Genomic DNA, 230686 nt, shown 5'->3' on the forward strand with positions numbered 1-230686 from the left:
GCACGAGGCGCTGCGCCGGGTCTTCGGCGTGATGGTCGAAGACGTGATCGCAGTGGCCGAGAACCGGCTGACTTCGCTCGGGCCGCAATCGGTCGATGATATCCGCCAGATGGACGGGCCGATCATCCGCTTCTCGAAGCCGCTTTACCAAAGCCTCAAGGTGCTCAAGCAATTCCTGTTCGAGCGCATGTATCGCGCGCCCTCCGTGGTGGTGGAGCGCAAGCGTGTGACCGAAATGATCAACGCGCTCTTTCCGCTGTTCATGGAACGCCCGGAGCTTCTACCCGAGGAATGGCAGGAGGAAGTCTCCCGCGCACGCATCCTTGGCGGGGACTGCACGCGGCCCGAATCGAAGCAGGCGCTGGCGCGGGTCGTACTCGATTACGTCGCCGGGATGACGGACCGCTTCGCCATTCAGGAATATGATAGGCTGGTGGGGCGCGGGCGCTGAGGCGGAACAACTGGCCTTCCGTCTCGTTGTCTCAGCGAATGCAACGCATAGGAGGGATTCATGATCCGCAAGCACGCATCGGCCCATTGGGAAGGCACCATCAAGGGCGGCAAAGGCACGATTTCGACCGAGAGCGGCGCGCTGAAGTCGCAGCCCTACGGTTTCAACACCCGGTTCGAGGATGAGCCCGGTTCGAATCCCGAGGAATTGATCGGCGCGGCTCACGCGTCCTGCTTCTCGATGGCGCTGTCGCTTCAGCTCGAGCAGGCAGGCGTCTCGGATGTCGTGATCGACACCAAGGCGGAAATCTCGCTCGACAAGGAAGGCGACGGCTTCGCGGTGAAGAAATCCGCGCTGACCTCGACCGTGAAGGGTACTGGCGACGAGGAGGCCATCCGCAAGGCGGCCGAGGGCGCCAAGGAAGGCTGCCCGATCTCGAAGCTTCTGAACTGCGAGATCACGCTGGACCTGACGATCAACTGATCCGGTTTTGATGTATCAAAGCAAAAGGGCGCCCGGTGAGGCGCCCTTTTTCATGTCTTGGGTCTCGCGTTCAGCGCTTGAAAAGATGCTTCTGCGCTTCGCGGCTCGAATTGTCGCTGCGCTCATCGGCAGACAGCGCCCGGCCCGCTTTGACGGCGGGGCGTTCGCCGACTTCGTCGAGCCAGCGCTTCAGGTTCGGCTTGTCGTCGAGCGTCTGCTCCTGCCCTTCCCAGAGCGAAGCCCAGCCCCAGGACGCCATGTCCGCGATCGAGTAGAAGTCGCCAGCAAGGTAGCGGGTCTCGGCCAGACGGCGGTCCATGACGCCATAGAGCCGACCCGTTTCGGCGCGGTAGCGATCCTTCGCATAGGGCAGGTCTTGCGGCGGCTCGAGCTTGGGCGCGTATTTCAGGAAATGGTGCGCCTGACCGGCCATCGGGCCGAGCCCGCCGACCTGCCAGAACAGCCATTCGTCGACTGCGATCCGGTCGCGCTCGGTCTCACCGTAGAACTGACCAGTCTTGCGGGCGAGGTATTGCAGGATCGCGCCGCTCTCGAAGATCGAGACGGGTTCGCCATCCGGGCCGTCGCGGTCGATGATCGCGGGCATCCGGTTGTTGGGCGAGATTTTCAGGAATTCCGGCTCGAATTGCTCGCCCTTGCCGATATTCACCAGGTGGGTCTCGTAGGGCAGGCCCATCTCTTCGAGCGCGATGGAAATTTTCCAGCCGTTCGGCGTGGGCCAATAATAAAGGTCGATCATGGGGTCTCCGTCAGGTTAGGCGGCAGGTTCCGCTCTACTTTGCCGCACGCTGGAACGAGGGCAATGCGAAACCCGGTGTGCGCGGACGCGCAAACAGGCGCGACCAGCGGGGGTCTTGCGCCTTAGGTAGTGCTTCGGCGAGAAAGGGAAGCGGCAGCCGGTCGGGCTGGCGCAGCACTTGACGGTAAAGGTCGAACAGCCCCTCGCGCATGTAGCAGGCGAAATGGCAGACGCGTTTCGCGGGCGGGGCGACGGGATAGCCGAGATCTTCGAGAACCTCGATCACCTCGGGCGCGTCGATCTGCAGATCGAGCCAGTTGCGCATCGGCTGCGACAGGCCATTTCCCAAAGACCGCTCGCGCCCGCCCGCGACGCCCCATTCGAAGAGGAAATCAAACAGGTCATTGTCGCGGCTGGTGACGTTGAGCACCTCGCAGCTGCGGCCCGCAGGGCTCGCCATCGCCTCCTCGGCGCGGCTCTGGAATTCCGCGGCGGCCAGCAGCACCATCCGCGCCACTTGCCCTGCATGGGCATGGCGCAGCGCCCGCAGCGCGACCCGCGCACCCATCGAATGGCCGATGATGCCCACCGGACGCCCTGTCGCGGCATGCAGCGCGCCGATCAACCGGGCAAGGCGCTGTGCGGCGATCTCGGCCATGTCGTAGATCCGGGTCAGGCGCCCCGTCGATTGCCAGCTAAACGCGATGCCCAGCCCTTCGCCCGGATTGCTGCCGTCGAAGCCGAGCGCGCGCGGCCAGCTGATCGCGGTGTGCAGATTGAAGCTCGGCTCCATCGCGAAGATATGCTGATAGGGATCGCGCCCCTCGACGCCCGCCGCATAGCCGTAGCCGTGGATCATCAAGACGACCGGGGCACCCTCCGGCAGCGCGCGCGCCTGAGCGATGACATCGGCGGGCAGCTCGGAACTGGCATGGACCTTGAGAAGCGGCATTTGGGCCTCGGGGGAGGAGCGCAGGCGCGGGTTGTTGTTCTAATCCGAACGCGGCTTTTCGTCGGAAAGTTCCCGTGCCCTCGCGTGAGCCTGCAGCGACGGTACGCATTCGTTTTGTGCGATCGTGACATCGCCGCTATGCGTTGACCCAGCGCCGCCTGCGCGCTATCGCAGCCCCAAGCCGCGACAGACCGCCGCAGGAGGCACCGATGACCGAGCGCAAGACCCGCACCAAACTCGTCCATGACGGCATTCGCCGCAGCCAATATGGCGAACTGGCCGAGGCGATGTTCCTGACGCAGGGCTTTGCCTACCCCTCGGCCGAAGCCGCCGAGGCGCGGTTCCTCAACGCCTCCGATGATGAGTTCATCTATGCGCGCTATGGCAACCCCACCACGCGCATGTTCGAAGACCGGATGGCCTCCATCGAAGGCACCGAAGACGCTTTCGCCTGCGCCTCCGGCATGGCCGCGATCAATGGCGCGCTGACCTGCCTCGTGAAGGCGGGCGATCACATCGTGGCCGCGCGCCAGATGTTCGGCTCCTGCCTGCATGTGCTGAAGGTTCTGCAGGGTTTCGGCGTCGACGTGACGCTGGTCGACGGCACCGATCTCGACGCGTGGCGCGCCGCGATGCGTCCCGAGACGAAGGTCTGCTTCTTCGAGAGCGTCTCGAACCCCGGCCTCGAGGTGATGGATGTCGCGGGCATCGTGAAAATCGCTCATGAGGGCGGCGCGACGGTGGTAGTCGACAACGTCTTCGCCTCGCCGATCTTCTCGCGTGCGGTAGAACTTGGCGCAGATGTGATCGTCTATTCCGCGACCAAGCATATCGATGGCGGCGGGCGCGTGCTCGGCGGTGTCGTGCTGGGTTCGAAAGAGTATATCCGCGGTCCGCTGGAAACTTACGTGAAGCACACCGGCGGCGCGATGAGCCCGTTCCATGCCTGGGTTCTGCTGAGCGGGTTACAGACGCTCGATCTGCGGGTGCGCGCGCAGGCGGCCAACGCGGCTGCCGTGGCCAGCGCCGTGGCAGGTCATGAGAAACTCGCCCGCACCGTCTATCCCGGCCTGATGGATCATCCCCAACATGCGCTGGCGATGGAGCAGATGGGCTCGGGCGGCACGATGCTCGCGCTCGACCTGAAGGGCGGCAAGGAAGCTGCGTTCCGCTTCCTCAACGCGCTGCAGATCGTGTCGATCTCGAATAACCTCGGCGATGCGAAATCCATCGCGACCCATCCGGCGACGACGACCCACAAGAATCTGTCGGAAGAGGAGCGGGAGGCGATCGCGATTACCCCCGGTCTGATCCGCATTTCGATGGGGATCGAGGACGGGGGCGACCTGATCGCCGACATCAAGGGGGCGCTCGACGCGGCCTGAACGGGGTGAACCGATTGCCGCGAACCGGCGTATTGTCTTGGACATCGCCCTCAAAAACCCCATATCTGGCGGGACCGGGCGCTCCGGAGGACAGGATATGAACGTGCAAGGCAGGATCGAGACCCCCGACAATGACGACGCGCGCGCCGCGCTCGACGTGCTGCGCGCATGGGCGGCAAAGGCCGATCCGGTCGAGGTCGCACAGCTCGATCCGGCGATCGCGCGGCTGCTGCCGGGGCACGAGGTCTCGAACTATCCCGATCTGAGCCGCGACTATGACGCGGATTTCGAGGCGGACGAGACCTACAAGGCGACGATGCCCGACCTGCAGAACGGGCCGTCCTCGCTGATCGTGGGCGCCCATACCCGGATCGAACATGTCGGCATCTCGAATTTCCGCCTGCCGGTGCGCTTCCATACCCGCGACAATGGCGATCTGACGCTGGAGGCGTCGGTCACCGGGACGGTCAGCCTCGAAGCGGAGAAGAAGGGCATCAACATGTCGCGCGTGATGCGCAGCTTCTACGTCCACGCGGAGAAGACCTTCTCCTTCGAGGTGATGGAAGCCGCGCTCGACGATTACATGGATGATCTCGAGAGCTTCGACGCCCGTCTGATGATGCGGGTCTCTTTCCCGGTGAAGCGGCCCTCGCTGCGCTCCGGGCTGGAGGGCTGGCAATATTACGATATCGCGCTGGAGCTGATAGAGACGGCCGGTGTGCGCACCAAGGTGATCCATCTCGATTACGTCTATTCCTCGACTTGCCCGTGCTCGCTGGAGCTGTCCGAGCATGCCCGCGCCAGCCGCGGGCAACTGGCGACGCCCCATTCGCAGCGCTCCGTCGCGCGGATCTCGGCCGTGGTCGAACCGGGCGAGGTGCTGTGGTTCGAGGATATGATCGATCTCGCCCGCGCCGCCGTGCCGACCGAGACGCAGGTCATGGTCAAGCGCGAGGACGAACAGGCCTTCGCCGAACTGAACGCCGCCAACCCGATCTTCGTCGAGGATGCCGTGCGTGCCTTCGCCGAGCGTCTTCTGGCGGAACCGCGCGTCGGTGATTTCCGCATCGTGGCCAGCCATCAGGAAAGCCTGCACAGCCATGACGCCGTGGCCATGTTGACCGAGGGCGAGACCTTCGCATCGGCCAGCGTCGATCCTAAGCTGTTCGCCACGCTGATCCATCAGGGCTGAGCGCGGGTGGGGGCTCTGCCCCCGCCCTGCGGCCCCCCGGGATATTTTCACAAGAGCGAAGACGGGTGCGGAAGCTCACGTCAGGCGAACAGATGCTGAACATGCCCCTTTCCCTCTGAGGGCCGAACCGCTAGATTGCCTCCCATGAATTGGGCTGATGACGACGATCCGTATGAAGGGGCTGCGAGCCTGTCGCAACGTGCCATGGCAGGCGCCATGCAAGCGCGGAGCGCGCCGTATCTCGAAAAACTGAACCCCCAGCAGCGCCAGGCGGTCGAGACGCTCGACGGGCCGGTCTTGATGCTGGCAGGCGCGGGCACGGGCAAGACCTCGGCGCTGACCGCACGGATCGCGCATCTGATCCACACCGGCCGCGCGCGCCCGAACGAGGTGCTGGCGGTGACCTTCACCAACAAGGCCGCGCGCGAGATGAAAGAGCGCGTGGGGCGCCACTTGGGCGGTGCGATCGAGGGGATGCCGTGGCTCGGCACCTTCCACTCGGTCTGCGTGAAGCTCCTGCGCCGTCATGCCGAGCTGGTGGGGCTGAAATCGAATTTCACCATTCTCGACACCGACGACCAGATCCGGCTGCTCAAACAGCTGATCGTGGCCGCGAATATGGACGAGAAGCGCTGGCCCGCGCGGCAACTGGCGGGCCTCATCGACGGCTGGAAGAACAAGGCGCTGACGCCCGAGAAGGTCTCGGGTCGTGAAACCGCTGCGTTCGACAATCGCGGCTCCGAGCTCTACGCCGCCTATCAGGCGCGGCTGAAGACGCTCAACGCGGTCGATTTCGGCGATCTGCTGCTGCACATGGTCACGATCTTCCAGACCCACGGGGATGTGCTTGCGCAATATCAGCGCTGGTTCAAATACATCCTCGTCGACGAGTATCAGGATACCAACGTCGCGCAATATCTGTGGCTGCGGCTTCTGGCGCAGGGCCACAAGAACATCTGCTGTGTCGGCGATGACGACCAGTCGATCTATGGATGGCGCGGTGCCGAGGTCGGCAACATCCTGAAATTCGAGAAGGATTTCCCCGGCGCGGCGGTGATCCGGCTGGAGCAGAATTATCGCTCGACCGCGCATATCCTCTCTGCCGCCTCCGGGCTTATCACGGCCAATGAAGGGCGTCTGGGCAAAGAGCTCTGGACCGAGGCCGAGGGCGGCGAAAAGGTGCGCCTGATCGGCCATTGGGACGGCGAGGAAGAGGCCCGCTGGATCGGCGAAGAGGTCGAGGCGATCCAGCGCGGGACCCGCGGCAATCCTCCCGTCAGCCTGAATTCGCAAGCCATTCTCGTGCGCGCCTCGCATCAGATGCGCGCCTTCGAGGATCGGTTCCTGACCATCGGTCTGCCCTATCGCGTCATCGGCGGCCCGCGCTTCTACGAGCGGCTCGAGATCCGCGACGCGATGGCCTATTTCCGCCTCGTGACCTCGCCCGATGACGATCTGGCGTTCGAGCGGATCATCAACACCCCCAAGCGCGGCCTTGGCGACAAGGCGCAGCAGCGCATTCAGGTGGCCGCCCGCGAAAACGGGTTGAGCCTGCTGGACGGCGCGCGGCTCTTGGTGGCCGAAAGCGCGCTGTCGGGCAAGGCGGGTGGGCAGCTGCGGCTGTTCGTCGAGAATGTCGCGCGCTGGCATGAGGAGGTCGTGCAGGCCTCGCCCGCGACCGCCGTGACGCGGGCCGAAGATGACGATCTGCTGATCGAGCCTGCCGAGGATGGTGTGGCGCCCGCAAATGACCTCAGCCATGTGCGTCTGGCCGAACGGATCCTCGAGGAATCCGGCTATGTCGAGATGTGGCAGAACGACAAGACGCCGGAAGCGCCGGGGCGGCTCGAGAACCTCAAGGAACTCGTCAAGGCGCTGGAGCAGTTCGACAATCTGCAGGGCTTCCTCGAACACGTCGCGCTGATCATGGACAACGACAAGGCCGAGACCGAGGAGAAGGTCTCGATCATGACGCTGCACGCGGCCAAGGGCTTGGAATTCCCCGTGGTCTTCCTGCCGGGCTGGGAGGACGGGTTGTTCCCGTCGCAGCGCTCGATGGATGAGAGCGGCCTGAAGGGGCTCGAGGAAGAGCGGCGTCTGGCCTATGTCGGTATCACCCGCGCCGAGGAGCTTTGCACGATTTCCTTCGCAGGCAACCGCCGCGTCTACGGCCAATGGCAAAGCCAGATGCCCTCGCGCTTCATCGACGAATTGCCGCCCGCGCATATCGACGTCCTGACGCCTCCGGGCCTTTACGGTGGTGGCATGAACGGGGGCGGCTTCGGCGGGTCCAGCGCGATGGAAGACCGCGTCTCGCGTGCCGATGTCTACAATTCACCGGGCTGGCGGCGGTTGCAGAACGCGCAATCGCGCGGGACCAGCCAGCCCCGCGAGGCGCGCCATATGGTGATCGACGCCAAGGGCGAGAGCGATTACGAGATCGGCGACCGGGTCTTCCACAAGAAGTTCGGCTATGGCGAGGTGATGGGCTCGGAAGGCGACAAGCTCGTCGTGGAATTCGACAAAGCGGGCGAGAAACGTCTGCTGTCGAGCTTCGTCGTGCCCGCCGCCGATGCCGACGACGTGCCGTTTTAACCCTTCGCCCTTCGCCTTGGCGCAAATATCCCGGGGGTGAGGCCGTCAGGCCGAGGGGGCAGCGCCCCCTGCCCCGTCGCGATCCACGCGGCTCTGTGGCAGATTTGCCCGGTATTCCGATGCATGCCGTCAAACGCTTGATCGGCAGGGAATTTCGCCGCAGCTAGAGGGTAACACCCGCGTGAGCGAGACTTGAGAGATGACCGCCGATCCAAAGCCCCACCTGCCCGACCATCCCCAGCGCTATGCGCTCGTGAACGAATTGCACGCCCGCCCCTATCCGAAACTGGGCGTGCCGGGACATGCGGTCTATGTCGCCTTCAAGGAGCCGCGCGACGCTGCCAATCGCGACCGCAGCAAGGATCACGATCACCTCGTCGATCTTCTGACGCGCAACGGGGCGGCGCAGCCACAGGCGGGGATCACCCATTACGGCGGCAAGATCGGCCGCCATGAGGTGAAATGGGAAAGCCATACCGAGTTCACCACCTATCTCGCGTTCGGCAAAGGCGTGTCGTCGCGCGCCTTCGACCCGGCGGAGACCGAGATCTACCCCGATAGCTGGATCGACGCGGCACCCGGCGGGCGGATCGCCGCGGTGCAAATCCGCATCGAGGAGCTGCCTGAGAACCCCGACGACATCTCACCGCTGCTGGAGCAATGGTTCGTCACCGAAAGCCTCGTCTGCACCTGGGTGCTCGACGGGGCGGCGGTGGTCGCGGGGGATTTCCGGATCGACCCGAACGGGCAGATGCGCTTTGCCGTCTTCGCGCGGCCCGGCACCGGACCCGGGCGGATCGGGCGCACGGTGCAGCGGCTTTGCGAGCTGGAGACCTATCGCGCGATGTCGATGCTGGGGCTTGCGCGGGCGCGCGATCTGTCGAAGCGGCTCAATGCGCTCGACCCACGCCTGACCGAGATCGTGGACGGGATGGGCAATGACGCCAATTCCGCCGAAGAGACGCTGCACGACCTGCTGGAAATCTCGGCCGAGCTGGAGAGCCTCGCTGTGCAGCATTCCTTCCGCTTCTCTGCGACCGGTGCCTATGAGGCGATCGTGCGCGAGCGGGTGGAAGCCCTTCGCGAAAGCCGCTTCGAGGGGCGCCAGAAGCTGAGCGAATTCATGGCGCGGCGCTATGATCCGGCGGTGCGCACGGTCAAATCGGCCGAAACGCGGCTGCGCCAGATGGTGACGCGGGCGGCGCGCGCGGGCGAGCTGCTACGCACGCGGGTCGATGTGGAACGCTCGGCGCAGAACCAGAAAGTGCTGGAAAGCATGGATCGCCGGTCGGACCTTCAACTGCGGCTGCAGCACACGGTCGAGGGGCTGTCGGTGGTCGCGATCAGCTATTACGCGATCTCGGTCGCGGGCTACCTCGCCTATCCGCTCTCGAAGAAGATCGGGCTGAGCAAAGAGCTGATGATGGCGGGGCTGACGCCGATCGTGATCCTCGCGGTCTGGCTGATGATCCGGCGCATCCGCAAGGGGATGGGCGGTCACTGATCGGCAATGAGGGGCTTTGCCTCGGCCCGCGCGGCTGACAGCGCCGCAGCGAGACGAAGTTCGATCATCAGCCCGCGCTTGCCGCCGTTCAGGATGATTGTGCCATGGCCAAGCGCGCTCTGCTCAAACGCGACGGGGCTTGACCGTTTCTGCCCGAAGGGGCTGATGCCGCCGGTGCGAAACCCGGTCAGCTTCTCGGCCTTGGCGGGCTCCATCATCTTCGCGGATTTGCCCCCGAAAGCTGCGGCCACCTTCTTCATCGACAGCGTCGCGTCAGACGGGATCACCGCGCAGGCGGGCTTGCCATCCACCTCGACCATCAGGGTCTTGAGAACCCGCGAAGGCTCGACTCCGAGCGCACTGGCCGCATGGAGGCCGATCTTCTCCTGACCGGCCTCATAGGCATATTCGTGCAGTTCGAAGGCGAGCTTGGCGCGGGTCAGCGCCTGCGTCGCCGGGGTGGCATGACCCATCGGCCCTCTCAGAAATCGGCGGTTGCGGGGTCCGGCCCGATGCGGCCTTCCGCGCTGTCGATATCCTTGATCTGCGCCATCTCATCCTCGGTCAACTCGAAATCGAACACGTCGATATTCTCGCGCATCCGCTCGTGATTGGAAGATTTCGGGATCGTCACGCAGCCCAGCTGGATCTGCCAGCGCAGCGTGACCTGCGCCGCCGATTTGCCATAGCGCGCCGCGATCTCGGTGAGGATCGGGTTCGAGAGCGCCTCGCCCTGCCCCAGCGGCGACCAGCATTCGGTGGTGATGCCGAGCTTTTCATGCGCAGCGCGCTGGTCGGCCTGCTGGAAGCGCGGATGCAGCTCGATCTGGTTGATCGCGGGCGCCTCACCGGTCTCTTCGATCAACCGCTCGAGGTGGTCGGGCAGGAAGTTCGACACGCCGATCGCGCGGATGCGGCCCGCGTCGCGCAGCTCGATCAGCGCCTTCCACGTCTCGACATATTTGTCCTTGGCGGGCATCGGCCAGTGGATCAGATAGAGGTCGAGATAGTCGAAGCCCAGCTTGCCCATCGTCTCGTCGAAGGCGCGCTTGGTCTCGTCATAGCCCTGCCGGTCGTTCCAGAGCTTCGAGGTCACGAAGATGTCTTCGCGCGCCACGCCGCTTTGCGCGATACCGCGGCCCACGCCCGCCTCGTTGCCGTAAGCGGCGGCGGTGTCGATATGGCGATAACCTGCATCGAGGGCGTTTTGGATGATGGCGGGCGCATCGGCATCGTCCATCTTCCAGACGCCGAGGCCAAGCTGCGGGATCTTGATGCCGTCATTGAGGGTGAGGGTCGGAACGCTCATGGTCGATCTCCTGTCTGCCTGTTGGGTTGGTCAACAGGTTAGGGCGGCGCGGCGTTCCGAAAAGGCTCTCACGGGGTGGTGAGGTACGTGGCACGGACCCGGAGCAGTTTCGCCCGGGCCGAGCCTTCAGTTATCTTACTCGCCGCGCGGGAAGCGTTTGTTTTCTTCCAGCACGTTGAGGTCCATGTGATTGCGCATATAGGCTTCGGAGGCCTTCTTGAGCGGCTGGTAATCCCACGGATACTGGCCGCCCTGGCTGAGAGCCTCGTAGACGACCCAGCGCCGCGCCTGACTGGCCCGGACGTCCGCGTCGAAACGATCCAAATCCCAGCGCGCGGCGGCTTCGGCCTTCAGCGCGGCATAGGCCTCGGCATGGGCGGGATCACCTGCGAGGTTGGTCAACTCGTGCGGGTCGGCCTCGACGTCGAAAAGCTGATCGGGATCGAGCTTGCACAGGTTCAGCTTGTAGCGGCCCTTACGCAGGCTCACGAGCGGCGCATAGGAGGCCTCGGCGGCATATTCCATCGCCACCGCCTCTTTGCGGGGCTCACGCTTGGCCTGCGGCAGCAGCGAATGCCCGTCGAGCCAGGGCGCGATCACGTCCAGCGAGATACCCGCCAGATCACAAAGCGTCGGGGTCACGTCGATGGTCGAGACCGGATCGGAGACCAGTCCCGGCTCCAGCCCCGGCGCCGAGATCATCAGCGGCACGCGGGCCGAGCCCTCGTAGAAGCTCATCTTGAACCACAGCCCCCGTGCGCCCAGCATGTCACCGTGATCGGAGACGAAGAGGATCGTGGCCTCCTGCCGAGTGTCTTCGAGCACCTGCAGCAGCTCGCCGATCTTGTCGTCGAGATAGGACAGGTTCGCGAAATAGGCGCGGCGCGAGCGGCGGATGTCCTCGGTCGTGATGTTGAACTCGCGCCAATCGTTCGCGTCGAAAATCCGCTTCGAGTGGTTGTCCTGCTCCTCATAGGGGATCGTGCCGACCTCGGGCTCGAGATGGTCGCAATCCTCGTAGAGATCCCAGTATTTCTTGCGCGCGACGTAGGGGTCGTGCGGATGGGTGAAGCTGACGGTCAGCATCCACGGCCGCGCATCGTTGCCGCGCGCCAGATCGTAGAGCTTCATCTTCGCCTCATGGGCGACATTGTCGTCATATTCCATCTGGTTGGAAATCTCGGCTACCCCTGCCCCGGTCACCGAGCCCATATTGTGATACCACCAGTCGATCCGCTCGCCGGGCTTGCGGTAATCCGGGGTCCAGCCGAAATCGGCGGGGTAGATATCGGTGGTCAGTCGCTCTTCGAACCCGTGAAGCTGATCGGGGCCCACGAAATGCATCTTGCCCGAGAGGCAGGTCTGGTAGCCCGCGCGGCGCAAGTGGTGGGCGTAAGTTGGGATGTCAGAGCGGAACTCGGCTGCGTTGTCGTAGACGCCCGTGGTCGAGGGAAGCTGGCCTGACATGAACGCCGCACGCCCCGGTGCGCATAAGGGCGAGCCGGTATAGGCGTTCTCGAACCGCACGGAACGCTCGGCCAGCTTGCGCAGGTTGGGCGTATGCAGCCACTCCGCCGGGCCGTCGGGAAAGAGCGTCCCGTTGAGCTGATCGACCATCAGGATCAGGATATTCGGGCGCGGCTTGCTGTCGTCCTTGGGGGCGGTTTCGAGGTCAGGCATTGCAGCGCGCTCCTTTTATTGATCCACGGGTCAATAACCCCTGTAGCGATCCGGAGCGGGGGAACGCAAGGGCAAGCAGGTCGCGCGGAAGTGGCTCGGGCCGCGTCAGGCGGCCGCGATGATCCGGGCCTCGTGGCGTTTCAGGCTGGGCCGCGCGGCGAGGTAGCTCTCGCCTTCGCCGTCCAGTTCGGGGAACAGCGCGAGCAATTCGGCCCGCTGCGCCTGATCCATATCGTTCATCGTCGCCTGCCCCGGCTGGAAGCTTTCGGTCCAGAGCCCGTCGGAGAAAACGATCTCGTGAGTATCGAACATCACGTGGATATAGGTGACTGCCTCGGCCTCTTCGTCGATCTCGATCCCGGGCAGTCCAACGAGGTGGCGCGCTGCGGCCAGCACCTCCGGCTCGCCCGCGATCAGCTGCGCGCGCGGCCCGGTCAGCAGGATGCGGTGCTGCGGCGAGACGCGCATCTCGCGCTCGGGCTGGTTCGCGCCCAGCGCGCCCGGTGCGATCTTGATGGAGCGGAATTCCGGCTTCGCCAGCAACTCTGCAGCACTGAGCGCGCGGGTGCCGATCCAGCGGATGACCTGAAAGCCGCTGTCGCGAGTCAGAATGCGATCGCCGACCTGCAGGCTTTCGACCGCGCGGGCGCCGCTATGTGTTGCGATCAAGGTGCCCGGCGTGAAGCAGGGGATGACCTTTTCGATATTCGAGAAACTGACCGTGCCGACGACCGCACCATTGCCGTCATAGAAATCGATCGTGCCGTTTTCCGGGTTCGCCGCGTCACGATGCACGGCGACATTGTCCCAGCCCCAGTCGCTGAGGTCGATGATGTCGAAATCGTCGCCCGTCTCCGAACCGTCAATCGTGTCGCCGGGGACGAGGTCGATGAACCTGTCGGCATCCGCGCCGCCAACGAGAGTGTCACCGCCGCCGCCCGAGAGCGTGTCATTGCCCGCGCCGCCGTCGAGTTGATCACTGCCGGCGCCGCCTTGCAGAACGTCGTTCCCGTCGCCACCGAACAGCGTGTCATTGCCGGTGCCGCCAACGAGGCTGTCATTGCCTGCGTCGCCGTAAAGCGAGTCATTGCCCGACCCGCCCAGCACGGTGTCGTTGCCGGTGCCACCGTAGAGGATGTCATCCGCGCCCGCGCCGTCGATATAGTCGTCGCCGCCATTGCCGTAGAAGACGTTGGTGTAGCCATCCGTCGGGTCCGAGGAGGCGCCGTCGAAGCCGATCAGCGTGTCGTTGCCTGCCGAGCCGTAAATCCCGTCGACGCCGCTGAGCGTGTCGCCCGTCGCATCACCGCCCGTGGCCGTGCCCGCGCCGAGGTTGATGTTCACCGCGCTCGCGGAATCGGAATAGTCGGCATAGTCCATGCCGGTTCCGCCCGAGAGGATGTCGCCGCCCGCGCCGCCATGCAGCGTGTCATTGCCCGTGCCGCCATCGAGCGTATCGGTCCCAGCCCCGCCATCGAGCGAGTCGTTGCCCGCACCGCCGATCAGCCGGTCATTCCCGAGACCGCCGATCAGAGTGTCGTTACCGATGCCACCGTCGAGCCAGTCATTATCCGCGCCGCCATCGAGGGAATCGTTGCCGTCGTTCCCGGTGAGCGTGTCGTTTCCGCTGCCGCCGAGGAGCGTGTCATTGCCGGTTCCGCCGATCAGCGAGTCGTTGCCCGACCCGCCATCGATCGAATCGTCGCCCGTGCCGCCATCGACCGTGTCATTGCCGAGCCCGGCCAGCACAGTGTCGTTGCCACCATAGGCGCGGATGTAGTCGTCATTGCCGCTGCTGCCCGCGAGCCCCGCATCGTTATTGTCCACGCGGTCGGAGCCATTTGCGATCGGCTCGACGTAGTTCACGTCGATCCGGTCCGCGCTATCGGTGCCGTCGACATAGCCATCGTCGAAGCCGGTGACGTAGCGATCCTGCGCAAGATTGGTGTTTTGATAGCTCACCGCTGAGCCGATGATCATCGACTGGATCGGTTTGGCCTCATAGGCCGCCGTGGTTGCATTATTCGACAGTTCCGGCGCGAGGAACACTTCGCCCGTCGTGGTCTGCACGAGGACCGATTGCACATTCGCCGTGGTGCCGTCGGTGTAGGTGATCGTCGTGTTGTAGACCACCAGACCGTCATAGGTGAAATCGCGAACGCCCTGACCGTCACCGATATCGGTCCGGATCGTGTCGTTGGACGTGTTGTTATTGGTGTCGAGAACGCCACTCGAGCCGCCATTGTCGATCAGCGTTGCTTCGGTGATGTGGCTGAACAGCGGATCGGTGGAGGACCCGGCGGAGGCGTTCTGGAGAAGGTTGTAATTCTCCATGCTCGAATTTCCCTCTTGGGAATCCAAGTAGTAGATATTGCCGTTCGCGTCCTCGGCGACGCCGAGATATATCCAGTTGAACGTCGTGGCCATGTCGCCGCTGCTTTACCTTGTTACTGCCGGACAGGCCCGCGAGGGACCGGTCTCCGACTTTCGAAGACTGTGCAAAAATATCGGGGCCTATGACGTGGCTGCTCGATTTTTATAGTTACTGACACTCTAACAAGGCCCTCATTTGGCGCGGGTTCGTGATCGTCTCACGGCGCAAATTGGGCGAAATGGGGGCTTTCCGGGCGAGGCGACACGCATAGGGAGAGTCGTGGCAACACGGCCACGAAGCTGCGGAAATTTCGGCGGAAAACTGGTAGGCCCGGCAGGACTTGAACCCGCAACCAAGGCGTTATGAGCGCCCTGCTCTAACCAATTGAGCTACAGGCCCACCATTGCGTATTCCTCTAGTCAGGCCGCACGCGCGCGTCAAGAAAGCGCGCGCACCCATCCCCTTCGACGTTGCGGGGCGCGTGCGGTTACGCTAGGGCTTCGGCCAAGAGTTTACTTGCCGGAGTGCGCCGCGATGACCGAGAAAAAACAGGGCCTCACCTATGCCGATGCGGGCGTCGATATCGACGCGGGCAATGCGTTGGTGGACCGGATCAAACCCGCAGCCAAGCGCACGCAGCGCTCGGGCACGATGTCGGGTCTGGGCGGCTTCGGCGCGCTGTTCGATCTGAAGGCGGCCGGTTACAACGATCCGATCCTCGTCGGCGCGACCGATGGCGTGGGCACCAAGCTGCGCATCGCGATCGACACCGGCAATGTCGACACGATCGGCATCGACCTCGTGGCGATGTGCGTCAACGATCTGGTCTGCCAAGGTGCAGAGCCGCTGTTTTTCCTCGATTATTTCGCGACCGGCAAGCTCGAGCTCGATCAGGCCGCGCGCATCATCGAGGGCATCGCGGAAGGCTGTGCGCAATCGGGCTGCGCACTGATCGGCGGCGAGACGGCGGAAATGCCGGGCATGTATTCCAAGGGCGATTTCGACCTCGCGGGCTTCGCGGTCGGCGCGATGGAACGGGGCACCGACCTGCCCGCAGGCGTGGCCGAGGGTGACGTGCTTCTGGGCCTCGGCTCGAACGGCGTGCATTCCAACGGCTATTCCTTCGTGCGCAAGGTGGTCGAGATATCCGGCCTTGGCTGGGACGCGGACTGCCCCTTCGATGAGGGCTCGCTTGGCGAGGCGCTGCTGGCGCCCACCCGGCTTTACGTCAAACAATGCCTGGCTGCGGTGCGCGCAGGCGGCGTTCATGCGCTGGCCCATATCACCGGCGGCGGCCTGACCGAGAACCTGCCGCGCGTTCTGCCCGAGGGTATGGGCGCGACCATCGACCTCGACGCGTGGGAGCTGCCCGGCGTATTCCGCTGGCTGGCCGAGACCGCTTCGATGGAAGAGCGCGAACTGCTGAAAACCTTCAATTGCGGCATCGGCATGATCGTCGTCGTCGCGGCGGACAAGGCCGACGAGGTCGCCGCCCTGCTCGCAGGCGAAGGCGAGAGCGTCACCCGCATCGGCACCGTCACCGCCAATGAGGGCATCGCCTACGAGGGCGCGCTGCTGTGATCCGTGTCGCGATCCTGATCTCGGGCGGCGGCTCGAACATGGTCCGACTGGTCGAGAGCATGGCAGAGGACCACCCTGCCCGCCCGGTGCTCGTCGCATCGAACGACGCACGGGCGTCGGGGCTGGAGAAGGCCGCGCGGATGGGCGTACCGACCGCCGCCATCGACCACCGCCCCTATGGCAAGGATCGCGCCGCGTTCGAGGCCGAGCTGCTGAAACCGATCCTCGCCGCTAAGCCCGATATCCTCTGCCTCGCGGGCTTCATGCGGGTGCTGACGCCGGAATTCGTGGCGCAGTTCGAGGGTCGGATGCTCAATATCCACCCCTCGCTCTTGCCGAAATATCCCGGGCTGCACACCCATAAGCGCGCGATCGAGGCGGGCGATGCGGTCGCGGGCTGCACCGTGCATGAGGTGACGCCGGTTCTCGATGACGGGCCGATCCTCGGTCAGGCGCGCGTTCCGATCGAGCCGGACGACACGCCCGACGATCTGGCCGCCCGCGTGCTGGTGCAGGAACATCGCCTCTATCCGGCGGTGCTGCGCCGGTTCGCCGAGGGCGACCGCACGCCCGTTTTTCTTTAAGCGTCTTTCTGTAAGCACGCTCACGCCGAAATGCGCCGCATCCGCTTGCGAGCGGCCGTCGCTTCGCGCATGACAGGCGTATGGACACGACCCCGGATACGGCCCCGCGCGGGCGCATGATCGCCCCCGACCTGATCCGGGCCGTGGCGCTGATCGGCATGGCGATCTTCCACCTGACCTACGATCTCGAGAATTTCGGCTTTGTGCCACGTGGCACGGTGTTTCACCCCGCCTTCCTCGATTTCGCCCGCGTGGTCGCCAGCACCTTCATCTTCATGGCCGGCGCCAGCCTCGTGCTCGCCCATCGCCACGGCTTCCGCGCCGCCCCGTTCTGGAAGCGGATCGGCAAGGTGGTGGTTGCCGCCGGGCTGGTGAGTGCCGCGACCTATGTGATGATGCCGGAATACTTCATCTATTACGGCATCCTGCATTCCATCGCGGTCAGTTCGCTGATCGGCGCCGCGCTTCTGTTCCTGCCGTGGATCTTGCTGGCGGCACTTGGCGTGATCGCGGTCTGGGTGCATCTGAACTACGCCTTCGAGATCTTCAATCACCCGTGGCTGTGGTGGCTGGGGCTGTCGACGAAGTGGCGCCCCTCGATGGATTTCGAGCCGGTCTTCCCGTGGATCGGACCGTTCCTGATCGGCATGGGCGCGGCGAAGCTGCTCGACCGTCTGGGCTATTGGAAACGCGCCGCGCGTTACCGGCCCGATCAGACGCGCGGGGTGATGAAAGTCGCGCTGTTTGCGGGGCGTCACACCCTGCCGATCTACCTGATCCACCAGCCGGTGCTCTACGGGCTGACCTGGGCCGCGTTCCTCCTGCAGCACTGAAACTGGCGCTTCTGCCACGCAAACCGGGCCGTAACACGCGCCGCCCTTCCCTTTTGCCCCATGAAGGTCTAGGGAATTTGCACCTGCGCGGGATGAGCCCGCACCGAATTGAAAGCGCGATATGCAGACCATCACCACGACCGAGGCCCTCGCGGCCTTCTGCGAAAAGGCCAAGCAAGAGCCCTACGTCACCGTCGACACCGAATTCCTGCGCGAGCGGACCTACTGGTCCAAGCTGTGCCTCGTGCAGATGGCGCTCCCCAATCATGGCGAGACCGAAGGCGAGGCCGTTCTGGTCGACCCGCTGTCCGACGATCTCTCGCTCGAGCCGCTCTACGAACTTTACCGCCACAAGGAGACCGTGAAGGTCTTCCACGCGGCCCGGCAGGATCTGGAGATTTTCTTCACCGACGCGCAGGTCTTCCCCGATCCGCTGTTCGACACGCAGATCGCCGCGATGGTCTGCGGCTTCGGCGAGCAGGTGGGCTACGAGACGCTGGTGCGCAAGATCGCCAAGCAATCGCTCGACAAATCCTCGCGCTTCACCGACTGGTCGCGCCGTCCGCTGACCGAGGCACAGAAGAAATACGCCATCGCCGATGTGACCCATCTGCGCGTGATCTACGAATTCCTCGACGAACAGCTGAAGAAAACCGGCCGCGATGCCTGGGTCGAAGAGGAAGAGGCGGTTCTGCTGAACCCCGAGACCTATATCAACCGCCCCGAAGAGGCGTGGAAGCGCGTGAAGACGCGGACCAATTCGGGCCGCTTCCTCGCCATCGTGCGCGAGCTGGCGCAGTTCCGTGAAGGCTATGCCCAAAACCGAAACATCCCGCGGAGCCGTATCTTCAAGGATGACGCGCTGCTGGAGCTGGCCTCGACTAAGCCCTCTTCGATCGAAGAGCTGGGCAAGTCGCGACTGCTGCTGCGCGAGGCCCGCAAGGGCGAGATCGCCGAGGGCATTCTGACGGCGGTGCGCGAAGGGCTTGAGATGCCCAACGAGAAGCTGCCCCGCCCCGACAATCAGGCCCAGCAATTGCAGGTCGACACCGCGCTCGGCGATCTGCTGCGGGTGCTGCTGAAAGCGAAATCGCAGCAGGCAGGCGTCGCCGCGAAGCTGATCGCGACGTCCTCCGATCTGGATCGCATCGCCGCTGGCAAGCGCGACGTCGCCGCCCTGCAGGGCTGGCGTGCGGAGGTCTTCGGCACTGACGCCCTGCGTCTGGCCAAGGGCGAAGTGGCGCTGACCGCCGATAGCGGCGCGGTGAAGCTGATCGACGTGTGAGGTCACCGGAGGGCTGCGCCTGACCGCCGGGTGGGCGCCTCCTTCTTTGGTGGTCTTCGCTTTATCCCTGAAAGTTTCGGACGCGTTCAGTGCGCGCGCTGACACCCCACAAGCGCCCGCCCGAGGGGGCGGTCGGGCGCTGCCCGGGCCGCTGTCGCGGCTGATCCGGGCAAGGCGACAAGAAAAAGGCCCGGGGTCTCCCGAGCCTCATCTCAATCAACTGAAGTGACGATCAGCGCGCGACGGACCGCGCGTTGGAAACGCCCTGCACCACGATCTTGCGCACGCCCTGCAGCTTGTAAGTGCTCAGGAACGCAGCCGCCGAGACCTCGCGCGACTGCGGGGTCATCACACGGCGCGCATCGGGGCTTTCAGCGGGCGGCGGCGAGACCATGAAGACATAGGTCACCGTGCCGTTCTCATCCGGCGCACCGCCATTCAGCGGGACCAGATCGGTATCCCAATAGCCCTGCGTCGGCGGCAGGCCCATCGCGGTGATGATCGCACCCGAGGGGATCTTCTCGACCGAGAGCGAGGAAACCTGCGACACCTGCTGCTGGTTCGGCTTGCCGACCTTCACGGGGTAGCCGCCGCGCGGCGTGAGTGTTTCCACCGGTGCAGCCGTGTCGCGCCCGAACCAGTTGAACGGGTTGAGCTTGCTGTCACGGATTGTGCCGCAGCCTGCGGTGGTGAGCGTCAGGGCAAGTGCCGCGATCAGGGCTTTGTTCATGATGGCTCCGATACTGTCCCGGGTCTGGACCCGGATTTGTGGTAGCCCATTGTAGCGCTTTTGAAAAGCCGCGTCTGGACCCTCGGGCGCGAACCCGTTACCCAATAGGCAATTCCCTGTCCGTAGGAGCGAGTAACCATGGCGCGCGAAGCCTTTGAAGAGATTGCCGAGACCTTCGAATTTCTCGACGATTGGGAGGACCGCTACCGTCACGTGATCGAGCTGGGCCGCGAATTGCCGCCCCTGGACGACGCTGTGAAGGTGCCCGCGACCAAGGTGGAGGGCTGTGCGAGCCAGGTCTGGCTGCTGCCCCGGATCGAGGGGACCGGCCCGCAGGCGACATTCGATTTTCAGGGCGAGAGCGATGCGATGATCGTGCAGGGCCTGATCGCGATCCTGCACGCGCTCTATTCCGGGCTGACGGTCGAGGACGTCCTGAAGGTGGACGCACCCGCCGAGCTGGGTCGTCTGGGCCTGAACGACCATCTCTCGGCGCAGCGCTCGAACGGGTTGCGTGCGATGGTGGAGCGGATTCGCAAGCTGGCCGGTGAAGCCGTGGGGGCGTAAGGCCCTAGATTTTCCACTTAGCGACAGAGGGACGCGCCCGAGCCTCGGGTGGGCGCGTTGCAACGCATGTGGCTGGGCGATTTATCTCGCAAGCCCGCACGACCTCTATACCCGCGCCGACATCGCCAATGCGCCCTCCCGGGGGGAGGGTCGGGCGCGGCCCGGGGCTGGTCGCCCCGAGCCAGTCACCCCAAACGAAAACGGCCGGTCCCTCGACCGGCCGTTTCCAATTTCCCTGCCCTGCAGATCAGTCGATCAGCGGCAGCAGCTGGTTCACCGAGTCCTTGGCGTCGCCATAGAACATCCGGGTGTTCTCTTTGTAGAACAGCGGGTTCTCGATGCCCGAATAACCGGTGCCCTGACCGCGCTTCGAGACGAAGACCTGCTTGGCCCTCCACACTTCCAGAACCGGCATGCCGGCGATCGGCGAGTTCGGATCTTCCTGTGCGGCAGGGTTCACGATGTCGTTCGAGCCGATGACGATCACCACGTCGGTATCGGGGAAGTCCTCGTTGATCTCGTCCATTTCCAGAACGATGTCGTAAGGCACCTTCGCCTCGGCCAGCAGCACGTTCATGTGGCCCGGCAGACGGCCCGCGACCGGGTGGATCGCGAAGCGCACTTCCTTGCCCTGGCTGCGCAGCTTGCGGGTCAGTTCCGACACCGCCTGCTGAGCCTGCGCCACCGCCATGCCGTAGCCCGGCACGATGATCACGCTATCGGCGTCGCGCAGAGCCGAAGCCACGCCGTCGGCGTCGATCGCGATCTGCTCGCCCTCGACTTCCATCGCGGGACCGGAGGTGCCGCCGAAGCCGCCGAGGATAACGCTGATGAACGAGCGGTTCATCGCCTTACACATGATGTAGGACAGGATCGCACCCGAAGAGCCGACCAGCGCGCCGACCACGATCAGAAGATCGTTGCCCAGCGAGAAGCCGATTGCCGCCGCGGCCCAGCCCGAATAGGAGTTCAGCATCGACACCACGACCGGCATATCGGCGCCGCCGATACCCATGATCAGGTGATAGCCGATGAAGAAGGCCAGAAGCGTCATCGCGATCAGCGCCCAAGCGCCTGCCCCGTTGATGAACAGGATCAGCAGGATCACCGAGAGGATCGCGGCTGCGGCGTTGAGCATATGCCCGCCCGGCAGCTTGGTGGCCTTCGAGGTCACCTTGCCTGCAAGCTTGCCGAAGGCGACAACCGAACCGGTGAAGGTCACGGCCCCGATGAACACGCCGAGGAACAGCTCGACGCGCAGGATCGACAGCTCGACCGGCGTCTTATGCGCGATCAGAGCGGCGAAGCCCTTCAGCGCGTGCTGTTCTTCCACGCCCATCGCGCCGACGCGCGCCATCTCGATATACGCGTTGTAGCCCACGAAGACGGCGGCGAGGCCGACCAGCGAGTGCATCGCGGCCACAAGCTGCGGCATTTCCGTCATCTGCACCCGGTTCGCGACGAACCAGCCGATGATGCCACCGGCCGCGATCAGGATGACCGAGAGAAGCCAGAGGCCCGAACCTGGGCCGATCAGCGTCGCCAGAACCGCAAGGCCCATGCCGACGATGCCATACCACACGGCCCGTTTCGCGCTTTCCTGCCCCGAAAGGCCGCCCAGCGAGAGGATGAAGAGAACTGCCGCGACGACATAGGCGGCGGTCGAGAATCCGTTTTCCATTACGCTCTCCCCCTCTTACGACTTCTGGAACATGGCGAGCATGCGCCGGGTGACCATGAAGCCACCGAAGATGTTGATCCCGGCCATGAACACCGACAGCGCAGCAAGCAGGATCACGAGCCACGAGCCCGATCCGATCTGCAACAGCGCGCCGAGGATGATGATCGACGAGATCGCATTGGTCACAGCCATCAGCGGCGTGTGCAGCGAGTGCGAGACGTTCCAGATCACCTGGAAGCCCACGAAACAGCTGAGCACGAAGACGATGAAGTGCTGCATGAAGCTGGCCGGTGCGACGAGGCCCACGCCCAGAAGCACGATCGCGCCCACGGCGAGCAGCGTCACCTGATTGCGGGTCTGCTTCTTGAACGCAGCGACCTCATTGGCGCGCTTTTCCTCCGGCGTCAGCTCCTTGGCCTTTTCCTTCGGCTTCTGCGCCGCAATCGCGGCCACCTTGGGTTTCGGCGGCGGGAAGGTGATCTCGCCCTGATAGGCCACGGTCGCGCCGCGGATCACGTCGTCTTCCATGTCATGAACGACGACGCCGTCCTTCTCGGGCGTCAGGTCCGTCATCATGTGACGAATGTTGGTCGAGTAGAGCGCGGAGCTCTGCGTCGCCATGCGGCTCGGGAAATCGGTATAGCCGACGATGGTCACGCCATTGTCGCTCACGATCTTCTGGTCCGGCACGGTCAGTTCGCAGTTGCCACCGCGCTCGGCGGCGAGGTCCACGATCACCGAGCCCGGCTTCATCGCCTCGACCATGTCCTTGGTCCAGAGCACCGGGGCGTCGCGACCCGGGATCAGCGCGGTGGTGATGACGATGTCGATATCGGGCGCCAGTTCGCGGAATTTGGCAAGCTGGGCTTCACGGAACTCCGGCGAGGACGGCGCAGCGTAGCCGCCCGTCTCCGCGCCGTCTTTCGCGGCCTCCTCAAAGTCGAGATAGACGAACTCGGCGCCCATCGACTCGATCTGCTCGGCCACTTCGGGACGCACGTCAAACGCGTAGGTGATCGCACCCAGCGAGGTCGAAGCGCCGATCGCGGCGAGACCCGCGACGCCTGCGCCCACCACGAGCACTTTCGCCGGCGGAACCTTACCCGCCGCCGTCACCTGACCGGTGAAGAAGCGGCCGAAATTGTTGCCTGCCTCGAGCACCGCACGGTAGCCCGCGATATTGGCCATCGACGACAGCGCATCCATCTTCTGCGCGCGCGAAATCCGCGGGACCATGTCCATCGCGATCACATTCGCACCGGTCTTCTCGGCGGCTTTCAGAAGCTCTTCGTTCTGGGCCGGGTAGAAGAACGAGATCAGGGTCTGGCCGGGCTTGAGGCGCTTGACCTCCGTGTCGCTCGGCGGACGCACCTTGATGACGAAATCCACCTCTTTGAACAGCGCGGCGGCGGTCTTGATGACGGTCACATTCGCGGCCTCGTAAGCCTCGTCTGTGAAGCCGGCACGGACGCCTGCCCCGGTCTCGATGAAGCACTCATGACCCAGCTTTTGCAGCTGCAAAGCCGAGTCGGGCGTCATGGCGACCCGCGCCTCGCCCTCGAAAATCTCCTTTGGAGCTCCGATTTTCACTCTAACTCCCCCTTGGATAGCGGTGCGTTTAGCCGATGGCCTGCGCACCCGGAATCTTGCGTCGTACTCCTTAGCATCGCGCAATAATGTTTCACAAGCACCGATGGGCCGTAAAACCTTGTTAATCGGTCACGGCGCGCCTCACCGGTTCGTGTATACCATTGAATACCGAACTTTTGGGTGATTTATGGTTTAATATCCGAGCGTTAGGTCGTCCATTTTGCGCTGCGACCCGATTGCACCGTCACCAGCTTTTTTGACGGGCGCAGCACTTTGCCGCGGCCCGATCAGAGCCAGCGGCGGGTCCGGGCGCGGTAGGCGGTGTAAGCGTCGCCGAAATGCGCGGCGATCCGGGCTTCTTCGCCGAGAATGTAGCGCTGCGTGATGAACCACATGAAGACCGGCACCAGCAGAAGCCCCAAAGGTGCGTGCCAGATCAGCGCCAGCCCCGCCAGCACAAGCGCGTCGCCGAGATAAATCGGGTTGCGCGACAGCGCGAAGACGCCGGAGGTCACGAGGTCGGACGGGTCACGGCGCGGAATGAAGGTGGTGCGGTGAAGCAGCATCTGCCCCACCGCGACCAGCATGAGCGCAAGTCCCAGCGCGATCGCGATCATCCCGAACGCGCGATCATAGCGAAACGGCATCGGCACGACCTGCCCCAGCGCCCAGACCAGAGCCGCGAAGAGCACAAGCCAGAGCGGCGGAATGTCGATCTCGCGCAGAGGGTTCATCGCGCTGCTTACAGTTTGTAGACGGTGAGTTCAGGCAGATCGGTCAGCGGCACCTCGAGCAGGCGCAGCGCCGGCAGCGACACTTCCGAGCCCGAGCCAGCCGCCTTGCCCGACGGGATCAGCGTGACCTTCGCGGATTTGCCGGTCTTCGGGTCTTCGATCCGGCCGGGGGTCTCGCTTTTCACCAGCCCGGTCTTCACCCAGAAGCCCGGATCGGCCGGATCGCCAAGGCTCGCGATTGTGGTGCCAAGCTTGGTCTCGCCGCCCATGGGTTTCTTCGCCGCCTCTGCGCGCTGCTCCGCGGTGGTGGTATCAAGGGAATCGGCGGTTTTCGCACTCGGTTTCGGGATCGGGGCCGCGACCGGAGCGGCGGCGTCGGGGGCTGCCGTGGTCGCCGGACCCGAGGCGTTTGGGCCGTTGAGTCCCAGCGTGGCGCAGCCCGCCATCGGCATCATCAGCGTGAGCGCCAAGATCGGGCGGGAGAGGGGTTTGCGCATTCGAAATCTCCTTAAAATTTCGTCGAGCCTATGCGCAGTCCGAGGCGACTGCCACCCCCCGCTCTGCGCCCTGCCCGCACGTGATCCACGCGACGACCCTTGCCGCCCCGCCCGCCGCGCCTTACTTTCCGAACCATGGATAACACGCCCCTCATCGACCCCTTCGCCCGCCCTATCGACTACTTGCGGGTGTCGGTCACCGACCGCTGCGATTTTCGCTGCACCTATTGCATGGCCGAACACATGCAGTTCCTGCCGAAAAAGGAACTGCTCACGCTCGAAGAACTGGACCGGCTCTGCTCGACCTTCATCCGCCTCGGCGTGAAGAAGCTGCGCATCACCGGGGGCGAGCCGCTGGTGCGGCGTGATATCATGACCTTCTTCCGCTCCATCTCGCGGCATCTGGAGACCGGCGATCTGCGCGAGCTGACGCTGACCACCAACGGTTCGCAGCTTGCGAAATTCGCCGATGATCTCGCGGCACTGGGCATGAAGCGGATCAACGTCTCGCTCGATACGCTCGATGCCGACAAATTCGCGAAGATCACGCGCTGGGGACGGCTCGAACAGGTGCTCAAAGGTCTGGAGGCCGCGAAACGCGCGGGTCTCAAGGTCAAGATCAACACCGTCGCGCTGAAGGGCTTCAACGAGGACGAGCTGTTCACCCTGATCGACTGGTGCGCGGCGGAGGGCTTCGATCTGACCTTTATCGAAGTGATGCCGATGGGCGAGATGGGCGACGATCTGCGGCTCGATCAATACTGGCCGCTCTCGGATGTGCGCAAGGCGATGGCCGAGCGGTTCACCCTGACCGATCTGGCGGAATCGACCGGTGGGCCTGCGCGCTACGTGCGGCTCGAGGAAAGCGGCCAGAAGATCGGCTTCATCACGCCGCTCACGCATAATTTCTGCGAGAACTGCAACCGTGTGCGGGTGACCTGCACGGGCGAGCTGTTCATGTGCCTGGGTCAGGAGGACAACGCCGATCTGCGCGCGCCCCTGCGAGCCAACGAGGACGACGCGGCGCTGGAAGCCGCGATCCGCGAGGCGATCTCGCGCAAGCCCAAAGGCCATGATTTCGACTATTCGCGCCAGACCGTCTCGGGTCAGATGTCGCGCCACATGAGCCATACCGGCGGCTGAGCCTCACCGGACCTGCGTCCGCTACGCGCGCGGCGCAGGTCTCGGGCAACTCACGCGAATTTGGTGGCGCTGCCCACCTCCGGGGTGACTCAAATCAATGCGCAGCGCCAGACCCTCTGGCAGGCTCCCGACAAAGAAAGGGAGCCAAACCAATGTATTCCAACATTCTCGTGCCCGTCGCCTTCGACGAAGACCACAACCCCGATGCCGCGCTCAATGTCGCGCGGGCGCTGGCAGGCGACGGGGCGCGCATCACCTTGCTCCATGTGATGGAAGACGTCCCCGCCTATGCGATCAATTACATGCCCGAGGGCTATGCCGAAGAATTGCGCAAGACGCTGGAGCAAGACCTCGCCACGCGCGCGGCGGAGTTCGACGCGGGCGCCTGGGCGATCGTCGAAGGTCAGCCCGGCCATGAAATCCTCGACTACGCCGAACATATCGGGGCCGATTGCATCGTGATCGCGTCGCACCGCCCGGGCTTTGGCGATTACCTGATCGGCTCGACCGCCTCGCGCGTCGTGCGCCATGCGAAATGCGCGGTTATGGTCATGCGCTGAGGCTCACGCTGGGGGCAGACGCGCCTCGATCATGCCGACGAACCAGCTTGCGCCCGCAGGCAGGATCGCGTCGTTGAAATCGTATTCCGCGTGATGAAGCGGCGCGCTGGGGCCATTGCCGATGAAGCCATAGGCCCCTGAGCGCACCTCCAGCATATAGGCGAAATCCTCCGCCCCCATCATCGGGTCGACGCTGCGATCGCAGGCCCCCGCCACGGCTTCGGCCACCTGCGCTGCGACCTCGGCCGCCGCCGCATCGTTACGCGTGACGGGATAGCCGCGCCGGTAGTCGACCTCTGCCGTCGCCTCATGGGTCGCGGCAACGCCCTGCGCAATCTCGCGCAGGCGGCGCTCGGCCAGATCGCGGGTCTCGGCGCTCATCGTGCGCACCGTCCCGCCAAGGCTCACCGAATTGCCGATCACGTTGAGCGCTTTCGAGTCCGTCTCCAGCGTCGTGACCGACAGAACGATCTCCTCCAGCGGATCGGTCGCGCGGGACACGATGCTTTGCAGCGCGAGGATCAGATGTGCGGAGATCGGCACCGGGTCGATCACTTCCTGAGGTTTCGCGGCATGGCCGCCCTTGCCGGTCACCACGATGTCGAAGAAATCCGCCGCCGCCATCATCGCGTCAGGCCGGATGCCGAAGCTGCCCGGTTCCATCCCCGGCATGTTATGCAGCGCGTAGACCTCCTCGATGCCGAAGCGCTCCATCAGACCGTCCTCGATCATCGCCTTGGCCCCGGCCCCGCCCTCTTCGGCGGGCTGGAAGATCACCACGGCGCGGCCCGCGAAAGCCCGCGTCTCGCAGAGATATTTCGCCGCCGCGAGCAGGGTGGACGTGTGCCCGTCATGGCCGCAGGCATGCATCTTGCCCTCGATCTCGGAGGCATGTTCGGCACCGGTTTTCTCCCGGATCGGCAGCGCATCCATGTCGGCGCGCAGCCCGACACATCGCAGCCCGCCTTGGCGCGTGCCCTGCCCTTCGATCACGCCGACGACGCCCGTGCGCCCGATCCCCTCGACCACCTCATCGCAGCCGAATTCACGCAGCAGCTCGGCCACGCGGCCGGAGGTGCGCGGCAGATCGTAAAGCAGTTCGGGATTGCGGTGAAAATCGTGCCGCCATGCGGTGGCTTCCGCGTGCATCTCGGCAAAACGGTTCTTGATCGGCATGCTCGCTCCTTGGTTGGCGCTACCCTGCCTTGTGGCGCGCACGGGTGCAAGCCGCGCTCAGCGGAAGGCCATCGGCAAGGAGAAGCTATAGCTGGGGTTACCCAAGCCTTGCGGCGCTGCGGGGAAACGACCCGCCCGGCGCACGGCGTCGAGCGCCGCCCGGTCGAGCGCGGCATTGCCCGAGCTTTGCGCCACCGACGCGCCGATGAGCCGCCCGTCGCGCGCGATATTCAACGCAACGACCACGCGTCCCGCGCCTGCCCCGGAGGGCGTTTGCTTGGCGCGTTCGATCCGGGCGCGGATTTCTCCGCCCCACGATCCCATCAGCGACCGGATCTGCCCCGCCGAGAGCGTCGCCGCCGGGGCCGCGCGCCGGTCGCCCGCCGCCCCTTTGTCGCCCTGCCCCTTCGCCTGCTGCTTGGGCTGGGCGGGGGCGGGCTGCGAGGCCTGTTTCTTCGCGGGCGCTTTGGGCTTCGGCTTCGCCGGTTTCGGCGCAGGCGGCGTGGGCTTGGCCTCGGGCCGCGGCATGTCGGGCGGCGCGGGCTCGGCCTGTTCAGGCAGCGCCGCGTCGGGCGCAGGTGGCGCGGTCAGCGTGGGAGCTGCGGCAGTCTGCGGCGCGGTTTCCGGCGGCTCGGTCGGGGTTTCAGGCGCTTCGGGCGTGGTTGGAGCCTCAGGCTGCGTCGCCGCCACCTCCGTCTCGACCTCGGGCGGGCGCTCCCACTCGGCCACCCGCGCGGCCATGGACGGCGAAGACGGCGCAAGCGAGACGAGCGCGTCGCCCCCGTCGCCCGCCGATTGCGCCCCGCCCTCAGGCGCAGGCTCCCAGACCATCAGCACGCCCGCATGGACCGCCAAAGCCGCGCCGAGCGCGCCCGCGAAAGCCAGCCCGCGCAGCGTCATTTGCCCCGCACCACGAGTTTGAGATCGGTGAAACCGAGACCCGCCAGCTGCGGCATCAGCTTGGCCAGCGCGTCGCCGGGAAGCTTCCCATCCGCGCGCAGGGTCAGGCTGTCGGCGCAATCGCCGCAGTCCGCGCGCGCATCCTGCGCAGCCGCCCCCAGCGCCGCAATCGCCGCATCGCCGCGCGCCTCTCCATAGGCAATCTCGCCCTTGGAATTCGCAAACAGGACCAGCGCGCCGGGATCGGTCTTGCCCTCGCCCGCTGCCTCGGGCGGGGTGACTTCGAAGGGCGTCGGCTGGGCCAGCGTCGCAGCCAGCAGGAAGAAGATCAGCAGCAGAAAGACCACGTTGATCATCGGCAAAAGCGGCTCGGGAAGGCTGCGCCGCGGCGGATCGGAGAAAAGCCTCATGGCACCAGCACCAGATTGCTCAGCCCCGCGCCGCGCAACGCCTCAATCACCTGCGTCAACGCGCTCAGATCGCCCTCTTTCGGACGTAGCACGACCGGATCGGAGGGTTGGTCCATCAGCGGCTGCAGCGCGCCTGCCAGATCGGAGAGCGCGACCGTCTGCCCGTTCAGACTGACCGTACCGCCTTCGCCCACGTCGACCAGACGCGGCGGCCCGGACCATTCCGCGCCAGACGTGCCGCCACCCAAGGTCAGGTCCAGCGTGCGCTCCACCCCAAAGCGCGAGGCGAGCATGAAGAACACCAGAAGCAGGAAGACCACGTCGATCATCGGCGTCAGCGCCGGGCGACGGCGGGGGCGCGGTTGACCGAAGGCGAACATCGCGCGCGCCTCACTCGGCGGCGGCGCGGGGCCGCTCGGTGAGCGTGGCGGGCGCGCGGGCGAAGATGCGGGTCGCGGCGTCTTCCATATCGTGGCGCAGGCGGTCCACCACCGCGTCAAACCCCGACAGCGCGATCTGCGCCGGGATCGCCACCGCCATGCCCGCCGCCGTCGTCAGAAGCGCCTCCCAGATGCCGCCTGCAAGCGTCGCCGGATCGGCCTGAACGCCCGCCTCCTGCAACGCGCGGAAAGCCGCGATCATCCCCGCGACCGTGCCCAGAAGTCCCAGAAGCGGGCCGATCACCACGGCCAGTTCCAGCGCCCGCAACCCCGAGCGTGCCCGCGCCAGCAGATCGCGCGCGACGCGCCCCGTTTCGGCCTCGGCCCCGGCCCGATCGAGCTGCGGATCGCGCAGGCTCGCCATCGCGGCACGGGCCAGCTGCGCGCGCAACGAGCGCCGCCCGGCCAGAGCCGCCTCGGCCCCGTCGGGATCGCCTGCCGCCCAGGCCGCAATCGCCGCCTGGCTATGCGCCCCGCCCGACCACGCGCCAGCGGCCAGCAAATCCCAGATTTTCCAGAAAATCACCGCGAGCGAGATCACGGACAGCGCCGCAATCGCCCACATCGCCGGACCGCCCAGCACGAGCGCATCGAACATGCGCCCCGGAAGAGCTCCGGAAATCTGAGCGGTAGCTTCCATCGCGCCCTCCAATGCACGCCCACAGGCGCGGTGAGGTGGTGCCGGCGGAGGGACTCGAACCCCCGACCCCCTGATTACAAATCAGACGCTCTACCAACTGAGCTACGCCGGCGTGACGGGCCCGCAATAGCGCGGCTGGGAAATTCGCGCAAGACGCCGCTCAGCGGGAACGGGCAAGATCGGCGCGGGCTTGATCTGCGCGGGCGAGGATCGCGACCGCGACAAGGCCCACCGCGCAGACCAGCAGTGCGGCGGGCGAGGCATCGCCGAGGTTCTCGAGGCTCGCTTTTTCCTGCGTGCGCGTGGCCAGCGTCTCGAAATTGAACGGGCGCAGCAGCAGCGTCGCGGGCAGCTCCTTCACGCAGTCCACGAAAACCAGAAGCAGCGCCGAGCCGACCGAGCCGCGCATCAGTGGCAAGTAGAGGCTGCGCAGGACGCCGCCCGGCGTACGCCCCAGCGAACGCGCGGCCATCGGCAGCGAGGGCGGCACGCGCCCGAAGGCGGCGTCGCTCGCCCCTTGGGCAATGGCGAAGAATCGCACCACATAGGCGAGGATGATCGCGAAGGCCGACCCCGTCAGCAGCAGCCCGGGATCGTGGCCGGTGATCGCCAGCACGGTGTCGGCCAGCATGTGATCGAGACCGGCGAGCGGGATCAGGATGCCGACCGCCAGCACCGCCCCCGGCGCGGCATAGCCCAGCGTCGTCAGCGGAAGTACCGCGCGCGGCAGGCGCTGTCCCGAAAGGCGCACCCCGTAGACCATGAACAGCGCCAGCGTCACCGTGATCGTAGCGGCTGCCCCTCCGGTCAGGATCGTGTGCCACAGCGCGAGCCCAAGGCCCCGGCCGAACCACGCCTCGGGATTGGCGAGCGCATGACCACCCATCACCGCGACCGGCAGCACGAAGCCCAAAGCCACCGGGAGCACGCAGGCCAGCGTCGCCACCCAGCCAGCCGCACCTTTCAGGCGTTGTGGCTGCACCGGGCGCGCCTGACGCGCGCTTTGGTAATAATGGACGCGGCGGCGGGAGAGCTTCTCGAGCATAAGAAGCGCGAGGACGATCCCGAGGATCACCAGCGCGAGCTGCGCCGCCCCGCCCGCATTGCCGCCCGACAGCCATGTCGAGAATATGCCCGTGGTTAGGGTCTGCACGCCGAAATGATCGACGACACCGAAATCCGCCACCGTCTCCATCATCGCGATCGCGGCGCCCGCGGCGATGGCGGGACGCGCGAGCGGCAGGCCCACGCGCCAGACCATCCCCCACGGCCCGGTGCCGAGGGCGCGGGCGACCTCGTAGCTGGCGCCGGATTGCTCGCGCAGGGCCGCGCGGGTGATCAGGTAGATATAGGGGTAAAGCGCGGCCGAGAGCACGACCACCGCCGCCTCGCGCGAGCGGATCTCGGGGAACCAGTAGTCACGCGCCGAGGCCCAGCCGAAAGCGCCGCGCATCGCGGTCTGCACCGGGCCGGAATAGTCGAGAAAATCGGTGAGGGCGTAAGCGCCGACATAAGCCGGGATCGCGAGCGGCAGAAGCAGCAGCCATTGCAATATGCGATGCCCCGGGAAGCGATACATCACGACAAGCCACGCAGCCCCTGCCCCGACAGCTGACGCCAGAAGCCCCACGCCGCCCGTCAGCACCGCCGTATTGATCAGGTAACGCGGCAGCACCGTCGCGATCAGATGCGGCCAGACATTGTCGCGCGGATCGAGCGCCATCCACCCGACAGCCAGGATCGGCGCCAACACCAGCACCGCGATCACCACGGCCCCGAGCGACCACAGCCCACCCGCCGCACGCAAGCGTCCGCGCAGGGCAGGCGCAGGGGGGATAGAGAGGGATTGGATGGATTTGGGCACGGGCTTTCCCGATCAGTTTTGTCGGAATTGTCTCGCCCCTCCTACCCCGAAACACATTTGCCTGTCCAGAACGGAGCGGCTAGAGTGAGCGGCAACAATAAGGGCTTGACCAGCCAGACGATATTGAGGCGCGCAGAATGAAAGTCGTTTTCCATCTCGGAGCGCATTCGACCGATGAAGATCGCATCGTGGGCGCGCTTTCGAGCAACGAGCGGCTCCTCGAGTCTCACCGCATCGCCGTGCCCGCGCCCCGCAGCTATCGGATGGTGCTGCGCGATGCGCTGGTCTCGCTGAAAGGCGGCCCTGCGCCGCAGGATGTGCAGGACGCGATCATCGAGGCGAGCACCGAGGCGCCGGTGCTGGATCGGCTAGTGTTCAGCCACGCGTTTTTCCTGTGCATCCCCGAGCGGGTGATCACCAAGCGCGGCTTCTACGCGATGGCGCCGGGCAAGCTCGCGCCGCTCGCGAACCTCTTTCCCGATGCGGAGACTGAGTTCCATCTCGCGCTGATCAACCCCGCGAGCCTGATCCCCCAACTGGTCGCCCGGCTGCCCAAGCGCAGTTACGAGCAGATCATGGAAGGGCACGACCCGCGCGAGCTGCGCTGGGAGCCGCTGATCCGTCAGATGGTGGAAGCCGCGGGCGGGCGGCGTTTCGTGATCTGGTGTAACGAGGATTTGCCGCTGATCTGGCCCGAGGTACTGCGGTCGGTCGGCGGGCTGCCGGAGGATCAGGCGCTCAAGGGCGACATGATGGTGCTGCGTCAGATCATGCCCGAGGAGGGGATTGAACGGCTGCGCAGCTATTTCGCCGCGAACCCGCCGAAATCGGTTCTGCACCGGCGCAAGATCGTGGCGGCCTTCCTCGACAAATACGCCCAGCCCGAGGCGCTCGAGATCGAGGCACCGCTGCCGGGATGGACCGATGAGCTGGTCGACGAGATCACCGCGCAATACGATGCCGACGTCGCTGCGATCGCGCGGATGCCCGGTGTGGAATTCATCGCCCCCTAAGCAAAGGGCGCGGTTCGCGCCGGATCATCGCCCGGCGCGCAGTGCCGGCGCGCAATGGCGCTCAGCCCATCCCCAGCGCGGATTTGTAGAGGTCGAGAATCGCCTCTTCCTCGGCCACGTCATCCTTGTCGCGTTTGCGCAGGGCGACGATCTTCTTGAGCACCTTGGTGTCGTAGCCGCGGGCCTTGGCCTCGGACATGATGTCCTTCTGCTGCTCGGCGATGTCTTTCTTCTCGGCTTCGAGGCTCTCGAACTGCTCAACAAACTGGCGCAGCTCATCGGCGGTGACATTGTAGGCGGCATCGTTGGGCATGGGCCTCTCCTGCTTGCGAACGGGGGTCGGCGCTCTGACTAGCCTGAGCGTCTGCGCGCATCAAGAGGCGGCGCGCGCGGATCGGCGGGTTATGCAAGGACGCCCGCCCCTCCCGCTTCTTCCCGCAAGATCGCGGGTGCCCGCGTTTTTCTTGCCATACCCCCCGCGACGGGCTAGGCAGGCGCGCGCAACTTTCGGAGGCCGCAATGGAAAATCTGATCTGGGCAGGGGCCGTCGTCTCGGTGATCGGGCTGTTCGGCATCCTCTATTGCATCGTCAAAGTGGCCAGCGCCAAACGCGCCGGCCTGCCCGATGAAGAGCTGCGCGCTCGGCTGCAAAAAATCATCGCGATCAATATGGGCGCGCTGTTCGTGTCGGTGATCGGGCTGATGATGGTGGTGCTGGGCATCTTCCTCGGCTGAGGCGGCCCTGCCCCTTCAAGCACGTCCCCTCACGCGTCGTCGAGATCGGCGAAGCATTTGCCGTTGCGGATCAGCACATCCCAGAGCGTGACCGGCTCGGGCGCGCCCTCTTCGGCCAGCTCGCGCAGCAGCTTGCGCGTCCCAAGAAGGCCCGCGCGGTCGGCGGCGAACATCACGCCGCCCATCTGCGGTGCGAAGCCCAGCACATGGCGCGCCGCGACGTCGATATCGCCCGCCCGATGCGCCTGCGCGTGCTGCAAGAGCCCCGCGCCGCAATTGGCAAGCTCGGCCAGAATCCGGGCGCGGATGCGCGCATTGGACAGACGGCGCGGCACGATTCCGGCCTCGTCGCGCAAAGCCGTGAGCGCCTCGGCCTGATCGGGCACCGGGCGCGGCGTGCCCTCGGACCAATCGTAAAAGCCCTGTCGCCGCGCGCCGGTCGCAGCGGCATCGAGCGCGAGCAGGCTGAGAAGCGGGCCGAACGGGCGATGCAGCCGCACGAAATCCTCCAGCACGGCGTCGACGCCCAGCCGGTCGGCCAGCTCCAGGGGCGGGCGTGTGCCGCCTGCCTCGCGGATCGCCGCATCGACCTGCGCGACCGAAGCCCCGGCCAGCACCGCGCGCTCTGCCGCGGCGATATAGGCGACGCGCAGATGATCGGCGATGCCGCCCGCGCCCGGGCCACTGCGCAATACCTGCGCCCCACCCTGCCGGAGCAGCCCAGCCATCGCGTAGAGATCGGCAGGCAGCGCGCCCTCGGGCGGCACGAGCTCACACAGATCGCCGGTGCAGCGCAGCCCGAAGTCCTCCGCGCCGTCAGCCAGATCATCGGCGTTGCGCGCGCTCAGCGGCGCGGGCGGGAAATTTCCTTTGCCCGAGGCGATCAGCGCATCCGAGCCCGACAGCCCCTCGCGGGTCATCGCCGCGCCAAGCCGCGCCCAATCGGCCTCGCGAATGTCGGGTGACAGAGCGCCGGACTGCACCGCGATCTCCTGCTTGCGCGCGATATCGGCAAAAGCCGTCTCGATCGCGGCGGGGTCGCTTGCGCCGAACACGACTTCGTGCCCGGCGGCAAGCAAGCCTCCGGCCATCGCGGCGGGCTGATCCCAAAGGCCGATGCGCAGCGGCGCGGGCGCGGTAGGCGTGCCCTCGCCGGGCAGATGCGCGGCGCGGCGCGTGGCCCGTGCGGCGTGGCGCAACGCCTGTGACAGCGGCGCCTCGAGCAATTCCTGCAAGGCGACCGCCTCGACATCGAGCGCCTCGTCGAGCGGCAGCAACAGCGCGCCTTCGACCACTTCGAACAGGCGCGCGCCGACCGGCGCAAGCGCGCCCTTTCCCAGCTGTGCCCGCAGCGGCGCGAGATCGTTGAGATAGGTTGCGGGATCGTCGAGCGCGGTATCGGTGCGCGGTACACCCTCGGCGATCAGCATATCGAGAGCGGCGGCAATCTGGCTGCGATCGGTCGCGCCCAGCACAAGATCGCATTGGCCCTGCGCCCGGGCGGGCTCGGCCTCGACCTCCTCACCGGCGGCCATGATCGCAAGCGCCCGCGCGCCGCCGATCCGCCGTGCGAGCCGCACGAGGCCGCCTGCACCGACGAAGCCGCCAAGCGCGAATTCCGGCGCCGCGAAACAGGTGTCGGGATCGGCGATGCGCAGATCGGCGGCCTGCGCCAGCGCCATCGAGCCGCCCGCGATCCGCCCGGAGAGCCGCGCAAGAACCGGCAGCTCGAGCGCCCCGAGTCGTCGGCAAAGCTCCGGCAGGCTCGGCACCTCTTCGCCCTTCGCCGGGCGCGGCATGATTTCGTCGAAATCGTCCAGCGGATCGGGCGCGCAGGGCCAGCCCGCCGCACCGCCCTGCAGGACCAGACCGCGCAGGCTCTCGTCGCCTTCGACCCGGTCGAGCACGCCGCCGATCGCGCGGCGCATCTGGGCCGTGATACCGGCCCGCGCGCCCTGATCGTCAAGCGCCGCGAGCGTCAGCCAAGCAAGCCCGTCCTGTGTGCGAAATTTCACCCGGTTCGCCATCGTCCCCCACTTGTGGCGGGGCATTCCGTGCGATCCACCGCCGCGCGAAGTTTAAAGCGAAGCAGGTTCAAAACAAAAGGGAAATCGCGCATCCCCGGGGGATGCGCGCAGGGGCAATTGACTGCCCCTGCCTGTTTGAAACGATAGGCCTGAGGTTACTGGCGGGTCGCCTTCGCGCCCGGTGCGTGCGCCCGGCAAAACGGCGTTGCGGGCAGAAGGTCGAGCCGTGCCTCGTCGATGCGCTCGCCGCAGGTGACGCAATAGCCGTATTCGCCCGCCTCGATCCGGGCCAGGGCGGCGTCGATCGCGCGGATCTCGGACTGCGCCGACTGGCCGAGGTCTTCGAGAACCTCGTCGCTCTCATGCTCGATCGCGGCGTCGTCCCAATCCTTTTCTTCGTGGCTCTCAAGCTCGGATTCGACCTGCGCCATCCGTTCCGAGAGTTGCGCCCGGCGGGTTTCGAGTTCGCTCTTGCGCGTTTCAATCGACTTCATCCTGTCCTCCTTGATCGATACAACCACCTAAACAGGCAAGCATTTATCCGCCTTGACGCAAATCAACCGGTCGCACTCACGCACATATGCAGATATCAAATTGCTTGCACCGTCACGGGCGTGAGGTCTAGCATTACAACTCTGACGGGTCCGGGAGAGCCCGTTCGATCCGCAATTGAGCACAGGGAGAGCTCATGCATCAAGATTGGATTTGGGGCCTCGTCGGAGGCCTGATGATTGGCGCGGGCGCTGGCCTGTTTCTGCTGGTCAACGGCCGGATCATGGGCGCAAGCGGCATTATCGGCGGCTTGGTCGACGGCTCGGGCCGCGAGACTGTGTCCGAGCGCGTGGCCTTCCTCGGCGGGCTGATCGCGGTGCCACCGCTTCTCGTGCCGCTTTACACAACAGTCGACACCCATATGACCAGTTCCGTCTGGGTGATCGTAGCCGCAGGCCTGATGGTGGGCCTGGGCACGCGGATCGCGAATGGCTGCACCTCGGGCCACGGCGTCTGCGGCATCTCGCGATTTTCGCTGCGCGGGATCGTCGCCACCGCCTTCTACCTGCTCGGCGGTGCGCTGGTCCTCGTGATCTTCCGGCATTTTCTGGGAGTGATCTGATGCGCAATTTCTTCGCATTCCTCTCGGGAGGGCTGTTCGGCGCGGGGCTTCTCGTGGCGGGCATGGTCGACACGAAAAAGGTGCAGGGCTGGCTAGACGTGTTCGGCGACTGGGATCCGACGCTGGCCTTCGTGATGGGCGGCGCGGTGAGCGTGATGTTCTTCGTCTGGATCTTCGCGAAGCGCCGCGAAACCTCGATGCTGGGCTCGCCGATGCCGGGGCCGTTTCCGCGGCTCGTGGATCGCAATCTCGTGCTCGGCTCGCTCCTGTTCGGCGCGGGTTGGGGCCTTGCGGGCCTGTGCCCCGGCCCCGCGATGGGCTCGCTGTCCTTCAATGGCTGGGAGGGCTGGCTGTTCCTGATCGCGATGGGGGTCGGGATGGCGCTCGCACCGCGGGCGAAAGCGTGGCTGAGCCTGTTGGATCGCAGCACGCTGGAAGTGCCGCCCTGCGAGAACGGGACCAAAGAGGCGTCCGCGACCTCGGCGACGCGCGGCGCATAAGCCGCCGCCGCAGCCTGCTTTCGCGCCCCCTAGGACGGGGGCGCGGTCACATGCCCGACTGGATCTTGAGCGGCGGCAGCGCGTCGTCGTCTTCTGTCGAGGAGAGCGCATCAAGATCGAGTGGCTCTCCAAAATCCATGTCGGGTTCAAACCCGTCAAACCCGCGCGGCTCGGGCGCGGGGACGGCATCGACGCCACCCTCCGGGTCATAGGCCGGATCGAGCGGGTCGCCGAGACTGGACAGGCCCGGCACCGCGTCGAGCGTCGGAGCCTGCGCATAGGGCGACGCCCCGGCATCGAAAGCGTCCGCCCCCCGGCCAGCACCATTCGCCGCCTCGCCTTCCTCGCGCAGGCGCAGCGCACGTAGCCCGTGGCTTTGGCCCAGTCGGGCGAGCGAGAGCTTGCGCCGTCCCTGCGCCTCCAGTGTGATCTTCTCCAATGCGTCTTCCGGAATCGGGATCTCGGTGCCGGGGCGCAGCGTCAGCACGGCAGACAGCGGCAGGGTGACGCGGTGCAGGACCGCTTCGAGCTGCGCGGAGGCCGCCAAAATGGAGCGCTCAAACGTGTCGGACCAGTCGCGCGCGGGGTCTTCGGGGATGAAGCTTTCCGCCTGCGGCCGCGCGCCGCCCTCCGCATTTTCACCCGCCGTCGGGGCCGCGCGGCGCATCGCGGCGCCCCGCCCTTCGCGCGGAACCGCCCAAAGGAAGCCGCCGCTGCGTTCGCCCCCGGTGCCGAAGCCAAGCTGCGCCGTCCAGACGCGGTAGCTGACATCTTCCAGCAGCAAACCAAGCGGCCGGGGATCGTCGAGATGCGAGGCGAAGCGGAAGCCCCCGGCCCAGGAAATCGCAGGGTCACTGATCAAACCCTCCTCGATCTCGGCCAGCACCGCATCGACGAAATCGGCGGCGATGGCGGCATCGATCCGGGTGGGTTTGCGCGGGGCGGGCATGATCTTGCCGAACCGCCCCATCGTCTGCATCTCGATCAGCGTGGCCAGGGTGGCAGGCGGCAATGCGAGGACGCCAAGCGCCTCCCCCGGCCCTTCGATCACCGCGAGCAGCGACAGATCTTCGAGCATCTCGGGCAGATCGGCGAGCGACCGTGTCGCCTCCTCGATCGAAGCGACCTGCAGCGGCAGTTCGAGCATATCCTGCGCGACCTTGGACAGCGCGAGCGTGATCGCGCGCGCAGGCGTGATCGGGGCCGTGCCCGCACCCGCCTTCGCCGCCTCGGTCTTGCGCCGCAGCACCGATGTCTCGCGCTCGTGAACCATGGCCTCCATCCACCCGCCTTCGGGGTCTCATGGCTCAGCTTTGCCCGATCGAGGTTTACAAAACGTTGAAAATACCAAGAGTTTCGCCGCTTAGCGCGAAAGGGCCGCGCTCTCGGAGGGCTGATCGGAGGGCGCGCGCTGATCGCTGCGCCTCAGCGGCAGACTGATACGGAACGCGGCCCCGCCCTGCCCGGGCACGTAATCGATCGTGCCGCCCAGATTGGTCATAATTTCGCGGCAGATCGCGAGGCCGAGGCCCGCGCTGCCGGCGCGGCTTTGATCGGTCAGGCGGGCGAATTTCTCGAAGATCAGCTTCTGGCTCTTCTTCGGAATGCCCGCGCCGTTGTCGATGAAGTCGATCTGCACGCGCTTGCCGCGGCGCTTCACCTCGATCCGCAGCACTGCCTTCTCGGCATCGCAATATTTCCGCGCGTTCGAGATCAGGTTGATCATCACCTGCACCAGCCGATCGGCATCGGTGAAGATCGGCATATGTTCGGTCGGGAAATCGCGTTCGATGCGGAAGGCGCGCTCGGGCTGGGTCGAGGAGGCCGATTGCACCGCGCGGTTGATCAGGTCGTGCAGATTGGCGACCGAGACATTGAGCTGTGCGCGGCGGTTCTCCAGCACGGAGAGATCGAGCAGATCGTCGAGCAGCCGGGTCAGGCGGCGCGCTTCCTCATGGATGATCTCGGCATATTGGGCGCGCATCGAATCCGGGAGATCGGGCTCCATCAGGATTTCCGAGAAGGCGCGGATCGAGGTCATGGGCGTGCGCAGCTCGTGGCTGATCTGGCTGAGGAAGCTGTCCTTTTGCACCGACAGATCCTGCAGCTTGTCATTGGCCTCGCGCAGCGCGCGCGCCACCCGCGCGAGCTCCTCGGACTTCGCCTCGAGCCGGGCGGTGTATTCCTTGGCCTCCGCCGTCTCGCCCGCCACGGCGATCAGGTCCTGCATCGACACGGAGGTGCCCCCGGTCAGTTGCGCGATCATCGCATGCGCGGTCGAGGCCCCGACCGAGCCCGCCAATTTCCGCTCCAGCCGGGCGAGAAAATCGGGCGTGGTGTCGGGCAGGAACCCGGCCTTGCCCTGCCCCGCGGCCTGCGCCTGAAAGAAGTGCTGCGCAGGTTCGGCGCCCAGAATCCGCTGCGACATCGAGAGCAGGTCTTCTGCCTCGGCGCCGCCTTGCACCCAAGAGCGCGCGGCGGGGCTTTGATCGTAGATGTTCACGAAGGCCACGCCCTGCAGCCGCTCCATCGGGCCGGGGAAGGACAGCATCGAGAAGACCAGAAAGGCGAGCGTGTTGAACAGCAGCGACCAGAACAGCGCATGCAGCAGCGGGTCGAGCCCCGCGATCCCGAACAGCGCATGCGGGCGCAGCCACTCGAACCCGAACAGCCCGTGATCCAGAACGATCTGCGGTATCAGCCCGGCATCGCCTACCGAGGGCAGGAACAGCGTATAGGCCCAAAGCGCGAAGCCGATCACCAGCCCCGCCGCCGCCCCCACATGGGTCGCGCCGCGCCAGAAGATGCCGCCGATCAGCGCGGGCAGCACCTGCGCCGCGCCCACGAAGGCGATCAGGCCGATCGCCGCCAGCGCCTCGGAGCCGCCAGACATCCGGTAATAGGCATAGCCCATCGCCAGCACCGCGATGATCGAAACCCGGCGCGAGGCCAGAACCAGCCCGCGCACATCGCCCTGGGCGCGCGGGCCTTCGCGGCGCAGCGCCAGCCACAGCGGCGTCACGATATGGTTCGAGACCATCGTCGCGAGCGCAATGGCAGCGACGATCACCATCGACGTCGCCGAGGAAAACCCGCCGAGGAAGGCCAGCAGCGCCAGCTTCCCCTGCCCCTCGGACAGCGGCAGCGTCAGCACGAACAGATCGGGGTTCGCGCCCTCGGGCATCCGCTCCAGCCCCATAACCGCGATCGGCACGACGAAGAGGCTCATCAGCATCAGATAGGCCGGAAAGGCCCAGCTTGCGGTCGCGAGGTGCCGCTCGTCGACATTCTCCACGACCAGCACCTGAAACATGCGCGGCAAGGTCAGGATCGCGGCCGCGGAGACGAAGGTCAGCCCCGCGAAGCGTCCCGGATGGAGATCCCATTCCGCGATCTTCGAAGCGTCGATCCGGGAGAGCATGTCCATCGGCCCGCCGCCCAGTCCCCAGACGACGAAGACGCCCACCGCGACCAGCGCGACCAGCTTCACCACCGCCTCCAGCGCGATGGCGGTGACGACCCCGTGGTGTCGCTCGTTCGCGTCGAGATTTCGGGTGCCGAAGAGGATGGTGAAGATCGCAAGCCCGCCCGCGATCCATAGCGCCGTCGCGCCTTGATCGGGCAGCGCCCAGCCTTCGGGCGTGCCAGCCGCGAAGACGCCGAAGCTCAGCGTCACCGATTGCAGTTGTAGCGCGATGTAGGGCGTGGCGGCGGCGACCGACATCAGCGTGACGATAACGCCCAGCGTGTTCGACTTGCCGTAACGACTGGAGATCAGGTCCGCGATCGAGGTCACGCGATGGGTGCGCCCGATCCGCACCAGCTTGCGCAGCACCCACCACCAGCCGACGAAGACCAGCGTCGGGCCAAGGTAGATCGTCAGGAATTCCAAACCCGACCGCGCCGCGTAACCGACCGCGCCGTAGAAGGTCCAGGCGGTGCAATAGATCGACAGCGACAGCGTGTAGATCACCGGCGAGCGCAGAAAGCGCAGGCGGCGGCGCTGTGCGCGGCGTTCGGCCACGAACGCCACCGAGAAGAGCACGATCACATAGGTCAGGCAGACCGCGACGAGATTATTGAAGGGCATCTCAGCCCTCCGGCGGCGGCGCGTCCGACGCGCGGCTGGCGGTTGCGGCGGCGGTCGGGGCCTCGCCCTCGCCATTGCCTTCGGGCACGTCCTCTGCGTTGAGCACCGGGCCAAGCCCGCGGGAGATGGCGAAAGCCGCGAGGATCAGCACGATCCAGGCCGCGAAAAGGTAGAGCCCGCCACGCCCGGTGTCGGGCACAGGGGTCTGCGCCGGGTGCCACAGACCCGGCATCATGATCAGCACCAGTCCGACAATCGGCAAAAGCCGCGCCGCATCCATCAGGCGGCGGCGGCGATAGGAACGGCGGGCAAGAAAGAGCGGCTGGCCCGTCTGCGGCATCAGGCGGGCTCCCGGCGCGCAGCGCCCCCGCCGGTGATCGCTTCGAGCTGGTCGAGCACGTCGCCATTGGCAAATGGCTTGGCGAGGAAGGCCGTCGCACCAGCGCGGGTCGCGGCATCGCGGTCGCGCCCCTGCCCACGCGCGCTGAGCATCAGAACGGGCAAATCGCGCAGAGCGGCATCCGCGCGCATATCGGCAAGGATTTCCAGACCGGAGCGCCCCGGCAGCATCAGATCTAGGATGATTGCATCGGGCGGATCGCCGGTGATGCGCGCCATTGCCCGCGCGCCGTCTTCGAGCACCGACACCGTCCAGCCCGCACGCGTCAGGATGAACCGGATCGCTTCCGCGATATGCGGCTCGTCCTCGATCAACAGCACCTGTCTTTGCGCCATAGCCATCCCCCTCACCCGACTATCGCCACCGTGTCGCGCCCTGTCAAACCCTCACGCCCTCCCCGCCGACGCATCCGCGACGATCGAGGGCTCGCGCCGCCCCGGACACTCGCCACGCGGACAGATCCGGCACGACGCGCCGATCGGGCGCGCCGGAGCATCAGCGCTCTGCGCGGGGGCTGGCAGGATCAGCATGGTGGCGCGCATCAGCACCGGACCGTCGAACCCCGTCGGGCGCGGCTCCGAGACGGCATAGGTCAGGAAGCGTTGCGGCAAGCGCCCCGCCATGTCGACCAGCGCCCGGATCGGCTGCATCGGTCGTGCAAGCGCCTCATAGAGCGGCCAGAGCGGACAGGCAGCGGCGAAGCGCGGCAGCAGAAACCCGGGGGCTGCGCGGCGGAAGGTCAGCGTGCCCGAGCCGTCGCAGACCACCAGCCCCGGTTGCCCCAGACCCGGCGCGCCCTCTGGCAACGCCGCGAGCCGCCGCAACACCTGCGCAAGCGGCACGGCGAAGCGCGCCGCCAGCGCGCCCGGGTCGGGGCCGAGCTCGGCCAGCGCCGCCAGCACCGGGTCCAGCGGCAAGGCGCGCGCATCCTCCGCCTGCCGCTGCAAATGGCCGCGCGCCAGTTCCCGGGCCGCCGAGGACGCCAATTCCGGCGCGCCCGCGATCAGCTCGACCGGATCGGCCCCGCCTCCCTCCAGTTCCGGGAAATGCCAGCCGCGCGCCTCGAGCCACGCCTCCAACTGCTCCTGCGGCGAGGACAGGCCGGTCTCGGCGGTTTCCATCTCGTCGAGATAGCCGACCAGCGCCTCCGCCGTTCCCGACAGGCGCAGGCTTTCCTCCTGGATCGTATTGAGAAACCGCGCGCGCCATTCCGGCTCGATATCCTCGGTCTCGACAAGGATCGCGGCGGTGGAGCGCAGCGAGGTCACCGCCGAGAGCACCTCATGCAGCGAAGTCAGCAGGAACGGGTCCTGCGCCATCCGCTCGGCATAGGTTTCGACCACGCGCTCCAACTCGGCCAGCCGCGCCTGACGGTTCACCAGAAGCGCGGCCCATGCGGGAAAGCGACCGACGAATTCCTCGATCCGGTCGAGATCGGGCGCGGCCTGGCTGGTACCGCCTGCGCCATTGCCGCTGCCTGTCTCCGCCAGTTCCAGCGACGCGACCGCTTCGCGCAGCCCGGCGAACAGCGCGCCTTCCGCCCCCTCGCCCAGCGTGACCGGATCGACGCCCATCGCGCCTGCGATCCGCTCGATCAGGGCATCGCTGACACGGCGGCGGTTGTGTTCGATCAGGTTGAGATAGGCCGCCGAAATCCCGGAGGCCCGCGCCAGTTCGGCCTGTTTCAAGCCAAGCGCATTGCGCCGCTCGCGGATGCGGGTGCCGGTCAGCGGGGAACGGGCCATGTAAACTCCTCCTGCACCCGTTTTTACAAACAAGTGCAGAAGAAGAAAATAGTTTTACAGCGGTTTACAGGACCTCAGCAGGATCCCGTTCCAGAGGGCGCGACCGTGGCCATGCCCGATATGCCCCCGACACCCGGCTCGCATTCCCCGATATCGCGTTCAAGCTGCGTACAGCCTGCAAACGCGACCAGCGCGACGAGCGCGGCAAGCTGTGCGGCGGTTGCGAAAAAGCGGTTTTTCATGGCTCTCTCCAATTCTCGGCATGGGACGATTTCCCCATATGTCATTCTACCCATATGTCATTCTACATTGCCGGCCTGTTCGCTCTATGATCGACATCAATTCCCGGCCCGATTTGACAGCTTCGCCCAATGCGCCATCATCAATGCGGCAGCGCAGCATAGCGCGCGGCAATTCGCGGAGACCCGGATGGAGCCCGAGACGATCGAGACCGAACTGGCCAGCGCCATCGATACGGCGCAGAAATTCCTGCCGGACTGGGCCGTGGCGCTGATCGCCTATGTGATGGCGGCGCTGATTGCGCTGCTGCTGTTTAGGGTGTTGTTCACGGCGCTCAACCGCGCGGTGGCCGATCGCGATCTGTTCTGGCGCTCTCTCGTCGCCCGCGGGGCGCAACCGATGCGGTTGATCCTTCTGATCGCGGCACTTGGCTTTGCAAACGGGCTCGCCCCGACAAGCCCGGCCGCGACAACGGCGATCACCCATATTCTGCTGGTCGCGCTGATCCTCTGCCTCGCCTGGATCGCCTATACCGCGCTTTACATCTGGACGACGATCCACCTGCGCCGCTTCAAGCTCGACGCGGAAGACAACCTGCTGGCGCGCAAGCACGTCACCCAGACCCGCATCCTGATGCGTGTGGCCAAAGTGATGATCGTGATCCTCGCGGTCGCAGCCGCCCTGATGACCTTCCCCGCCGTGCGCCAATATGGCGTGTCTCTTTTAGCGGCGGGTGGGGCCGCCGGCATCGTGGTTGGTCTTGCACTGCAGCCGGTGCTCAAGAACCTCTTTGCGGGCATCCAGCTTGCCCTGACACAGCCGATCCGCATCGACGACGCGCTGATCGTCGAGGGCGAATGGGGAAATGTCGAAGAAATCACATCGACTTACGTTGTCATCCGCATCTGGGATTGGCGGCGGCTCGTGGTACCCTTGAGCTATTTCATCGAGCAACCTTTCCAGAACTGGACCCGCGAAAGCGCCGATCTGATCGGCACCGTCATGATCTATCTCGACCACACGGCCGACGTCGCCGCGATCCGCGCGAAGGCCGAAGAGATCACCCGCGCCGATCCGCTCTGGGACGGCAAGGTCTTTGCCCTGCAGGTGACCGATTTCCGCGAGCGGGTAATGGAGGTGCGTATCCTCGCCTCCGCGCGCAACGGTCCGCGCACCTACGATCTGCGCTGCCATATTCGCGAGGAGCTGGTGGCGTGGATTCAGGCCGAAATGCCGCATGCCCTGCCCCGCACGCGGGCCGATCTGTCGCCAGCGGAGTCTGCATTCCTCGGCACACCCTCTGGCGAAGCTTCGTCAACTGACGCGCCCTCCCGCTAAGGGCTCGTTGCAGGCACACTCCAACAGGCCGCCGCGGTTCGCCGCTAATCGAAGGCCCCGAAATGCGCCCCGTAATTCACCGCGCGGTTGGAGCACTTATCCATCGCATCCACGAGCCATTGGCGATCGGGCACAGGTCTGCCGATCAGATGGTGCCCGAGCGCATCTTCGCCCTTCGCGATATTGCCCGCAACATCGCCGCTGAATGTCAGCAGGCGCTTCAGCCAGAAATCCTGCGCCTGCCCGATATATCCCCCGCTTCCGCCGCCCGAGAGCGCACGGACCACGGCGAGGCAATAGGCGGCCTCGATCGGCTGGGTGGGCGTGTCGAAAAGGTAGCTCGGCGGAGCCGCGAACTGGCTTTTCCATGCGAGGTAGAACAGCCCGCCCGCGACGCTGATCACGACGACCGCGTAGAACGCGGTCAGGGCCGGGTGCGTGCGCTGCTGACGCCTGCGAGCCCGTGCGCGGGCGCGCGCACGCTGCGCGGTCATTGATCGATCGGCCATGCGAGTGCCTCCTGCCGCTCAGCAAAGCCGATTCCCCTTAAGAAACCCCGAATATGAAAAAGCCCCCCGGCGCACCGGAGGGCTTCGTGTTTCGCGAGAGTGTCTCTCTTATTCGAGGCCAGCCTTGTCGGTCACATCATGGGTCCAAGCGCCTTCCGGCTTCTTGGTGATGACCGGGTCCGAACCGCCCGACATCAGAACGTCGACCGTGCGCTCGTAATCGGCAGGGTCGAGCGTGCCGTTCGAGCCAGCGGTCAGCTTGGAGACTTCTTTCATCATGCCGACTTGGTGCTCCATCGTCTGCGCACCGGTCTCGTCATTGTCGAGAATGATCTGTGCGGCTTCGTCGGGATGCTCCTCGGCGTATTTCCAGCCTTCCATCGAGGCTTTCACGAACTTCGCCATCTTGTCGACGAAGGCCGGGTCCTTGAGGTTCTCTTCGAGCACGTAAAGACCGTCCTCGAGCGTCGCGACACCTTCGTCTTCATACTTGAAGGTCACCAGCTGGTCGGGCTGAATGCCCGCTTCGAGCACCTGCAGATACTCGTTATAGGTCATGGTCGAGATACAGGCCGCCTGCTTTTGCAGCAGCGGATCGACGTTGAAGCCCTGCTTGAGCACGGTCACGCCATCGTCGCCGCCTTCGGTCGAGATGCCGAGATGGTTCATCCAGCTCAGGAACGGGTATTCATTGCCGAAGAACCACACGCCCAGCGTATGACCGGGGAAGTCCTCGGGGGTCTTGATGCCGCTTTCCTTGAGGCAGGTCAGCATCATGCCCGATTTCTTGAAGGGCTGAGCGATGTTCACGAGCGGCAGCCCTTTCTCGCGGGCTGCCAGCGCCGCCGGCATCCAGTCGACGATGACATCGGCGCCACCGCCTGCGATCACCTGCTCGGGCCCGATATCGGGGCCGCCCGGCTTGATGGTCACGTCGAGGCCCGCATCCTCGTAGAAGCCCTTGTCGAGCGCGACATAGTAGCCCGCGAACTGGGCCTGCGTGACCCATTTCAGCTGCAGCGTCACGTCCTCGTTGGCCCAAGCGGCCCCCGCCATGGTGAGGCTTGCGGCCACCCCTGCGATCAGTTTCTTCATCTTTCACTCCACTGTTGGCCCCGGATCTTTACGCCCGGGATTTTAGGTTTTTCTCAGGCTCTTCCTTGCCCTTACGTCCGGGCCCGTTGCGACGGGTGCCAGAAAGTCACCAGCTTCTCGATCAGGGCGACAAGCCCATAGAAGCCCGAGCCCGCGAGGGCCGCAACGGTAATTTCCGACCACACGAGCGGCAGATCAAGCTGCCCCACCGCGGTCGAGATGCGAAAGCCCATTCCTTTCGTCGGGCTGCCGAAAAATTCGGCAACGATCGCACCGATCAAAGCCAGTGTCGTCGCGATCTTCAACCCATTGAAGAGAAACGGCATCGCCGCTGGCAGGCGCATCTTGAAAAGCCCCTGCCAATAGCTTGCGGAATAGGTCGCCATCAGGTCGCGCTGAAGCGCATTCGTGGCCGCCAGACCCGCCACCATGTTCACGAGAACGGGGAAGAAGACCATGACCACGACGACCGCCGCTTTCGACTGCCAGTCGAAGCCGAACCACATCACGAGGATCGGCGCGATCCCGACGATCGGCAGGGCCGCGACGAAGTTCCCGATCGGCAGCAGTCCGCGTTGCAGGAAGGGCGAGCGGTCGATCAGGATCGCCACCACCACCGCCGCGCCGCAGCCGATGATATAGCCCGAAAGCGCGCCTTTCAGGATCGTCTGCACGAAATCCTCGCGCAGCACATCGGTCGAGGCCATCAGGCTCGCCGCGATCTGGCTTGGCGCGGGCAGGATCACCGGGCTGATATTCAGCCCACGAACCAGACCTTCCCACAGAAGCAGAAGGGTGATGCCGAACAAGGCCGGGATCAGGAAACGCGCCCAACGCTCCGAGCCGTGATGGCGCGCAAGCCAAGTATTGAGCGCCCAGGCCGCCAGCCAGAAGACGATTGCGAAAATAAGCCAGCTCATTGCACCATCCCCATCCGCTTGAGGGTGATTTGTTCGATGATACCGACCACCACCACGAGGATCGCCGCGAGCGCTGCCGCTGCGAACAGAGCGGACCAGATCTGCACCGTCTGCCCGTAATAGCTGCCCGACAGAAGCCGCGCGCCAAGCCCGCGGGTCGCGCCCGCCGGCAGTTCGGCCACGATGGTGCCGACGAGGCTCGCCGCCACGCCCACTTTCAGCGAGGCGAAGAGGTACGGCATCGACGACGGCAGCCGCAGCTTCCAGAAGGTCGCGCCCTGGCTCGCATTATAGGTCTTCAGAAGATCGAGCTGCATGTGATCGGGCGCGCGCAGCCCCTTCACCATGCCGACGAGCACGGGGAAGAAGCTCAAGTAAGCCGCGATGATCGCCTTGGGCAACAGCCCGGTGATCCCGAGGCTCGCGAGAACCACGATCACCATCGGCGCGATGGCGAGGATCGGGATCGTCTGGCTCGCGATCGCCCAGGGCATCACGCTCAGATCCATCGCCCGGCTATGGGTGATCCCCACCGCCAGCAGAATGCCCAGACCGGTGCCCAGCGCGAAGCCCGCAAGCGTCGCCGAAAGCGTGATCCAGCCGTGGAAAACGAGGCTGCGCTTGGAGGTGACCTTCTGCCCGGCCACACCTTCCCAAAGCCCGACAGCCACCTGATGCGGCGCGGGCAGGACTGGGCGTTTCTGGGTCAGCGTGTCGGTGACAAGCTCGGAGAACGTGACCTCTTCACCGGCGCGTGCCGCCTGATCGTAGGTCCATTGCGAATTCATCCAGACGGTGGCTGCGTACCAAAGCAGCAGGATCGCGGCGAGAACCGTCAGAACGGGTGCGATCATCTTCATGAGACCGCCCTCCCCTTCGGCTTGGCCGAAATATCCTCGGGGGGTGAATGGCGCAGCCAGAGGGGGGCGGACAGCCCCCCGCTCGCGGTAGAGGTCATCGCGTCATTCATCATAGGCATGCCCCGCCCGAAGCCCCTCGCGCACCCGGTGCGCGATTTGCAGGAATTCCTCGCTGTCGCGGATGTCGAGCGGACGCGGCCCTTTCGGCAACGTGCTCTCGATCACCTCGTGGATGCGGCCCGGACGGGGCGACATCACCACGATCTTGGTCGAGAGATAGACCGCTTCCGGGATCGAGTGGGTCACGAAGCCGATCGTCTTGTTGGTGGCCGACCAGAGCTTGAGAAGCTCCTCGTTGAGCTTGTCGCGCACGATCTCGTCGAGCGCGCCGAAAGGTTCGTCCATCAGCAGGATCTCAGCGTCGAAGGCCAGCGCCCGCGCGATCGAGGCGCGCTGCTGCATGCCGCCCGAAAGCTGCCACGGAAACTTTTTCCCGAAGCCTTCGAGGTCGACCAGCGAGAGCACTTTTTCAACACGCTCTTCCTGCTGCGCCTTGGAATAGCCCATGATTTCCAGCGGAAGTTTCACATTCCCCGCAATCGTGCGCCAAGGGTAAAGACCCGCCGCCTGGAACACGTAGCCGTAGCTGCGGGCCTTGCGGGCTTCCTCCGGCGAGATGCCGTTCACGGTCAGCGAGCCGCCCGTGGGCGTCTCCAGTGCCGCGATGCAGCGCAGGAAAGTCGTCTTGCCGCAGCCCGAAGGGCCGATGAAGCTCACGAATTCGCCCTTCTCGATATCGAGATCGATATCTTTCAGCGCGTGAACCGAACCGTCCCCCGTCTGGAAAGTCAGATTGAGCCCGCGGGCCTGAATTACCGGTGCTGCCGTCATCCGCGCCTCCACAGGGTTTTATCCGCAATCTCGACGCTGTTGCCCGCCGGGTCGCGCAGGTAGATCGACCGCGCCCCGTTCGGCCAATAGAAGTCGGCCTCAATCTCTACGTTGTTGTCCCTCAAATGTCGTTCCCATTCGTTGAGTTGATCCGCATCCGCCGCGAGACATACATGCCCCGGTCCGACCGCGCCATGCGGCGGAACCGGCAGCGCCGCCTCCGGGTCGGGTGGCTGCTGCGTGGCCTGAGCGATGAAGGTCAGGATCACGCTATCGCCGCAGCGGAAAAAGACATGCCGCCCGTCGCGACGGGTTAGCCGCTCGAGCCCCAGCAGCCCGCCGTAGAAGGCTTCGGTCGCGTCGAGATCCTCGACATAGACCGCAGCCTCCAGAACGCCGGAACTGACCGGGGCCGCCATTGCGCCTTATACCCCGGTCGCCGGGATACCGCTGCGTTCGACCGGACGCGGCGCGGTGAGCTCTTTCCAGGTGGACAGAGCCTTGGTCACCGGCATGCCCGGATCGCGGGCGACGAATTCGCCGTGGCCCTCGGGCGTCTGGATCTTGCCATCGGCCCAGGCGACGACACCGCGGCTGAGCGTATAGCGCGGCAGACCCTTGACCTCTTTGCCCTCGAAAACGTTGTAATCGATGGCAGATTGCTGGGTCTTGGCCGAGATCGTCTTGGTCGCTTCCGGATCCCAGACCACGAGATCGGCATCCGCGCCGACCAGAACCGCGCCCTTCTTCGGATAGACGTTGAGGATCTTTGCGATGTTGGTCGAGGTCACCGCCACGAATTCGTTCATCGTAATCCGGCCCGTCTCGACCCCATAGGTCCAGAGCATCGGCATCCGGTCTTCCAGACCGCCGGTGCCGTTCGGGATTTTTGTGAAATCGCCCACGCCATAGCGTTTCTGCTCGGTCGAGAAGGCGCAGTGATCGGTCGCGACCACCGAAAGCGAGCCCGAGGCCAGACCAGCCCAGAGGCTGTCCTGATGCTGCTTGTTGCGGAAGGGCGGCGACATCACGCGACGTGCGGCGTGATCCCAATCCTTGTCGAAATACTCGCTCTCATCGAGCGTGAGGTGCTGGATCAGCGGCTCGCCCCAGACGCGCTTGCCCTGCATCTTGGCGCGGCGGATCGCTTCGTGGCTCTCCTCGCAGGAGGTGTGCACGACATAGAGCGGCACGCCCGCCATATCGGCGATCATGATCGCGCGGTTGGTGGCTTCGCCCTCGACCTGCGGCGGGCGCGAATAGGCGTGCCCCTCGGGGCCATTATTGCCATCTGCCAGCAGTTTTGCGGACAGCTCTGCCACGACGTCGCCGTTCTCGGCATGGACCAGCGGGATCGCGCCAAGCTCGGCACACCGCTTGAAGCTCGAATAGAGCTCGTCATCGTTCACCATCAGCGCGCCTTTATAGGCCATGAAGTGCTTGAAGGTGTTGATGCCGCGCTCCGTGACCTGCTTCATCTCGTTGAAGACCTGCTCGCTCCACCAGGTGATCGCCATGTGGAAAGAGTAGTCGCAATGCGCGCGGGTCGATTTATTGTCCCAGCGCTTGAGCGCTTCCAGCAGGCCCTCGCCCGGCGCGGGCAGCGCGAAATCGACAACCATCGTGGTGCCGCCGGCCAGCGCGGCACGGGTGCCGCTCTCGAAATCGTCGCTCGAATAGGTGCCCATGAAGGGCATCTCGAGATGGGTATGCGGATCGATCCCGCCCGGCATCACATAGCAGCCGGTCGCGTCGATCTCTTCGTCGCCTTTCAGGTTCGGGCCGATCTCGATGATCTTGCCGCTATCGATCAGCACATCCGCCTTGTAGGTCAGATCCGCGGTGACGATGGTTCCGTTCTTGATGACTTTGGTCATTGTTTACCTCCCACGAAGGTCTTCCGCCTTCGATTTGGTTCAAATATCCCGGGGGTGAGGCGCTTAGCGCCGAGGGGGCAGCGCCCCCTCTTCCGCCCGTCTCAGCTTACGATTTCCGCGGATTCCAGCACGGCGTGGAACAGCACATCGGCGCCCGCGCCCGCCCAGTCCTTGGAGATATCCTCGGCCTCGTTATGGCTCAGCCCGTCGACGCAGGGGCACATCACCATCGCCGTCGGCGCGACCGCGTTGATCCAGCAGGCATCGTGGCCCGCGCCCGAGATGATGTCGCGATGCGAATAGCCCAGACGCTCGGCGGCGCTGCGCACGGCGCTCACGCAGGTCGGATCGAAGGTGACCGGGTCGAACCCGCCGGTCTTCTCGAACTCCACCTCAAGGCCCATCTCGTCGCAGATCTTCTTTGCTCCCTCGCGCAGTCGCTTTTCCATATCCTCGATCACGCTCAGATCGGGCGAGCGGAAATCGACGGTGAACACGGCCTTGCCGGGGATCACGTTACGCGAATTCGGGTAGATGTCGATATGGCCAGCCGCGCCCACCGCATGGGGCTTGTGCGACCAGGCGATCTCGTCGACCAGTTCCAGCACGCGCGCCATGCCGAGACCCGCATTCTTGCGCATCGGCATCGGGGTGGAGCCGGTATGCGCATCCTTGCCGGTGATCGTCACCTGGGTCCAGCTGAGGCCCTGCCCGTGGGTGACGACACCGATATCCTTGCCTTCGGCTTCGAGGATCGGGCCCTGCTCGATGTGCAGCTCGAACATCGCATGCATCTTGCGCGCACCGACCTCTTCGTCACCGACCCAGCCGACACGCTTCAGCTCGTCGCCGAATTTCTTGCCTTCCGCGTCTTCACGATCGTAGGCCCAGTCCTGCGTGTGGATGCCCGCGAAAACGCCCGAGGCCAGCATCGCCGGAGCGAAGCGCGTGCCCTCTTCGTTGGTCCAGTTGGTCACGACGATCGGGTGCTTGGTCTTGATCCCGAGGTCGTTCATCGAGCGCACCGCCTCCAGCGCGCCGAGCACACCGAGGACACCATCGTATTTGCCGCCCGTGGGCTGCGTGTCGAGGTGGCTGCCCATATAGACCGGCAGCGCATCGGGGTCTTCGCCCGCGCGGGTCGCGAACATGTTGCCCATCGTGTCGACGCCCATCGTCATGCCGGCATCTTCGCACCATTTCTGGAACAGCGCGCGGCCTTCGGCATCCGCATCGGTGAGGGTCTGGCGATTATTGCCCCCGGCGACGCCGGGACCGATCTTGGCCATCTCCATGAGACTGTCCCAAAGGCGATCGGGATTGATGCGGAGGTTTTCTCCGGGTGCTGACATTTCATAACTCCCTGTCGGCTGCGTGGGGGTTATCCCCTCTTGCGACGAATCTTTTTCTGACCGTATGGTCAGGTTGAGTGGGCCACGGTCTGACCATTCGGTCAACAAAAATCAGGACGTATTTTGAATGAAAGATAATGAGAGCGGCAAGCGCACAAAAAATGGGCAAGCCAGCCGGGGAAGCCGTGCCGAGGCGCGGCGCGCCACCGAAGAAGCGATCCTGAAAGCCGCCGAGAGGGTCTTCGCGGAGGCCGGATTCGGCGGGGCCACGATGCAGCTGATCGCGGATGTTGCGGGGCTCCCGAAAGCCAATCTCCATTACTATTTCGAGACGAAAGAGTCGCTCTATCGACGGGTCGTGGAGCGCATTTTCAACATCTGGCTGGAAGCTGCGGATGTGTTCGACGAGGCAAGCGGGCCGGCCGAAGGGATCGGCGCCTATATCGACGCCAAAATGGAGATTTCGCGCAATCACCCGAACGGCTCGAAGGTCTGGGCCTCAGAGGTGATGCATGGCGCGCCGGTGATTCAGGATTATCTGGAGACGACGCTGCGCGACTGGACCGAGGGCCGCGCGGTGATCATCCGGCGCTGGATCGCAGAAGGCAAAATGGCCGAGGTCGACCCGCATCACCTGCTCTACATGCTCTGGGCGACCACCCAGCACTACGCCGATTTCTCGCATCAGATCGAGACGCTGAACGGCGGCGCGCCGCTGAGTGACGCCCAGTGGGAAGAGGCGAAGACCTGCGTGAAAAGCATCGTCCTGCGCGGGATCGGCGTGAGCTGACCGCTCAGTTCGCCGCCGGATCGGCGGTGATATTCGGCGCGCCGACGGGGGCGACATCCGATTTTGCCTCCGGTGCCGGGGCTTGCGACGGTTCTTCCGACGCCTCCGGCTCTTCGGGAAGCGTCTCGGTCTCGACCGGGCGCATCGGTGCCCCGGCCACGCCCGCAGGCAGATGCGTCTCGGGCAGTTTCGCGCCCAGAAGCTCCTTCCCGTCCGAGGTCGGCTCGACCGGATCGGCCTCCAGACCGACCGCCTCCGCGCCGGTATCCGAACACACGTAAATCGCGCCGCCCACGACCACCGCCGTGGCCGCGAGCGCAGGGGTCGAGGCCCCCGCCAGCACGCCAAGCCCGGCATCGCGCAGCTTCTTTTGCAGGTTACCGGCCTGATCGGAGACGATCATGCCGCCGATCTTCTTGCCCAGAACCTTGCTCGCCGCATCGCCCACGGCGCTTTCGGCCTCGTCGCGCAGGTTGCCAGCGGCCTTCGCGGTGCCCTTGATGCGTTCGCAGATGCTTTTCGACGGTTTGCGGCAGAGCCCGTAGGCGTCGCGCTCGCCCCGGTCGTAGCCCAGATAGGTCTCGGCGTCCTTGTCCCATTGTAGGCAAAACGGGGCGCGGCTTTCGTCGTTCATCTCGGGCGTCAGGGCGCGCAGAGTGACCAGCGCCGGGCAAGTCACCTCCCCTTTCTCGCCAAACAGCTTCTCGCGCAGCGACCGGCTTTCCTTCAGCGCTGCGTTGTCCGCATCGTAGACGTAGGAATAGGTCTTGCCGCGAATGGAGGTCTCGCACGGCACCAGTTCTGCCATGGCAGGCAGCGGGCAGATCAGGGCAAGGACAAAGGTCAGGCGCAGCATCGCGAGTCTCCAAGCATCATTGCGCAACATAGTCCCCGCCCCCGCCGCCACAAGGTCACGCAATTTGGCGTGGCGGCGCTCGGCGGGGTTTCGCGCGGCACCGCACAGATCCTGTTTCTAGACCTGCGCCCCGCATGGGTTACCTTGGTTGCAAGAGAGATAGGGAGAAAGACATGCGCAAGATGCAGGTGCAGGGCGTCCATCACATCACGCTGACTGGGGCGGACCGGCAGAGCTCGATCGATTTCTGGGAAGGGCTGCTCGGGATGCCGTTCATCTTCGATCAACCCAATCTGGACAATGCCGACGAGGGGCATCTCTATTTCGACCCGGGCGACGGGCGGCTGATCACCGTTTTCACCAATGAGAGCCGCAAGCCTGTCCATGACCGCACGCCCACAGATCCGGGCTGCGTGCATCACCTCGCCTTCAATGTCTCGATGGCGACGCATCGGCAGGTCGTGTCGCGGCTCGATGCGCGCGGGATCGCGCATTCCGGCGTGAAGGATCGCGGCTTCATGGATTCGATCTATTTCAAGGATCCGCTGGGGCTGCTGATCGAACTGGCCACCTACAAGTTCGAGCCGCCGCGCGGTTCGTCCCATGCCGAGGTGATGATCGAGGCGCATCGCATCCGCGTGGCCCGCGGCGACAAGGCGATCGGCGAGGAGCATCTGGCAGATGCGATCGAGATGATCGTGGAGCGCTCGCAGCAATCGCTGAGCGAGGATCGCGGGGCGAAGAACCCGTATTGAGGAGGCGCGGCAAGGGTCGCAGATAGCGCGGGGCGGCCAGCCCCGGGCCGCGCCCACCCGAGGTCGCCCCGTGCCCTCATCACCCCAGATAGAAAACGGCCGCGCAACCCTGCGCGGCCGTTTTGTCATTTCTCGGCCTGGGCCCGATTACTCGACCTCTTCGAGCACCTCTTTGAGCGTGCCGACCAGCTCGTCGATCTGCTCTTTCGAGATGATCAGCGGCGGGCTCATCGCGATGATGTCGCCGGTCGTGCGGATCAGGATGCCTTTCTCATAGGCCTTCAGGAAGGCCGAGAAGGCGCGCTTCGTGGGTTCGCCCGCGATCGGCTCCAGCTCGACCGCCCCGATCAGACCCTCGTTGCGGATGTCGATCACGTTGCGCACGCCTTTGAGCGAATGCAGCGCCTCTTCCCAATAGGGGGCAAGCTCGGCGGCCCGCTCGAACAGGCCCTCTTCGCGATAGGTCTCGATCGTCGCGATCCCGGCGGCGGCGGCGATCGGGTTGCCCGAATAGGTGTAGCCGTGGAACAGCTCGATCATATGCTCGGGGCCGTTCATGAAGGCGTCGTGAACCTCAGCCGTCGCCAGCACTGCGCCCATCGGGATCACCCCGTTGGTGAGGCCCTTCGCGGTGGTCATCATATCCGGCACGACACCGTATTTCTCGGCGGCGAAGGCTGCGCCCGTGCGCCCGAAACCGGTGATCACCTCGTCGAAGATCAGCAGGATGCCGTGCTTCTTGGTGATGTCGCGCAGCTTCTGCAGGTAGCCTTTCGGCGGCAGCAGCACGCCGGTCGACCCCGCGACGGGCTCCACGATTACGGCGGCGATGGTCTCGGCGCCATGCAGCGCGATGATGCGCTCGAGATCGTCGGCCAGATGCGCGCCATGCTCGGGGCAGCCTTTCGACCAGCGGTTTTCCTCGGGCAGATGGGTGTGCGGCAGGTGATCGACGCCCGGCACGAGCGGGCCGAAGACCTTGCGGTTGGTGACGATACCACCGACCGAGATGCCGCCGAAGTTCACGCCGTGATAGCCGCGTTCGCGACCGATCAGGCGGGTGCGGGCGCCGTCGCCGCGCGCGCGGTGATAGGCGATGGCGAGCTTCAGCGCGGTCTCGACCGATTCCGAGCCGGAATTGGTGTAGAAGACATGCGCCATCTCGTCGGGCGCGATGTCGAGGATACGGTTCGCGAGCTCGAACGCGATCGGATGGCCCATCTGGAAGGCGGGCGCGTAATCGAGCTCGGCGGCCTGTTTCTGGATCGCCTCGGTGATCTTCGGACGGCAATGGCCCGCGTTGCAGCACCAAAGACCAGCCGTGCCGTCGAGCACCTGACGCCCGTCCGAGGTGGTGTAATGCATATCCTTCGCGCCCACGAACATGCGCGGGTTCTTCTTGAACTGGCGGTTCGCCGTAAAAGGCATCCAGAAAGCGTTGAGATCGTTGGGGGACTTGCGGTCGAGCGCCATGGAAAAACTCCGGTCGGGCGGCCGGGTCGAGACACGGCCGGATTGTCTAGTTTGACCGAACGGTCAGACTCACGCTAGCACAGCTTAGGAACCAGTCAAGCGGCCTTCAATGCGCGTTAAAAGCGCACTCTGCTGCCCCGTAGCGATTGATCCCGCAGTAACGCTTCGGTTAACATAAAACACGAACTGGGAGACGAATATTTGGCAGACGACCTCGACCCGCGCGACTTCACCAGCGACGACGACGGCAAGCGCCCGCTGACCCGGATACAAAAGGTCAATCGCGGCAAGATTCTCGAGGCGGCGCTGGACGTGTTCTCCGCGCATGGGTTCCGCGGCGCGACGCTCGACCAGATCGCGGCGGAAGCTGGGTTGAGCAAGCCGAACGTGCTCTATTACTTTCCCTCGAAAGAGGCGATCCACGCGGCGCTGCTCGAAGGTCTTCTCGACATCTGGCTCGCGCCGCTGCGCGCGATTGACCCCGCGGGTGAGCCGCGCGAGGAAATCATGCGCTACATGCACCGCAAGCTCGAGATGAGCCGCGAGATGCCGCGCGAAAGCCGCCTGTTTGCCAACGAGGTCTTGCAGGGCGCCCCCCGGATGGGCGCGGGATTGTCCACCGATCTCAAGACCTTGGTGGACGAGAAGGCCAAGGTGATCGAGGGCTGGATCGCCGAGGGGCGCCTTGCACCGGTCGATCCGCATCACCTGATCTTCTCGATCTGGGCGCTCACGCAGCATTACGCCGATTTCGACACGCAGGTGCGTGCGGTGCTCGGCCCGGGCAAGGACCCGATCGAAGGGGCCGCGCCGTTCCTCGATATGCTATTCGCGCGGCTGCTCAAGCCATAAGCGGTTAAGCCTTCCGTAACTATCCCCGGAGTTTCTGCCTGATCTTAACGGTCCGGTAACGCCCCCGGCGCAGTCTGAGGATGCGTGGGGGCGCAGGAATATGGAGCTCGGGATGGACCGGATTTCGGGGTTGATGCCTCAGGTCGGGTGGTCGCCTCTGTTGACGGTGGCGGCCCCGAAGACAGCGCCTGCCAGCACGGTGGAGGCGGCGGCGAATGCGGCCAATACCAACGGTGGCCTCGGCGCGAATGTAGACACCCAAACGTCGCAGGATCGCGCGCAGCAGGTGCGCGCCCTGGAAGCGCGCGCGGCACGCGGCGCCAGCGCGCTGAAGGACGAAGGGCAGGATCGAGGCACGGAGGATGCAAGCCAATCGCCCCGTACACCTGGCAGACGCGATGGGGGCGCACGCCCCGATCCCGATGCCTTGACCGGCCCGATCCCGACATTCGAGGTCACGCCGCTCGAGGCGCAGGCCGCTGCGCTCTGGGCCGCGCCGGACCTCGTGGAGACCTCGGACACCCCCGCCCCAGAGCCAGTGCAGCCCACCGACACGATCCAGACCACCGATACATCGATGGAAGAGCGTGCGGAGGTCAAAGCGCCCGACACCGCCAAGGAGGCCCGTGCCGAGCCTGCGCCACAGACGGAAGACAAAAACGACGCGCCCTCCGATCATCGGAGCGGCGCGTCGCAGGAGGGATGGTCTCAGGTGGCCCCGCAGGTCGCGCCGAACCTCGACGTGACCCGCTAGGTCCCTGCCCTTACTCGGCTGCCGTCGCAGCCGAGGGGTTGTTGGGATGGCTCGTCCAGTTGGCGTAGTCGCCGACCGTCTCGCCAGTGCGCGGATCCACCTCGCCCTTGTCCATCTTGCGCATCGTGATGCACTCGACCGGGCAGACTTCGACGCAGAGGTTACAGGCCACGCATTCCTCGTCCTTGACCGAGTAGACGCGGTCTTCGGTCACCGCGATCGCCTGATGCGAGGTGTCCTCGCAAGCGGCATAGCAGCGACCGCATTTGATGCAATCGTCCTGATTGATCTCGGCCTTGGTGACGTAGTTGAGGTTCAGGTACTGCCAATCGGTCACGTTCGGCACCGCGCGGCCCACCAGTTCGGAGGTCGAGGTGAAGCCCTTGCGATCCATGTAGTCCGACAGGCCAGAGATCATTTCCTGCACGACCTTGAAGCCATAAGTCATCGCCGCCGTGCAGACCTGCACATTGCCAGCCCCGAGCGCCATGAACTCTGCCGCATCGCGCCAGGTGGTCACGCCACCAATGCCCGAGATCGGCAGACCGGCCGTTTCGGGATCGCGGGCGATCTCGGCCACCATGTTCAGCGCGATCGGCTTCACCGCCGGACCGCAATAGCCGCCATGGGTGCCCTTCCCGTCGATCGTCGGCTCCGGCGCGAAATCGTCCAGATCGACCGAGGTGATCGAGTTGATCGTGTTGATCAGCGAAACCGCATCGGCCCCGCCGCGCTTGGCGGCCTCCGCCGGGCGGCGGATATCGGTGATGTTGGGCGTGAGCTTCACGATCACCGGCAGGCTGCAATATTGCTTACACCAGCGGGTGACCATCTCGATATATTCGGGCACCTGCCCCACTGCGGACCCCATGCCGCGCTCGGCCATACCATGCGGGCAGCCGAAGTTCAGCTCGATCCCGTCGGCGCCGGTTTCCTCGACCAGCGGAAGGATCGCTTTCCAGCTTTCCTCGTCACAGGGCACCATCAGCGAGACGATGATCGCGCGATCCGGGTAGTCCTGCTTGACCGCCTTGATCTCGCGCAGGTTGGTCTGCAGCGGGCGATCAGTGATCAGCTCGATATTGTTGAGACCGAGCAGACGGCGATCCGCGCCATAGATCGCGCCATAACGCGGCCCGTTGACGTTGACGACGGGCGGACCTTCCGAACCCAGCGTCTTCCACACGACCCCACCCCAACCGGCTTCAAAAGCGCGGCGGACATTGTATTCCTTGTCCGTCGGCGGCGCGGAAGCAAGCCAGAACGGGTTGGGGGATTTGATACCGATGAATTCAGAAGTCAGATCGGCCATCTCTTAGCCCTCCATCAGGAATTGGTGGATTTCTTCAGCCGCATCGCGCCCCTGCGCGACCGCCGTCACGGTCAGGTCTTCGCCGGCATGGGTGCAATCGCCCCCCGCCCAGACCCGTTCGACCGAGGTGCGGCCTGCGCCGTCGACCTTGATCTTGCCGCCCGCGACTTCGACTTTCGGAGGCATGTCGCCCAGCGTCTGACCGATCGCCTTGAAGACCTGATCGGCGGACAGCTTGAAGGTCGCGTCGGTCATTTCCAGACCGCCCTCGCCCTTCTTCGTATAGGCGAATTCGACCTGACGCACCGCGCCGTTGCCATGGATGGCGATGGGGGCGGCGTTCTCGATGATGTTCACGCCATGGGTCAGCGCGTGCTCCTGCTCGACCGTGCTGGCGGGCATCTCGGCGCGCGAGCGGCGATAAACGAGCGTCACGTTGAGCGCGCCCAGCAGCTTGGACTGCACTGCGGCATCGACCGCCGTCATGCCGCCGCCGATCACGACCACGTCGCGCCCGATCGGCAGTTCGGCCAGATCGGAGGCCTGACGCAGTTCCGCGATGAACTCGGTCGCGGGGCGGATGCCGTCCTTGTCCTCACCCTCGAGGCGCAGCGCGTTCACGCCCGACAGCCCCATCCCGAGGAAGACCGCGTCGTAATCGCCCAGCAGCTCGGCCAGATCGCCATCCCCGACGCGGCCAAGTTGCCAATTCTCGACGATGGTGATGCCGCCGATCTGCATCAGCCAGTCGACTTCCGCCTGCGCGAATCCGCCCGGCGTCTTGTAGCTGGCGATACCGTATTCGTTGAGCCCGCCCGGCTTCGAGCGCGAGTCATAAACGGTGACCTCGTGGCCCTTCATCGCGAGACGGTGCGCACAGGCGAGACCCGCAGGCCCAGCGCCCACGACCGCCACCGATTTCCCCGTGCGTTCGGCGCGGGTGTAGGGGTGGCTTTGCTTGGCCATCAGCGTATCTGTCGCGAAACGCTGCAGCGCACCAATCTCGACCGGCTCGCCTTCCGAATCCATGCGGACACAGGAGCCTTCACAGAGGTTCTCGGTCGGACAGACACGGGCGCACATGCCGCCCATGATGTTCTGATCGAAGATCGTCTTCGCCGCGGCTTCCGGCGTTCCGGTCGAAATCTGCCGGATGAACAGCGGAATATCGATCGCGGTCGGGCACGCTTCCATGCACGGCGCATCATAGCAGAAATAGCAGCGATCGGCCGCGATGCGGGCTTCTTGCGTCCCCAGCGGCGGCGCGTGATCGGCGAAATTGGTGCAGTAGCTTTCCGGGTCGAGCCGTGCTGGCGCGATCCCTTCGGTGAGCTGGCTATTGGACACTTGCGGGCTCCCTGTCAGTTTTTCTTGTTCCCTACGCTCGCACAGGATTGAATTTTATCAAGTGGTAAAATATGCCGCAGCGCGGCGGGTCGCCAATTCCCGCCCGATTGCCCGGTAGTTCAGCGCCCTCTACCCCACCCGTGCTCAATTATCGGGCAATCACGAGATCGCGAAACCCTGACGCCAGGACGGCCGATGCGCCTTTTCACCGCGCGTTACCTCGCGTATAACCGCCTCCAGCACCAAAGAGCCCCGCAGAATGGGCTCCATTTCAAAGCACCCTTCGAGGACCGCATGACCAAAAATACCCGTGACAACGACGTGGCCTTCATTCAGGCCCTTGCCGAACTGCTCAATTCGAACGAGCTGACGGAAATCGCCGTGACGCGCGATTACGCGCAAGATGACAGCCTGAAAGTGCGGGTGTCGAAACAGACCAACATCGTGCAGGCTGCAGCGCCTGCGCCCGCAGCAGCCCCCGCTCCGGCGCCCGCAGCGGCCCCGGCGGCGCAATCCGCAGCCTCCGAGCAAGCCGCACCCGTCGAAGACCCAGCCGATCATCCCGGCGCCGTGGCCTCGCCCATGGTGGGCACCGCCTATCTCTCGCCCGAGCCGGGCGCATCGGCCTTCGTGAAGGTCGGCGATCAGGTTAAGGAAGGCCAGACGCTGATGATCGTCGAAGCGATGAAAACCATGAACCACATCCCCGCCCCGAAATCGGGCACCGTGAAGCGCATCCTCGTCGATGACGGTCAGCCGGTCGAATACGGTTCGACCCTGATGATCGTCGAATAAGGGGGCCAGTATGTTCGACAAGATCCTGATCGCCAACCGGGGCGAGATCGCGCTGCGCGTGATCCGTGCCTGCCGCGAGATGGGGATCGCCTCGGTCGCGGTCCATTCGACGGCGGATTCGGACGCGATGCATGTGCGCATGGCCGATGAATCGGTCTGCATCGGCCCGAATTCCTCGACGCAATCCTATCTCTCGGTGCCCGCCATCGTCGCGGCCTGCGAGATCACGGGCGCACAGGCGATTCACCCGGGCTACGGGTTCCTGTCCGAGAATGCCGCCTTCGTGCAGGTGCTCGAGGATCACGGCATCACCTTCATCGGCCCGTCGGCCGCCCATATCCGCATCATGGGCGACAAGATCACCGCGAAGGAAACCGCGAAGAACCTCGGCATTCCGGTCGTTCCGGGCTCTGCGGGTGGCGTGCCCGATACCGAGGCCGCGAAGCAGATCGCCGGTGATATGGGCTACCCCGTCATCATCAAGGCCACCGCCGGCGGCGGCGGCCGCGGGATGAAGGTCGCGAAATCCGAAGAAGAACTCGAGGTCGCGTTCCGCACCGCGCGCTCCGAGGCGAAAGCCGCTTTCGGCAATGACGAAGTCTATATCGAGAAATACCTGCAGAAGCCGCGCCATATCGAGGTGCAGGTCTTCGGAGACGGCAAGGGACGCGGCGTCCATCTGGGCGAGCGCGATTGCTCGCTCCAGCGGCGCCACCAGAAGGTGCTCGAAGAGGCCCCCGGCCCCTCGATCACGCCCGAAGAGCGCGCGCGCATCGGCGGCATCTGCGCCGACGCGATCGGTGAGATGGGCTATTCCGGTGCGGGCACGATCGAGTTCCTCTACGAGGATGGCGAGTTCTATTTCATCGAGATGAACACCCGCCTTCAGGTCGAACACCCGGTGACCGAAGCGATCTTCGGCGTCGATCTGGTACGCCAGCAGATCAAGGTCGCCGCCGGCGAGCCAATGGAATTCGAGCAGGACAAGCTCTCGATCCGCGGTCACGCGATCGAAGTGCGGATCAATGCAGAGAAACTGCCGAACTTCGCGCCCTGCCCCGGTCGGATCACCCATTACCACGCACCCGGCGGGCTTGGCGTGCGGATGGATAGCGCGCTCTATGACGGCTATTCGATCCCGCCCTATTACGACAGCCTGATCGGCAAGCTGATCGTGCATGGTCGCGACCGCCACGAGGCGTTGCAGCGCCTGCATCGCGCGCTTGGCGAGCTGATCGTGGACGGAGTGGACACCACCGTGCCGCTGTTCAACGCGCTGCTGCAGGAGCCAGATATCCAGAGCGGCAACTACTCGATCCACTGGCTCGAACGGTGGCTCGAAAAGAACCTCTGATCGGTTCGAAATTTGCGAAAACGCCCCCGGTTTCGGGGGCGTTTTTCATTTCGGGGTCAGCAGGCAGGTGCCGCGCTTTTTCTCTTTGTCTTTGGGGCGATAGTAGTCGCCAATATGTTGCCGCTGGCCATTCCCGATCTGATCCCAGTCCAGCCAGTGACAGTCGTAGTCGAGCACATCGGCCATCGCACTCATCGCCGGGAAGGAGGGGATGCCGATCAGCGCCTTTTCCTGGCCCTCGATCTGCGGAATCGAGTTCAGCTCGTTATCGGTACGCTCGCGCATCAGCAGGATCACCGGACCGGGGCGCTGCGCGAATTCGCTGTCCACGATCACCAGTTCCGGCCCGAGCTGGCGCACCAGCTGGAACAGCCGGAAATGGTCCATGACGTGGTAGAGAATACCGAGAACGCCCACGACGTCGAAGCGCTCGCCCGCGTCGATCAGCTTCTGCATCCCGTCGAAGATGTCGTCGCAGACCAGCTTCACCTTCTCGCGCAGATGCGCGCGGGGGAATTGGTCGAAGCGGTCGATCAGCTCCTGCCTCCCTTCGATTCCCACCACTTCCGACGCGCCCGCCGCCGCGAAGGCGTAGGCCCAGCGGCCATCATGCGCCGCCAGATCGAGCACACGCTTGCCCGCGATCTCCTGCTCCAGCGGTTTAATGATCATCTTGTGGCGCAGGTTCATCCGCTCCACCGTGCCGGGATCTTCGGCGTATCGGTCGATCTCGGGGAGGAAATCGTAAAAACCCATATTTGCGCTCGGCCCCGCTCTGGTTCATCTTGTTGGCGAGCCTAGGCGTAACGGGAAAACCGGGCAAGATAATGACGGACAGGCTGAGCGCGGAACTACTTTTAGCGGGCTATGCGCAGGGCATCTTTCCGATGGCCGAAAGCCGCGACAATCCGCAATTGCATTGGTTCGACCCGGCTCTGCGCGGGATCGTGCCCTTGGACAAATTCCACATTTCGCGCTCTCTGGCGAAGGTGATCCGGCGCGGCGATTACAGTATTACAACAAACGCGGCATTTCGGGGCGTGGTCGAAGGTTGCGCCGATAGGGATGAGACATGGATCAACGGCCCGCTGTTCATGCTCTACGATCAGCTCCATGCGGCGGGCTTCGCGCATAGTCTGGAGGTCTGGCAGGACGGCACCCTCGCGGGCGGCATTTTCGGGATCACATTGGGCGGCGCGTTCTTCGGCGAGAGCATGTTCTCGCGGCGGCCCAATGCCTCCAAAGTGGCGCTGACCTATCTGGTGGACCGGCTGCGCCAGACCGGGTTCACCTTGCTCGACACGCAATACATCACGCCGCATCTGGCCTCGATGGGCGCGATCGAAGTGACCCGGATCGAATATCGCGCGCGTCTGGCTCAGGCGCTGACGCGGGAATGCGACTTCACCTCAGGCGCGATCCCCGCGCCTCAGTCGCTTTTGCAGCGGATGACCCAGACGTCGTAACGCGGGTGATCGAGCGCCGACAACGCGGGGCTGGAAGCGATCATCCAACCTGAGAAATCAGGCTGCGGCTTGTCCTCTTCGGTCACCGTCACATAGGCATAGGCATCCGACGACGGATCGTCGGCCGGGTAACGGCATTCGCGCAGCGTCACCTTGATGAACCCGTATTTCACGCTCTGCCCGACATTCAAATTGATGTCCGAGGCGATGCCCGAGACCTTGTCGAGCCCGCGCAGCATCGCGCCCGTACCGTCGGCCAGCCCTTTCGCAGGCTCATCCTGCGGAATCTGGTCGTCCGGCGTCGTTTGCGTGAAGTCCTGCGCCGCAGCGAGCCCGGGAACGAGCGCCGCGATCAAAACCAAAGCGCGGATCATTGCGCCCCCTCCCCTGCGCCGTCGCCACTGCCGCCACCTGCAAATTTCAGCATCAGGTTCAGCATCGAGACCGCGCTTTGCGTGTCGAGAATTTCATCGCCGGGCTTGAGGTCGTCGATCGCCCCGCCCGGGATCAAGTCGATATAATTCGAGCCGAGAAGCCCGTCTTGCGTCACCGCGATAACTGTATCCTCGGGAAGCGCGACGCCGTTTTTCACCGAAATCGTGGTATCGGCGAAGAAGGTCTTCGGGTTGAGCGCGACGTTCGTCACCGTCCCGACCTTCACGCCCGCAAGCCGCACGTCCGTGCCGGGCACGACGCCCCCGATCGAGCGGAAGGAGGCATGCAGCGGGTAAGAACCGCCATCGGCGCCTATGCCCATGCCGCGCCCTGCCCAGACCAGAAAGCCCAGGGCCACGACCAGCACGATCGCGCCGGTGATGATCTCGGTGCGGTTTTCGCTCATAGCGGGATGGCCTTACTCGGGCTGCCAAGCCTCGTAATCGCGGCGCTCGACCGGATGCGCGAGGCGAATCGACCCCGGCGGCACATAGGCCGCTTCGGTGCCGGTGTGGTTTGCCTCATGCGGCTTTTCCCAAGGCTTATGGGCCAGCGGCTTGTCGGTCGGCGGCTCGTCATAGGTGAAGTGCATCCAACCATGCCAGTCCGGCGGGATGCGGCTCGCTTCGCTTTCACCGTTATAGATCACCCAGCGGCGCTTGGCGTCCTTGGTGCGGTAATAGATATTGCCTTGCTCGTCCTCGCCAACTTTCACGCCCTTGCGCGCGGTGAAAAGCTGCGTGCCGACGGTCGAGCCGTTCCACCAGGTGAGAATTCGAAGCAGAAACTTCATGGGGCAACCTCCGCAATGCGTCTCGCCTGTTATATCCGCTGGGGCGTCGAGGTCCAGTGCCCGTGCGGGGATCAGGGCGTCTGCGAAGCGGAATTTGGCACCTCAAGCACAGCACGGTGCAAAAATCGCATCGTCGAGCGGCCGTCCACAACGAGCCATTCGCCCCCGCACGCCTGTCTATGGGAGGTGTAGCGAAGTTTCTCCAAAACAACACAGCCTACGTGAGGCACATGACAAAAACAAAAGGGCGAGCCGAAGCTCTCCCCTTGTCTAATCCTTGGCAGCACCGCGATCAGCTCGCCGATTTGCCTTCTTTCTTGGCTTCAGCATAGATCAGCAGCGGCTTGGCGTCGCTCTGGGTCACGGCCTCTTCGTTGACCACGACCTCTTCGACCTCTTCCATGCCCGGCAGTTCGAACATCGTGTCGAGCAGGATGTCTTCCATGATCGAACGCAGACCACGTGCGCCGGTCTTCCGCTCAATCGCTTTCTTCGCAATGGCGGTCAGTGCATCGTCGGTGAAGGTCAGCGACACGCCCTCGATCTCGAAGAGACGCTGATACTGTTTCACCAGCGCGTTCTTCGGCTCGGTCAGGATGGTCACCAGCGCCTCGGCATCGAGATCGGTGAGCGTCGCGATGACGGGCAGACGACCGACGAATTCCGGGATCAGGCCGAATTTCAGCAGATCTTCGGGCTCGAGCTCCTTGAACAGCTCGCCGATATTACGCTCTTCGCTATCCTTAACATCCGCCCCGAAGCCCATCGCCGAGCCCTTGCCGCGCTGCGCGATGATCCGGTCGAGGCCCGCAAAGGCGCCGCCACAGATGAACAGGATGTTCGTCGTGTCGACCTGCAGGAATTCCTGCTGCGGATGCTTGCGCCCGCCCTGCGGCGGCACGGAGGCAACGGTGCCCTCCATGATCTTCAGAAGCGCCTGCTGCACACCCTCGCCCGACACGTCGCGCGTGATCGACGGGTTGTCCGACTTGCGGGTGATCTTGTCGACCTCGTCGATATAGACGATGCCGCGCTGCGCCCGCTCGACGTTGTATTCCGAGGCCTGAAGCAGCTTGAGAATGATGTTCTCCACATCCTCACCCACGTAACCGGCTTCGGTCAGCGTGGTCGCATCCGCCATCGTGAAGGGCACATCGAGGATGCGCGCAAGCGTCTGGGCCAGAAGTGTCTTGCCGCAGCCCGTCGGGCCGATCAGCAGGATGTTCGACTTCGCCAGTTCGATGTCGGTCTTCGTGCCGTGATTGAGGCGCTTGTAGTGGTTGTGCACCGCAACCGAGAGCACGCGCTTGGCATGTTCCTGACCGATCACGTAGTCGTCGAGCACCTGGCAGATATCGCGCGGGGTCGGCACGCCATCGGTGGATTTCAGCCCGGCCGATTTCGTCTCCTCGCGGATGATGTCCATGCACAGCTCGACGCATTCGTCACAAATGAACACGGTCGGGCCCGCGATCAGCTTGCGGACCTCATGCTGGCTTTTGCCGCAGAACGAGCAGTAGAGCGTGTTCTTGCTGTCGGAGCCGTTCGAGTTCGCCATCTCTTACCTCTGCTGCCCGGGCTGCCCCCGGGCTTCGTGAATTGGCCTGTCTCATCAAGACTAGGACAGGCCAACCGTCACCTCAATGTCAAAATCGCCCCGAAGTTAAGCGGGAGGATCACTTTTCTCCGTCGTCGCTGACGCGGCTCTCGAGGATTTCGTCGATCAGACCCCATTCCTTCGCAGCTTCGGCGGACATGAAGTTGTCGCGCTCCAGCGCCGCTTCGACGGTTTCGTAGTCGTTTCCGGTGTGCTTGACGTAGATTTCGTTCAAGCGGCGCTTGAGTTTCTCGGTCTCGCGAGCGTGGATCATGATGTCGGTCGCCTGGCCCTGATAGCCGCCCGAGGGCTGGTGCACCATGACGCGGCTGTTGGGCAGCGAGAAGCGCATTCCCTTTTCGCCTGCCGTCAGCAGGAGCGAGCCCATCGACGCCGCCTGCCCGATCACCAGGGTCGAGACCTTCGGCTTGATGTATTGCATCGTGTCGTAGATCGACAGACCGCTCGTCACCACGCCGCCAGGCGAGTTGATATACATCGCGATCTCTTTCTTCGGATTCTCGGCCTCGAGGAAGAGAAGCTGCGCGCAGATCAGGGTCGACATGCCGTCATGGACTGGCCCCGACAGGAAGATGATGCGCTCTTTCAGCAGGCGCGAGTAGATGTCGTAGGCACGCTCGCCGCGCGAGGTCTGCTCGACCACCATCGGCACCAGCGTGTTCATGTAAAACTCGTGGGGATCTTTCATCTCGGCCCTTCCTGGTCGTTCGACGCTGTTCATAGCGTGTGATCTTTACAGAAGTCTTAGTGACCGCATCGGGGACCTTCAAGGGCGCTGACCCTGCGCGAAGGGCTGCCGCGGCGCAAATATTGGCGGCAGGCGGGTGCGTGTTAATCGCATGGAAAGGGTCTGGACGTAGCGTGTCGGCGATTTTGCGGGAATGCGCCCGTGTGGAAAAATGAGGCGGACATGTCCAAATCCGAGGCTGGTGCAAGCGCCTGGCACACCGTGATGCTCAAACTGCTGGCTCTGATCGCGATCGCGGGGGTCGTGTTCGCGGCGCTGATGACGCTGCTCACGATCAATTCGAACCATCGTCGCGCCAATGAAGCTGCGCGGGCACATCTCGACCAAATCCTGCCGATGCTCGGCGATTCGGTGACGGAGGCGCTGATCACGGGGCGGATCGCGGATGCGACGCATGAGCTAGAGAACGTGCTCGCGGGCTCGGACGGCGCTGGCCAATCCGCAATCGCGCTCAACAGACGCGGCGCCGTTATGACCGAGGCGGGCGCGCCCGATCCCGCGCTTATCGCTCTGGCGCAAAGCGCGCTTGAGTCCAACGACAGGGCGATCTCGGCAGATGGGCTGAGCGAGGCGATTCCGCTGCGCATCTCTCCGGAGGATCCGCCGATCGCCGCGATTGCCCTGCGCTGGAGTCCGGCCCCCGCCATCGCTCGCGCGCAGAAGGACATGGTGCGCAACCTCTCTTTCACCGCGATGATTTTCGCGGGCATTCTCGGCGGTGTGATGCTGGGCGTACGCTGGCTGATCACCCGCCCCCTCACCCGTGTGACGGAGGCGATGCGTTCCGTGGCCGGGGGGCAACTCGATACGGACATCCCCGCCACCGGTCGCCGCGACGAAATCGGCGCGATCGCCCGCGCTCTGGGGACCTTCCAGTCCGAGCTCGCGACCGCCGAATCGTATAACCGTGCCGCACGGATACATAGCGCCGCGCTCGAAAGCGCCACGGTCGCGATCATTCTTACCAACAACGACCACGTCATCACCTTCGCCAATGAGGCGGCCGCGGAATTGCTGCGCCCCTTCGCAGCGGAAATTCGCGCCCACAACCCAGATTTCGATCCCGACAAGCTCTTGGGAACGCGCGCGGATCTCATCTTGCCGGCGGGCACGACAACGGCCGCCGCCCTCGACGATGGCGCGCGCGACACGCTCACGCTCGAAGGACGGATGCGTGCGGGGACGATTCTCGCGCTCGTCAGCCCCGTCATCGACGAGGCCGGGGAGAAGATCGGCCATGTGTCGCAATGGCGCAATATCACCGAAGAGCAGCGAAACGCTTCTCTGATTTCCGCGATCGACGCCAACCTCCTGCGGGTCGACCTGCGCCCTGACGTGACGATCGACACGGTCAACGACGCATTTGCCGAGGTTTTTGGTGCGCCCCGCGCAAAGATGGAGGGAATGTCCGTCGCCGGTCAGATCACCTTCGAAGGGCAGCCAGTCTGCGAAATCCTCCAGCGCGACCCCCAGCCCTTTGCGGGCATGCTCGTGCTGCGCTGCGCCGATGGCCGTCAGGCCTGGCTCGAAGGCTCGGTCAATCCGATCCTCGACACGGACGGCAAGATGGTCATGTTCAGCGTCCTTGCGAGTGATCGGACGCAACAACATCTGGAAGCCGAAACCCGGCGGGCCGAGCGCAGCGCGATGATGGCCGCCCAACAGAACATCGTGGAGACGCTGAAATCGGCCTTGGCCGGCCTCTCCGCCGGGGATCTCATGGCCGAGATCACCACCGAATTCGAAGGCGACTACAAGGCTTTGCGCAGCGATTTCAACAGCGCGATCGGCGATTTGCGGGGCGCGATGCGCAAGGTGCTCGACAATGCCGGATCGATCCGCACCGAGGCGCGGCAGATCTCGTCCAGCTCCGACGACATGGCGCGACGCACCGAACGGCAGGCAGCGACGCTGGAAGAAACCGCCGCAGCGCTCAACGAGATCACCGCCTCGGTAGAGGCCGCCGCCCACGCCGCCGGTCGCGCCAACGACCTCGTCGAGACCGCCCGGCGCAGCGCGGAACAAAGCGGCCATGTCGTGTCAGAAGCCGTGCAAGCCATGTCGGAAATCGAGCAAAGCTCGGAGCAGATCAGCCGGATCACCAGTGTCATCGACGAGATCGCCTTCCAGACCAACCTGCTCGCCCTCAATGCCGGGGTTGAGGCCGCCCGCGCTGGCGAGGCCGGGCGCGGCTTCGCCGTCGTCGCCTCGGAAGTGCGCGCACTCGCGCAACGCTCCTCGGATGCCGCACGCGAAATCGCCGAACTGATCGCGAACTCCTCGGCGCAGGTGAAGCGCGGCGTCGGCCTCGTCGGCCAAGCGGGCGATGCACTCGGCGGGATCCAGTCCTCCGTCTCCGATCTGCTCGCCTATGTCGCGGACAGTGCAAATGCGACGCAGGAGCAAAGCGCGGGCCTGACCGAAATCAACTCCGCCGTGACCCAGCTCGATCAGGTCACCCAACACAACGCGGCCATGTTCGAAGAAGCACTCGCCGCGAGCCAGGTCCTCGAACGCGAAGCGATGGAACTCGGCGCGGCAATGGGGCAATTCAAACTTGGCGAGGCCGCTCCGGATGAGGGGGCCGATAGCACGTCGCCAGCAGAAAAAACGGCTGCGGGAGAAACCTCCCCCGAAACATCCGGGCCCACAGCATCCGCGCCGCAGCAATCAGCCCGACCCAAATCGCCTCAGCAGGTCAGCGTGTCGGGCAACACTGCGCTGGCGGTGCCGCCACCGCCAACAGATGACGATTGGGAGGATTTCTAAGCGAAGAAGGAGATAGCTGAATGCCTTGACGCGGGGCGGCAATCAGGACGCGTTGGGATGGGGTGCTGCAATCATGGCCTCCGCCCGATCCGTCTCGCTTGCTCCTTGCGTCCCGGCCTCGCCCGCACGGAACCAAGCCCGGATGGCGGCGCGCTCCTGCGGCTCCATGTAGCTCAAATTCGCGGGGGGCATCGCATCGGTCAGCCCGGCTTGCACATAGATCTGCCGTGCGGCGGCGGCAATTTCGCGGGGAGTCTCCAGCTTGATATTCTTGGGCGCATGTCCGATCCCTTCATAGCCGGGCTCGCTCGCATGGCACATCGAACAGCGCCCCATGACGATCCCGCTCACCTCGTCGAAGCCGGGCGCCGCGGCGAAGCGTTGTTCGAAGGGAGTAAGCATCGCGCTGTCCTCCATATCCTCGCCGGCATCCGCTTTCGGAATCGAGGATAGCCAAACGATCGCGACGAACAGCGCCGCGGTCGCGCCCCAGGTCCACCACGGCTTGCCCTTATGGGCGTGATGAGTGTTGAAGAAATGCCGGATCGTCACGCCCATCAGGAACACCAGAGAGGCGATCAGCCAGTTATACGCGCTGGCGAAGGCCAGCGGATAATGGTTCGACAGCATCAGGAAGATGACCGGCAACGTCAGGTAGTTGTTATGCGTCGAGCGCTGCTTGGCGATCTTGCCGTATTTCGGATCGGGCGTGCGCCCCGCCATGAGATCGGCGACCACGATCTTCTGGTTCGGAATGATGATCAGGAACACATTCGCGGTCATGATCGTCGCGGTGAAGGCGCCCAGGTGCAGCAGCGCCGCGCGGCCTGAGAAGACCTGCGTGTAGCCCCAGGCCATCGCGACGAGAATGACATAGAGGCCCAGCATCAGCCGCGTGTTGTTCTCGCCAAAGCTCGACTTGCAGATCAGATCATAAAGGAGCCAACCCAGCGCGAGCGAGCCGATAGAGATCAGGATCGCCCCCCAGACCGGCAGCTCCATCACCCGCGGATCGATCAGGTAGAACTGCGCCTGCGTCCAGTAGAGCACCACCATCATCGCAAAGCCCGAAAGCCACGTCATGTAGCTTTCCCATTTGAACCATGTCAGCCGGTCGGGCATCTGCGCGGGTGCGACGAGGTATTTCTGAATATGGTAAAAGCCGCCGCCATGGACCTGCCACGCCGCGCCATGCACCCCCTTGGGGGCGCCGGGCTCGGGCACCAGCCCCAGATCAAGCGCGATGAAATAGAAGGACGACCCGATCCACGCGATCGCGGTGATCACATGCAGCCAGCGCACCGCGAACTGCACCCATTCCAGAAAAAACGTGTAATCCATCCGTCATCCCTCGTTTTGCGCTCAGAGTTTCCCAAGCCACGCCCGAGCGCAAGCGATGGCGCGGCGGAACCGCCCGAATTTTGTCCGGATGCTCAAATCGCAAGCAGATGGAGGGCCCGCGGTCAGCTGCCGCGATAGGTCGAATAACCGTAAGGCGAGAGCAGAAGCGGCACGTGGTAATGCGCCTCGGCGTCATTCATGCCGAAGCGGATCGGGATTTCATCGAGGAACAGCGGCTCTGGCGCCCCCTGCCCGCTCGCCCTCAGATAGTCGCCCGCGGCGAAGACCAGCTCGAACTGGCCGGTGCGAAACCGCTCCACCGGCAGGATCGGCGAGTCGGTGCGCCCATCGGCATTCGTCACCATCTCGGCCAGCGGCACTCGGCCCGCCTCGTCGAGCGCGAAGAGCGTGATCTTGAGCCCTTCCGCCGGGCATCCCCGTGCCGTGTCGAGCACATGGGTGGTCAGATATCCTGCCATCGCGTTCTCCTTCGCCAATCGTCGAGACCGCGATCACTATGCTTTCGGGTGAAACAAACCGCAAGATATCGTGCGCTCACCGGAAGTTGCTTAGTATTTCACATGCTTATGGTTGATCACCGCACAGCTGCCTCTAGGTGACATTACAGGTTCACGTAGCCGTCACATCCATGTCACGTCGAAAGGCGATGGGCAGCGCAGCAACGAGCGGAAGGACCCTATGGGCAACAACATACAGCCTGTGATTTTCCCGACTGTTTCCGCTCCGCTTCTCCGCGCAGGCGCCGGGTGCCTGCCCCTCCCTGCAGATCCACCGGAGATGTGACATGAGCCGATCGCGCCATCACAACAAACAACGCTACCGCAGCCTTTTCCTGTCGGATTTCCACCTCGGTTCGCGCGGGTGCAGCCCCGGCCCGATCCTCGACTTCCTGCAAAGCGTGCAGGCCGACGCGATCTACCTCGTCGGCGATATCCTCGATCTCTGGCATGGTGGGCCCGTGCAGTGGGGGGATATCCACGCCGAGATCATCGAGACCCTCGAAGCCCATGCCGAGGCCGGCACTCGCATCGTCTATCTGCCCGGCAACCACGACGCGGCTTTGCGCTCGCCGGGGATGAATTTCCTCAGCTTCGAGCTGACCGAAACGGCGCTGCATGTCGGCGCGGATGGGCAGCGCTACCTGATCGTGCATGGCGACCAATGCGATGCGCGTATCCTGCGCTGGCACGCGATGACCCGTTTCGGAAGCCGGATGGACGCGCTGTTCCGCGGCATCGATGCCTGGCTGCGCCGCCGCCGCGACGTCTCCGAGACCGAGCGCACCTTGATCCAACTCGCGATCGAAGGGATCAATCACCTGATCGCGCGCGGCTCGGGGTACGAGCATCGTCTGATCGCGATGGCCTCCGAGGCCGGGGTCGACGGGATCATCTGCGGCCACTCGCACAAGCCCGCGTTGCGCGATGTCGACGGGATGACCTACGCCAATTGCGGCGACTGGGTGGACAGCCTGACCGCCTTGGCCGAGGATAGTTCCGGCGCGTTGCAACTTCTTCAATGGGGCGCGGAGCCCGCAGCGGTCACCGAGACCGGCACCCGCTCCGCAGTCGCAAAGGTTCGCGCATGACGATCGTTCTGCTGTCCCTTGCCGCCCTTCTGGGCATCACCCTCACGGCGCATCTGCTTAGCGCTGCGATGACCGCATGGCGCGAGTCCCGCCCGCCGAAGCCGGTGCCCGACACGCTGCCCTTTATCGCGCTGATGCGCCCGGTCTGCGGGGTCGATCCGTTCGACGCGGAGACGCTCGGGTCTTCCTTCAACCTCGACTATCCGAATTACGAGGTGATCTTCTGCGCACCCTCCGAGCGCGATCCGGCCTGCGCACTGGTCCGTCGCCTGATCGAAGAGAACCCGCAGGTGCGCGCACGGCTTCTGACCGGGCTCGACGCGGTGTCGGGCAATCCGAAGCTGAACAACCTGCACAAGGGGCTGTCGGCGACCGAGGCGGAGTGGCTCGCGATGGCCGACAGCAATCTGCTCTTGCCGCGCGACTACCTGCAGCGGCTGGTGGCGGAATGGCGGCCCGGCACCGGGCTCGTATCCGCTCCGCCGGTGGCCGAACGTCCGGGCAATCTCTGGGGCGCGGTGGAGGCCGCTTTCCTCAACACCAATCAGGCGCGCTGGCAGGTAGCGGCCGACATGATCGGGATGGGGTTCGCGCAGGGCAAATCGCTATTCTGGCGGCGCGACATCCTGATGGCGGGCGGCGGTTTCGCAGCCCTTGGGCGCAACATGGCCGAGGACGTGGCCTCGACCAAATTGGTGCGCCGTCAGGGCCTGAAGGTGCGGCTGACGCGGCACCTTTTCGCGCAACCGATCGGGACGCGCGCGGCCCGGGAGGTCTGGGACCGCCAGCTGCGCTGGTCCAAGGTACGCCGCGACGGGTTCGTGATGATTTTCGCAGCCGAGATCGCGCAGGGCCCGTTCCTGCCCTTCCTCGCCGCGCTTGCCTTGGCCGTTCTGGGCGCGATGCCGTGGATCGCCCTGCCGCTTCTGGTGGCGCTGTGGTACGGTGCCGAGGTGCTGCTCGCCCGGATCGCGGGCTGGCCCGCGTCGGCGCGCGACATCGCGGGCTTCGCGATCCGCGACGCGATGTTGCCCGCGCTGTGGCTGATGACATGGTTCGGGCGCGATTTCACCTGGCGCGGCAATGACATGACCCACCGGGACGTCGCCCGCAGCGACGCCCCCGTAACGGAGTAACCCGATGATCGGCCTCGAGACGATCTCCGTATTGATGGCGAAACACGGTCTGGCCGTGCTCGCGCCGATTGCGGTGCTCGAAGGGCCGATCGTGACGGTGATCGCAGCGTGGCTTGCCAGCCAGAACATGTTCTCGGTCTGGTCGGTCGCGATCATCGTGATCCTTGCCGATCTCGTCGGCGATCTGGGGCTCTATGCGCTTGGCCGATGGGGGCTGAACCGGATGCCCAAGAAATGGCGCGACAAGCTGGGCCTTAGCCGCGCGCGGCTCGTGAGTGCGGCGCGGCACTTCCAGAACAAAGGGGTCAAGACGCTGGTTTTCGGCAAGCTGACCCATTCGGCGGGCGCGCCAGTGCTGGTCGCAGCCGGGGTCGCGCGGATGAATGTCTGGGTCTTCATGCTGACCAACCTGATCGCGACGATCCCGAAATCGCTGGCCTTCGTGGCGCTCGGCTATTGGCTCGGCTCGCATATCGGGAAGATCGACAGCTGGCTTTCGAAAGGCTCGCTGATCCTGCTGGTCGTGATCATTCTTGGTGGCACGATCTGGTTCTTTCGTCGCAAGAGGTCGCACACATGACGACGATCACCTGCATTCTGCCCGCCTATAACGAGGCCCCGCGGATCGCGGCGGTGCTGGAGCGTGTGCTGGACCATCGCCAGATCGCCGAGGTGATCGTGATCGACGACGGCTCGAGCGATGGCACCGCCGAGATCGCCGAAGGGTATCGCGACGCCCATCCGCATCTGCGGGTGCTGCGCCAGACGCAAAATGGCGGCAAGACGGCCGCCGTGGCCGCCGGGATCGCGGAGGCCGCGGGCAGCCATCTGCTGCTGCTCGACAGCGATCTGCTGGGGCTGACCCATGCCGATCTGGGCGCGCTGATCGCGCCGGTGGCGAGCGGGGAGGCCGATGTCACGATCAGCCTGCGCCGCAACGCGCCGCGCATCTGGCGGATGATCGGGCTCGATTACATCTCGGGCGAGCGGGTGATCCCGCGCGAGATGCTGGGCGAACGGCTGGAGGCCCTCAACGCCCTGCCCCGCTTCGGGCTAGAAGTCTTCATGAACCGGCTGTGGATCGCAGAGCGCGCCCGGATCGCCGTCGTCACCTGGCCCGGCGTCGACAGTCCGATGAAATCCGCGAAGCTGGGCAACTGGCGCGCAGGCGTCGCCGCCGACGCACGCATGATCCGCGATATCTTCCGCACCATCGCGCCGCATCGCGCGTTGGGTCAGATCGTGGCGATGCGCAGCCTGCGGGTTCGCGGCGAGGCGCAGGCTTTACCGCGCAAATGGTTGGAACGTATACCTCGCTGAACGGTTCGGTTCACGACAGATCAGCGGAGGTTTCATGTCACAACACGCGCGCGTCGTTATCATCGGCTCTGGCTCGGCCGGACTGTCTGCCCTGCGCGAAGTGCGTCATGCGACCGATGACTTCCTGATCGTCAACGACGGCCATTGGGGCACGACCTGTGCCGAAAGCGGCTGCATGCCCTCCAAGGCGCTGATCGAAGCCGCCAACGCTTTCCACCGCCGTCACGATTTCGAGGCCTTCGGGATTTCCGGCGCCGAGGCACTGCGCATCGACGTGCCCGCCGTGATGGCGCGGATGAAACGGATGCGCGACGGGTTCACGAAATCGCCGCGCGCGGTGCCCGAGAAACTCGGGGACAAGGCGATCTCGGGCCGCGCGACGCTTCTCGGCCCGAACCGGATCGAGATCGCGGGCCACGGCGAGGTGACCGCCGATGCGATCATCCTCGCGACGGGCTCCTCGCCGGTGGTGCCCGGGCCATGGAAGACCTTCGGCGAACGTATCCTGACCACCGACACGCTATTCACCCTCGACGATCTGCCCAAGCGGATCGCGGTGATCGGCATGGGCGCGATCGGGGTGGAACTGGCGCAGGCGATGGCCCGGATGGGGATCGAAGTCGCGGGTTTCGATGCGCTGGAAAGTGTGGCTGGCATGACCGACCCGGAGGTTGCAGCGGTCTTGCGCGACGCTATCGCGGCGGAGCTGCCGCTGCATCTGGGCGCGCCTGCGGAGATTTCCGAAGGCAACGCGGGCAGTCTGCTCGTGAAAGGCGCAGACGGCGCGGAATTCGAGGCAGATGCCGTGCTCGCCGCGATGGGACGCCGCCCCAATATTGCGGGGCTCGGGCTTGAGACGCTGGGCGTGCCGCTCGACGATCACGGGATGCCGGAGGTCGACGCCACCACTACCCGGATCGGCGATCTGCAGGTCTTTCTGACGGGCGACGCGAATGCCATTCGTCCGATTTTGCACGAGGCCTCGGACGAAGGGCATATCGCGGGGCGCAACGCCGTGGCCGACGCCCCGCGCTGCTATAGCCGCCGGACCTCGATGGCCATCGCCTTCAGCGCGCCCAATGCGGTGCGCGTGGGGCAAAGCTTCAAGGACCTCGAGGGGCAGGACATCCTGATCGGCAGCGCGGATTTCGCGACGCAATCGCGCGCCCGGCTGGCCGAAGAGGCGTATGGCATGCTCCGCGTCTATGCCGAGCCCGAAACCGGCAAGCTGCTGGGCTGCGAGATGGCGCTGCCCGAGGGCGAGCATTTCGCGCATCTCTTCGGCCTCGCGATCCAGTCGGGCATGAGCGCTTTCGACATGCTGGCGATGCCCTTCTATCACCCGGTGATGGAGGAAGGTCTGCGCAGCGCCCTGCGCGAAATTTCCAAGCAGCTTCCCGAGGAAGACCGCTCGGACCTCTCCGATTGCCCCGAGAAAGGGCATCCGGCGCTCGATTAAAGGGCTGCGATCTCGGCCACGCGCGCGGCATTGTCGGGCGCGGTGGTGCCGTCCGCCATCACCAGCGAGTTCTCGAACCCGACCCGCGCCTTGCCACCCTCGGCGAGCGCATTGCGCAGGCAGTCGGTCTCGCCCGAGCCGAAGGCGCAGATCGCCCAGTCCGGGGTGATCGCCTCGGCCTGCATCCAATCGAGGAACGGATCGAGCATCGCCGGCGTCGAGACCTGCCCCGCAACATAGCGACCCATCACGAAGATCAGTTGCAGCCCGGGATCGCGCAGCAGGCGATCCGGCAGTACATGCACCAGCGCCTCGGCATCCTCGCGGGAGTAGAGGATATGCTGGATCGCGATCCCACGTTCCGCCGCCTCTTCGTAAAACCGTATTGCCTGCAATTCGTGGTCGCGCAGCATCTCGCGCGCCGAAACCGAAACCATCTGCGCGCCCGAGTTCAAAGCGACATAGCGCTGATGCCCCGGTTCGTAGCGCCCCGCAGCCTCGGTGGTGATCTGGATCGCCATCTCGCCCAGAAGCGGGCGCAGATGGGCCAGCGCCTCGGCGTAGGCGCCACTATCGAGCAGGTGCCCGCCCGCATCGTCGCGCAGATGTAGATGCAGCGCCCCTGCCCCGGCGTCACGGCAAGCCAGCGCGGTCTGCGTGATCTCGTCCAAGGTGATCGGCAGCGCCGGATGGTCGGACTTCGTCTTGGTCGCCCCGTTCGGCGCGACCATGATATGCGGCAGGCTCACCCGAGAACCTCGCGGATCGCGGTGCCGAGCTTGTCCACCAATTCCCCGATCTGGTCGTCGGTGATGATGAAGGGCGGCGCGAGCAGGATGTGGTCGCCGCGCTGGCCGTCGATCGTGCCCCCCATCGGATAGCAGACGAGCCCGGCCTCGAAAGCCGCCGCCTTGAGCTTCTTGTTGATTGCCTTGGCCGGGTCCATCGGCTCTTTCGTGGCACGGTCGGCCACGATTTCCAGCCCGCGGAACATGCCGCGCCCGCGAATATCGCCGATATGCGGATGCTGGCCGAACGCCTCACGCAGCGCCGCGTCGAGCACTTCGCCCTGCTGCGCCGCCCGCGCGACGAGCCCGCCCTCGGTCAGTTTCTTCACCACGGCATCACCGGCAGCGGTCGCGGTCGGGTGGCCGATATAGGTGTGGCCGTGCTGGAAGAAGCCCGAGCCGTTGACGAAGGCGTCGTAAATCTCGGAGGTGCAGAGCGCCGCCCCGATGGGCTGGTAGCCCGCGCCCAGCCCCTTCGCGATGGTGACGATATCGGGCGCAATCCCGTCCTGCTCGCAGGCGAACAGCGTGCCGGTCCGGCCCATCCCGCACATCACCTCGTCGAGGATCAGCAGGATGCCGTATTGATCGCAGATTTCGCGGATGCGCTTGAAATAGCCCTTCACCGGCGGCACCGCGCCCATCGTGGCGCCGACGACCGGCTCGGCGATGAAGCCGATCACGTTCTCCGCCCCAAGGCGCTGAATCTTGGCCTCCAGCTCGTTGGCGACGCGCAGACCGTATTCCTCGGCGGTCTCGCCTTCCTCGCGCCAGCGGTATTCATGCACGGGCGCGATGTGGCTCACGTCGATCAGCAGCGGGTTGAACTTCTCCCGGCGCCACGCATTGCCGCCAGCGGCCAGCGCGCCCAGCGTGTTGCCGTGATAGGACTGGCGGCGCGCGATGAAATGCGACCGGCTCGGTTCGCCCTTCTCGACGAAATACTGCCGCGCCATCTTCAGCGCGCTCTCCACCGCCTCCGATCCCCCGGACGTGAAATAGACGCGCTCGAGGCTCCCCGGCGCGTGAGCGATGAGGCGATCGGCCAGCCGTTCGGCGGGTTCGGAGGTGAAAAAACTCGTGTGCGCGAAGGCGATATTGTCGATCTGAGCCTTGATCGCCGCAGTCACGTCAGCGTCAGAGTGACCGAGGCAGGAGACCGCCGCGCCCCCGGACCCATCGAGATATCGCTTCCCGTCGGCATCGAGGATGTAGATACCGTCGCCCTTTACCGCCAAGGGCGGATTGGACTTCGTGTGGCGGGGGAATACGTGACTCATATCGGTCCCTCCTTCGGGACAAGAATGCGTGAGGATCGCTGATTACCCCATGAAACATATGTTTTACGCATTGACAACATATGAAACAATTGAAACGGTCACCTCAACGCGATAACTGGTGATGGAACCTGGGGAGGAGCCTTGTCCGGCAGTTTCGAACAGCGATTGGCTGCGCAATATGGCAACCTTTCCGCGCGCTTGCGTGAGGCGGGAGACTATATCGCAGACAACCCGGTGAGCATCGCCACCCGTTCGCTGCGCACGCTGGCGAGCGAATCGAACCTTGCGCCCGCGACCTTCACCCGCCTCGCCCATGCGCTCGAATACGAGAATTTCGAAGAGCTGCGCGAGACCATGCGCGACCAGATCGGTCGCCGTGTCTCTCCCTTCGCAGACCGAGCCGATCGGCTGCAGAAGGATGCCGTCGATCCGCAGAGCAGCTTCCTCAACCGTTATGCCGCGGCGACGCAGGACAATATCGCAGCCCTGACCGCCGCGATCGAGCCGGGACGCCTTGAGGCCGTGGCCGACAAGCTCGCCGCCGCGCGCCGGGTAGTGCTTCTGGGTGCGCTCGGTTCGACGGGGATCGCGGAATACACCGCCTATATCGCCAATTTCCTCGGCGATAACTGGGAGCTGGGTGCACGGGCGGGCTCGTCGCTGGGCGCCACGCTCGCCGGGCTCGATGAGCGCGACGCGGTTCTGGTCATCACCAAGCCGCCCTTCGCGCGCTCCACCATCCGCAGCGCGATCCATGCCCATGAACAGGGCGCCTATGTCGCGCTTATTACCGACAGCCGCAGCTGTCCGGCGCTGCACGCAGCCGATGAGACCTTCATCGTGCCCACCGACAGCCCGCATTTCTACACGAGTTACGTCGCCACGCTGTTCTTGCTCGAAGCAATTCTGGCGTTGGTGGCGAAGCGCGCGGGACCCCGCGCAACCGAACGGATCGCCGAGGTCGAACGGCGCAACAGGCTTCTCGACGAAGTCTATGCGCGCTGACCGACGCGGACCGTATCTTTGAACCGAGACCCAAAAACGACCAACGGGAGTTACTCAATGAAAAAGTTCTTCAAACTCGGGGCCATCGCGGCCGTCGCCGGCGCGCTGCTCGCGCCCGCGGCGAACGCAGCCGACGAGACCTTCATCACCATCGGGACCGGCGGAGTGACCGGCGTTTACTACCCGACCGGTGGCGCGATCTGCCGCCTGATGAACAAGAGCCACAAAGAAACCGGCGTGCGTTGCTCGGTCGAATCCACCGGCGGTTCGGTCTACAACATCAACACCATCCGTTCGGGCGAGCTGGACTTCGGCATCGCGCAATCGGACTGGCAGTACCACGCCTACAAGGGCGACTCGAAGTTCTCCGATCAGGGTCCGTTCGAGAAGCTGCGCGCGGTGTTCTCGATCCACCCCGAGCCCTTCACCGTCGTCGCGCGTGCCGATAGCGGCATCAAGAACTTCGCCGACCTCAAGGGCAAGCGCGTGAACATCGGCAACCCCGGTTCGGGTCAGCGCGGCACGATGGAAGTGCTGATGGACGCGATGGGCTGGAAAACCTCGGACTTCGCGCTCGCAACCGAGCTGAAGGCCGCCGAGCAGTCGAAAGCGCTCTGCGACAACCAGATCGACGCGATGGTCTACACCGTGGGTCACCCCTCCGGTTCGATCCAGGAAGCCACCACCTCGTGCGACGCGACCCTCGTGAACGTCACGGGTGACGCGGTCGACAAGCTGGTCGCCGACAACCCCTACTACGCGAAAGCCACCATTCCGGGCGGCATGTATCGCGGCAACCCCGACGACACGCAGACCTTCGGTGTGCGCGCGACCCTCGTGACCTCGGCCGATGAGCCCGATGATGTCGTCTACGCTCTGGTGAAGTCGGTCTTCGACAACTTCGACGAGTTCAAGAAGCTGCACCCGGCCTTCGCGCATCTGACGCCGGAAGAGATGGTCACCAAGGGCATCTCCGCTCCGATCCATCCGGGCGCTCTGAAGTACTATAAGGAGCAGGGCTGGATCAAATAAGCCCTGCGTATAACTGGGCGGGCGCGCTTGCGTGCCCGCCTTTTTTAGTTTCAGCTTTAAGATCATGCCGGAACAGGCGGACGGCCCTGTGGGCCGCTAGGGGGAACGATGGCGGAAAATCGCGCCTTGAACGAACAGGAATTACAGGAGCTCGTCCAGGCTTCTGACAGCGGGGCACGCAGCCCCAAGGGTTGGGTCGGGCTCATGGTCGCCGTGGTGGCGCTGAGCTGGTCGATCTTTCAGGTGCTTCTGGCCTCGCCCATCGGGCCGTATGTGCTGCCGGGCGACCTGATCAACAACGCCCGCCAGATCCATCTGGCCTATGCCATCTTCCTCTCGGCGATGGCCTATCCGCTGTTCAAATCTTCACCCAAGGACCATGTGCCGTGGTATGACTGGATCCTCGCGGTAGGCGGTGCGCTGCTCTCGATGTACGGCTATTTCTTCTACCAGAAGATCGTCGACAATGGCGGGCTCGCGGATATGCAGGACGCCTATATCTCCGTCCTCGGCATAATCTTCCTCTTCATCGCAGCCTATCGCACGCTCGGGCCCATCATGGTCCTGCTGGCGATCGTGTTCCTGTGCTACGTCTTCTTCGGCTCGTCGGAGTTCTTCCCCGAACAGATCCGCTGGGCCGGCGCGAGCCTGCGCAAGGCCATGTCGCATATGTGGATCACCTCCGAGGGGGTGTTCGGCATCGCGCTTGGCGTCTCGACCAAGTTCGTCTTCCTCTTCGTGCTGTTCGGCGCGCTTCTCGAGAAAGCCGGCGCGGGCAACTACTTCATCCAGATGGCCTTCGGCGCGCTCGGCCACCTGCGCGGTGGCCCGGCAAAAGCCGCCGTCGTGGGCTCTGCCGCGACCGGCCTGATCTCGGGCTCGTCGATCGCGAACGTGGTCACCACCGGCACCTTCACCATTCCGCTGATGAAGCGCGTGGGCTTCTCGGCTGAGAAGGCGGGTTCGGTCGAGGTGGCCTCTTCGGTCAACGGCCAGATCATGCCCCCGGTGATGGGCGCTGCCGCCTTCCTGATGGTGGAATATGTCGGCATCTCCTATCTGGAGGTCATCAAACACGCCTTCATCCCGGCGATCATCTCCTACATCGCACTGTTCTACATCGTGCATCTGGAGGCGGTGAAAAACCGGATGCCGACGATCGGCGACCGCGTGGTCTCGGTCTGGCGTACGGCCTTTGGCATGTTCGCCTTCTTCGCGGGCTTCGCGGCCCTGTGCTACGCAACGCAATTCCCGGTACGCCTCATCACCTCGATGGTGCCCGAAGGCGCGGCCTGGGTTCTCGCCCTGCTCGTCGTCGTGGTCTATCTCGGGCTCGTCTGGGTCGCTGCGAAAGCCCCCGATCTGGAGCCGGACGACCCGAATTCGGAGATCGTGAAGCTCCCCGAAATCAAGGACATCTACAAGGCGGGCCTCTACTACCTGCTGCCGATCGTCGTGCTGGTCTATTTCCTGATGATCGAGCGCAAATCGCCCGGCCTGTCGGCCTTCTGGGCCTCGTTCCTGCTGTTCTTCATCCTGCTCACGCAGAAACCGCTCAAGGCGATGTTCCGCGGCGAGAGTGCGCCCATGAGCCGCTTCCGTGAAGGCGTTCTCGACCTGATCGGCGGCATGATCGACGGCGCGCGCAACATGATCGGGATCGGTCTGGCCACGGCCACCGCCGGGATCATCGTGGGCACCGTCTCGCTGACCGGGATCGGTCAGGTGATGGCCGATTTCGTCGAGTTCCTCTCGGGCGGCAACCTGATCCTGATGCTGATCTTCGTGGCGATCCTGTCGCTGATCCTCGGGATGGGCCTGCCGACCACAGCGAACTACATCGTCGTCAGCTCGCTGATGGTGGGCGTGGTCGTCCATCTGGGCGCACAGTCAGGCCTCGTGGTGCCGCTGATCGCGGTGCACCTGTTCGTGTTCTACTTCGGCATCATGGCGGATGTGACACCACCGGTGGGGCTAGCGAGTTTCGCGGCGGCGGCGGTCTCTGGCGGCGATGCGATCAAGACGGGCTTCACCGCCTTCTTCTATTCGCTGCGCACGGTCGCCCTGCCCTTCGTGTTCATCTTCAACACCGACCTGCTGCTGATCGACGTGACCTGGTATCAGGCGATCTTCGTCTTCATCGTGGCGACGATCGGCATCCTCGTCTTCACCGCAGGCACGATGGGCTGGTTCATCACCCGTTCGAAGATCTGGGAGACGGTGGCGCTGCTTCTGATCGCGTTCACCCTGTTCCGTCCCGGCTATTTCATGAACATGATCGAGCCGCCCTATAACGAGGTGCCGCCTGCCAATATCACGCAGCGTCTCGACAAGGCGCCGGTCGGTCGCGAGTTGCGGCTGGTCTTCTCGGGGCCCGATTACACAACGGGCGATCCGAAGGACATGACGGTGCTGGTCAAGGTGCCCGAGGGCGCGACGGGTCAGGACCGGCTCGACAAGCTCGGCCTGAGCTTCACCGAGACGGACGGCAAGATGGTCGCGGACGAGCCGATGTTCGGCACGGAGCTGCAGACCAAACTGCAGGGCTTCGACTTCTATGGCGACAATCCCGTCACCCTGTCCAATGTGAAGGCGCCGAACGATCAGCTTCCCAAAGAGCTGATGTTCATTCCCGCCTTCGCCCTTCTCGCGCTCATCGCTTTCCTGCAAAATCGGCGCAAGGAAGACGATGACGCGGCCTTTGCTGAAGGAGAACCGGCATGACCAATACCATTCTCTGCGCGATCGACATGAACCGCCCCAAGACCGAGCGCAAAGTGCTCGAATGGGCGGCGCGGCTGGCCAAGATGGAAGACGCCCAGCTCGACGTGATCACCGTGGTGCCCGATTACGGCTCGGCGGTGGTCGGGGCCTTCTTCTCGGACGATCACACCGCGAAGGCGAAGGAGCATGCGCGCGAGCTGCTGCATGACTTCGTCGCCGAGGTGGTCGGCCCCGAGGTGAACGCCAAGGTGCGCCACATCGTGGGCGTCGGCACCGCCTATCACGAGATCCTGTCGCTGGCCGAAAAGGACGGCGCGGACATGATCGTGCTCGGGGCGCATCGCCCCGATCTCAGCGATTACCTGCTCGGCCCGAACGCCGCGCGGGTCGTGCGGCACTCGAATTGCTGCGTCTTCGTCGTGCGCTGAGCACGCGACCGACGCCAAAGCTAAGGGCGCGCCCGGACGATGGGCGCGCCCTTTTTCTATCGGAGCCCGGATCAGGCGGCCCCGGAACAGGCTGCCCTAGATCAGGCGGCGGTGTGCAACTGGCGCGGGGCCGACTGAGCTGCGATCACACAGGCTTCGGCCATTTCGCGACGCCGCTGGGTGGAATATTCCGCAGGCATCCGCAGCGCCGCGTATTGGCGCCCATCCTCGTCGTTGCGATAGGTCGGGCCCATCCGGCTCACATCGTAGCCAAGCTGGCGCAGAGCCCGCATCAGGGCGAGCGAGGAGAGGCAAATCAACTCGTCCGCGCCACGCTCCCTCGCGCGCTCCACCAGCCCGTCGACGATGAGCCGCAGACAGGTCGAGCGTTCCGCCTGCGTAGTCAACGCGTCGGAAATCACCAGCCGCGTACATTCCCAGACCCTCTCGCTCGCGATTTCGGTCGGCAGGATTTCCGGCGGAATATGCGGCAACTTCCCCAGATGCGCGTCACGCAGCATGTAGGTATTGCCGCCCCAGATCGCCGCGGTGGACATGACCCGTGCCCCGCCCACCACCTGCCCGTCCTTCAGCACGAGCGAGTAGTGCGCCAGAGGCGTATCGTATTGATCCATTTCTACTTCGTCATTATGCGGCACGTCCCAACCGAGCGTGTCGACGAAGACCTCCTTGCGCAGGCGCAGGAAGTCGTAAAAAGCGGTGCCGAAGCGGTGAAGTTGCGAGAATTCGAAAGTGCAGTTTTGCATTGGAGCCTCCTTCTGGATAGCTCCATCGAAACCACGAATTTGTGAAAAATTCACTCTTTTAGGTTGTATAAACCTAGATCAGTCGCCTTGAAGTCGCGATTGCGAGCATTTCAATCGCATTTCGCGCCCCCAGTTTTCGGCTCGCAGAAGACAGCCGCGCTTTCACGCCGCTTTCGGAAATTGCGAGTTCCGCGGCGATCTGTTTGATCAAGAGCCCGTCGGCGCGGAAGCGGATCGCCTCGATTTCGGCATCCGTGAGCGAGCGCTGCGAGGCGTCGACATGCAAGGCCTTGAGCATATCGAAAGCTTCATGAAGCTCGGCATCGGTAAAATCGCGATCCGATCGGAACAGGACCGCGTGGCTGCGACGCCCGGCATCGCTTGGCGTGTTGTAAGAGATCGTGGCGGCGTAGGTCAGCCCCATCCGTCGAGCCATGCCGACGACGTCTCGGGGATCGTCCTTCAGGTCGACCCAGCGCACGTAACCGACATTGTGGTAGACCCAGTGCATCGAAGGGTCCTGCACGACCAGTCCATGCTGGGTGTACATGTCGACCCAGTCGCTGTTCAGACGGTTGAGTTCGGCTTCGGGAAATGCATATCCAACCCTGAGCGCGAGGTAAAACCCGGCCGGGGCGATTTCATTCAATCGCTTTTCGCAATCCCTCAGTTCCATATTCTGATGGTCAATTCACTTGCACTCACTGCGGTCGCAGCCTACCGTCGCACGCGTCGCTGCAGCCTTGTACCAACAACCTAAAGACGAATTCCCGTGATGGAAACAGCAAACCGCAAGGAAATCGCCAGCCTGCTAGAGGACCTTGGGCAAACCTGCGACACCGGTTTCGCATTTGCCCTGCATATCCGCTTCACCCGCCCGAACATCCTTTATCGCACATATCCCGAGCCATGGATCGACGAATATAGCGAAAAGGGCATGATGATGGACGACCCTGTCGTCCTGTGGGGCTTGCAGCATGTGGGTATCGTGCGGTGGGAAGATCTCGACGACCCCAAGGGGGTTCTGAAAGGTGCGAAATCCCACGGACTTTATAATGGCCTGACCTGCGCAGTGCTGGAGAACGGCTCGCGCTCGATTTCGGGGTTCACCCGATCCAGCGCCCCCTTCTCCGAGGACGAAGCGCAAGACCTGCTTGAGAAGACCCGGCGCCTGCACAACCTGACGGCGGGCCTGTCGGACCTCTGAGAAAAGGCGCTTTTGCCCTTCTCTCGGCTCGATTGTCCAAGTCGAATCAAGGGATAGGCGCGAAGACGAGAAGTCGAACCGGCAGCGCCCCACTCAACCTTAGCGTGCAAACTTCATCTATCGGAAGGTCGATTTTTTTCGGCCTTCCGAATTTCGGTCGAAATGCTTTGCTTTCGCTTGATCGGCCCGAAATTCGCCCCCTACCCTTTTGAAATATCTGTAATCGGGATCGACGGGCCTGGTCCGGCCCAGAGCGATTAAGTTGACCTCAAACCGGACTGGGCAGTCGTTGCCGTTCTTCTGTGGGGGGAGAACATGACGCATCTGCCACGTTTCGAGACGCAAGATATCTCTTGGGCGCCGCCGCGCCGGCATAAGGGGCAGCTGCGCTGTCTCGTTGCCGGAGGGGCCGGGTTTCTGGGGTCGCATCTGTGCGACCGGCTGATCGAGGCCGGTCACTCGGTGCTCTGCATCGACAACCTGCTGACCGGGCGGACAAAGAACATCGCCCATCTCATGGGACATCCCGATTTCACCTTCCTCAGGCATGACGTCATCGCGCCGCTGCAGATGCATGGCGAGATCGACCGGATCTACAATCTCGCCTGCGCGGCCTCGCCGCCGAAATATCAGCTGGATCCGCTGCACACGTTCCAGACCTGCGTCGCGGGGTCGATGAACCTTCTCAGCCTGGCCGAGCGGACCGGCGCACGCATCCTGCAAGCCTCGACCTCCGAGGTCTATGGCGACCCGGACATCTCGCCCCAGCGCGAAGACTATCGCGGTCGGGTGAACACCACCGGGCCCCGCGCCTGCTACGACGAAGGCAAACGCGCGGCAGAGACGCTGTTCCATGACCTTCAGGCCTGTCGCGGCATCGACACCCGCATCGCGCGGATTTTCAACACCTACGGGCCGCGGATGGACCCCGAGGATGGGCGCGTGATCTCGAATTTCGTGACGCGAGCGATCCGCGGCACGCCGCTTGAACTCTATGGCGGCGGCACGCAGACGCGCTCGCTGTGCTATGTCGACGATCTGATCAGCGGCCTGGTCGCTCTGATGGAAAGCGAGACGGTCGGCCACGAGCCGGTCAATCTGGGCAATCCGGGCGAATATACCGTCGCCGAGCTGGCCCATATCGTGCGCGACATGTGCGAGAGCCGGGCGCCGCTCGTCGTATCGGATCTGCCGCTCGACGATCCGATGCAACGCTGCCCCGACATCACCCGCGCCGAGACCCGGCTGGGCTGGCGTCCGGAGATCGCGCTGCGCAGCGGCCTCGTGCCGACCATCGCCTATTTCCGGGCGGAGATAGCGGGCGTTGAAACCGCAACCGCCCCGATAACCGCAACGGCCGCCGAATGATCCAGCGCCCCGACATACGCGCTGCGATCGAGGCCGGACACCTCGCGCCCATCCTCACACCGAGGCAGGCACTGCGCTATCGGGTGCTGTTTGCGCTGTGGATGCTCGCGACGGTCTATTTCTGGAGCTGGTGGCTGACACCGTCGCATATCCTTGCGACGGTTCCCTATTTGATACTCACGGGTGTGCTGATCTGGCTTCTGGCAATGCAGATCTACTTCTTCGTGATCTTCCTGCAGGCGGTCCGCCCCTCGTCGCCTCTTCCGGAGCCGGGTCGGTGGCGCGTCGCGATGATCACGACGAAAACTCCATCCGAACCCTTTTCGGTCGTTCGTCGGACATTGGAGGCGATGCTCGCGCAGGACTACCCGCATGACACGTGGCTCGCCGACGAGGCGCCCTCGCCCGAGACGCGCGCATGGTGCAAGATCCACGGCGTGAAGATCTCCAGCCGCCACGGCATCGAGGCTTACCACCGGCAGGAATGGCCGCGGCGGACGCGCTGCAAGGAAGGCAACCTCGCCTATTTCTACGACCACTGGGGCTATCGCGATTATGACATCGTAAGCCAGCTCGACGCCGACCACGTCCCGCAACCGGGCTATCTGCGCGAGATGCTGCGCCCCTTCGCCGATGATGCGGTTGGCTATGTCAGTGCGCCGTCGATCTGTGCGTCCAATGCCAAGGAAAGCTGGGCCGCGCGCACGAGGCTCTATTTCGAAGCAGCCTTCCACGGAGTTTTTCAAGCGGGCTACACTGCAGTATTCGCGCCGATGTGCATCGGCTCTCATTACGCTGTGCGCACCTCCGCGCTGAAGGAAGCTGGCGGTCTAGGTCCCGAACTCGCGGAAGATCACTCGACCACGCTCCTGATGAACGCGGCGGGCTGGCGCGGCGTTCACGCAATAGATGCGATTGCGATCGGCGATGGCCCGGCGACTGTGACCGACCTGATCACGCAGGAGTTCCAGTGGTCGCGCTCGCTGCTGAGCCTCCTGCTGCGCTACATGCCGGACTATGTCGGCAAGATGCCGTGGCGGCTGAAGTTCCTCTTCGTGCTCTGCCAGAGCTGGTATGTCTTCTTCGCGCTCTCGATGTCGATGATGTATATCGCCCCGATCATCGCCATCAGCTTCGACATGCGCTTTGCCGACGTGACCTATCCCGCCTTTATCGGACATGTGCTGCCCGCAGGCACGGTGACGCTGATATTCGCCTTCATGCTGCGGCGCGATCAGTTCTTCCGTCCGCACGACGCCAAGATCATCGCGTGGGAGAAAGCACTCTTCGTGATGATGCAATGGCCTTGGGTGCTCTGGGGATGCGTCATGGCCGTCTATGACAGGCTGTCGGGAAAATTCGTCGATTTTCGGATCACACCGAAAGGCGAAGCCGCCTCGACGATGTTACCCGAGCGGATCATCGCCGTTTACGGCGGGCTGGCCCTGGGGGCCTTGCTGCCGGTTCTTCTGGTGGACAACGTCATCGAGGCGCGCGGGTTTTACCTCCTCTCCATGTTCAACGCCGCGTTCTATTTCGTCTTGCTGAGTGTGATCTTCGGCGCGCGCGCGCGCCGCGTTCAGATCGATTGGCGCGGCTGGCCGCGCGATATGGCGGTTCAGATGGGCACGCTGAGCGTCATCGTCTCGCTCAGTTTCGGAGCCCTTTGGCTCCGCGGCGGCGAAAGCGTCTACGCGCTCATGATCGGGCTGAAATCGGTTCAGCTCGCAAAGGTCGAATACATCGTCTCGGGGGCCGGCATGGGCGCCCCGGGACAAGCGAAGTTCCACGTCAAACCGAGCTGGAAGTGACGGGGCTGCGCACTGAAAAGGAGGAGACTGACATGGCTAATGATTTGATGACCCGTCGCGAAATGATGGCCGGTGCCGCGGCGTTGGGACTGACAGTATCGGCGCGGCCGGCGTTCGCTGCGGATGTCAGCGTGCCGCCCGGCTCCTTGCCGTTCGGGGTCTATGATCCCGATGGTGACTTTGCGGATCTTTCAGGCGTGGTGATCGAGCACCTGTTCCTGCCCTGGGAGGACGTTTTCCTTCCCTCGCTGAACGATGCCGACAGCTACGCGCTCGAACGAAACCGCGCGCTTCTGGTGACGCTGGAGCCCTGGACATGGTCGCGCTCGGAGCGCAACACGGCGCAATATCTGCGCCGCGGCATCGAGCGGGGCGAATACGACGCCAACATGATCGCGGTGGCCGATGTGCTGGCGACGCTGCAAAGTCCGGTCACGCTGCGCTTCGCTCATGAGATGGACGACAAATCCGGCCAGTTCATCTGGTCGGACTGGAACCCCGACGACTATATCGCGGCCTATCGCCGGATGACCGACGTCGCCCGCGACCGGGCGCCGAAGATCAACCTGATGTGGTCCCCGCTGGGCGACGAGAACATGGGCGAATATTACCCGGGTGACGATTACGCCGACATCGTGGGCCTCACCGTCTTCGGGCTGCAGGCTTGGGACCAGGCCAAGTTCGGCCGCGATCAGACCTTCGACGACATCTTCGCGCCCCGCTACGCGCGGGCTGCCACCTATGGCAAACCGGTTGCGGTGGCCGAGCTCGGCTATGTCGGCAACCAGTCCTATGTCTCGATGTGGCGCGACCGGGTGCGTCAGGAATTGCCGGACTATCCGAGCCTCGTCGGTGTCAGTTACTTCAACCAGCGCGAGGTTTACCCGTGGCCCGAAGGCTTCGGCGCGCCGGATTGGCGAATCAAGAACCAAGTTCTGACCTGAGCCACCATAGGTAGTGGCGATTTTTCGCCTACAACACCACTGCTAGACAAGACATTGAAGCTGCGCGGGAATTTCTCTCGCGCAGCCTCTTTGCATTTCGCCACAAATCCGCCTGCTTCCCGCCACGTCACCTACCAACTTGACCCGTAGGCTGAGATCGACCAATCCTGCTGGCACGAGGACGCAATCGGCCCTCTTCCGCGCAGACGGGAGGGGTCAGACCGCAACGTGAGCAGACAGGATTACAGTTCCGATGACGTTTTTATCCGTGAAAGCGGCCCGCCTTGTCGTGGCCGGCCTGATCTTTGCAGCCCCGCTGAGCAGCGCCCATGCGCAACAAGCTGGCATGCTGGACCTCAAACCGATCCGTGTTTCCGCCAAAAGCACCGCCGGTCAGGGCGGCGCAAAATTTGACTGGCTCGCCGGTCGCACCAGCAAAGCGCAAGCCACGCCGCGCGTCGTTCAGACCCGGTTTATCGGCAAGGGCAAATGGATTTGCTCGCCCGCCGGTTTCGGCAAGAAAGCAAGCTGCTTCCAGCGCTGAACGCCGCCCCTACGCTTTAAGTGATGGCCCCGTCCTGACCGGGCCACGTCACGCTCATTCGGCGGGGAAACCCACGGTGCAGTCGATCCCGGCGGGCAGCTTGCCTTCGGGATTGGGCAGCGCGAGGCGCACCCCGAACGTGTCCGACGCCGCATCGAAGACCTTGTCGACGACGCTCACCGTCGCGTCGTATTCGCCGCCCACCGGCGCTGCGGGATAGACTTTCAACACCTGACCCTTCTTTACCCGGTCATACATCGACGTCGGCAGGAAGACCTCGACATGGAGCGGGTCGATCTGCGCGAGCTGCGCGATCGGCGCTTGCGAGTAGACATATTCGCCCGGCCCCATCATCCGCGTAATCACCAACCCGTCTATCGGCGAGCGGATCTCACGCCGCGCCAGCTGCGCCTCCACCCTTTGCAGATCGAGCTTCGCCAAATGTTGGTCCATCTGGGCCGAGCGCAGCTCCAACTGGGCCACTTCGGCATTGGTCTGGGCCTCCTGCACCTGCGCATCGGCCATCACGTTTCGCTTGCCCATCTCGGTCGCGCGGTCGGCGGCCTTTTGCAGCAGCGCCACTTTGGAACGCGCGATGTCGATCGGTCCCTCATCCTGCGCGCGCTCCTTGGCATAGGTCAGCTGTGCCTCTTCGGCCTTGGATTCCAGCTTCGCGATCGGGTCGCCCTTCTTCACGGTATCCCCGCGCGAGACGAAGACCTGATCGATCACCCCGTCCACCGCCGAGCCGATCTCGAGCACCTGCCCCGGGTCGATCAGGCAATCGAAGCGCTCCTGATCCTGCGCGAGCGCCGCGCCGGGACCGAGGGCGAGAATGAGGGTGATGGAAGTTAGCCGCATGGGTGGTCCCTTTCAGTTGCCCCTGCCGCTGAAGGCGAGCAGGTCTTCGAGATTGTCGTCGGCGCGCAGAAGCGCCTTGCGCACGCCGGAATGGCGCGCTTCGGTCGCACGTTGCGCAAGCCGGGTCACGGGCGCGCCGATCAGCCACGGCACGCGCCCCTTCCCGCTTGAAAACATGCGGATCAGGCCCGAGAGTCGCGTGCCATAGAAGACCCGCAGCAGGTCGTCGTCGAGCGACACGAAGGTGACGAAGCTGCCCGGGTCGCCCTGCCGTCCGCAGCGCCCGAACAGCTGGCGGTCGATGCGGCGCGCGTCGTGACGGCCGGTCGCGATGACATGCAGCCCGCCGAGGTCGCGCATCTGCTGATCGATGCGGATATCGGTGCCGCGCCCGGCCATGTTGGTCGCGACCGTGATCCGCCCATGCCCGCCCGCTTCGGCGATGATATGGGCCTCGTGCTCGGTCTCGCGGGCGTTGAGCACGCGATGCGTCAGCCCCTCTTCGGTCAGGAGTGCGCTGATCTCTTCCGAGGCGGCGATGGATTGCGTGCCGATCAGGATCGGGCGGCCCGTCATATGGACGCGCTTGGCCTCGGCCAGAACTGCGCGCCATTTCTGATCGGCGGTCGCGTAGTGCCGCTCACCAAGGTTCTTGCGGCGCGAGCGGCGGTTGGTCGGGATGCGCTTCGTGCGCAGCCGGTAGACCGCGCGCAGCTCGCCGGAGACTTCGGCCGCGGTGCCCGTCATGCCTGCCAGCGTCAGATAGCGGCGGAAGAAGCGTTGGTAAGAAATCCGGATCAGCGTCTCTTGCCGCCCCGTGATCTCGCAGCCTTCCTTCACCTCGATCATCTGATGCAGCCCGCGCTCCCACGAGCGGTCGGACATCACGCGGCCGGTATATTCATCGACGATCTGCACGCCCGCCTCATCGACGATGTAATGCTTGTCGCGGTGATAGAGATGCAGCGCCGAGAGCGCCTGCCGCGCCAGTTCCTCGCGGTGAATCTCGGTGGCCCAGACCCCGCCGAAATGCGCGCTGAGCTGGCGCAGCCGCGCTTTACCGAGGTCCGTCAGTTCGACCTTCCATTCCTTCTCGCGCACCGTGAAATCGCGCGGACGCGTCAGCTTGCGCCCGATCTCGACGGCGCGCTGATAGGTCTGCTCCAGCCCCGAATGATCGCCCGCCCGGGTGATGATCAGCGGCGTGCGCGCCTCGTCGACCAGCACGCTGTCCGCCTCGTCCACGATTGCGTAGCATAGCCCGCGCATCAGCAGCCTCTGCCGTTTCGGATCGGTCTTCGACAGCCCCTCCAGCGCCATATGCAGCGCGCGGGTCTCTCCCTCCAGCACCAGCCGGTCCTTGAGGTAATCGAAGGCCAACTGCTTGTTCGTGCAGTAACAAATATCGCAGGCATAGGCCGCCTGACGTTCCTCGGGGCCCAGACCTTCGACGATAATGCCGACGCTGAGACCCAAAGCCCGATAGAGCGGCCCCATCCATTCCGCATCGCGCGCGGCAAGGAAATCGTTCACCGTCACGATATGCACCGGCACGCCCGAGAGCGCCATGATCGCGGCGGGCAGCGTGGCGGTCAGGGTCTTGCCCTCGCCGGTATCCATCTCGGCGATCCGCCCGCGCAGCATCGCGCGCCCGCCCAGAAGCTGCACATCGAAGGGGCGCATCTGCAGCGAGCGTTCGGACTGAATGCGCACCAGCGCGAAGGCGCGGGCCACGAGATCGGCGCGCAGCCCCTTCACCCGCAGCTTCTGCGCGACCTCGACGCGGGCGGCGTTAAACCCATGCGCCTCCAGCTTCGCCAGCGCCTTCTCCTCCTTCGCGACACGGCGCAAAAAGCCCGCGCCTGCCGCCGATTTGATCGAGAAGAATTGCGACACCCGCCCCACCGCGCTCGCCATCACCCGGTCGAGCGTGCCGAGGCGTTCATCCTCGCGCTCGGGGTAGAAGGCGGTCAGCAGACCGGGGCGCTGGACGAGCATCTCAGACATCGTAGAGCCTCAGGAACAGCTGGCGCAGCGCGCGATAGGCCTGAAACCCGATCGGCAGAGTGCCATGCGAGAAACGCACCTCGACGCGACGACCTAGCAGCGGCAGCGCCGCATCGGGGGCCATCTCCAGCTCGAACTCGAAGACCCGTTGCAGCGTGCGCAGCCCCTTGGTGTCGCCCGGATCGACCGGAACCGTGCCGCCGCCCTGCAGCCCCAGCGCGGGCGTCGGCAGGTCGCGGATGCCGCCGGGCACTTCGCGCACGATGGTCGCGGGATAGCTCTGCCCGCCATACTCGACCGGCATCACATCGACGCGGCCCGTCGCGTTGCGCACCAGATCGACATCGTCCTGACCGACCACGACGCGCAGAGCCGCCGTGTCTTCCTCGGTCAGAACGTAGGAGATCACCTGCCCGCGCTTGGCGAACCTTCCCTGCAGATCCTCTCCATTGGGCACCACGGCCAGACCCGCGCGCGGCGCGCGGATCGACAATTCGTCGAGCTGTTGGGCGAGCCGGTTGCGGTCCTCGCGGGTCGCGGAAATCTCCGCCGCGATCATCTCGGCCTCGACCCGGTCAGTGCGCACCGCCGCCTGACGCTGCAGCTCCAGCCCCGCCAGTTGCGAGTCCAGCACATCGAGCCGCGCGCTGAGCAGCGGATCGTCGAGCTTGATCATCACCTCGCCCGGCTGCACCGCGTCATAGGTCGCGACCGGCACCTCGGTCACGAAGCCGCTCGTGCCGACGCGCACCTGCGCCTGCTCAGACGGCCATGTCACGCCGCTGACCACCGATCGATACGGCGCGGGCAGAACGAACAGGATCACGAAGAGCGCGGCAAGGATCGCGCTTGTCACAAGGACCGCACGCGGCCTGTTGGAGCGGAGTTTCGGGCTGGAAGACAGAAAGGACATGGATTTGCCTATGGGCACGAGGATCTGTGTCGTGATCGCCCAAGCCGCCAGCAGCACCCCGATGAAGAAGAAGCGGCCGGCGATATAGGTGATGATCGCGAACATGATGAAGAGGCGATAGATGAAGGCGGCGATCCCGTAGAACAGGAACCAGCGCTTCTCGGCGGGCAGCGAGGTGACGGGCTCCGCCTCCTTCATCCCGAAGAGGTATTTCTGCGCGAGATAGGCGTAGTAGCGATTGGCGCGCTGACCGAGATTGGGAATTTCGAGCCAATCGGCGAAGACGTAATAGCCATCGAAGCGCAAGAGCGGGTTGCCGTTGAACAGAAGCGTCGAGACGCCGCCGATCAGCATCACGTTATAGGCCACCGCATGGGCCGCGCCGGTCTCGGCATTGAGCCAGACGAAGAGTGCGATCGAGGCGAGGAACAGCTCCACCATGATCCCGATACCCCCGACCAGCATCCGCTGATACTTGTCGCGCAGCGCCGAAGCGGCGGAGGCATCGACATAAGGCACCGGCACCAAAACCAGCAGCATGATCCCGATCTCATGGACCTCGCCGCCGTTCTTCTTCACCGCATATCCGTGGCCCAATTCGTGAAACGCCTTCACCACCGGATAGACCAGCCACAGCACGAAGAGGTTCTTGGGCGTCAGCACCCGGTCCGCGATATTGTCGGTGATCGCGCCGAAATTGATTGCGGCGAAGATGAAGCCCGCGAGCACGACGAGCACCCAGATCACCGCGAAGGTGCGGGTGAAGAAGGGCCGCACGAAGGGCATGGTGCGGGTCAGGAAAGCGTCCGGGTCCCAGATAGGGATCCGGATGGCGAGCGGCGACCAGATCTTCTGCTTGATCTGCATCGACTGGTGGCGCTGGTAGCGGCGGAACAGCTCGCGCCCGTCGGGCGGCACGTCGCAGATCAGCGCGTCGGCTGCGTGCAACTGCCCCATCAGCCGGATCGCTTCGTCCTGCGTGGGGGCCTTCTCGCCAAGCTGCTCATTGGTGGTGTTCCACAGCTCGTCCATCGTGCGCTTGCCGTTCATCAGCCCGACCAGCCGCCACGCGGCCGGCGAGATGCGATGGAAGCGCCCCGTCGCGATGTCCTGAACCACGAACCAGACGCGCCCGCGATAATCGTGCCGGTGGATCGCGACATGTCTACGCAGGCGCGGTTTGAGATCCTTCACCCGATACCAGGACGGAGAGAAGAGCGAGGTGGCCATGTCACGGCCACCAGGACCAGAGCGTCATGCGCACCCAGAGAACGATCCGCCGGGTCCAGATCCAGACGAGGCGGTGTTCCTCGACCTCGATCTTGGCGACCCCCTCCATGCCCGGACGCAGCGCATTGATCGGCCCGTCGGTCACGGAAGCCTCGACGAGAAACTTGTTCGCCCCGGCTTCGGCATTGGAGATCGGCGTGATCCGGTCGACCTGCACTTCGATCGGGGTGTCGGGCAGCGAGGCCAGAATGAGCGCGCCGCTCTCGCCCGCTTTCACATCCTTCACGTCGCGCTCGTCCACACGCAGCATCACGCGGTAATCATCGAGGGGGGCGACCTGGAACAGAACGTCGCCGCGCTCGATCGGCGCCCCCAGTGCCTGCGTCAGATCGCCCGAGACCACGACCCCGTCGAAGGGCGCCTTGATCACCATCCGCCCGATCTCCTGATCGAGCAGTTCGATCTGCGCATCCGCCTGTTCGATCTGGCTTTGCAGGATCAGCGCCTTGGCGCGTTCGCGCTTGGCCATGGCTTGCGAATATTCGCGGGTCTGCTTGGACTTCTGGCTTTCCCATTTCAGCCGCTCGAGCCGCAGGTCGCGGTCGTCGAGCTTGGCCATCACCTCGCCCGCCTTCACGATATCGCCAGCGCGCGCATCGGCCTCGGCCAGATAACCCTCGATCGGAGCCGAGATCGCGCGCTGGATACGGCCCTCGATGGTCGCATCGGCGGTCACGCGATACATGCCCTTGGCGAACCACGCGAAGGCCAGCAAAGCGACCAGCGCAATCGCGGCCAGTTTCAGCGCCGCGTGATTGGGGCCGAACAGCGCCTTGAACGTATTGACGCTCGCATCCCATGTTTTTGCGGGCAGCCAGCGGTCCTCGCGCCGCTTGATCGCCAGAACGGGGCCGAGCAGCACGCCCGCATATTCCGCCATCTGGATCGTATCGCGCCCGAACGGCTCGCCCGCCGGGCGTTCCAGCACCAGCGCGCCGACCAGCTTCTTGTCCTCGGTCAGCGGCACCGTGCAGAGCGTCGCCCCGCCCTCGGTTTCCGACAAGGCCGCATGGGCGCGCAGCACCCGTTCCGAGCCGTCCTCGGGCGGCGGATAGCTCAGCACCGCCTGCTGGTCGATCGCCTCGTCCATCGCGGCCTCGATCGCGCGCACGAGGTTGGACCGCTTGCCGAAGCTCGCGGAATTCGACAGTGCCCGGACGCGCGCATGACGCCCACGGGTCAGGCCGATCGCGACCAGTTCGCAATTCAGAACGCCCGCAAGTTCAGAGGCCACCGCGGTCGCCGCTTCGGTGAAGCGATTGTAATGCAGGCTGGTCGCGAGCAGTTCGATCACCGAGGCGAGGCTGTCGCCCGAGCCGCCCTGCTTGCGGCGCAAAAACGCCTCGAGCCAGCCCGAGCCCCATTGCAGCTGATCGATCGCAAGGTCGGTGCGCGCGTCGGGATGCGTGCCGATCTGGATCGCCGCCGCACCGCGCAGATGGCCCTCCATGCGGATCGGCACCGCGATGGCCGCGCCGCCTTCGCTCAGCGTCTCGATCACCATCCGCTCGGCATGGATCGCGCCGTCGATGGCTGCCATGAGTTCGCGTTTCGGATTCGCATTCTCTGGCCAGACCGCGGCAGGCTCGAACCGGCTGCGCCCGATCCCGGCCAGCACCACCAACCCCTGTTCCAGACCTGCCACCTGTCGGGCCATCGCGGCCAACCAAGCCTGCGATACCTGCGCGCGGTCTGTCCCTGCTTTCAGCCTGCCGAGGGTTTCGGAATCCAGAAATACCGAGCCCGTCGCCTCGCCAGACGCTGTCCCTGCGTGTTGCTGCAAAATTGCTCCCTCGAGGGTGCTCCCCAGCGCCCTTCCCGTTCGTCTATGTCCCTGAAAGTGCCGATTTAACGGCCAAAAACGCTCCCTTACCCGAAGTAAACGAGCAGTTCATGATTCCATCAAGAAAAAACGAGGCAGTTGAACGCATTGGCCCCTGCTTCAGCCTTTTGCATTGCGCGATTGTTTACCCGTTTGGCCTGAATTGCCTCGAGTCGGGGTCGTTGTTGCCAGTTCAGGCTCGGTAACCGGCGCAGGGCTCGGGGCTGCGGTGGTGTCGCTGGGCGCGGTGCCTTGCGTGGCTGTGTCAGTCGCCGTCTCGGAAGCGGTATCATTCGGGGTGTTCGGCACAGGGTTGGCCGCGGGCGTGGTGTCCTGAGCCGCGAGGGTCGGGTCCATCCAGGTGGCCGCGTCGCTATCGTCAGCCAACCCGAGGATATGCCCGAACTCATGCTTGAGCGCATCGACGAGGTTCAGCCCTTCGCTGCCATCGAGCGACCAGCCATGCCCTGCCCCATCCGCGTCGAGCGTGATCGCGCCCTCGGCCGTATAGCCCAGAAGCGTGCCGTCGAGCGAGGCGATGGAAATCTGCACCGCTTCCAGCTTGGCGATCTCTTCGGCACTCAGGCCCAGCTCCTGCGCGATCTCTTCGAGCGCCTGCGCCCGGGCTGCGGCCAGCATGTCTTCATCGAGCACCGCACCCTCCGGCACCTCCGCGACCGAGACTGCATGGAGCGCCTGCCCCGCTTCGATCGTCAGCGACCAGCTTTCCAGCGTGCCGGTCTTGCGCTTCGCCCCGTCTACGATCTCCAGCGTCCAGACCCCGCCCGACATCTTGCCCTCGAGCGACGCCAGATCGCCTGCCGGGCGATAGGTCACGCCGTAAGGTGCCGCCGCGCCGGTGATGCTATCGGCGGCCGCATCGTCGAAGCGCGTGTCGATCGCCGTGCCATCAAGCGCCGCGAACAGCTCGATCCGCGTGCCATCGGGCGCGATCAGCGTCACGGTCAGGTCGCTCAGCCGCTCATGGGTCAGGCTCAGCGTCACGTCGAGATCGGCGATCACCACATCCGAGCCGACATAGAGGCTCTGCGTCGTCACGCCCTGATCTGCGATCGCGATGGGACCGGCGGAATTGTAGTCGTAGATCAGCGAGCCGGTGTCGGGCGTGAAATAGGCCGGGTCGTTCGTGGCGAGACGCACATCGTCGAAGCTCGCCGCATCGAAGGCCATCAGACCGACCGCACCATCCGCAACCGGGGCGTAGAAGGCATGGCCCAGCACTTCATGGCCGTTCAGCGCGAGGCTGACCGTGCTGCGGGCGAGCGTGATCTCGAGCTTGTTGGACTGGCTGCCGTCAATGGCGATGTCGTAGCTCGCGGTTTCCACGAAGCCGTCGCGATGCGTGTAATAGCCGATCGAGACGCGGTCATTGGCGGCATCGATAACGGCATATTTGTAGCGCCCGTCTGTGTAGCTGTCGAAGACGAAGCCCGCGCGACCGTTGGTCTCGATCTGGGTTGCAAGCCGCGTCACGGAGGTCTCCGCAATCACCAGATCGGACAGTGCGATGGCGGGCACACCGGCGGGCTGGGCATCCAGCGCGCCCGCGTTGATCTGCCAAGCGGTATCGGTGGCGAAGCGATCCGCGATGCCGTCCGAGAAGTCCTCGGTCTCATCGAGAGTGAATTCCGGCGGCAGCACCTGCACCGCGATATTGTCGAGCTTGGTCACCGAGTTCTGCGCGCCGATCCCGACATAGCCGGAGTTCAGCCCGTGGGTGACGCCGTATTGATCGACCCGCGCATCGAAGACATGGGTGAAGTACTCCTGCCCGTCGATCACCAGCGTCGCCGTCAGCCCGTTGATCGCGAGCAGCAGGTTATAGGGCGTGTCGGGCTTGGCCTGAACCGGGGTCTGCTCCAGCACGATCCAGCCATCGGCAGTGCGGATACCCATCTCGAACTTGTCGGTCGAGATGTTCACACCGGCGAATTTGAAGTCGGTCGGCGACTGGTAGTCGAAGATCAAATAGGCGTTCGACTTCAGGCCCGCCGTGGGCTTGCCGCCGACGATGGTCGCCTTCATCTCGAAATAGCTGGGCAGCGCGTCGCCGATATAGAAGACCGAGACCGCATCGCCGCCAAGGCTCTCCGGGCTCACCGCGAAGGCGCCGCCCTCGACCGTCCAGACCCCGCTATCGGCGGCGAAGCCCTGCGCGTCCTTGCCGCCGCCATTGCCGTTGAAGTCGGCCGAGCGCAGCACGTCACGGCGACCGCCCGGAATGTTGCCCGGCTGCGGATCGTTCGGCGCGCCGGTCTGATCCTGCCACGCATCGTCCTTCTGCATCACCAGCCCCAGCTCGCCCCACGGCTCGCCGTTGCGGTCGGCGTTGTAGTCGCCGGTATCGGCCGCGCGGGTCGGATCGGCGCCGTCGGAGGCCGAGAGATCGTAGAGATACTCCTGGATCTGCGGGGCCAGCGCACGGGAGATCGTGAAGGCACCGAAGGGTGCGAAGGGCACGATGTAGCTGTTGAACTCGCCCACCCAGTCGATCAGGCGATCGCCACCGGTATTGCCGATCATGATGTCGCGCCCGGCACCGCCATAGACGATGTCCTCATAGCTCGACGACGTGTCGGGCGTATCGTTCGCGCCCAGGGCCGAGCCATCCGCGTCGCGGGTGTGGTCGTCATCGACATCGATCAAGTCGTCGCCCCAGCCGCCATAGACATGGTCGCGCCCGGTGCCGCCGACGAGCCAGTCATTGCCCAGATCGCCGAAGATCACGTCATTGCCGTCGCTATAGACCGGGCTGCCATCCTGCTCGAGCGTACCGACCTGCGGCGCGCCCGGATCGGCCGGATCGAAGCTCGCGAAGAAGATCAGACCGTCGGTCGCCTCGGAGAGCGAGACGTAATGGCCAGCGGCGTCGATCACGATCACATCGCGCGGGTTGTATTCGTCATAGGCCGCGAACTCGCCCGCGTAGAAGGCGTTGTAACCCAGCGCATTGCCCTGCGTGGCCGTGGGATCGGCGGACCAGAACGGCACCGTGTAATCCGAGCGCACCAGCACGCCCGCCACACCCGGCGCCAGCGCGTCGTTCGGATAGGCGAGATACCAAGCCTCGGCCAGCGCCTCGGCGCCCGAGACCAGATCGTCGCCCGCGCCGCCATGCAGGAAGTCATCGCCCAGACCGCCGTAGATGATGTCGTCGGCATAGACCGGGTCCTGCAGCGGATCGCCGGTCTGGCCATCGGCGGTCAGGAAGAAGGGCGTCAGGTTCACGGCCTTCTTCAGCGCGCCTTGGACGTTGATATCGGCCTGCTGGATCTTGCCCGGGGTCGAGATCGTCTGCGGGCTGACCGGCGCGACACCGTAGAGCGGCTCGCCATAGCCACGATCGTTGCGCGAGGTCCAGATCCGGCCATCGTCGCCCAGCACGCCGTCCTGACCGGTGCCGCCCGAGATCCAGTCATGGCCCCAGCCGCCGATCAGATCGTCGCCCTGACCTTCGCCATAGAGCACGTCATTTCCGCGCATGCCGTAGATCGCGTCGTCGCCGCCCTCGCCATGGATCTCATCCGCGCCGCCATTGTCGGCCAGCGCATCCGCGCCCCAGACATCCGGGCCGCCGGTGTGATAATCGAGCAGCTCGACCGCACGCACCACCAGCCAGGCGTCGGAATGGTCCGCGCCGCCGATGACGGTGCCCGAGGTCCGCACCGGATCGAGCGTGTCGTAGTTGAAGCCGAGGAACCCGGTCGCACCGACCAGACGCAGGATGCGGCCGTTGTCGCCAAGGATCACATCGGCGTCGCGGGCATGAGCATTGGCGCCACTCTGACCGTAATCGTTGCGGCTCAGCGTCACCGGATCGCCCTGCCCGCCGAAGAGCATATCGGCGCCGTCGGGACGGAAGGTCTCATCGACATTCACCGTTGCCAGCAGATCGAGGCTGAAGCCCTCGCCGGTCGCGCGCGCATCATGGATGTAGAGATCCGAGGAGCCGCCGATGATGTCGTCCTGACCGAGCCCGCCGAACACGATGTCGTTGCCGCCATTGGCCTCGATATAGTCGTCGCCGTCGCGCGCCGCGTCGATGCTGCGGGTCGGGTTCACGCTGAGCGTGCCGTCGGCAAGGCGCGTGGCGTAGCCGTTATCGGTCGCGTCATAGGCGGTGGTGAGCGCAAGGCCGCGGAACGTGGCCGAGCCGTCGCCCTGGATCGCATCGTCGCCAAGCTGGCCGAAGATCACATCGTCATCCGCGCCGCCTGCGAGGTAATCCGCGCCATAGAGGTCGGTCCGGGTCGCCTCGTTCGCGTCGGTGTGATCGAAGAGGGCGATCAGCCGCTCTTCCACGCCGGTCGGGTTATTCTGCGCCGTGGCCCCTGCGTTCGAGCCGGTGCCGTCATCGGCATCGTCATAGATCGTCAGCGTGCCATCGGCGAGCATCCGGAAGCGCAGGCTCTCGGCCGCGTCGGTGCGGATCACGATGCCATTGTCGCCAAGGATCACGTCATTGTCGGTCGCATTCGGGTCGAGCGCCTGCGCGTCCAGATCGAACCAGGCGCTGATCACCGGGCGATCCTCGAACAGCACCGCACCGTTGCCGTCGATGCGGTCCGCACCATCATCGCCGCCCGGACGGTTATGGCCGCCGATCAGATCGTCGTCGCCGTTGCCGCCATAGATCACGTCGGCGCCCTGCTGGCCCAGCACGATATCCGCGCCATCCTCGGCGAAGATCATGTCGCGCCCGCCGCCGTCCAACTCGCTGCGCAGGATCGAGTAGAAGTCGAACTGCGTGGTCAGCTCGGTCAGGTTCAGCGGCAGCAGGTCGGCATCCACGCCACCGCCCGGCTGCGCCACGATCCGGCCGTGATCGCCGAAGACCAGATCGTTGCCCGCGCCTGCGAAGATCGTGTCATCCGCCGTGCCGCCGATGATGAAGTCGCGGCCCGCGCCGGTGGCGATCAGATCGTTGCCGCCGATCATCGCACCGGTGTCGGTATAGCGATCTTCGGTGGTCGCGATCTCGTCGATATCGGTCGCGTTATTGTCGAGGCCGACCCAGTCGATGAAACCGGTATCGCCGATCACGATATTGCCCGCGTCATGCAACGTGGTCGCCGTGTCGGTCGCGGCATAGACCTCGTCGATCTTCACATTGATCGCGTCGCCGCCAGCTCCGCCGAGCACGATATCGTAGCCGATGCCCGCAAGGATCACGTCATCGCCGCCAACCTCGGGCGCGGTGGTCTCGATCCAGCCCAGAGTGATCGCTTGGGTGCCGAAGCGCGGAGCGTTGTCCTCGGCGGCCACGATCCGGCCGTTGTCGCCCAGCACGATGTTGTCGCCCTGGCTCGCGTTCACGTAGTCGCCCGAGATGACGGTCTCGCCATCACCCCAATCGACGCTCAGAGCCCCGCCGTCGACGCCCGCGATGACGATATCGTCGCCGCCGCCGGTCACGATCCAGTCGGCCCCGCCGATCGCCTCGGCGGTCGAGGCGATCTCGTCGATGTCGGAGGCATCGCCATCCGCCTTGACCCAGTCGATATAGCCATTGTCGCCGAGGACGATATTGCCCGCATCGCGCAGGGTCGTATCGCCCAAGGCAACGTCATACACCTCGCCCTCGGCCACGCGGATCACGTCACCCGCCGTGCCGCCCAGCACGATATCGAAGCCGATGCCCGCAAGGATCACGTCATCGCCGCCGATCTCGGGCGTGGTGGTCTCGATCCGGCCGAGCGTGAACGGCTGCGTGCCGAAGCGCGGAGCGTCATCCGTCGCGGCCACGATCCGGCCGTTGTCGCCCAGCACGATATTGTCGCCCTGGCCTGCGTCGACATAGTCACCCGCGATCTGCTGCCCTTCGGCGAGGATCGTCGCGGCGATGGTTTCGCGGTCGCGCGAGCGGGTGCCGTCGATCAGCGCGTCAATGATCGTCTCGCCATCTTCACCGGCGAGCACGATATCGTCGCCTAGACCCGTCACGATCCGGTCGGAGCCGCCATAGGTCTCGGCGGTGGTGGCGATCTCGTCGATATCGGTGCGGTCGCCGTCAGCCGAGACGTAGTCGATGAAGCCGCTGTCGCCGATTACGATATCCATGCCGCTATCGGTCGCGCCGTCGGTGGTGATCGTGTCGCCGTTGACGCCGCCCAGCACGATATCGTCGCCGCCAAGCGTGGTGATCGTGTCCGCACCGCCGATGGTGGGGTCGATCGTGTAGATCAGCGTCGGCGCGACATCGGTGCCGTCATTGACGTGATCCGGGCCGCCCGAGCCGAGCTTGAGCGCATAGCCCGTGCCATCCGCGGTGAGGTAGTCGATCCGGCCGCGATCACCGAAGACGATGTCATTCGCCAGACCGGACGTGATGCGGTCATCGCCCTGCCCGCCGAAGATGATCAGCGGCAGCGTGCTGAGGGCGGCATCGACGATATCGTCATCGGCGAATTCCAGATAGTCGCGGGCATAGCCCCAATCGGGCGCGTAATTGGCGTCGTGCGGGCCTTGGGTGTTGAGCACGAAGGCCCCGTCCTCGCCCGCCTGCAGATCGACAGTCACATCGTCATTGCCGAGGCCAGTGTTCAGAACCGTCAGCTCGCGGCTGCCTTCGATATCGCGTGCGTGGGTGCCGTCGATGGCGATCGCATCCGCGCCGAAGCCGGTCCAGTAGGTGATGCCGCCGAGGAAGTTGCCCGCCGCATCCGCGCCATAGGTGATCGGCGCGGGCGCGATGCCGACGACGAAGATCTCGTTGACGCTCGACAGCTCGGTATCGTCGCCCCAGGCGGTGGCCGCGGCCAGCGCGGCATCGCGGTCATCGGTGATCTCAGCGCGCAGATCGGTGGTGCCGTCGCCCTGCACCGTCGCCTCATCCGAGATCATCAGCTTGTGACGGCCGGTGCCCGCTTCGATGTTGAGCATGCCTTTGATGTTCAGCAGATGGCCGGTCAGGAAGGTCGTGTCGGTGTCGAGCCCGAAGCCCGCCTCGGAGGAGACATAGATCCGCTCGTCGCCTGCACCGAGGTTCAGGGTGGTATGGGCCGTGGTGCCGCGCACGTTGATCACGTCATTGCCCGCGCCCATCCCGATCTCGAGATATTCGACACCGTAGTAATCGACACCGTCCATCCGGGTCTCGAGCTTGGCCAGATCGGTTTGGATGCCCAGCGGGCCGAGCAGATAGTCGAGCGCCGGGTCGCCGCCATTGACCACGACCGAGATCCGCTCGCCCGAGCGCGAGGTGATCACGAGCACCGTGCCCTCGACATGGGCGATGATGTTCGGACCCTGCGCATCCATGATCTGGGCTGCCAGCGCCGCCGCCACATCCGCCGCCGTGTCACCTGCCAGCGCGGTATAGGCGAAGGAGGAGAGCGCGAAGTCGCCCGGGAAGGCATCGTCGAACAGCGGCGTCGCGAGATCGGTCAGATCGATGGTGAAGGTGTCGCCCGCGCTCGGCTCGGCGATATCGATGCGCGCCTCCAGCACATCGCCGGTCAGGCCGCGCGTATCGACAGCCTCGACCGTGGTCTGGGCCAGCGCGCCCTGGAAGGTCAGGTAGATCGTGTCGCCGAAGCGGTCGACCGCGAAGTTCTTGGTGTAGGGCAGGAACGGACGGCTGTTATTCGGGTTCAGGATCGGCTCGAGGATCGCGGCGATCTCTTCGGCCGTCGCGTCATAGGCGATCGGGTCGGAGATGCGCAGATCCATGTTGCCCAGCACATCCGGCACCATGAAGGCCAGCGTGAAGGTGCCGCCCTGGGCTGCGATGGTGATCGCCTGCATCTGGTTCAGGCCCGGATCGGTGGTGCCCTTGATGACTTCGGTCACCTCGATATTGGCGGTGGTGTTCGCGTCGCTGGTGATGCCGCTCGCATCGACGATCAGGTCGGGCAGATCGACGCCACCGGTCGGGCCGCCGAAGATGACGGTGTAGATATAGCCGCTATCGGTCGCCTCGACGCTCACCTCGGCATCGGTGCCGTAATCGGCAAAGACCGTATCGATCGCCGCTTTCATCGCCGCGGCATCCGCGTCGAAGGCCACCGTGACCGGCGTGCCATCCGGCAGAGCCAGCGTGAAGCTGCCGCCGGTGCCGCGGGTCTCGATCTGGATACGCTCGGCCACCGAGGGCATATCGAGCCCGGCCACGCGTGCGCCGTCCAGCACGAGGACATTGTCGTTCAGGTCGGCGCTGTCATCGAGGAACAGACGGTCATTCTCGCCCGCGCCCATATCGACGATCAGAAGACCGGTGATCTGGTCGACCACGCCCTGATCGGAGCCGACATAGACTTGATCGTCGCCGTTGCCGGTGCGGATGATCGTGTGACCGGCAGTGGTCTTCACATAGATCACGTCATTGCCGTCGGCACTGTCGATGATGGTCTTGCCGCGATGGGTGCTCTCGACCGTGAAGTTATCCACATTGCGACCCAGACGGATGTCGACCACTTCGAGGCCGGTATAGCTGACACCGCCCGCGATCAGCTCGCCGCCGATATAGGTGTCGCCGCCCATGCCCAGACCCGAGAGATGGTTCTCGGTCAGCACGCCGCTGTCGATGGCCGGGCTCTCGTTGTTGAAGACGGTGAGCGTGTCGATCTGCTCGGCCTCGTCCACGCGCAGGTTCGGATTGACCGGCGCGTAGGTGATGAGCGCGCCCGGATCGGTGTCGAACCCTTCCGGCGGCGTGCTCTCCAGCACCATCTGGCTGCCCGAGACGACCGGCGCATAGACCGAGGAAATCCGCGCCGCCAACCCTTGGGTGACCGAGCCGAAGCTGCCATCGGAGGTGACCGAGGCCGGCGTAGCCGCACCGTTGATCGTCAGCGCCCAAGTCGCGCCACTCACCGGCGGCTGGATCAGGTGGAACGCGGCCGCGGTCCAGTGGATATTCGCGTCGTTATAGAGGCTCTGCACCGGCGCGCCGCCGATGGTCGAGGTCAGACCGGCATAGTTGGTCACCGCGATATCGAAGGCGGCCGCATCGGCGCGCTTCACATGCAGGCGGGTCTCGCCCAGCAGGTTCACGGTCGCCACCGCCTCGTATTCGGTCGAGGCGTCGATCAGAGCGGCCAGTTCGCGCAGCACGATCGAGCGGTAGGCGTGTTCCGTATCCGGCGTGTAGCTGAAGTCGGTGCCGTCGAGCGTCACGGTCACGGTCTCGAAGGCGGCCACATCGCCCACCAGATCGACCGAAGCCGTCAGCCAGTCGATCAGCGACAGATCGCTCTGATCGGGGGTACCGAAGAACCAGACATAGCCCGCCTCGACCGCATCCTGCGTACCGACCATCAGCGAGAGCGTCATACCCGCATCGTTGACGAGCGAGAGGATATCTTCCGAGACGCTCGCGACATCGACACGGCCGCTCAGCGTGCCATCGGGATCGATGGTCGCGATGTCGTAGATCGTGGCGGTGTCGTTGATGCGCGGATCGAAGCCCGGACGCTCGCCGTAATCGCCGTTCACATGGGTCAGCTCTTCGGGATCGATGGTGATCACCGTGCCGCCACCGGTCACCGTCCCGGTCACGCCATCGGCGAGCGGAATGTTCGTCTCGCCCGGCAGCAGCACCGGCACGCGCAGCGACACGTCGGTATCGCTCTCGCCACCGATGATCGAAACCGGGCCGCGGATCGAATTCACGCGGTCGTTGAAGGCGCCGAAGACCTGCGCGTCGCCGCCATCCACGATCGCATCGTCGATCGCGATCACGGTGATCTGCTGCGGGGTCATCCAGTTGGTGTTATCGAACTCGACGAACTGACGCGCCGCGATCTCGCCGGCCTTCTGGCCGCTGACCGAGGCCGAGGCCGCGTAATCCGCCGCCGGATCGGCCAGCTCGCGGATCGAGATCACGCGACCATCGACGATCACCTCATAGGCGCGCGGATCGCCATTCGCGGTGGCCGCATCATTCGCGAGATTGATCTGGGCACCCAGCGCGGCAGCGATGTTCGACAGCGACTGCCCGGCGCTAACGGTATGCCAGAAGCTCTGGCCGTCGAAGTTGACCGTCCAGACCTCGCCCGCCGCAGGCACGCCCATCATCTCGAATTCGAGGACATTGGCAAAGTTGAAGTCCTGCACGGTGCGGGTGTCGATGCTGCCCTGGCTGTCGCCCGCGATGCCAACCTCGACGAAGAAGCGGGTGAAGCTCGCGCTGGCATCGACCGAGATTTCAATCGCACCATCGGCGGTCAGCGTGGCGTTGTAGCCGGAGACCCCGTTGATCGCGTCGATCAGTCCTGCCGCCACCGCATCCAGATCGTCGCCCGCCTGAACCGTGTAGCCGACCGTCTGGGCGCCAGCGCGCAGGTCCACATCGTTGAACAGGGTTACCTGCCAGGTCTCACCCGCGACCGCCTCCCCTGCCAGCGACAGGGCTGCAAGCGGGGCAGCGACCTGAACCTGCACAAGTTCGTTCTCGCCGAAGTTCGCATCCGCGTTGAACGCCTCTTGCGAATTGTAGGTGCGGGTCGGCAGCGGGGTCACATCGACGCGGACCGTGTTGTCGCCGCTCAGCGCACCGGTCAGCACGACCGAGAAGCTGTCCACGACCTGCACATCGCCCGGCGCCCGCTCGGCCAGATCGGTCGAACCACCGGTTTGGATGATCTCCACCGTCGGCGCGTCGTCATCGAGCACGGTGACGTCGAGCGGCGCGGGCGCGAGATTGTCGCCGTTGCTGCCCACGACATAGCTGTAGGGCGTGAACTGCTGCGCGAGTTCGGCATTGGTGATGTTGGTGCCGATCTCATAGGCGAGGCTCGTGCCCTCGGGGATCACGATCGGGGTCAGCGGCGCCGCGAAGGCGATGCGGGCAAGCTGCCAATGGGTCTGCGACTTCACCGCATCCGCGCTGACATAGGCGCCGCCGGTCCGGGTGTTCGCCGCGTCGGGGCTCGTCTTGCGCAGCACTTCGATCGAGAAGGACTCGATGCCGCCCGCTCCCGGGGTGCGGAAGATGAAGATCTCGCCCAGATCGTAGCTCGGCGGCGTCAGGCTCGCATCGCTCGCGATCGCGATCGAGGCGTCATCGCTATCGAGCGGCAGCAGCGAGAAGGCCGTGGCCGAGGTCAGCGTGATCGCGCCATTGGCATCGACCACCGCCGTGATCCCGAGATTGGCGGCGTTGATCTGCGCCGCGAGTTCTTCGGAGATGCCCGCGATCCCGCCCAGCTCATCGCCCGATTGCGAGGTGTAGCTGATGAGCTGACCATCGACGAGGATCGTCCAGGTCTTCGCCCCGGCATTGGAGTAGATCGCGCCTTCGACCGAGGGCAGCAGCGTCGCTTGCAGATAGCCCGCCGAAGCCGAGTAATCGGCGCCCGCGAACTGCGCGACCAGCTTGTTGACGATGTCGCTCATGGTGTCGCCAAACTCGGCGGTCGCCTGAACCTGCAGCCCGTCGAGCTTGATGATCCAGGTCGCGCCATCGACCAACGTGCCATCGGCGGCGAGCGTGCCGTCGGCCAGCGACGCGCCGAGGCGGAAGGCCACGATGTCATAGGCGCGCTTGCTGGTGGCCGCATCGACGCTCAGCTCATCGCTCGCGAACTCGAACGCGTCGCCCGAAATCGAGACATAGATGTCGTCGGTGGGCGTGAAGAGATAGCCGGACGCGGGATCGCTCGTCTCGATCAGGAGCTTGAAGGAGACGCCCGCCGCCGCCGCGATGCTGCGCGTTGCCCCCATGCCCGTCATCGTTGCAGCCTGCTCGGCGTCGGCGTTCACCAGCGTCGCGAAGGCATCTGCGATATCCGCGGCGGTGGCGGTCTGATCGAGGCGCGCATCGACCACGATCGTGCCCTCGGTCACGGTCGAGAGGTCCGCCACCACTTCGCCGATCCCGACACCGACCACATAGTCGATGCCGCCCAGCGTGAGCGTGTAGATCTCGGCCACGGCCGTATTCGGGCGCAGGATCGTCAGATCGGCAGCGGTATAGAGCACCTCGGCGCTGCGCGGCTGGCTGATATCGCGGTTGATATTCGCCGCGACCCCGCCGGCCACATCCGCATAGGTCGCACCGAGGAAGGCGTCGCGCGTGTCTTCGAAGATCGTGGGCTGGATGCGGGCGTAATGCACACCCTCGTCGGCGCTGTCGTTCACCGCGGTGATCGTCACGAATTTCGCGGTGTTCCAGTTGGAGCCGTCGAAGTTCACGACATTCGAGGACAGCGTCACATTGCCATCGACGGCGAAGTTCACCTGCACCGGGCCGGTCGGCGCGCGGCTCAGCATCACGGCGAAGCGGTCATTCGCGGCAAGCAATGCGGCCTCGGCCACGATCGTGTCGCCCGCGAGATCGATGGCCGAGGAATTGTCGACCGCGAAGATCAGCAGCTCGGCTACTTCATCGTCGATCACATCAACCAGCATGTTCGGCACGGCGAGATTGTCGAAGCCGGTATCATCGGCGCGGCTGTCGCCCTCGGTCACGGTATGGCGCAGCTGGACGATGCCGCGGCCCTCGGCCACCAGATCGTTGATCGCGGTGACGGTCACGTATTGCGGCGTATCCCAGTTGGCCGCCGTGAAGTGCAGCACCGTGCCCGAGGCCGAGCCGTTGACCAGCACGCCCTCGGCGCCCGCGGCCACATCGCCCTCGGTGCCCAGCGTCGGCGAGATCGTGATGTAGACGTCTTCGTCCGGCGCACGCGACAGCGCGATCGCGTAACGGGTGACGGACATGGTCGGATCGGCAGTCGCGGCCTCGAAGACGCGCAGCACGCTGGAGCCCGCCTCGCCATCGGCGTTGAAGAAGACCAGATCGGGCGCGTCATTGTCCTTGATCTGCGAGACCGGATCCTGCGCCCAGATCGCCTGATAGCGCGGATCGGTGCTGTCGACCGTGGTCTGGATCAGACCGCTGTGACCGTTGAGACCGTTCGACACGACGGTGATCGCGCCGCCCTCGGTGACACCGTCGAGATCGGAGCCGCCAAGGTTCACGCTATCCGAGCCCAGACCGCCCACGATCTCCAGCAGCACGCCCTCGGAGGTGCTCTCGATGAAGAAGGTGTCGTTGCCCTGCAGCGCGTCGACCACCAGCTTCTCCATGCCGGTGTAGGAGATGAACAGCCCGCCGCCATAGACGCCGTTCTTGGTGATGACGTAGTCGTCGCCCATCTCGGTGCCGATCACGGTCATCGTGTCGAAGCCGTCGCCGCCGTCGATACGCACCGGCGCGTTCACCGCGTATTGGATGAAGTCGGCGCCCTGCCCGCCATTGATGTTGGTAAACGGCGCGGCCGGGTCGTTCGGGTCGACGCGGACGAAGGAGCGGACCTGGAACGTGTCGTCGTCGGCTTCGCCATAGAGGAACAGCTCGGCCTTGTTGGAATAGACGGTGAAGCTGTCCTCGCCGTCGCCGCCGCGGATCGTGGTGTCGAAGCTGACGCCGTTCGACAGGAAGCCGACGGTGACCTGCGTCGTCTCGTAATAGTCGATGCCGCTCAGGCCGTTATAGGGGTTCTGCTCGTCGCGGAAGGAGGCGAAGAGCTGGCCGATCTGGAACGTGTCGTCGCCCGCATCGCCGAAGGCCTGAACGCCCGCGAGCGTGTCGTCGAAGACGAAGAGGTCATTGCCCGCGCGGCCGAAGACCCGCAGATCGGCGTCGATGGCGGAGTTGTATTCCACCCGCTCGACCACGGTGTTGAGGATCGTGCCGTCCTCGGCGATCGGCAGCGCCGCGACCACGCCCACATCGAGGTCCTGGTTGGCGCGGAACAGGAACAGGTCGCGCCCGTCCGTGCCGCGGATTTCGGCGCGGTCGATGCCGTCGAAGGCGGTGCCGGTGTCGAGGATGCGGATCGTGGAGTTGCCCGCGCTGGCCAGACCGATGTCATAGAGGTCGCTGCCCGCCTGACCGTCGATATCCAGCTCGAACCCGTCGATGCCGTTGAGGAAGGTCTGGGTGCCGTCGGCGTAGTAGTTGACCTGCACCAGATCATTGCCCGCACCGAGGTTGAGGAAAGTGCGGCCCGAGATCTTCTCGATGGTGATCGCATCCGAGGTGGCATCGCCGGTCGCGGTCTCGTCGCCGGTGTTCAGCGTGGTGATGCCCGCATGGGTATCGGAGACGTGGAAGCCGTTATTGCCGTTGCTAAGCGACAGCTCCAGTTCCTCGAAGCCCGCATAGACCACGCCCAGCGTCATGCCGAGGCCGACGATCTCGGTGCCGCTGAGATAGCCGCCCTGATCGGGCAGCGTGTCGCCCGCGTCGGACACGATCAGCGTGTCACCATGGTTCACGATGGTGCCATCGACCTCGTAGGTGACCGGATCGTTCGCGCCCGCATCGATCGTCAGGTAGCCGAAGAGGATCGCGTTCAGCGTGCCGTCATTGGCCAGCGGCGTGTCGGTGTCGTCATCGGTGACGGTGACCGCATCGTCGCCCGCGCCGGTGCCGATCGTGGTCGGGCCGTTGATCGCGAAGACCTTGATGATATCGGCGCCGTCGCGGGTCTCGAGCGTGGTGACGTCGCGCTTGCCGGTCGACTTGAGGGTGACGTCGTTCACGCCGTCGCCCAGATCGACATTGACGTTTTCGAGCGCGATGTAGCGGATGCCCGCGCTCGCGGCGGTGAAGCCATCCACGAAGATGAAGCCTTCGACCGCCGTGCGATCTTCCAGCCCGATCACCCCGGTGGTCGCGCCGGTATTGCCGCTGTCGTCGATGTTGAGCGTGTCATTGCCGCGATCGGCGAGGATCGGACCGCTATAGGTGTCATGGGCGTCGATCTGGATCAGCGCGGCGATGCCCGAGAGCGTGCCGCCCAGCGGGGCGGTGCCCGGCTCGGACGAGGCGGCGGAGCCGAGGTTGATCACGTCGTCGCCGATGCCGCTGTTGATGTAGATCGGCAGATCGGTCGCGGTGACCGCGATCACGTCGGCGCCTTCGCGGGTATCGACTTCGATCACGTCGAGATTGCTGTGATCGATGCTGACGGCGGCCGCGCCCAGCACCTTGCCAGCCGCATTGGTGTAGCGCGAGGCGGCCATCAGGCCCACCGACATCGCGACATAGTCGTCGCCCTGCGAGCCCAGATAGACCAGCTTGTCCACGTCGGTGGTGCTGCTGTCGGTGATATGAACGGTGAAGCCCGAACCGAGCGGAGCCGCGATGATGTAATGCTCCAGATCGCCGCTCGCATCCGAGCCCTTGTTGTCGAGCGTCACTGTGCCGTTGAAGGCGCTGACGCCGATGGCCAGACCGCCCACCGTGACCGAGCCGCTCAGGTCGTTGACGACGAAGGTGTTGTTGACGCCGTCCCCGCCGGTCAGATCGACCGCCTCGAAGATGCCGTTCAGACGCTCCACCGTGGTCTCGCCCGCGCCGATACCGGAGGTGCTCCAAAGATCGGCGTCGCCCGGCACCATCGCGCTGTCGGTCGTGCCGTCCGCATAGGCCGTGGAGCCATCCGCCTGGAAGACCTTGCCGACGAGGAACAGGTTCTCGTAGAGGCCCATATCCTCGCCCGCGAAGACCTCGATCAGCGTGTCGGTCTCGTTTGCCTCGTCGGTGTCGCGGAAGACATCGAGCCCTTCGCCGCCCGTCACGGTATCCGAACCTTCGCCGCCATCGATCACGTCGTTGAAGATCGAGCCGATGATCCGGTCGTTGCCGCCCTCGCCTTCCAGCGTGAGCGCGATCAGGTCGTTGGTCAGCGGCGTCGCATTGGCCGGGTCGCCCGCCGCCACGGCCGGGCCGGCGGTGATCTTGTCATTGCCACCCGCCGCCGAGATGCGCAGCGTGTCGCCCTTGGCGCGGATCGTGTCGTCGAAGGTGACGGTCACGGTGCCGGTCGACCAGGCGGCGACGAGGATGAATTCCTGATCGGCCACTGCACCCGCCTTCAGCGTGAAGGTATCGGCGCCGCTGGTGCCGTTGAAGATCACCGCATCGGCCACACCGTCGCTCGTGCCGTCGATCTCGGCCACGTCCTTCGCGGGATCGGCGGATTCCACGACCAGATCGTCGTCGATGCGCATGGTATTCAGATCGGTCTGGCCGAGCGGATTGACCGTTAGCGTATCGGTGCCGCCGAGCAGATGGATGATCAGCCCCTCGACCCCGTCGGCCTCGAAGCCGCTGCCATCGGCGTCGAGCGCCTGCAGGATGCCGGAGTCAGAGGGCTTCTGACCGATCGTGACCGTGTCGGGGTTGGCGGTGCCGTAGAGCAGGATCGTGTCGGTGCCGCCGCCACCGTTGATCACCTCGACGCCGTCGGAGGCGAGGCTGCGGAAGATGCGGTCATTGTCGCCGCCGCCGTTGATCGTGTTCGCGCCGCCGCGACCGTCGATCTCGTCCGCCCCGCCCTCGCCGTTGATCACATCCGCCGCCGCGCCGCCGATCAGGCGGTCCGCGCCGGTGCCGCCGTAGATCGTGGCGACGCCCGTGCCGTTTTGCAGCACCACGTCATCGCCGCCGAGCGCGTAGATGGTGATCGGCACCAGCGCATCCGAGACGATCCGGTCATTCGCGCCCGAGCCGTAGATGATCGAGCCGACCGCGACGCCGCTGCCGATGCTGATCTGATCGCCCAGATCGCCCGCAGTGCCGCCCTCAGAGGCCGAGTTGATCGTAACCTGACCGTCGCCCTCGTAGGCCACGGTATCGACACCCGCGCCGCCGACAAAGAGGATCGGCACGGCGACGCCGTCGCGCACGACCAGCAGGTCGTCGCCGGTGCCGCCATAACCGCGGATTTCGTGGACGTGCTCGAAGACCTGCTCGCGGCCCGAATAGATCACGCGGATCGTCTGCGCGCCGTTCACGACCGGGGTGACGGCCTCGATGATATAGGTCTCGCCCTCTGTCGCTTCGCCGATGCCGCGCTTGGTATTCGAGTCGCCCATGTTCAGCACGAGGATCGTGGAGGTGTCATCCCAATCCTTGTAGGTGCCCGAATTGGTGTCGCCGTTCAGATCCCCCGCGAGATAGATCGGGGTCGGGAATTCGACATAGCCCACGGTGAAGGACATGCTCACCGAGACCTTCACGAAGAGCACCTTCACGCTCGCACTGGCCGAGATCACGATCGGCACGCGGCCGGTGCCGGTCGCGGTGGCCGAGAAGCTGATCGAAACCGTGGCCCAGCTGATGTTGAAGGCGCGCAGCGAGACCGAGGCCGAGCCCGACACACCGAGCTTGTAGACATCCGCCGCATCGTCGAAGAGGTAATAGACCCGGATCGAGAAGTTGCCCGTCAGGCCGAAGCTGTTCGAGCCCAGCACGAGGCGACCGCTCAGCGAGAGGTCGAAATAGCCCTTCGAGTTGAACCAGCCGTTCACGCTCATCGTGGCGAGACCGAAGAAGTCCATGCTCGCGTTGAAGTCCACGCGCCAGGCGTTGTCCGTGACCTCGATCCGGAAGCCCGCTTCGAATTTGAGAACCTTCAGGAACTCGACCTTACCGCTGAGATCGAGCACGAAGGAGTTGTGTTCCAGCACACGGCCCGAGATCGTCACGTCGCGGCCGACGGTGTTGAGCATCAGTTTGCCGCTGGCCTCGATGTCGATCACCAGCGCGATATTGGCGTTGATGCTGACATCCAGAAGCAGCGCGAGACCGTCGAGCTCGCCAGTGGAGGCGTTGAAGAACAGCACCGCGCCGCCTGCGGCCGAGATGTTGAGCCCGGCTAGGCCGAAGGTCACATCGAACTCGACGCGGAACTCGCTGGCATTGAGGCCGATATAGACGCGGCCCGAGGCGGTCGCGAGGCCAACGAAGTTGACCGAGCCTACGATCTCGAGGCTGAAGCCCGAGGCCACGGTGACCGAGATCGTGCTCTCCTGCCCGCTGGTATTGATGGTCGGGATCTCCAGAGTGCGCGCGCTGGAGAAGGTGTTGAGCTGGAAGGTCGCGTCGCCAGTCACGGTGATGACGCTCGCGAGGTCGATATTGAGATCGATCTCGGCATAGATCACCAGCCCGCCATCCGCGATCACGAGACCGCCGGTCAGACCGAACTCGGCCACGCCCACGAGCTTCGCCTGCACATCCAGCGTCGCGACCAGTTCGAAATCGGGCGCGGTGCCGATGCGGAAGGTGAAGACGCCCGTCAGTTCGATCACATCCGAGACGACCAGCGTGCCGGTGACCTTCAGGAACAGCCCGTTCTCGACCGAGATCGTGCCGTAATAGAAGGTGCCGTCGGTCGTCGCGGTCGCATCGCCGTTGGCGACGAGATCGTCATATTCGCCCTGCGTCACGATCGTGTAGCGATCCTGCGTCGTTGCGTAGGTGTTGAATTCGAGCATGATCGAGAGCGACCCGCCGAGGCTGACGCCCGGAAGCTCCAGCCCGCCGACCAGCGACAGTTGCGCCCGCCCGACCACGCCCGGATCACTCGCGCCGATATTCGCCTCGAGATAGAGCATCCCCTCGACCGCGCCGAAATTCGCGATCCGGCCGGAAACCGTCCCCTGGATCGTCAGCGAGTCGCCGGTGCCCGTGACGGACAGGAAGCCGTTGAGTGTGACCGAGTCGAAGAGCGTCACCGAGCCGCTGATCTGGACCACGAAATAGGGGCCCGCATCCTTGGTCATGTCCCGTTCGTTCTGTCCGAGGATCGGCGGACGCTCGAAGATCTCGAAAGTCGTCGGAACATTCGGCGGCAGGAACGGCACGAGCGCGTCGGGCACATCGAAGGTCTGGGTAATGCCGGTGGTGTTGAAGAGCACGATGACCTCGGCCTCGAAGCGGAAGACGTCTTCCGCGATATTGCCGAAGCTGCCGGCATTGTTCGCCGCGTCCGTATTCTCGCCGCCGGCATCGCCCACGCTCACCTCGAGCGACAGGCTGCCCGCGACACCGAAGGCGCTGCCCGGGGCGGTGCCGAAGTCGATGATCAGCAGACCGACCGCCTGACCCGAAATCACGTTGAAGACATTGGCGCCGGCCGCGACGAAGACCTCGACCCGGTCTTGCGAAATCTTCAGGTAGAAGGCGCCGGTCAGCTCGGCATAGACGTTGACGCTCGTGTCTACATCCGGGTCGTTCGCGTTCTGATCGGTCAGCTTGATCGCGCCGCCGATATAGAAGACGACCGAGTTGCGCGTCAGCTCGTAGGTCTGCTCTTCGGAATGCAGCGTCGCGGTGCCGTCGAGGCTCTCGATGAAGTACTTCTTCGCGCCGTCCGTAATCCGCCAGCGCGACTGGGTGTTCAGCTCGCGCACCAGCTCGATCTTGGCTTCCGAGCTGAGCGTGACACCGAATTCCGCGAAGGTGGCGCGCACTTGCGTGCTGACGGCCTGCTTCTCGTAGAAGCCCTCATTGGCCTGGCTCGGCAGCGCGCCGAGATCGGCCACGGCCACCGTGTCGTCGTCGCCGCCCGAGATGCGCTCGAGCTGATCGCCGAGGATGCCTTCGAGCGACAGGGTCTCGACCTTGTCTTCGCCCGACATGTTGATCATCAGGGTCGCGTTGCCCTTGATCCAGACGCCATATTCGTTGAGCGCTTCGAAGTTCGGCTGGATGGTGGCCACGCCCCAGAACTGCGGCAGGCCGCTCGACATACCGCCGGTCTCCAGCACGAAGCGCGCCGCCGCCGAGCCGATATTGCCGAGCTTGTAGACCGTGATCGTGCCCGAGGCTTCGAGCGCGAAGCGGAAGACTTTGGAGCCGTCGGCCTTGATGTAATCGCCGAAGGTCAGTTCGGCCTGCGCGCGCAGTTCGACGAGCGGCTCGTCGACGATGCCCGCCGAATTCAGCGTGATCGAGCCCGAGACGCGGATGAAGAAGACGCGGGTGGTGGCCGGGTCGGCATCCTCGCCGGGCTGGCCGCCCTCCTGCATCTGGTCGATGACGCGGAAGCTCTGCTGGCTCGCGCCGCCTTCGTTGCCCTGCAGGTCGGACCAGCTTCCCTCGTTGAAGGAAACGGTGACCGTGCCGAGGCCGAATTCGCGCGAGACATAATAGCGGAAAGTGCCGTCACCCATGTCGGTCGGGGTGAGGTCGAGCAGATCGAGATTGGCCCCGCCTGCCCCGCCAAGGGTGAACTCGTCGCCGTTGATCGTGGCCGCGTCAATCGCATAGAGCGCGTTGAGGCTCGGATCGCCCAGCGTGTCGAAGGTGATGTCGATATAGGAAGCGGTGTCGGTGGGCTTGATCGAGAGCGTCGTCGGATCGATCGCCTCGGAGGCAGCGGCCCCGTAGGTCCATGCGCCCGCCGCATAGGTCAGGGTCAGCACCGCGCCGTCGGCGGCGTCGGCGGAGTCGAAGGTCACAGCGAACTCGCCTGGGGGACCACGGGCTTGGATCCCGGTAATCGTGATCGAGTTGCCGTCGATATCGGTCAGCGTGAAGTCGGAGGCCGCGAGGCTGCTATCGGTCAGCGTCTGGCTCGTGCCAAGCGACAGCGCCACATAGGTCGCCGTCGGCGCGCTGGCGCCCAGACCGATCTGGCCGGTCGTGACCACCAGATCTTCGCTATTGGTCGCGGTGATCGCCTTGATCGTGCCGCCATCGGTGCCGATCCAGTCGAAGCTGCCCGAGATGAACTCGACCGAGACATTGTCGTCGAGGTTCGAGCCCGCGAAGTCGCCGAGGTACCAGATGCGGAAGATCGGATTGCCGTTCGCATCGTCGCCCATGTAGGTCGGCGCCTGGCTGTCATCGACTTCGATCGTGTAGCCGGTCGCGCTCAGGATCACCTCTGCGCCCGCATCGGTGATGCTCTCGAGATCGACGCCGGTGGCATAGCTCGGCAGCTCGAAAGTGACGTCGATGAAGCCGCGCTCGTTCAGGGGCGCCTGCCCCACCGAGGCGCCTTCGACCGGGTCAGTCAGGCTCGCACCGAGCTGGACGAGGCGGAAGCTCTGGGTCTTCGCGTCATTGTCATAGGCACCCGAGCCGAAGCTGGCTGCGGCGTAATCGACCTGCACAGTGCCGGCGGTGAACTTGCCGGTGAGGAAGTAGCGCACGGTCAGCCCGTCGCCCACGACCAGCGCCGAGGCAACGGTGACGCCATTCGCGCCGGTGCCCGAGAAGCTGATCTCGTCGCCCAGTGTGCCGAAGTCGATCTCGTCGCCATAGGTCGGCGTGTAGCGCACATCGACGAAGGCCACCGAAAGCGTGCTCGCATCGAAGGAGACCGGGCCGGTCGCATCGTCGGCCGTGCCATCGGCGCGCAGAACGGTCGGCTGATCCTCGAAAGTCGCGATGCGCGAGATCGTGGTGTCGGCCGCAGCAGCGCCGGTGGTGAAGTAGCGGAAGATATAGTCGCCCGAGGTCGCCTGCGGGTTCAGCCAGACCGGGGCCAACGTGTCGTCGAAGGTGATCGAGCCGCTGCCGCCGAAGGCGAATTCCGGGGCGAGATCGGTGATCGAGCCCACATCGAGCGCGCCGCCCACCGGGCGCTCGAAATGCAGATCGACATAGCCGCGGCCATTCACATCGCCGAGCCCCGTGCTGCCCTCATTCGCCGGATCGACCAGATCACCCTGCGGGCCAGAGACGGTGAAGGACAGCGTCTGGACGCGGTTCTTGGCCGCATCGCCGAAGCTGTTCGCGGCCAGCGTCACGTCATGGCTGCCGATGCCGAGCGAGCCGTCTGCGAAGACGCGGATCGTGCCACCCATATCCATCAGCTCGGTGATGGTCAGGCCGGTCACGGTCACGTCGCCGATCGCCAGTTGATCGGTGATGTCCTCGCCATAAGCCCCGCTCAGCGCGATGTCGAAATAGGTGCGGTCGCCCGGCAGGTTCGCGGCGTCGTTGGCGGCGGAGTAGGTCGAGCCACTCTTGACTACGATGCTCGGGGCGCTCAGCGCCGCGGTCGAGAAGAAGGAGATCGACGTGATGTCCAACTCCAGCGTGATCGTCTGCGGGTAGAGTTCGCCAGTGAGCGAGGCGGGCTCCGCCGGGTTGCCCTCATCGATGAAGGTCTGCAGCGAGTAGATGAAGGAGATCTTCGTCGGATCATTCGGATCGTTTTGCAGCAAAGCCGGCGCGCCCTCGCCCAGCTCGACACGGAAGGTGCCGCCGCTCAGGCGCGAAGTCTCTACAGTATCGGTCTGCACGGTGAACTCGGCGGCGAGGTCGAGCACCGAAGCCGGGTCGAGCGTGTAGCCCGCCGGAATATTGGTGAAGCTGATCTCGACCGAACCCTCGGTGATCTCGAGATTGGCCACCACGCCCAGACCGTCCTCGCCGCTCTTGATCGCCGGGTCGGTGGTCGGGTTCGCGCTGTCGGAATAGCGGTAGGACCAGCCCTGTTCGACCGCCGAGATGGTCAGATCGCCATAGGTCTGGCCGCTGTCGAAGCTGCCGGTCAGCCAGTAGCGATAGATCGGGGCCGCGTCGGTGCCGCCCACGCGGACCGGGGCCACACCATTGTCGATCTGCACCGTGCCGAGGCCCGCGCCGCTCAGCGTGAACTCCGCCCCGCCATCGGTGATCGAGGCCGCGTCATAGACGAAATCGCTGTCGGGCACGTTCGGGAACTCGATGTCGATATAGTTGCGACCGTTGAGCAGGTTCACGTCGATCGCAGCGCCCGCACCCGGATCGACCATGATCGCGGTCGCGCCTTCGACGGTGATCACGCTGTCGCCGGTCGCGCCCGTATTGCCCGCCGCATCGGCCCAAGCCCCGGTAAAGGTGAGCGTGTAGGTGCCCGGCGCGAAGTCGAAATTCGCGGTGGTAATGGCATAGGCGAATTGGGTGATGCCCTCTTTCTTCAGGAGCGCATAGAGTTCGACCCCCGTCGGCAGGGGATGGTCATAATCCGCGCTGTCGGAGGCGACGATCCGGCCTTCGGCATCGAGACCGAGCGTCTTCAGGCTCGCCGTGCCGTCCTCGTTCATGAACATCGCAACCGGAACCGGCGTATCCGAGATTCCGACGGCCGTATTCACCGTGGAGCCATCCGCAGCACCGGTGCGCGTCAGGGTGAACTCGTCATTCGTATCGAGGATCGAGCCGTAATCGAGCGAGCCGCTGCCTGCGGGATCGAAGGTCACGATAATGCGCTGATCGGCATTGGCGAGGTTCACGTCGACCGTGTAGCCGTCACCATCGAGCTGATAGGGCGCGCTGAGCGAGGCTTCAGGCTCGACCACCGAGAACACGGCATCCGGCGTCGCGGTGTTGTTCTTGCCGGTCTGGCTGTCGTTGTTCGCCCAGGTATCGGCGGTGAAACGCACGGTGTAGTCGCCGACGGCGAGCTGGTTGTTCGTGAGGTCCGGATCGGAGGTGTCGATGAAGTAACGCACCTTGCCGCCGCCGATCGCGATGGCGCCAAGGATGTCGATCTCGTCGCCATTGTCGTTGAACAGCTTGAACGGCGCCACCGCATTGGTCGCGATCGCGGCCAGCGTCTCGGCGGTGATCTCGCCGCCGATCTCGGCAATGAACTTGATATCGACCCACGGCCCCGCGACCGCCGGATCGCCGCTTTGGGTCGTGTTGTCCTCATCCGCATAGACGGTCTGGTTGGTCGCGGTCTCAGTGTAGGACCAGGACTGGAACAGGAAGGTGTAGGTCACCGAGTTCACATCGCCCGTGCCGGTCAGCCAGAAGCGGAACGTGTCGGCATCGACCTGCGCCGGGGCCTGCGTGTTGTCGAGGGTGAAATCGCCACCGGTGATCTCGATCTCGGGCGTCAGGTCGAAGACCGAAGTGGCGTCCACCGTCGCACCGTTCACCGTCGGGAAGGTGATGTCGATATAGGCGCGCTCGTTGAAGTTGCCGACACCGGTCACGCCGCCATCGCTCGGCCCGTCGAGGCGTTGCGTCGGCGTCGCGGCCTGTTCCTCGACCACGGCGAATTGCGTGGCCTCGCCGAGGATGTCCTTGAAGCCGAATTGCAGCGAGCCCTTGATCGTCAGCAGATCGACCTGATCCGGGATCTTCACCAGCAGAAGGATCGTCGCCTCGCCGGACGCGATCTTCGACAGGTTCGCGTAGAGCCGCGCCGAGAGCGACAGGTTATCGGCTGCGAAGTTGAGCTGGCCGATCACGAGGATCTTGCCGTCGGTCGAGATCTTGATCGTGACCTGACCGTTGAACACGGCCTGCGAGGTGTAGATCGAATATAGCTTGGCCGAGCCGGTGATGATCATCGGCGAGGTGAAGGCCGCCGCGAACCCGCCGCCCGCCGCCGAGCCGTTCTGGATCGCGATATACTGGTTCACGACCTGCTGCTGCACCGAGTTCAGCCAGTCGTCGATCGACACGTTCAGCGGCAGCGCGAAATCGGGGCCGTTGAGCTCGTCGGGATCGGTGATGTCGGGCAGCGACTTGAAGAAGTCCACGCCGCCGGTGAAGTCGTTGATCGCGAGACCCGAATTCGGCTCGAGCAGGATACCGCCCGGCACCGAGCCCGAGACCAGCACGCCGAGCGGTCCCAGTTCCGACAGTGCGAAGCGGATGGTGAAGCCGCCCAGACCCGAGAAGGAGAAGCCCGCCTCGACGCCGATGAAGAAGACGCGGTCTTTCACCGGGCTCGTAAGGTCGAAGGTGGAGAGTACCTGATTGCCCTCGCCGATCCGAATGATGCCGCCGATCAGCGCGCCCTCGATCTCGCCGCCGAAGGCGTTGCCGCCGATTTTCACGCCGATCGAGTCGATGCCGATGATCGGGAACTTGCCTTCCAGCAGCAGGCCCACATCGATGCGGATGCCCTCGACCGTGCCCTCGAAGGTCAGCCCGTCATAGCCCTGCAGCCCGGTGATCGACGCCGACAAGGTGAGGACGAAATCGCTCGGGTCGGCCTGAATGTCGGGCCATTGCACGCCGATCTCGGTGATCTTGATCGGCAGCCAGCTCGGCCATTTGAAGTTCGCGCCCGAGGCCCCACCCACGCCGATGAAGACGCCGAAGCCCTGCTTGGTGACGAAAGTGCCGTCGCCGAGGAAGGCGAACTGGCGCGCCTCGCCCGAGAGGTTCAGCGAGCCGATCTTCAGTTCCGCGCCGATCGAGACGAAGCTGATCAGCTCCTCGTCATCGGCTGCCCCGGTATCGAGCGACAGGCCCACACCCTTCAGCTTGAGGACCGAGCCGATGTTGATCTCGAACGTGTCGAGCTCGAAGATGAAGCCGTCGACCACGCCATCGGTGAAGGTCAGGCCGGCCTTCAGAGCGAGCGTGTCGTTCACGTCCTCGCCCGAGACGCGGTCGGTGACCTTGGCGTTGATCGCCTTGCCCGGCGCGAAGGTCGCCCCGCCAGAGCCGACATAGATCGTGCCGTCGAAGGTCACGTCCTGACCGAAGATCAGCGAGAAGTCGGTGACGCCGATGCGCAGGTCGTCGAATTCGAGGATCGAGCCGAACTTGATCTTGCCGGTCGCGCCGTCGGTGCGCTGGACCGCGCCCGTGCCGGTGCCCGAGCCCGCACCGGTGCCCGAATAGATGATCTCGCCGCGCCCGATGCGGAAGCCGTTGTCGTAGATCGTGAGACCGCGCACGCCCTCAAAGGTCGTGATCTGGCCCGCAATGCCGAATTTCGGGAAGGTGACCTTGATGGTGTCGATCTTGATGATCTCCTGACCCGCGCCTTCCGGCGTGCCCGCGACCGGGGTTTCGGGCGCCGTCCAAGAGGGATCGTATTCGACCTTGATGCGGTCGGCCTCGAAGAGGACCACATCGGGGATCGAGCCCGTCAGCTTGTCGGCGGTGATCGACCATTTGCCGGTGAGCGAGACGACCGGGCCGTCCGGCTCGCCGGTGACGACGCCCATCACGTCGATGCCGATATCGAACTTCACCAGCAGGTTGGTCAGGGTGATCTGAGTGCCACCGCTATTGGTCTGAGTACCGTCGGCATTCTGGGTCGCGGTGCCGCCGAAGGCGAGCGAAGCGCTTTCCGCTCCGACCGAGATCGTCAGGACCAGCAGACCGTCCTTGAAGCCGAGCTTCGCGAGGCCAACCTTCGGCGCGAGGATCGAGACCGGACCGACCTTGATCGGGGTCGCAGCCTCGGCCGCCGGCAGTTCCTGCACCTTGAAGATCTGCACATAGGCGGTGGTCTTAACAGGCGACGCGACCGAGCCGTTCTCGCCGCCGAACCAGTAGACGACGTCGTCGGCGGTGCTGTTCAGATCAGTGCCGCGATCGGTGTATTTCCAGGTGCCGGTGATGAACTCGACCTGCACATCGCCCACGTTGAAGGCCGGGTTCGCCTGCGAGGTCGAGGTCGAAGTCGGCGTGCCGACCACACCCGTGCCGGTGGCGGTCGCGGCGGGCGGCTCGGCGAAGACGTAATAGCGATAGGTGGTCTTGCCGATCTTCTCGACCGTGTAGGTGCCGTTGGTGTTCGTCAGCAGATTGACGTTCGACGCGCCGCCCGTGCGCACGAAGCGGATCTCGTCACCGTTGATCGAGCTTCCATCGAGGATCTCGCCATTGGGCAGCACGAAGGTGACGTCGATATAGCCCTTCGAGTTCAGCATCGACTTGTCGATCACCGCGCCATTGAAGGGCGAGGCCAGCTCGATCGAGGGTGCGGCGGTGATCGTGGTCAAATCCTGCGGATCGGTCGCCGGGTTCGCGGCAGGCGCATTCTGAACCGGCGTCTTGCGGATCGTGAAGCGTTCGTATTCGGCGGCACTTTGCGCGCCGGCCGCATCGCGCCAGGAATTGGCGAGGAACTGCACCTCATAGGTGGTGTTCGCGGACAGGCTCACAGGCGTGGTGATCTGGTAGCGATAGGTCGGACGCGCCGTGCCTTCGACCAGCACCCCTGCCCCATCGACGGTGATCGCCGCCGTCGTGTCGCCATAGCGCGCGGTGATGGTGAATTCCGGATCGATATCGGTGATCGAGTCCGGGTCGATGCCCAGCGGATAGGCCGGGTAGGCATCCGCATCGAGACGGTTGGTGTTGTAGAAGGTGACGTCGATATAGGTGAAGCCGTCGAGATTGATAATCTGGCCATTGAGCGGCGAGGCAATATCGGCGGTCAGCGGGCGCAGGTTCGTCGTCGGCGTCACCGAGACGGTCTCGCCAAAGAGCGTGTAGCCCGTCACCCGCATATCGGTCAGCTGGAAGCCGGTCGCGCCGCCGAAGCTGAACTGGGCCGCGCCTTCGATGCCGAAGCTGTCGGCGCCCGGCGGCGTCACCGTGATCGAGGTCTCGGGCGCATCCACCGAGATCCGGCCATCGGGCGTCTTGTTGAACAGAACGTCGTTGGAGCTGATCACCAGCAGATCGCCGGTCTCGGCCACGCCGAAGCTGATCTCGACCGAGCCTTTCACGCGCTCCATCTGCGGGGCGGCGAAGGTGATCGCGACCGGGGTCGCCGAGGTGCCGCCTTCGAGCAGCGGGAAGCCGGTCACGGTGGTCGAGAAAGCGGTGCCCGAGGTGTTGAGCCACACTTCGACCGTGCCCGAGATATTGAGCCCCGGAATGCCCAGCGCCTGAACCTCGCCCTTCGCATAGACCGCGAATTTGCGGTTGGCGGAGGTTCCGAATTCGAAGATCGCGATCGTGGTGTTCGAGATCAGCAGGCCGATATCGTCGCTCGGATCGTTGGGATCGCCCGCATCGCCGAGGAAGATCGAGATATTGCGGCCCATCTTGCCGCTTGTGGCACCCGCCGGCAGTTCCGCCGGGAGAATGTCGCTCAGGCTGCCTTCGATGGTGAAGTAGGGCTCGTAGCTCAGCTTCACCTCGGCCAGCGCGATCTGGTTCACATTGGCCTGCCCCTGGAAGTCGAGAATGTAGGTCGCGTCGCCCACATCGACCTCTTCGTAGATATCGGTGCGCGAAGTGGTGTTGATGCGGATGATTGCGCTCGCCGAGACCTCGAAGCCTGCGCCCGAACCTTGCGCGCTCGCCTCGATCTGCGCGGCGATGCCGTTCTGCGACAGCGTCGCCGAGCCCGAATAGATCAGGATCACGCCCTTCGCGTCTTCGATGGTGAAGCCGTCGCCATTCGAGTCCGTATAGCCGCCCGTGACCCCGGTGAAGGCAATGGTCATGCGCTTGGACTGGTTCGGCGCAATCCCGGTCGTCAGCTGCGAGAACATCAGCGTGCCGCTCAGGCTGATCTCGGGTGCGTTGCCCACGTCGATCGTGCCGTCATTGTCGTTATCGATCGCGTTGAAGTCGACATAGAAGGCGGCGTTCTCGACTTCGACCCGCAGGAACTGGCCGCGCGGCAGATCGAGGATGTCGCCATTCGCGAACTCGACATAGACCGCCTGGATTGAGGTGTTGATCTCGAGCGTCGCCGTGGTGCCATTGCCGATCTGATAGGCGTTGGTGCCGTCGTCGAACGCGATATCGGGAAGCGTAACCGAGAAGCTGCCCGCCATGCCCTGCGGCATCAGATAGAGCAGCGCGTCGCCGGTGAATTCATAATCGCCGAATGTCAGGGTGATGTCGGTCAGCGAGATTTTCGAGTAGACCGCGCCCGTCGCGCTGGTGGTCTTTTCGAAGGACAGATCGCCGGAGAAGGCAAAGTCGGCATCGTCTGCGCTGGTGGGCGTATCGCCCGAGAGGTTCACGAGAAGCTCGATCCCCGTTCCCACCGGATCTCCATAAGCCGAGACCGAAAGGAAAGTGCCCGCATAGCCAAGGCTGTAGAACGCCTGAAGCGGGGTCATATCTGCAAAGGTCGTGGCACCGGGGTCGAGGCCCGTCACCTCCGTAAAGTCGAAGCCCGTGAGGATCGTCTGGGCGCCCGCTCCCGCGGTGCCCGACTTGCCTTGGTTCAGCTTGAGCTCGACGCCGCTCGCGCTGATCGCGACGCCCGGAATACCGGCAAGCGCAACCTCTTCGATCGACGCATAGAGCGCGGTGTATTTCTCGCCGCCCACCACCGCGACGCCATTGGGATCGACCTGGCTCAGCATGGCGAGACGGAAGGAGAAGTTCGTCAGGACCAGACCCTGCGCACCCGAGGTATCGGCCATCGGCTGCACGACCGGGGTCGCGCCCGAGGTATCGACCTCGAAATACGGCCCGCCGGTGCCGACGAAGGCGCTGATGCCATCGCCCGAGATTTCGGTCGCGGCGAAGGTCTTCTGGTTCGGCGCGGTGCCGACGGTCAGAGTCGCGCCCTTCTGGAAGGCCACCTGACCCGCGAGGAAGACGTAATCCTCGAAGCCCAGCACCACGAAGCCGGAGGCCGCGAGGATCGCGCCATTGGCATCCAGCGTAACGGTATCGGTGTCGCTGACCTTCACGTCGAAGCCGCCACCATCGAAGCTCGCAAGGTTCAGCGCTTCCTTGGCCTGCGTGCTCAGGAGTTTGCCCTGGTTCAGCTCGACCTCGAGCCCGTAGCCCGAGAGGGTGACCCCGTCGATGCCCACCAGCTCGACCGTGCCACCGGCTTTCAGCGCCATGTAAGAGGCTGCCGCCGGATCGGTCGCGGCCAGCGCCACGCCATTCGCGTCGACCGTCTTGAACATGGCGAGCGCGAGATAGGCGTCCGTGATCTTCAGGCCGACCGCATCGCCCTGATCGTCGAAGCCCTTGGTCAGGTCGTAGCCGGTGCCGACGAAGATGTTCACATGCTGCGCGCCGACCGTCACCGCCTTGAGATTGCGGCTCGTGCTCGTGCCCGCGACGAGGGCGGAATAAATCTCGCTCGACTGGGTGAAGGCGAACTCGCCCTGGATGAACACATAGGAGTCGAAGCCGATGGTCAGCGAGCCCGACACTTCCAGCGTCGCCACGGTCAGTTCGTCGAAGGTGATCGTCTCTGCGCCGACCGTGATGTCCCAGGTGCCGCCCACCCCGCCATAGGTGAAGTCGAGCGTGTTGTAGGGCGTCGTCTCGTTGCCGCCGCGGTTCATGATCAGCGTAAGCGAGCCATCGACCGTGACATTGTCGACGCCGATCAGCGAGGCCCCGCCCGTCGCCTTCACGACCATCCAGCTCTTGAGCGGGGTCGCGGTCGGGTTCGCCGGGTCGAGCGGCATTTCCTTGACGATATGTAGGCCCATGCGCTGCAGCGAGAGCGCCACGCCCGTCGCGTCGGAGGTGGCATCGACCTCGCCATTCGTGATCGTCGGCGTGCCGACCCCGGCGAAGACCACTGCATCCGAGATGCCGATCGACAGAACCGAAGCCTCGAAGGAGGTGGTCGAGCCGACCATACGGGCTGCGACCTTGTCGGTCTTGGTCAGCGTGATCTGGCCTTCGATATGGACGAAGTTTTCGATGACGATCGTGGCACCCGCGAAGAGCGAGAAGCCCGACTGGTTCATGTCGAGGACCGTATCAGTGGTGGCCGGGTCGACGTCATTGCCATTCGTCGCAGCGAGCAGATCCTGGCCGCTGAGCATGGTCAGGCCGTCGCTCCATTCGGTCGAGAGAAGATTGATCGACTGCCCCCAATCGAGCACGTCGATCGCGCCGGTCGCATCATTGGCCTTGTTCATCTCGAGCGACAGCGTGTCGAGGGTGATATCCACCAGATCAACCCCGGTCAGCGACGCCGAGGCGATATCGGCCTTGAGCGCAGTGAAGGCGCGGGTATCGGTGAGCGGATTGGCCGCCTTGATCGAGGCGAGCAGGATATCGGCGCTCGCGATGGTGATACCGGGGCCGTCCGGGATGCCAATGAAGAACTTGGCCTCGTAATCCGCCGGGGCGTCGCCGCCATTCGCGGCCTCGTCGGCGGGATCGATGCTCAGGCTGATCCGGGTCAGCACCGCATCGTTCATGTCGGTCGCGATGTCGAAGGTGCCGTCGTGGTTCACGTCCACATCGACGACATCCTGCGAGAGCGTGAACTTCGCGCCCACATCGACGAAGCCGAAGGCGTTGAGCGTCAGGTAGCCCACGACCTGCGTGCGGTCGGCACTGGCATCGAACGTGACCACCTCGTCATTCGGACCATAGGTGAAGGAGACCGGACCCGCCGGATCGTTCGCGGGATCGCCCTGCGCGGGCGTGCCGTCCAGATCGATCGAATTCCAGTTGAAGAAGGTCGTGGTGTCGTTCCCGGCGGGCTTCGTCGCGTAGTAGTCGAGCGAGAAGGCATTGACCGTCAGTTCCATCCCCTCGGGCAGACCGGCGAGCGTGCCGCCTTGGATATTGCCCAGCACCGCCGTCGCCGAGGGCGTGGTGGTCAAGGGCAGCGTGCTGTTTGCGGGCGGGGTCGCCTTGATCAGCGCGAGCGCGATATCGGCGGAAGCCACCGACAGGCCCACACCGCCCGGTTGGCCGACGAATAGGTTCTCGACATGCAGGCCGATCAGCATGAGGCTCGCGTCTTCGAGGCCCGCATTGGTGCTGTCCAGCTCTGCCTCGATCTGGTTGCGCATCACGATGTCGAAGGTGGCCGAGCCGGTGACGAAGCCGAAGATATCCAGATCCAGACCGCCCGAGATCACCAGATCCGTGCCGGCTTCGGGAGCGACCGCATCGACGCCCAGATCCTGAATGATCGGCGCCCAGTCGAGTTGGTCGCTATTGGTCGCGTCGCGCCCGTTCAGCGTGAAGTCGAGCGAGTTCACCGTCAGCTCCAGCCCCTGCGGCAGCCCGCGCGGCGAGATCGTGTCGGCATGGGCGGACATCGCGGTCCAGCTGCGCGCGACGGCGCTCGGGTTTGCGACCAGATCGACCACCTCGGTCACTGAGATCAGGTCGAAGGCGAGCCCTTCGGCCGCGAAGCCCGTGCCCGCATTGGCGACGGCGTCGACCCGGTCGAATTCGTCATAGGTGAATTCCCCGCCCGCGCCCACGAAGACATAGGCGCCGTCGATCGAGAAGGAGAAGGCCTTGGCGCTGATCGTGCCACCCTGCGGATCGTCGACGGTGAGATCGCGGATCACACCCGACAGACCGCCCGCCAGCAGGATCGCCCCTTCGATCTGCAATTCGACATAGGCGCCAAATTCGATGCCGAAGCCGGCGTCGAGATTGGTGATATCGGCCAGCGCGTTGATCTGATCGACGTTGGTCGCGCCCCAGTCGAGCTTGTTACCGTCCGCATCCGCGCCGTTCATCGCGAAGTAGAGATCCTTCACCGTCGCGGTCAGCGGCAGGCCCTGCAGACCCAGCTGATCGACGCGCAGCGACAGGGCCATCCAGCTCCGGGCCACGGCTGGCGAGGTCACGGTGGAGGGGTCTTCCGACACCATCACCAGCTCGATCGAGCCGCCCTGCGCCACGAAGCCCATACCCTGATCGGGATCGATCGTGCCGTCGTTCTTGAGCACACCGTCGACACCGGCGAAGAAGTTCAGATCGCTCAGGGTGAAGATCAGAACCTTCGCCCCGCTCAGCGTGCCATCGGCGTCGATTGCGGTGGCGACCGCCACATCGGCGAGCAGGCTCTTGATCGAGAAGGTACCCGTCGCGATCACGACGCCCGCCACGTTCAGCTCCGACACGGTGCCGGTCACCGACAGGATCGCGGTCGCGTCATAGCCATCCGTGTCGTCGGTGATCGTCAGGCCCAGATCGAGGCCCTTCCAGTTCATCACCGAGTTGTTGGCCGCGTTCAGCGGGTCGGTGTAGCCGAAGTTGGCCTCGACCGCGACGTCCGATATCCGCAGCGTGAAGCCCGTAAGGCCGGTCACGCCGACGCTTTGCGATGTCACGAGGATTGCCGACCAACTTTTGACCGTGCGGGTCTCGACCACACCTGTCGTCAGCGGGTTGTCGGCGGTCTGGGTGACCGAGGCGAATTCGATGCCCACGTTGTTCGCATAGATCCCGGTGCCCTCGGTGGTGCTGACATCCGTGATCTTGCCATCGGTGCGGGTGAACACGCCGCCCTGCCCCGCGAAGAAATAACCGCCGGTCAGCGCGAAGGTCATCACCGAAGCGCCGTCTACGATCAGGCCGTTGCCGTCGTCGAGCGTCTCGGTCCGGATCTGACCCGCCATGGTGCCCGCGACGGTGACGAAGCCGTCGACGGTGAACTCGACATAGCCGCCGAAGGCGATGTTGAAGCTCGCGCTCATCTCGGTGACGTCGAAGAGATCGACAGAGGCAAGATTGCCGATCTCGGTCACGCCGGTAGTGGCCCAGTCGATCCGCTCGCCATTCACCGCATCAGGGCCGTTGAAGCCGAAATAGAGGTCGAGGCCCTGCACGGTGACCGTGTTGGGCAGACCCTGCAGGCGCACCGTGGCTACGTCGAGCGCAACGGCGGTCCAGCTGCGCGGCACTGCCGGAAGCGTCACGCTCAGCGGATCTTCCTTCACCAGCACCAGTTGCAGCGAGGCGTTCTCGGCCACGAAGCCGGTGCCCTGATCGGGGTCGATCGTGCCGTCGCCCAGAAGCGCACCGCCGACACCCGCGAAGAGGTTCAGATCCGACAGAGTGAAGATTAGGATATTCGCACCCAGCACGGTCTCGGTCGTCACGCCCGAGGGCACGATGATGTCGCTCGCGAAGCTCTTGATGCCGAACTTGCCCGAGGCGACGATCACGCCCGCCACGTTCAGTTCCGACACGGTGCCGGAGACCGAGAAGCCGTCGTCGCGGGTCAGGCCGTCGGTCGCGTCGGCGAGGCTCAGCGTGTCGAGCCCGGTGACCGCGCCCAGCGAGGCCCAGTTCAGGAAGGTGCCGTCGATGGCTGCGAAATTCCCGTCGACCGCGAGATCGGCCAGCGCGATCTGGAAGGCGTCGATCCCGCGCAGGCCAAGGCTCGCGACGGTGACGCGCAGTGCGGTCCAGCCGATGGTGACGGTCTCGTTGTCCCATTGCGTAGCCGGATCGTTGTCGTTCGTCGCCGCATTATCGGTCAGCACGCCGAGGCGGGTCACCTGCGCGAATTCGAGCGCGTCGTCCAGACCCATCGAAGCATAGATGCCGGTGCCCTGATCGAGAAGCCCGGTCACCTCGTTCGTGGTCGCGTCGCGGTCGAACGCGCCGCCAGCACCAACGAAGATCTGCGCACCGGTGATCTTGAAGCTGGTGATATCGGCGGCGGTCAAGGCGATCACGCCGTCATTGATATCCGCGGTCGAGATCGAGCCTTCGACCGTGCCATAGACCAGCACGAAGCCGTCGAGCGCCAGATCGAGCGTGCCGCCGAAGGCGATGCCGGTATCGGCGTTGATCTGCGCGATACCGGGGTTCCCGGCCGGATCGACAATGGCCGACCAGTCCAGCTTGGTCGCGCCCATCGAGGCCGTGTTCATGCGGAAGTAGAGACCGGTGACCCCGAGCGCGAACTCGGTGGGCAGGCCGCGCATCCCGACGTAATCGACCGAAAGCGACAGCGCGCTCCAGCTGTGAGGTGTGGCGGTGCCGAGTTTCTCTTTCACGACGATCAGTTCGAGCGTGCCGCCCGACGCGAGGAAGCCCGTGCCCTGATCGGCAATCGCGGTGGGCGCATTCGCATCATCGAAGGCACCGCCGACACCGGCGAAGAAGTTCACATTTGTCAGGGTCAGCCGCGTGACCTGCGCATCGGTGATCGCCGGCTGGATGGTGTCGTCGATCGTCTCGGTCGAGGCCGAGAAGTTGAAGGTCGCCAGCGCGAAGACCGTCTCGGAAATCTCGACGGACAGCGTGCCGGACACCGCCAGCTGATCACCCGGGCCCAGATCGCCAAGCGCCGTGGTCACGTCGGTATCGTTCACGGTCGACCAGTCGAGACGCGGGCCGGTCAGCGCGGTGGTCGAGTTCGAGGCCAGCGCCATGCCCGACAGCTTGATCTGGACCGCGTCGATGCCCTTGGCCTCAAGCGCGCTCAGCGAGCCGATCACCCCGGTATATTTCACGCCGGTCGTCGTATCGGTCAGCAGGCCGAGCGCGAGATTGCCACCATTCGCATAAAGACCCGCCGCATCGCCCAAGAGGTTCAGCGTGGTCGTGCCGGTCGCCTCATCCGTGGTGGTCGAAGCGCCGGTGCCCGCGAAGAACTCAACATCGCTGAGCGTCACAAAGGTCAGCGTGCCCGTGGTGATATCGACGAGATCGAGCGTCTCGGTGCTGCCCGCCTGCGCCGTCACGTCGATCGCCTTCAGCCCGAAGCCCGCGCGCAGATAGACGAAATCGCCCACCGCCAGCGTCAGCTTGCCCGACACCGCGAGGCTCACTGTGTCGATCACCTCTTCGAGGCCGGTCAGGCTCGACCAGTCGAGATTGGAGAGGGTGGTGTCGCTGACCGAGTTGTAGAGCACTTTGAGGCTCGCAAGGTTCAGCGTCACGCCTTCGACATTCACCAGACCGAGGCTCTCGAGGCTCCCCGATACGCCGGTATAGCTGACCGGGATCGGGTCGCTGGTGGTCAGGATGCCGATGTAGAAATTGCCGCCCGCCGCCGAGAAGCCGATGGCGTTCGTCGTATCGATCCCGCTTGCGCCGATCGTGGCGCCCGCCCCCGCAAAGAGGCTCAGATCGGTGAGCGTGATGTAGAGCAGATCGCCCGTGACGCCGCCGACCGAAGTGCCCGCCGTCTTCTCGACCGAGAAGCTGCCGGTCAGCAGCACGGTATCCGAGATGTTCAGCTCGTCGATGGTCGCGCCGATGAAGAAACGCTCGGTATTGTCGAAGCCGTTCGTGGCATCGGTCAGCGCGAGCGTCGTGCCCAGATCGAGCCCCTTCCAGGTCATCACGGTCGGGTTCACCGCGACCATCGCATCGGCGGCGTTCACCTCGACCACAAAATCGCTGACCGCGAGGGTGAAGCCCGGAATACCCGCGACCTCGACGGTGCCGACATAGAGCTTGATCGCGTTCCAGGCGTTCAGCACGGCGCCGGTCGTTCCATCGACATTCTTCACCGAGGCGAATTCGAACAGCACCCCTTCCGCGCCGAAGCCGGTCCCGACCAGTTTGCTGTCGCCATCGCGGGTCAGCCCGTTGACCTTGCCATTCCCATCGGTGGTGAAGCTGCCGCCGCTTCCCACGAAGATGTAGCCATCCGCCAGCGCGAAGGTCATCACCTGCGCGTCGGTCAGATCGGAGCCAAGCGGATTATCCGCCGCCGCAATGGTCTGCTTTGTCACCGTGATCGAGATATCGCCCGCCAGCAGAACGGTGCTCTTGATCGTGAAGACCGCGCGCACATCGATGGTGAAGCCCGTGAAAGTGCTGTCGAAGCTGAAGCTCGGCCCGCCCACCTGGCTCCAGTCGAAACCCATGCTCGCATAGGTCACGTCGAGCGCATCGACCGTCGCGGTCACATCGGTGATCCCGTGCAGCGTGGCGGCGGTCGAGAGTTCCAGCGCGGTGACCTTCTGGCCGAGGTTTGCCCCAGCCGAGGTCACGGTGAACATGGCCAGCGTCAGATTGAGGCTCGGGATCTCGAAGCCGGTCGCATTGGTCAGGTCGTAGCTGCCGCCCGAGACCTCGGCGCCGACGCCCGCGAAGAGACGCCCGCCGATGATCGAGAGGGTGAAGTAATCGCCATCCTCCGAAGCACCATTGAACGTCACGCCGGTCTTGGCGGAGCTTTCGAGCGCGAAGGTGCCGCTGACATAGACCGCGTCATTCACGATCAGCGTCGCGGTGGCCTCGACCTTCGTGAGCGCACCGTTCAGCGTCAGCCCGGCTTCGCTCAGCCCGCCTTGGTCCCAATTCAGCGGGGTAGCGACGCCCGAGGCCGTGTTGACCTGCACCGCGACATTGCTGACCTCGGCGGTCAGCCCGGTGATGCCGACCGGGGTCGCGTTGGCGAAGGAGAAGTCGATTCCGGTATAGGTGGTGCCGCCCGAGCTTAGCACCGCGAAGGTGCCGGTGAAGCCGGTGACCGAGAAGCCGAAGGCGTTAGTGGTGTCGACGGTGACCGGGCCGCTCGTATCGAAGACCGCGCCGGTGCCCGCGAAGAATTTGACCGCGTCGAAGCCGAAGACCATCAGATCGCCGATCGTGTCGGTCGCGCCGGTCAGGCCGCTGACGATAGTTTTGGTGAAGCTGAACCCGCCCGCGATCAGAACCTCGCCGCCGATGGCCAGCGTCACATCGCCCGAGACTTTGGCCAGCGGTGCGGTCGCGCCTGTCGCCACGCTGTCGATCTCGGAGACGACGAGCTTGGCGCTCAGCGCATCGTTCGGGTCGGTCAGTTGCGAGGTCACCAGCTCCAGCGTGCCGTTGGACAGCGTCGCGGTCACGTTGTCGACGTTCACGAGACCCAGCGCATCGACCGCGCCATTGGCGATGACCCACTGACGGTCCGTCGCAGTCTCGCGGATCATCGTGATCGAGAAGCTCAGGTTGTCGACCGCGAAGCCGACCGAGCTGCTGGGCTGACCGAGGGTGAAGTAGCCGTTCGCACCGCTGCCCGCGAAGAACGAGCCGCTGGTGAGCGAGATGGTGGTGACGTCGAACCCGGCGGTGACGGCGGTGGTCGTGCCGGTGCCCACTTCGTAGAGCACACCGTCGAGGCCGGTGTCGGTGGTGTAGCCCAGCGGCGAGCCGACGCCGTCACTGGTCGCGAGGCTCACGAAATCGCCGACCGAGATTTCCATCAAACCGGCATTGCCCGCGAAGCCCGAGGTCACGAAGCCCGGCCCGTCGATCGCGAAGGCATCCGCCTCGGTGCCACCTTCGAGACGCTCGACCCCGGTGAAGGTGATGGTGAGGCCATTCCAGCTCAGCGACCCTTCGTCGATGCCGGTGATCGTCCAGACCGTCGCGGCGTCCGGGCCCTCGATCGTGTCGCTGAGGCCGGTCCCTGCCGCGATCGAGGTGATCGGGGCGCCGGGCGTGCCATAGGTCGTGCCGTTGACGGTGACGGTGCCGTCGAGGTTCACGGTGTAGGTGAGGTTGCTGTCGGCGGTGCCGTCGAGCGCGCCACCCGCTTCCGAGATCGCGCCGGCCACCGGAGCGCCGAGGCTCGGGGCCGCGTCGGGAAGACCGATGCGCTCGCCGGTGCCGAGCGTCGCGCCCATCACCGCTGCGTCCGCGTCATGGTCGAGGCCGAGCGCGTGGCCGATCTCGTGGAGCAGGACGGTGTAGAGGTCGACGCCCTCGGAGGCTGCACCGTCGGTCGCCACCAGACGATCTCCTGCGAGCAGATCGAACTCGGTGCTGTCGCCCGGCGTCGCGTCGATGAACCAACCGGCCCCGGCGGCGTCAGCGTCGATCTCGATCAGCGTGCCGGTGATCCGGGCGAGTGCGCCGTCCTCGAGATCGGTGATGGTGAAGGTGAGTTGCGACAGGATCGCCGCGTCGGCGCGACTGGCCCATTGAGCGAGGGCTTCGTCGAAGATCGGGGCGACCTGTGCCTCGGTGAGATCGGCGGTGCCTGTGCCAGCCGCCGCGGGATCGAGTCGAAGCGACTGTCCGCTCTCCTCCGCAAACGGGATCTGGATGCCGAGTGCCGAGGCCAGACCGGCGAACAGCGCGCGGAGGTTCTCGGCGAACCCGGCACCGGGCGTGATGACCGGCGCGGTGAACGCGTCGGACAGTTGGAGCGCGCCATCGACCGGGTCCGAGGTTGCGAGTTGAAGTTCGGGAAGCGCGATCCGTTCACCCGTGCCGAGGCTCTCCCCCATCACGGCCAGATCGGCGTCGTGGTCGTAACCGAGCGCATGGCCGATCTCGTGGGTGAGGACCGTCAGCAGATCGACGCCATCGATTGGCTCGCTCGTATCGAGACCGGTGAACCAACCGGCCCCTGCCGCGTCGGCATCGACTTCGATATGCGTGCCGGTGATCCGGGCAAGCGCGCCGTCCTCGAGATCGGTGATCGAGATGGTGAGCTGCGACAGGATCGCCGCGTCATCGGTCCGGGCCGCCCACTGAGCGAGCGCTTCCTCGAAGACCGGGGCAAGCTCTTCCTCGGTGAGATCCGCGGCGCTCGAGCCCGTCGGGGCGGTGCCGGCGAAATGGAGGTAATCGGCTTGCGGGCCCCACGGACCAGCGTTGAAAATTTCGCCAAGACCAAGGGTTTCACTGATTTTTTGGTACAGGTCCTGGAGCGCAGCGAGAACCGCCCCATTGTTGGAGTTTTGCGTATTTTCGTTATTCGTCAGTGCATTAGTGGTTGCGGCCGGGGGGCCAGTAGGCTCATTTCCGGTCAGATCGGCCACGGAGCTGCTTGCGGGGTCTTGTCCCGCGCCAAAGCTTCCACGTAGCTGCGACAGCATCGCACCGAGCAGCTCGCGCAGCCCTTCGATGCCCTGATTTTCTTGAATATCGAACTGGGCAAGGAACGCTTCGAAGGGCGTTGGCTGCCCCTCTTCCTGCACGTCCTGCGGAGCGACGGCTTGCGTTGCAGCGGCAGGATTCCCCCAGTCTTCCGGCCAGTCCACACTGTTCGAACCGGTGTCCGAAGCCCCTTCATCAGCCCCCGTCTCGCCCCGCACATTCTGGTCGAAAGCCGTCTGAACAAGCACGATGAGGTCTTCGAGAAGGTCCAATGGCTGCGCATTGGCTGCCATCCGGGCCAGTTCTCCCGAAATCGGGTCCGCCGAGAGCAAAAGCCGCGGCTCGAGAGCCTCGATGCGGTAATTTTCCTCGCGGTGAAGGGTGTTATCGGCTTCGTGGAGGGCGGTGTCATTGGCCAGACCGACAGCATCCTGCACGTCGGAGCGGGTCCGACGCAGGAATTTCGTCACACTGGTCAAGCCAAATAAAGACAAGACGCGCCTGAAGCTCACCGATATCGGCAAGCTCCCTCCCCAAGTTGCGATATGAACGCGGTTCCGCCATCTGACGAAATTTTGCTCCCCTTTAGGCTGAACTCACGCAGCAATATTGCAACGAAAATAGTATCCACAGGGCGCCGAAATCATATGAAACATATATATTTCAGCGACTTAATATCCTTACTTAGCGTCAACAATGAAACTTATCCACAGGGCGTTCTTGACGTTACGAAAACAATTGCGTCCAAGGCGAGGCGAATCGCCGCACCGGGCAATGTGTCGCGCGACGACCGATAGAGGCCGGATTTCAGTGGAAATCTCGGCTCGGAAAAAGCCGTTTCGCCTGCTCGCGCGGATGGCGTGCGGTGGTCTGCGGACGGGGCCTCGGAGCGTCGTCCGCCTGGGGTGTGGTGAGGCCCAGAACGTCGTCGAGCGGGTGTCCCAGATCGGCCAGTCGCGGGGACAGATCCTCGATCTTTTCGGCGATCAAATGGACGACCACCCCCTCCCGTTCGAGCCGCCCCGAGACCCGCAGAAGACGCCCGCCCATCACCGCCCGGCGGAACCGCTCATAGAGCTTTGGCCAGACCACGACATTGCTCACACCGGTTTCGTCTTCCAGCGTGATGAAGATCACCCCGGAGGCCGTTCCGGGGCGCTGTCGGGTGATCACGAGGCCGCAAACCGTGACCCGATTTTGCCGCGTGCCGATCAGTTCGCAATGCGGTGTGAGGCCGGAAATCGAGGGGCGCAGCAGCTCCATCGGATGGGCGCGGAGACTCAATCTGAGCGCCACGTAATCCTCCACGACCTCCTCTCCCAGATGCATCGCGGGCAGCTCCACGGCTGGTTCGCGCCCCCCTTCCCCATCCATCGGATCGGCGAAAAGCGGCAGTGGCGCGGGGGCGCGGATCGCCTTCACGGCCCAGAGCGCATCGCGCCGCGTGAGGCCAATTCCGGCAAATCCATCGGCCTCGGCGAGGCGTTCGAGCACATGCGGCGGCGTGCCCGCACGCAGCCACAGGCTCTCGGGATCGGGGTAGCCATTGCCCCGTGCGGCGACGATCCAGCCCGCGTCCTCCTCGCGAAATCCCTTGATCTGGCGAAAGCCCAGACGCAGCGCCAAGGCGCCGTCCGCACGGCGTTCCAGCGAGCTGTCCCAGCTCGAATGGTTCACGCAAACGGGCCGCACTTCGACCCCGTGTTCCCGCACATCGCGCACGATCTGGGCGGGCGCGTAGAAGCCCATCGGCTGCGAATTCAGCAGCGCACAGGCGAAGATCGCGGGGTGGTGGCACTTGAGCCAGGACGAGACATAGGTGAGATGCGCGAAGGCCGCCGCGTGGCTTTCGGGGAAGCCGTATTCGCCGAACCCCTCGATCTGGGAAAAGCAGCGGTCGGCGAAATCGGGCGTGTAGCCGCGCGCCAGCATCCCTTCGACAAACCGGTCGCGGAAAGTGCCGATCGTGCCCATCTTGCGGAAGGTCGCGAGCGAGCGGCGCAGGCGGTCAGCCTCCTCCGGTGTGAAGCCTGCCGCGACCACCGCGATCTGCATCGCCTGCTCCTGAAACAGCGGCACACCGAGGGTTTTGCCCAGCACGCCTTCCAGCTCCTTGGAGGGAAAATCGACCTTTTCGCGTCCCTGACGGCGGTTGATATAGGGGTGGACCATCCCGCCCTGAATGGGGCCGGGGCGGACGATGGCGACCTCGATCACGAGGTCGTAAAAGGTACGCGGACGCATCCGCGGCAGGAAGTTCATCTGCGCCCGGCTTTCCACCTGAAACACCCCCACCGCATCGGCGCGGCACAGCATGTCATAGGTCGGCGTGTCCTCCTGCGGGACGGTGGCGAGCGACATATCGAGCTTCTCGTGCCCGGCCAGAAGGTCGAATGACTTGCGGATACAGGTGAGCATCCCGAGGCTGAGAACATCGACCTTCAGGATGCCCAGCGTGTCGATATCGTCCTTGTCCCATTCGATGCAGGTGCGCCCCTCCATCGCGGCATTCTCGATCGGGCAAAGCGCGTCGAGGCGGCCTTTCGTGATGACGAAGCCGCCGACATGCTGGCTGAGATGGCGCGGAAATCCGATGATCTCGCCGATCAGTTTCAGCGTCTGCGACAGCCGCCGGTCGGTGGGGTCGAGGCCCAGTTCGCCCATCCGCGCATGGTCCGGCCCCTTGCCGGAAATGCCCCAGATCTGGCCCGCGAGGCTCGCCGTGACATCGGCGCTCAGCCCCATCACCTTGCCCACCTCGCGGATCGCGGCGCGGGTGCGGAAATGGATCACGGTCGCGCAGAGGCCAGCGCGGTCGCGGCCGTAGCGTTCGTAGATCCACTGGATGACTTCCTCGCGGCGCTCATGCTCGAAATCGACGTCGATATCGGGCGGCTCGCCGCGATATTTCGAGATGAAACGCTCGAAGACCATGCCGATCTGGTCGGGGCTGACATCGGTGATGCCAAGCGCCCAGCAGATGATCGAATTGGCCGCCGAGCCGCGCCCCTGACACAGGATGCCGCGGCTGCGGGCGAAGCTCACGATGTCATGGACGGTGAGGAAATAGGCAGCGAAGCCCAGCTCGGAGACGAGGCGCAGCTCCTTCTCCAGCAGCCCTGCGTGACGCTCCGAGATTCCGCCCGGAGAGCGCCGGGCCAGCCCCTCGCGGGCGAGCCGGTCGAGCCGGTCCTGCGCAGGTTCGTTCTGAGCGACCTCATCGGGATATTCGTAGCTGAGTTCGTCGAGATCGAAGCCGCAGCGCGCCGCGATCTCGCAGCTTCGGCGCAGGGCTGCGGGGTGGCGACGGTAGAGCCGCGCCATGTCCTCGGCCCCTTTCAGGCGGCGTTCCGCATTGGGCAGCGCGCGGGTGCCAAGCGCATCGATGGTGCAGCCCTCGCGCAGGCAGGTCAGCACATCGGCCAGCTGCCGGCGCGACCCGCGATGCATCAGCACGTCGCCGGTCGCCACCATCGGCGTCGAGGCCCTCAGCGCGAGCGCCGCGCAGGCATCGAACCAGCGCTGATCCGAGCCGTCATAGCGCGGCGGCGCGCCAAGGAAGACCTGCCCCGGAAAGCGCCGCCGCATCTCCTGCAGCGGGCGGTAGGCACGGGCCAGATCGGCGGGCGGCAGGGCGATCAGGATCATCCCCGCGCAAGCCTCCAGCAGGTCCGCGCGGGTCAGGTGACACTCCCCCTTCCCCGCCCGGCGCTTGCCGCGGGTCAGAAGCTGGCTCAGCCGGTGATAGGCCGCGCGGTCGGTGGGCAGCGCCACCCATTCGACCGGGCAATCGGTGAGCACCAGCCGCGCACCGACGATCAGCTTCGGCAGTTTCGCGGTGGTTGGCCGGGCCAGATCCTGCGGTGAGCCGATGGGCTGGCGGGAGCTTTCATCGCGCTGGACTTCCGAGCGGATGCGCAGCGCCTCACCGATCTCGCGCTTGAGCTCCTTGAGCGCCGAAAACGCCCGGACCACGCCCGCGAGCGAGTTGCGGTCGGTGATCGCGATGGCCTCGAGGCCCAGCTCGGCGGCGCGCACCATCAGCTCCTCGGGGTGGGATGCGCCGGTGAGGAAGGTGAAGTTGGAGGTGGTGCAAAGCTCGGCATAGGCCAGCGGAATGGCGGGGGTGTTGGCGGTGGTCACGACCGTCGAGGGGGCGCTGCCCCCGCGCCCGTCGGGCGCCCCCCGGGATATTTCGGCCAAGGCGAAGGGGGCGGTCATGCGAAGACCCCCTCGACATACCAGCCGGGGTCTTGGGGAGTGTGGAACATCCAGAGCCGCAGCCCCTGCCCGGTCTCGACGCGCCAATAGTCGCGCATCCCGCGCCGCCAGTTCGGATCGTCGAACCACCATTCCGGGGTCAGCCGTTCCGGCCCCTCGATGCGTTCCGCGCTGAGCGACTGGCGGCGCCAGCGGAAGCGGCGGGGCGGATCGGGCGCATCCGCGATCAGCGGCTCGGGCGGGAACAGCCGCAGCGGACGGGGATGCGGCTGGTGCCAGTTGCCCTCGGGTTCGGTGAAGGCGGCGGGCGCGATCAGGAAGCTGCGCTCGGGGATATGGCTGTCGGCGGGCAGGTAGCGCTGGACGTTCTCCAGCCCGATGCGCAGCCCGATCCGGGTGATCAAATCGCCCAGCTTGTCGCGCCGCTCGGTGGCGATGGCGCCGATCTGGCGGGCGGGCAGTCGTTCGACCTGAGTGGCGGCGAGGCGCATCTGGTCGATCCCGAAGCCTGCATCGATATCCTCGATGCCGCGCGCGAAGAGGGCCGCGATCCGGGCGGGGTCGCGGAGCGGGGTGGCGAGGCGCAGCTCGACCTCCTGACTGGCCTGATCGACGCGGCGCAGGGTGAGGCAGAGCACCCGCGCGCCGGTCTCGTTTTCCTTGAGTTTGGCGCAGAGCCGGTCCAGCAGCCGCTCGATCCCGGCCATCACATCGGTCTGCTGCCCGATAGGTTCGGGTAGGGTCAGTCGGGTGCCGTAATGGGGCGGATCGGCCACGGGCGAGACCTGTTCGGGCAGATCGCCCAAGGCCTGATCGAGCCGCGCCATCAGCCCCGCCCCGAAGCGGCGCACGAGCGGCGCGCGCGGTGTGCGGGTCAGATCGCCGATCTCGCGCAGGCCCAGCCGCTGCAGCCCCGTGACCGTGTCATGCGGCAGGCGCAGCGCGGCCACCGGCAGCTTGCCCAGTGCCGAGAGCCGCGCGCCCGGCGCGGCCCGGCCGGGGGCGAAATGCGCCAGTGCCCAGGCCGCGCCGCGCGTGTCGGCGAGACCCAGCCGCGCGGTGATCCGGGCGCGCTCTAGCCGGGCGGCCATCTCGGCCATCATCGGCTCCTCGCCCCCCCAGAGGTGATCCGAGCCGGTGATGTCGAGCACCAGACCCTCGTCCTCCAACCCCACCCAAGGGCAATAGCGCGTGGCCCAGCGGCGCAGGGTTTCGAGAAATTGCGCCTCGCGGGCGGGATCGGCAGGCGCGGTCTGCAGCGCGGGGCAGAAGGCGCGGGCCTCGGACAGCGCCATGCCGCGCGCCAGCCCCTGCCCCTCGGCGGCGAAGTTCAGGCAGTGCAACCGGTCGGTATTGCCCTCGCGCAGGACCAGCGCGAAGGGCCCTTCAGCGGGGCGCGCGCGAAGAACCCGGTCGCTCGCCAGCCGGGGAAACCAGAGGGTGAGAATACGCCGTGTGCGCCCGTCGAGCATGTCGCTGAGCCTAGGGTTCGAGTCATTTGTTCGTGCTTTGTTCTTTTTAAGTCTCGCAGGACGCGGAGTCGAGTCCGTCTCGCGGAGGGGCGCGTATCAGGGCGTGGCGATCGCGCCCTCGACGAAGGCGATCAGGCGCGGCAGGCAATGGGTGCGCAGATCGTAACGCTCGCACATATGGGCGCGGGCCGCCTCGCGCATCGGGGCGAATTTTTGCGGTCTCGCCAGCCCTTCGGTGAGCGCGCGCGACCAGCCGGGAATGTCGAAGAAATCCACCAGCCGCCCGGTCTGCCCATCGGTGATCACTTCGCGCACCGGCTCGGTATCCGAGGCCACGATGGCGCAGCCGGCAGCCATCGATTCCATCAGCGACCAGCTGAGCACGAAGGGATAGGTCAGATAGGCATGGGTGCGGCTGACATGGAGCATGTCGACGTAATCGCCGTAAGGGATGCGGCCCAGAAAATGCACGCGGCTCATGTCCAGCCGATCGCGCACCTCACCCAAGAATTTCTGCTTCCAGCTTTTGGCGTCCTTCGGCGGAGCGCCATAGCTTTGCCCCTCCTCGCCCACGATCAGCACATGTGCCTCGGGCCGCGCGGCGAGCACATCGGGCAGCGCGCGCATGAAGGAGTGATAGCCGCGATAGGGTTCGAGCGAGCGGTTCACGAAAGTCAGCACCTCGTCACCGGGACAGAAGGTGAGCGTGGTCCCGGGCACGGTGAAGCGCGCCTGGGGGTTCGGCGCAAGGCGGGCGCAGTCCACCCCGTCGTGGCAGATGGTGAGCTTGGCACGCAGCTCCGGCGGGAAGGTCTCGGCCTGAAACTCGGTCGGGGAAAGCCCCGCATCGGCCTGCACCATCGACTGGATCAGATGGGCCGAGCGCGCTGTGGTGGAGATCCGGGTCTCGAGGCCGGGGCGCTGGAACTCGGCGTCGAAATCCGTGTCCATCCCGGTCGTGCGATACATGAGTTCCGCATAGACCAAGAGCTTCGCTTCGGGCCAGACCTCGCGCAGGAACAGCGTCTCGCCCCAGCCGGAATGGCCGAAAATCACATCCGGCACATAGCCGTGCTTGTCGCGCAGCTGCCGGGCGGCGAGCGCGACCTTTGCCCCGCGCGCCGCGCTTTCGGCGTAGAGGCGCGTGAGCCGCGAGGACATCTCGACCGGCTCGGGCTTACGGTATTTCACCACCTTCACCGGCGAGGGGCGCTGGTTCGTCTCGACCGTCAGGGCCAGAACGTCATGCCCGCGCGCGGCCAGAGCCGGTGCCAGATGTACGAACTGGCCCGGGAAGTTCTGGTGAACGAAGAGGATATTCATGCAATCTCGGGGGTCAGCGAACTCTCCCCCAAGGCGGCCACCATCAACTGGCGGGTATAGGCGGTCTGCGGATTGGCGAAGACCTCCGCCGCGTTGCCCGCCTCGACCACGTCGCCGCGCTTCATCACCATGATCTTGTGGCTGAGCGCGCGCACCACCCGCAGGTCGTGGCTGATGAACAGATAGGCGAGCCCGTGGCGTTTCTGCAGATCGCGCAGCAGGTCCACGATCTGCACCTGCACCGTCATGTCGAGCGCGGAGGTCGGCTCGTCCAGCACCACCACCTTGGGGCGCAGGATCATCGCGCGGGCAATCGCGATCCGCTGGCGCTGGCCACCCGAAAATTCATGCGGGTAGCGCTCCATCATAGCCGGGTCGAGCCCGGTCTCCTCCATGATCTCGGCCACCATCTCGCGACGGTTGCGGCCCGGATCGACCCCGTGGACGGTCAGCCCCTCGCCGATGATCTGCTCCACCGTCATGCGCGGCGAGAGCGAGCCGAACGGGTCCTGGAACACGATCTGCATGTCACGGCGCAGCGCGCGCAGCTTGTTCGCCTGCCAGCTGGAGATGTCCTGGTTCTCGTAGATGATCGGCCCTTCGGAGGCGATGAGCCGCATGATCGCGAGCGCGAGCGTGGTCTTGCCCGAGCCGGATTCGCCGACGATGCCCAGCGTCTCCCCTGCCCTCACCGACAGCGAGGCGTCGTTCACGGCCTTCACGTGACCGACGGTCTTGCGCAGCAGACCGCGCTGGATCGGGAACCAGATTTTCAGATGCTCGGTACGCACCAGTTCGGGCGCATTCTCGGGCACCGGTTCGGCGCGGCCGGTGGGTTCGGCCTCGAGCAGTTTCTTGGTATAGGGGTGCTTGGGGTTGGCGAAGATGTCTTCGGTCTTCCCCTGCTCCACGATCTCGCCATGCTGCATGACGCAGACCCGGTCCGCGATGCGCCGCACCACGCCGAGGTCGTGGCTGATGAACAGCAGACTCATCCCCATGTCGCGCTTCAGATCGGCCAGCAGTTCGAGAATCTGCGCCTGAATCGTGACGTCGAGCGCGGTAGTGGGTTCGTCCGCGATCAGCAGATCGGGCCCGTTCGCGAGCGCCATCGCGATCATCACGCGCTGACGTTGCCCGCCCGAGAGCTGGTGCGGGTAATCCTGCAGCCGGTCCGCCGGGTTCTGGATGCCGACCTTGTCGAGCAGGTCGATGATACGTTTCTTGGCCTCTTCGCCTGTCACGCCCTGGTGCAGCGCGAGGCTTTCGCCAATTTGCTTTTCCAGCGTGTGCAGCGGATTGAGCGAGGTCATCGGCTCCTGGAAGATGAAGCTGATATCGTTGCCGCGCACCTGCATCAGCTCGCGCTCGGTCGCGCCGACCATCTCGCGGCCCTCGTAGCGGATCGAACCTTCGACCTTGGAATTGCCCCCGACCAGCGCCACGGTCGACAGCGCGGTCACGGATTTGCCCGAGCCGGACTCGCCCACAAGCGCGACCGTCTCGCCGGCGTTCACGGTGAAGCTCACGCCTTTCACGGCCGGGGTGAATTTGCCCTCGGAGCTGAAGGCGACCTTCAGGTTTTCGACCTCGAGAACCGGTTTCATCGGAACACCTTTCTGGGATCGAACGCGTCACGGATGCCCTCGAAGACGAAGACCAGAAGCGAGAGCATGATGGCGAAGGTGAAGAAGGCCGAGAAGGCCAGCCACGGCGCTTGCAGGTGCTGCTTGCCCTGCAGTGCGAGCTCCCCAAGCGACGGCGCGGAGGACGGCAACCCGTAGCCCAGATAGTCGAGCGAGGCGAGCGCGCCGATCGCACCGGTGATCACGAAGGGCAGCATGGTCAGCGTCGCCACCATCGCATTGGGCAGGATGTGGCGGAACATGATCACCCGGTCCGACACGCCAAGCGCACGGGCGGCGCGGACATATTCGAAGTTGCGCGCGCGCAGGAACTCGGCGCGGACGACGCCGACCAGCGCGGGCCAGCCGAAGAGGATCGAGACCATGACAAGCAGCCAGAAACTTCGGCCCAGGATCGCGAAGAGGATGATGATGACGTAGAGCGCGGGCGTGGAGGACCAGATCTCCAGAATACGCTGGAAGAACAGGTCCACCTTGCCGCCGAAATAGCCCTGTACGGCACCCGCCGCGATCCCGATGATCGAGCCGATCCCGGTCACGATCAGCGCGAACAGAACCGAGGTGCGGAAGCCGTAGATCACCCGCGCCAGCACGTCGCGCGCGGTATCATCCGTGCCCAGCCAGTGATCTGCATCGGGTGCCGAGGGCGCGGTGCCCACATCGTTGATCGTGTTGTAGCTGTAAGGGATCGGCGGCCAGAGGAGCCAGCCCTTCTCGATCTTTTCGCCATCGACCTCGCCCGCCTGCAGCGCCTCGTTCGCGAAGGCCTTCGGGTCGTCCGCGTCGAAGCAGCCCTCGGTGCCGCCGGTCTCGATCAGGCATTGCACGGTCGGGTCGCGATAGATCGCCTCGGTGCGGAAATCGCCGCCGAAGGCGGTCTCGGGGTAGAAGTTATAGATCGGGAAATACAGCTCGCCGCGGTAGCTGACCACGATGGGTTTGTCGTTCGCGATGAACTCCGCGAACATCGCGAGGACGAAGAGCACGGCGAAGATGATCGCGGACCAGAAGGCGCGGCGATTGGCCTTGAAGTTGCGCCAGCGACGTTGGTTGAGAGGAGACAATGCCATCAGCCGGACCTCTTCTCGAAATCGATCCGCGGGTCAACGAAGACATACATCATGTCGGAGATGATATTCACGACGAGCGAGATCAGGCCGAACATGTAGAGCGTGCCGAAGATCACCGGGTAGTCGCGCTCCACCGCCGCCTGGAAGCCCAGCAAGCCCAGACCGTCGAGCGAGAAGATCGTCTCCACGATGATCGAGGCGCCGAAGAAGATGCCGAGGAACTGCGCCGGGAAGCCCGCGATCACGATCAGCATCGCGTTGCGGAAGACGTGCCCGTAGAGGACCTTCTTCTCGGACAGGCCCTTGGCGCGGGCGGTCATCACGTATTGCTTGTTGATCTCGTCGAGGAAGGAGTTCTTCGTCAGCAGCGTCATGGTGGCGAAGCTCGCGATGGTCGTCGCCGTCACCGGCAGCGCGATGTGCCACAGGTAATCGAGCGCCTTGCCGATCATCGTCAGCTGGTCGAAATTATCCGATGTCAGGCCGCGTAGCGGGAATATCTTGAAATAGCTGCCGCCGGCGAACAGCACCATCAGCATAACCGCGAACAGGAAGCCCGGGATCGCGTAGCCCACGATGATCGCGCCGGAGGTCCATGTGTCGAAGGGCGTGCCGTCGCGCACCGCTTTGCGGATGCCCAGCGGGATCGAGATGATATAGGCGAGGATCGTCGACCACAGGCCCAGCGTGATCGAAACCGGCATCTTGTCGATCACGAGGTTCACGACGCTCTCGTTGCGGAAGAAACTGTTGCCGAAATCGAAGGTCAGATAGCCCTTCATCATGATCGCGAAGCGCTGCCAGGCGGGGATCTTCTCCTTGTGGCAGGCCGGGTCCGCCAGATCGGGCGTGCCGGTGAAGCCATCATCGCAGACGATCCGCGCGAAGCCCATCTGCACCTCGAGCTGATTGAGCAGCTCCGGAGAGATGCCGCGCGCGCCCTGATAGCCGCTATCCTCGACGCCGCCCTGGTTCTGCGTACCCGCATCCCCGCCGCCCGAGATATTGCGCATCGAATCCGCCTCGCCCTGCACGCGGGCGATCACTTGCTCGATCGGCCCGCCGGGGACGAATTGCGTCAGCGTGAAGTTGATGATCATGATTCCCAACAAAGTGGGGATCACCATCAGCAATCGCCGCAGGATATAGGCGCCCATGTCCGGCCCTCTGCTCGTTTATCGGCGGTCGCTCAGAGTGCGCCGCTCGCTTTCAGTTTCTTGGCCTTGTCGGCGTCATACCACCAGAAATCCAGCTCTCCCAGAGCGTAGGGCGGCAAGTTTTTCGGGTGATCGTACATATCGTAGTAAGCGACCGTGTAGGTGGGTTTGAACCATTGCGGCACCCAGAAGCGCAGGGCGCGCAGGCTGCGGTCCAGCGCATGGACGCGCGGCAGCAGCTCTTCTTCCGTATTCGCCTCTTCGACCATGCGGATCATCTTGTCGATCGCCGGATTCTTCAGCCCCATCGCATTGAACACGTCATCGGTCGAGCCCGAGCCGAAATACTGCTGCAGGTTCGAGCCGGGGATTTCGTCCTGACCCAGATGGGTGGTGATCATGTCGAAGTCGTGGCTGCGACGGCGGTTCTCGTATTCGCTGTCATCGACGCGATCCATTCGGGCGTCGATGCCGAGCGCGCGCAGGTTCTGCACATAGGGGTTGATGACACGGTCGAAGGTCTGGCTGTCGTTGAGGATCGCGACGGTCAGCTTCTCGCCCTCGGCGTTGCGACGCATGCCGTCATCGCCGACGACCCAGCCCGCTTCTTCAAGCAGCTTCGCCGCCTTGCGCATGTTCTTGCGGTCCAGCTGACGCTTACCCGAGACCGGCTGGATCACCGCATCGTCGGTCAGGATGCCGTCGGGCAGGTCCTTGGCGAGCGGTTCTAGGATTTTCTTCTCCGCGTCCGAGGGCTTGCCCTGAGCCTGCAGCTTGGAGTTTTCCCAGAAGCTCTCGACCCGGTCATAGAGCCCGTAGAACAGCGTGTCGTTCGACCACTCGAAATTGAAGACGAGCCCCAGCGCCTCGCGCACGCGGATGTCGTCGAATTTCGGCTCGCGCAGATTGATCGCGAAGCCCTGCCCCGAGGCGATATTGCCGTTGGGCAGTTCCGCCTTCACGACCTCGCCCGACTGCATCGCCGGGAAATCGTAAGCGGTGGCCCAGATGATCGAACTCGCCTCGTTGCGGAACGTATAGGTGCCGGATTTGAAGCCCTCGAAGGCCGACTGGTAATCGCCGAAATACTCGACGCGGATCTTGTCGAAATTCGAGCGCCCCTTGTTGATCGGCAGGTCCTTGCCCCAATAGTCGGGGTTACGCTTCCACGTGATCGCGCGATTGCTTTTGACGCTGTCGAACACGTACGGCCCCGAGCCGATGAAGGGCACCGGCGAGGTCTGCGACAGGTCGATGTTTTCCTTTTCGAATTGCGCCTTGGAGAAGATCGGCAATGAGGCGACCGACTGGATGATATCGCGGCGCGGGTAGTCGGGCTGGAACTCGAAACGGATGTGCGTGTCGTCGATCGCCTCGGCCGATTTGACCTGCTGGGCGATCACCGCGCGGAAGGAGCTCAGCCCTTTGTCGCGCAACTGTTCATAGGAGAAGACCAGATCCTGCGCTGTCAGCGGCGTGCCGTCGGAGAATTTGATCCCGTCGCGCAGCGTGAAAACGACCCAGTCCTTGCTCGGCGGATATTCGAGGCTCTTGCAGAGCAGGCAATACAGCTCCCCCACCGTGTCGGCGGTGCCCTCCATCAGCGATTCCAGCGGAACCGAGGACAGCGCGGCGGCCCGACCCTGAATCGAATAGGGATTGAAATTGTCGAACCCGCCCGGCGCCCATTCCGAGATTTCTCCGCCCTTCGGCGCGTCCGGATTGACGTAATCGAGATGGGTGTAATCGGCGGGATATTTCAGATGTCCGAGCGTCGCGATCCCGTAGGAGGTGATCGTATCGCCGCTTTGCGTGCTGTCTTGTGCATGTGCGCCGAAGGCCAGTCCCGCCCAGATCAGACCCGCTGCAACCAGCCCGCTCAGCGCGCGCGGCGCCACCTGCGTCCAATCCGTATCGATCGCTTTACTCGCCACTCGCGCTTTTGCCATGCACACCTGCTCCCTGCTCCAAAGCGTTTTCGCGTCTGCCTAGCTAAAAGCCTAAGTGCGCAGGGAGCAAGTTACGAATCTGTAAAGCAGGACGGGAAATGCAAAAGGCCGCCCAAAGAGGCGGCCTTGAGAAGATTCGAGAGGGATTTGCCTCAGTTCGAATTCTCTTGCAGATAGGCGATCACGTCGTTGCGGTCTTCGGGTTTCTTCAGACCGGCAAAGGACATCTTGTTGCCCGGGATGTAGTCTTTCGGGTTCTCCAGCCACGAGTTGAGCGCTTCGAGCGTCCATTCGCCACCGTGGCTCTTGAGGGCGTCCGAATAGGAGAAGTCCCCGACCGAGGCGACTGCGCGACCGACCACACCATCGAGATGCGGGCCAACGCCGTTCTTGCCTTCCATCGAGTGGCAGGCCTTGCACTTGCCGAAGATCTTCTCGCCCTTGGCTGCGTCGCCGGTGCCAAGCTCGATCTGTGCGACTTCCTCTTCCTGAGCCGCGCCATCGCCTGCGTCCTCAGTCGCCAGCAGGTCGCCGGGCGCTGCGGACATCATGTCCTTCATTTCGTGCTCGCTGCCGCCCGAAGCGTCGTGGCTCTCGCCAACGGTATAGAGCGCGCTCGAGGCCCAGGCCGTGAGCAGGAAGAACAGCAACGCGCCCAGAAACGCGCCCGCCGCCTTGGTAAAGGTCATGGTATTGAACATGTCTCGTCCCTGATATGCGTCGTCGTCCCGCGCATCTATCCGCACAGGGCCTTTCAGATCAAGGGAACTTTACCAGATGTGATCGGATTTTCAGAGGGTGGATAATGAATGACGCAGCGTGAGCCTCCCGCGCCCCGGCCCTTCCCTTCCGCGCGGGCACGGGCTAGGCAGGGCGCAAGACAAGATCAGTGCGGGGGATTGCACATGAGCCGCCAAGGACAATCGCCGAAAACCGGTCGGATCGCCTTTCAGGGTGAGCTGGGCGCCTATTCGCATCAGGCTTGCCGCGACGCGCGCCCGGACCTCGAGCCTGTCCCCTGCCGCACCTTCGAGGACGTGATCGCCGCCGTGAAGAAAGGCGATGCCGATCTCGCGATGCTGCCGGTGGAGAATTCGACCTACGGGCGGGTGGCCGACATTCACCGCCTGTTGCCGGAATCGGGGCTGCATATTCTCGATGAGGCCTTCGTGCGTGTGCATATCAGTCTGATGGCCCTGCCCGGCGTCGAGATCGAGGAGCTGGAAAAGGTCCGCGCGCATCTGGTGCTTCTGCCGCAGGCGGCAAGCTTCCTCTCGCGCTACGGCATTCGCGGCGAAGCCGCCGCCGACAGCGCGGGCGCAGCGGCCGAACTCGTGCAGGCGCAGACCCGCAGCGTCGGCGTGCTGGCCTCCGACATGGCCGCCGAGACCTATGGCCTCAACATCCTCGCCCGCCATATCGAGGATCACGCGCATAACACCACGCGTTTCCTGATCATGGGCACCGAGCCCGACACCCGCCCGCGCGGCGAGAAGATGATGACCACCTTCGTCTTCCGGGTGCGCAACATCCCGGCCGCGCTCTACAAGGCGATGGGCGGCTTCGCGACCAACGGCGTGAACATGACCAAGCTGGAAAGCTACATGGTCGGCGGGCATTTCACCGCGACCCAGTTCTACGCCGATGTCGAAGGCCACCCGGACGATCCGGCGCTGGCGCGTGCGCTCGAAGAACTCGACTACTTCACCAGCTATCTGGAAATTCTGGGCGTCTATCCGGCCGCCCCCGAACGCGACGGCTGAGGATCAGGGCGTCAGGCGCTTTTCTCGTGCTGACGCTCGATATCCTGGGCGAATTGCTCGATCCGCTCCTTGAAGCGGCGTTCCAGATTGCCCTTGCCGAGCTTGGCCGACTGGATCATCAGCCGCGCGCCGAGGCTGCGCGGCCTCAGGTCCAGCCCGACCTGCAGACGCGTGCGGGTCTTCGACAGATCGGTCAGATCGAAATCCATCACCGCCTCGAAACTGTTCGACACGCCTTCGTAGACGATCAGCTCCGGCACCTCGAAATGCTTCACATCGGTGATCATCTGGCGCTGCTTGCCGCGAAAGCGAAAGCCGATATCCCAGGACATGCCTGCGCCGGGTTCGCTCAGCGTGTCGAGCCGTTTCAGCGTGATCCCGCGCCGCATCGCCACACGCTCGAAGCTGCCGAAATCCGCGAGCCGCTCGAAGACGAAACCGGCGGGCGCGGAAATATCGGTGCGGGTCGACAATTTCATCAGGCGAGTTCCTCAGGGCAGCAGATCGGAGGCCGGGGAGTGGCGCACCGTGCGGGGCAAACTGGCCTCATTCCAACCGATCTGCAAGCCACTCACGCATGAGCCAACCGGCAATCGCACCTTGGCGTGGCGCAGATATCTCAGGATCGCGCCCCGCCACCACCTGCAGCAGCCGCTCGCGGCTGATCCAGAGCGCATCGGCGATCTCGACCGGGTCGATGGTGATCTCGGTGGTGGTCGCCACCCCGCGACAGCCCAGCATCAGAGAAGCCGGAAACGGCCAGGGCTGCGAGGCCACGAGAGAGACCTCGCCCACCTCGACGCCGCTTTCCTCGAAGACCTCGCGGCGCACGGCGGCCTCCACCGTCTCGCCCGGCTCCATGAACCCCGCAAGGCAGGAATACATCGTCTCGGGCCAATGCGGGCCGCGCCCCAGCAAGAGCCGGTTGCCGTGGGTGATCAACATGATCACCACCGGATCGGTGCGCGGAAAATGGTGCCGCTCGCAGACCGGGCAGCGCCGGTGCCAGCCAGCCTGTTCGGCTTCGCTCTCGGCACCGCAGGTGGAGCAGAAGCAATGCGTCCGGTGCCACTCGACGAGCCCGCGCGCGGTAGCGGCGATCTCCGCCTCGACCGGACTGAGGAAGCCCATCCGCCCGCGCAGCTCCGCGAAGACGATATCGTCGGACAGATCTGGATGACGCTGCTCGGAGGCGTCGAAGAAGGCGGCCCCGTCGGGTCGTTCGCCATCAGGCTCGAACGCAGATACATCGCGGGAAAACAGCGCAAGCCCGTCGTGACACCCGAGGAAAATCTCCGGTCCCGGCATCGCCTCGAGCGCCGCTTCGCCCGCGCGCAGAAGATGCAGCCCCTCGGGCCCGAACAGCGGACGGCCGCGCCAAAGCGCGACCACCCGCGCGGCGTCTCCGGCGCGCAGCTCCGCGAGCCGCTCTGCGTCGCCCCGCAGATGGGCCGCCCGCTCGAGCGCACCCGGCGCTTCGGCAAAGGCCAATCCCCGCGGATCGAGCACGCGTCCTTGAGACAGCTGGGCGGGCTGCGAAATCGGTTGCTGGGTCTCGGCGAGGGAATCGGGCGGCATGAAAAACTCCTGCGGAACGCCCTACCCATGCCACGAGCCGCCGACCGGAGACCAGTGCCGATCAGGTGACGCGCATCGGCCACATTCACCACTCGCCTTACCTCGCAAGTACGTTACGTCAATTTAAAACTTGGCAAGGGACGAGCCACTACTCTAGGTTGCGTATGGGGACACGCGACCGCCAAATGGCGGCATTACAACGATAAAAGGTCAATTTCGGGCCAAGGGGATCATATGGGAAAACTGTCTGACCGGGATTGGCCCGGCCAGTTTTCGGATCAGCGCGTCACGCTCGCGCTGAGGCTTCTTGAAACGACCGATTTGCATGGTCAAGCTCGGGGCTACGATTACTTCAACGACCGCCCCGCCCCGCGCAGAGGCTTGGCAGCGCTGGCCTCGGAAATCGCGCAAGCGCGCAGCGAAGCCCCGAACTGCCTTCTGTTCGATTGCGGCGATTTCCTTCAGGGCACGCCGTTGACGCAGCTCTGGAGCGAGCCATGCAAGATCGCAGGCAGCCACGATGGCGAAAATCCGATGATCGCGGCGATGAACGCTTTGGGCTACGACGCGGCAGCGCTTGGCAATCATGAATTCGATTTCGGGATCGGGCCGCTCGCTCAAGCGCTGGAAGCGGCGAAGTTTCCGATGCTCTGCGCCAATTTGAGCGCCTCCATCGGCACGCCGATCCGCCCTTGGGCGATGCTCGAACGCCGCCTGCTCGACAGTCACGGCACCGAGCAGACCCTGCGCATCGCGGTGATCGGCGTGCTGCCGCCCCCCAGCCTCGCCTGGCTCGAGGCCCGGCCCGGGGCCGAGCTTTCGACCTCTTCGCTCCTGGAGGCGACGGAGGCTCAGCTGCAACTGGTCCGCGCCTCGGGCGCCGATCTTGTGATCGCCCTCGCCCATACCGGGATTTCGCCCCTGCCGCCGCTGGACGAGGAATCGCAAGACCCCGAACACTCTGCCGAACGGGCGGCGCTCGCGGTCGCGCGGCTCGACGGGATCGACGTCGTGCTGGCCGGGCATGACCATCATGGCTTTCCCGATGCCACACGGCCGGCCTTCGCGGGGATCGACCCCGTTCTCGGCACGCTTCACGGCAAGCCCGCGCTCAATGCGGGCGCGCGCGGCACACATCTGGGGGTGCTCGACCTCGTGCTGGAACAGACGCAGGACGGCTGGAGACTCGCGGCACATCGGGCGGAACTGCGCCCGGCGCAGCAAGAGACCGGGCCGGACAGCGCGGCGGTGCTCGCCGCCTCCGATCGCGCCCATCGCCGCACGCTCGATCACATCCGCCGCCCCATCGGCACCACTGCGGAGCCGCTGCACAGCTATTTCACACAGATCGCACCCGACCGGACGCTCGCGCTGATCAGCGCGGCGAAGCGGCGCTTCGCCCGCGAACGGCTCGCCGGTCGCCCCGAGGCGGACCTGCCCCTCCTCGGCGCTGCGTCGAGCTTCAAATCGGGCGGCGCGGCGGGCTCGGCCCATTTCATCGACATCCCCCCCGGCCCGCTACGGATGAGCCATGTCGACGATATCTACCTGTTCAACAATACGGTCGGCGCGGTGGAGTTGAACGGCGCGGAGCTGCGAGACTGGCTCGAACAGGCGGCCTCGATCTACAACCAGCAGCATCCCGATGGGCAGTTGCGGATGCTCTGCGATCTCACCTTCGCGAGTTACCATTTCGACGTGATCTCGGGGATCACCTACGAGATCGACCTCTCTCAACCCCCGCGTTTCCGCCCCGATGGCAGCCTGCGCCCCGCCGCGCCCGGCCGCATCCGCGACCTGCGCCATGAGGGTGCCCGGATCAGCAACACCGACCGCTTCATCGTCGTCAGCAATGATTTCCGCCTGTCGGGCGGCGGCGGCTTCAAGCTGCGGGGCCAGCCCGTTCCAATCGATCCGGAACCGGTGCTGGTGCGCGATCTGCTGCTCGAAGAGATCGATGCGCAGGTGGGGCCGCTGCATCTCGACGCCCCACCGATCTGGCGGTTCTCTCCGCTGCCCGGTGCGCGTGCGCTCTACCATACGGGTCCCGGCGCCGCGGCCTATCTCTGCGAACTGGAACAGGCGGGGCTGCGCGCGTCTTCCGGACCGGTCGACGCGAATGGGTTTTTGCCCCTGGAGATTTCACTCTGAGCGCCCGCCGATGCCGCGCCTAATTTTCTTGCATTCTCGCAGCACCCCGCCCAAAACTTAATCACGGAACCGTGAGCGCCCCGCCTGTTCGCATGGCGCGCGCGGTTTGAGTTTACCCCCGCGCGCCGCCGGTCAGGATCGGGGCGAAAACGGATTAACGAAGTGAGGGATATCATGCTGCACATCAAACCGGGGCTTTTCGCGGCGCTCGCGCTCGGCCTCTCGGCCACGCTGGCTCAGGCCGAAACCAAGATGCCTTTCGCGCTGGACTGGAAATTCGAAGGCCCCTCGGCGCCCTATTTCCTCGCGGTGGACGAGGGCTATTACGGCGAGGCCGGGCTCGACGTGGAAATCGCAGAGGGCAAGGGTTCGCTCGACGCGATCCCGAAAGTGGCGACCGGCGCCTATCCGGTGGGCTTCGCCGATATCAACTCGCTGATGAAATTCCTCGACCAGAACCCCGGCGCACCCGTCACCGCGGTGATGATGGTCTATGACAAGCCGCCCTTCGCCGTGGTCGGCCGCAAGTCGCTGGGCGTGAACGAGCCCAAAGACCTCGAAGGCAAGGTGCTGGGCGCGCCGCCGCCGGATGGCGCCTGGGCGCAGTTCCCGATCTTCGCCAAGGAGACCGGCCTCGACATGGACAAGATCAAGGTCGAGCCCGTCGGTTTCCCCACGCGCGAGCCGATGCTGGCCGAGGGCAAGGTCGATGCGGTCACCGGCTTCTCCTTCTCCTCGACGCTCAACCTCAAGCGCCTCGGCGTCGGCATGGATGACCAGTCGATCCTGTTGATGGCCGATTACGGCGTGGCGCTGTACGGCAACGCGATCATCGTGAACACCGATTACGCGAAGGCGCATCCCGAGGAGATCACCGGCTTCATCAAAGCGACCGCCGAGGGCTGGAAAGCCGCCGTGGCCGATCCGGGCAAGGCCGTGGACGCGCTTCTCAAGCGCAACCCCGCCGCCGACAAGGATCTGGAGACCGAGCGCCTGCAGATGGCGATCGATGCCAACGTCCTGACCGATTACGTCAAGGAAAACGGCATGGGAGGGATCGACGCGGACCGCATGGCCACCGCGATCGAGCAGACGAAAACCGTCTACGAGTTCCAGAACACGCCCGACGCGGCGCTCTATTTCGACAGCGAATACCTGCCCGACGCGGCAGAGCTGAAGATCGACTGATCCGTCACCGTCTCAGGGGCGGGCGCTGCAGACGCGCCCGCCCCTTTTCTCTGCCTTCTCGCGCCGGACCCTCATGGAAAACCTCATCGACATTCGCGGCGTGACCCACGCCTATCAAACCAAGCATGGCCCCCTGCCCGTGCTCGACCATCTCGGCATCCGCGTGCCGCAGGGCGAGTTCTGCGCCGTGGTCGGCCCGTCGGGCTGCGGGAAATCCACCCTCACCCGTCTGGTGGCGGGCTTGATGAAGCCCGATCAGGGCGAGGTCTGGCTGCATGGCGAGAAGGTCACCAGCCCGCGCAAGACCGTCGGCATGGCCTTCCAGAACCCGGTGATGCTGGAATGGCGCTCGATCATCGAGAACGTCATGCTGCCCTTGGAGATCGTGGCTCCGGGCATGGCGAAATCCGAGAAGGTCGCCCGCGCCGAGCATCTGCTGGAGATGGTGGGCCTGAAGGGGTTCGAGACCAAGCGCCCCTCCGAGCTGTCCGGCGGGATGCGCCAGCGCGCCTCGCTCTGCCGCGCCATCGTGCATAAGCCCGACGTGCTGATCATGGACGAGCCCTTCGGCGCGCTCGACAATTTCACCCGCGAGGATCTGTGGCAGACGATGCGCGATCTGCGCGCAGCCGAGCCCTTCACCGCCGTGCTGATCACCCATGACCTGCGCGAGAGCGTCTTCCTCGGCGATCAGGTCATCGTGCTCTCGGGCCGGCCCGCGCATACGCAATACGTACTCGACGTGGACCTGCCCAAGGACCGCACGATCGACATTCTCTACGAACCGAAAGCCGTCGACATGCTGCATTTGCTGCGCGACCAGATCCGGATCGCTCAGGGCCGCGACGAGGAGATGCACTGATGGACTTCAAGAAAATCCTCACCCCGATCCTGTCGATCATCGCCTTCCTCGCGATCTGGGAATTCATCGTCTGGGCGAACGGTTGGCCGAATTACGTAATGGCCTCGCCCTCGGACCTGCCCGCCGCCTATATGCGCTACTGGAACCTGTTCCTGATCGATAGCTGGCAGACCCTGTGGCGCACCGTGGCGGGCCTTGCGATCTCGATCGTGTTCGGGACGTTCCTCGGGATGGTGATGGGGTTCTCGCGCACCGCGCGCGATGCGCTCTATCCGCTGCTGGTGGGCTTCAACGCGGTACCGAAAGCGACCGTGGTGCCAGTGCTCGCACTGCTCTTCATCGGTGCGCATGACTTCAACACCGTGCTGATGGCCTTCATGATCTCCTTCTTCCCGATCGCGGTGTCGGTGGGGATCGGTCTGTCCACGCTCGAGCCCGAATATCGCGATATCCTCGGCGCGCTCGGGGCCTCGAAATTCACCATCTTCCGCAAGATCGCCCTGCCGAAAACCCTGCCCGAATTCTTCGGCGCGCTGAAGGTCTCGGTGACGCTGGCCTTCATCGGCACCAACCTCGTCGAGATCATCTCGCCTCATGGCAAAGGCCTCGGCGCGCTGTTCCTGTCGGGTCAGACCAACGGGGACTACCCGCTGATGTTCGCGGTGCTGATCGCCTTGGCCTTCCTAGGCATCCTTCTCTATTACGCCGTTGTCGCGCTGGAGAAGATATTCGCAGGCTGGGCTGAGCGGCAACCGGGTTAAGGGGCTCTGCCCCCGTCGCGGGAGGGCGACATTCAGCGGAGAATGAAGGGGGCTCTGCCCCCTCGGGCTTCGCCCTCCCCCCGGGATATTTTCGCCAAGGCGAAGGGGGGCCGCTCCGCGACCCGATAAAGAAAACCGCCCGCACGTCTCTCTCGTGCGGGCGGTTTTGCGTTTCAGGTCGGAGACCGGATCAGGTCTTGAAGATCCGGTAGATCGCCGGGATCACAAGCACCGTCAGCAGGGTCGAGCTGAGCAGACCGAACAGCAGCGAGATCGCGAGACCCTGGAAGATCGGGTCGGCCAGGATCACCACCGCACCGATCATCGCTGCGATCGCGGTCAGCAGGATCGGCTTGAAGCGGATGGCGCCCGCCTCGATCAGCACCTCGGTCGGCGATTTGCCCTCGTGGCTGCCGTGGCGGATGAAGTCCACCAGCAGGATCGAGTTGCGCACGATGATCCCCGCCAGCGCGATGAAACCGATCATCGACGTGGCCGAGAACGGCGCGTGGAAGATCCAGTGGCCGAGCATGATCCCGAGGAAGGTCAGCGGCACCGGGGTCAGGATCACCAGCGGCAGGCGGAACGAGCCGAACTGCGCGACGACGAGGATGTAGATCCCCAGAAGCGCCACGGCGAAGGCCGCGCCCATGTCGCGGAAGGTCACCCAGGTCACCTCCCATTCGCCGTCCCACAGAAGCGTTACATGGCTCTCGTCCTGCGGCTGGCCATGCAGCGACACGACCGGTTTCTCGCCCTTGGGCCAGTCCATGTTGTTGATCGCATCGTCGACGGCGAGCATCCCGTAGAGCGGCGCCTCGAACTTGCCGGCGAGCTCTGCGGTGACCATCTCGGCCTCGCGCCCGTTATGGCGGAAGATCGGATAGGACGCCTTCTCCTTGTCGACGCTGACCACGTCGCCAAGCTCCACCACGCCGCGCGCGCCGGGCAGGACATTGGCCGGGATCGGCGTCGAGAGCGTTTCCTCGTTCATCACCTTGTTCGACTTCGAGCGCTCCATCACGATCGGGATCGGCTGGCGCTCCTGCCCGCGATGGGAATAGCCCACCGTGGTCGAGCCGTTCAGCATCCCCAGCGTGTCCCAGACATCCCCTTCGGAGACCGAGTAGAACTCCAGATCGTCGGAATTGACCGTGGCGCGCAGCTTGTCGGGCTGGATGCCGAAGCTGTTATCCACGTCGACGATATAGGGCACCTGTTTGAAGGCGTCCTCGATCCGGCGGGCCGCGTCGCGGCGCATCTCGGGCGTCGGGCCATAGACCTCGGCCAAAAGCGTCGCGATCACCGGCGGACCCGGCGGCGGTTCGACCGTCTTCAGGCTCGCGCCTTCGGGCAGCTTGATCGCCTTGATCTTGTCGCGGATCTCCAGCGCGATCTCGTGGCTGGTGCGATCCCGTTCCCCTTTCGGCGCAAGCTGAAGCTCGACATCGCCCTGATTGGGCTGCGCGCGCAGGTAGTAGTGACGCACGAGCCCGTTGAAGTTGAACGGCGCAGAGGTGCCCGCATGGGTCTGCACCGAGAGCACCTCGGGCAGCTTGGTCACGATCTCGGCCACTTGCTGAGCGACCGCATCCGTGCCCTCGACCGAGGTGCCCGCAGGCATATCGACCACGACCGAGAGTTCGGACTTGTTGTCGAAGGGCAGCAGCTTCACCGTGACATGCTTGGTGTAGAGCAGCCCCAGCGAGCCGAAGGACAGCACCGACACGACCAGCAGGAACAGACCCGAGCGGCCCTTGGTCTTCAGGATCGGTCGCGCCACGGCGCTGTACATCCGACCGAGCTTGCCGCCCGCATGTTCGCCGCCATAGGCGTCGTCATCGCCGTGATGGCCATGCAGCTGCGCCTTGCCCGCGACCTTCACCATCAGCCAGGGCGTGATGATCACCGCCACGAAGAAGGAGAAGATCATAGCCGCCGAGGCCACCGCCGGAATGGGCGACATGTAAGGCCCCATAAGGCCCGACACGAAGAGCATCGGCAGCAGCGCGGCGACCACGGTCAGGGTGGCTACGATAGTGGGGTTGCCCACTTCGGCCACGGCCTCGATCGCCTTGGTCACACGGCTTCCGGGCGTTTTCATCGCCCAGTGTCGCGCGATATTCTCGATCACCACGATGGCGTCATCGACGAGAATGCCGATCGCGAAGATCAGCGCGAAGAGCGACACCCGGTTCAGCGTGAAGCCCATTATATAGGCCGCAAACAGCGTCAGCAGGATCGTCACGGGAATAACGACCGCGACCACGATGGATTCGCGCCAGCCGATCGCAACCAGCACGAGGCCCACGATCGAGACCGTCGCGAGGCCAAGGTGGAACAGCAGCTCGTTGGCCTTCTCGTTCGCGGTCTCGCCGTAGTCGCGGGTGACCTTCACCTCGACATTGTCGGGGATCAGCTGGCCGTGCAGCTCGTGCACGCGGTCGAGGATATGCTCGGCCACGACCACGGCGTTGGAGCCTGCGCGCTTGGCGATGGCGAGGGTCACGGCAGGCATGCGCTCGATCTTGCCATTGGCGTCGCGCTGCACATTGGAGACGATATGGTCCGAGGCGTCCGGCACATAGGAGACCTTCGCGACATCGGCCACATAGACGGGGCGGTTGTCGCGCGTGGTCAGCAGAAGGCCCGCGATCTCGGAGGGCGCGGTCAGCGTCTCGCCCGCTGACAGGCTGATCTGCTTGCCCTCATGGCGGATATTGCCGGTGTTGAAGGCGCGGTTCGCCTGCGTGACCTTGTTCGAGAGTTGCTGCAGCGTGACCCCGTAAAGCGCGAGCTTGTCGGGCTCGGGCTCGATGCGGATCTCGCTCGTGGCGTCTCCCACCAGATAGGTCAGGCCGACGTTCTGGATCTTCGTGACCTCGGTCTGCAATTCGCGCGCGACACGGGTCAGCTCGTCGCTGTCCACCTGCGCGCCGTCCTTGCCGGTCAGCGTCAGCGAGACGATCGCCACATCGTCGATCCCGCGGCCCACGATCACCGGATCGGGGATGCCTTTCGGGATCTTGTCCATATTCGCGCGGACTTTTTCATGCACGCGCAGGATCGCGGCATCCGACGAGGTGCCGACCTTGAAGCGCGCCATCACCAGCGAATAATCGTCCTGCGTGCGCGAATAGACGTGTTCGACCTCGTTGATGCCCTGCACGATAGTTTCCATCGGCTCGGTCACCAGCTTCATCGCGTCCTGCGCCTTCAGACCCGGCGCCTGCAGGTGGATATCCACCATCGGCACGGAAATCTGCGGCTCTTCCTCGCGCGGCAGCGAGATCAGCGCGACCAGACCCACCGCGATCGCGGCGAGGATCATCAGCGGCGTCAGCGCCGAGCGGATGAAGGACTTCGTGAGTCCCCCCGCTATTCCCAGCTTGACGTGGATTTCGTCGTCTTCGGGCGTCTCGGGCCCGGTGCCTTGGTTATTGCTCATCGTTCGGCACCACCGTGTCGCCGGCGTTCAGACCGGTAAGAACTTCGACCATGTCCTGGCCGTCGATATTGACCTTAACGCCCGGCACGACCGTGCGCAGATAGGTGCCGTCCGCTTCTTTCACGCGGACGAAATCGAGCCCGGTGCGGTTGAAGACATAGTCCTGCGGTATGACAATCGCGTCACGCTCGCCCATCGGCAGCTTCACCAGAAGCCGCGCGCCGACGAAGCGCGAATCCAGATCGGGCACTTCGACATCGGCCTGCACCCGACCGCCCTCGATCTCGGGGTAGATCTTGGCCAGCTTGCCCTCGATCTCCTTACCGTCGGGATCGGTGATCATGATCGTGTCGCCCATGTGCAGCGTGTCGGCGTGACGCTCGGGGATCGACAGGCGCAGGAAGAACCCGCCGCCGCCGATCGTCGCGATGGTTTCGCCGCCCATGATGACGGCATCCTTGGTGACCGGAACGGTCACGACCTTGCCGTCGATCGGCGCGGTCACGGTGCCGAATTCCTGCTGCTGCTCATAGACCTTGCGCTGCGCTTTCTGCGCCGCGATCTGGCCCTCGTAGACATTCACCTGCGTCTGAAGCTGATCGACATTCTGCGAGGTCGAGACGCCGCGCGCCTGCAATTCCTGCCCGCGCTTGAGCTCGGTCTTCGCGTTTTCCAGCTGCGCTTCGAGCGCATTGATCTGCGCATCGACCGCACCGATCTGATAATCGAGCGTCTGGTCGGTGATCTTGCCGATCTCCTGACCAGCCTTGACCTCGTCGCCCTCGGTCACGTCAAGCGCGGTGATCGTGCCGGAAATCCGCGCACGCGCCGCAATCGTGTTCTTTGCCTCGACCTGCCCGTAGACAGACTTCCAATCGGTCACGACCTGCGGTTCGACCGTAATCGCCCCGTCCTGCGCCAACGCGATTCCCGGCAGGATCAACGCGGCGAATGCCAACGGCAGAAGCTTCAACGTCATCTCGGGTTCCCTTCCCTTACCGGCGCGCCCCTGCGCCTGCAATTTATATTCCGGTTATTGAATATGTATTCACCCGAGAGAATACAACCACTCCACAGGCTCGAATTCATTGACCTGTGTCATGGCCGCATCGCCGGGGGTTTTCGCTTTCACTTTCATGCGCTAAAGCCTTTCCCGCAACAGTCTTGGAGATGGTGAGATGCACGATATCCGCGCAATCCGCGAAAACCCCGAAGAATTCGACGCGCAGCTGGCGCGGCGGGGGCTCTCGCCGCTCTCGCCCGAGATTCTCGCGATGGACGAGGCGCGCCGCACGGCAATCCACGCCGCCGAGACCGCGAAAGCCGATCAGAACGCCGCGTCGAAGCAAGTCGGCGCCGCGAAGGCGAAAGGCGACGAAGTCGAATTCGAGCGCCTGCGCGCGCTGGTGACCGAGAAGAAAGCCGAGGTCGCACAGATGCAGACCGAGGCGGGCGAACTCGACGCCAAGCTGCGCGATCTGCTGATGACGATCCCGAACCTGCCGCTGGCCGATGTGCCCGATGGTGCAGATGAGGACGAGAATGTCGAAGTGAGCCGCTGGGGCACGCCGCGCGAGTTCGCCTTTGATCCGAAAGAGCATTTCGAGCTGTCCGCGGTGGGTGGCGAGATGGATTTCGAGACGGCGGCAAAGCTGTCGGGCTCGCGTTTCGTGGTGCTCAAGGGCGGGGTCGCCCGCGTCCACCGGGCGCTCGCGCAATTCATGCTCGACCTGCATGTGGACAAGCACGATCTGTCCGAGAACATCACCCCCGTGCTGGTGCGCGACGAGGCGATGATGGGCACCGGGCAATTGCCGAAATTCGCCGAGGACAGCTATCAGACCACCAATGGCTGGTGGCTGATCCCCACCGCCGAGGTGACGCTGACCAACTACGCCAATGGCGAGGTCATGGACGCTGCCGCCCTGCCCCAGCGCATGTGCGCCCATACGAACTGCTTCCGTTCGGAAGCCGGGTCCGCAGGCAAGGACACCTCGGGAATGCTGCGTCAGCACCAGTTCGAGAAAGTCGAGATGGTGACGCTCTGCACGCCCGAGACCGCGATCGACGAACATGAACGCATGACGAAATGCGCCGAGGCGGTGCTGGAGGCGCTGGAACTGCCCTATCGTCGCATCGTGCTCTGCACCGGCGACATGGGGTTCGGCGCGCAGAAGACCTATGACCTCGAGGTCTGGCTGCCGGGTCAGATCACCTATCGCGAGATTTCTTCGGTTTCGACCTGCGGCACCTTCCAGGCGCGACGGATGAACGGACGCTACAAGCCCGAAGGCGGCGGCAAGCCCGAATTCATCGCGACGCTGAACGGCTCGGGCCTCGCGGTCGGGCGCTGCCTGATCGCGGTGCTGGAGAACGGTCAGGAAGAGGACGGCTCGGTCACCCTGCCCGCCTGCCTGCATCCCTATCTGGGCGGCAAGACCCGGCTGGTCGACGGCAAGCTGGCCTGACACTGCGACCCGGCGACGCAAGACTCCGGCCGGGAACGTTGTTAACGTTTCCGTGTTCGAAGTGAGTCGCCGGGAGAGCTGCACATGTCCGTAACAGTCACGCACAAGCGGGATAGCGTCTTGATGAGGCGCATTCTCGAGATCGGTGAGGACCAGATCCCCGCGCAGATCATCGCGATGCGCCGGGAAAAGACGCTGTCGAAACTGATGGCGGAGATCAATGCGAGCGTGCTTTCGGACTCGACCGAAGAGCGCGCACGCGCCCAAGCGGCCCTCGATCGGCTGGGCTTTCTGTAAAGCCGTCGGCCTCGCCGAAACGAAAAACGCCCGCCGGAGATTTCGACATCCTCCGGCGGGCGTTTTCTTTTAGGATTAGAGCCTTACTCGCCCTTCTTCGCCTCGCGCGCTTTACGCGCCGATTCCTTGTGGGCCGAGCGCTTCTTCGCATCGACGTGCTTTTTCAGGCGCGACGGGATCGACTTCTTGCGATCCTTGTAGGGGTTCGTCTTGCCCTGATCGCGCATGTAGAGGCGGATCGGCGTGCCCGGCATATCGAAGCTCTCGCGCAGACCGTTGACCAGATAGCGCTCGTAGCTTTCCGGGATCTTGTCGGTATGGGTCGACTTCACCACGAAGCCCGGCGGACGGGTTTTCGCCTGCGTGATGTAGCGCAGCTTGATCCGACGACCGCCGGGAGCCGGCGGCGGGTGCGCCTCGGTCATCGCGGTCAGCCAGTTGTTCAGCTTCGCGGTCGGCACGCGGCGGTTCCAGACCTCATGGGCCTTCAGGATCGCATTATGCAGCCGGTCGAGCCCCTTGCCGGTCTTGGCCGAGACGGTCACCAGAGGCGCGCCCTTGAGCTGCGGCAGCAGGCGCTCGAACGCCTCGCGCAGTTCCTTCAGCTTCTCGGGTTTATCCTCTTCGAGATCCCATTTGTTCGCAGCAACCACAACGGCGCGACCCTCGGTCTCGGCGAAATCGGCGATCCGCAAGTCTTGGGTTTCAAACGGAATATTCACGTCGAGCAGCACCACGACCACTTCAGCGAAGCGCACCGCGCGCAGGCCATCGGCCACGCTCAGTTTCTCGACCTTGTCGGTGACACGCGCCTTCTTGCGCATCCCCGCCGTGTCCCAGATCCGCATCGGCGTGCCCATGAAATCGGCGGTGACCGAGATCGCATCGCGGGTAATCCCGGCCTCGGGGCCGGTCAGCAGGCGGTCTTCGTTCAGAATCTTGTTGATCAACGTCGACTTGCCCGCATTCGGGCGCCCGATCACGGCGAGCTGCAGCGGCTTCGTGGCGGAGGGCGGCTGGTAGGCGGGGATGTCGCCTTCCTCGAGCTCGTCCTCGATCACGATATCGGTGACCGGCGCGTTCGCGGCGTTGCGCTCGGCGAATTCATCGGCCAGCGGCACCAGCGCGGTATAGAGATCGTCCAGACCTTCGCCATGCTCAGCCGAGATCCGCAGCGGCTCGCCCAGACCAAGGCTCCAGGCCTCCATCGCGCCCGCATCGCCCGCAGCCCCTTCGGCCTTGTTGGCCGCGAGGATGACGTTAGCGCTTTTCTTGCGCAGGATATCGGCGAAAATCTCGTCGGCGGGCGTCACACCCACGCGCGCGTCGATCATGAAGAGGCAGATATCGGCCTCTTCCACGGCGCGCTCGGTCAGGCGGCGCATCCGGCCCTGAAGGCTGTCGTCTTCGGCAAGTTCCAAACCGGCCGAGTCGATCACGATGAAACGCAGATCGCCCAGACGCGCATCGCCCTCGCGCAGGTCGCGCGTGACGCCGGGCATGTTATCGACAAGCGCGAGTCGCTTGCCGACAAGCCGGTTGAACAGCGTCGATTTTCCGACATTCGGGCGGCCCACGATGGCCAGGGTAAAGCTCATGATGCCCTCCTTGGGCGGTCGTAAGCGGCCCCCTTACACCCTAAAGGGCTCACTGAAAAGCGTGCAGTTTCCCATCGCCGCCGACGACGTAGAGGGTGCGCCCCGCCACGACCGGATCGGTCGCAGCCCCGCCCGGGATCTTCGCTTGCCCGATCAGGCTGCCGTCGATCGGGCTGAACACGCGCAGCACGCCGTCGGAAGACGCGACGAACAGCTTGTTGCCCGCGAGAACCGGGCCGTAGCTCGCGACGATGTCGCGCTGACGCTTCGGCTTGTCCTTGGTGTAGTACGGCAGGTCCTTGGACCAGATCTGATCGCCGGTCTTGGCATCGAGACGCACGATCTTGCCCTGATCCGAGACGAGGAAGATCGAGCCGCCTGCAACCTGCACGGGGCTGTTGGCCCCTTCGGTCGCGGTCCAGATCCGCTCGCCGGAATTCACGTCGAAGGCCGCCAGCTTGCCCGCCGAGGAGCCCGCATAGACGGTGTCGCCCACCACGACCGGATCGCCGGTCAGATCGACGATATTGGCATAGCCCACGCCCGGACGTGCGCCCGGCACTTTGGAGTTCCACATCTGCATCCCGCTTTGCGGCAGGACGCCGCTCAGGAAGCCCGAGGAGAACGGGAAGATCACCATGCGGTCGGTGACGGCGGGCGAGGAGACGCCGGTCATGCCCGAAGCCGACGGCGCACCCGGCACTTGCCAGATTTCCTTGCCGTCGCTGGCGCGGATCGCCCAGGCCGAGGAATCGCGCGCGACCACATAGACCACGCCGTTCTTCACGGTCGGCGCACCGCCGATGCCTGCGTCGAAATACTGCCGCCACTTGATGCCGCCGGTGGCTGCGTCGATTGCGACGAGCTCGGCGAAATCGGAGGTCACATAGACCGTGCCGTTGGCATAAGCCACGCCGCCGCCCGAAGCATCGCCCTGACGGTCGCCCGGAGGCGTGATGTCGGTCTGCCAGACGCGCCCGCCATTCGTCGCGGTCGCGGTCACGCGGGCCTGACTGTCGAGCGTGTAAATCTTGCCGCCACCCACGATCGGATCGGCGGTGATGCGGTAGCGGCGCGCATTGCCCGAACCGATATCGGCGGACCAGACCGGCGTCGTGCCGTTTCCGAGCGCCGCGTTGAACAGGCTATGGGTGGCCGAGCCAGCCCGCTGCGGCCATTCGGCATTGCCCACCTGACGGGGCAGCGAGATCGGCAGCGACTGCTGGGCCGGCGCATCGGCCAGCGGCAGCCCCTCTTCGGCGCGCAGCGCGTCGCGGGGCGAGAGACGCTCGCCGGGAAGGATCGTTTCCTTGGTACAGCCTGCCACGAAAGCCGCCACACTCAGCACGCAGATCGTCTTGCTCAGCTTCACGCCCGTTCCCCCTGCCTGTCTCGGCTCTCTTGCAGTGCCCGCACGCCCGATAAAGACGCGCTGGTTCAACCCTTTACTCTTGCGGTGCCGGAGCGGACTGCCCCGGCTGGGTCGGCACTTCGCCACCCAGCGCCACAATCAACTCTGTCGCGCGTTGTTGCAAGCCCGGCGTGAGGCCGGCGTCCTGAAGAATTTGCTGGGCGATCGAGATCGCGCCGTCCGTGTCGCCGGATGCGACGGCTGCGGCCGCCTGCTGCTCCATCGCCAGAAGGCGGTAGGGCGCGCCGGGAGTGGCCAGTTCCTGCAGCGTCGCATCGCGCTTGGCCGCATCCATCTTGTCGCCCGCAGCAATCACCGCCTTGAGCTTCGCGAGATCGCTGATCGAGCGCGGCAGGCCCTGCTCGGCGCTGACTGCGTCGAAGAACTTGATCGCCTCGTCGGGCTTGCCCGCCTCGATCGCGGCGTCGCCCTGCATGATCTTGAGAACCGCGGTGCGGCCTGGACCGTCGGGCGTGACCTTGGCGAGATCGGCGCTGGTGGCGTCACCGTTCACGGCCGCCATCACCTGATCGCCAAAGGCGCGCGCATCGGCCTCGGTCTTTTCCTTCTGCCACGCATTCCAGGCGGTGCCGCCGACGATCGCGAGGATGATTACCGCGCCGATCCAGCCCCATTTCTTGAACGCCGCCCAGAGCTTGTCCTGACGCACGGCATCGGTGACTTCGTCGATGAAACTGTCGGTATCACTCACGCGCGGGTCTCCTCGTAGCTTTGGCGCCCCTCTTACACGGCTCCCCCGGCGCTGCCAAGGGCCGCACGAACCGCTCTGTTCACGCGGGTCCTTGAGGAATGCAAGCCTTGAGATCACGCGCCGCTCTCGGTAAGTTGAACGCTGCGGTTCAGTCCCCATTTTGGCGAGACGCCGTGCCCACATACAGGAGCCCGCCGATGCGTCCGGTCCCGATCCTTAACGCGATCCTCGTTCTTGTCGCGCTCTACCTTCTGGTGTTCGAGCGCGACCGCCTGATGGGCTATCTCGGCGATGCCGCGACGCCTGCCGAGCAAGCGCAGCAGGTCGAGGCGACCGGCACCCCCGCCGTGCCGGTGCAGGCGATGGTCTCGACCGCGCAGCCGCTCGATCAGGGCGTTCTGACGCGCGGGCAGACCGAGGCCGCGCGCCGCGTTGAGGTGCGCTCCGAGACGACGGGCAAGGTGATTTCCGAGCCGCTCGGCAAGGGCGCGCAGGTCGAGAAAGGTCAGCTGCTGTGCAAGCTCGATCCCGGCACGCGGCCCGCAGCGCTGGCCGAAGCGCAGGCCCGGCTGGCGGAAGCGCGGCTCAACGCCACCGCCGCCGAGAAGCTGAAAGAAGGCGGTTACCGGTCGGAAACCTCCACCGCCTCCGCGCAATCGGCCCTCGAAGCGGCCAGCGCCGCCGTCGGGGCAGCACAGACGGAACTGGCGCGGCTCGAGATCACCGCGCCCTTTGCTGGGATGATCGAGGAAGACACCGCCGAACTGGGCTCGCTGCTCTCGGCGGGCGGGCTTTGCGCCACCGTGATCCAGCTCGATCCGATCAAGCTGGTGGGATACGTCCCCGAGACCGAGATCGACCGGGTCAAGACCGGCGCGATGGTCGGTGCACGCCTCGCGACCGGGCGTGAGGTGATGGGCAAGGTCACCTTCGTCTCGCAATCGGCGGATGCCGCCACGCGCACCTTCCGCATCGAGGCCGAAGCGCCCAATGGCGACCATTCGATCCGCGAGGGCCAGACGGTCGAGATGATCATCGCCGCCGATGGGACCAAGGCACATTTCCTGCCCGCCTCCGCGATGACGCTGAACGATCAGGGCAAGCTGGGCGTGCGGCTCGCGGTGGACGGCGTGGCCCGTTTCGCCCCGGTCGACTTCCTGCGTGACACGCCCGAGGGCGTCTGGCTGGCCGGTCTGCCGGAGAGCGCGACGGTGATCGTGGTCGGGCAGGATTACGTGACCGAAGGCTCGCCCGTGGCCGTGACCCTCGTCGATCACGCGCCGGGCGATGCGGCTCAAGACACGCCTGCCCCCATGACGCCCGCCCCGCAAACCGATGGCGACGTCACCGACGGGGCCGCGCAATGACCGGCATCGTCGATTGGGCCGCAGCCCGCGCGCGGATGGTGATCGCCTTCGTGGCAATCTCGATCCTCGCGGGGCTGACCGCCTATCTGAGCCTACCCAAGGAGGGCGAGCCGGATATCGAAATTCCAATGCTGTTCATCTCGGTCCCCTTCCCCGGCATCTCGGCCACCGATTCCGAGAAGCTGCTGGTTAAGCCGATGGAGACCGAACTGGCCGGGCTCGACGGGCTCGACAAAATGACCGGCATCGCGAAGGAGAATTATGCGGGGCTGATGCTCGAATTCGACTTCGGCTGGGACAAGACGAAGATCATCGCCGATGTGCGCGACGCGATGAACACCGCCGAGGGCAAGTTCCCGGACGGGGCCGAGAAATACTCGATCAACGAGATCAATTTCTCCGAATTCCCGATCGTCGTGGTGACGCTCTCGGGCAATGCACCCGAGCGCACCCTGCAACAGCTCGCCCGCGAATTGCAGGACGAGGTCGAGGGGCTGGAGCCGGTGCTGGAAGCCCAGATCGCAGGCCAGCGCGACGAGATGCTGGAAGTCGTGATCGATCCGCTGAAGCTCGAGGCCTATAACGTCACCGCCCCCGAGCTGATCAATGTCGTGCAAGCCAACAACCAGCTGATCGCGGCAGGCGAAGTCGAGACCGATGGCGGCGCGTTCTCAGTGAAGATCCCCGCGACCTTCGAAACCGCGCAGGATGTCTATGCGCTGCCGGTGAAGAAGAACGGCGAGAGCGTCGTGACGCTGGGCGATCTGGCCGATATCCGCCTGACCTTCGAGGACCGCACCGGCACCGCGCGCTTCAACGGCGAGCCGACGGTGGCGCTGCAGATCGTCAAGCGCAAGGGCTACAACGTCATCGACACGGTGGACCTGCTGCGCAAGACCGTGGCCGAGACCGAGAGCAAATGGCCCGAGCCGCTGCAACGCGCCGTCGATGTGGGCATCTCGCTCGATCAATCGAAAACCGTGGGCGCGATGGTGAGCCAGCTCGAAGGCTCGGTGCTGACCGCGATCGCGCTGGTGATGATCGTGGTGCTGGCCACGCTGGGAACGCGCTCGGCGCTGCTGGTGGGCTTCGCGATCCCGACCTCCTTCCTGCTGACCTTCCTGCTGCTGGGCGCGATGGGCGTGCCGATCTCGAATATCGTGATGTTCGGCCTGATCCTCGCGGTGGGAATGCTGGTCGATGGCGCGATCGTCGTGGTGGAATATGCCGACAAACGGATCTCGGAGGGCTCAGGCCCGATGGCCGCCTACACTGAAGCCGCGAAACGCATGTTCTGGCCGGTCGTGTCGTCCACGGCGACCACGCTCTGCGCCTTCCTGCCGATGCTGTTCTGGCCGGGCGTGCCGGGCGAGTTCATGGGGATGCTGCCAGTCACGATCATCTTCGTGCTCTCAGCCTCGCTGGTCGTGGCGCTGATCTACCTGCCCGTCGTGGGCGGCGTCGCGGGCCGGATGAGCCGCCGTCTGGACATGGGCGCGCGGGTCATCAAGGGCTGGCCGTACTGGCTGCGCCTGCTGCTTGCCATAGCTTCGGCCGGACTCGTCTTCCTCGGCGCGCTGCTGACGCTCAACCCGGCCTTCTTCTCGGGCACGCATACAGCTTCGGGCAATCTGCTGGCCTCGCTGCCCGGCGTGATCCTCTTCGTGATAGCTACGCTGCTCAGCTCGATCACCTTCACCGCGGCCAAGCCGCAAGGCAAACCGAAGCCCATCGAGGCGGGCTATCGCCGCCGCCCCTTCGGCCATTTCACCGCCGCCATCGCGGGCAATCCGATCATGCCGCTGATCGTGGTCTCGGTGATCGTGACCGGCGTCGTCATGACCTTCGGCTATTACGGCAAGAACAACAACGGCACCCAGTTTTTCACCGACAGCGAGGTCGAACAGGCGATCGTCTATATCCGGGGCCGCGGCAACCTCTCGCTGGCAGAGAAGGACGCGCTGCTGCAGGAAGCCGAAAACATGGTGATCGGCACGCCCGGCGTGGGCGCGGTCTTCTCCTTCGCGGGCGAAGGCGGGCTGAACCAGAACAATGGCGGAGCCAGCGCGCCGCGCGACACGATCGGTCAGATTCAGGTCGAGATGATCCCCTGGGCCGAGCGCAAGGACGATCCGGCGCTCGATGGCGATGTGGTGATGGAGAAGATCATGGCGAAGATCGCCACGATCCCCGGCATCCAGTCCGAATATCTCGCCCAGGATCGCGGGCCGTCCTCCGGCAAGCCGATCCAGTTGCGGCTCGAGGGCGACGATTTCGCAGCGCTCGACAAGGCCGTGCGGCAGGTCGAGGCGCATATGGCGGATATGAAGGGCGTCACCGCGATCGAGGATACGCGCCCCCTGCCCGGCATCGACTGGGTGATCGACGTGGACGTGACCCGCGCGGGCCGTTTCGGCGCGGATGTGGCGACGGTGGGCGGGATGGTGCAGCTGGTGACGCGCGGCATCCTGCTCGACACGATGCGCGTGCCCTCGTCTGACGAGGAGATCGAAATCCGCGTGCGTCTGCCCGAGGAAGACCGGGTGCTGTCGACCCTCGACACGCTGAAGCTGCGCACCTCCGAGGGGCTGGTGCCGCTCGCGAATTTCATCACCCGGACGCCCGCCCCCAAGCTGGGCCAGATCGACCGGATCGACCAGACCCGCTATTACGACATCAAGGCGGGGGTCGAAGAGGGCCTCACCAACGAGGATGGCCAGCCGATTACCGGCAACGAGCGGATCGCGGCACTGGGAGAGTGGCTCGATACCGAGGCCACCCTGCCCCCCGGCGTCAGCTACGAATGGTCGGGCGATCTGGTCGAGCAGAACGAGAGCCAGGACTTCCTGATGACCGCTTTCGGCGGCGCGCTGGCACTGATGTTCGTGATCCTTCTCGCGCAGTTCAACAGCTTCTACAATTCGGTGCTGGTGCTGCTAGCGGTGGTGCTGTCCACGGCAGGCGTGCTGATAGGGATGCTGGTGATGGGCCAGCAATTCTCGATCATCATGACCGGCGTCGGCATCGTCGCACTGGCGGGGATCGTGGTGAACAACAACATCATCCTGATCGACACCTATCAGGAATTCTCGCGCTACATGCCCGAGCTCGAGGCGATCATCCGCACCGCCGAGGCCCGTCTGCGGCCCGTACTGCTGACCACGATCACCACAATGGCAGGGCTCGCGCCGATGATGTTCGGCCTGTCGCTCGACTTCTTCAATGGCGGCTATTCGATCGACAGCCCGACCGCGCTCTGGTGGAAGCAACTGGCGACGGCGGTGGTGTTCGGCCTTGGCACCGCGACCGTGCTGACGCTGGTTCTGACGCCCGCGCTGCTGGCGATCCGGGTCTGGTTCAACACCGGCGCCTATCGCGGGACCAAGGCGCTTTCGGCGCTGATGCAGGGCATCGACAGCCGGGCTGCGCGCGACCTCGCGCTGGAGCGTGCGATGCGCAAGATGCGTGGGCGCGAGATCATCTGGGAGGACGGCGAACCCGAAGGCGGTGTGAAGCCGCATCTGGTGACACGGCCCGACGCGGCGGAGTGAAGCTGCGAAAATGCCCGGACGGCTAGCCCGGGCCGCGCCCGACCCTCCCCCGGGAGGGCGCATTGGCGATGTCGGAGCAGGCACGACCGACCTGCGGGCTTTCGAGATAAAGCGCCAAGCCTCGCAGGGATCGACGCGCCCACCCAAGGGTCGGGCGCCGCCCTTCACGCGTTACGCCGCGCCCTGCTCCGCCTCGTCTTCCTCTTCCGCCGATTGCCGCGCCCACATCGAGGCATAGCGCCCGCGCTGTGCCAGCAACTCCTCGTGGCGTCCGCGCTCGATGATCTCGCCCTTGTCGAGTACTAGAATCTGATCGGCATCCGCGATGGTCGACAGACGGTGCGCGATGGTGATCACGGACCGCCCCTCGCCCATCGCCTTCAGGCTCATCTGGATGTCGCGTTCGGTCTGCGTATCGAGCGCCGAGGTCGCCTCGTCCAGAAGTAGGATCGGCGGATTCTTCAGGATCGTGCGCGCGATGCCCACCCGCTGCTTCTCGCCGCCCGAGAGCTTCAGCCCCCGCTCGCCCACGGCCGTGTCATAGCCTTCGGGCAGGCTGAGCACGAAGTCATGGATGCGTGCCGCCTTCGCGGCCGCGACGATCTCCTCGTCCGTGGCATCGGCGCGCCCGTAAGCGATGTTGTAGCGGATCGTGTCGTTGAAGAGCACGGTATCCTGCGGCACCACGCCGATCGACTGCTGCAGGCTCTCCTGCGTCACGTCGCGCAGGTCCTGATCGTCGATGCGGATCGCGCCGCCGGTCACCTCGTAGAAACGGAACAGCAAGCGCCCGATCGTGGATTTGCCCGAACCCGAGGGCCCGACCAGCGCCACCGTCTGTCCCGCCGGCACGTCGAAGGAAATCCCCTTCAGGATCGGCCGCGTCGGGTCATAGGCGAACTCGACATGGTCGAAGCTGATATGCCCGCCTTTCACTTTCAGAACGTCCGCGTCCTCCTTGTCCTGAATTTCGGCCGGTTGCTGCAACAAATCGAACATTTCGCCCATATCGACCAGCGCCTGACGGATCTCGCGATAGACCGTGCCGAGGAAGCCCAGCGGCATGGTGATCTGGATCATATAGGCTTGCACCATGACGAAATCGCCGACCGTCAGCGTGCCCGCCTGCACCTGCATCGCGGCCATGACCATCACCGTCACGAGCCCGATCGTGATGATCAGCGTCTGGCCCGCATTGAGCGCCGCGAGCGACTGGCCGGTCTTCACCGCCATCGCCTCGTAGCCCTTCATCGAGTCGTCGTAACGTTCGGCCTCGCGCTTGGCCGCGCCGAAATATTTCACCGTCTCGAAGTTCAGCAGGCTGTCGATCGCCTTCTGGTTCGCCGCCGTATCGGCCTTGTTCATCTCGCGCCGGATATTCACGCGCCACTCGGTGACCTTGAAGGTGAACTTGATATAGGCCGCGATGGTGACCAGCACGACCGCCGCGTAGCGCCAGTCGAAGACCACCGCGAAGATGATCGCCACCAGCGTCAGCTCGACGATCAGCGGGCCGACCGAGAACAGCATGAAGCGCAGCAGGAACTCGACGCCTTTCACCCCGCGTTCGATGATCCGGCTGAGGCCGCCGGTCTTGCGGGTGATGTGATAGCGCAGGCTCAGCTGATGCATATGGGTGAAGGTCTGCAGCGCCAGATGGCGCAGCGCGCGTTGCGCCACCTTCACGAAGATCGCATCGCGCAGCTCGCCGAAGGCCACCGTCATCAGGCGCGCGACGCCGTAAGCCACGGTGATCGCCACCGCCCCCATGCCCAGCGCCCAGGCGGCCGAGGTCCCCTCGCCCGAGAGCGCGTTGACCGCCTCGCGATAGACGAAAGGCGTCGAGACCGAGATGATCTTGGCGATAACCAGCATCACCATCGCGAAGACGACGCGGCGCTTCACCCACGGGGCTTCATGCGCCCAGAGATAGGGCAGCACCGCGCGGATCGTGCGCCAGCCGCGGGCGCGTTCCTCGGCATTCATCTTGCCCTTGGTCGTGATCTGTGCCGGAGGCATCGCGCCCTCCTCTTCCTCTTGGCGAAAATATCCCGGGGGCTCCCGTCAGGGAGCGGGGCAGCGCCCCTCGCCGGTCAAACCTGCGCGCAACCTACTCGGCGGCGCGCAGGAGTCCAGCCATGCAAGCGGTCTGTGCGCTACTGCGCAGCCTCCGCGGGCTGTGCATCGGGGGCGGGAATGTTGAAGACCTGCCCCGGATAGATCAGGTCGGGGTCGCGGATCTGGTCGCGGTTGGCATCGAAGACCCGCACATAGAGGAACCCGTCGCCATAGACCTCGCGTGCGATCGCCCAGAGCGTATTGCCCTTCACGATCTGCACCACTTTCACCGCGTCGCCGACCTCTCCGGTCGCGCGCACCGAAGCCGCCTGCGCACCGGTCGGATCGGCCGCGCTCGCCACGAGGATCTCGTCGGGCTGGTCGAAGCCGGTCTCGGCCCGCGCGACCACCTTGCCGGACGCATCCTGCGCGTCGATCCGCAGCTTATGCTCGCCCGTGCCCAAGCCAGGCAGGCTGAGCGACCAGCGCCCATCCGCACCCGGCTGCGCCTCGGCGACGAGCGTGTCGTCGAGATAGGCGCTGAGCGTCGTGCCCTCGGGCGCGCCGCGCCCTTCACTGCGCGCGACCTCGCCTGAGCCGAAGGAGATCGTGTCGATCACCAGATCGTCGCTTTTCGGAGCGAGCAGCCGCGCGCCATCGGCATCCGCGATGAGCGGTGCTGCCGGCGGGGTCGGCGTGGAGGGGGCCGCGTCGGTCCCGGTTGCGGCGGACGCGCCTGCGTCAGTGCCGGTCATCGCCGCACCATCGGTCGCCGAAGCCGTCGCCCCGGCGCTACCATCTGTCGCACCATCGGCAGCCGCTCCGGGCGTCGCACTCTCCCCTGCCGAAGCAAGGCGCTCCTGTTTCGGCTGGCCGCGCAGCACGAGCGTCTCGGCGCTGTCACGCGTGGTGCCATCCGCGCCGGTCACCCGCAGCGAGAGCGCGCGCGGTCCATCGGCGGGCGGCAGATCGAAGAGCGAGGCGAAGCTGCCAGCGCCATCGGCCTGCGTGCTCGCCACGACTTTCCCGTCCACCAGAATATCGAGCTTGGCGCCCGGTTCGGCCCGACCGGCGAGCGTCACCGATCCGTCGGGCGCGGCGCGCAGCGCATCGAATTGCACCTGGGCGAGCGGCTTGCCGTCCGCTGCCGCCTTTGCAGTGGTGCTGTCAGCCCCCATCTCAGTCCCGGTGACGGACGCTGCAGCCGAGGCCTCAGCACCCTGACCGTCGACCGTTTCAACGAGCTTATCCGTAGGCTCCTCAGCCAGCGGAGCCACGGCACTCGCCGCCTCTTCCGCTTCCTGAGCCACGGTTTCCACGCCTTGCTTTTGCGGCGCGGCGGTGCCGGAGGTCGTGCCCCCATCCCCCTGCTGGGCCGTTTGCGGCGCGCCTGCGGAACCGGTCGCGGCAGTGGTATCTGTCCCCGATGGTTGCGCCCCTTCGCGCTCCACCGGGCGCAGAACGCCCCAAAGCACCAGCCCCAAGACCACGAGGAGCAGCGCGACCGCCCCCCCTTTCACCGCCCCGAGCCCGGTGCTCTCGACTGGTTGATCCGTCACGTTTTCATTCATTTAAGTCCCGCCTTCACGTCATCCCTCGGGGCCTGCCGCCTGTTCTTATGTACGGCTAGGTCACCCGGTCCCTTGAGGGAACTTAGCAACCCCGGTATCACCGCTCAATAACAATGCATTTTCGGAGACACCGTCATGACCCTTCCCCGTTCCGTCTGTGTCTATTGCGGCTCTCGTTCGGGCGCGAAGCCCGCTTATGCGGCAGCAGCGCAGGAAACCGGAGAGATGCTCGCCGCGCGCGACTGGCAGCTGGTCTACGGCGCGGGCGATGTCGGGCTGATGGGAGAGGTCGCGCGCGCGGCGCAAACCGCGGGCGGGCGCACCTTTGGCGTGATCCCCGAGCACCTCTTCCCGCGCGAGGTCGGCAAGCGCGACCTGACCACCTTCGTCGTCACCGAGACGATGCACGAGCGCAAGAAGGTGATGTTCATGAATGCCGATGCGGTGGTGGTGCTGCCGGGCGGCGCGGGCTCGCTCGATGAGCTGTTCGAAGTGCTGACATGGCGCCAGATCGGCCTGCATGAGAAGCCGATCTATCTGCTCAATATCGAAGGCTACTGGGCGCCGCTCGAGGCGCTGATCGACCATATCATCGGCGAGGGCTTCGCGGATGCGTCGCTGCGCGAGCTGGTCGTGACGGTCGATAGCGTGGCGGAGCTGGAAAGCGCGCTCGTCTCAGCCTTCGCCTAATCCGCGCTGCGTGGCTGGCTGTGCCGCAGGCTGCGGGCGGCGCATCCGCAGGTTGGCGCTGGAATAGAGCGCGAGCGCCGTCCAGATCAGCCCCAGCGCGATCGCGTGCCAGATCGTGACCGTCTCGCCGAAAGCAAGCGTCGCCACCGCGAATTGCAGTGTCGGGTTGAGATATTGCACCAGCCCCACGGTCGCCATCCGCACGCGCTGCGCCGCATAGGCAAACAGCAGCAAAGGCGTACCGGTCAGCGGGCCGGAGAAGATCAGAAGCAGCGTCGTCTTCCAGTCGCCGCCGAAATGGCCCGCGCCGGGCGCGCTGCCCCACCAACCCGCGTGATAGCCCCAGAGCACGATCAAAGCGACCGGCGAGAGCAACAGCACCTCGGCGCAGACCGAGACCATCGGACCTGCGCGCAGCCCCTTCTTGATCAGCCCGTAAGTGCCGAAAGTCGCGGCAAGGATCAGCGAGACCCAAGGCGCGACGCCCAGCCCGATCGTCAGGACGATGACCGCCGTGGCCGCCAGCGCGACCGCCATCCACTGCCGCGTGCTCAGCGCCTCACGATAAACGATCAGCCCGAGGACGACGGCGACGAGCGGGAAGATGTAATAGCCGAGCGACGCCTGCACCGCATGGCCGAAATGGACCGACCAGATGAAGGTGAACCAGTTGGCCGAGATCATAAACGCCGCTGTCGCGATCACCAGCGTTCCGCGCCCGCGACGTTCCGCCAGCGCGACCCAAAGCTCGCCAAGGCGGCCTTTCAGCCCGAGGATCACGGCGAAGAACAGGAAGGACCAGAGCGTGCGATGGGCAAGCACCTCGATCGGCGGCATCCCGTCGAGCATTTTGTAATAGAGGCCCGACAGCCCCCAGATGACGCAGGCCGTCACCATCGCCCAGAAGCCCTTGACCGCCTCGTTCATCGAAATTCCCTTCTCTCAACCGCGTGACCCTGACCGATTGGCGGGCGAAAGGAAAGGCCGCGCCTCACGGGAACCTGTGCGCTTGTCCACGCATTGGGTCTGCGTCAATTCACAGTACCGAGAGAGACCGCCAATGTCCGCTACAGACAGCCACGACCCCGACGATTTCGCTTGGGCAGTGCCCGTAATGCGCACGGGCTATGGGGGACGCGGGCTGGTTTATCTCGTCGTCGCCGGCGTATCGCTCTGGTCGCTTTTTCATGGCGGCAGCGCCGAGGGCACAAAGCAGGTGCTGGAGAAGCTGTCGAGCGGCTGGGGCGCCGTGGTGCTGGTCGCCATCGCCCTCGGCATGGCGGCTTATGCGATCTGGCGCGTGGTCGATGCGGTCTGGGATCTTGAGGCCTATGGCGATGACATCAAAGGCTGGTTCGCGCGGATCGGCCTCGTCGTAAGTGGCCTCGTGCATTTGGGCATCGGCGGCATTGCGGTGACAGCACTGGTCGCGCGCGCCAGCGGCGACAACGGGACGAGCAAGCTGGTCTCCACGATCCTGAGCGCACCGATGGGGCGCATCGCGCTTGGCATCATCGGGCTGATCGTGATCGGCGCGGGTGGCTACTACCTCTATAAGGGGATCACCAAGGCCTATCTGAAGCACCTGAAAGCCAACGAGGTCACCCGGCGTGCCAATATCGTGCTGCAGGCGGGGCTTGCGGCGCAGGGCGTCGTAATCGCGATCATGGGCGCGCTGATCGTCTATGCGGCCTATAGCTACGATCCCTCCAGCGCGGGCGGGCTTGGCAAGGTGTTCGACTGGCTGCGCGGACACCCGTTCGGGCAGTTCCTGACCGGGGCGATCTGCGTGGGCCTTCTCGGGTTCTCCGTGTTCTGCTTCGTCAACGCCGTCTATCGGATCGTCCCGCGCGCCAGCGACCCCGATATCGAAACGCTCAAGCAGAGCCTCGAGAGCGACGACTGAGCCGCCTCGTTCCTTCACATCAAACGAACGCCGCGCGGGTTTCGCGCGGCGTTTTTGCGTTGCTCGACAGACATCCAGAGAAGCATCGCGCTTTGAATGATCGGTGGCGCTCGGCGCCATCAGCGCCCCCCACTCCCTTCCCAAATTCCCAATAAAGAAGCGCCGCGCGAGACCCGCACGGCGCTTTTCCTGTCATCTTGGCGAGGCGCGGCTCAGGCGGTCGCGAGCTCTTCCTTCACCAGCTTCTCGATCTCGTCGCGCGGGTGATTGGTCAGCGTCTTGTCGATCTCGGCCACCACCACGTCGGAGACTTCCTTATGCAGTGCAGAGCGGATTTCGCCCAGGACGCGCGGCGCCGCAACGATCACCAGCCGCTCGATCCGGCCCTTATGGACCATCTTGTAGAGCCGCTCGGCCAGATCGTCGGCGAAGCGCATCTTCGCCAGCTCGTGCCAGTCGGTCTCCTGGAAGGCCGAGCGATGGCCGGGGCCGTCATCGGCCATGCGACCGGGGCTGTCGGTGCCCTGCTCGTGATCCGGCGGGTTCTCCTGCTCGTCGATGCGGCGCACGACGAGGTTGGGATCCTGCTCGTCCATCATGTTTTCAAGAAACAGCGCCTTCTCGCCATCCGCGATCACAACCCAGGTGCCTTTGGAAAGCTTGGTCATCACATCTTCTCCTTTTCACCGCTGTCGCGCTCGTCGCCGCCCAACGGACGGGTCGCGCCTGCCGAAGTCTCATCCAGGCGTTTCTTCTCGTCGCGGGTGCCGACCTTGCGATTGAGGTTCCCGCCCGAGCTGCCTTGCCCCTGCGGCGTGTCGATATTCTCGGGCTTCTCGCCGAGGACCTCTTCGGTTTCGCGCTTGCCGTCCTTGGAACGAATACGCTCTGCCATCACATCCTCCTCTTGGTTTCTGGTAGCTGTCAAGAAAACCGATTTGGCAGGGTCGCAGTTCCTGCTTTGCAGGCTTTCCGTTCCGGCAATCATCACGGGTACAAAAACGAAAAAGGGCGCCCCGCAGGACGCCCTTCCAATTCGTATCGCGCGCGGAAATTACATGCGCGAAGCGACGTTTTCCCAGTTCACCAGCTTGTCGAGGAAGTTCGACAGGTAGGCGGGGCGCTTGTTGCGGAAGTCGATGTAGTAGGAGTGCTCCCACACGTCGCAGCCCAGAAGCGCGGTCTGACCGAAGCACAGCGGGTTCACGCCATTCTCGGTCTTGGTCACTTTCAGCGATCCGTCGGTGTCCTTCACGAGCCATGCCCAGCCCGAGCCGAACTGGCCCGCGCCTGCGGCGGCGAAGTCTTCCTTGAACTTGTCGACCGAGCCGAAGCTTTCGGTCAGCGCCTTTTCCAGCTCGCTCGGCATCGCCGAGTTGCCCGGACCCATCATTTCCCAGAACTGGGTGTGGTTCCAATGCTGCGAAGCGTTGTTGAAGATGCCGCTCTGCGCAACCGCGTTCGGCTGGTAGGTGCCCTTCACGATCTCTTCGACCGACTTGCCTTCCCATTCGGTACCGGCAATCGCCTTGTTGCCGTTATCGACATAGGCCTTGTGGTGAATGTCGTGGTGATATTCGAGGGTTTCCTTCGACATGCCGAGATCCGCGAGTGCGTCGTGGGCATAGGGAAGATCGGGAAGTTCAAAAGCCATGATGTCCTCTCATTAGTTCGAAGGTACGTGTGTCAAACACTAAAGAAGCGCTGGAGGTTCCGAGGTCAAGCCGTTTCCGGCCCCAAAATCCGAGAGATGCGCTCAGGTTTTTCGCCTCAGCGAGAGGGCGATCCCGCCGATCACCAGCGCCGCGGCCAGCCAGAAGCGTGCCGAAGGCGTTTCCGCGAGCAAAACCGCCCCGCCCAGCGCCGCGATCAAGGGCACGGAGAGTTGAGCGATGGCAGCGAGGCTCGCGGGGATTTGCGGTATCACGCGATACCAAAGCGCATAGCCCAGCCCCGAGGTGACTGCGCCCGAGAGGATCGCAGGCGTCCAGCCCCAGCTTTCCCCCTGCCCCCAATCGCCCGCGCCCAGCATCCAGATCAGCGCAAGCGGCGTGGCGAGAGCGAAGTTGAGTGCGGTCGCGACCAGTGGATCGCCCGTGCGTCGTCCGTTGAGCGAATAGAGCCCCCAGCCAACGCCAGCTAGAGCCATCATTGCGAAGCCCCTCGGGTCGATATGGGCCGCGCCCGAGGCGGGCAGCAGCAGAACAGCCAGACCCGCAAAGGCCAGCCCCGCGCCGATCCAGCGCCAGAGCGAGATCGCCTCGTGCAGCCACAGGGCGCCCGCGAACATGGTGATCTGCACCATTCCGAACAGAGTCAGCGCGCCGACGCCTGCGTCGATCAGCCCGCTCGCGATGGAAAACCCGAAGATGTAAAGCGCCAGCGTCGCAACCCCTGCCCCCAGCACCGCGCCCGGCAGTCGAAGCCCGCGCGCGCCTTTGGCCCGGATCGCAAGGATCAGCAGCACCAGCGCCCCCGAGGCGAGCCGCACGAAGCCCGTCGCGGCAGGCCCCCATCCCGCATCATGCACCGCCATCCGGTTGAGCACCGAATTGGCCGCGAAGGCGACCATGACGAGGGCGGTGAGGGCGAAAAGGCGCATGCTCAAGTCATCGCCGCGCCACGCGGCGCTGTCCAGCCCGACCTTTGGCCGACGCGAAAACAAAGGCACCGACGCCCGGCTCTATACATCGCGGGACCGTTGCCGCACGATGCAAAGGCTAGCGGTTGACATAGAGGAGCCGGATCATGGCGAAGAAAGCGAAGCTCAAAGAGCTGAAGCAGGAAGTGAAGACGCGCAAGGCCAAGGTCGAGCGTCAGGAAAAGAAGCTGAAAGAGGCGAAGAAGGCGCTCAAGAAAGCCTCGTAACCCCGCGCTCGGGCTCGGGCGCAATGAAAAAGGCCCGGATCGCTTAGATCCGGGCCTTTTTCTTGTCTCGGGCGAACCGCGGATCAGTCGCGGGTATACATGCCCTCGTAGATCGGGACGAGCGTGTCGGTCTCGAAGAGCGACGACACGGACGTGCCGGACCAGGTGTTGAGTATCGCCTGCGCGAACATCGGCGCGGTCGGCACGATGCGGATGTTCGGGCAAGCTTTCACCGCGTCGGTCGGCTCGATCGAGTCGGTGATGACCAGCGATTTCAGCGCCGAATTGGTCACGCGCTCGACCGCCGGGCCCGACAGGACGCCGTGGGAGATATAGGCGTGAACCTCGGTCGCGCCGTGCTCCATCAGCAGATCGGCGGCCTTGCACAGCGTGCCCGCCGTGTCGACCATATCGTCGACGATGATGCATTTCTGGCCCTTCACGTCGCCGATCACGGTCATGCCGGCCACTTCGCCCGCCTTCTCGCGGCGCTTGTCGACGATGGAGAGCGGTGCGTCGATCCGCTTGGCCAGCTCACGCGCGCGGGCCACGCCGCCCACGTCGGGCGAGACGACCATGATATCGTCGGTCTGACCTTTGAAGTTGTGCAGGATATCGAGCGCGAAGACCGGCGAGGCGTAGAGGTTGTCCACCGGAATATCGAAGAAGCCCTGGATCTGGGCTGCGTGCAGGTCGAGCGTCAGGATGCGGTCGACCCCGGCTTCGGTCAGCAGGTTCGCGACCAGCTTGGCCGAGATCGGCGTGCGGGCCTTGGTCCGGCGATCCTGACGGGCATAGCCGAAATAGGGGATCACGGCGGTGATGCGATCGGCCGAGGAGCGTTTGAGCGCGTCGGTGATGATCAGCAGCTCCATCAGGTTATCATTGGCCGGGTTCGAGGTCGGCTGGATGATGAACATATCCTCGCCGCGGACGTTCTCGAAAACTTCGACGAAAATCTCGCCATCGTTGAAACGCTCGACCCGCGCATCCACCAAACCGACGGACATGCCGCGATGCATCGACATGCGCCGCGCGATGGATTGCGCGAGCGGTTTGTTGGAATTTCCGGAGATGAGCTTCGGTTCGGTGACGACGGACATGGGCCAGTTCCTTCGTGACGCCGGGCAGTCCCGGCGGGATTCGCTTGATTGCGCCTGCCTTAGCACCGGGGTAGCGTGGCGGCAATTTCGACTGTCAAGAAAGTGTTATGAATGGCACGGATCGACTACTATTTCGGCACGTTCAGCCCCTGGGCCTACCTCGGCGGCCCGCGATTCGAAGAAATCGCGGCGCGTCACGGCGCCGAAGTCACCTATAAGCCGCTCGACCTTCTGGGCCTGTTCGACCGCACCGGCGGGGTGCGCCCGGCGCAGCGCCACCAGAGCCGGATGGAGTATCGGATGCAGGAGCTCAAGCGCTGGTCCAAGCGGCTCGGGATGGAGATGAACACCACGCCTCCCGGCTATCCGCCGAACCCCGCACCGTCGTCTTATGCGATCATCGCGGCGCAAAAAGCCGGTGGTGGCGATGTGGGCGGTCTGGTCAACGCGATCCTGCGCGCCTGCTGGGCCGAGGATAAGGATATCGCCTCGGACGAAGTGATCCGCGCGGCGCTGGAAGCCAACGGCTTTGACGGCAATCTGGCGACCACCGGCCTCTTTGATGGCGCGGTCACCTATGAGAGAAACCTAGAGGACGCGGTCGAGGCCGGTGTCTTCGGCTCGCCCTTCTATATCGTGACCGATACCGACGAGCGGTTCTGGGGTCAGGACCATCTGGAGCTGCTCGACGACTATCTGGGGACGCTCTGAATGCCGCGTGATCAACGACAAGGGGCCGAAGTGTTCTGGCAGAGCTTCGGTCAAGGCGAGCGCCCCGCCATCGCGATCCATTGCACCTTGGGCAGTTCGAACCTCTGGGCGAAGGCGCTGATACCGCTGGGCCAGCAGATCCACGCCGTCGCCTTCGATCAGCCGAGCCACGGGCAATCCGCCCCTTGGCGCGGCGACACGAGCGAGCCGGGCAGCTTCCAGACGCTGGTGACGCGCATCGCGGCCAGCTTCATCGAGCGCCCCGTGGACCTGATCGGGCATAGTTTCGGCGCCTCGGTCGCGCTGCGCATCGCGGTGGGCGCCCCCGAGGCCGTCCGCTCGCTGACCTTGATCGAGCCGGTCCTGTTCGCGGCGCTCCCCGAGGACGATCCGGATTGGCAGGACCTGCGCGCCAAGCAAGATCACTTCGAGCAATTGATGGAAGCGGGCGACTATGAACCGGCGGCGCGCGGCTTCATGCGCGACTGGGGAACCGGTCAGCCGTGGGACAGCTATTCCGAGACGCAACGCGAGCGCTTCACCGCCTGCATGCCGATGGTAGAGAATATCTCCCGCGCCAATTTCGAGGATCCGGCGCAGATCGTGCGGCCCGATGGGATCGAGCAGATCGACGCGCCCGCGATGATCATCCATGGCGACCGCTCGCCCGCGACGATGCCGAAAGTGGCCGAGGCGATCGCTGCGCGTCTTCCGGACGTGGGCGTGGCCTGCGTCGAGGGCGCCGGTCATATGCTGCCCGCCACCCATCCCGAGCAATGCGCGAGCCTGATCGCCGCCAATCTGGAACGTAGCTGACCTTATGGCCAAGCAATCCGCGATCTTCCGCTGTGCCGAATGCGGCGCGACGCATGCCAAATGGTCCGGGCGCTGCGACGCCTGCGGCGCATGGAACTCGATCCACGAGGAAGCGCCGATCTCGACCACGCCCGGCTCCGGCATGAAGGGCGCGAAGGGCAAGGTGATCCCGCTCACCGCGCTCGACACGAAGGAAACCCCGCCTGCCCGCGTAAAATCGGGCATGGAGGAGTTGGACCGTGTCCTGGGCGGCGGTCTGGTCGCGGCCTCTGCCGTTCTGGTCGGCGGCGATCCCGGCATCGGGAAATCGACGCTTCTGCTGCAAGCGACGGCCAGCTTCGCCCGCAAAGGCGTGAAGGCGCTCTATATCTCGGGCGAGGAAGCGGCGAGCCAGGTGCGGATGCGCGCGCAACGTCTTGGGCTGGCCGATGCTCCGGTCGGTCTGGGCGCAGAAACATCCCTGCGCGACATCCTGACGACGCTGGAAACCGAGCGCCCCGACCTCGTCATCATCGATTCGATTCAGACCATGTGGTCGGACAATGTCGACAGCGCGCCGGGATCGGTGAGCCAGTTGCGCGCCGCCGCACACGAATTGGTGAGCTTCGCCAAAAAGCGCGGCACCGCCGTCATCTTGGTCGGCCACGTCACCAAGGAAGGCCAGATCGCGGGCCCGCGCGTAATCGAGCATATGGTCGACACGGTGCTCTATTTCGAAGGCGAGCGCGGCCACCAGTTCCGCATCCTGCGCGCGGTGAAGAACCGCTTCGGCCCGGCTTCCGAGATCGGCGTCTTCGAGATGACCGGCGCGGGTCTGGCCGAGGTCGCCAACCCTTCCGCGCTGTTCCTGTCCGAGCGCGGCCAACCCGCACCGGGCTCGGCGGTTTTCGCAGGAATCGAAGGCACGCGGCCTGTGCTGACAGAGATTCAGGCGCTGGTTGCGCCGTCCACGCTCGCCTCGCCGCGGCGCACCGTGGTCGGGCTCGATAGCGGACGGATTTCGACCATTCTCGCGGTGCTGGAATCGCGCTGTGGCATCCCGTTTGCGGGGCTCGACGTGTTTCTCAATGTCGCGGGCGGCATGAAGGTCGTGGAGCCCGCAGCCGACCTCGCCGCGGCCGCAGCGCTTCTCAGCGCGCGCGAAGATGTGGCACTGCCTGCCGATATGGTCATTTTCGGCGAAATCAGCCTGTCGGGCGCGCTGCGTCCCGTGGGTCAAGCGGAAAACAGGTTGAAAGAAGCGGCGAAACTTGGTTTTTCACAGGCGATCGCACCCTCGGGAACGAAAGCCGAAGGGTCGAGCGGGATGGCATTGCGCAAGCTGGGCGATCTCGTGACATTTACCGGGGAGATGTTCGGCGCCGGTTAACGCCGAGAACATAGGAGCGCAAATGGACGGGTTCACCATTGTCGATGCCATCGTGGCGGTCGTCATCATTCTTTCGGCGATCCTCGCCTATTCGCGGGGTTTCGTGCGCGAGGCGCTGGCCATCGTCGGCTGGATCGCAGCGGCGATCGTCGCCTATATCTTCGCCAACGAGGCACGCCCTCTCGTTCAGCAAATTCCCGGCCTCGACAAGTTCATCGGCCAAAGCTGCGAGCTGGGCATGATCGGCGGTTTCGCGGTGGTCTTCGCCGTCGCACTGGTCGTCTTCTCGATCCTCACGCCGCTATTCGCCTCGGCCGTGCAACGCTCGGCGCTTGGCGGGATCGACCAGGGTCTGGGCTTCCTGTTCGGCGTGCTGCGCGGGGTGGTCCTCGTGGCGGTGGCCTTCGTGGTCTATGACCGCGTGATGAGCAACGATCCCGTGCCGGTGGTCGACGACTCGCGTTCGGCCAAAGTGTTCTCGCGCGCGTCTGGCCAGCTCGACGAATCGATGCCCGCCGATGCACCCGGCTGGATCGTTCAGCGTTACGAACAACTTGTGGCCGCCTGCCCCGCCCCTCCGGGCGCGGATGCCCCGGCCCGGACGGATGAACTGCCTCCGGCGACCGAGAATTGATGTCAGTCACATGACGGTTTTACAGGCGCGAGGGGTTAACACCTCTCGCGTTTGTCTATAAATGGGCCAAAGCGCCCTCCCCTAGCGTCATACGGAGCTGATTGCCATGTCCTGCCCCGCCGCCCAGAAGACCCACTACGCCCACCCTTTCGACGACGACAAGCTCAAGGAAGAATGCGGCGTCTTCGGTGTTGTCGGCATTTCCGACGCCGCGAATTTCGTGGCCCTCGGTCTTCACGCCCTCCAACACCGCGGTCAGGAAGCGGGCGGCATCGTCGCCCATGACGCCGCCACCGGTTTCAATTCGGCCCACCGTTTCGGCTATGTCCGCGACAACTTCACCAAGTCGAGCCTGATGGAAACGCTGCCGGGCGATGTCGCCATCGGCCATGTGCGTTACTCCACCGCCGGCTCCAAAGGTGCGGTGATCCGCGACATCCAGCCCTTCTTCGGCGAATTCTCGATGGGCGGCTGCGCGGTCGCCCATAACGGCAACTTGACCAATGCCGACGCGCTGCGTCGTGAGCTGATCGAACGCGGCGCGATCTTCCAGTCGTCGTCCGACAGCGAATGCATCATCCACCTGATGGCGCGCTCGATCCAGCGCAAGCATGCCGACCGGATCGCCGATGCGCTGCGCCGCGTGGAAGGCGCCTTCTCGATCGTCGCGATGACGCGGACCAAGCTGATCGGTGTGCGCGACCCGCTGGGCGTGCGCCCGCTGGTGCTGGGCAAGCTGGGCGAGCATGGCTATGTGCTAAGCTCGGAGACCTGCGCGCTCGACATCATCGGCGCGGATTTCGTCCGTGAGATCGATCCGGGCGAGATGGTCGTCATCCAGGACGGCCATATCGAGAGCTCGCGCCCCTTCGGCCCCTCCACCGGCCGCTTCTGCATCTTCGAACATGTCTATTTCTCGCGCCCCGACAGCATGATCGGCGGCCGCTCGGTCTACGAGACCCGCCGCGCGATCGGCGTCGAGCTGGCCCGCGAGGCCCCGGTCGAGGCCGATCTGGTCTGCCCCGTGCCCGACAGCGGCACCCCGGCGGCGATCGGCTACAGTCAGGAAAGCGGCATCCCCTTCGCGCTCGGGATCACGCGCAACCAGTATATGGGCCGCACCTTCATCGAACCGACCGAGCAGATCCGCAACATGGGCGTGCGCCTCAAGCTCAACGTCAACAAGTCGCTCATTCGCGGCAAGCGCGTGGTCCTTGTCGACGACTCGGTCGTGCGCGGCACCACCTCGCGCAAGATCAAGGACATGATCCTCGATGCGGGCGCGAAGTCGGTGCATTTCCGTATCGCCTCGCCGCCGACCGCATGGCCGTGCTTCTACGGCGTCGACACGCCGAACCGCGACAAGCTGCTCGCGGCGCAGATGACTGAAGAAGAAATGCGCGACTGGGTTGGCGTGGACAGCCTGAAATTCATCTCGCTCGACGGACTGTATCGCGCCGTGGGCGAGGCCGAGGGCCGCGACAATTCCTGCCCGCAATATTGCGATGCCTGCTTCTCGGGCGAGTATCCGATCACACCGTCGGATCAGCTTGAAAAAGGCTTCGAGATGAAGGCGGCCGAGTAAGCGCGCGGCGCTTCAGGTTTCCCGAACGAACGAACAAGGGCCGCCGCGCTGATCCGCGTTGCGGCCCTTATTCTTGGCGGCAGGCCCTGAGCAGCGGTTGCACCTCGCCATCCTCGGCGATCCAGTCGAGCATCGCCTGCGCGCCGCGCGTCCACCAGACATAGCCGGCTTCGCCCTCGCCATCCTCGGCATATTTCGCACCATCGGCAGAGCGGATATGGCTCATCACAACCTGCCGCCCCTGTAGAAACACGACGACGCGCTGCGGATCGGTGTCGTTGAGATAGGCCGCGTGCACTTCCGCGCCGCGCTCGCAATGATAGGTGGCGTTCACCACCGCCGAGGGGCCGTCGCCGACAATCGGATTGAGCGGCTCCAACCGCTCCACCGACCCGTCATCCGGGGCTGTGCCCTGCACCGCGTCCTGCGCCGCGACCGGTCCCGCCAGCGCGACGCATGCGAGCGCCGCGCCAAAGAGCCCCCGCCTCACGCGTCGTCCTCGACCCGGTCGGCAAGCGACTCCGCGCGCGCGGCGATCTCGGCCAGCGTTTCGGTCACTTCGGGCGGCACGATCGGCACTTCGACATGCGCCGGGTTCGACTGCAGCTCGTCGATCTTCGCCTGCAATTCGCCCAGACGGTTCATTGCGTCGCGCAGCTGATCCTCGATGCCCGCCGCCTTGTCGGCCAGCATCAGCCCCGACATTAGCAGCATCCGGTTCTCGGGCACCCGCCCGATCTGGCCCAGAAGCACCTGCGCCTCGCTGTCGAGCATCCCGGCGGCCGAGCGCAGGAAATGTTCTTCACCCTCTTGGCAGGCGACCTGAAAATCGCGGCCGCCGATGGAAATCGTCACCTCAGGCATCGGTCTCCTCCTCGCGGTTCGCCGCTTCGATGATCGGGTCGAGACCCGCGATGATCTGCTCCAGCTCGGCGCTCTCGCCGTCGCGCGCGGCGCGCAGGCTTTGCAGCTCGGCCATCAGCGCCTCCTCGGAGAAGGCCACGCCCTCGTCCATCAGCTTGCGATTGGCCGCGACCAGCGCCGCGTTGGCTTGCTTGAGCGCTGCGACTTCCTTGAAAGCGGCTTCCTGCGCGCGCACGGCCGCGCCGTATTTGCGCTCCATCGCCCCCAGCGTGGTGTCCTGTTTCTCGCGGATCGCGCGGACGCGTTCGGAGAGTTGCGCATTGGCTTCCTGCTCGGCGGCGAGCGCGGCCTTCAATTCGGCCACTTCCGCCGGATCGGCAATCGCTTCGGGCGGCGCCTCGGGTACGGGGGGCAGCTCTGCCTCGGCGGGCGGCGCGGTCTCCGGCTCGGGCTGGTGCGTGGCATCCTGTGCAGCTTGCGCCTGCAATGCTTCGCGCTGCTTGAGCGCTTCGACCCCGCGCCCGATCCGCTCTAGCGCGAAAGCGATGCGGCGTTCGTATTCGGCTATGTCACTCATACGCGCCTCCTCGTCCTCATGTTTTTCGCTTGCCATGACCGAATCGCGGCCGACTGCGAGTTTCGTTAAGTCTAACCTTTTGCGACAGGGCAAGCCCACCCTTTTGCCCCAAGCACTTGTGGGCCGCGCTTGATCTTGGGCCGATCCCTGCTATCAGGGGCGCGGACCCATCCAACTGCTGCCCTGCGAAAGGACGTTTCATGGAAATCGAAGAGCTGCGCGCCGCCCATCCTGAGCATTGGAAACTTGCCTCCGCGATCCGCGCACTGGCGATGGATGCGGTACAGGCCGCAAATTCCGGTCACCCCGGCATGCCGATGGGCATGGCCGATGTCGCGACCGTTCTGTTCCAGAACCACCTGAAATTCGACGTGAAGAACCCGAAATGGGCTGACCGCGACCGCTTCATCCTGTCGGCCGGCCACGGCTCGATGCTGATCTACTCGCTGCTCTATCTCTGCGGCGACGAGCAGGTGACGCTCGACCAAATCAAGAACTTCCGCCAGTCGGGCGCTCTGACCGCCGGCCACCCCGAGAACTTCCTGCTCGACGCAGTGGAGACCACGACCGGCCCGCTCGGCCAGGGCCTCGCGACTTCGGTCGGCATGGCCATCGCCGAAGAGGCGCTGCGCGCGCAATGGGGCAAGAAGCTCGTCGATCACCGCACCTGGGTCATCGCAGGCGACGGCTGCCTGATGGAAGGCATCTCCCAGGAGGCCATCGGCCTTGCCGGGATGCAGGAACTGTCGAACCTGATCGTGCTGTGGGACAATAACGACATCACCATCGACGGCCGCGTGTCGATGTCCGATAAGACCGACCAGCGCAAGCGCTTCGAAGCGTCGGGCTGGACCGTGTTTGCCTGCGACGGCCACGATCCGGCCTCCATCGACGAGGCGCTGACCAAGGCGAAGAAAGCCAAGGGTCCGGTTCTGGTCGACTGCAAGACCATTATCGGCTTCGGCGCACCGACCAAAGCCGACAGCTACTCGGCCCACGGCTCGCCGCTGGGCGACGAGGAGATCGCACGCACCAAGGCGATCTACGGCTGGGATCACGGCCCGTTCGAAATCCCCGCCGACGTGAAGTCGCAATGGGAAGCGATCGGCACCCGCGGCGCGGCAGAGCGTGGCGAATGGGAAGAGCGCTTCGGCAAGCTCTCGGCAGCCAAGCAGGCCGAGTTCACCCGCATCATGGAAGGCGGCGTCTCGAAGAAGCTGACCGGCGCGATCCGCAAGTTCAAGAAAGAGCAGGCCGAAGCCGCGCCGAAAGTCGCGACCCGCAAGGCGTCGGAGATGGTGCTGGGCGTGATCAACGCCGCCTGCCCCGAGACCATCGGCGGCTCGGCCGACCTCACCGGCTCGAACCTGACCAAGTCGAAGGACATGACGGTCTTCAACCCGGAGAACCGCAAGGGCCGCTACATCCATTACGGTATCCGCGAGCACGGCATGGCGGCTGCGATGAACGGCCAGTGGCTGCATGGCGGCGTGCGTCCCTATGGCGGCACGTTCTTCTGCTTCACCGACTACGCGCGCGGCGCCATGCGTCTGTCGGCGCTGATGAAAGTGCCGACCGTCTATGTCATGACCCATGACTCCATCGGTCTGGGCGAAGACGGCCCGACCCACCAGCCGGTCGAGCATCTGGCAATCTGCCGCGCGACGCCCAACACGCTGACCTTCCGCCCCGCCGATGTCATCGAGACCGCCGAGGCGTGGGAAATCGCGATGAACCAGGAGGGCACGCCCTCGGTTCTGGCGCTGTCGCGTCAGGGTCTGCCGACGCTGCGCACCGAGTACAAGCCACAGAACCTCACCGCGCGCGGCGCCTACGTCCTCGCCGAGGCCGACGGCAAGCGTCAGGTGATCCTGATGGCGACCGGCTCGGAAGTGGAAATCGCTATCAAAGCCCGCGAGCTGCTGCAGAAGGAAGCGATCGGCACCCGTGTCGTCTCGATGCCCTGCATGGAGCTGTTCGCCGAGCAGGACGAGGCCTACCGCAAGCGCGTGCTGCCGCCGAACTCGGTCCGTGTGGCCGTCGAGGCCGCCGTGCGCCAGCCGTGGGACCGCTGGCTTCTGGGCGAGCGTGGCCGCGAGGCGAAAGCCGGCTTCGTGGGCATGGAGGGCTTCGGCGCTTCCGCCCCCGCAGGCGAGCTTTACGAGAAGTTCGGGATCACCCCCGAGGCCGTGGCCGAGAAGGTCAAGAGCCTCCTCTGATGGCTCTGCCCGGCTTGAAAGCGACTGCGAGGGGGCCCGCCGTGGCCCCCTCTTCACATCCCGAGGGCGATCGTCCCGGGATGGGGATCGCGCTGATGCTTGGCGCGTTCTCGATGCTGACGCTGATGGACGCTTTCGCGAAGCTTCTCGGGCAAGGCTATCACCCGCTCCTGATCGTCTGGGCGCGCTTCGCGGTGAATGCCGCCGTGCTGGCGGTTATCTATCGCGGCAGCCTGCCGCGCCGAATCCGTAGCGCACAGCCGAAGTTCCAGCTGGGCCGGGCGCTGTTCCAGATGGGCGCGATCGTGTCCTTCTTCTACGCGCTGAAACATGTGCCGCTGGCCACCGCCACCGCGCTTGGCGACCTCAACCCGGTGATCGTGACGCTGGGCGCGGCGCTGTTTCTGGGCGAGCGGCTGGGCCCGCACCGCATCTTCGGCATTCTGGCGGCCTTCATGGGCGCGATGATCATCCTGCGTCCGGGCTTCGGGGGGCTGCATCCGGCGGCGTTTCTGGCGCTGCTGGCCGCGTTCAGCTTCGCGGGCGCGGTGCTTCTGACGCGCTACCTGCGCGGCGATAGCGCGGCCACCTCGCAGCTGTGGTCGGCTTTCACCGGGCTTGCGCTTTCCTCGCTCGCCCTGCCCTTCATCTGGCAGCCGATCGCGCTGTCCGATCTGTGGGTTTTCCTCGGTCTCGGGCTCGCGGGCAGCCTGTCGCAATTCCTGCTCATCCGCGCCTTCGCGCTGGCCGAAGCCTCGACGCTCGCACCCTTCGGTTACTCGGGTCTGCTGTTCGCGTCCTTCTGGGGATGGCTGATGTTCGGGCAGTTCCCCGACGGGTTCACGATTGCCGGGGCGCTTGTGATCGTGGGGGCTGGCCTCTATGTCTGGTCGCGTGAGCGCCGTGCCGCGCGCCAAGCCAGAGCCTGACACTCGACACGATGAAGAACCGCGAACCCACCCTGTCCGACCGCGCCTCGAATGCCCTTTTCGTGGCAGTGATGCGGCTGGTCCAGCGCCTGCCCTACGAGCGGCGCATCCCGGCGGCGGGGCGGATGGTGGCGCGGCTGGCCCCGATCCTCGGATTCACCCGCAAGATCCGCGAGAACCTGCGTATCGCCTGCCCGGACCTCTCCGAGGACGAGATCAAGCGGCTGCAGCGCGAGATGCCCGACAATCTGGGCCGGATGCTGGCCGAGATCTATTCGGGCGCGGAATTCGTGGAGCGCGTGCGCGATCTGCCGATCGAGGGACCGGGCGCCGCGACGCTGGAGGCCGCCCATCGCGAGCACCGCCCCGTGGTCCTCGCGGCGGGCCATTTCGGCAATTACGACGCGTGGCGCGCGGCGCTGGCCGGGCGCGGCTACCGGGTCGGCGCGATCTACCGCCCGATGAACAACCCGCTCTTCAACGAGCAATATGTCTCGACCATCTCGGCCATCGCAGAGCCGCTGTTCTCGCGCTCGCGCCGGGGGCTGGGCGACATGATGAAATTCCTGCGCGACGGCGGAATGGTCGCCTTCGGCTTCGACCAGCATTTCAACAAGGGCGCGGAACTGAGCTTCTTCGGCCTACCCGCGCGCACGCCGCTGTCGGCGGCGGAAATGGCGCTGAAGATGAAAGCCGATCTGGTGCCGATCTACGCGATCCGGCAGCCCGACGGGCTCAACTTCAAGATCTATGCCGACAAGCCCGTGCCGCACAGCACCCCCGAGGCGATGACGCAGACGCTCAATGACGGGCTGGAGGAGATGATCCTCAAGCACATGGAGCAATGGCTCTGGATCCATCGCCGCTGGAAGGTGAAGCGGACATAAGAAAGGCGCGCGAGTATCCCCGCGCGCCCTTTTGTCATCTCGCAAAGGCTCAGTTACCGCGCTGGATACGCTCCATCAGCGCGCCGGTCTCCTCGGCGGGCAGAGCCGCGCGCAGCGCGAACCAGATTACCACCAGCGACCACACCGCGACGAGGCCCATCCCGCTCCAGAAGTTCAGCACGTTCAGCGCGTGATCCGACGTTCCGAGCGCCGTGATCACCCAAAGCCCGCCGAACCACAGCGCCAGCCAGCCGATATGGCCCCAGCCGAACTCGGAGGCGGATTTCTTCTGCAGGACGTGGAAGACCACCGCATAGACTGCGAAGCCCCCGAGCAGCATCCCGAACAGGATCGAGTCGGTGTAGAAACCCGTCCAGTAGATCACGAGGTTCGACGCGATGAAGGCCAGCGGCGCGAGGATTTCCGCCCCTTTCAGGCGGAAGGCGCGCTCGGCATCGGGTTGGCTGCGGCGCAGCACCATCAGGACGATCGGACCGAGGCCGTAGGTCAGAACCGTGATCGAGCTGATATAGCCCACCAGCAGCTGCCATGCCGGGAAGGGCAGCAGGAAGAACACGCCCACCGCCCACATTACCGCGACCGCCAGCCACGGCACGCCGTGGCGGGTCGTATGGGTCAGTGCGCTCGGCCCGCTCTCGGTGTCACCCACCGCATAGAGGATACGCGAGCCGCCGGTGACGTAGATCAGCCCCGTCCCGCCGGGAGAGACATAAGCGTCGACGTAAAGGAGCAGCGCCAGCCATCCCATGCCCAGCGTCGCCGCGAGACCGGCGAAGGGACCAGCGGAGCCTTTGAAGCTCAACGACGCCCAGCCATTCGCCAGATCGCCCTGCGAGAGCGCCATGATGAAGGCCACCTGCAGCAGGATATAAACGATCGCGGCGAGAATGACCGACCCGATGACCGCCATCGGGATATTGCGGCCCGGATTGGCGCTCTCGCCGCCCAGGTCGATCGCGGTGCGGAAGCCAAGGAAGGAGAACACGATCCCTGCGGCGGGAATGGCGGTGAACATGCCCTGCGCCTTGTAGATGCCCGGTGCCGCATGCCAGACGCCCCAATGGGACGAGGCCGCGATCAGCCCGACCACGGTGATCAGCGGCACGGCGATCTTCCACCACGTGACGGTGTTGTTCACCTTTAGCAGCGCCTTGATCGCGAGCAGGTTCAGCAGCGCCAGCACGCTCAGGAGCAGCGCGGAGGTGATGAAGCCCACCAGCGTCAGCGTGCCCGACCCGTCCCCGCGCAGGAAATACGGCAGGTAGTTATTGGCATAGGTGACGATCCCCTCGGCCTCGACCGCAGGCACCGGCGCATAGCTGAGAAACAGCATCCAGCCCCAGAGCCGTCCCAGCGTCGCGCCGTGGCTCGCATGGCTCATATGGACGAGCGCGCCGGATTTGGAGAACATCGTGGAGAGTTCGGCAAAGCACAGCGCGATCAGCATGATGATCGCCGCCCCGATCACCCAGGACCAGACCGAGAGCGGCCCTGCGATTTTCGAGGCGTGATAGGCGCCGAACAACCAGCCCGAGCCGATCATGGAGGTGGTGGAGGCAAAGAGCAGCCCGATGACCCCGGCGTCACGCCGCAGTTTGCCTCCTCCGGCCATCGTTTCTGTTGATGCCATTGGTTAATCCCCTGTTTCTTATTAATCACAAGGGTTCAACTAGGGCGCGATTTCGCCAACCGGAGCGATTACACGGGCTTGTGGCGGAACGCGATCACGCGTGAAATCTGCAGTCGGACTTAGCGCAGGAATTTCTGGGCAAGCTTCGCCATGCGTCCGCTGCGATAGGGCGGCATCAGCATCGCAAGCGGCGCGAACCGGTTCTCGAGCACAGGCTTAAGATGGGTGAAAGCCTCGAAGCCCCAATGTCCATGCGCGGCCCCGACACCCGAATTCCCGATCCCGCCGAAGGGCAGGTTCTGGTGCAGATAATGGACCAGCGCGACATTAACGCCCACCGCGCCGGAACTGGTCGCGCGGCGCAGCCGGTCGATCAGACCACGGTCGCGCTCGAAGATATAAAGGGCGAGCGGCTTCGGTCCGGCCTCGATCCGCGCCACCACATCCGCCGCATCGTCGAAGGGGATGACCGGCAGAACGGGGCCGAAAATCTCCTCCTGCTCGACGCGCATCGACGGGTCGGTGCCCATCAGGACGGTCGGCGCGATATAGCGGCTCTCGGCCTCGCTGGTGGCACCGGTCAGCGCCTTTGCGCCGGCGGATTGCGCGCTCTCGATCATGCCCATCAGGCGGGCGAAATGATCCGGGTTGATGATCCGTGCGAGATCGCGCGAGGCCGCCTGCGCCTCTTCCGTCTTGCCATACATCCGCGCGATCGCGGCTTTCAGCTCGGCCAGAAAGGGCGCCTCGATCTGCTTGGCGACATAGACGTGATCGGGGGCGATGCAGGTCTGACCGGCATTCGCGAACTTGCCCCAGGCGATCATCCGCGCGGCCTTTTTCAGGTCCGCACCGGGGCCGACGATGACCGGGGATTTGCCCCCCAGCTCAAGCGTCACCGACGTCAGATGCTTCGCCGCCGCCGCCATCACGATCTTGCCCACCCGCGGCGAGCCGGTGAAGAAGATATGATCGAAGGGCTGGTCGAGCAGTTCCTGACTGACCTCGACCCCGCCCTGTACAACGCGCACGAGATCGGCAGGCAGCGCCTCCTCCACGATCTGCGCGATCACGGCGGCGCTGGCCGGGGCAAGCTCGGACGGTTTGACGATCGCGGCACAGCCCGCCGCGATGGCCGACACCAACGGCCCGAGCGACAGCGCCAGCGGGTAATTCCACGGCGCGATGATCAGCGCGGTGCCCTTCGGCTCGGGCACGATCCGCGCGCGGGTGCCGAACATGGCGCGGGTCGGGCGCACCCGGCGCACGCGCGTCCATGTCTTAAGATTGCGCAGCGCGTGCGAAATCTCGGCCTGAACGGGCAGAATCTCGCTCAGGCGGATTTCGGCCTCGGGCTTGGCGAAATCCTCCGCCAGCGCCGCGAGGATCTCCGCTTCGTAGTCATGGATCGCGCGCGAGAGCGCCTGCAGCGCCGCGCGCCGCTGCGCGGGATCGAAAGCCATGCGACGCTGCGGATTGCCCGCCGCGAGGTCGACGAATATCTGCGCCGGGGTCTTGAAACTGCGGTGATCCATCGGGGCTCCTTTGCCGCGCATCTCACCGCGCGGGAGGGGAAATGGCAAGCGGCAGCGCGGCTTAGCGCGCGCGACGCAGCGGCAGGGACAACACGAAGAGCACGGTCGAGGCCGCCACGATCGACGGACCGGCGGGGGTGTCGAACTGCAACGAGCCCCAGAGCCCCAGCAGCACCGAGGCGATCCCCACCCCGGTCGCGCCCGCCGCCATCGCCTCGGGCCCGCGCGCGAATTGCCGCGCCGTGGCCGCCGGGATGATGAGCAGCGCCGCGATCAGCAGCGCACCGACGATCTTGATTGCCACGGCCACGGTCAGCGCCAGCGCGATGGTCAGCGCCATCTGCTCGCGCCGCGGGTCAAGCCCCGAGGACATCGCCAGCTCGTCATTGATCGTCGCGGTCAGCAGCCCCTGCCAGCGCCATGCCAGCAGCGCCACGACCACAGCCGAGCCGCCCCAGACCACGGCCAGATCGCTGCGCGACACGGCGAGGATATCGCCGAACAGCCAAGCTGACAGGTCGACCCGCAGCCCCGATTGCAGCGACGCCGCGACGAGGCCGAAGGCCAGCGCGGAATGGGCGAGCACCCCCAGGAGCGTGTCCATCGCATGGCCGCGCCCCGAGAGCCGTGCAACGGTGAGAGCCATCGCCAGCGCCACGCCGAGCGTGCCGAGATAGACCGAGATGCCGAAGGCGAAGCTCAGCGCCACGCCGAGGATCGCCGCATGGGCGGTCGCGTCGCCGAAATAGGCCATGCGCCGCCACACCACGAAAGAGCCCAAGGGGCCGGTCGCGAAGGTCAGGCCGATCCCGGCCAGCGCCGCGCGGAAAAGAAAATCGTCAAACATGCGCCTGCCCGTGGGTTTGAGTGCCGTCTTGTGCCTCGTCATGGGCGTGGTCGTGATCGTGGCTGCAGGTCGCGTGATCCGCGTGCTCGCCATGATCGTGGCTATGCTGGTAGAGCGCGAAGGCCCCTTGCGTGCCCATCCCGAACAGCGCGCGATATTCCGGTGCCTCGGCCACCACCTTCGGCGTGCCCTGACAGCAGACATGGCCGTTGAGGCAGATCACCCGATCCGAGGCCGACATCACGACGTGCAGATCGTGACTGACCATCAGCACCGCGCAGCCGGTTTCCTGACGGACCTCCTCGATCAGCTTGTAGAACCCCGCCGTGCCGGGCTGGTCGAGCCCCTGCGTCGGCTCGTCGAGGATCAGGATCTGCGGCTCCGACAGCAAGGCGCGCGCCAGAAGCACACGTTGGAACTGCCCGCCCGAAAGCCGCGAAATCTGCCGCCCACCCAGATGCGGAACGCCGGTGCGTTCCAGGGCGGCCTCGGCGCGCGCGTTGGAGACGCGCTTGGGCAGCGACAGGAAGCGGCGCACCGTCAACGGCAGGCTCGCATCGACATGCAGCTTTTGCGGGACATAACCGATCCGCAGCCCCGCCTGACGGTTCACCTTGCCGCGTGCGGCGCGCTCCAGCCCGATCAGGGCGCGGATCAGCGTCGATTTGCCCGACCCGTTCGGCCCGACGACAGTGACGATCTCGCCCGGGAAAATCGTGAAGTCGACGCCGTGAAGCACTTCGACCTCGCCATGGCGCACGCTCAGGCCCTGCGCCGTGATCAACTCGCTCATTGCGCCTCCTCAGCGGCGCAGTTCGGGCACAGCCCCAGCGCCTCGACGGTCGCCCGCTCGACATGGAAATTCAGCCGCTCCGCCGCGCCCTGCAGCGCGCGGCGCACCTCTTCGGCCCCCTCTTCGGGCCCAGCCTCGGCGACCTCTCCGCAATTGCGGCAGATCAGGAAGACCGGCGCATGTTCCTCGCCCGGGCTCATGCAGGCGGCGAAGGCATTCAGGCGGCGCACGCGATGCGCAAGACCGTGCTCGACAAGGAATTCCAGCGCGCGATAGGCCACGGGCGGCTGCTTGCCGAACCCATCCTCTGCGAGCCGGTCGAGCACCTCGTAGGCGCCCATAGCCCGATGTTCTTCCAGCAGAATTTCCAGCGCGCGCTTGCGCACCGGGGTCAGACGCGCGCCCTTTTCGGCGGCGACAGCCTCGGCGCGCGCCAGCGTCGTGCCGGCGCATCGGCTGTGGTCATGCGGCGTGAAAGCCTTGGCGGAAGAGGTCGAAGATCCCACGAGAACGTTACCTTATCACATTTCTTCTTGACGAGTGATTTTATAACATACATGTTCCGCTCCTCAGATCAAGTTGGACAGGAGACATCCGATGCGCCCCACCCTTCCCGTTCTCGTGAGCGCGCTTGCCGCACTGCCCGCCCTCGCCCAAGCCGAGGTGCCCAGCGTCGTCACCGATGTTCCCCCGGTGCAGTCGCTCGTCGCACAGGTGATGGGCGATCTGGGCAAGCCCGAAGTGCTGCTCGGTCAGAATTCGGACGCGCATCACTATCAGCTAAAGCCCAGCCAAGCGCGCGATCTGCAGGATGCCGATCTCGTCTTCTGGGTCGGCCCGCGCCTGACGCCGTGGCTCGAACGCGCCATCGAAGGCGTCGGCGTGAAGGGCCAATCGGTCGAACTGCTGCACGCCCCCGGAACGAATGTGCGCAGTTTCTCGGCGCAGGACCCGCATGATCACAGCGCCGATCTCGACGAGAACGAGGGGCACGCCGAGGCGGGGCACGACGACCACGGCGAGATCGATCAGATGACCGATCCCCATGCGTGGCTCGACCCCGACAATGCGAAGCTCTGGCTCGGCCTGATCGCCGAAGATCTTTCCAAGGCCGACCCCGAACATGCCGACACCTACGCAGCCAATGCCAAATCGGCGCAGTCGCGGATCGAGACGCTCGACGCCAAGCTCAAGGCTGAGTTTGCGCCGGTCGCGGACAAGCCCTTCCTCGTCTATCACGCAGCTTACGGCTATCTGGCCGATCATTACGGGCTGACCATCATGGGTGCGCTCTCGCCCAGCGATGCATCGACCCCCGGCGCGGCCCATCTCGTGAGCCTGCGCGACGAGGCCTCGGCGAAGGATGCCGTCTGTGCTTTCCCGGAGACGAACCACGATCCGAAAATGGTCGAAATTCTCGTCGATGGGACGCCGGTGACGCTCGGCAAGTCGCTCGATCCGTCCGGCACCGCGCTGACCTATGGCCCCGGACTGTACGAGGACCTGATGCAGGGAATGGCGGACACGATCACCGCCTGCCTGTCGCAGGGTTGATCCCGCACCACCTCCGTGCGATCTGATGCGCCATGGCTGATTGGATCGCACTTACGGAAGAATTCGGGCGCTGGCGCGCTGCACATGTCTCGGACGGGGCGGTGAGCGACCGCAAATCCGGGCCCGCCGCCCGCCCGCTTTTGCCCGACGGGGCCGCTGCGATCGTGGCGGCCTCCGCTGCAGGCCCTGCCCCGCGCGCCCTGCCCTGCACCCCTCGCCCCGAAGGCGCGCTGCCGCTGACCGAGATCGGCGGGCAAAGCTATCCCGCCCTGCCCGGCCTGATCCAAGACAGCGACGGCACCGAGATCACCGCCCCCGAGGCGGCCCGGATCGCCGGTATCCTCGCAGGCCTCCCGCAATTCGATGGCGTGATCTGGATCTGCGGTGCAAGCGCGATCTGGGCGCATATCTCGGCGGGTGAAGTCGTCAGCGCGATGCGCGCAGGCTCCGCCGCGATGCTGGCCGCGCTCGGCTCGCCGCTGGAGGCGGGCGACGGGTTCGACGCAGCCCTCGCCGATACGCTCTCGCGCCCCGAACGCCTCGCGCGCGAATTGGCCCCGCTCAGCCTCGGACGCCCCGCCCCACGCGCCGCCGGTGCCGTGCTCGGCGCGGAACTCGCCGCGGCGAAACCGTGGTGGCTCGGGCAAACCGTGCTGGCGCTGTCCTCCGCCTCCGCCCCCGGCTGGTCGGAAATTTGCGCCCGCGGCTTGCAAGCGCAGGGCGCGCAGGTCACTTTGGGCGACGGGGAGGCCGCGCTGATCGCGGGGCTGTCCGCGGCGCGCCGACCCGGCGCGTAACCGAGCGGCGACAATAGGCGGCAGAGGATGGATGCATGAGTGAAACCGAACTGCCCGAAGCCTTCGCCGAACTCGCCCCCCGTTTCGGATTTTCCCGCCCCGCAGGCCGCTGTCTCGGCGCGATCTGGCGCGCGGCGCAAGCGCCCTCGGCCGACGATCTGGTGACGCAGCTTAGCCTGTCGCGCTCCAATGTCTCGACCGCGCTGAAGGAGTTGCGCGATGCGGGGCTCGTGCAGGCCGCGCGCTCGCCGGGTTCGCGCAAGGATTACTTCGTGGCCCCGACCGAGCCGTGGGAACTGGCACGCCTGATGCTGGCCGAGCGCGAACGCCGCGTGATCGGCCCCGCGCGCGACCACCTGTCCGCCCTGGAAGCCCGCAGCGCCGATCCGCGCGCGGCGGCCCTGTGCGAGCTGCTCGACGCGGCCTCGGGCTACATCCAGACGCTGATCCGCCTCGATCCGGCCGAGCTTGCCCGCCAGATCGACCCCGCCCGCGGCGCCCCCAAGGCCGAGAAACCCGCCCCGAAGCCGTCGAAGAAGAAAAAGAAAAAAGCCGCGCAAACCTAGGCGCGGCTCTCTTGAGTTTCGGATCTTGGCGATGGACGCAACTGATAGATGAAAGTTCTTATTGATACATCGGTCTTCCATCACGCAGCCGCTACACGGTCCGAATGGAAGGACAATGGAACAAAGCTGTGGGGCGGCGAAATCCCAATTCAAACAGGCTGGATTCAAACGGTCAAAAGCGGCCATCCAATCTCAGCGAGCAAAGGCGGCGAGCAGACCCGATATATTTCGGCTTTGGCGGAAGCTTTCAAAAACGGCTTGCTGGAGGCTCACACTACCGACGCGCTCGACATCGAACGCATGTACGAAGGTCGCGCGCGAGCGCGAAGCATGCAGTTGGGTGCTGCGTCATTGTTCCAAGGCTTAAAGCTATTCGGGCACATGACCCTACCCGATCTGGAAATCAGGCTACCGGGGAATGACCCGAAAACCCAACTCAGACACGAAATCAGCCGACAAACTGAAAAGACATTTCGCGACATACTCGCCGCAATCGACCAAGTGAGATCGACGGAAAAGAACAGCCAAGATGCTTGGCACTTGCGTTGCACACTTGCCCTCGGACTAGATACCTTTCTCACCACCGATACGAAATTGATCGGTCAAATCAAGAGCATCGCAAAGCAAGAAATTCGCACTAGACTACTCGAAGCGGTCAAGCTCCCCTCGACGCTCTGCGAACAACTAAAGATCACCCCACACAGTGATGCTCAGTTCGAGAGGCACGTGGTTCGCCTGACCGGCTTCCCTTACGCGAGAGGATAAATCGGAACGATTACACCAACCGGCTCTGATCCCGCGCGGCCTTGATGAAGCCAGCAAACAGCGGGTGCGGCGCGAAGGGCTTCGATTTCAGCTCGGGGTGGAACTGCACGCCGATGAACCACGGATGGTCCTTGTGCTCGACGATCTCGGGCAGGCGACCATCGGGCGACATGCCGGAGAAGGTCATGCCGCATTTTTCCAGCGGCTCGCGATACTTGATGTCGACCTCGTAGCGGTGGCGGTGACGCTCTTCGATATCGGTCGAGCCGTAGACTTCCGCGACCTTCGAGCCCTCTTTCAGCGCGGCTGAATAGGCGCCCAGACGCATCGTGCCGCCCTTGTCGTCGGTCACCTTGCGCTCGACCCGGTGGTTGCCCTGCACCCATTCCTTGAGGTGATAGACGACCGGGGTGAAGCGCTTCTTGCCCGCCTCGTGGTCGAACTCTTCCGAGCCCGCATCGCTGACGCCTGCGAGGTTCCGCGCGGCCTCGATGACGGCCATTTGCATCCCCAGACAGATGCCCAGATAGGGCACGCCCTTTTCGCGCGCGAATTGGGCCGCCCGGATCTTGCCTTCCGTGCCGCGCTCGCCGAAGCCGCCGGGCACGAGGATCGCGTGGTAGTTTTCCAGATAGGGCGCGGGGTCTTCGTTCTCGAAAATCTCCGCGTCGATCCATTCCGCCTTCACGCGCACCCGGTTCGCCATGCCGCCATGGGTCAGCGCCTCGGCGATCGACTTGTAGGCGTCTTCGAGCTGGACATATTTGCCCACGATCGCCACGCGCACTTCGCCTTCGGCATGGTCGAGACGATCCATCACGTCTTCCCAGCGGCTCAGTTCCGGCTTCGGCGCGGGCGAGATGCCGAACGCGTCCAGCACTGCTTGATCGAGGCCCATGCGGTGATAGGCCAGCGGCGCCTCGTAGATCGACTTCAGGTCATAGGCCGGGATCACCGCCTCGGGGCGCACGTTACAGAACAGCGCGATCTTGCCGCGCTCTTTTTCCGGAATCGGCTGCTCCGAGCGGCAGACCAGCACGTCAGGCTGCAGGCCGATCGAGCGCAGTTCCTTCACCGAGTGCTGCGTCGGCTTGGTCTTCAGCTCGCCCGACGCCGCCAGATAGGGCAGCAGCGTGAGATGCATAAAGATGCATTGGCCGCGCGGACGGTCCTGGCTGAACTGGCGGATCGCTTCGAAGAAGGGCAGGCCCTCGATATCGCCGACCGTACCGCCGATCTCGCAGAGCATGAAATCGACCTCGTCATCGCCGACATCGAGGAAGTCCTTGATCTCGTTGGTGACGTGCGGGATCACTTGGATCGTTTTGCCCAGGTATTCGCCGCGGCGCTCCTTCTCGAGCACGTTAGTGTAAATCCGCCCCGAAGAGATCGAGTCGGTCTTGCGTGCCGAGACGCCGGTGAAGCGTTCGTAATGGCCAAGGTCGAGATCGGTCTCGGCCCCGTCATCGGTGACGAAGACCTCGCCATGCTCGAACGGGCTCATCGTGCCCGGATCGACGTTGAGATACGGGTCGAGCTTGCGCAGCCGAACCGAAAAGCCGCGTGCTTGCAGCAATGCCCCCAAGGCGGCTGATGCCAAACCCTTGCCGAGCGACGAGACAACGCCGCCGGTAATGAAGACATAACGTGCCATGAAGACCCCCGTGATCTGCGAAATTCGAATGGTTTCCCTGCCCCAAAGAGGGTCAGGATCACGGGATTTAATGCTTACACGATTCGCGGCCTGCCCGCAACCAGACCGCAAGCTATTGAGTTTGGATAGGACGCACCCGCAACTTTTTGTGGGTGCGAACCGATTGTCGGCTGAAGTGACGGCTTAGTTGGCGGCGGGCGGCGTAACCGGACCGCTTTGCGTATCCGTCGTGGTTTCGCCCGCGTTTCCGCCGGTCGAGGCATCCGACCCGCTTGCCGGCGGCGGCATCACCACATCGAGCGACGGCGTCGAGCCGGTCGTGTCATTCGCCGGCGCGGTCTCTGCCGGAGCGCTCTGCTCGGGCGCGGCGCTATCGAGCACCGAGCTGCTGCCCGCTTTCTGCGCGGCCAGAACCGTCAGCGTCACCGAGGTCGCGAAGAAGCCAGCGGCCAGAACCCAGGTCACGCGAGTCAGCGCATTGGCCGCCTGCCGACCGGTCATCAGCCCGCCGACACCGCCGCCAGAGCTGTTGGACGACCCCATGCCGAGGCCACCCCCTTCGGAGCGTTGCAGCAGCACCACGCCAATCAGCAGCAGTGCGAGGATCAGATGGATCGAGAGAACGACGTTTTCCATGAACGGGTCGGGCCTTCTTTCTTGCGACGCGCCTATCTAGGCGGATGAGACTGAGGGTGCAAGGCCGCAGAGGTGTATTTTCGGCTTTCGCGGGGTCAAATCGGCACAGCCACGCAGCCTGCATCCGCCCTCCCCTTCGTTTTGGCCCAAATATCCCCGCCGGAGGCGCCTGCCTCCTCGCGCGCGCGTCACGCGGGGATAGAGTGAACCACCTCTCGCAAATGCGGGCTTTCGCACCGCGCGCTCAGCCGCTATACCTCGCGCGGTTTTACACCTGCCAAGGAGAGAGCAATGGCCAATGTCGTCGTCGTCGGCGCCCAATGGGGTGACGAGGGGAAAGGCAAGATCGTGGACTGGCTCAGCGAGCGCGCGGATGTGATCGCGCGGTTTCAGGGCGGTCATAACGCGGGCCATACGCTCGTGATCGACGGCAAGGTCTACAAGCTCAACGCGCTGCCTTCGGGTGTGGTGCGGGGCGGCAAGCTCTCGGTGATCGGCAATGGCGTCGTGCTCGACCCGTTCCACCTGCTCGCAGAGATCGAGAAGATCCGCGATCAGGGCGTGGAGATCACCCCCGAGACGCTGATGATCGCGGAAAACACCCCGCTGATCCTGCCGATTCACGGCGAGCTCGACCGCGCCCGCGAGGAAGCGGCCTCGAAGGGCACCAAGATCGGCACCACCGGTCGCGGCATCGGCCCGGCCTATGAAGACAAGGTCGGCCGCCGTTCGGTCCGCGTGGCAGACCTTGCCGATGATGCGACGCTGGAAGCCCGTGTCGACCGCGCGCTGCAGCACCACGATCCGCTGCGCAAGGGTCTCGGCATCGAGGCGATCGACCGCGACGCGCTGATCGCAAAGCTCAAGGACGTCGCACCCGAGATCCTGAAATACGCCGCACCTGTGTGGAAAGTGCTCAACGAGAAGCGCAAGCAGGGCAAGCGCATCCTGTTCGAAGGCGCGCAGGGCTCGCTTCTGGATATCGATTTCGGCACCTACCCCTTCGTGACCTCGTCGAACGTGGTTGCAGGTCAGGCCGCAGCGGGCACCGGCATGGGCCCGGGCGCGATCGATTTCGTGCTCGGCATCGTCAAAGCCTACACCACCCGCGTCGGCGAAGGCCCCTTCCCGACCGAGCTGGACGACGAAGACGGCAACCGTCTCGGCACGCGCGGCCATGAATTCGGCACCGTCACGGGCCGCAAGCGCCGCTGTGGCTGGTTCGACGCGGCGCTGGTGCGCCAGACCTGCGCGATCTCGGGCGTGAACGGCATCGCGCTGACCAAGCTCGACGTGCTCGACGGCTTTGAGACGATCAAGATCTGCACCGGTTATGAGCTCGACGGCGAGACGCTCGACTATCTGCCGACCGCCGCGGAAGAGCAAAAGCGCTGCGTGCCGGTCTATGAAGAGATCGAAGGCTGGGCCGAATCGACCGAAGGCGCGCGCAGCTGGGCCGATCTGCCGGCGGCGGCGATCAAATATGTCCGCCGGATCGAGGAGCTGATCGACTGCCCGGTCGCGATGCTCTCGACCTCGCCCGAGCGCGATGACACGATCCTCGTGACCGACCCCTTCGCGGATTGATCCGATGGCGCTGAGCTACAAGGCCCGACGCCGCCTCTCGCTGCTGGCCCTCGTCGTGGGGCTGCCCGCCTATATCGTCGTCGCGGTGACGGTGGTGAACTGGGCAGGCGCGCGCTGGGGGCGGCTGCCGATCTGGGCCGAGTTCGGCGTCTATGTCGTGCTTGGCCTGCTGTGGATCGCGCCGCTCAAGCCGATCTTCAAAGGCGTCGGAAAGGACGACCCCGACGATCCGTCCAAGCCGTGACACCCTCTGGCGGGCGCGCCGAAAAACGGGCAAATTAGCCCGATGACCAGCGCGCCCTCCCCCCTCCCGCCCGACAGTCTGACCAATTCCGACATCGCGGAACTGACCGCGTGGCGGCACCGTCTGCATCAGGACCCAGAGCTTTCCGGCGAGGAACGCGACACCGCCGCGCGGGTCGTCGCGATGCTGCTGCCAACCGCACCGGACCACATGCTGACCGAGCTTGGCGGGCATGGCGTCGCCGCGATTTACGAGGGGGCGGAGCCCGGCCCGACGATTCTCCTGCGCTGCGAATTGGACGCGCTGCCGATCCACGAGACCGGCACGCCGCCTTACCGGTCGAACTTTCCCGGCAAGGGGCACTTATGCGGCCATGACGGTCACATGGCGATTCTCGCAGGCGTGGCGCGCTGGCTGTCGCGCAATCGTCCCGCGCGTGGCCGCGCGATCTTGCTATTCCAACCTGCCGAAGAGACGGGCGCGGGGGCTGCGGCCGTGATCGCCGATCCGCGCTTTGCCGAGATCGCGCCCGATCTGTCCTTCGCGCTGCACAACATGCCCGGCGTGGCCTTCGGGGCGGCGGCGCTGCAGGACGGGGTGATGAACTGCGCCTCGCGCGGCATGAAAATCACGCTCACCGGGTGGACCGCCCATGCCTCGCTGCCGGAAAGCGGTCGTTCTCCCGCCCCGGCGCTCGCCCGGCTGCTGAGCGACCTGACGGCGCTCGGCAACGATTTGCACCAGAGCGATCCCGATTTCGCGCGCGTGACGATCACCCATGCGCGGCTCGGCGAACCCGCCTTCGGCGTCGCTCCCGGCGCGGCGGAGCTGTGGGCGACCCTGCGCACCCAGCGCGATGCGGGGATGGCGGGGCTCGTGGAGAAAGCCGAGACGATGGTGCACGAGGCCGCCGATGCGCTCGGGCTGGAGCGCGAGATCACCTATCACGATATCTTCCGCCACTGCGAAAACGCTCCTGAAGCGAACGCCATCCTGCGCGCGGCGCTTAAGGCCGAAGGTATCGAAACCACCGAAACCGATCTGCCGATGCGCGCCTCCGAGGATTTCGGGCGTTTCGCCGATCACGGTCCCGCCGCGATGGCGCTTCTGGGCGCGGGCGACCGCCCTGCCCTGCACAATCCCGATTACGACTTCCCCGACGCGCTGATCGCCCCCGGCGCGCGCGTGCTGATCCAGTGCCTGCGCGCACGGCTTTATTGATCCAATGAAAAAGGGCGCCCCCGCAGGACCGCCCCTTCTGATCTGTCGCCGGGCTTACTGCCCCGAGGCCATCTTCGCCTCGTCCCAGTAGCGCGAGGCTTCGGTGATCGCATATTGGCCACGCTTCACCTTGGTGATCTTGCCCTGACGCAGCAGGCGCCCGAAGACGCGCATCCGCTCTTCGCGCGGCACGTCAGCGGCATCGTCCATGACGGACAGCTTGCGCATGATCTGCGGCGGCGAGAAATGCGGGCGCCCCTCCACGGCCGAAGTATAGGCGGCGGCGGCTTCCAGCAGATCGGAGAGGCCCTGCGTGCCGAGGCTTTCCGCGAATTCGGCGAAGCTGGTCGCCTGCTCGGGGTTCATCGGCGTGGTTTCGGATTCGTCGCCTTGGGCAGCGGCGAACTGACCTGCCGAGACACGGCGCGGACGGATCGCGGCGGCGGGCTGAGCAGCCGGCTGCTCGACCTCCTCGACCTCCGAGGCTTCCTCTGCATCGACGCGCTGTTCGGAAACCAGCACCAGCGGCGCGGGGCGCAACGGATCGGGACGGCGCGATGCCGTCTCGCCCGAGCTGACCGGGCGGCGCGGGCGCACGGCCTGGGTCAGATCGGCGCGGTAGGGTTCGGACCCGTCCTCGTCCTCGACGCCCCCTTTCGCGGTGTCCTGCCCCTTGGCCAGACGATCCGCAACGGTCGCGGCGACGGCGGCCTTGAGATGCGCGATCGCGGAGAAGCGGCGGCGGGTTTCGACCACTTCGGCCTGCTTGTCGGCCTCGGCCAGAAGGCGATCCACCTCGGCTTCGCGGTCGGTCTCTTCCTCGGAGAGCGACGCGGCCTCGCGTGCGGCAACCTCGGTCGGGGCTTCCGCCTCTTCCGTGTCTTCCGCATCGGCGGTCTCGACGGTTTCGGCCTCTGCCTCCGCGTCCTCGGCTTCGGTCTCGTCTGCGGCCTCGGCGTCAAATTCCGGTGCGAAGACGTCGGCGGAGATATCCTCGGCCTCATCCTCGGCCACGGTGTCGTCTTCCGACATCTCGGCTTCGGCTTCGGCCTCTTCGGCGATGATCGCGTTGCCCAGAACCAGCACGTTTTGCGCGTCGAGCGATGCGGTTGCCGGGGTCGCCTCGGGCTCTTCCGCTTCGGGCGCGGCGGCCTCGTCTTGCGTCAGAACCAGCGGCGCGTCGACCGACTCGTCTTCCAGATCGGACAGGTCGATATCGGGCAGCTCCAGGTCTTCGTAAACATCTGCCTGCGCAACCGCCTCGTCCGGGGCTTCGTCAGCCGTCTCGATTTCGGCGCCGGTGAAGAGGTTCTCCATCTGCAGCGCGGCGAGTTCGCGCATGAGATCAGCTTCGGCTTCGGGCGAGAGGCGCCCCGGCATCCGGCTATCGCGATCACCTTCATCCTGCGGCTGCTCTGCCTGCGGCGCGACCGGAGCAGGGCTGGCCTCCTCCGTCGTTTCGCTCAATTCGGCCGCCAGACGTGCGGCGAGGTCGTCATCCTCGGCTTCTGCTTCCAGCTCGGCCTCGGCTTCCACCTCTTGCTCGGCTTCGGCAGCCACTTCGGATGCCTGTTGCGCGCCGTCGCCCTCGATCTGCTCGGCAGCCGGGATCGCCTGATCCTCTGCACTGTCTGCCATGGCCGCGTCGTCGGTCTGCGCCGGAATCTCTTTTGAAGCGTCCGCAGCAACCTCCGCAGCCGCGGCTTCGATCGTTTCGCGGCGGCGTACCTTGATCACACGCGCGCGCATCCGCGGCGCGGCGGGCGCATCGGCGTCAACGGTGATGTCGGCCGAGGTCTCTTCGGTTTGTTCCTCGGCCTGTTCGACTGTTTCCTCTTCGGTCGCACCGAGTTCTTCGGCTGCGGCCTTGAGCGCTGCGATGCGCTTGGCACGCTTGGCCGAACGGCGCGCGCGGCGGGCCGCCTGACGGCGCCCCATCTGGTCGTCGGTCGGGCCAAACGCGGCTTCGGCTTCGTCGGCAGCGTCCTCTTCCGAGGCATCGGGTTCGGCTGCTGCGATGTCTTCGGCTTCAGTCTCCTCCGTTTCGGCGACGGGCGCTTCCTCGGTGACGACGTCTTCGTCTTCGCGAGCAACTTCCGCTACTTCTTCGTTTTCTTCCGCAATCTGTTCGAGCGCGGCCTCTGCCGAGGCTTCTTCTGCCACCTCCGCCTCGGGCATCTCGGCCTCGGGCTGCGTGGGTTCGGAGGCTTCGGGTTCGATTTCCTCGGCGCTCAGCGGGCCGGAAATGTCGAGGTCATAGCCGAAATCTTCGGCTTCGCTCGACGGCTCGGTCTCGAAGCGGTCCAGAAGCGCCTCGGGGACGGAAACGAGCTCGTCTTCCTCGGCAAAGCTGTCGGCCTGAACCACGCGGGCGCGGGCCACGGCTTCGCGGATGCGCTGCAGCTTAGCGGCGACGGTTTCCGGCTGCGCGAAGCCTGCTTCGGGTTCGACGGGCTGGGCTTCAATCTCGGGCTCGGGCTGCTCTGCGACCGGTTCGGGCGCGGCTGCCGGCTCGGGCGTCTCGGCGACCTCCGGCTGCACGGGCGCTTCGGCGGCAGGCGCGGCTTCTTGCAGCGCGTCCGACGTCACCAGCGGCTCTTCCTGAGCGGGCGCGGGCGCCTCGTCGGCTGCAGCCTCGCCACCCAGCAGGGTGTCTTGCTGGCGCAGAACAACGCCGTTTTCCTGAATTTTCGCTTCGACCCGGCGCTGAATTTCGCGCTCTGCGATACGGTGAAGCATCTCCGCATCGGGCTGGGGCGGCTCTGCACCGAAATACCGGTCGTCGGCAGCCAGATCGCGGAAATACTCCGCAATCGCCTTCATCGTGTTGAAAGGCTCATCAAATCCTTCCAAGGTGCACGAAAAGGTGCCGTAGGATACGGTCAGGATCTTGCTCGCACCAACCATGGACCACTCGCTTTCTATTGGACCTCAATGCGTCGACATTCCTGTCCAACTGGTTCTTTCGCGTGGACGAAAGAAGGCATTTGAAAGGTTTTTTACCGGTCTCGATTGTCTTTCGTTGCCACAATCGTCATCAATCAGCCCATGATTAGCAGTATTGTCCATTCGTCAACCGGGGTTTCGCTTCTCGGCGCCGGCGCAGTTAACCATGCGGATGTTGACGAAGCGTTGACAATCGCCCCCTATCTCGTGGCCGCCGATGGCGGTGGAGATCGGGCCTTGTCGATGGGTCTCGAGCCCGAAGCGGTGATCGGCGATCTCGATTCCCTGTCGGATGCGGCGCGCGCCACACTTGGCCCGCGGGTGCATCCGGTGGCCGAGCAGGACAGCACCGATTTCGCGAAATGCCTGCAACGGATCAAGGCGCCGTTCATTCTGGCGCTCGGCTTCACCGGGATGCGGCTGGATCACACGCTGGCCGCGATGACCGACCTGATCCGCACGCCGCACCGGGTCGTGATGCTGGCCGAGGAAGAGGTGATCTTCCGTTGTCCCCCGTCCCTTTCGCTGGATGTGACGGAAGGCACGCGGGTCTCTTTGTTTCCATTCGGCGAGGTAAAGGCGCGCTCGGAAGGGCTGCAATGGCCGCTGGACGGGATCGGCTTCACGCCCGCCGAGCGGGTCGGCACGTCGAACCGGGCGACGGGGCCCGTGCGGATCATGCTGGAGGGGCCAGCCCTGATGATGCTGCCACGCGAAGAATTGGCCACCGCCCTGACAGGTCTGGGGATCGGCTGAGGCGCTAGCCCGCCTCGACCCGCAATGTCCCGTCCAGCCACGGCGCTTCTTCCAGCGCCGGCTCGACCACGCGTTCTTGCAGCAGCGCCCGCAGGCGGGCGGCCACTTTCGCGGGCCAATCCGCCATCATCCCGTCGCGCGCGGCCAGCACGATGCGCCGGGTCAGCGGCGGCCCGTCGAGCGGCGACAGCGCCAGCCCCGCGCGCGGCGCATGACGCACCGCCGAGGGCGTCAGGATCGTCCAGCCCCGCCCCGCCGCGACCAGCGCGAGGATCGCGGGATAGCTGTCGAGTTCCAGTTGATGCGGCGGCGCCTTGCCCGTTTGCGCGAGATGCGCGGCGATCTGGCGCCCCATCAACGTGCGCTGGGAATAGTGGATCAGCGGCAGCGACGGATCTCTTTTCGCAGGTGCATCGGCGGGATGAATGGCGAGGAACGGTTCGGTCAGAAGCGGGTGCAGCTCGATCCCGTCGAGCGCCGCGCCCTGCGGCTCGGCCGCAACGGCGACATCCAAGCCGCGCGCTTCGAGCTTCGACAGCAGCCGGTGGCTCGGCCCGGTTTCCAGCTCGAACCGGCAGGTGCTGAGCTCGTCGGCCATGCCCGCCAGCAGAAGCGGCGTCACCTCGGCCTCGAAATCCTCGATCATGCCCAGCCGGAAACTCGTGAGCCCCGCCGGATCGGCCTGCCCCACCCCGGCACGACCGCGGGCCAATTCGTCCAGCATTGCCTCGGCATGAGGCAGGAAAGCCCGCCCCGCTGCCGTCAAAGCGAAAGGTCTGGCCGAACGGTCCACGAGCTCCGCGCCCAAGGCTCCCTCCAGACCCGCAAGCTGCTGGCTCACCGCCGAGGCCGAAACGCCCAAGCGGCGCGCGGCTGCGGTGGTCGCGCCTTCCTCCGCCGTGGCCACGAAGACCTCGACCGCCCAGAGGCTGATGCGCGGATTGGGGGCGGGCATGGGAGGCTCCGTGATCGGGGAGGCGATAAGGCTTGAGGCGCAGACTGCCCTGCCCCGCCCCGGCGCGCAAGCCATGCGGCATCCTGGCACATCGCGGACCATTGACGCCGACCGCGCCGCGGATAGCCTCGCTTTCATCCATCGCCCATCCCGGAGGAGTCGCGAGATGAAAGACCAAAGCTGGCAGGCCCGCGCCGATGCGCATAGCTTCTACGGTTTCACCGATCTGCCCACGATCCATGATCGCGGCGCGGTCGTCGTGACCCATGGCGAGGGGCCGTACATTTTCGACACCGAGGGGCGGAAATATCTCGATGCGAATTCGGGGCTCTGGAACATGGTCGCGGGGTTCGACCACTCCGGGCTGATCGAGGCGGCACAGGCGCAATATGCGCGTTTCCCCGGCTATCACGCCTTCTTCGGTCGGATGTCGGATCAGACGGTGATGCTGTCCGAGAAGCTGATCGAGGTCTCGCCTTTCGAGGACGGCAAGGTGTTCTACACCAACTCCGGCTCCGAGGCGAACGACACGATGGTCAAGATGCTCTGGTTCCTGCATGGGGCCGAGGGCAAACCGCAGAAGCGCAAGATCCTGACCCGCAAGAACGCCTATCACGGTGTCACGGCGGTCTCGGCTTCGATGACCGGCAAGCCCTACAACTCGGTCTTCGGCCTGCCGCTGCCGGGGTTCCTGCACCTCACCTGCCCGCATTACTGGCGCGAGGGCCACGACGGCGAGACGGAAGAGCAATTCACCCAGCGCCTCGCGAATGAGCTGGAAGCGACGATCATCAAGGAAGGCGCGGACACGATAGCGGGCTTCTTCGCCGAGCCGGTGATGGGTGCGGGCGGGGTGATCACGCCGCCCAAAGGCTATTTCCAAGCCGTATCGAAAATCCTGAAGAAATACGACATCCCGCTGATCTCCGACGAGGTGATTTGCGGCTTCGGGCGCACCGGAAACACCTGGGGCTGTGAGACCTATGACTTCCAGCCCGACGCGATCATCTCGTCGAAGAACCTCACCGCCGGGTTCTTCCCGATGGGCGCAGTGATCCTCGGGCCGGAATTGTCGGACCGCCTGCAGGCGGCCTCCGAGGCAATCGAAGAATTCCCCCACGGCTTCACCGCCTCGGGCCACCCGGTCGGCTGCGCGATTGCGCTGAAGGCGATCGACGTGGTGATGAACGAGGGGCTGGCCGAGAATGTCCGGCGTCTGAGCCCACGCCTCGAAGCCGGCCTCGCCCAGATCGCGCAAAACCCCAATATCGGCGAGCTGCGCGGCGTGGGCTATATGTGGGCGCTGGAGGCGGTGAAGGACCGCGAGAGCAAGACGCCGTTCGACGGGTCGCTCTCGGTCTCGGAGCGCATCGCCAATGCCTGCACCGATCAGGGACTGATCTGCCGACCGCTCGGGCAATCGGTGGTGCTGTGCCCGCCGTTCATCCTGACGGAAGCGCAGATGGACGAGATGTTGGAAAAGCTGGAGACGGCGCTGAAGAAGGTGTTCACAGAGGTGGGGTGACCCGCCAAACCGCGAGATCACCTGCGTTCTGTCTTAGGCACCCCGACGCATAATTCAGTCCAACTGACGAAAATTATGCTATTTTTACCTCGCCCCCTGTGGGCGAGGTAAATTGCGTTGGTCGGAGGAACGCGCATGAGCCGTCTTCTCAGAGTACTTATCTGCGCCGCCCTGATCGCCCTCGGTGCGCTCTCGCCAACCTATGCCGCCGATAGCATCGGCAATGTCGGGAAGTGGAGCGTCTTCGAAGAGAGAAGCGGCACCATGAAGACCTGCTGGACAGCGACCGCGAATGATCGGCGGATTTTGCTGAATGGCTCGCTTCTCTATGTCGCGGTGACGAAGCACTCGGGCAGGCAACCGGAGCTGTCCGTCTATGCCGACCGACGACTTCCGCGCTCCGGCGGACTGACCATCGCGATCGGGCAGAGCACATTCCGCCTGCGTTCGACAGGGCAATATGCCTGGCTGGATCAACGCACCGACAAGCTTGCGATCAACGCGCTAAAACAAGTTGAGGCGGCAGGCGGGAACGCAAATTTCACCGTCTCCATTCCGAACGTGGGTGTCTTCGACTTCTCCGCAAAAGGCTTCGCCGCCGCGTTGGACATGACATTGAAGCGATGCAGATGACGGCTGAGGATGCGTTTCGATTGGGTCGTTCGGACGCGTCTCACGTGGACCGGACGGAGGAACTGAAACGGGCCGCATCTTACGATGCGGCCCGCTGTCAATTTCATGCAGCGCCTGCATTGCGCCGACGCGGGCGACGCCGCTTCGGCGAGGCGTTGCCACCGGCATCGACCTTGGGCTTGGCTTCGGCGCGAGGTTTCGAGCGCGCCTGGGCCTGAGCTTGACCTTGCGGCTGCCCCTGCCCCTGCGGTTTGCCCTGAGGCTTGCCACCGCGACCCTTGTTGCCGCCAGAGCGCGGACCGCCGCGACCGCGGCCTCGAGCTGCACGCGCCGAGGGGCGCACGGCCGCAGACGGGCGTTCGCCGCTCGCGGTCGGGATCTCGATCTTCATCAGCTTTTCGATCTGCAGGAAGTTATCTGCCTCGTCCGGCGAGCAGAAAGCAATCGCCTCGCCCTCGCGCCCGGCACGCGCGGTGCGCCCGATGCGGTGGACATAAGCGTCCGGCACGTCCGGCAGGTCGAAGTTCACGACATAGGACACGCCCGGAATGTCGATCCCGCGCGCGGCCACGTCGGTCGCGACCAGCACGTTGACCTTGCCATCGCGGAAGCCCTTGATCGCGCGGTCACGCTGACCCTGCGATTTGTTGCCATGGATCGATTCCGCGTTGTAGCCATCGGCGCGCAGGCTCTTCATCAGCTTTTCCGCGCCGTGCTTGGTGCGGGCGAACACAAGCGTCAGCGCGCCCATATCGGCCGAGAGAATATCGCGCAGCTTGCGGGCCTTCTCGGCCTTGCTGTCGAGGAAGTGCACCGACTGGGTGATCTTGTCGGCGGCCTTGCCCGGGGGCGAGACCTGCACGCGCTTGGGATCGGTCAGATACGCCTGCGAGATTTCTTCCATCTGCTTCGGCATCGTGGCCGAGAACAGCAGGGTCTGGCGCGGCGTGCCAAGGCGCGACGCGATCTTGCGCAGCGCATGGATGAAGCCGAGGTCGAGCATCTGGTCGGCCTCGTCGAGCACCAGATGGCGGGTGTAGCGGAGGTCAACCGCGCCGCGATCCATCAGGTCGATCAGACGGCCCGGGGTGGCGACGAGAATGTCGTTGCCGCGATGCATCATGGTGATCTGACGGTTGATCGACTGGCCGCCGACGACGGTGGCCACGTTCATCTTGGTGCCCTGAACGAGCCCCGCGAGGTTGTCGGCGATCTGGTTCACCAGCTCGCGAGTCGGCGCGAGGATCAGCGCCTTGCAGGTCTTGGGCGAGGGTTTGCCTGGCTGCGCCATCAGCTTGTCGATGAGCGGCAGGCCGAAGGCCAGCGTCTTGCCGGTGCCGGTCTGGGCGAGGCCCAGCACGTCATGGCCCGCAAGAACCAGCGGGATCGCTTTTTCCTGAATCGGGGTCGGCTGGGTGAATTTTGCGCGTGCGAGCGACTTGAGAATGGCCGGGGAGAGCCCCAGCGAAGAGAAATCGGACAATGCCTATCCTTTATGGCCGAGGCTCCCAACGCGGGGATGCGCACGGCGATCAGCCCGGACGGGATTGTCCGGAGCGCAGGTTGACGCAGACCTCGGGACAGGCGGGCTAGTCCCGCGTGGTCCGGTCTTGCGTGTCAGAACCCTGCGTGAATGGGAACTCGGGAGGTATCGCCGATGCGCCTCTGTCGGGCGCGGCTTGCTCACGCGGCAGCGCGGCGATTGGGGGTAAATGCGCGTGATGGCGCGAAAAGTCAAGGGGGAGCGTGTTTTGAGGGCTTCCCTTGGAGTGATGCCCCGCCCGGGCGACCAGCCCGGGCCGCGCCCGACCTCCCCCCGGGAGGGCGCATCTACGCAAGCTGCGCGCGCTCGGCCTTCGAGAGAGGTGGCACGATAAAGTGCAAACCACCTAGCGAGCATGCGCCCACCCGAGGTCGGGCGCAGCCCTCAGCACGAGTGAGGCAACCTCAGCAGTTCGGCACGTTCACCGCCAGCCCGCCGAGGCTCGTCTCCTTGTAATGCTCGTGCATGTCGCGACCGGTCTGGCGCATCGTCTCGATCGCCGCGTCCAGCGGCACGAAATGCGTGCCGTCCCCGCGCAGCGCAAGCGAGGCCGCCGACACCGCCTTGATCGCACCCAGACCGTTGCGCTCGATGCAGGGCACCTGCACCAGCCCCTTCACCGGATCGCAGGTCATGCCGAGGTGATGCTCCAGCGCGATTTCGGCCGCGTTCTCGATCTGCTCAGGGCTCCCGCCCAGCACGGCAGCCAATCCCGCCGCCGCCATCGCCGCCGCCGATCCGACCTCGGCCTGACAGCCGCATTCCGCCCCCGAGATCGAAGCGTTGGTCTTGATCAGCCCGCCGACAGCCGCCGCGGTCAGCAGGAAATCGGGGATCTTCGCGGAGGACGCCGAGGGCACATGATCGAGCCAGTAACGGATCACCGAAGGCAGCACGCCCGCCGCCCCGTTCGTCGGTGCGGTGACGACTTGGCCACCGGCCGCGTTTTCCTCGTTCACCGCCATCGCATAGGCCGAGATCCAGTCATTGATCTGATGCGGCGGCGCGAGGTTCTGGCCCCAATCCGCCTTCAGGCTCTCATGGATCGCCTTGGCGCGGCGCTTCACCCGCAACCCGCCGGGCAATTCGCCCTCGCTGGTCAGCCCGCGCTCCATGCAATCGCGCATCGTGATCCAGATTTTCTCGAGACCTTCGTCGATTTCCTTCGGACCGCGGAAGCGCGCCTCGTTGCGCCGCTTCATCTGCGCGATGCTCTGCCCCGAGGCATGGGCCATCGCCAGCATTTCCTCGGCGGTCTTGAAGGGGAACGGCACCGGGCTCGGCGCGTCGCGGGCGGCGTCGTCGACGGCGGTCAGTTCCGCCTCGGTGCGCACGAAACCGCCACCGATCGAGTAATAGACCTCGTGCATCAACACGTCGCCCTGCGCGTCGCGCGCCTCGATCACCATGCCGTTCGCATGGCCGGGCAGAGACGTCTCGTAGTCGAAGATCAGATCGGCCTCGGGGTCGAAAGCCAAAGGCGGCAGGCCCTCAGGTTTCAACAGGTGGTCGCGCGCGTTGGCGGCCAGCAATTTCTCGGCCAGATCGTTATCGTAGCTCTCGGGCACCACGCCTGCGAGCCCGAGGATCGCCGCCCGATCCGTCGCATGGCCCTTGCCGGTGAAGGCGAGCGAGCCGTGCAGGCGCACCCGCACCCCATGCGCGGTGAAGGGCGAGGCCCGGAGCGCATCGAGAAACCGCGCGCCCGCGACCATCGGCCCCATCGTATGCGACGAGGACGGCCCGACGCCGATCTTGAAGATATCGAAGACGCTCAGAAACATGCGGCCTCCCTGCCCTGATTTTGGCCCAGACTGCCGTGTTCGCCCCCGGATCAACAGCCCCAAAACGACCCCGCCACGCGCAAAAGCAACATCGTTGACGCGATATTCAGGATTATCGCGCAGCCTGAGCGGCGAAAGGCTGTGGTGGGCACGATGCCGATTTTCGGTGCATGGCAATTTTCGGACCTGATCGTATCGGGCCCGGACCCGTTCGGGTCGAACGCGTTGGCGAATGCCGATGCGGTGGGTGTGACCAGCTTCACGATCGAGGCTGACGCTGCGGTGCAGATGATCGATCTGACCGATGACGACACCAATCTCGAGGATGCGGACGGCTCGCAGGAACTCACCGTCCCGATGACATTCGACGGCATCGCCTGGGGCGCAGGTGCGGCGGGCGATGTCGAAATCGAATACAGCTATGTCATCCGTCCGGCGGGCTCCTCCGATCCGGCCGACAATATCACGATCTTCGTGCTCGAATTCGAGGGCGACGTGCATGGCATCGCGTCATCTCACCGCCTTTTCGCGGGGCAAACCTATGAAATCGTCGCAATCGACAGCAACGATCCGGTCATTCCTTATAGCGATCTCGCGGTCTGTTTCGCGCGCGGCACCCGGATCGCGACGAAACTCGGCCCAGTCGCAGTTGAAGACCTGCGCCCCGGCATGAAGGTGCAGACCGCCGATAATGGCTATCGCGAATTGATCTGGACGGGACGCTGGCGGATGACGGGCCGCGACGGGAACGCGCCGATCCGCGTCGCGAAAGGCGCGCTTGGCAATGACCGCGCCTTCGAGGTTTCCGCGCAGCACCGGCTGCTGGTTCGCAGCCGCGCGGGAATCCTTGGCGGGCGGGAGCATCTGATCCCGGCCAAGGGGTTGCTCGATCTGCCGGGGATCGCCCGCGCGCCGCGTCCACGGATCGAATGGCTGCATCTGCTGTTCGAGGCGCATGAGATCGTTTTTGCGGACGGGGCGGCGGTAGAAAGCCTTCTGCCCGGCCCGATGGCGCTGCGCGGGGTCGACCCGCAAGCCGCCGCGCGGCTGCGCGGGTTGATGGCGGAGAACCCGCTCCTCACCCAGCCCGCGCGTCCAATCCTGCCCCCGGGGCAGGCGCGACGCCACGCCAAGCAGGCAGGCGGGATGCGACAATTCCTCCTGCGCTGAAGACAGGCCGACAAAGCCCTCGCCTGAGCGGTTGTGATTGCCTATAAGCGTCGGCAACTCAGACTGCCCATGAATGGAGTGCCAAATGGCTGCCGACCTCTCCCCGATCGACAAGGCGAAATTCGCCGCCGCCCGCCGTGCCGTTGACCTCGTTGAAGACGGGATGCGTGTGGGCCTCGGCACCGGCTCGACCGCCGCATGGATGGTGCGCTGCCTTGGCGAGCGTATCCGCGATGAAGGGCTGCAGCTGATCGGGGTGCCCACCTCGACACGCACCGCCGATCTCGCCCGTCAGGTCGGCATCAAGGTCGTGGCGCTCGACGAAGCGAAATGGCTCGATATCACGATCGACGGGGCAGACGAATTCGACCCCGACCTGAACTTGGTGAAGGGTGGCGGCGGCGCGCTGCTGCAGGAGAAGATCGTGGCCACCGCGTCCGATCAGATGGTCGTCATCACCGACGCCTCCAAGGAAGTGAACCATCTGGGCGCCTTCCCTCTTCCCGTCGAGGTCGTGCCCTTCGGCTGGCAGGTCACCCGCGCGCTGATCGAGGAACTGCTCGACTCGATGGATGTGATGGGTCGCCAGACCTCGCTGCGCCTGAACGGCCAGCAGCCCTTCGTGACCGATGAGGGCAATTACATCGTCGATCTGCATCTCAACCGCATCGGCAACCCGCGTCAGCTGGCACTGGTGCTGAACCAGATTCCCGGCGTGGTCGAGAATGGCCTGTTCATCGACATCTGCGACAAGGTCATCATCGGCGGGACCGACGGCAAGGTCGAAATCCGCGACATCAATGAGGGCACGGTGGCCAACGAGACCATCGAGTTCGCCGAGGACGAGAATATCTTCCGCGATATGGACTGATTTTCGCGCAGGGCGCGCGCCTCGGGGATGCAACGCTGTGACGCATCCCCGCCTTGCGCGCGTCTTTCCGTCCCCGCCTTGCTCCTGAGCGCATGGACCGCTAAGCCAAGACGCAAGGAATATCAGGAAGGAAGGCGCCCCCATGAGCTTCGACTACGACCTTTTCGTCATCGGCGGCGGTTCTGGCGGGGTGCGGGCGGCCCGGATTTCGGCCGGGCATGGCGCGCGCGTCGCACTGGCCGAGGAATACCGGATGGGCGGCACCTGCGTGATCCGCGGCTGCGTCCCGAAGAAACTGATGGTCTTCGCCTCCACCGCGCCGGCGGCCATCGAAGAGGCGCGCGCCTATGGCTGGAGCGCGGATGCAGGTCAGTTCGACTGGCCCGGCTTCCGTGGCAAGCTCGATGCTGAGCTTGACCGGCTCGAAGCGATCTATCGCAAGGGCCAGGAAAACGCGGGCGTGAAGGTCTTCGACCAGCGCGCCACCGTGTCTGGCCCGCATGAGGTCACGCTGGCCGATGGCACAAAGATCACCACCAAGCATATCCTCGTCGCGGTCGGCGGGCGGCCCTTCGTGCCCGAATTCCCGGGCTGCGAGCTGGTGATGACCTCGAACGACATCTTCAAGCTCGACACCCTGCCCAAGCGCATCCTGATCGTCGGCGGCGGCTATATCGCCTGCGAATTCGCCTGCATCCTCAACGGCTTGGGCGTGCAGGTCACGCAATACAACCGCTCGCCCCTGCTACGCGGCTTCGATGGCGAGGCGCGCGATCTGATCGTGGATCAGATGCAGGCGAGCGGCATCGACATTCACACTCATGTCGTGATCACCGAGATCGAGAAGACCGAGAACTGCCTGAAAGTCACCTGCGGCGACGGGCGCGAGGAAGAGTTCGACGCGGTGCTCTACGCGACGGGCCGCACGCCGAACACCGAAGGGCTCGGCCTCGAGACTGCGGGCGTGGAGCTGGGCGAGCGCGGCGAGGTCATGGTCGACGAATGGTCGCAGACCAACGTGCCCTCGATCTTCGCGGTGGGCGATGTCACCGACCGCATCAACCTGACCCCGGTCGCGATCCGCGAGGGCCACGCTTTCGCCGACACCGTCTTCGGCGCCAATGCCCGCGCCTCGGATCATGAGCTGGTGGCCTCGGCCGTCTTCACCCAGCCCGAATTCGGCACCGTCGGCATCACCGAGGAAGAGGCAGAGGAACGCGGCAATGCCGAGGTCTACGTCTCGAGCTTCCGGCCGATGCGTTCGAGCTTTGCGGGCTCCGACGCGCGGGTGCTGATGAAATTGATCGTTTGCCGCGAGACGCGCTGCGTGCTGGGCTGCCATATCGTGGCCCCCGAAGCAGGCGAATTGATCCAAATGGTCGGCATCGCCGTCAAAATGGGGGCAACCAAGGAACAGTTCGACGCGACTTGCGCGGTCCACCCGACCATGGGCGAAGAGCTCGTGACCATGCGGAACCCTGTAAGACATTATTGAAATCACGGAAAAGATACCCAACTGTCCGACAAGATAACGGAAAGGTGAGGAGCATATGAGCAACGGAGGCCCCTGGGGCGGCGGAGGCGGTGGCGGCGATGACCGCGACGACGACCGCGAAGACAAGCGTCCCGGTCAGCGACGTCCCGGTGAGGGCGGACAGATCCCGGAAATAGAGGAATTCATGCGCAAGGGCTCCGAGCAGCTCAAGGTGCTGATGGGCGGCAAGGGGGGCGGCAATCGTCCCAACCGTCCCAATGGCGGCGGAGGCGGCAAGAGCCCCTTCCCGGCCAAGACCGCGGTCGTCATCGGCCTCGTGGCCTTGGTTGCGATCTGGCTCGGCTCCTCGCTCTACAAGGTGAACCCGGAAGAACGCTCGGTGGAGCTGATGTTCGGGCGCTACTACGCGACCAAAGGCCCCGGCCTGAACCTCGCGCCGTGGCCCTTCATCACCTATTCCAAGGTTCCGGTGACGCGCGAACAAACCGTCGATATCGGCTCGGGCCGCGCAGGCACGAACGATACCGGCCTGATGCTGACGGGCGACCAGAATATCGTCGATCTCGAATTCCAGGTGGTCTGGAACATCAGCGATCCGGCGAAATACCTGTTCAACCTCGGCGATCCGCAGGACACGATCCGCGCGGTGTCGGAATCGGCGATGCGCGACATCATCGCACGTTCGAACCTCGCGCCGATCCTGTCGACCGCACGTGGCGAGATCGCGGGCGATCTGCGCTCGGCGGTGCAGAACACGCTCGACAGCTATGATGCAGGCATCAACATCGTTCGTGTGAACTTCAACCGCGCCGACCCGCCGCGCGAGGTGATCGACAGCTTCCGCGAAGTGCAGGCCGCCCAGCAGGAGCGGGACCGCCTCGAGAAGGAAGCCGACGCCTACGCCAACAAGGTCACTGCAGGCGCTCGCGGTGAGGCCGCTCAGGTCAAGGAAGAGGCCGAAGGCTACCGCGCGCAGATCGTGAACGCAGCCGAAGGTGACGCCGCGCGCTTCAACTCGATCCTCACGGAATACGAGAAAGCGCCCGAAGTGACCAAGCGCCGGATGTTCTACGAGACCATGGGCAAGCTGCTGCAGAACGTCGACAAGGTCGTCGTGGACACCAAGGACGGCGCTGGCGGCGTCGTGCCGTATCTGCCGCTGGATCAGCTGCGCAAGAACTCCGGCTCGGCGTCCAACACCACCAACTCGACCGCTAACACGGGAGGAAGCAACTGATGCGCGGACCTATCGCAATTGCCGTTCTCGTTGTTCTCATCTTCCTCGGGCTGAATTCGGTCTTCGTGGTGGACGAACGTGAAAAGGCCCTCGTGCTGCGCTTCGGTGAGGTGCAGCAGGTGAAGACCGAGCCCGGTCTCGGGTTCAAGATCCCGATCGTGGACACCATCGTGAAATACGATGACCGCATCCTGAGCCTGACCACGCAGCCGCTCGAAGTCACGCCCGAGGATGACCGCCGTCTCGTGGTCGACGCCTTCGCCCGCTGGCGCATCGTCGACGCGGTGAAATTCCGCGAAGCCGTTGGCGCGGGCGGTGAGACGACCGCAAAGAGCCGCATCGACGGCATCCTGAACAACGCGATCCGCGAAGTTCTGGGCTCGGTCCCCTCGACGGCTGTGCTGTCGGATGACCGGACGCCGCTGATGAACCGCATCCGCGATCTGGCACGGCGCGAGGCGCTGTCGCTGGGCGTGGACGTGATCGACGTGCGTCTGACGCGCACCGATCTGCCCGAGCAGAACCTCGCCTCGACCTATGGCCGGATGCGGGCAGAGCGTGAACGCGAGGCCGCCGACGAGCGCGCCCGCGGCGCAGAAGCTGCACAGCGCATCCGCGCAACCGCCGACCGTACCGCGGTCGAGGTCACGTCCGAGGCCAAGAAACAGGCCGAGATCGTGCGCGGTGAAGCCGATGCGCAGGCCAACAAGGTCTATGCGGATGCCTACGGCAAGGATCGCCAGTTCTTCGCCTTCGTGCGCGCGCTGCAATTCTACGCGCAATCGATGAAGACGCAGACCTCGTCGCTGGTGACGCAGCCTGACAGCCTCTACTTCGATTACGGGCGCTTCCTGCGCTCGATCGGGGAGAACCCGGGGCCCGAAACCGGTGCAGGCCGGGGCAGTGCATCGGCGAGCCAGGTCGGCCAGTGATGGCGATGCTTTTGACCGGTCTCGGACTGGTCCTTGTGATCGAGGGGCTGGCGCTTGCGCTGGCCCCTTCGCGTATCGAGGAGGCGCTGGACATGCTGCGCGCCATGTCGGCGGGCCAACGTCGCGCCCTTGGCCTTGCGGCTCTGGCGACGGGTGTGACGATCCTCTGGGCGCTGCGGCAGTTCGGATAATGGCCTTTCTCTCGTGCCTTGAGCGCAAGAGAGCGCCCTTGTCCGCCCCCTGCGACGCAATTTCCTGTCGTGAATTTTGGCGAATAACTTCCCTTCGCCCCTCCCTGCTCCTACATTTCAAATCAAAGAGAGCATCGCGCCGGTCCTCCGCACCGGCGAAGCAAGGGAGAGCCATATGACAATCCTCACCGGACCCGGATCCATGCTGCGCGCCGGATTGAGCGCCGCCACGCTTGCCGTGGCGCTCGCCTGCGCCCCTCTGGCCGGGCCCGCCTATGCCCGCGCCGCCCCGGAAAGCTTTGCCGAACTCGTCGATCAGGTGTCCAATTCGGTGGTGAACATCACCACCTCGACCACGGTGGCCGCGCCGACCGGCGACATGCCGAACTTCCCGCCCGGCTCGCCCTTCGAGGATCTGTTCCGCGATTTCGGCCTGCCGAACCCGAACGCCCCCAATGGTCCGAACGGGCGGGGTGCGCCGCGTCGCTCGAACGCGCTCGGCTCCGGCTTCGTGATCTCGGAAGACGGCTATATCGTCACCAATAACCACGTCATCGAAGATGCCGACGAGATCGAGATCGAATTCTTCTCGGGCAAGCGGCTCGACGCGAAACTGGTGGGCACCGATCCGAAAACCGATATCGCCCTTCTGAAGGTCGAGAGCGATTCCCCCCTGCCCTTCGTCGCCTTCGGCGACAGCGACGCCGTGCGCGTCGGCGACTGGGTGATGGCGATGGGCAACCCGCTGGGTCAGGGCTTCTCCGCCTCGGCCGGGATCATCTCGGCGCGCAACCGCGAGCTGTCCGGCAGCTATGACGACTACCTGCAGACCGACGCCGCGATCAACCGCGGCAACTCGGGCGGTCCGCTTTTCGACATGGAAGGCGAGGTCGTCGGCGTGAACACCGCGATCCTGTCGCCCAATGGCGGCTCGATCGGGATCGGCTTCTCGATGGCCTCGAACGTGGTCGCGAAAGTGGTCGAACAGCTCAAGGAATATGGCGAGACGCGGCGCGGCTGGCTGGGTGTAAAAATCCAGGACGTCACCGCGGACATGGCTGAAGCGATGGGGCTCGAGGCCCCCGAAGGCGCGCTTGTCTCCGAAGTGCCCGATGGCCCCGCCAAGGAAGCCGGGATCGAGGCGGGCGACGTGATCACCTCCTTCGATGGCGGCGAGGTCAAAAGCACCCGCGATCTGGTGCGTCGCGTGGCCGATGCGCCGGTGGGCGAGAAAGTCCGCGTGACCGTGATGCGCGATGGCGAGGCCAAGACGCTTCTGGTGACGCTGGGCCGCCGCGAAGCCGCTGAGGGCGAACAGCCCCCGAAAGCCGTGCAGGCCCCGCAGGAGGTCGAGAAGGACATGCTCGGCCTGACCGTGACGCCTCTGACGGATGATCTGCGCACCGAGATGGGCCTGACGAAAGAGGCCAACGGCCTCGTCATCAAGCAGATCGACGAGACGTCTTCGGCCTATGAGAAGGGTCTCCGCGTCGGCGATCTGATCACAGAGGTCGGGCAGAAGCCGGTCTCCGCGGTCGATGACTTCGAAGAGCGCGTGCAGGCGGCGAAGGATGCGGGGCGCAAGTCGATCCTGCTGTTGATCCGCCGCGCTGGCGAGCCGCGTTTCGTGGCCCTCCCCGTGGAGTGATCCGCACGTTTCAAAACGATAGAAAAGGCGCCCCGCGGGGCGCCTTTTTCAGTAAATGGTGCGCGTGAGAACGTTGAAGGCTCGAAGCGCAATGGCCGCTTCCAGCCTACTGCGGACATTGCTTCCTGTTGCGAAGGTTGGAGCGACATCAATCTTCGCCTAACTTGGCTGAGTGGGCCGGAATACCGCGAGGACATCAGTGCTTCAGTCCTACGACATCGCTTCTCTGCTGCGCGAAAACCGGCAGCGATGGGAGATTCTTGAGTTGGTTGAATCACTCAATCTGCGTCAGGGAAGCATCGGTGCGGGCTTTGTCCGAAACTTCGTGTGGGACGCCCTTCACGGTCGGGCTTCGGATTGCAGAGATGAGGACATAGACGTTCTCTACTTCGACGATAAGAACCTCGATCCAGCGTCGGACGAAGCTTTTGAGAATTGGCTTCGGCAAGCAGCGCCGGAGTACCAATGGTCCGTGAAAAACCAGGCGAGAATGCACCTGCGAAACGGAGATTCACCATATTGTTCAGTGGCAGATGCAATGCGCTACTGGCCAGAAACGGCCACGGCAGTCGCGGCCCAAAGGTCGGGCTCAGATTGCCGGATCCTTGCACCCTTCACGCTCAACGACCTCTGTTCGATGATTTTGCGCCCAGCATCGAGCTTGCCACATAAGCGCGAAGCCTTCCGGACCAGAGTACAGAGCAAAGGCTGGCTGGAACGATGGCCACTGGTGCGGGTAGTAGAGATGTCCGCCTAGCCGACATCCGCCGCAGACAGCTCCCGAAGTTCTTGTCGGGAGCTGCTGATCGACATGCGTTGCGCCTACAAGGCGTCCGGCCCCACGCTGCACCATTTACTGCATGGGGCTGACCCGCGGGGCGCCTTTTTCATTGTCCCGTTTCGCGCGCCAGCACCCGGCGCGAGGCGATCGTCAGGCTCCCGGCGGCGATCACGCACCAGACCGCCATGCCCAGCATCTGGGTCGGCAGCTCCACCCCCATATCGATCAGCACGCCCGTGATCCCCGGCCCCACGGCGGTCGAGAGCACCATCGAGGCCACGATGATCGCGCGGATGCCGCCGAGGTTTTTCACCCCGTAGACCTCGGGCCAGAGCGCGCCCATCAGCGTGCCGGAAAACCCGTTCGACATGCCAAGCAGCGCCATGAAGGCATAGACGCCCCAGACCGGCGTGACCAAGGCGACCGTCAGCGAGGCAAGCGTCAGCGGTGCCAGCACGAAGGGCAGCAGGCGCAGCGCCCCGAACCGGTCGATCAGCCCGCCGCAGACGAAGCCGAAGCCCACGGTCGCGAGGGACATCACCGGGAAGGCCGCCGCGAAGGCAAGCGGGGAGTAGCCGCGCAGCTCGGTCAGGTAGCCTTGGTGGAAGAAGATCACCGTGCCGATGAAGGGCGGCGCGAGCAGTCCCGCCAGCAGCATGTAGAGGACCGGATCGCGGATCACCTCAGCACGGGTCCAGTCGCGCGCGGTGCCCGAGGCGCTCGATTGCACCTCGGTCGCGTTCGGCACCCGCTCGACCTGCATGAGCCGCATCAGGAGCGGCCAGGCGATCAAGACCAGCACCGCGGCTGAGAGCCACCACGCGAGATGCCAATTGCCGCTCGCCTGCGCGATCAGCACCACCAGAACCGGCAGCACCGCAGAGCCGAAAGGCTGGCCCGGCACGATAAGCGACATCGCTTTGCCGCGGCTCGCGACGAACCAGCGGCCGATCTCGGTGAAGGCAATCTCGGTCATCATGCCCTGCCCGAAGAGCCGAAGCATGTAGATCGCCAGCGTCAGGAAGATCAGGTTCGGCGCAAGCGTGATCCCGATACAGGCCAGCGCGAGCAGCGGAATGGTGAAGCGCACCACCTTCCAGCCGGGCATCAGGTCGAGCGTGCGCCCCAGAAACGGCAGCGTCGAGGCCGAGGCCAGCGTCGCCACCATGTAGAGCGCGCCGAAGGTGCCGCCCGACAGGCCGAAAGTCGCGCGAATGTCATTGCCCGACAGGCCGATGAAGAAGGTCTGTCCGAAGGAGGAGAACAGCGTCAGCAGGAACCCCGCGCCGAGCCAGCGGGCATTGTCGCGCATGAAGCGCAGATTGCTGCCGAAAAGCTTTTGCATGTTGCCCCCTGATCCCTTGGCCTCCGGTTAGAGACCGTTCCTCCCAAAGGCACAACCCCGCCGCCTGCGCAAAGGGCTGTGCAGCGATGCGATGGCGGGCGCGGATGGCCTCAGTTCGACCAGATATAGAGGCCCAGTTCCTGCGCGGCGCGCACCGAAAGCGTCGGGCTGTCGAGGCCACGCGGCGCCTGATAGGCTGCGATCGCGCGCCCCGTCGCCGGGTCCAGCTTGCCGTCGGCGGGGCCGGAATACAGCCCACGCAGCGCCAGCGCACGCTGGGTCATCGCAACGAAAGCGGGCGTCAGATCCTCCGAGCAGACGGATTCGAAATAGCGCGGCTTGCCGCTATCGACGAGCTTCTGGCCGCTCAATTCGCGATAGATCGCGGGCTGCGTGACCTTGCCGGTCTTCGGGTCGCGCTGTTCGGGGAGGACCTGCACCTGCCCGGTCACGGTCTCGACCTTGGCCGGGCCCTTGAGTTGGGTGAAACAACCCTGCGCGTCGTCGGCGGGCGGGCGGCTTTGAAGCACATGGGCGAGCGTCTTGGCGGGCGGGTCCTTCGGTGTGGCCTCCGAACCCTGCGCTGTGGGCTGACAGCCCGCCAGCCCCATCGTCACACCCAGCGCCACCAGCACCGCCCGCGCCGTGCCGAAGTTTTCAGCGATCTGCCGCATTCTTGTCTCCGCCTGCCTTGGGCCGGCAGACTAGCCGATATCTACGCTGCGGCAATCCCTTGCCCGTGACAGCCCGCCTCTGGCCAAATCACCGAAAGCAGCTTAGATCACTTGCGACCGGCCCCGCCGGCAAGCGCGTTTTGATTACGAACAAGAGGCCCCGAGCTATGGCGAAAATCACCTATGTCGAATTCAACGGCACCCGTCACGAGATCGACGTGAAGCCCGGCATGACCGTGATGGAAGGCGCACGCGACAATGGCGTGCCCGGCATCGACGCCGATTGCGGCGGCGCCTGCGCCTGTTCGACCTGCCATGTCTACGTCGACAAGGACTGGATCGAGAAACTGCCTCCGCGCGATCCGATGGAAGAGGACATGCTCGACTTCGCGTACGAGCCCGATCCCGTCACCTCGCGCCTGACCTGCCAGATCAAGGTCACGGACGAGCTCGACGGCCTGATCGTCAATCTTCCCGAAAAGCAGATCTGATGCGCCGCGCGGTGGCCCTCGCCTTCGCGCTGGTCACCGCTGCCGCCCTGCCCGCGCGGGCCGAAATGTCGGTCGCTGCGCGGTTCACCGAGCCTACGGATCGCTACGGTCACGGCGCGCTCGGCCCCGATCAGGAATTCGCAAATCTCCAGATCGAGGTGTCCCGCAAGGCGGGCAGTCCCAAAGGGCTGTTCTCGGGGCACAGCACGCTGACCTATGACCTGCGCCTCGATCCCGACATGGTCTACGAGGACACGAGCCCGCGCCTGAGCGATCTCGACGGCGACGGCATCGCCGAGGTGATCGTGGTGCAATCGCACCTGAAGTTCGGCTCTCGGCTTCTGGTGCTCACGGTGCATTCGGGCAAGCCGGAATTCCTCGCCGCGACCGATTTCGTGGGTGAGCCGAACCATTGGCTCGCGCCCATCGGCGTCGCGGATTTCAATAGCAACGGGCATCGCGACATCGCGCTGATCGACGCGCCGCATCGGTTGGGCGTGCTGCGCCTCTTCGAGTATCGCGACGGCGCTTTGCACCCGACCTTCGCGGGCGGGCAGTTCACCAATCACCGTTTCGGCTCTGACACGATCCTGGGCGGGGTGCGCGATTGCGGCTCTGGTCCCGAGATGATCGTCGCCAGCTTCGACTGGTCGGAACTGCTTGCGCTCTCCGTCACGTCCGCGAACGCAGTGAACTGGACGCGCCTTGGCCGCCACACCTCGCCGGCGGGGTTCGCGAAAGCGCTGAACTGCAACGGCTGAGCCCTGCCGCACCGGCCTCGCGGAACCGCCCTGCCCCCGCCCATGTTAACCCTGCATCACGACACCGGCGCGCGGTCGTTCCTCCCCGTCGCGCGCCCCGATGCAGGATTCCAGCCATGGCCGAAGCCCAAGCCTCCGAAGAAAAGCCGATTGCCGTCTATGGCGCGCTCGCCGCGAACCTTCTGATCGCCATCGCGAAATTCGTGGCGGCGGCCTTCACGGGCAGCTCGTCCATGCTGGCGGAGGCGTTCCACTCGGTGGTCGATACCGGCAATGAGGGGCTGCTGTTGCTGGGCCACAAGCGCAGCAAGAAGGAACCGGACGAGAAACACCCGTTCGGCTATGGCAAGGAGCTGTATTTCTGGTCGCTCGTCGTCGCGATGCTGCTGTTTGCGATCGGCGGCGGGCTCTCGATCTATGAGGGCATCGTCCATATCCAGAACCCCGAACCGATCGAAAAGCCGATCTGGAACTACGGCGTGCTGCTCGTGGCCTTCCTCGCTGAAGGCACGTCCTGGGTCATCGCGATCCGTCAGCTTCTGAAGCAGCGCAAACCGGGCGAAGGCTATTTCAAGGCCTTCCGCCGCTCAAAGGACCCGTCGATCTTCGTCGTCGTCGCCGAAGACAGCGCGGCCCTTCTTGGCATCCTCGCGGCCGCGCTTGGCGTCTATCTCTCGGTGACCTTCGAAAACCCGTTCTTCGACGGCGCAGCCTCTATCGTCATCGGGCTCATCCTGATCGTCGTGGCGATCATCCTCGTCTACGAGACCCGCGCGCTGATCATGGGCGAGGCCGCTGACCGCGACGTGCGCAAGTCGATCCGCGAGATCGCGACCGGGTTCGACGAGGTGGCGGAGGTCAAACGGCTTCTCACGATGCATTTCGCGCCCGATCAGGTGCTGGTGAATATCGAGCTGAAGATGAGGAACGGCCTCTCGCCCGAGGCGATCTTCCACGCGGTGGAGGCGGTGCAGAAGAAAATCCACGAG

General features: G+C 64.9%; 174 protein-coding genes and 2 tRNA genes (2 of these 176 cut by a window edge). 80 read left to right on the top strand and 96 right to left on the bottom strand.

Annotated elements, in window-relative coordinates; translation table 11 throughout:
• Positions 1-451: the final stretch of a deoxyguanosinetriphosphate triphosphohydrolase gene (locus ACZ7GB_RS02140; protein ID WP_075774417.1), read on the top strand. The gene continues 761 nt to the left of window position 1, outside the view; 451 of the gene's 1212 nt are visible here — the last part of the coding sequence; its start codon lies beyond the left edge, outside the window; it ends in the stop codon at positions 449-451.
• A gap of 60 nt (positions 452-511) precedes the next feature.
• Positions 512-934, top strand: a complete 423-nt coding sequence (locus ACZ7GB_RS02145; RefSeq protein ID WP_078519483.1) for an OsmC family protein — start codon at positions 512-514, stop codon at positions 932-934.
• 70 nt (positions 935-1004) lie between these two features.
• On the opposite strand, the gene ACZ7GB_RS02150 is transcribed toward ACZ7GB_RS02145, so the two are convergent.
• Both ACZ7GB_RS02150 and ACZ7GB_RS02155 read right to left on the bottom strand, forming a co-directional pair.
• On the bottom strand, positions 1005-1694 hold the full coding sequence (locus ACZ7GB_RS02150; RefSeq protein ID WP_472157516.1) for a glutathione S-transferase N-terminal domain-containing protein: 690 nt from the start codon (positions 1692-1694) through the stop codon (positions 1005-1007).
• Between the two features lie 34 nt (positions 1695-1728).
• Complete coding sequence (locus ACZ7GB_RS02155) at positions 1729-2646, bottom strand: alpha/beta fold hydrolase (RefSeq protein WP_078570207.1); 918 nt, start codon at positions 2644-2646, stop codon at positions 1729-1731.
• A 209-nt stretch (positions 2647-2855) separates the two neighbouring features.
• On the opposite strand from ACZ7GB_RS02155, the gene ACZ7GB_RS02160 reads away from it, so the two are divergent.
• The 4 genes from ACZ7GB_RS02160 to ACZ7GB_RS02175 all read left to right on the top strand — a co-directional run bounded on the left by ACZ7GB_RS02160 (position 2856) and on the right by ACZ7GB_RS02175 (position 9322).
• Entirely contained in the window at positions 2856-4031 is a 1176-nt protein-coding gene (locus tag ACZ7GB_RS02160; protein ID WP_078546520.1) for an aminotransferase class I/II-fold pyridoxal phosphate-dependent enzyme, read from the top strand.
• 97 nt (positions 4032-4128) lie between these two features.
• Complete coding sequence (folE2, locus tag ACZ7GB_RS02165) at positions 4129-5223, top strand: GTP cyclohydrolase FolE2 (RefSeq protein ID WP_078546518.1); 1095 nt, start codon at positions 4129-4131, stop codon at positions 5221-5223.
• A 144-nt stretch (positions 5224-5367) separates the two neighbouring features.
• Positions 5368-7818: an ATP-dependent helicase gene (locus tag ACZ7GB_RS02170; protein WP_472157517.1), complete on the top strand. Its 2451-nt coding sequence runs from the start codon at positions 5368-5370 to the stop codon at positions 7816-7818.
• Positions 7819-8017: 199 nt separating this feature from the next.
• Positions 8018-9322: a DUF3422 family protein gene (locus ACZ7GB_RS02175; RefSeq protein WP_078519489.1), complete on the top strand. Its 1305-nt coding sequence runs from the start codon at positions 8018-8020 to the stop codon at positions 9320-9322.
• Here the strand turns inward: ACZ7GB_RS02175 and ybaK are convergent.
• The 5 genes from ybaK to ACZ7GB_RS02200 form a co-directional block, all read right to left on the bottom strand.
• Positions 9316-9795, bottom strand: a complete 480-nt coding sequence (gene ybaK, locus ACZ7GB_RS02180) for a Cys-tRNA(Pro) deacylase (RefSeq protein WP_472157518.1) — start codon at positions 9793-9795, stop codon at positions 9316-9318. The genes ACZ7GB_RS02175 and ybaK overlap by 7 nt on opposite strands.
• A gap of 8 nt (positions 9796-9803) precedes the next feature.
• Positions 9804-10631, bottom strand: coding sequence for an aldo/keto reductase (locus ACZ7GB_RS02185; RefSeq protein WP_472157519.1), 828 nt, complete (start codon positions 10629-10631; stop codon positions 9804-9806).
• A 135-nt stretch (positions 10632-10766) separates the two neighbouring features.
• Positions 10767-12311, bottom strand: coding sequence for a choline-sulfatase (gene betC, locus ACZ7GB_RS02190; RefSeq protein WP_472157520.1), 1545 nt, complete (start codon positions 12309-12311; stop codon positions 10767-10769).
• A 105-nt stretch (positions 12312-12416) separates the two neighbouring features.
• A complete protein-coding gene (locus ACZ7GB_RS02195) occupies positions 12417-14738 on the bottom strand; it encodes a Hint domain-containing protein (protein WP_472157521.1) in 2322 nt (773 codons plus the stop codon).
• Between the two features lie 269 nt (positions 14739-15007).
• A tRNA-Ile gene (locus tag ACZ7GB_RS02200) sits at positions 15008-15084 on the bottom strand.
• Positions 15085-15219: 135 nt separating this feature from the next.
• Between ACZ7GB_RS02200 and purM the strand changes: the two genes are divergently transcribed.
• From purM to rnd, 4 genes are all read left to right on the top strand, one after another.
• Positions 15220-16266: a phosphoribosylformylglycinamidine cyclo-ligase gene (purM, locus tag ACZ7GB_RS02205; RefSeq protein ID WP_078519493.1), complete on the top strand. Its 1047-nt coding sequence runs from the start codon at positions 15220-15222 to the stop codon at positions 16264-16266.
• A complete protein-coding gene (purN, locus tag ACZ7GB_RS02210; RefSeq protein WP_078519494.1) occupies positions 16263-16850 on the top strand; it encodes a phosphoribosylglycinamide formyltransferase in 588 nt (195 codons plus the stop codon). The genes purM and purN overlap by 4 nt, the downstream gene beginning before the upstream one ends.
• Positions 16851-16930: 80 nt before the next feature.
• Positions 16931-17683: an acetyltransferase domain-containing protein gene (locus tag ACZ7GB_RS02215; protein ID WP_472157522.1), complete on the top strand. Its 753-nt coding sequence runs from the start codon at positions 16931-16933 to the stop codon at positions 17681-17683.
• A 121-nt stretch (positions 17684-17804) separates the two neighbouring features.
• The gene (gene rnd, locus ACZ7GB_RS02220; protein ID WP_472157523.1) at positions 17805-18968 is read left to right on the top strand and encodes a ribonuclease D; all 1164 of its coding nucleotides are present in this window, start codon (positions 17805-17807) and stop codon (positions 18966-18968) included.
• 232 nt (positions 18969-19200) lie between these two features.
• Here rnd and ACZ7GB_RS02225 read toward each other — a convergent pair whose 3' ends face one another.
• Positions 19201-19698 (bottom strand): hypothetical protein, encoded by a 498-nt coding sequence (locus ACZ7GB_RS02225; RefSeq protein WP_472157524.1) that lies wholly within the window; start codon positions 19696-19698, stop codon positions 19201-19203.
• Between the two features lie 138 nt (positions 19699-19836).
• Here ACZ7GB_RS02225 and ACZ7GB_RS02230 point away from each other — a divergent pair, with 138 nt between their 5' ends.
• Positions 19837-20265: a SufE family protein gene (locus tag ACZ7GB_RS02230; protein WP_472157525.1), complete on the top strand. Its 429-nt coding sequence runs from the start codon at positions 19837-19839 to the stop codon at positions 20263-20265.
• A gap of 247 nt (positions 20266-20512) precedes the next feature.
• Here ACZ7GB_RS02230 and ACZ7GB_RS02235 read toward each other — a convergent pair whose 3' ends face one another.
• The 4 genes from ACZ7GB_RS02235 to ACZ7GB_RS02250 all read right to left on the bottom strand — a co-directional run bounded on the left by ACZ7GB_RS02235 (position 20513) and on the right by ACZ7GB_RS02250 (position 24767).
• Positions 20513-21946, bottom strand: coding sequence for an NAD(P)(+) transhydrogenase (Re/Si-specific) subunit beta (locus ACZ7GB_RS02235; RefSeq protein WP_472157526.1), 1434 nt, complete (start codon positions 21944-21946; stop codon positions 20513-20515).
• Between the two features lie 15 nt (positions 21947-21961).
• Positions 21962-23536, bottom strand: a complete 1575-nt coding sequence (locus tag ACZ7GB_RS02240) for a Re/Si-specific NAD(P)(+) transhydrogenase subunit alpha (protein WP_472157527.1) — start codon at positions 23534-23536, stop codon at positions 21962-21964.
• Positions 23537-23823: 287 nt separating this feature from the next.
• Positions 23824-24270 carry a methyltransferase family protein gene (locus tag ACZ7GB_RS02245; RefSeq protein ID WP_472157528.1) on the bottom strand — a complete coding sequence of 149 codons (447 nt, stop codon included), beginning with the start codon at positions 24268-24270 and terminating at the stop codon, positions 23824-23826.
• Between the two features lie 8 nt (positions 24271-24278).
• Positions 24279-24767, bottom strand: a complete 489-nt coding sequence (locus tag ACZ7GB_RS02250) for a D-galactarate dehydratase (RefSeq protein ID WP_472157529.1) — start codon at positions 24765-24767, stop codon at positions 24279-24281.
• A 135-nt stretch (positions 24768-24902) separates the two neighbouring features.
• On the opposite strand from ACZ7GB_RS02250, the gene moaA reads away from it, so the two are divergent.
• Positions 24903-25910: a GTP 3',8-cyclase MoaA gene (gene moaA, locus ACZ7GB_RS02255; protein WP_078546490.1), complete on the top strand. Its 1008-nt coding sequence runs from the start codon at positions 24903-24905 to the stop codon at positions 25908-25910.
• 152 nt (positions 25911-26062) lie between these two features.
• Positions 26063-26470 carry a universal stress protein gene (locus tag ACZ7GB_RS02260; RefSeq protein WP_472157530.1) on the top strand — a complete coding sequence of 136 codons (408 nt, stop codon included), beginning with the start codon at positions 26063-26065 and terminating at the stop codon, positions 26468-26470.
• Positions 26471-26473: 3 nt separating this feature from the next.
• Here the strand turns inward: ACZ7GB_RS02260 and ACZ7GB_RS02265 are convergent, their stop codons facing one another.
• From ACZ7GB_RS02265 to ACZ7GB_RS02295, 7 genes are all read right to left on the bottom strand, one after another.
• On the bottom strand, positions 26474-27646 hold the full coding sequence (locus tag ACZ7GB_RS02265) for a M20 aminoacylase family protein (protein WP_472157531.1): 1173 nt from the start codon (positions 27644-27646) through the stop codon (positions 26474-26476).
• A gap of 57 nt (positions 27647-27703) precedes the next feature.
• Entirely contained in the window at positions 27704-28546 is an 843-nt protein-coding gene (locus ACZ7GB_RS02270) for an energy transducer TonB family protein (protein WP_472157532.1), read from the bottom strand.
• Positions 28543-28956, bottom strand: a complete 414-nt coding sequence (locus ACZ7GB_RS02275) for an ExbD/TolR family protein (RefSeq protein WP_472157533.1) — start codon at positions 28954-28956, stop codon at positions 28543-28545. The genes ACZ7GB_RS02270 and ACZ7GB_RS02275 overlap by 4 nt, the downstream gene beginning before the upstream one ends.
• A complete protein-coding gene (locus ACZ7GB_RS02280; protein ID WP_472157534.1) occupies positions 28953-29336 on the bottom strand; it encodes an ExbD/TolR family protein in 384 nt (127 codons plus the stop codon). Before ACZ7GB_RS02280 ends, ACZ7GB_RS02275 begins: the two co-directional genes overlap by 4 nt.
• Positions 29337-29346: 10 nt before the next feature.
• Positions 29347-30036 (bottom strand): MotA/TolQ/ExbB proton channel family protein, encoded by a 690-nt coding sequence (locus ACZ7GB_RS02285; protein ID WP_472157535.1) that lies wholly within the window; start codon positions 30034-30036, stop codon positions 29347-29349.
• Positions 30037-30072: 36 nt separating this feature from the next.
• Positions 30073-30148 (bottom strand) — tRNA-Thr (locus tag ACZ7GB_RS02290).
• Positions 30149-30196: 48 nt separating this feature from the next.
• Positions 30197-31759, bottom strand: coding sequence for an ABC transporter permease (locus ACZ7GB_RS02295; protein WP_472157902.1), 1563 nt, complete (start codon positions 31757-31759; stop codon positions 30197-30199).
• A gap of 278 nt (positions 31760-32037) precedes the next feature.
• On the opposite strand from ACZ7GB_RS02295, the gene ACZ7GB_RS02300 reads away from it, so the two are divergent.
• On the top strand, positions 32038-32913 hold the full coding sequence (locus tag ACZ7GB_RS02300; RefSeq protein ID WP_472157536.1) for a hypothetical protein: 876 nt from the start codon (positions 32038-32040) through the stop codon (positions 32911-32913).
• A gap of 61 nt (positions 32914-32974) precedes the next feature.
• Here the strand turns inward: ACZ7GB_RS02300 and ACZ7GB_RS02305 are convergent, their stop codons facing one another.
• A complete protein-coding gene (locus ACZ7GB_RS02305; protein ID WP_078539603.1) occupies positions 32975-33226 on the bottom strand; it encodes a DUF2312 domain-containing protein in 252 nt (83 codons plus the stop codon).
• A gap of 206 nt (positions 33227-33432) precedes the next feature.
• On the opposite strand from ACZ7GB_RS02305, the gene ACZ7GB_RS02310 reads away from it, so the two are divergent.
• A complete protein-coding gene (locus ACZ7GB_RS02310) occupies positions 33433-33648 on the top strand; it encodes a hypothetical protein (protein ID WP_075774390.1) in 216 nt (71 codons plus the stop codon).
• Positions 33649-33677: 29 nt separating this feature from the next.
• Here ACZ7GB_RS02310 and ACZ7GB_RS02315 read toward each other — a convergent pair whose 3' ends face one another.
• On the bottom strand, positions 33678-35699 hold the full coding sequence (locus ACZ7GB_RS02315) for an enoyl-CoA hydratase-related protein (RefSeq protein WP_472157537.1): 2022 nt from the start codon (positions 35697-35699) through the stop codon (positions 33678-33680).
• A gap of 131 nt (positions 35700-35830) precedes the next feature.
• Positions 35831-36169: a TraR/DksA family transcriptional regulator gene (locus tag ACZ7GB_RS02320; RefSeq protein WP_078539605.1), complete on the bottom strand. Its 339-nt coding sequence runs from the start codon at positions 36167-36169 to the stop codon at positions 35831-35833.
• Positions 36170-36363: 194 nt separating this feature from the next.
• Between ACZ7GB_RS02320 and ACZ7GB_RS02325 the strand changes: the two genes are divergently transcribed.
• Positions 36364-36789: a YeeE/YedE family protein gene (locus tag ACZ7GB_RS02325; RefSeq protein WP_078519514.1), complete on the top strand. Its 426-nt coding sequence runs from the start codon at positions 36364-36366 to the stop codon at positions 36787-36789.
• Positions 36789-37289 (top strand): DUF6691 family protein, encoded by a 501-nt coding sequence (locus ACZ7GB_RS02330; RefSeq protein WP_078519515.1) that lies wholly within the window; start codon positions 36789-36791, stop codon positions 37287-37289. The genes ACZ7GB_RS02325 and ACZ7GB_RS02330 overlap by 1 nt, the downstream gene beginning before the upstream one ends.
• A 46-nt stretch (positions 37290-37335) precedes the next feature.
• Here ACZ7GB_RS02330 and ACZ7GB_RS02335 read toward each other — a convergent pair whose 3' ends face one another.
• The 6 genes from ACZ7GB_RS02335 to ACZ7GB_RS02360 all read right to left on the bottom strand — a co-directional run bounded on the left by ACZ7GB_RS02335 (position 37336) and on the right by ACZ7GB_RS02360 (position 43766).
• Entirely contained in the window at positions 37336-38571 is a 1236-nt protein-coding gene (locus ACZ7GB_RS02335; protein ID WP_472157538.1) for a FliM/FliN family flagellar motor switch protein, read from the bottom strand.
• A gap of 81 nt (positions 38572-38652) precedes the next feature.
• Positions 38653-41379, bottom strand: coding sequence for an ATP-binding protein (locus ACZ7GB_RS02340; RefSeq protein ID WP_472157539.1), 2727 nt, complete (start codon positions 41377-41379; stop codon positions 38653-38655).
• A gap of 1 nt (position 41380) precedes the next feature.
• Positions 41381-41719 (bottom strand): hypothetical protein, encoded by a 339-nt coding sequence (locus ACZ7GB_RS02345; protein WP_472157540.1) that lies wholly within the window; start codon positions 41717-41719, stop codon positions 41381-41383.
• On the bottom strand, positions 41719-42114 hold the full coding sequence (locus tag ACZ7GB_RS02350) for a response regulator transcription factor (protein ID WP_075774383.1): 396 nt from the start codon (positions 42112-42114) through the stop codon (positions 41719-41721). Before ACZ7GB_RS02350 ends, ACZ7GB_RS02345 begins: the two co-directional genes overlap by 1 nt.
• A 51-nt stretch (positions 42115-42165) precedes the next feature.
• Entirely contained in the window at positions 42166-43524 is a 1359-nt protein-coding gene (locus tag ACZ7GB_RS02355; protein ID WP_472157541.1) for a short-chain fatty acyl-CoA regulator family protein, read from the bottom strand.
• Between the two features lie 74 nt (positions 43525-43598).
• Positions 43599-43766 carry a hypothetical protein gene (locus tag ACZ7GB_RS02360; RefSeq protein ID WP_165756911.1) on the bottom strand — a complete coding sequence of 56 codons (168 nt, stop codon included), beginning with the start codon at positions 43764-43766 and terminating at the stop codon, positions 43599-43601.
• A gap of 187 nt (positions 43767-43953) precedes the next feature.
• Here ACZ7GB_RS02360 and ACZ7GB_RS02365 point away from each other — a divergent pair, with 187 nt between their 5' ends.
• Positions 43954-45102, top strand: a complete 1149-nt coding sequence (locus ACZ7GB_RS02365; RefSeq protein ID WP_472157542.1) for a mechanosensitive ion channel family protein — start codon at positions 43954-43956, stop codon at positions 45100-45102.
• Between the two features lie 44 nt (positions 45103-45146).
• Here the strand turns inward: ACZ7GB_RS02365 and ACZ7GB_RS02370 are convergent, their stop codons facing one another.
• From ACZ7GB_RS02370 to ACZ7GB_RS02405, 8 genes are all read right to left on the bottom strand, one after another.
• Positions 45147-45611 carry a hypothetical protein gene (locus tag ACZ7GB_RS02370; RefSeq protein ID WP_143594663.1) on the bottom strand — a complete coding sequence of 155 codons (465 nt, stop codon included), beginning with the start codon at positions 45609-45611 and terminating at the stop codon, positions 45147-45149.
• 108 nt (positions 45612-45719) lie between these two features.
• A complete protein-coding gene (locus tag ACZ7GB_RS02375; protein ID WP_078519523.1) occupies positions 45720-46706 on the bottom strand; it encodes an ABC transporter substrate-binding protein in 987 nt (328 codons plus the stop codon).
• Positions 46707-46777: 71 nt separating this feature from the next.
• Positions 46778-47626, bottom strand: coding sequence for an ABC transporter permease (locus tag ACZ7GB_RS02380; RefSeq protein ID WP_078519524.1), 849 nt, complete (start codon positions 47624-47626; stop codon positions 46778-46780).
• The gene (locus ACZ7GB_RS02385; protein WP_078603862.1) at positions 47623-48486 is read right to left on the bottom strand and encodes an ABC transporter permease; all 864 of its coding nucleotides are present in this window, start codon (positions 48484-48486) and stop codon (positions 47623-47625) included. Before ACZ7GB_RS02385 ends, ACZ7GB_RS02380 begins: the two co-directional genes overlap by 4 nt.
• 102 nt (positions 48487-48588) lie before the next feature.
• On the bottom strand, positions 48589-49377 hold the full coding sequence (locus tag ACZ7GB_RS02390) for an ABC transporter ATP-binding protein (protein ID WP_078603863.1): 789 nt from the start codon (positions 49375-49377) through the stop codon (positions 48589-48591).
• The gene (locus ACZ7GB_RS02395; protein WP_078539616.1) at positions 49374-49796 is read right to left on the bottom strand and encodes a VOC family protein; all 423 of its coding nucleotides are present in this window, start codon (positions 49794-49796) and stop codon (positions 49374-49376) included. Before ACZ7GB_RS02395 ends, ACZ7GB_RS02390 begins: the two co-directional genes overlap by 4 nt.
• Before the next feature lie 6 nt (positions 49797-49802).
• Positions 49803-51254, bottom strand: coding sequence for a dihydropyrimidinase (gene hydA, locus ACZ7GB_RS02400; RefSeq protein ID WP_078539617.1), 1452 nt, complete (start codon positions 51252-51254; stop codon positions 49803-49805).
• Between the two features lie 101 nt (positions 51255-51355).
• On the bottom strand, positions 51356-52606 hold the full coding sequence (locus ACZ7GB_RS02405) for a Zn-dependent hydrolase (RefSeq protein ID WP_078519529.1): 1251 nt from the start codon (positions 52604-52606) through the stop codon (positions 51356-51358).
• Between the two features lie 127 nt (positions 52607-52733).
• Between ACZ7GB_RS02405 and ACZ7GB_RS02410 the strand changes: the two genes are divergently transcribed.
• Positions 52734-53396, top strand: a complete 663-nt coding sequence (locus tag ACZ7GB_RS02410; protein WP_472157543.1) for a TetR family transcriptional regulator C-terminal domain-containing protein — start codon at positions 52734-52736, stop codon at positions 53394-53396.
• Positions 53397-53400: 4 nt separating this feature from the next.
• On the opposite strand, the gene ACZ7GB_RS02415 is transcribed toward ACZ7GB_RS02410, so the two are convergent.
• Positions 53401-54252 carry a hypothetical protein gene (locus ACZ7GB_RS02415; RefSeq protein WP_472157544.1) on the bottom strand — a complete coding sequence of 284 codons (852 nt, stop codon included), beginning with the start codon at positions 54250-54252 and terminating at the stop codon, positions 53401-53403.
• A 173-nt stretch (positions 54253-54425) separates the two neighbouring features.
• Between ACZ7GB_RS02415 and ACZ7GB_RS02420 the strand changes: the two genes are divergently transcribed.
• Entirely contained in the window at positions 54426-55007 is a 582-nt protein-coding gene (locus tag ACZ7GB_RS02420; protein ID WP_152842767.1) for a VOC family protein, read from the top strand.
• Positions 55008-55154: 147 nt separating this feature from the next.
• Here ACZ7GB_RS02420 and aptA read toward each other — a convergent pair whose 3' ends face one another.
• Positions 55155-56480 carry an omega-aminotransferase AptA gene (gene aptA, locus ACZ7GB_RS02425; protein ID WP_078569366.1) on the bottom strand — a complete coding sequence of 442 codons (1326 nt, stop codon included), beginning with the start codon at positions 56478-56480 and terminating at the stop codon, positions 55155-55157.
• 201 nt (positions 56481-56681) lie between these two features.
• Here aptA and ACZ7GB_RS02430 point away from each other — a divergent pair, with 201 nt between their 5' ends.
• Positions 56682-57332: a TetR family transcriptional regulator C-terminal domain-containing protein gene (locus ACZ7GB_RS02430; RefSeq protein ID WP_472157545.1), complete on the top strand. Its 651-nt coding sequence runs from the start codon at positions 56682-56684 to the stop codon at positions 57330-57332.
• A 112-nt stretch (positions 57333-57444) separates the two neighbouring features.
• On the top strand, positions 57445-58086 hold the full coding sequence (locus tag ACZ7GB_RS02435; protein WP_472157546.1) for a hypothetical protein: 642 nt from the start codon (positions 57445-57447) through the stop codon (positions 58084-58086).
• A 10-nt stretch (positions 58087-58096) separates the two neighbouring features.
• Here ACZ7GB_RS02435 and preA read toward each other — a convergent pair whose 3' ends face one another.
• Both preA and ACZ7GB_RS02445 read right to left on the bottom strand, forming a co-directional pair.
• A complete protein-coding gene (gene preA, locus ACZ7GB_RS02440) occupies positions 58097-59398 on the bottom strand; it encodes an NAD-dependent dihydropyrimidine dehydrogenase subunit PreA (RefSeq protein ID WP_078519535.1) in 1302 nt (433 codons plus the stop codon).
• Positions 59399-59401: 3 nt separating this feature from the next.
• A complete protein-coding gene (locus tag ACZ7GB_RS02445) occupies positions 59402-60745 on the bottom strand; it encodes an NAD(P)-dependent oxidoreductase (protein WP_472157547.1) in 1344 nt (447 codons plus the stop codon).
• Positions 60746-61039: 294 nt separating this feature from the next.
• On the opposite strand from ACZ7GB_RS02445, the gene accB reads away from it, so the two are divergent.
• Entirely contained in the window at positions 61040-61540 is a 501-nt protein-coding gene (gene accB / locus ACZ7GB_RS02450; protein ID WP_078540411.1) for an acetyl-CoA carboxylase biotin carboxyl carrier protein, read from the top strand.
• Between the two features lie 10 nt (positions 61541-61550).
• Positions 61551-62894, top strand: coding sequence for an acetyl-CoA carboxylase biotin carboxylase subunit (gene accC, locus ACZ7GB_RS02455; protein ID WP_078603868.1), 1344 nt, complete (start codon positions 61551-61553; stop codon positions 62892-62894).
• Positions 62895-62939: 45 nt separating this feature from the next.
• On the opposite strand, the gene ACZ7GB_RS02460 is transcribed toward accC, so the two are convergent.
• Positions 62940-63650 (bottom strand): DUF1698 domain-containing protein, encoded by a 711-nt coding sequence (locus ACZ7GB_RS02460; RefSeq protein WP_472157548.1) that lies wholly within the window; start codon positions 63648-63650, stop codon positions 62940-62942.
• A gap of 71 nt (positions 63651-63721) precedes the next feature.
• Here ACZ7GB_RS02460 and aat point away from each other — a divergent pair, with 71 nt between their 5' ends.
• Positions 63722-64360, top strand: a complete 639-nt coding sequence (gene aat, locus ACZ7GB_RS02465) for a leucyl/phenylalanyl-tRNA--protein transferase (protein WP_472157549.1) — start codon at positions 63722-63724, stop codon at positions 64358-64360.
• On the opposite strand, the gene ACZ7GB_RS02470 is transcribed toward aat, so the two are convergent.
• From ACZ7GB_RS02470 to ACZ7GB_RS02490, 5 genes are all read right to left on the bottom strand, one after another.
• Positions 64324-64734, bottom strand: a complete 411-nt coding sequence (locus tag ACZ7GB_RS02470; protein WP_078519540.1) for a DUF2155 domain-containing protein — start codon at positions 64732-64734, stop codon at positions 64324-64326. The genes aat and ACZ7GB_RS02470 overlap by 37 nt on opposite strands.
• The gene (gene mlaD / locus ACZ7GB_RS02475; RefSeq protein ID WP_078519541.1) at positions 64731-65201 is read right to left on the bottom strand and encodes an outer membrane lipid asymmetry maintenance protein MlaD; all 471 of its coding nucleotides are present in this window, start codon (positions 65199-65201) and stop codon (positions 64731-64733) included. The genes ACZ7GB_RS02470 and mlaD overlap by 4 nt, the downstream gene beginning before the upstream one ends.
• Positions 65202-65213: 12 nt before the next feature.
• A complete protein-coding gene (locus ACZ7GB_RS02480; protein ID WP_078519542.1) occupies positions 65214-65588 on the bottom strand; it encodes an NADH:ubiquinone oxidoreductase subunit NDUFA12 in 375 nt (124 codons plus the stop codon).
• Between the two features lie 292 nt (positions 65589-65880).
• Positions 65881-67146: an ATP-dependent Clp protease ATP-binding subunit ClpX gene (clpX, locus tag ACZ7GB_RS02485; protein ID WP_078519544.1), complete on the bottom strand. Its 1266-nt coding sequence runs from the start codon at positions 67144-67146 to the stop codon at positions 65881-65883.
• Positions 67147-67264: 118 nt separating this feature from the next.
• Complete coding sequence (locus ACZ7GB_RS02490; RefSeq protein WP_075774357.1) at positions 67265-67894, bottom strand: ATP-dependent Clp protease proteolytic subunit; 630 nt, start codon at positions 67892-67894, stop codon at positions 67265-67267.
• A gap of 222 nt (positions 67895-68116) precedes the next feature.
• Between ACZ7GB_RS02490 and ACZ7GB_RS02495 the strand changes: the two genes are divergently transcribed.
• The gene (locus ACZ7GB_RS02495) at positions 68117-70723 is read left to right on the top strand and encodes a methyl-accepting chemotaxis protein (RefSeq protein ID WP_472157550.1); all 2607 of its coding nucleotides are present in this window, start codon (positions 68117-68119) and stop codon (positions 70721-70723) included.
• 42 nt (positions 70724-70765) lie between these two features.
• Here ACZ7GB_RS02495 and ACZ7GB_RS02500 read toward each other — a convergent pair whose 3' ends face one another.
• Together ACZ7GB_RS02500 and uraH are read right to left on the bottom strand one after the other, a co-directional pair.
• Complete coding sequence (locus tag ACZ7GB_RS02500; RefSeq protein WP_472157551.1) at positions 70766-72064, bottom strand: urate hydroxylase PuuD; 1299 nt, start codon at positions 72062-72064, stop codon at positions 70766-70768.
• Between the two features lie 122 nt (positions 72065-72186).
• On the bottom strand, positions 72187-72543 hold the full coding sequence (gene uraH / locus ACZ7GB_RS02505) for a hydroxyisourate hydrolase (protein WP_472157552.1): 357 nt from the start codon (positions 72541-72543) through the stop codon (positions 72187-72189).
• A 326-nt stretch (positions 72544-72869) separates the two neighbouring features.
• On the opposite strand from uraH, the gene ACZ7GB_RS02510 reads away from it, so the two are divergent.
• From ACZ7GB_RS02510 to ACZ7GB_RS02530, 5 genes are read left to right on the top strand one after another with little or no spacing between them, the layout of a single operon-like run.
• The gene (locus tag ACZ7GB_RS02510) at positions 72870-73673 is read left to right on the top strand and encodes a UDP-2,3-diacylglucosamine diphosphatase (RefSeq protein WP_472157553.1); all 804 of its coding nucleotides are present in this window, start codon (positions 72870-72872) and stop codon (positions 73671-73673) included.
• Complete coding sequence (locus tag ACZ7GB_RS02515; protein WP_472157554.1) at positions 73670-74809, top strand: ceramide glucosyltransferase; 1140 nt, start codon at positions 73670-73672, stop codon at positions 74807-74809. Before ACZ7GB_RS02510 ends, ACZ7GB_RS02515 begins: the two co-directional genes overlap by 4 nt.
• Before the next feature lie 4 nt (positions 74810-74813).
• Positions 74814-75389, top strand: a complete 576-nt coding sequence (locus ACZ7GB_RS02520) for a DedA family protein (RefSeq protein ID WP_078519551.1) — start codon at positions 74814-74816, stop codon at positions 75387-75389.
• Positions 75386-76129 (top strand): glycosyltransferase family 2 protein, encoded by a 744-nt coding sequence (locus ACZ7GB_RS02525; protein ID WP_472157555.1) that lies wholly within the window; start codon positions 75386-75388, stop codon positions 76127-76129. The genes ACZ7GB_RS02520 and ACZ7GB_RS02525 overlap by 4 nt, the downstream gene beginning before the upstream one ends.
• Before the next feature lie 34 nt (positions 76130-76163).
• Positions 76164-77588, top strand: coding sequence for a dihydrolipoyl dehydrogenase (locus tag ACZ7GB_RS02530; protein WP_472157556.1), 1425 nt, complete (start codon positions 76164-76166; stop codon positions 77586-77588).
• Here ACZ7GB_RS02530 and ACZ7GB_RS02535 read toward each other — a convergent pair.
• Positions 77585-78337 (bottom strand): beta-keto acid cleavage family enzyme, encoded by a 753-nt coding sequence (locus ACZ7GB_RS02535; RefSeq protein ID WP_472157557.1) that lies wholly within the window; start codon positions 78335-78337, stop codon positions 77585-77587. The genes ACZ7GB_RS02530 and ACZ7GB_RS02535 overlap by 4 nt on opposite strands.
• Positions 78334-79656 (bottom strand): aspartate aminotransferase family protein, encoded by a 1323-nt coding sequence (locus ACZ7GB_RS02540; RefSeq protein ID WP_472157558.1) that lies wholly within the window; start codon positions 79654-79656, stop codon positions 78334-78336. The genes ACZ7GB_RS02535 and ACZ7GB_RS02540 overlap by 4 nt, the downstream gene beginning before the upstream one ends.
• A gap of 141 nt (positions 79657-79797) precedes the next feature.
• Between ACZ7GB_RS02540 and ACZ7GB_RS02545 the strand changes: the two genes are divergently transcribed.
• From ACZ7GB_RS02545 to ACZ7GB_RS02560, 4 genes are all read left to right on the top strand, one after another.
• On the top strand, positions 79798-80661 hold the full coding sequence (locus ACZ7GB_RS02545; RefSeq protein ID WP_232621726.1) for a MurR/RpiR family transcriptional regulator: 864 nt from the start codon (positions 79798-79800) through the stop codon (positions 80659-80661).
• 57 nt (positions 80662-80718) lie between these two features.
• Entirely contained in the window at positions 80719-81693 is a 975-nt protein-coding gene (locus ACZ7GB_RS02550) for a TAXI family TRAP transporter solute-binding subunit (RefSeq protein ID WP_472157559.1), read from the top strand.
• Between the two features lie 108 nt (positions 81694-81801).
• Positions 81802-84417: a TRAP transporter permease gene (locus ACZ7GB_RS02555; RefSeq protein ID WP_472157560.1), complete on the top strand. Its 2616-nt coding sequence runs from the start codon at positions 81802-81804 to the stop codon at positions 84415-84417.
• The gene (locus ACZ7GB_RS02560; protein WP_075776036.1) at positions 84414-84845 is read left to right on the top strand and encodes a universal stress protein; all 432 of its coding nucleotides are present in this window, start codon (positions 84414-84416) and stop codon (positions 84843-84845) included. Before ACZ7GB_RS02555 ends, ACZ7GB_RS02560 begins: the two co-directional genes overlap by 4 nt.
• Before the next feature lie 101 nt (positions 84846-84946).
• Here the strand turns inward: ACZ7GB_RS02560 and ACZ7GB_RS02565 are convergent, their stop codons facing one another.
• Together ACZ7GB_RS02565 and ACZ7GB_RS02570 are read right to left on the bottom strand one after the other, a co-directional pair.
• Complete coding sequence (locus ACZ7GB_RS02565; protein ID WP_078599396.1) at positions 84947-85612, bottom strand: acyl-homoserine-lactone synthase; 666 nt, start codon at positions 85610-85612, stop codon at positions 84947-84949.
• A gap of 73 nt (positions 85613-85685) precedes the next feature.
• Entirely contained in the window at positions 85686-86261 is a 576-nt protein-coding gene (locus ACZ7GB_RS02570) for a response regulator transcription factor (protein ID WP_168173940.1), read from the bottom strand.
• Between the two features lie 126 nt (positions 86262-86387).
• Between ACZ7GB_RS02570 and ACZ7GB_RS02575 the strand changes: the two genes are divergently transcribed.
• The 5 genes from ACZ7GB_RS02575 to ACZ7GB_RS02595 all read left to right on the top strand — a co-directional run bounded on the left by ACZ7GB_RS02575 (position 86388) and on the right by ACZ7GB_RS02595 (position 91486).
• Positions 86388-86819 carry an autoinducer binding domain-containing protein gene (locus tag ACZ7GB_RS02575; protein ID WP_078546411.1) on the top strand — a complete coding sequence of 144 codons (432 nt, stop codon included), beginning with the start codon at positions 86388-86390 and terminating at the stop codon, positions 86817-86819.
• A gap of 315 nt (positions 86820-87134) precedes the next feature.
• On the top strand, positions 87135-88187 hold the full coding sequence (locus ACZ7GB_RS02580) for a UDP-glucuronic acid decarboxylase family protein (RefSeq protein ID WP_472157561.1): 1053 nt from the start codon (positions 87135-87137) through the stop codon (positions 88185-88187).
• Positions 88184-89998 carry a glycosyltransferase family 2 protein gene (locus tag ACZ7GB_RS02585; protein WP_472157562.1) on the top strand — a complete coding sequence of 605 codons (1815 nt, stop codon included), beginning with the start codon at positions 88184-88186 and terminating at the stop codon, positions 89996-89998. Before ACZ7GB_RS02580 ends, ACZ7GB_RS02585 begins: the two co-directional genes overlap by 4 nt.
• 32 nt (positions 89999-90030) lie before the next feature.
• Positions 90031-90942 (top strand): glycoside hydrolase family 26 protein, encoded by a 912-nt coding sequence (locus tag ACZ7GB_RS02590; RefSeq protein ID WP_472157563.1) that lies wholly within the window; start codon positions 90031-90033, stop codon positions 90940-90942.
• A gap of 268 nt (positions 90943-91210) precedes the next feature.
• Positions 91211-91486: a hypothetical protein gene (locus ACZ7GB_RS02595; protein WP_143593777.1), complete on the top strand. Its 276-nt coding sequence runs from the start codon at positions 91211-91213 to the stop codon at positions 91484-91486.
• A 54-nt stretch (positions 91487-91540) separates the two neighbouring features.
• Here ACZ7GB_RS02595 and ACZ7GB_RS02600 read toward each other — a convergent pair whose 3' ends face one another.
• From ACZ7GB_RS02600 to ACZ7GB_RS02660, 13 genes are all read right to left on the bottom strand, one after another.
• Entirely contained in the window at positions 91541-92347 is an 807-nt protein-coding gene (locus tag ACZ7GB_RS02600; RefSeq protein ID WP_472157564.1) for an efflux RND transporter periplasmic adaptor subunit, read from the bottom strand.
• 12 nt (positions 92348-92359) lie between these two features.
• Positions 92360-94354: a preprotein translocase subunit SecA gene (locus ACZ7GB_RS02605; RefSeq protein WP_472157565.1), complete on the bottom strand. Its 1995-nt coding sequence runs from the start codon at positions 94352-94354 to the stop codon at positions 92360-92362.
• A complete protein-coding gene (locus tag ACZ7GB_RS02610) occupies positions 94347-96497 on the bottom strand; it encodes a hypothetical protein (RefSeq protein ID WP_078599401.1) in 2151 nt (716 codons plus the stop codon). Before ACZ7GB_RS02610 ends, ACZ7GB_RS02605 begins: the two co-directional genes overlap by 8 nt.
• Before the next feature lies 1 nt (position 96498).
• Positions 96499-98214 (bottom strand): efflux RND transporter periplasmic adaptor subunit, encoded by a 1716-nt coding sequence (locus ACZ7GB_RS02615; protein WP_472157566.1) that lies wholly within the window; start codon positions 98212-98214, stop codon positions 96499-96501.
• A gap of 285 nt (positions 98215-98499) precedes the next feature.
• On the bottom strand, positions 98500-137799 hold the full coding sequence (locus ACZ7GB_RS02620; RefSeq protein WP_472157567.1) for a matrixin family metalloprotease: 39300 nt from the start codon (positions 137797-137799) through the stop codon (positions 98500-98502).
• A gap of 337 nt (positions 137800-138136) precedes the next feature.
• On the bottom strand, positions 138137-141550 hold the full coding sequence (locus tag ACZ7GB_RS02625) for an error-prone DNA polymerase (protein ID WP_472157568.1): 3414 nt from the start codon (positions 141548-141550) through the stop codon (positions 138137-138139).
• Positions 141547-143022 (bottom strand): Y-family DNA polymerase, encoded by a 1476-nt coding sequence (locus ACZ7GB_RS02630; protein WP_472157569.1) that lies wholly within the window; start codon positions 143020-143022, stop codon positions 141547-141549. Before ACZ7GB_RS02630 ends, ACZ7GB_RS02625 begins: the two co-directional genes overlap by 4 nt.
• Before the next feature lie 96 nt (positions 143023-143118).
• Positions 143119-144345 (bottom strand): glycosyltransferase, encoded by a 1227-nt coding sequence (locus tag ACZ7GB_RS02635; RefSeq protein WP_472157570.1) that lies wholly within the window; start codon positions 144343-144345, stop codon positions 143119-143121.
• Entirely contained in the window at positions 144342-145952 is a 1611-nt protein-coding gene (locus ACZ7GB_RS02640) for an ABC transporter ATP-binding protein (RefSeq protein ID WP_472157571.1), read from the bottom strand. Before ACZ7GB_RS02640 ends, ACZ7GB_RS02635 begins: the two co-directional genes overlap by 4 nt.
• Positions 145949-147061 carry an ABC transporter permease gene (locus ACZ7GB_RS02645; protein ID WP_078519574.1) on the bottom strand — a complete coding sequence of 371 codons (1113 nt, stop codon included), beginning with the start codon at positions 147059-147061 and terminating at the stop codon, positions 145949-145951. The genes ACZ7GB_RS02640 and ACZ7GB_RS02645 overlap by 4 nt, the downstream gene beginning before the upstream one ends.
• Entirely contained in the window at positions 147061-148218 is a 1158-nt protein-coding gene (locus tag ACZ7GB_RS02650; protein ID WP_078539650.1) for a microcin C ABC transporter permease YejB, read from the bottom strand. The genes ACZ7GB_RS02645 and ACZ7GB_RS02650 overlap by 1 nt, the downstream gene beginning before the upstream one ends.
• A 32-nt stretch (positions 148219-148250) precedes the next feature.
• A complete protein-coding gene (locus ACZ7GB_RS02655) occupies positions 148251-150167 on the bottom strand; it encodes an extracellular solute-binding protein (protein ID WP_472157572.1) in 1917 nt (638 codons plus the stop codon).
• Between the two features lie 152 nt (positions 150168-150319).
• Entirely contained in the window at positions 150320-150868 is a 549-nt protein-coding gene (locus tag ACZ7GB_RS02660; protein ID WP_078519577.1) for a c-type cytochrome, read from the bottom strand.
• Between the two features lie 204 nt (positions 150869-151072).
• Here ACZ7GB_RS02660 and ACZ7GB_RS02665 point away from each other — a divergent pair, with 204 nt between their 5' ends.
• Positions 151073-151930, top strand: coding sequence for a prephenate dehydratase (locus tag ACZ7GB_RS02665; RefSeq protein WP_134331931.1), 858 nt, complete (start codon positions 151073-151075; stop codon positions 151928-151930).
• Between the two features lie 11 nt (positions 151931-151941).
• Here ACZ7GB_RS02665 and ACZ7GB_RS02670 read toward each other — a convergent pair whose 3' ends face one another.
• Both ACZ7GB_RS02670 and nudC read right to left on the bottom strand, forming a co-directional pair.
• A complete protein-coding gene (locus ACZ7GB_RS02670) occupies positions 151942-152409 on the bottom strand; it encodes an SRPBCC family protein (protein WP_078519579.1) in 468 nt (155 codons plus the stop codon).
• Positions 152410-152476: 67 nt separating this feature from the next.
• Positions 152477-153508, bottom strand: coding sequence for an NAD(+) diphosphatase (gene nudC / locus ACZ7GB_RS02675; RefSeq protein WP_472157573.1), 1032 nt, complete (start codon positions 153506-153508; stop codon positions 152477-152479).
• A gap of 234 nt (positions 153509-153742) precedes the next feature.
• Here nudC and ACZ7GB_RS02680 point away from each other — a divergent pair, with 234 nt between their 5' ends.
• The 4 genes from ACZ7GB_RS02680 (at position 153743) to ACZ7GB_RS02695 (ending at position 158470) form a co-directional block, all read left to right on the top strand.
• Positions 153743-155659: a 5'-nucleotidase C-terminal domain-containing protein gene (locus ACZ7GB_RS02680; protein ID WP_472157574.1), complete on the top strand. Its 1917-nt coding sequence runs from the start codon at positions 153743-153745 to the stop codon at positions 155657-155659.
• Positions 155660-155833: 174 nt separating this feature from the next.
• The gene (locus ACZ7GB_RS02685) at positions 155834-156847 is read left to right on the top strand and encodes an ABC transporter substrate-binding protein (RefSeq protein WP_078539657.1); all 1014 of its coding nucleotides are present in this window, start codon (positions 155834-155836) and stop codon (positions 156845-156847) included.
• A 73-nt stretch (positions 156848-156920) separates the two neighbouring features.
• Positions 156921-157709, top strand: a complete 789-nt coding sequence (locus ACZ7GB_RS02690; protein ID WP_472157575.1) for an ABC transporter ATP-binding protein — start codon at positions 156921-156923, stop codon at positions 157707-157709.
• Positions 157709-158470 carry an ABC transporter permease gene (locus ACZ7GB_RS02695; RefSeq protein ID WP_078519584.1) on the top strand — a complete coding sequence of 254 codons (762 nt, stop codon included), beginning with the start codon at positions 157709-157711 and terminating at the stop codon, positions 158468-158470. Before ACZ7GB_RS02690 ends, ACZ7GB_RS02695 begins: the two co-directional genes overlap by 1 nt.
• Positions 158471-158660: 190 nt before the next feature.
• Here the strand turns inward: ACZ7GB_RS02695 and ACZ7GB_RS02700 are convergent, their stop codons facing one another.
• Together ACZ7GB_RS02700 and ACZ7GB_RS02705 are read right to left on the bottom strand one after the other, a co-directional pair.
• Positions 158661-161918 (bottom strand): efflux RND transporter permease subunit, encoded by a 3258-nt coding sequence (locus ACZ7GB_RS02700; protein ID WP_472157576.1) that lies wholly within the window; start codon positions 161916-161918, stop codon positions 158661-158663.
• The gene (locus ACZ7GB_RS02705) at positions 161908-162897 is read right to left on the bottom strand and encodes an efflux RND transporter periplasmic adaptor subunit (RefSeq protein WP_078539660.1); all 990 of its coding nucleotides are present in this window, start codon (positions 162895-162897) and stop codon (positions 161908-161910) included. Before ACZ7GB_RS02705 ends, ACZ7GB_RS02700 begins: the two co-directional genes overlap by 11 nt.
• A gap of 199 nt (positions 162898-163096) precedes the next feature.
• Between ACZ7GB_RS02705 and serS the strand changes: the two genes are divergently transcribed.
• Together serS and ACZ7GB_RS02715 are read left to right on the top strand one after the other, a co-directional pair.
• Entirely contained in the window at positions 163097-164386 is a 1290-nt protein-coding gene (serS, locus tag ACZ7GB_RS02710; protein ID WP_472157577.1) for a serine--tRNA ligase, read from the top strand.
• A gap of 123 nt (positions 164387-164509) precedes the next feature.
• Positions 164510-164683 carry a hypothetical protein gene (locus ACZ7GB_RS02715; RefSeq protein ID WP_158522071.1) on the top strand — a complete coding sequence of 58 codons (174 nt, stop codon included), beginning with the start codon at positions 164510-164512 and terminating at the stop codon, positions 164681-164683.
• Positions 164684-164766: 83 nt separating this feature from the next.
• Here the strand turns inward: ACZ7GB_RS02715 and der are convergent, their stop codons facing one another.
• From der to ACZ7GB_RS02730, 3 genes are all read right to left on the bottom strand, one after another.
• Positions 164767-166281, bottom strand: a complete 1515-nt coding sequence (gene der, locus ACZ7GB_RS02720; protein WP_078546368.1) for a ribosome biogenesis GTPase Der — start codon at positions 166279-166281, stop codon at positions 164767-164769.
• A gap of 49 nt (positions 166282-166330) precedes the next feature.
• On the bottom strand, positions 166331-167653 hold the full coding sequence (locus tag ACZ7GB_RS02725) for an outer membrane protein assembly factor BamB family protein (protein WP_078546366.1): 1323 nt from the start codon (positions 167651-167653) through the stop codon (positions 166331-166333).
• Positions 167654-167726: 73 nt separating this feature from the next.
• Positions 167727-168404, bottom strand: coding sequence for a hypothetical protein (locus ACZ7GB_RS02730; protein WP_472157578.1), 678 nt, complete (start codon positions 168402-168404; stop codon positions 167727-167729).
• Between the two features lie 197 nt (positions 168405-168601).
• Here ACZ7GB_RS02730 and ACZ7GB_RS02735 point away from each other — a divergent pair, with 197 nt between their 5' ends.
• Positions 168602-169771, top strand: a complete 1170-nt coding sequence (locus ACZ7GB_RS02735; protein ID WP_472157579.1) for an efflux RND transporter periplasmic adaptor subunit — start codon at positions 168602-168604, stop codon at positions 169769-169771.
• The gene (locus tag ACZ7GB_RS02740) at positions 169768-173322 is read left to right on the top strand and encodes an efflux RND transporter permease subunit (RefSeq protein WP_472157580.1); all 3555 of its coding nucleotides are present in this window, start codon (positions 169768-169770) and stop codon (positions 173320-173322) included. The genes ACZ7GB_RS02735 and ACZ7GB_RS02740 overlap by 4 nt, the downstream gene beginning before the upstream one ends.
• Positions 173323-173493: 171 nt before the next feature.
• Here the strand turns inward: ACZ7GB_RS02740 and ACZ7GB_RS02745 are convergent, their stop codons facing one another.
• Both ACZ7GB_RS02745 and ACZ7GB_RS02750 read right to left on the bottom strand, forming a co-directional pair.
• On the bottom strand, positions 173494-175341 hold the full coding sequence (locus tag ACZ7GB_RS02745) for an ABCB family ABC transporter ATP-binding protein/permease (protein WP_152842846.1): 1848 nt from the start codon (positions 175339-175341) through the stop codon (positions 173494-173496).
• A gap of 137 nt (positions 175342-175478) precedes the next feature.
• Entirely contained in the window at positions 175479-176951 is a 1473-nt protein-coding gene (locus ACZ7GB_RS02750; RefSeq protein ID WP_472157581.1) for a LysM peptidoglycan-binding domain-containing protein, read from the bottom strand.
• A 135-nt stretch (positions 176952-177086) separates the two neighbouring features.
• Here ACZ7GB_RS02750 and ACZ7GB_RS02755 point away from each other — a divergent pair, with 135 nt between their 5' ends.
• The gene (locus ACZ7GB_RS02755; RefSeq protein WP_078519596.1) at positions 177087-177641 is read left to right on the top strand and encodes an LOG family protein; all 555 of its coding nucleotides are present in this window, start codon (positions 177087-177089) and stop codon (positions 177639-177641) included.
• Here the strand turns inward: ACZ7GB_RS02755 and rarD are convergent.
• Positions 177627-178568 (bottom strand): EamA family transporter RarD, encoded by a 942-nt coding sequence (rarD, locus tag ACZ7GB_RS02760; RefSeq protein WP_472157582.1) that lies wholly within the window; start codon positions 178566-178568, stop codon positions 177627-177629. The genes ACZ7GB_RS02755 and rarD overlap by 15 nt on opposite strands.
• 133 nt (positions 178569-178701) lie before the next feature.
• Between rarD and ACZ7GB_RS02765 the strand changes: the two genes are divergently transcribed.
• Positions 178702-179547 carry a DUF1206 domain-containing protein gene (locus ACZ7GB_RS02765; protein WP_472157583.1) on the top strand — a complete coding sequence of 282 codons (846 nt, stop codon included), beginning with the start codon at positions 178702-178704 and terminating at the stop codon, positions 179545-179547.
• Between the two features lie 212 nt (positions 179548-179759).
• Here the strand turns inward: ACZ7GB_RS02765 and ACZ7GB_RS02770 are convergent, their stop codons facing one another.
• The 5 genes from ACZ7GB_RS02770 to ACZ7GB_RS02790 all read right to left on the bottom strand — a co-directional run bounded on the left by ACZ7GB_RS02770 (position 179760) and on the right by ACZ7GB_RS02790 (position 183518).
• On the bottom strand, positions 179760-180215 hold the full coding sequence (locus ACZ7GB_RS02770) for a baeRF12 domain-containing protein (RefSeq protein ID WP_078519599.1): 456 nt from the start codon (positions 180213-180215) through the stop codon (positions 179760-179762).
• A complete protein-coding gene (locus tag ACZ7GB_RS02775) occupies positions 180215-180442 on the bottom strand; it encodes a hypothetical protein (RefSeq protein WP_098412449.1) in 228 nt (75 codons plus the stop codon). Before ACZ7GB_RS02775 ends, ACZ7GB_RS02770 begins: the two co-directional genes overlap by 1 nt.
• 159 nt (positions 180443-180601) lie before the next feature.
• Positions 180602-181201 (bottom strand): superoxide dismutase, encoded by a 600-nt coding sequence (locus tag ACZ7GB_RS02780; protein ID WP_078599425.1) that lies wholly within the window; start codon positions 181199-181201, stop codon positions 180602-180604.
• Positions 181202-181303: 102 nt separating this feature from the next.
• Positions 181304-182149, bottom strand: a complete 846-nt coding sequence (locus ACZ7GB_RS02785; protein WP_472157584.1) for a DMT family transporter — start codon at positions 182147-182149, stop codon at positions 181304-181306.
• Between the two features lie 349 nt (positions 182150-182498).
• The gene (locus ACZ7GB_RS02790) at positions 182499-183518 is read right to left on the bottom strand and encodes a ribose-phosphate pyrophosphokinase (protein ID WP_078519603.1); all 1020 of its coding nucleotides are present in this window, start codon (positions 183516-183518) and stop codon (positions 182499-182501) included.
• Positions 183519-183629: 111 nt separating this feature from the next.
• Between ACZ7GB_RS02790 and ACZ7GB_RS02795 the strand changes: the two genes are divergently transcribed.
• The 5 genes from ACZ7GB_RS02795 (at position 183630) to purF (ending at position 188633) form a co-directional block, all read left to right on the top strand.
• On the top strand, positions 183630-184229 hold the full coding sequence (locus ACZ7GB_RS02795; protein WP_472157585.1) for a DsbA family protein: 600 nt from the start codon (positions 183630-183632) through the stop codon (positions 184227-184229).
• The gene (locus ACZ7GB_RS02800) at positions 184230-185045 is read left to right on the top strand and encodes an alpha/beta fold hydrolase (protein ID WP_152842858.1); all 816 of its coding nucleotides are present in this window, start codon (positions 184230-184232) and stop codon (positions 185043-185045) included. It begins immediately after the preceding gene.
• Positions 185046-185049: 4 nt separating this feature from the next.
• Positions 185050-186414: a DNA repair protein RadA gene (radA, locus tag ACZ7GB_RS02805; RefSeq protein ID WP_078539678.1), complete on the top strand. Its 1365-nt coding sequence runs from the start codon at positions 185050-185052 to the stop codon at positions 186412-186414.
• A gap of 22 nt (positions 186415-186436) precedes the next feature.
• Positions 186437-187048 carry a CvpA family protein gene (locus tag ACZ7GB_RS02810; protein WP_078569415.1) on the top strand — a complete coding sequence of 204 codons (612 nt, stop codon included), beginning with the start codon at positions 186437-186439 and terminating at the stop codon, positions 187046-187048.
• 106 nt (positions 187049-187154) lie between these two features.
• Positions 187155-188633, top strand: coding sequence for an amidophosphoribosyltransferase (gene purF / locus ACZ7GB_RS02815; RefSeq protein ID WP_078539679.1), 1479 nt, complete (start codon positions 187155-187157; stop codon positions 188631-188633).
• 67 nt (positions 188634-188700) lie between these two features.
• Here purF and ACZ7GB_RS02820 read toward each other — a convergent pair whose 3' ends face one another.
• From ACZ7GB_RS02820 to ACZ7GB_RS02830, 3 genes are read right to left on the bottom strand one after another with little or no spacing between them, the layout of a single operon-like run.
• Positions 188701-189123: an MliC family protein gene (locus ACZ7GB_RS02820; protein ID WP_472157586.1), complete on the bottom strand. Its 423-nt coding sequence runs from the start codon at positions 189121-189123 to the stop codon at positions 188701-188703.
• Positions 189120-189497, bottom strand: a complete 378-nt coding sequence (locus ACZ7GB_RS02825) for a cell division protein ZapA (RefSeq protein ID WP_078569416.1) — start codon at positions 189495-189497, stop codon at positions 189120-189122. The genes ACZ7GB_RS02820 and ACZ7GB_RS02825 overlap by 4 nt, the downstream gene beginning before the upstream one ends.
• Positions 189490-190074 carry a hypothetical protein gene (locus tag ACZ7GB_RS02830; protein WP_472157587.1) on the bottom strand — a complete coding sequence of 195 codons (585 nt, stop codon included), beginning with the start codon at positions 190072-190074 and terminating at the stop codon, positions 189490-189492. Before ACZ7GB_RS02830 ends, ACZ7GB_RS02825 begins: the two co-directional genes overlap by 8 nt.
• A 200-nt stretch (positions 190075-190274) precedes the next feature.
• On the opposite strand from ACZ7GB_RS02830, the gene tkt reads away from it, so the two are divergent.
• Genes tkt through ACZ7GB_RS02845 form a run of 3 tightly spaced genes read left to right on the top strand, consistent with a single transcriptional unit; the run spans position 190275 to position 194109 of the window.
• Positions 190275-192293: a transketolase gene (gene tkt / locus ACZ7GB_RS02835; RefSeq protein WP_472157588.1), complete on the top strand. Its 2019-nt coding sequence runs from the start codon at positions 190275-190277 to the stop codon at positions 192291-192293.
• Between the two features lie 41 nt (positions 192294-192334).
• Positions 192335-193222: a DMT family transporter gene (locus ACZ7GB_RS02840; protein WP_472157589.1), complete on the top strand. Its 888-nt coding sequence runs from the start codon at positions 192335-192337 to the stop codon at positions 193220-193222.
• An 11-nt stretch (positions 193223-193233) separates the two neighbouring features.
• A complete protein-coding gene (locus ACZ7GB_RS02845) occupies positions 193234-194109 on the top strand; it encodes a lysophospholipid acyltransferase family protein (protein WP_472157590.1) in 876 nt (291 codons plus the stop codon).
• A gap of 49 nt (positions 194110-194158) precedes the next feature.
• On the opposite strand, the gene ACZ7GB_RS02850 is transcribed toward ACZ7GB_RS02845, so the two are convergent.
• The 5 genes from ACZ7GB_RS02850 to ACZ7GB_RS02870 form a co-directional block, all read right to left on the bottom strand.
• Positions 194159-195760: an APC family permease gene (locus ACZ7GB_RS02850; RefSeq protein ID WP_472157591.1), complete on the bottom strand. Its 1602-nt coding sequence runs from the start codon at positions 195758-195760 to the stop codon at positions 194159-194161.
• Between the two features lie 119 nt (positions 195761-195879).
• Positions 195880-197295 carry an aldehyde dehydrogenase family protein gene (locus tag ACZ7GB_RS02855; RefSeq protein ID WP_472157592.1) on the bottom strand — a complete coding sequence of 472 codons (1416 nt, stop codon included), beginning with the start codon at positions 197293-197295 and terminating at the stop codon, positions 195880-195882.
• Between the two features lie 61 nt (positions 197296-197356).
• Positions 197357-198142 (bottom strand): metal ABC transporter permease, encoded by a 786-nt coding sequence (locus ACZ7GB_RS02860; protein ID WP_078519617.1) that lies wholly within the window; start codon positions 198140-198142, stop codon positions 197357-197359.
• Entirely contained in the window at positions 198135-198935 is an 801-nt protein-coding gene (locus ACZ7GB_RS02865) for a metal ABC transporter ATP-binding protein (RefSeq protein ID WP_472157593.1), read from the bottom strand. Before ACZ7GB_RS02865 ends, ACZ7GB_RS02860 begins: the two co-directional genes overlap by 8 nt.
• A complete protein-coding gene (locus tag ACZ7GB_RS02870; RefSeq protein WP_078569424.1) occupies positions 198932-199441 on the bottom strand; it encodes a Fur family transcriptional regulator in 510 nt (169 codons plus the stop codon). The genes ACZ7GB_RS02865 and ACZ7GB_RS02870 overlap by 4 nt, the downstream gene beginning before the upstream one ends.
• A 91-nt stretch (positions 199442-199532) precedes the next feature.
• Between ACZ7GB_RS02870 and ACZ7GB_RS02875 the strand changes: the two genes are divergently transcribed.
• Genes ACZ7GB_RS02875 through ACZ7GB_RS02890 form a run of 4 tightly spaced genes read left to right on the top strand, consistent with a single transcriptional unit; the run spans position 199533 to position 202617 of the window.
• Positions 199533-200489 carry a zinc ABC transporter substrate-binding protein gene (locus ACZ7GB_RS02875; protein WP_472157594.1) on the top strand — a complete coding sequence of 319 codons (957 nt, stop codon included), beginning with the start codon at positions 199533-199535 and terminating at the stop codon, positions 200487-200489.
• Positions 200490-200521: 32 nt separating this feature from the next.
• Positions 200522-201286, top strand: coding sequence for a 2-dehydro-3-deoxygalactonokinase (locus tag ACZ7GB_RS02880; RefSeq protein ID WP_472157595.1), 765 nt, complete (start codon positions 200522-200524; stop codon positions 201284-201286).
• A 35-nt stretch (positions 201287-201321) separates the two neighbouring features.
• Positions 201322-201852, top strand: coding sequence for a GbsR/MarR family transcriptional regulator (locus tag ACZ7GB_RS02885; protein WP_472157596.1), 531 nt, complete (start codon positions 201322-201324; stop codon positions 201850-201852).
• Between the two features lie 48 nt (positions 201853-201900).
• The gene (locus ACZ7GB_RS02890; protein ID WP_472157597.1) at positions 201901-202617 is read left to right on the top strand and encodes a hypothetical protein; all 717 of its coding nucleotides are present in this window, start codon (positions 201901-201903) and stop codon (positions 202615-202617) included.
• 10 nt (positions 202618-202627) lie between these two features.
• Here the strand turns inward: ACZ7GB_RS02890 and ACZ7GB_RS02895 are convergent, their stop codons facing one another.
• Complete coding sequence (locus tag ACZ7GB_RS02895) at positions 202628-204271, bottom strand: CTP synthase (protein ID WP_078519623.1); 1644 nt, start codon at positions 204269-204271, stop codon at positions 202628-202630.
• 183 nt (positions 204272-204454) lie between these two features.
• The gene (gene secG, locus ACZ7GB_RS02900; RefSeq protein ID WP_078539694.1) at positions 204455-204907 is read right to left on the bottom strand and encodes a preprotein translocase subunit SecG; all 453 of its coding nucleotides are present in this window, start codon (positions 204905-204907) and stop codon (positions 204455-204457) included.
• A 291-nt stretch (positions 204908-205198) separates the two neighbouring features.
• Here secG and ACZ7GB_RS02905 point away from each other — a divergent pair, with 291 nt between their 5' ends.
• The 3 genes from ACZ7GB_RS02905 to ACZ7GB_RS02915 are packed head-to-tail and all read left to right on the top strand — an operon-like array spanning position 205199 to position 207959.
• Complete coding sequence (locus ACZ7GB_RS02905; RefSeq protein ID WP_078546316.1) at positions 205199-206494, top strand: adenylosuccinate synthase; 1296 nt, start codon at positions 205199-205201, stop codon at positions 206492-206494.
• A gap of 4 nt (positions 206495-206498) precedes the next feature.
• Positions 206499-206738 carry a DUF2842 domain-containing protein gene (locus ACZ7GB_RS02910; RefSeq protein ID WP_078599438.1) on the top strand — a complete coding sequence of 80 codons (240 nt, stop codon included), beginning with the start codon at positions 206499-206501 and terminating at the stop codon, positions 206736-206738.
• Between the two features lie 42 nt (positions 206739-206780).
• Positions 206781-207959, top strand: coding sequence for an amidohydrolase (locus ACZ7GB_RS02915; RefSeq protein WP_472157598.1), 1179 nt, complete (start codon positions 206781-206783; stop codon positions 207957-207959).
• Between the two features lie 54 nt (positions 207960-208013).
• Here ACZ7GB_RS02915 and ACZ7GB_RS02920 read toward each other — a convergent pair whose 3' ends face one another.
• Positions 208014-210866, bottom strand: a complete 2853-nt coding sequence (locus ACZ7GB_RS02920) for a hypothetical protein (protein WP_472157599.1) — start codon at positions 210864-210866, stop codon at positions 208014-208016.
• A gap of 141 nt (positions 210867-211007) precedes the next feature.
• Here ACZ7GB_RS02920 and ACZ7GB_RS02925 point away from each other — a divergent pair, with 141 nt between their 5' ends.
• Positions 211008-211661 (top strand): thiamine diphosphokinase, encoded by a 654-nt coding sequence (locus ACZ7GB_RS02925; protein WP_472157600.1) that lies wholly within the window; start codon positions 211008-211010, stop codon positions 211659-211661.
• Positions 211662-211665: 4 nt separating this feature from the next.
• Here the strand turns inward: ACZ7GB_RS02925 and ACZ7GB_RS02930 are convergent, their stop codons facing one another.
• Entirely contained in the window at positions 211666-212616 is a 951-nt protein-coding gene (locus ACZ7GB_RS02930) for a LysR family transcriptional regulator (RefSeq protein WP_078599441.1), read from the bottom strand.
• Between the two features lie 166 nt (positions 212617-212782).
• Between ACZ7GB_RS02930 and ACZ7GB_RS02935 the strand changes: the two genes are divergently transcribed.
• Together ACZ7GB_RS02935 and ACZ7GB_RS02940 are read left to right on the top strand one after the other, a co-directional pair.
• Complete coding sequence (locus ACZ7GB_RS02935) at positions 212783-214141, top strand: aminotransferase (RefSeq protein ID WP_472157601.1); 1359 nt, start codon at positions 212783-212785, stop codon at positions 214139-214141.
• Between the two features lie 135 nt (positions 214142-214276).
• Positions 214277-214774: a hypothetical protein gene (locus ACZ7GB_RS02940; protein WP_472157602.1), complete on the top strand. Its 498-nt coding sequence runs from the start codon at positions 214277-214279 to the stop codon at positions 214772-214774.
• A gap of 103 nt (positions 214775-214877) precedes the next feature.
• Here the strand turns inward: ACZ7GB_RS02940 and ACZ7GB_RS02945 are convergent, their stop codons facing one another.
• Together ACZ7GB_RS02945 and ACZ7GB_RS02950 are read right to left on the bottom strand one after the other, a co-directional pair.
• Entirely contained in the window at positions 214878-216257 is a 1380-nt protein-coding gene (locus tag ACZ7GB_RS02945) for a DEAD/DEAH box helicase (RefSeq protein ID WP_078539702.1), read from the bottom strand.
• A gap of 464 nt (positions 216258-216721) precedes the next feature.
• Positions 216722-218101 carry an L-serine ammonia-lyase gene (locus tag ACZ7GB_RS02950; RefSeq protein WP_472157603.1) on the bottom strand — a complete coding sequence of 460 codons (1380 nt, stop codon included), beginning with the start codon at positions 218099-218101 and terminating at the stop codon, positions 216722-216724.
• A 153-nt stretch (positions 218102-218254) separates the two neighbouring features.
• Between ACZ7GB_RS02950 and ACZ7GB_RS02955 the strand changes: the two genes are divergently transcribed.
• From ACZ7GB_RS02955 to ACZ7GB_RS02990, 8 genes are all read left to right on the top strand, one after another.
• A complete protein-coding gene (locus ACZ7GB_RS02955; RefSeq protein WP_472157604.1) occupies positions 218255-219271 on the top strand; it encodes a Hint domain-containing protein in 1017 nt (338 codons plus the stop codon).
• A gap of 85 nt (positions 219272-219356) precedes the next feature.
• Entirely contained in the window at positions 219357-220142 is a 786-nt protein-coding gene (gene rpiA / locus ACZ7GB_RS02960; protein WP_078519635.1) for a ribose-5-phosphate isomerase RpiA, read from the top strand.
• Between the two features lie 142 nt (positions 220143-220284).
• A complete protein-coding gene (gor, locus tag ACZ7GB_RS02965; RefSeq protein WP_472157605.1) occupies positions 220285-221637 on the top strand; it encodes a glutathione-disulfide reductase in 1353 nt (450 codons plus the stop codon).
• 55 nt (positions 221638-221692) lie between these two features.
• A complete protein-coding gene (gene hflK / locus ACZ7GB_RS02970) occupies positions 221693-222874 on the top strand; it encodes an FtsH protease activity modulator HflK (protein ID WP_472157606.1) in 1182 nt (393 codons plus the stop codon).
• The gene (hflC, locus tag ACZ7GB_RS02975) at positions 222871-223806 is read left to right on the top strand and encodes a protease modulator HflC (RefSeq protein WP_472157903.1); all 936 of its coding nucleotides are present in this window, start codon (positions 222871-222873) and stop codon (positions 223804-223806) included. The genes hflK and hflC overlap by 4 nt, the downstream gene beginning before the upstream one ends.
• Positions 223806-223997, top strand: coding sequence for a DUF2065 family protein (locus tag ACZ7GB_RS02980; RefSeq protein ID WP_472157607.1), 192 nt, complete (start codon positions 223806-223808; stop codon positions 223995-223997). Before hflC ends, ACZ7GB_RS02980 begins: the two co-directional genes overlap by 1 nt.
• Before the next feature lie 175 nt (positions 223998-224172).
• Entirely contained in the window at positions 224173-225645 is a 1473-nt protein-coding gene (locus ACZ7GB_RS02985) for a DegQ family serine endoprotease (RefSeq protein WP_078519638.1), read from the top strand.
• A 199-nt stretch (positions 225646-225844) separates the two neighbouring features.
• Positions 225845-226402 carry a nucleotidyltransferase family protein gene (locus ACZ7GB_RS02990; protein WP_472157608.1) on the top strand — a complete coding sequence of 186 codons (558 nt, stop codon included), beginning with the start codon at positions 225845-225847 and terminating at the stop codon, positions 226400-226402.
• 130 nt (positions 226403-226532) lie between these two features.
• Here ACZ7GB_RS02990 and ACZ7GB_RS02995 read toward each other — a convergent pair whose 3' ends face one another.
• Positions 226533-227771 carry an MFS transporter gene (locus ACZ7GB_RS02995; protein WP_472157609.1) on the bottom strand — a complete coding sequence of 413 codons (1239 nt, stop codon included), beginning with the start codon at positions 227769-227771 and terminating at the stop codon, positions 226533-226535.
• Between the two features lie 110 nt (positions 227772-227881).
• Positions 227882-228445, bottom strand: a complete 564-nt coding sequence (locus ACZ7GB_RS03000) for a peptidoglycan-binding domain-containing protein (protein ID WP_472157610.1) — start codon at positions 228443-228445, stop codon at positions 227882-227884.
• Between the two features lie 167 nt (positions 228446-228612).
• Between ACZ7GB_RS03000 and ACZ7GB_RS03005 the strand changes: the two genes are divergently transcribed.
• The 3 genes from ACZ7GB_RS03005 to ACZ7GB_RS03015 all read left to right on the top strand — a co-directional run.
• The gene (locus tag ACZ7GB_RS03005; protein ID WP_075776110.1) at positions 228613-228936 is read left to right on the top strand and encodes a 2Fe-2S iron-sulfur cluster-binding protein; all 324 of its coding nucleotides are present in this window, start codon (positions 228613-228615) and stop codon (positions 228934-228936) included.
• On the top strand, positions 228936-229697 hold the full coding sequence (locus tag ACZ7GB_RS03010; protein WP_472157611.1) for an FG-GAP repeat domain-containing protein: 762 nt from the start codon (positions 228936-228938) through the stop codon (positions 229695-229697). Before ACZ7GB_RS03005 ends, ACZ7GB_RS03010 begins: the two co-directional genes overlap by 1 nt.
• 116 nt (positions 229698-229813) lie before the next feature.
• Positions 229814-230686, top strand: the 5' portion of a protein-coding gene (locus tag ACZ7GB_RS03015; RefSeq protein WP_472157612.1) for a cation diffusion facilitator family transporter. It continues 78 nt past the right edge of the window; the window shows 873 of its 951 coding nt (coding positions 1-873); its start codon is at positions 229814-229816; the stop codon falls past the right edge of the window.

The sequence above is a fragment of the Thioclava sp. PTB-PU3-1 genome, assembly GCF_055666785.1.

What these genes read in the sequence shown, in the direction of transcription:
- ACZ7GB_RS02145 (WP_078519483.1), top strand. Translation starts at nt 512, where the DNA reads ATGATCCGCAAGCACGCATCGGCCCATTGGGAAGGCACCATCAAGGGC.
- ACZ7GB_RS02150 (WP_472157516.1), bottom strand. Translation starts at nt 1,694, where the DNA reads ATGATCGACCTTTATTATTGGCCCACGCCGAACGGCTGGAAAATTTCC.
- ACZ7GB_RS02155 (WP_078570207.1), bottom strand. Translation starts at nt 2,646, where the DNA reads ATGCCGCTTCTCAAGGTCCATGCCAGTTCCGAGCTGCCCGCCGATGTC.
- ACZ7GB_RS02160 (WP_078546520.1), top strand. Translation starts at nt 2,856, where the DNA reads ATGACCGAGCGCAAGACCCGCACCAAACTCGTCCATGACGGCATTCGC.
- folE2 (WP_078546518.1), top strand. Translation starts at nt 4,129, where the DNA reads ATGAACGTGCAAGGCAGGATCGAGACCCCCGACAATGACGACGCGCGC.
- ACZ7GB_RS02170 (WP_472157517.1), top strand. Translation starts at nt 5,368, where the DNA reads ATGAATTGGGCTGATGACGACGATCCGTATGAAGGGGCTGCGAGCCTG.
- ACZ7GB_RS02175 (WP_078519489.1), top strand. Translation starts at nt 8,018, where the DNA reads ATGACCGCCGATCCAAAGCCCCACCTGCCCGACCATCCCCAGCGCTAT.
- ybaK (WP_472157518.1), bottom strand. Translation starts at nt 9,795, where the DNA reads ATGGGTCATGCCACCCCGGCGACGCAGGCGCTGACCCGCGCCAAGCTC.
- ACZ7GB_RS02185 (WP_472157519.1), bottom strand. Translation starts at nt 10,631, where the DNA reads ATGAGCGTTCCGACCCTCACCCTCAATGACGGCATCAAGATCCCGCAG.
- betC (WP_472157520.1), bottom strand. Translation starts at nt 12,311, where the DNA reads ATGCCTGACCTCGAAACCGCCCCCAAGGACGACAGCAAGCCGCGCCCG.
- ACZ7GB_RS02195 (WP_472157521.1), bottom strand. Translation starts at nt 14,738, where the DNA reads ATGGCCACGACGTTCAACTGGATATATCTCGGCGTCGCCGAGGACGCG.
- purM (WP_078519493.1), top strand. Translation starts at nt 15,220, where the DNA reads ATGACCGAGAAAAAACAGGGCCTCACCTATGCCGATGCGGGCGTCGAT.
- ACZ7GB_RS02215 (WP_472157522.1), top strand. Translation starts at nt 16,931, where the DNA reads ATGGACACGACCCCGGATACGGCCCCGCGCGGGCGCATGATCGCCCCC.
- rnd (WP_472157523.1), top strand. Translation starts at nt 17,805, where the DNA reads ATGCAGACCATCACCACGACCGAGGCCCTCGCGGCCTTCTGCGAAAAG.
- ACZ7GB_RS02225 (WP_472157524.1), bottom strand. Translation starts at nt 19,698, where the DNA reads ATGAACAAAGCCCTGATCGCGGCACTTGCCCTGACGCTCACCACCGCA.
- ACZ7GB_RS02230 (WP_472157525.1), top strand. Translation starts at nt 19,837, where the DNA reads ATGGCGCGCGAAGCCTTTGAAGAGATTGCCGAGACCTTCGAATTTCTC.
- ACZ7GB_RS02235 (WP_472157526.1), bottom strand. Translation starts at nt 21,946, where the DNA reads ATGGAAAACGGATTCTCGACCGCCGCCTATGTCGTCGCGGCAGTTCTC.
- ACZ7GB_RS02245 (WP_472157528.1), bottom strand. Translation starts at nt 24,270, where the DNA reads ATGAACCCTCTGCGCGAGATCGACATTCCGCCGCTCTGGCTTGTGCTC.
- ACZ7GB_RS02250 (WP_472157529.1), bottom strand. Translation starts at nt 24,767, where the DNA reads ATGCGCAAACCCCTCTCCCGCCCGATCTTGGCGCTCACGCTGATGATG.
- moaA (WP_078546490.1), top strand. Translation starts at nt 24,903, where the DNA reads ATGGATAACACGCCCCTCATCGACCCCTTCGCCCGCCCTATCGACTAC.
- ACZ7GB_RS02260 (WP_472157530.1), top strand. Translation starts at nt 26,063, where the DNA reads ATGTATTCCAACATTCTCGTGCCCGTCGCCTTCGACGAAGACCACAAC.
- ACZ7GB_RS02265 (WP_472157531.1), bottom strand. Translation starts at nt 27,646, where the DNA reads ATGCCGATCAAGAACCGTTTTGCCGAGATGCACGCGGAAGCCACCGCA.
- ACZ7GB_RS02270 (WP_472157532.1), bottom strand. Translation starts at nt 28,546, where the DNA reads ATGACGCTGCGCGGGCTGGCTTTCGCGGGCGCGCTCGGCGCGGCTTTG.
- ACZ7GB_RS02275 (WP_472157533.1), bottom strand. Translation starts at nt 28,956, where the DNA reads ATGAGGCTTTTCTCCGATCCGCCGCGGCGCAGCCTTCCCGAGCCGCTT.
- ACZ7GB_RS02280 (WP_472157534.1), bottom strand. Translation starts at nt 29,336, where the DNA reads ATGTTCGCCTTCGGTCAACCGCGCCCCCGCCGTCGCCCGGCGCTGACG.
- ACZ7GB_RS02285 (WP_472157535.1), bottom strand. Translation starts at nt 30,036, where the DNA reads ATGGAAGCTACCGCTCAGATTTCCGGAGCTCTTCCGGGGCGCATGTTC.
- ACZ7GB_RS02295 (WP_472157902.1), bottom strand. Translation starts at nt 31,759, where the DNA reads ATGGCGCTCGATCCGCGCGACAATGTCTGGCCGCATCTGATCGCGACG.
- ACZ7GB_RS02300 (WP_472157536.1), top strand. Translation starts at nt 32,038, where the DNA reads ATGAAAGTCGTTTTCCATCTCGGAGCGCATTCGACCGATGAAGATCGC.
- ACZ7GB_RS02305 (WP_078539603.1), bottom strand. Translation starts at nt 33,226, where the DNA reads ATGCCCAACGATGCCGCCTACAATGTCACCGCCGATGAGCTGCGCCAG.
- ACZ7GB_RS02310 (WP_075774390.1), top strand. Translation starts at nt 33,433, where the DNA reads ATGGAAAATCTGATCTGGGCAGGGGCCGTCGTCTCGGTGATCGGGCTG.
- ACZ7GB_RS02315 (WP_472157537.1), bottom strand. Translation starts at nt 35,699, where the DNA reads ATGCCCCGCCACAAGTGGGGGACGATGGCGAACCGGGTGAAATTTCGC.
- ACZ7GB_RS02320 (WP_078539605.1), bottom strand. Translation starts at nt 36,169, where the DNA reads ATGAAGTCGATTGAAACGCGCAAGAGCGAACTCGAAACCCGCCGGGCG.
- ACZ7GB_RS02325 (WP_078519514.1), top strand. Translation starts at nt 36,364, where the DNA reads ATGCATCAAGATTGGATTTGGGGCCTCGTCGGAGGCCTGATGATTGGC.
- ACZ7GB_RS02330 (WP_078519515.1), top strand. Translation starts at nt 36,789, where the DNA reads ATGCGCAATTTCTTCGCATTCCTCTCGGGAGGGCTGTTCGGCGCGGGG.
- ACZ7GB_RS02335 (WP_472157538.1), bottom strand. Translation starts at nt 38,571, where the DNA reads ATGGAGGCCATGGTTCACGAGCGCGAGACATCGGTGCTGCGGCGCAAG.
- ACZ7GB_RS02340 (WP_472157539.1), bottom strand. Translation starts at nt 41,379, where the DNA reads ATGCCCTTCAATAATCTCGTCGCGGTCTGCCTGACCTATGTGATCGTG.
- ACZ7GB_RS02345 (WP_472157540.1), bottom strand. Translation starts at nt 41,719, where the DNA reads ATGCCGCAGACGGGCCAGCCGCTCTTTCTTGCCCGCCGTTCCTATCGC.
- ACZ7GB_RS02350 (WP_075774383.1), bottom strand. Translation starts at nt 42,114, where the DNA reads ATGGCGCAAAGACAGGTGCTGTTGATCGAGGACGAGCCGCATATCGCG.
- ACZ7GB_RS02355 (WP_472157541.1), bottom strand. Translation starts at nt 43,524, where the DNA reads ATGGCCCGTTCCCCGCTGACCGGCACCCGCATCCGCGAGCGGCGCAAT.
- ACZ7GB_RS02360 (WP_165756911.1), bottom strand. Translation starts at nt 43,766, where the DNA reads ATGAAAAACCGCTTTTTCGCAACCGCCGCACAGCTTGCCGCGCTCGTC.
- ACZ7GB_RS02365 (WP_472157542.1), top strand. Translation starts at nt 43,954, where the DNA reads ATGGAGCCCGAGACGATCGAGACCGAACTGGCCAGCGCCATCGATACG.
- ACZ7GB_RS02370 (WP_143594663.1), bottom strand. Translation starts at nt 45,611, where the DNA reads ATGGCCGATCGATCAATGACCGCGCAGCGTGCGCGCGCCCGCGCACGG.
- ACZ7GB_RS02375 (WP_078519523.1), bottom strand. Translation starts at nt 46,706, where the DNA reads ATGAAGAAACTGATCGCAGGGGTGGCCGCAAGCCTCACCATGGCGGGG.
- ACZ7GB_RS02380 (WP_078519524.1), bottom strand. Translation starts at nt 47,626, where the DNA reads ATGAGCTGGCTTATTTTCGCAATCGTCTTCTGGCTGGCGGCCTGGGCG.
- ACZ7GB_RS02385 (WP_078603862.1), bottom strand. Translation starts at nt 48,486, where the DNA reads ATGAAGATGATCGCACCCGTTCTGACGGTTCTCGCCGCGATCCTGCTG.
- ACZ7GB_RS02390 (WP_078603863.1), bottom strand. Translation starts at nt 49,377, where the DNA reads ATGACGGCAGCACCGGTAATTCAGGCCCGCGGGCTCAATCTGACTTTC.
- ACZ7GB_RS02395 (WP_078539616.1), bottom strand. Translation starts at nt 49,796, where the DNA reads ATGGCGGCCCCGGTCAGTTCCGGCGTTCTGGAGGCTGCGGTCTATGTC.
- hydA (WP_078539617.1), bottom strand. Translation starts at nt 51,254, where the DNA reads ATGACCAAAGTCATCAAGAACGGAACCATCGTCACCGCGGATCTGACC.
- ACZ7GB_RS02405 (WP_078519529.1), bottom strand. Translation starts at nt 52,606, where the DNA reads ATGTCAGCACCCGGAGAAAACCTCCGCATCAATCCCGATCGCCTTTGG.
- ACZ7GB_RS02410 (WP_472157543.1), top strand. Translation starts at nt 52,734, where the DNA reads ATGAAAGATAATGAGAGCGGCAAGCGCACAAAAAATGGGCAAGCCAGC.
- ACZ7GB_RS02415 (WP_472157544.1), bottom strand. Translation starts at nt 54,252, where the DNA reads ATGCTGCGCCTGACCTTTGTCCTTGCCCTGATCTGCCCGCTGCCTGCC.
- ACZ7GB_RS02420 (WP_152842767.1), top strand. Translation starts at nt 54,426, where the DNA reads ATGCGCAAGATGCAGGTGCAGGGCGTCCATCACATCACGCTGACTGGG.
- aptA (WP_078569366.1), bottom strand. Translation starts at nt 56,480, where the DNA reads ATGGCGCTCGACCGCAAGTCCCCCAACGATCTCAACGCTTTCTGGATG.
- ACZ7GB_RS02435 (WP_472157546.1), top strand. Translation starts at nt 57,445, where the DNA reads ATGGACCGGATTTCGGGGTTGATGCCTCAGGTCGGGTGGTCGCCTCTG.
- preA (WP_078519535.1), bottom strand. Translation starts at nt 59,398, where the DNA reads ATGGCCGATCTGACTTCTGAATTCATCGGTATCAAATCCCCCAACCCG.
- accB (WP_078540411.1), top strand. Translation starts at nt 61,040, where the DNA reads ATGACCAAAAATACCCGTGACAACGACGTGGCCTTCATTCAGGCCCTT.
- accC (WP_078603868.1), top strand. Translation starts at nt 61,551, where the DNA reads ATGTTCGACAAGATCCTGATCGCCAACCGGGGCGAGATCGCGCTGCGC.
- ACZ7GB_RS02460 (WP_472157548.1), bottom strand. Translation starts at nt 63,650, where the DNA reads ATGGGTTTTTACGATTTCCTCCCCGAGATCGACCGATACGCCGAAGAT.
- aat (WP_472157549.1), top strand. Translation starts at nt 63,722, where the DNA reads ATGACGGACAGGCTGAGCGCGGAACTACTTTTAGCGGGCTATGCGCAG.
- ACZ7GB_RS02470 (WP_078519540.1), bottom strand. Translation starts at nt 64,734, where the DNA reads ATGATCCGCGCTTTGGTTTTGATCGCGGCGCTCGTTCCCGGGCTCGCT.
- mlaD (WP_078519541.1), bottom strand. Translation starts at nt 65,201, where the DNA reads ATGAGCGAAAACCGCACCGAGATCATCACCGGCGCGATCGTGCTGGTC.
- ACZ7GB_RS02480 (WP_078519542.1), bottom strand. Translation starts at nt 65,588, where the DNA reads ATGAAGTTTCTGCTTCGAATTCTCACCTGGTGGAACGGCTCGACCGTC.
- clpX (WP_078519544.1), bottom strand. Translation starts at nt 67,146, where the DNA reads ATGGCGAACTCGAACGGCTCCGACAGCAAGAACACGCTCTACTGCTCG.
- ACZ7GB_RS02490 (WP_075774357.1), bottom strand. Translation starts at nt 67,894, where the DNA reads ATGAAAGATCCCCACGAGTTTTACATGAACACGCTGGTGCCGATGGTG.
- ACZ7GB_RS02495 (WP_472157550.1), top strand. Translation starts at nt 68,117, where the DNA reads ATGTCCAAATCCGAGGCTGGTGCAAGCGCCTGGCACACCGTGATGCTC.
- ACZ7GB_RS02500 (WP_472157551.1), bottom strand. Translation starts at nt 72,064, where the DNA reads ATGGATTACACGTTTTTTCTGGAATGGGTGCAGTTCGCGGTGCGCTGG.
- uraH (WP_472157552.1), bottom strand. Translation starts at nt 72,543, where the DNA reads ATGGCAGGATATCTGACCACCCATGTGCTCGACACGGCACGGGGATGC.
- ACZ7GB_RS02510 (WP_472157553.1), top strand. Translation starts at nt 72,870, where the DNA reads ATGAGCCGATCGCGCCATCACAACAAACAACGCTACCGCAGCCTTTTC.
- ACZ7GB_RS02515 (WP_472157554.1), top strand. Translation starts at nt 73,670, where the DNA reads ATGACGATCGTTCTGCTGTCCCTTGCCGCCCTTCTGGGCATCACCCTC.
- ACZ7GB_RS02520 (WP_078519551.1), top strand. Translation starts at nt 74,814, where the DNA reads ATGATCGGCCTCGAGACGATCTCCGTATTGATGGCGAAACACGGTCTG.
- ACZ7GB_RS02525 (WP_472157555.1), top strand. Translation starts at nt 75,386, where the DNA reads ATGACGACGATCACCTGCATTCTGCCCGCCTATAACGAGGCCCCGCGG.
- ACZ7GB_RS02530 (WP_472157556.1), top strand. Translation starts at nt 76,164, where the DNA reads ATGTCACAACACGCGCGCGTCGTTATCATCGGCTCTGGCTCGGCCGGA.
- ACZ7GB_RS02540 (WP_472157558.1), bottom strand. Translation starts at nt 79,656, where the DNA reads ATGAGTCACGTATTCCCCCGCCACACGAAGTCCAATCCGCCCTTGGCG.
- ACZ7GB_RS02550 (WP_472157559.1), top strand. Translation starts at nt 80,719, where the DNA reads ATGAAAAAGTTCTTCAAACTCGGGGCCATCGCGGCCGTCGCCGGCGCG.
- ACZ7GB_RS02555 (WP_472157560.1), top strand. Translation starts at nt 81,802, where the DNA reads ATGGCGGAAAATCGCGCCTTGAACGAACAGGAATTACAGGAGCTCGTC.
- ACZ7GB_RS02560 (WP_075776036.1), top strand. Translation starts at nt 84,414, where the DNA reads ATGACCAATACCATTCTCTGCGCGATCGACATGAACCGCCCCAAGACC.
- ACZ7GB_RS02565 (WP_078599396.1), bottom strand. Translation starts at nt 85,612, where the DNA reads ATGCAAAACTGCACTTTCGAATTCTCGCAACTTCACCGCTTCGGCACC.
- ACZ7GB_RS02575 (WP_078546411.1), top strand. Translation starts at nt 86,388, where the DNA reads ATGGAAACAGCAAACCGCAAGGAAATCGCCAGCCTGCTAGAGGACCTT.
- ACZ7GB_RS02580 (WP_472157561.1), top strand. Translation starts at nt 87,135, where the DNA reads ATGACGCATCTGCCACGTTTCGAGACGCAAGATATCTCTTGGGCGCCG.
- ACZ7GB_RS02585 (WP_472157562.1), top strand. Translation starts at nt 88,184, where the DNA reads ATGATCCAGCGCCCCGACATACGCGCTGCGATCGAGGCCGGACACCTC.
- ACZ7GB_RS02590 (WP_472157563.1), top strand. Translation starts at nt 90,031, where the DNA reads ATGGCTAATGATTTGATGACCCGTCGCGAAATGATGGCCGGTGCCGCG.
- ACZ7GB_RS02600 (WP_472157564.1), bottom strand. Translation starts at nt 92,347, where the DNA reads ATGCGGCTAACTTCCATCACCCTCATTCTCGCCCTCGGTCCCGGCGCG.
- ACZ7GB_RS02605 (WP_472157565.1), bottom strand. Translation starts at nt 94,354, where the DNA reads ATGTCTGAGATGCTCGTCCAGCGCCCCGGTCTGCTGACCGCCTTCTAC.
- ACZ7GB_RS02610 (WP_078599401.1), bottom strand. Translation starts at nt 96,497, where the DNA reads ATGGCCACCTCGCTCTTCTCTCCGTCCTGGTATCGGGTGAAGGATCTC.
- ACZ7GB_RS02615 (WP_472157566.1), bottom strand. Translation starts at nt 98,214, where the DNA reads ATGGCCCGACAGGTGGCAGGTCTGGAACAGGGGTTGGTGGTGCTGGCC.
- ACZ7GB_RS02625 (WP_472157568.1), bottom strand. Translation starts at nt 141,550, where the DNA reads ATGACCGCCCCCTTCGCCTTGGCCGAAATATCCCGGGGGGCGCCCGAC.
- ACZ7GB_RS02630 (WP_472157569.1), bottom strand. Translation starts at nt 143,022, where the DNA reads ATGCTCGACGGGCGCACACGGCGTATTCTCACCCTCTGGTTTCCCCGG.
- ACZ7GB_RS02635 (WP_472157570.1), bottom strand. Translation starts at nt 144,345, where the DNA reads ATGAATATCCTCTTCGTTCACCAGAACTTCCCGGGCCAGTTCGTACAT.
- ACZ7GB_RS02640 (WP_472157571.1), bottom strand. Translation starts at nt 145,952, where the DNA reads ATGAAACCGGTTCTCGAGGTCGAAAACCTGAAGGTCGCCTTCAGCTCC.
- ACZ7GB_RS02645 (WP_078519574.1), bottom strand. Translation starts at nt 147,061, where the DNA reads ATGGCATTGTCTCCTCTCAACCAACGTCGCTGGCGCAACTTCAAGGCC.
- ACZ7GB_RS02650 (WP_078539650.1), bottom strand. Translation starts at nt 148,218, where the DNA reads ATGGGCGCCTATATCCTGCGGCGATTGCTGATGGTGATCCCCACTTTG.
- ACZ7GB_RS02655 (WP_472157572.1), bottom strand. Translation starts at nt 150,167, where the DNA reads ATGGCAAAAGCGCGAGTGGCGAGTAAAGCGATCGATACGGATTGGACG.
- ACZ7GB_RS02660 (WP_078519577.1), bottom strand. Translation starts at nt 150,868, where the DNA reads ATGTTCAATACCATGACCTTTACCAAGGCGGCGGGCGCGTTTCTGGGC.
- ACZ7GB_RS02665 (WP_134331931.1), top strand. Translation starts at nt 151,073, where the DNA reads ATGAGCCGCCAAGGACAATCGCCGAAAACCGGTCGGATCGCCTTTCAG.
- ACZ7GB_RS02670 (WP_078519579.1), bottom strand. Translation starts at nt 152,409, where the DNA reads ATGAAATTGTCGACCCGCACCGATATTTCCGCGCCCGCCGGTTTCGTC.
- nudC (WP_472157573.1), bottom strand. Translation starts at nt 153,508, where the DNA reads ATGCCGCCCGATTCCCTCGCCGAGACCCAGCAACCGATTTCGCAGCCC.
- ACZ7GB_RS02680 (WP_472157574.1), top strand. Translation starts at nt 153,743, where the DNA reads ATGGGAAAACTGTCTGACCGGGATTGGCCCGGCCAGTTTTCGGATCAG.
- ACZ7GB_RS02685 (WP_078539657.1), top strand. Translation starts at nt 155,834, where the DNA reads ATGCTGCACATCAAACCGGGGCTTTTCGCGGCGCTCGCGCTCGGCCTC.
- ACZ7GB_RS02690 (WP_472157575.1), top strand. Translation starts at nt 156,921, where the DNA reads ATGGAAAACCTCATCGACATTCGCGGCGTGACCCACGCCTATCAAACC.
- ACZ7GB_RS02695 (WP_078519584.1), top strand. Translation starts at nt 157,709, where the DNA reads ATGGACTTCAAGAAAATCCTCACCCCGATCCTGTCGATCATCGCCTTC.
- ACZ7GB_RS02700 (WP_472157576.1), bottom strand. Translation starts at nt 161,918, where the DNA reads ATGAGCAATAACCAAGGCACCGGGCCCGAGACGCCCGAAGACGACGAA.
- ACZ7GB_RS02705 (WP_078539660.1), bottom strand. Translation starts at nt 162,897, where the DNA reads ATGACGTTGAAGCTTCTGCCGTTGGCATTCGCCGCGTTGATCCTGCCG.
- serS (WP_472157577.1), top strand. Translation starts at nt 163,097, where the DNA reads ATGCACGATATCCGCGCAATCCGCGAAAACCCCGAAGAATTCGACGCG.
- ACZ7GB_RS02715 (WP_158522071.1), top strand. Translation starts at nt 164,510, where the DNA reads ATGAGGCGCATTCTCGAGATCGGTGAGGACCAGATCCCCGCGCAGATC.
- der (WP_078546368.1), bottom strand. Translation starts at nt 166,281, where the DNA reads ATGAGCTTTACCCTGGCCATCGTGGGCCGCCCGAATGTCGGAAAATCG.
- ACZ7GB_RS02735 (WP_472157579.1), top strand. Translation starts at nt 168,602, where the DNA reads ATGCGTCCGGTCCCGATCCTTAACGCGATCCTCGTTCTTGTCGCGCTC.
- ACZ7GB_RS02740 (WP_472157580.1), top strand. Translation starts at nt 169,768, where the DNA reads ATGACCGGCATCGTCGATTGGGCCGCAGCCCGCGCGCGGATGGTGATC.
- ACZ7GB_RS02745 (WP_152842846.1), bottom strand. Translation starts at nt 175,341, where the DNA reads ATGCCTCCGGCACAGATCACGACCAAGGGCAAGATGAATGCCGAGGAA.
- ACZ7GB_RS02750 (WP_472157581.1), bottom strand. Translation starts at nt 176,951, where the DNA reads ATGAATGAAAACGTGACGGATCAACCAGTCGAGAGCACCGGGCTCGGG.
- ACZ7GB_RS02755 (WP_078519596.1), top strand. Translation starts at nt 177,087, where the DNA reads ATGACCCTTCCCCGTTCCGTCTGTGTCTATTGCGGCTCTCGTTCGGGC.
- rarD (WP_472157582.1), bottom strand. Translation starts at nt 178,568, where the DNA reads ATGAACGAGGCGGTCAAGGGCTTCTGGGCGATGGTGACGGCCTGCGTC.
- ACZ7GB_RS02765 (WP_472157583.1), top strand. Translation starts at nt 178,702, where the DNA reads ATGTCCGCTACAGACAGCCACGACCCCGACGATTTCGCTTGGGCAGTG.
- ACZ7GB_RS02770 (WP_078519599.1), bottom strand. Translation starts at nt 180,215, where the DNA reads ATGACCAAGCTTTCCAAAGGCACCTGGGTTGTGATCGCGGATGGCGAG.
- ACZ7GB_RS02775 (WP_098412449.1), bottom strand. Translation starts at nt 180,442, where the DNA reads ATGGCAGAGCGTATTCGTTCCAAGGACGGCAAGCGCGAAACCGAAGAG.
- ACZ7GB_RS02780 (WP_078599425.1), bottom strand. Translation starts at nt 181,201, where the DNA reads ATGGCTTTTGAACTTCCCGATCTTCCCTATGCCCACGACGCACTCGCG.
- ACZ7GB_RS02785 (WP_472157584.1), bottom strand. Translation starts at nt 182,149, where the DNA reads ATGCGCCTTTTCGCCCTCACCGCCCTCGTCATGGTCGCCTTCGCGGCC.
- ACZ7GB_RS02790 (WP_078519603.1), bottom strand. Translation starts at nt 183,518, where the DNA reads ATGTCCGTCGTCACCGAACCGAAGCTCATCTCCGGAAATTCCAACAAA.
- ACZ7GB_RS02795 (WP_472157585.1), top strand. Translation starts at nt 183,630, where the DNA reads ATGGCACGGATCGACTACTATTTCGGCACGTTCAGCCCCTGGGCCTAC.
- ACZ7GB_RS02800 (WP_152842858.1), top strand. Translation starts at nt 184,230, where the DNA reads ATGCCGCGTGATCAACGACAAGGGGCCGAAGTGTTCTGGCAGAGCTTC.
- radA (WP_078539678.1), top strand. Translation starts at nt 185,050, where the DNA reads ATGGCCAAGCAATCCGCGATCTTCCGCTGTGCCGAATGCGGCGCGACG.
- ACZ7GB_RS02810 (WP_078569415.1), top strand. Translation starts at nt 186,437, where the DNA reads ATGGACGGGTTCACCATTGTCGATGCCATCGTGGCGGTCGTCATCATT.
- purF (WP_078539679.1), top strand. Translation starts at nt 187,155, where the DNA reads ATGTCCTGCCCCGCCGCCCAGAAGACCCACTACGCCCACCCTTTCGAC.
- ACZ7GB_RS02825 (WP_078569416.1), bottom strand. Translation starts at nt 189,497, where the DNA reads ATGCCTGAGGTGACGATTTCCATCGGCGGCCGCGATTTTCAGGTCGCC.
- ACZ7GB_RS02830 (WP_472157587.1), bottom strand. Translation starts at nt 190,074, where the DNA reads ATGAGTGACATAGCCGAATACGAACGCCGCATCGCTTTCGCGCTAGAG.
- tkt (WP_472157588.1), top strand. Translation starts at nt 190,275, where the DNA reads ATGGAAATCGAAGAGCTGCGCGCCGCCCATCCTGAGCATTGGAAACTT.
- ACZ7GB_RS02845 (WP_472157590.1), top strand. Translation starts at nt 193,234, where the DNA reads ATGAAGAACCGCGAACCCACCCTGTCCGACCGCGCCTCGAATGCCCTT.
- ACZ7GB_RS02850 (WP_472157591.1), bottom strand. Translation starts at nt 195,760, where the DNA reads ATGGCATCAACAGAAACGATGGCCGGAGGAGGCAAACTGCGGCGTGAC.
- ACZ7GB_RS02855 (WP_472157592.1), bottom strand. Translation starts at nt 197,295, where the DNA reads ATGGATCACCGCAGTTTCAAGACCCCGGCGCAGATATTCGTCGACCTC.
- ACZ7GB_RS02860 (WP_078519617.1), bottom strand. Translation starts at nt 198,142, where the DNA reads ATGTTTGACGATTTTCTTTTCCGCGCGGCGCTGGCCGGGATCGGCCTG.
- ACZ7GB_RS02865 (WP_472157593.1), bottom strand. Translation starts at nt 198,935, where the DNA reads ATGAGCGAGTTGATCACGGCGCAGGGCCTGAGCGTGCGCCATGGCGAG.
- ACZ7GB_RS02875 (WP_472157594.1), top strand. Translation starts at nt 199,533, where the DNA reads ATGCGCCCCACCCTTCCCGTTCTCGTGAGCGCGCTTGCCGCACTGCCC.
- ACZ7GB_RS02880 (WP_472157595.1), top strand. Translation starts at nt 200,522, where the DNA reads ATGGCTGATTGGATCGCACTTACGGAAGAATTCGGGCGCTGGCGCGCT.
- ACZ7GB_RS02885 (WP_472157596.1), top strand. Translation starts at nt 201,322, where the DNA reads ATGAGTGAAACCGAACTGCCCGAAGCCTTCGCCGAACTCGCCCCCCGT.
- ACZ7GB_RS02890 (WP_472157597.1), top strand. Translation starts at nt 201,901, where the DNA reads ATGAAAGTTCTTATTGATACATCGGTCTTCCATCACGCAGCCGCTACA.
- ACZ7GB_RS02895 (WP_078519623.1), bottom strand. Translation starts at nt 204,271, where the DNA reads ATGGCACGTTATGTCTTCATTACCGGCGGCGTTGTCTCGTCGCTCGGC.
- secG (WP_078539694.1), bottom strand. Translation starts at nt 204,907, where the DNA reads ATGGAAAACGTCGTTCTCTCGATCCATCTGATCCTCGCACTGCTGCTG.
- ACZ7GB_RS02905 (WP_078546316.1), top strand. Translation starts at nt 205,199, where the DNA reads ATGGCCAATGTCGTCGTCGTCGGCGCCCAATGGGGTGACGAGGGGAAA.
- ACZ7GB_RS02910 (WP_078599438.1), top strand. Translation starts at nt 206,499, where the DNA reads ATGGCGCTGAGCTACAAGGCCCGACGCCGCCTCTCGCTGCTGGCCCTC.
- ACZ7GB_RS02915 (WP_472157598.1), top strand. Translation starts at nt 206,781, where the DNA reads ATGACCAGCGCGCCCTCCCCCCTCCCGCCCGACAGTCTGACCAATTCC.
- ACZ7GB_RS02920 (WP_472157599.1), bottom strand. Translation starts at nt 210,866, where the DNA reads ATGGTTGGTGCGAGCAAGATCCTGACCGTATCCTACGGCACCTTTTCG.
- ACZ7GB_RS02925 (WP_472157600.1), top strand. Translation starts at nt 211,008, where the DNA reads ATGATTAGCAGTATTGTCCATTCGTCAACCGGGGTTTCGCTTCTCGGC.
- ACZ7GB_RS02930 (WP_078599441.1), bottom strand. Translation starts at nt 212,616, where the DNA reads ATGCCCGCCCCCAATCCGCGCATCAGCCTCTGGGCGGTCGAGGTCTTC.
- ACZ7GB_RS02935 (WP_472157601.1), top strand. Translation starts at nt 212,783, where the DNA reads ATGAAAGACCAAAGCTGGCAGGCCCGCGCCGATGCGCATAGCTTCTAC.
- ACZ7GB_RS02940 (WP_472157602.1), top strand. Translation starts at nt 214,277, where the DNA reads ATGAGCCGTCTTCTCAGAGTACTTATCTGCGCCGCCCTGATCGCCCTC.
- ACZ7GB_RS02950 (WP_472157603.1), bottom strand. Translation starts at nt 218,101, where the DNA reads ATGTTTCTGAGCGTCTTCGATATCTTCAAGATCGGCGTCGGGCCGTCC.
- ACZ7GB_RS02955 (WP_472157604.1), top strand. Translation starts at nt 218,255, where the DNA reads ATGCCGATTTTCGGTGCATGGCAATTTTCGGACCTGATCGTATCGGGC.
- rpiA (WP_078519635.1), top strand. Translation starts at nt 219,357, where the DNA reads ATGGCTGCCGACCTCTCCCCGATCGACAAGGCGAAATTCGCCGCCGCC.
- gor (WP_472157605.1), top strand. Translation starts at nt 220,285, where the DNA reads ATGAGCTTCGACTACGACCTTTTCGTCATCGGCGGCGGTTCTGGCGGG.
- hflK (WP_472157606.1), top strand. Translation starts at nt 221,693, where the DNA reads ATGAGCAACGGAGGCCCCTGGGGCGGCGGAGGCGGTGGCGGCGATGAC.
- ACZ7GB_RS02980 (WP_472157607.1), top strand. Translation starts at nt 223,806, where the DNA reads ATGGCGATGCTTTTGACCGGTCTCGGACTGGTCCTTGTGATCGAGGGG.
- ACZ7GB_RS02985 (WP_078519638.1), top strand. Translation starts at nt 224,173, where the DNA reads ATGACAATCCTCACCGGACCCGGATCCATGCTGCGCGCCGGATTGAGC.
- ACZ7GB_RS02995 (WP_472157609.1), bottom strand. Translation starts at nt 227,771, where the DNA reads ATGCAAAAGCTTTTCGGCAGCAATCTGCGCTTCATGCGCGACAATGCC.
- ACZ7GB_RS03000 (WP_472157610.1), bottom strand. Translation starts at nt 228,445, where the DNA reads ATGCGGCAGATCGCTGAAAACTTCGGCACGGCGCGGGCGGTGCTGGTG.
- ACZ7GB_RS03005 (WP_075776110.1), top strand. Translation starts at nt 228,613, where the DNA reads ATGGCGAAAATCACCTATGTCGAATTCAACGGCACCCGTCACGAGATC.
- ACZ7GB_RS03010 (WP_472157611.1), top strand. Translation starts at nt 228,936, where the DNA reads ATGCGCCGCGCGGTGGCCCTCGCCTTCGCGCTGGTCACCGCTGCCGCC.